The organism is Rhodococcus sp. H-CA8f (genome assembly GCF_002501585.1).
GTDB classification, from domain to species: domain Bacteria; phylum Actinomycetota; class Actinomycetes; order Mycobacteriales; family Mycobacteriaceae; genus Rhodococcus_F; species Rhodococcus_F erythropolis.
In genome coordinates, this window is sequence record NZ_CP023720.1 from 5,169,305 (window position 1) to 5,399,990 (window position 230,686).

Here is a 230,686-nt window from a genome sequence, read left to right on the forward strand (position 1 = left end):
GCTCGGGATCTCGATGGATCCGTTCTGTGCCTCGAAGACACGGGTCTGCGAGCTCGCGGCTGTCGTCGACGATTCGGACGACGCCTCCTCGGAGTTGCTGCAGCCGGCGACGCCGACCGCCAGCGCAGCTGCTGCGCCGATCACCACTGCGCGGCGAAACCACGACAGACCTTGAACCCGCATGTTGAACTCCATCTGAACGCACCGGACTGCTCCGGAATTGATTTGGTGAGGCTAACCAATATCAGGGCACTGGACCTTTACACAAACACAGGTCTCGAGGAATGAACTGCGCCTCCCGAGTCACTCACGCTCACAGCAGCACGCCTCCCACTGAGAGGGAGCAAAGCAAGATTCCTCTCGAATCGGACACGCGAACTCGCTACCTTGCCTTCGCGATACCTCATCGACCAGCCACTCTCTCCGCTCGACGAAGGGCTCACACATGTCCCGATCCACGCGCACGTGCTCGCTACGGTCTGCCGCGGCCATTGCGTTGACCAGCAGCTTTCTCATCACCGGTTTCGGCGCCTCGATCGCGCACGCCGAACCTGCCCCCTCGGCTCCACAGTTCGGCTCACTGGATTTCGGATCCAGCAACTTCGGCAGTGCCGAGCAAACCCCAGATGCTCCGCGGCTGACCGGGATCGACAATTTCCGCGACGTCGCAGGCACCGGCGCCGGATACTCGGGAACTTTCGGCCTGCCCGTGAACAAGGGAGTCTTCTACCGCGCGAACGCGATCACGCCCAAGGGCGATGACATGAGCATTCTCGAAAAGCTGGGACTGACAAAGGTTTACGATCTGCGCACGGAACCCGAGATCGCCAGCAAGCCGGATGTCCTGCCCGACGGGGTTGTGTACGAGAACATTCCGATCCTGTCCGGGAACATCGCCGAGATGGTCGCGAAGATCAAGTCCCCCGATGACTCACGATCGATGATGCAGGACATGAACCGCGCCTTCGTCACCGGAGCGACGGAGCGAGCCGGGTTCGCACAGTTGCTCACGGGCCTCGCGGAAACCGAAGGCGCACAGGTCTTCCATTGCACTGCAGGTAAAGATCGCACCGGCTGGACGTCGTTTCTGCTGCTGAGCATCGCCGGTGTCGACCGCTCGGTGATCATGAACGACTACTTGCTGACCAACGAGTACACAGCCGAAGGCATGAAGGCCACGCGCGCGGGCATCGCGGCGAGCCTGGGCGAACAGATGGCCGTCAACATGGAGCCCCTGTTGGGTGTCGAGGCAAGCTATCTCGATGCCGGCCTCGCCCAGTTGGACCAGACCTACGGGTCGGTCGATCGTTACCTGACCGAGGGCTTGGGTCTGAGTCCGGCGACCGTCATGACGCTCAAAGCCAAACTGCTGGGCTGAGCGACCCAGCTGCCCCGGGTTCGACGAGGGGTCGAACCCGGGGCACGTGGAATTTCCCTGCCCGTGCCGTGCCGGATGCGCCGCAGCGTCCCGTGCGTCAGCGCGATACGGCGATCACGTTGTTTCGGTACGCCCAGATGACGATCTGCACACGGGTGCGCACCTGCAGCTTCTTGCAGATGTTGCTGATGTGCGACTTCACCGTGCTCTGCTCGAGGCTGAGGGAATCTGCGATGTCGTTGTTTCCCAAGCCTTGTGACAGCAACTGCACCACATCCATTTCACGCGCGCTGAGACCGTGATCCGATCCGGAGCGCGCCGTGGACATCGGTGCCGGCTTGCGCCTCGCGAACTCCACGATCAGTCTCGACGTCAATCTCGGAGAGAGCACCGAGCCACCCTCGGCCACGGTCAGCACTGCCGACGAGAGCTCCTCGGGATCGGCGTCTTTGAGCAGGAACCCTGCGGCGCCACTGTCGAGCGCCTCGAAAACGTACTCGTCGAGATCGAACGTGGTGATCACGACGACGCGGGTCGCCGGAAACTCGGCAAGGACCTCTCTGGTCGCGGTCAACCCGTCACCGTGAGGCATTCGGATATCCATCAGTACGACGTCCGGACGCAGTGCACGCACCTGCTCGTACGCCTCGACTCCCGTCTTGGCATGCCCGACGACGCGAATCTCGGGGTGGCCGGAGAGAAACAGTTCGAACCCCTGCCGTACCACCTGCTGGTCGTCTGCAATAAGGACGTCGATCATGCGTTGATCCTCCCGTTCACCGGCACCAGTGCCTGCACAGCCCACTCACCTTCCGAATTCGGTCCGGCGTCCAGTTGACCACCCATGAGCGTCGCGCGTTCGCGCATTCCCACAATTCCGAGGTTTTGCCCGTCGGAGGACGGACGAGCATTCCCGAGCGTATTGATCACCCGGACTCTCACCGCACCGGCTTCTCGGCTCAGACATACCTTGGACTCGCTACCCGGCGCATGGCGAAGGACGTTCGACAACGCCTCCTGGACGATGCGGTAGCACGTCAACTGGACTCCGCTGTCCAGGTCGTCGAAGCGGCCGACCTTCTCGAGCGAGATCGACGAGATGGTGCGCCTGCAGTCGTCCACCAACTCGTCGATGTCGGAGACCATAGGCGTCGGGAAATCGGGGTCTTCCTCACCCAGACGGAGGATCCCCACGATCTGCCGCAAGCTGTTGAGGGCCCGCTGCCCCTGCTCGATGACGCCGCCCAGGAGGGCTTGCGCTTGTTCGGGATTGCTCGAGAAGAACTTGTCGGCGGCACGGGCCTGGATGATCATGCCGGTCATGTGGTGAGCCGCGACGTCGTGCAACTCACGTGCCATGTCCTGCCGTTCGGCGACAACGGCATTCGCGATCTTGCGTTCGCGGTCCCGGTGCAGATCCGCTACCGCCTGACTGTTCTCCACTGCTTGCTTTCGCAGACGCGCGACGATCTTTCCCATGGCGGCGACGACCAGAAAACTCGTGACGGTGTTTGCCGCCGGCTCGAGGAACAGGTGGGGCAACTCCCCCACCTGAACCTCTGCGACCGTCAGCCCGTCCCGCTCGGTGAGATACATCGCCAAGATCACGTCCATCGCCATTCCGAGGACCAGCAGTCCGACCAGGCGCATGCCGCTCACCCGGATGGACACTGCCATGATCGCGAACCAGAAAAGCGGCGTGGCCCCCAGCGATCGACTGCCGAGGAAGAGCATCAATCCGCCGGATCCTGCCAACGTCAGGAGGTAGTACGCGATCGGGTACCGCCGGCGCGCACACGCCACAACGGTCAACACCGTCAGGAAACCCATGATGCCGACGACGGTTCCCGGATCGCTCAGCACTCGATTGCTCGTCTCGGGTTCAGTCTTGAGACTGGCGAGACCGAACACCCACGGCACACTCAGCAGGCCGACGATCACGGCCGCCGTGGCCGGGTTGTTCAGGTTGAAACGTCCCCACCCTCGCGATGCCAGGGCTTGCCCCGAGACATTCTGACCAGCCGAGTCGAACATCCACTCCCCATTCCGCATCCGATGATTGACGTTCATGGTGGCATGCGCGCACCACTTGGTCCCACATTCGGCGAACGTGAAGGGAATGTTCGATTCTCGGCTACAACCAAAGGACTAGTTCGGGGTGAAAGGCCTAGTACTTATGTCCAGTACTTATGTCTCAGCTGAACTGCTCGACCAACCGGTTCACCATGTTGGTTGCGCTGTAGTAGTCGAGACGGAAGGTATCGAGCCCCACGGCATAGACATGGTGATCACGAATTGCCGGATGCTGCGCCAACAGGGGAAGTGCCTCGACCGCTTTCACCGCACCGTCGTCGGCGCTGACCAAGATCAGGGTGTTGCCCGCGATACCGTCGTAGAGGTTCTCGGCCGAGACCTGAATGATGTCCTTGCGCTTACCCATGGATTCACTGCTCTTCGCAGACTCGGGAATGTCGGCGACCGTGAAACCCATCGCCGTGAGCAACTTCGCCTGCCCGGACTCGTGCGTCCAGATATTGGCGCCGCTGCCGTCCTCGTAGTAGACGAGCGCGGTGGTCGGCTGCGGGGGAAGTGTGATCTTGGCCTTCGCTGCCTCTACTGCGCTGTCGAATTTCGCGACCGTGGCCGCTGCGTTGTCTTCGAGACCTGTCGCTTCACCCAGCACGGCGGCCACTTCCTGCCAACTACTTCCGCCGTAGTCCACCACTATTGTCGGAGCGATGGCCGTGAACTGTTCGTACAGATCGACGACGGAGTCACCTCCCGTCGCCGAGACGACGATGAGGTCCGGGTTCTGGGCCAGAACGGATTCTGCGTTCGCTCCGCCCATCGGCAGCACTGCGAGTCCACGTTCTCGAGCAATGTCGCCCCACTGTGTGAACAACCCCTGCGCATCCGATACGTCGGTGTTCGGTCCCGTCGATGCGGTAGCCACCACCGGAGCGTCGATCGACAACAGCGTGCCCGTCAGCGTCACACTGGTCGAGACGATCCTCTCCGGCTTCGACGTGATCTCCACCGGCCCCTTCGGCGTTTCCACCGTGCGGGGCCAATTGCCCTGCGATGCAGCCGAATCAGCACCGGAATCGGCATCCGCAGAACTACATCCGGCGAGAGCGAACCCTGCCACCAAGACTGCAGAGAGCACCTTCAAGGCGCGCGATTTTTTCATTGTGACGCCCACTGGCGGACCACTCCTCGAATTCAAAAGCCCATGAAATTAGGTTAGGCTGTGCTCATGCTAACTCAGGCGGTGACAGAATTGTCCGCTTCCCTCGCGGCCTCGCCCGACATCGACACCTTCTGGAACCGGATAGTGCAACAAGGCACGCCGATCATCGAAAGTGTTGACACACATACAGTTCGAGTAACTTTCCTCTGGCGACAGCCCGAGGAGGCGGAAGTCGAGCGCGTCTACCTCGACGCAAACTCGTTGACCGACCATCACGCGGAACAACTCAGCGTGATGCAACGGGTCGGCGAGAGTCCGGTGTGGTTCTACGCCGCCGAAGTCTCGAACACCTGGCGCAGCAGTTACAGCATCATCCCGGCGCCGAAGTCCGTAGTCGACGAATTCGATTATCCGGGAGCAGGCAAGGAAGACACGACCCGCCGCACCCGCTGGTTGGGGTTGCTCGAACACCGAATTGCCGACCCACTCAATCCGCTTTCCGCAGGCGTGGACACAAGGCGTTCCGTCGCCGAGATGCCCTCGGCGCCGGTCCAGTTCGGTTGGGATGCTCCAGTTTTCAGGAAGTCGATACAGCTCACCTGGGCCAGTTCGACGTTGGACGTCGAGCGGCCGGTGTGGATCTACGAGACCGTGGACGACGGATTGACACCGCTCGAAGAACGGCCGCTCGTGATACTTCTCGACGGGCGCCACTGGGCCGAGGTCATGCCAGCAGGTGCCGCATTCGATCGTGCAGTCCAGACCGGCAAACTGAAGTCCTGCGTTTTGCTGGCCATTGATTCCGTTGACAATCAACGTCGTTCGAAGGAATTGCCGTGCAACCGCGACTACTGGAGTGCAGTCGTCGACGAACTACTTCCGCAGGTGCGCGCCGTCGCACCCTTCTCGTCTGATCGAACGCGAACGGTGGTGTCAGGGCAGAGTTTCGGCGGCCTGGCCTCGATGTTCGCAGCACTCGAATTCCCCGAACACTTCGCGCTGGTCGCCAGCGGGTCCGGTTCATTCTGGTGGCCGACAGGCTTGAAGCGCGGCGAGGACGGTCCGCCGGGTGGAGACATCGCCGCACGCATCGAGCGCGATGGCGTGCCGGACGGTTTACGCGTTGTCCTCGAAGTAGGTAGGCACGAGTCCGACATGGTCGGGCACAGCGCAGCGGTCGCACAGGCGTTGGAGGCTGCCGGAGCGCAAGTGTCGTATCGGATCTTCGACGGCGGCCACGACTGGTTGTGCTGGCGCAGTGTCCTTCTGGACTCCGTTGTCGAACTGATCGGCAGTCCCTGAAAGTGGCCGGTGCCGCTAGTTCAGTGCACCGCGAATGACGGCAGCCGTGCTGTCGAGAATTGCCCGATTGGGCGTGCGAGGTAGCGCACGCAGGCCGAAGCCGTCGCCGCGATTTCGCGGAATGACGTGCAGATGAACATGGAAGACTTCCTGCCCCGCAACAGCTCCGTCGGAGAGATGCAGATTCACTCCGTCGATGGGGAGAGGTCCGGTACGCATCGCTGCGGCGATCTTCTGTGCGACGGAAAAGATCCTGGCACCGTCGCCGGAATCGAGCGTGGACAATCCACTGGCGTGGCGCTTCGGCACGACCAGGAGATGGCCGGATGTGAACGGCCGAATATCCATGAAGGCAAGGACATTCGCGTCGTCGTAGACGACGCTGGCCTCGGCCTCACCGGCGATGATGGAACAGAAGATGCAGTTCATGCTCTTCGACCCTGTGCGCCTTTTCGGTAGTGGTGACTACCGAAAAGGCGCACAGGGGCGTAGCCCTTACAGAATCGGCGACGGCGCATACGCCGCAGCTTCGGGGTTGGCGTCGACAAGCTTCTGCACCTCGGCGACAACGGCGTCGACCTGAGCAGACGCGGCGCCGACAAAGGCCGCCTTGTCGGCCAGAGCCTCGTCGAGTGCGGCGCGGTCGAGCGGCAAACGATCGTCGGCGGCAAGGCGATCGAGCAGGTCGGGCTCCTTGCCTTCCTCACGCATCGCCAGCGCAACTGCGACGGCGTTCTCCTTGATCGCCTCATGGGCGGTCTCGCGTCCGACGCCCGCGCGCACCGCTGCCATGAGAACGCGGGTCGTGGCGAGGAACGGCAGGTAGCGCGTCAGTTCCTTCTCGATGACGGCCGGGTACGCGCCCATCTCGATCAGCACGGTCAGGAAGGTCTCGAACATGCCGTCGATCGCGAAGAACGCGTCCGGCAGAGCGACGCGACGCACGACGGAGCAGAAGACGTCGCCTTCGTTCCACTGTGCACCCGCGAGCTCGGCTGCCATGGAGCCGTAGCCGCGCAGGATCACCTGAAGTCCGTTGACTCGCTCGCACGAGCGGGTGTTCATCTTGTGCGGCATCGCCGAGCTGCCGACCTGGCCGGGCTGGAAGCCTTCGGTGACCAGCTCATGGCCGGCCATCAGGCGGATCGTGTGTGCAAACGACGACGGGCCCGCGCCGACCTGGACGAGCGCGGAGATGACGTCGTGGTCGAGGGAACGCGGGTACACCTGGCCGACGCTGGTCAGTACGTGGGCGAATCCGAGGTGCTCCGCGACCTTCGCTTCGAGCTGCTCGAGCTTGGCCGCATCGCCGTCGAGGAGGTCGAGCATGTCCTGAGCGGTACCCATCGGGCCCTTGATCCCACGCAGCGGGTAGCGATCGATCAGCTGACGCAGACGTGTCAGTGCAACGAGAAGCTCGTCGGCCGCGGAAGCGAAACGCTTGCCCAAGGTGGTGGCCTGAGCTGCGACGTTGTGCGAGCGGCCGGCCATCACGATGGACGAGTACTCGGCAGCGCGCTCACCCAGACGGGCGGCGACGGCGATACCGTGGTTGTAGACGTGTTCGAGAGAACGCACGATCTGCAGCTGCTCGACGTTCTCGGTGAGGTCACGGCTGGTCATGCCCTTGTGGACCTGCTCGTGTCCGGCGAGTGCATTGAATTCCTCGATGCGTGCCTTCACGTCGTGGCGGGTGACCCGCTCGCGGTCCGCGATGGACGCCAGGTCGACGTTGTCGATGACGCGCTCGTAGTCGTCGATGGCGTCGGCCGGAATGTCGATGCCCAGCTCTGCCTGCGCACGCAACACCGCCACCCACAATTGGCGCTCGAGCACGATCTTGTACTCGGGAGACCACAGAGCAACAAGCTCCGGGCTGGCGTATCGGTTGGCAAGGACATTCGGGATGCGGCTCACGAGGCCTCAGTCTAACGGTGGCCGAGCAGTGCTGTTACCCCCGAGCTAGAGCAGCTGTCGCCCCCGAGCTAGACCGGCGGCGCCATCACGTCGATCGATTCCAAGAGCATTCCTCTGGCCAACCCGCGTGGATCCGGGTCGTACTCCCCGAGCGCCGTGATCATCGCGCCGTCGACCATCGCGACAAGACGGCGCAATTGCCCCTCGGGAGCCGTTCGGCCCGAGCGTCGAAGCGCATCGGTCAACAGGTCGTCGAGCTGGGCGCGTAGGCGCAACTGCACGTCACGAAGCGCGGGATGACGGGCACATGCCACAAATCGTTCGTAGCGCGAGATCAATCGTTCGCGGCTCTCCGGCCGCTTCTCTTCGTCTCCGAGCAGCAGCTCGACCAAAAGTTCGACGGTTGATTCCGCGCCCCGCCGACGTTGGGTCACCGCAGCCACTCTGGCGCGCATCGCTTCCATGTCGGCGTTGCCGTTGAGCTCGACGGCACACGCGATCAGATCGTCGAGTGAGTCGAAGTAATAGGTCGTCGAAGCCAGAGGAAGGTCGGCCCTGGTTGCCACCGCTCGGTGACGAACGGCGTCGAACCCGCCCTCCAGCAAAAGTTCAGCAGCGGACGCCACCAGAGCTTGGCGACGTCGTTCACCCTTGGGCGTAGCTGCAGAAGACACCACGACATCGTGCCAGCAGAGGGCACCTCCGCATGGCGAAACAGCTCGAAGACCCTGCTGTTTGTTACCCGAGCCACTTCTCGAGGCGGGTCAGCGCCTCCTGGATGTCGGCTGTCGCGCCCGCGAACGAAAGTCTGACCATCCGGTTTCCGTGGACGGTGTCGAAATCGATTCCGGGTGCCAACGCGACCCCGGTATCTGTCAGCAACCGGGCACACCACGCGGTGGCGCCCTCGTCGCCACACAGATGGCCGATATCCGCGTAGACGTAGAACGCACCGTCGGCGGGAGCCAGTTCGGTGATGCCCAGTTTCGGCAACCCGGTCAACAGCAGTTCACGATTGACGGCGTACCGCTGAACGTGCCCGTCCAACTCGACCTTCGCCTCGTCCGAGAACGCCTCGATGGCGGCGTACTGAGAGATCGCGGGTGGACACACCGTCATGTTCGACGCGAGTCTCTGCAGCGGGCGCCGCAAGTACGTCGGCACCAACATCCACCCGAGCCGCCAACCCGTCATCGAGAAGTACTTGGACACCGAGCCGATCACTACGGATTCGCGTGAGGTCTCCCAGGCGCTCGACGTGTGCTGATCGCCGTATCCGATGCCGTGGTAGATCTCGTCCGAGATCAGAAGGGTGCCGTGCTGCTCGCACCACGTCGCCAACGCAGCGAGCTCCTCGGGCGAGATCACCGTGCCCGTCGGATTTGCCGGGCTGGCGACGATCAGACCGGCAGGCGGCGACGGCAAGGCCTCGAGCATGTCCACCGTCGGCTGGTATCGGGTTGCCGGCCCGCAGTCGAGTTCGACGACGTTGCAGCCGAGAGCGGCAAGGGTGTTGCGGTAGGCGGGATATCCGGGGCGAGCGACCACCACGGTGTCGCCCTCGTCGAACGCGGCCAGGAAAAGCAAGGTGAACGCCCCGGACGAACCTGTCGTCACCACCACGTCTTCGGCGTCGACGGCTATTCCCGATCGCTCGCTGTGGTAGCGCGCAATAGTTTCGCGTAGCGGCAGGATCCCGAAAGTCTCGGTATACCCGAGTAGTTCGGTGCCGAGGATCTCGCGCGTCGCACGTAGCACCGGTGCCGGCGCGGGGGTCGACGGTTGACCGGCAGCCAACGTCAGAACGTCACCGTGCGTCCGCTGACGTTCGGTCGCGGCCTTCCATACATCCATGACATGGAAGGTCTGGATATCTGATCGACGAGATTCTGAGCGCACACCCCGACGGTAGCCGAACCACACTTCCGTGAGAAACGACGACCATCCTTTGTGACGATCCGACAGATTCAGGTGCTCAGCATGAGTCGATTCAACGAGACCTGGGCCACGTCCCTCGCGCAGCATTGATCAACGACATCCTTCGATCAAAAGGTGCATCAGATGAAAGCTCGCTCAGTGCCCACCGCGGCTCTGGTCACGATCGGCGTTCTCACGGTTGCCTCGTGCGGAAGCACCTCTGATCCTGGCGGCGGTACCTCCGGGGACTACGCCAAGGACGGGAGTTTCACGACGATCGTGAACACCGACCCCGGCAACCTTCATCCCCTGATCACCAACCTGACTGCCACGCAGGCAATCAACAGCTATACCAACGACTCGTTGTTGGCCATCGACCCCAAAACCCGTGCAGCGGGCTCGTATCTGGCCGAAAAATGGAGCGAGAACGGAACTTCGCTGAACTTCACCCTCAAAAAAGGGATCACGTGTGAAGACGGCACGACGTTCACTGCCCAGACAGCCGCGAACAACATCAACTGGGTCGTCGACAAGACGAACGGCTCGCCGTGGCTGGGAGCGTCGGTACCCGAAACTGCAGTAGCAACCGCCGATGGCGACGAGCTCACGATCAAGACGGCGGAACCTGCGCCCTTCCTGCTCGAGCGCATCGGTGCTCTCAAACTGGCATGCCAGGCAGCACTCGACGACCCCGCCAGTGTTCGCGGCAGCAGCAACGGAACCGGCCTGTTCAAGATCACCGAAGTAGTGGCAAACGATCACGTGACGCTCGAACGCCGCGACGGATACAACTGGGGACCGAACGGCGAAACCACATCGGACACCCTCGGAGTGCCCAAGGCCGTCACGATCAAGATCGTGACCGACGCGGCGACGACGGCGAACCTGGTCCTCACCGGAACGGTGAACGCAGCACCGGTGGCCGGTGCGGATATCGAACGTGTGGAAGCGTCCGGCCTGGAATCGATGACGTCGAACACCTTGAGCGGGCAGTTCATCTTCAACCACAATTCTGCTCTTCCCACCAAGGACGAAGCGGTGCGCAGCGCGCTCGTGCAGGCAATCGATCTCGACGACTACACGGACATCAACACCGGTGGCAAGGGTTCGCGCGCTACGGCATTGGCCGTTGTCGATCCGCGGGCATGTGACTACGACAGTGTCACCGGTGTAGTTCCGAAGTTCGACATGGCCGCGGCGAAGAAGACCCTCGCCGACGCCGGCTGGAAGCCCGGATCCGACGGCGTTCTGACCAAGGACGGTCAATCGCTGCAATTGACGGTCATCTTTGCCAACTACCGCGATACCACTTCTGCAGCAGCAGAATACGCGATGAAGCAGTGGCAGGAACTCGGCGCGAAGGTAGAGCTTCGCGGTGGTGACAACAATTTCATCATCTCCAATACGTTCGCGGCAAAGGACCTGACATCCTGGTCGATCTCGATCGGTCTGACCGTCCAGAGTGACACTCCCAGCATCTTCGTTCCGTACTTCTCCGGCCCGACCCCTCCGGCGGGCGTCAACTTCGCATCGATCGACAATCCCGAGTACACCGAACTGGCTGCGAAGGCCTCGGTTCTGCCCGGGCAGGAATCCTGCTCGGTGTGGAAGGAAGCGGAACAGGCACTGTTCACCTCTTCTGACGTCGTTCCGGTATCCACATCGCCGAACTTCATGTTCTTCAACGGTGCGACGTCCCTGTACGCGCCGATTGGTGGAACCCTGGCGGGCCCAGGCATCCGAGTTCTGAAATAAGCCGGAAGACAAAGCTTTACGTCTGCATCTATTTCTCCGATTCGAAGGATCTACATGACTGACCGTCCATTTGTTCTCGACGACCTCCACCGCGTGGTCACACCCACTGAAACCGCAATCTCGCCCGACGGCACCGTGGTCGTCTTCGTTCGCTCGGAAATTGTTGCCGGAAAGGCAACTACATCGCTCTGGGCAGTGTCCCGCGATTCCCAGGCTCGCCGCCTCACTGCGGGGCCCGCCGATTCGGCACCTCGGTTCTCTCCGGACGGAACCTCGATTGCCTTCCTCCGCAAGGTCGGCGACTCCGCGCAGCTGCACCTGATCCCGCTCGCCGGCGGCGAGGCCGAAACCCTCACCACAGCAGCATCACTCCCCCTCGGTGCCGGCGCACCGGTCTGGAGCCCGGACGGAAATGCCATTGCATTCGCCGCTGTGATCTCACGTTCGGACTCCACCGATCCGAATGCGCCCATCGTCACCGACCGACTCGGATACAAGGTGGACGGCGCCGGTTGGCTCGGCACCTTCCGTCGCCACCTGCACACCGTCGGTCTGGAGACGAAGGCAGTACAACGCCTCACCGACGGTGATTGGAATGCGGACGTACCGTCCTGGTCGCCCGACGGCACGGCTCTTGCCTTCACCGCGAATCTCGAACCGGACAGCGATCTGAACCTCACGTTCAGCGCTTACCGAATCCTCGTCGACGATCTGTCAGTTCCGCCGCAGCGACTCGGTCACGCCACCGGGGTGCAGGGCTCCACACTGTGGCACCCGCAAGGAGATTCGGTCGTCGCCATCGGCACCCCCGAGGTCCGTGTCGGAACTGCCGACCTGATCCGTCTGTCCGTCCCCGGCCCAACTGAGACACCGGTCGACGTCACCCTCACAGCTCATCTCGATCGCAACGTGATGCCCGGCGCGCCCGGTTACCCCGGTGGCACACCGGCACTGTCGAATACTCGCGACGAAATCGTGTTCTGCCTCCGCGATCGCGGATGGACGCATCTGTATGCAGCCGATATCGAAACCGGAACCTCTCGCTCCCTCGTCGCCAATCCCAACGAGGTCGTCTCGGCGCTCTCCGTTGCCCGTGACGCCCGCGTCGCCTCCGTCATCGTCACCACACAGCAGTCCTTCGGCGAGGTCGCACTCGTCGATCTCGACAGCGGCGCTGTCACCACGCTGACAAAATTCACCGCAGAAGCACTCCCCGAGGTGACCCTGTTTGCCGCCGAGGAGCGCGAATTCACCATCTCCGACGGCCGTACCGTGCACGGCTGGTTGCTGTCCGCTCCCGAAACTGATGGCGCTGCACCCCTTCTGCTCGACATTCACGGCGGACCGCACAACGCGTGGACCGGCGTTGCGGATACCTATCACCCCGCCCATCAGGTTCTCGCAGCGCAGGGCTGGCGCATCCTGACCCTCAATCCACGTGGATCGGACGGGTACGGTGCAGACTTCATGTACGCCGTCAACGGCGCCTGGGGTACCTCGGACCAAGCCGACTTCCTCGAGCCGATCGACGCGCTTGTCGCCGAGGGACTTGTCGACGGGGACCGACTGGCGATCACCGGGTACAGCTACGGCGGATACAGCACCTGCCACCTCACCTCGCAGACCGATCGCTTTGCCGCGGCGGTGGCCGGTGGGCTGATCTGCGATTTCAACGCCATGGCCGGAGTCTGCGATTTCGGTCCGCACCTCGCGTCGCTCGCCACCGGCACCACTGTTCCCGAGAACTCCGCGGGGCTGCTGGCAGCCTCACCGCTCGCCGCCGTGAAGAACGTGGTGACTCCGACGCTGATCCTGCACGGAAAGTCGGACGAGCGGTGCCCGCTGGGTCAGGCCGAGGCCTGGTTCGCCGCACTGCGCCAGCAGCATGTACCCACCCGACTGGTGGCGTATCCCGGTGCAAGCCACGGGTTCCTCGTCAACGGCTCGATCTCGCACCGAATCGACTACAGCACACGGCTCATCGAGTGGGTGAAGCGATACACCTCCGCGAAGCTGCCCAAGACCGGCCTGGCCAACGCATCTGCCGGCGCCGACGCGTGGAAGCGCTCACTGGACGTACTGTGTGAGCGTTACGGCGTCACCGGTGCTCAATTCGGTATTCTCACACTCGATTCCAGCGGCAAGGAAATCACCCGTACGACGGTGGCTTCCGGCGTGATCAATGCAGACACCGGGGTCGAGGTATCCACCGACTCCCTGTTCCAGATCGGATCCATCACCAAGGTATGGACCGCGATGCTGGTCATGCAGCTGGTCGACGAAGGCTTGCTCGACCTGGACGCGACCGTCCGGTCGATCCTGCCCGACTTCGCACTGCAGGACGAGGAAACAGCCGCCCGCATCACGGTTCGCGCACTTCTGAACCATCGCAACGGAATCGACGGTGACCTCTTCATCGACAAGGGTCGCGGAGACGACGTCGTCGAACGCTACGTCGAGGGCCTGCGTGACTTCCGTCAGGTTCATCCACTCGAGGACGGCTTCGCGTACTCGAATTCCGCGTACGTCCTTGCAGCTCGTATCGTCGAGGTTCTTCGCGGCGGTATCTGGGACGACATCCTCAAGGAGCGGATCATCGATCCACTCGGCCTCGCGCACACACTCACGTTGACCGGAGATACTCCGAGATACTCTGTGGCAGCGGGCCATACAGGGAACTCCGTCGTGATGCCCGTCTGGCCGATCACGCGCTCGATGGGGCCGGCCGGCTGCATCACTGCCAGCATCGGAGATCTGCTCACGTTCGCGGAACTCGGCCTTCTCGAAGGTCAGAGCGTCGACGGTGTGCGGATCGTGTCGGAAAAATCAGCCGCAGCGATGCGTACACCCGAAATCGATATCAGCGAACTGTTCCCGGACAAGTCGGGCTGGGGTCTGGGTTGGTTCCACGAAACCTGGTCGGGCGAAGAAATTTTCGGCCACGACGGCAGCACCATCGGGCAGCACGCATATCTGCGCATCTTCCCCCGCCACAATGTCGCGATCGCGCTGCTGACCAGCGGCGGCAAAGCAGACGGCCTCTATCGTGATCTCTTCACCGAAGCCGCGGCCGCATTGGTCGGACTCGAACCTCCGCAAGCCCTCGCCCCGAACCCCGCGAGTGTGGAGTCGATTCCGGATTCGGTTCTGGGTAAGTACAGCTCGGGCGGAATAGCAATCGAGTTCCGTCGTGGAGAGTCCGCTGACGAGGCTGTGATCACCGTCATCGGCGACGTCATCCCGAATCCCGAGGAAGACGAAACAGCTCCGAAGAAGCCTGCAGCGGTAGCCACTCTCGTACCGTCGCAGATCCCGGGGACCTGGACCACCCGTCAACCCGGGGCCGCCGGTTGGACGACGGTACGGCCGCACCGCGACGGCGTGTACGTCGGATTCCGCTTCCTACCACGGGTTAACGCGTGACGACGACCGATACACATACGATGACGGAAACACCGAACGCCGAAACACAGAACGCCAGCGAACTCGAGGAATCAAAGATGCAAGAACAGCTTCAGGAACTCGTCGACCAGTGGAGGGTCGAGGCAAACATCCCCGGCGTCTCGGTCGGTATCGTGCACGGCGACAAGGACATCGTCGTCACCAGCGGCATCGAGAGCGTCGAAACCCAGCTCCCGGTCACCGACAAGACGATGTTCATGATCGGCTCCACCACAAAGGTTTTTGCTGCAACAGCCGCGATGGCACTCGTCGAGGACGGCCTACTCGATCTCGACACCCCACTGGTCGAGTACGTCCCCGAACTGACCCTCGCCGACGACGAAGCCACCCGCACAGTCACGATGCGTCATCTTCTGACGCACACCGGCGGATTCACCGGCGACGCCAGCCTCTCGGCCGGCTGGGGTGAAGACGCCCTGGGTCGATCGATTTCACGGCTGAAGGAACTACGACAGGAATTTCCCGTCGGAGAGGTCTTCTCCTACAGCAACTCCGGATTCGTTCTCGCCGGATACGTCGTAGCCAAGATCAGTGGACTGACCTTCGAAGAGCTGGTCAAGCAGCGCGTTCTGGACCCACTCGAGATGAAGAACTCGGCGTTCCTGCCCTGGGACGTGATGACCCACCGGTTTGCACTCGGCCACTACATCCGTGAGGGTGAGCCGTTCGTGTCCAACGAGACCGGACTGGACCGCGGCATGACGCCCTGCGGTGGAATGTGGTCCTCGGTGCGCGATCAGCTCGTCTGGGCACGCTACGCACTGTCGGGCGAACACCCGGGTGAGGGACAGCCGCTCGACGAGTCCACCCGGTTGCTGATGCAGAAGCCGCAACGTCCCGCCGCGATGATGTTCGAGGAAGTCGGCATCGGCTGGCTGCTGACTCGATACGGAACCACACAGGTAGTGCGGCACGGCGGAAACGTCAGCAACCTCCAGGTCTCCGAGTTCTTGACCGTGCCTGAGAAGAACTTCGCCGTCACCGTGCTGACCAACGCACTCGGCGGCGGAATCGGCAAGAAGATCGTCGACTGGTGCATGGCCAACCTCGCAGAGTTGCCCGCGCCGGCATCTCTCGACGTGGTCGAGCCCGAACCTTCTGCCGTCGACGCCGTCCTGGGCAAGTACCAGGCCGGCAACCTGACCATGACCGTCGCCCCCGGTGACGAGGGAATCGGCGTCCGCATGGGCAGCGCGCAGGACCTCGGCGAATACGAGGACATCGTCTGGCCACCGGCGATCCCGATCGCCTTCGTCAACGACCTCGACTTCGCTGCTCGCGCCGACACCACGCGGACGTTGGGGCGCTTCGTCACCGATGACACCGGACGCGCCGTGATGCTCGAATTCGGCGGCCGAACCGCCAAGCGAGTGGCTTGATCCTCTAGACGGGTGACGCGGTCCGATTACGAGGCCGCGTCACCCGTCTTTGTATATGCACAGCCTTTGTATATATGCACAGCCGCGAAGGTACAGACTGGACGCCATGAACGTCATCGGCGAGTCGATTCTGCACCCGTCCCGGTGGAGCGTGCGCGCCCGGACGACCGTGGCATCGACCCTCGTGATCGCCTTCTGCTTGGTGATCGCCGGGCTTGCACTGGTTTTCGTACTGGCGAACTCCCTGCACCTGTCCGCACTGAACAGCTCCGAGGCCCGTGCCGCACAGTTGGTCCAGCAACTCACCGGGAAGAGCCCAGCCGATCTCGACCCTTCGCTTCTGTCCACCGACAGCCAGATCGGAATCGTGCAGATCGTCGACGCCGATCACCGAATCGTCGCCCAATCGCCTGGAACTGACAGCGACCTACTGTCCGAACGCATTCTCGGCCCTGACGAGTCGGACACCTATGGAAGGGTCAAGAAGTCCGACGACGAGGACTACTGGCTGATCGGACAAGGCGCTCAGACGCCGGCCGGACCGGTCACCGTTTTCGTCGGCGCCGACCGTGAACCGGTTGAAACCGTGGTGACCACCGTTGCCGTTCTGCTCGCCATCGCCGGGCCCCTGGTTCTTGGACTGGCCGCGTTTGCCACTTACCGCCTGGTGGGTTCGGCTCTCGCTCCCGTGGAACGCATCCGCGCTCGGGTTGCCTCGATATCGAGTGGGCGTCAAGGTGAACGAGTCCCCGTCCCGTCCGGGAACGACGAGATAGCCCGACTGGCAACAACAATGAACGACATGCTGGCGCGCCTCGACGAAGGCGCACTTGCTCAACAACGATTCGTCAGCGATGCCTCCCACGAATTACGTAGTCCACTGTCCACGATCACGACGGCTCTCGAACTGGCACACCGACGCCCGGATCTCCTCGACGACGCACTGATCGAAGACGCACTACTTCCCGAGGCGCGACGGATGCGGCAGTTGATCGAGGATCTGTTGATTCTCGCGCGCTCGGACGAAAGCGAACTCGAATCCATCGGTACCGTCGTCGACGTCGACCTCGACGACATTCTGTTCGCCGAGCAGAAGCGGATCGACGGTATCTCCGAGATCGCGGTCACCGCCACCGTTGCTCCGGTTCGCGTATCCGGAGACCCGAGGGCGTTGGCGCGCATGGTGCGAAACCTGGTCGACAACGCAGTGCGGCACGCCGAGACCCTCGTGCATCTCGAGTGTTCCGATGCCGGCCACGAAGCCCATATCGTGATCGAGGACGACGGGCCCGGAATCCCTGCAGCAGAACGCGAACGAATCTTCGGACGCTTCGTCCGCCTAGACCAGCCGCGGTCGAGGCAGGGAGGTGGCTCCGGACTCGGACTCGCCATCGCGTCGGAAATCGTTGCGGCGCATCACGGAACCATTTCCGTCAGCGAGAGGGTAGGCGGTGGAAGTCGATTCGAGGTGACAATTCCGCTACCGACCGATTGAAGATCAGGCAGTGCCGACAAAGCGGTACCCGATGCCTCGAATGGTTTCGATGCTGTGGGTTCCGAACGGGAGGTCGACCTTCTTACGTAGGTAACCGATGTAGACCTCGACGATGTTCTCGTCACCTTCGTAGTTGGTGTCCCAGACGGAGCGAACGATCTCGGTCTTCGTGACCACGACTCCGTTGTTGCGCATCAGGAACTCGAGAACGCTGTACTCACGTGGCGTCAGCGTCAATTCGATTCCCGCTCTGATCACCTGATGTTTGGCGGGGTCGAGGGACAGGTCTCCCACGGCGAGTATCGATGGACGCTGGGGAGCGCCGCGCCGCACCAGTGCGCGAAGCCGCGCGAGGAATACTACAAACGAGAAGGGCTTGACCAGGTAGTCGTCGGCACCGAGATCGAAAGCATCAGCGAGGTCGTATTCGCCGTCCTTCGCCGAGAGCATGAGGATCGGCGTCCACACCTCCCGGGCGCGTAGGTCCCGCACGATGTCGTATCCGTGTTTGCCCGGTAACATGATGTCGAGAACGATCACGTCGAATTCGTCGCTGCAGGCAATCGCGAATCCGTCGTCCCCGTTGAGTTCCACGGCGGTCACGAATCCCTCGGCTACCAATCCCCGCCGGATCGTCTCGGCCAGGCGTACTTCGTCTTCGACAACCAGTACTCGCACCACCGGCCCCGTTTCGTCGACACGCAGTTGTTCGGATGCACCCAGTAGAGCAGACGGTGGGCCCATGACCGAGTTACGTTCAGCGTTTCTTCAGCTTCTGATCGTCACACTGCATTCATGCCAGCAACTGTGTCGACCGTGCGAAACGTGGTCACCGAAGTCTTGACCGAGAGCACCACCGCAGAAATTGCGGTTGCCGCAATCGTGGTGGCAGCCGCGCTGTTCGCATTCGGTTCGATCTACCGGGCCTCCAGCGTTCGGTCAACAGCGCTCCGCGCGTCCGGGCTCGCCCTCGCCCTGGTGACGCTCTCGATCCAGGTATATCGAAACGGGTGGTTGACGAGCTTCGACGGGCCGGTGACCGACTGGATGGTCGATCATCGGAGCGGCGCCCTCAACCAGATCGCGGTCGCCGTCACAGATCTCGGTAGCCCGGTCGCCACCGCGCTGCTCGGGATCACCTGCGGAGTGCTCATATCGTGGCGAGCGCGTTCGGTTGTTCCAGGTTTGATCGTGATCGGAACCGTTGGCGGTGCGGCAGTCGCCAGCACGGTAATCAAAGCGCTCGTCGGTCGCGAACGTCCACCGACCAACATCCAAGTTCTTCTCGAGACCGGCCACTCGTTCCCGTCCGGTCACGTCACGGGCACAGCAGCGCTGTTCGGCATTGCGGTTCTCGTTGTGAGCGTCGACCGAACACCGGCCGTCAAACGACTTCTGATGCTGCTCGCCGTGACGGTCACCGTTGTCGTCGCGCTCACTCGCCTCTACTTGGGAGCTCACTGGCTCACCGACGTCGTTGCCGGAGCTGTCCTCGCGACGCTTGCCGTCACTGCGGGTGGAGCAGTCTTCCGGTTCGTCGGCACGCACAACCAGTCCGAATCAACTACTGCTGCAGTGCGCTCTGCAGAACCTTCAGCACTTCACGAGCCGCAGTCGGCCCGGTATTGAGGTAGAAGACGTCGTCGTCGACAGCAACGGCATGGTTGGCAATCACTCCACGTAACTGCGCCCACAACGGCGCGTTGGTCAACGTCGCCGGGTCCCCGCCTTGCACTCCGTAGAAGATCCAATCAGCGTCCGCCACGTTCAACTCTTCCTCACTGATGTCTCGGGAGGTGTCGTCGAATTGCTGCGACTCCGGACGCGTCAGGCCGGCATCCTGGGCGATACTTCCGGTGAACGAAGGAATACCGAAGATGCGCAAGCGATTTCCGTTCTGGCGGGTGAACGACACTGTCGTCGGCGATGAAAGGGACGAACCCAAGGCCGCGGCGTCGGCGTTGAACGTATCCAGCAGTGCCGTCGCCTGCTGCGTCTTACCTACCCCGTCGGCAACCAGCAGGAAGTCCTGCTTCCAGTTGACGCCGGTCCCCTGCGTTGCCACGGTGGGCGCAATTGCCGAAAGCTGGTCGTACAGCGAATCAGCATCCTTCCCTGCAACATTCATCAAAATCAGGTCAGGATCGAGCTTGACGATCGCTTCGAAGTTCGGTGTGAAGCGCCCACCTGCGTCGACGACATCACCTAGCTGGGCGCGGAATTCGGGGTATGCGGCCAACAGGTACGGCGGCACCAGGTCCGCACCGTCACCACGAGTCGAAGCCGCAGGAACGACGCCGAGAGATAAAAGCGCATCTGCTTGCCCGGTCGAAATGACGACAACCTTTTCGGGCTGCGATTCGATCGTGGTGTCACCTTTGAAGTGTGAAACGGTACGAGGGAATTCGCCGTCCGACTTTCCGCTCCCCATTCCAGCCGGGACTTCTCGCGGAGCGACAAACGCAGAGTCCGCCGGAGTCGACGCACTGATGTCAGTGTCTGTGGGCGAGGCGTCGCTCGAGCAGCCACTGAGAGCTGCCACCAATGTCAGTGCGCCGATCAGCATTACACTGCGTGACTTCTGTCCAAAATTCATGATCGTGTCCCGTACGTCGTGAAGCATGACAGCTTCATCTACCGTCATAGTTAGGTGACCCTACCCTTTGAGAAACTGTAAACTATATCTGTGTCAGATACAGTTTTGGGACGTGGATCACACGGGATCGATCGCTACTCTGATCGCGTGCCCACTGCGGAAGAGGCATCGAGATCACTCATCGCTGCGGCGTTCGAATTGCGTCGAGCGCTGCGTGAATACATGGATACGTCGGGTACCGACGCGACTTTGCCAGAGGCACAATCCGAGGTACTTCACGATGTCGCGCACCATCCCGGCACTCGCATCGGGGCCGTGGCCGATCGCCTCTCCAGACGCCCGAACACCGTCAGCACGCTGGTGCGCATCCTCTCCGACAAGGACCTGATCGAGCGGCGACCCGATCCCACAGACGGCCGGGTGAGCACGCTTTTCGTGAAGGACGAGCGAAGCGCGCGTCGGGACCGTCGGTCCGAACTACGCATCGGCGTCCTGGCCCAAGAACTGACAGCCCTCGACGAAGGTGATCTCGACACATTGACCACTGCCATCGGCATCCTCGACCGAGTCAATCGATCACTGCGAGTTCACGCACCGCGATGATGCCACTCAGGTGACTTTCGCACTCTTCTCGTAGACGTCGGCAAAACGCCTCATCTGCTCCGTGATGCCCGTCAGGCTGTACCCCGTACGCAGTTCTACCGAGGCAACCTGGCCCGAAACCACAGCCGGAAGCCTGGTGAACGTCGGCGAATTGAGCTCCGGTGCGTCAGACCACGTCGGCGGAATCAGGAGGAGATCGGCCGGAAAGACACCCGGCTCTTCCCAACTCGCTGATGCCCAGAAACCGTCCTCGCTGTCCAGCTTCGCGAATTCGACGCCCATCGTTTCGAGAATACTTCCGAGCGGAGTCCATCCCGGCACCGCGTAGTCAAGGCTCGACTCCAACGGAATCACGTATGCAACAGAGATATTCGTTCGCGATGTGGCCAATTCACGCACCCGGTCACCGAGCGCACTCAACTCTTCCCGTTTTGCCGCGTAGACCGGCGAGGTGTCGGTGCCGCCGATACCCTGGACCAACGAACTGAAGTTGTCCAACGCCGCTTGCGCCCCGTCGGTGATCTCGACACCTGCAATGGGAGCAACCTCTTCGACGCGAGCGATATCGTCGCCCCAGATGCTGCCGAAGTTTCCGCCGTTGTACGAACTCCAGATGTCGATGACCAGATCCGGGTCCACTGCCAGGAGTTTCTCGGCACTGATATCTGTGTCGGTCTCGCTGACATGGGCAATTCCACTGAAGTCGAATGCATTCAACGTGGATTCGTCGAGCCTGGAAAAGCCGATGATACCGACTGGAACGACCCCGTATTCGAGTAGCACCGGCGCGGTGTCCGCCGTCGCCACAATGCGTTCAGGGATCTTGTCGAGTGAAATCTGCTGACCACGCGCATCGACATACGTCCACGCATCACCGTCGGACTTCGCGTCGGTCGTCGAGGTGCCACATGCTGCCAGCACCGTCGAAAGTGCCACTGCCACAGCCATGAAGATGGCCCTGCTACCGCGTTTCGAACGCGGCGCAACAAAATCGATCACTTCTGCCCCATGCTGTCGAGCGGGTTTCGGGCGAACCCCGAACCCGGAAAGTAAAGTAAGCCTCGCCTACATGGCTAACGGTAGAGCGGATCAGGGGATGACGCAATCGCGGAGTTTTGTCAAAGAATGTCGAAATCGGATCAACGATCCGCGTTCTTTCGAAATGCCATCGGCGTGACACCGGTGGACTGTTTGAAAGCGGCGACGAAACTACTGGGCGTCGAGTATCCGATCTGCTCGGCCACGTCGGCGACCGCAACACCTTGGCCGAGTAGGGACATCGCCACGTTCATCCGAAGCAGCACTCGCCACTGGCCGAAACTCACGCCGGTGTCCACCTTGAACCGACGAGCCAAAGTGCTGGTGCTGACGCCGATCTCGTTCGCCCAGTCTCCGAAACTGCGTGGGTCCTCCGGATGAGACAACAGGTCGCGTGCAATCCGCCCGACCGGGCCCGAATCGGGGATCTTCATCGCTCCGCGCTCGTCGCCGGGAACGACGAGGTCGAGGAACACTCGCTCGGCGCGGCGCCTCGCGTCGTCCGACATCTCGCGAGCACTCAGATGCAGAAACAACTCGTAGAGTAGCGGCGTGCCGTGTACCGCAACCGGGTGATCACCGAGCGAAGGCCCCTGCCCTACAGCGCAATACACCGTCAGGAACTGCGCACCCGCGGCAACGCGCACCGAGTGTCGATGCAGTGCCGGTATCCACAGCCCTCGTCCCGGCAACAATGTCCACATCTGGGCGCCCGAGCGAACAACCACAATGCCGGAACGAGGGAACAGAATCTCGTTCGATCGGTGCGCGTGGGTTTCCCATGTCACCGGTTGATCAGCACTCGACGCACCACCCCACAGAACCAAATCTTCGGGCTCGTCGTCTAATTCGTGTTCGGATACCACCAGCTCGTCGCTCGACGGCACGCCCCACCGGAGCCAATCACCGTCGACCTCGGATTTTGTCCGCCTCACGTCTACATCCCTGGATCGACCGTCGTCTGTCCAGGTGACTGTAACCGCTGCCACGCAGAGCAGGTGCGGCAGGAAGTTGATCCCACCGCACCTGACCCCGAGTCGCCGCTCTAGTTCATGTCGTTCGCAATGATGTTCTCGATGTTCCGTTCGGCCAGAGCGGTGATGGTGACAAACGGATTGACTCCGACATTGCCCGGAACGAGGGATCCGTCCATGACATACAGTCCCGGGTACTCCGGCAGACGACCGTAGCCGTCGGTCGCCTTGCCAAGCACACAACCGCCGAGGGGATGGTACGTCAACTGGTCGCCCCACGTCTGCACCGGACCGAAGAGGTCGGTCCGGTAGATCGTGCCTTCCTTTTTGTTGATCTTGTCGAAGAGTTTCTTCGCCATGTCGATCGACGGCTGGTTCTGCGAGCGCTGCCAATTCAAACCGACTTTGCCTGTTGCCGAGTTGAATTGGAACTGAGCACGTTGCGGATTCTTGGCAATCGCCAAGTACAGGCTGACCCACAGTTCGGTACCGGCTGGAAAGGGCGCGATTTCCGCGAACACAGGAGCGGATGTGTCAGCCCAGTTGTCGATACCCATCACGGGGATCGCCGACTGCTTCGCGCCGGTGGCGTCCCACATGTGATTGGCGCGACCCACCATCACGTTGCCGTTGTGCCCCCATTCCTGCCCAACCGCACCCGGCAAATTCGCCAGCTGCCCTTGTGCTTTCATCGCGACCAGGAGCTTACTGGTGCCGATACTGCCGGCCGCGAAGAAGACCTTGTCCGCGGTCACCGTCTTGGTGCCGACGGTGTTGCCCTGCTCGTTGATCTGGTTCATCACCACTTGATATCCACCACCGGTCGCGGCCGGCGCAACCGAGGTCACGACGTGCAGCGCCGAGATCGTGAGCTTGCCGGTGGCGGATGCCGCAGCGAGGTACGTCTTGTCCAGAGACTTCTTTCCCGCGTTGTTGCCGTAGATGACCTCACTCACCAGGGCAGACTTGGTGACCTGACCAGCAGCTTCCTGCTTCATGTAGTTGAAGTCGTAAACATTCGGCACGAATGTTGTTGTGTAACCGGATCTCTCAGCGGTCTTTCGCCCGGTTCGTGCAAACTTGTAGTACTCGGTCGACTCGAACCAGGCCGGGTCGATGTTGTTGACTCCGAGCGCAGCGTTGGCCCGCGGGAAGTACGTCGAGTACATCTCGTTGGAATCGACCCCGGGCAGGATCTCTTCGAAGTAGTTGCGCTTGGGTGTGACGGCCATGCCGCCGTTGACCAGCGACCCGCCGCCGACCCCTCGGCCTTGGTAGACCTTGATCCCGCCGAAGTCCTCGGCGTCGAGAACGCCGACGTAGCGGCTGATGTTCTTGTCCACCGAGCCGCCGGAGAAGTGCGAAACCGGTTGAACTGTACGGTCTCTGAGCCAGAAGGAACGTCCGTCAGGTGAGAGCATCGGGCAGAAGACCTTGCCGTCGGACCCCGGTGTGGTCCACGACTTCCCCATCTCGACCATGTGTGTGTCGATGCCGGCCTGCGTCAGCCGAAGTGCCGCAACGGCTCCGCCGTACCCGCTGCCGATCACGAGCGCAGGGACACGGTCTCCGTCGCTCAATGCTCGCCTGGGCGCAGCGGCGGCCGTAGTCCACGAGGACGAGAGCGCAGCGGCGCCCACAGCTAATCCTGTTGCTGCCAAGAAGTTTCTACGCGAGAGCGTGGAATTGGTACGTGCGTGCCGTTCGTTGAATCCAGCGCGAATGCTCAAGTGTGCCCTTCTCTTTCCGTGACCCCCGCGCTGAGATATACCGGGAGAAACCGAACGAGAAGTCCATACTCGTGGGTAACTTCGAGGAACCGTTGATTTTCCATGAAAAGGGCCGATGAACAGAAAGTTCACCGGCCCTCCGAAAGAACGAGTCAGGGAAGAGAGATGCGCCCTTCGACGGCGCCGAGTCCGATGTCCGTGCGGAAATGACCGCCGGGAAGCTTGACGTCGGCGATCTTTGCGTAGGCGTCGTCACGCGCTTCGGTCAGATCCTTGCCCACTCCGACAACACTCAGCACACGCCCGCCGGCCGAGACGACGGCTCCGTCTTCACGCTTTTTGGTACCGGCATGCAGGACTCCGTCGGCGTCGGCTCCGGTGATCACGTCGCCGGTGCGGGGGGTCGCCGGGTAGTTCTCGGCAGCAATCACGACCGTGACAGCGGAACCGTCGCGCCACTGCAACGGACCGACCGAATCGAGTGTTCCGGTCGATGCCGCATTGAGTAGACCGCCCAGCGGCGTTTCGAGGAGAGCAAGCACGGCCTGAGTTTCGGGGTCACCGAATCGGCAGTTGAATTCGACGACGGCCGGGCCGTCGACACCGATCGCGAGTCCGGCGTAGAGAAGGCCGGAGAAACTGCTACCGCGTGCGACCAACTCGGCAGCGACGGGCTTGACGACGTCGTCGACGATCTGCGTGACCATCTCGTCGGGCAGCCACGGCAAGGGTGTGTACGCGCCCATACCGCCGGTGTTGGGTCCGGAGTCTCCGTCGCCGACGCGCTTGTGGTCCTGAGCCGGGAGCAGCGGGATCACGGTTTCACCGTCGACGAGGCAGAAGAGCGAAACTTCCGGACCGTCGAGGAAGGATTCGAGAAGAACCGGGTGCCCGGTCTCGAGCAGTTCAGCGGCATGATCGCGCGCGGCGAGACGATCCGTCGTGACGACTACGCCCTTGCCCGCGGCCAGCCCGTCATCCTTGACCACCCAGTTGGGACCGAAGCGGTCGAGTGCTTCGTCGAGCTTGGCCGGATTGTCGACGATCTCGCTGTGAGCGGTCTTGACGCCGGCGACAGCCATCACGTCCTTGGCGAAAGCCTTCGAACCCTCGATGCGGGCGGCGTCGGCCGAAGGCCCGAAGCAGGCAATACCTGCTGCGCGCACCGCGTCCGCGACGCCGAGGACCAGCGGAACCTCGGGTCCGATGACGACGAGGTCGGCTTCGACCTTCTGGGCCAGCGCGGTAACCGCGTCACCAGAAGCTACGTCGACGGGGTGCTGCTCGGCGATTTTTGCGATCCCGGCATTGCCAGGCGCGCAGATCAGGGCCGTGACACCTGGATCGCGAGCAAGAGAGAGAAGGAGGGCATGTTCACGGGCTCCGGAGCCGATTACTAGTACGCGCACGGGGAACAGACTACGGCCTGCGATAACAGCGCTCTCGGAGTGCCACTGACGGGGCCAAGGTCCCAGCGTTCGACCTTTGTGCGAAATATCCGTTTCGAGATGAGATCATATGAATACCTGAATAGGTGAACAGATGTTTTCGGACACCTGTCCACCAAGGAAAGGACACCCGTGAAACTCCACAAACCAGGCGTTCTGACGCTCACCGCAACCGCCGCAATCGGCGCACTTCTGATCACGTCGTGCAGTAGCCCGACTGGCACCGACTCCTCGGGCAACAACGACGGCCTGGTCTTGGCCGACGGCTACGAACTGGGCGGCTACAACCCGGTCGCAGGGTTCGGCGCTGCCGGTGAGGCCAAGATGTACGACGGTCTCGTCCGGCTCACCGGAGGCACCGGTATGCCGGGATTCGAGCCGTCTCTGGCCGCGGAGATGCCCACTGCCAACGCCGACGCGACAGTCTGGACGGTCAAACTCCGCGACGGGGTCACCTTCTCCGACGGATCGACCTTCGACGCCGCCGACGTGGTTGCCACGTACAAGGCGATCCTCGATCCAGCTTCCGCCTCCGAAGCGCGGTCGTCGTACGACATGATCAGCGACGTCGTGGCCGTCGACGACAGCACAGTCGAGTTCCGCCTCGCCTACTCGTATGCCCCACTGCTGACGAAGATGCTGATCGGCATGGTTCCATCGGAGTCCCTCGCGACACCCGGGCTTGCCGCCGAGTCGCCGTTGAACACCGCACCGGTTGGTACGGGTCCGTACACACTCGTCGACCTCTCACCGGATCGAGCGGTCTTCGAGGCGAACGAGAACTACTGGGACGGTGCGCCGGAGATCAAGAAGCTCACTCTCCTCTACGTTCCTGACGACAACACCCGCGCCCAACGTATGGCGTCCGGCGAGATCGACGGAACCAATCTCCCTCCACTGCTTGCCAATACGTTCTCAGGCAAGGACAACATGTCCGTGACGGCCCATCAGTCAGCAGACTGGCGCGGACTCTCACTCCCGACGAACAATCCCGTGGCAGGCGACAAAGCCGTGCGGATGGCGCTCAACCTCGCCGCCAATCGCCAGTCGATGATCGACAACGTCCTGGGCGGACACGGCCGCGTCGCCGCCACTCCGATCCCCGAGGTCTACGGCGATTCGTACAACCCGAACGCAACCTTCGCCTACGACCCGACCCAGGCCGAGCGAATACTCACCGAGGCGGGCTGGATCGAAGGTGCCGACGGAATCCGTTCGAAAGACGGTCAGCGGGCACAGTTCACGATCATGTACAACTCCGTCGACACCGTTCGACGCGATCTCGCTCAGGCATTTGCCTCCGACGCTCTCGCTGTCGGCATCGAGGTGGACCTCGAAGCACTCTCCTGGGACCGTATAGACCCTCGCATCAACCAGGATTCGACGCTTCTCGGTGGCGGCGACGAACCTTTCGACCCCGACACACAGGCGTACGACGCGCTGAACTCGAAGTACATCGCGCCCGGGGTCGGCAGCATCTACGACAACGCCAGTGACTACTCCAATCCAGCAGTCGACGCAGGCTTGGAAGTAGGACGCCGCAGCCTGGATCAGGCAACGCGTGATGCCGCGTATCGCGACGTACAGCAGGCGTACGTCGAAGATCCCGGATTTGTCATCCTCGTGTTCCTCGACCATACGTACGTGTCGAAGGATTCCGACTGGCAGATGTCCGGACCGGTACTCGAACCACACTCACACGGTGTGACCTGGGGTCCATGGTGGTCACTGCAGACGTGGGCCCGAGGGCAATGACAGCGGTCGACGTTCGGCCAGACGCGGGGCCGACACGGGGCCACCGTGACAACTCCCGCCGAAAGGCCATCCTCACGATGGTCGGTCGGCGGGTGTTGTTCATCGTGCCGGTCATCGCCGTGGTGTCCGCGGGACTCTTTGCCGCCGCCGCGATCTCACCGTTCGATCCACTGGTCGGCTACCTCGGCACGCGATACATGACGACAAGCGACGCGGACAAAGCGTTGATCGCCGACCAGATGGGTTTCGACAACCCCTGGTACAGCACGTACTGGAATTGGCTCCAGGGTGTGCTCACCGGCGATCTCGGGATCTCCAGATCGTTCAATCAGCCTGTTTCCCAAGTCATCTTCGAACGTCTGCCATGGACCCTGCTGCTGGTCGGGATCTCACTCCTCATCGCGATTCTCGCCTCGCTGACACTCGGTGTTCTCGCCGGAATCCGCAGTGGAGGATTCCTGGACAAGACGGTGTCCGGGCTGAGCGTCGTGGTCCAAGGACTTCCGCCGTTTGTCTTGTCGCTGGGTGCCATCGCGCTCTTCGCGTTGACTCTCGGCTGGCTCCCGGTCGCCGGAATGACCGACGGGGGCGCCGATCCCACACCGGGACAGGTGATCCGGCACTTGGTCCTACCGGTGACGGTGCTCGCCATTTCGCAAATGCCGTGGCTCCTACTTGCCGTCCGAGAGTCCGTCGTGGGTTCGAAGAGTGAGGGATTTGTCGCCGGCGCGGTAGCACGCGGTATCCCGACGCCGACCATCACGAAGCGCCACATACTGCCCACATCACTGGCACCTTTCGTCAACATCGTCGGCGTGCGGTTGCCCGAGCTGATAGTCGGGGCAGTGCTGGTGGAAGAGGTGTTCAGTTGGCCGGGGATCGCCGGCGCCATCGTGTCGTCTGCGCGAGACCTAGACATGGCACTGCTCGCGTTCCTCACCGTCGGTACGACATTGACGGTCATGCTCGGCTCACTGCTTGCCGACGTCCTCGTTGCAGTCCTCGACCCGAGAGTGAGTACCGATGGCTGAACGACGCTTCAAGATCGCCGTCGGCGTGCTGATCCTCGTTGCGCTGTACGCGGCGTTGGTCCCATGGTTGGCCGACGTCGACGACCGAGTCACAGACTTCTCGGCGGCTCGCCTGGCTCCGTCGTTCGATCACCCGTTCGGAACTGACTCGGCGGGCCGAGATCTATTCGTGCGCATAGCTGCAGGCATCAGAACCTCACTTCTGATCGCACTCGCCTGCGCGCTGCTCGCCACGGTGATCGGCGTCGCCGTCGGCACTACGGCCGGACTGGTCGGCGGCTGGGTGGACAGGTTCGTCATGCGCGGCACCGATGCCGTCAACGCACTCCCCCACCTGTTGCTCGGCATCGTCATCGTCGCGATGTTCCGTGGAAGCATTGCCGCCATCGTGCTTTCGATCGCACTGACCCACTGGACCCAAGTGGCCCGGATCATCCGCTCAGAGATCTTGAGTCTGCGCGAGCGTCCCTACATCGACGCCGCCATTCTCGCGGGAGCAAGTCGACGTCACGTGATCATGCGCCACCTCGTGCCGGCGACGGCGCCACAGGCCTTGATCGCAGTCGTTCTCCTGCTGCCCCATGCCGTCTGGCACGAATCAACATTGTCCTTCCTGGGTTTCGGTCTTCCCCCGCACAAACCCAGTCTCGGGACGCTTCTCGAAGAGGCACGCAGTTCTCTACTCCTCGGCGGTTGGTGGACTCTTGCATTCCCCGCCGCAGTCCTCGTGATCGCCACCGTCGCTGTTGCAGTTGCCGGTTCGGCCCTGCGGTCGATGCTGACGCCCCCTCGACCTTCGGAGCTACGACTGTGAAACGCGGCCTACGCATCGAATCCCTCACCGTCAGGATCCCTTTGCCCGGAGGATCCGTAGTCCACGCTGCGAGCGACATCGACCTCGACGTTCCAGCCGGCACGGTGACCGCGCTTGTCGGCGAATCCGGGTGTGGCAAGTCGATCATCGCCACCTCGGTCATGAACATGTTGCCACCGAATGCTTCTCGAACCGGAACGGTCACCGTCGGTACAGCGGACCTCGAGATCGACGTCTTCTCCGGCACCGCGTTCCGTGGGCGGCACGTGGCTCTCGTTCCACAATCCGCCGCAACACATCTCACCCCCGTCCGGACTGCGCGATCGCAACTACAGGAGACGATCGACGCACTCGGCGGCGATCACACTTGCGACGCCTTGGCACTTCGCGTCGGACTCGAACCGTCGGCCCTGGACTGTTACCCGCACGAACTGTCGGGCGGCATGGCGCAACGCGTTGCCATTGCCGGTGCGCTGGCCGGGAATCCATCGGTGATCGTCGCAGACGAACCCACCGCCAACCTCGACCGCGAACTCACCGACCACGTCATGGGATTACTTCGAGAGTGCGCTGACTCCGGGGCGGCTGTCCTGCTCATCACCCATGACCTTGCATCACTCACCCGCAGCGATGTCGCGGATCGACTTGCCGTCATGTACGCATCACGCATCATGGAAACCGGTCCGGCGGCTCTGGTGTTCCAAGATCCGCTGCACGACTACACCCGAGACCTGCTCGACGCCTTGCCATCCCGAGGCTTGAATCCCATGCCCGGATCACCACCGCAACTCACCGATCTCCCCGACGACTGCGTCTATCACCTACGACGCCCGGAGTCGAAACAATCCGGTGGCCCGACCGAACTGGTCACACTGGGTGACCGCACGTACCGAACGCTGCGGAAGGTGGGCTGACATGAGTTTGCAAGCTCTGGGAATTACCAGCGGTTACCACCGGAACCGACCGGTGCTCGAGAACGTCTCGCTCGAAATTCCGCCGGGAAGGCTGATCGGCCTGACCGGGCCTTCTGGCACCGGAAAATCAACACTTGCAAGGATTCTCGCCTCGTTGGATGCACCGTGGTCAGGCGAGGTGCGAATCGACGGATCACCCGTCGTGGGTACCAAATTCTCGGTATCCGCGGCACTGCGCGGGACGGTGGCCATGCTGTTTCAGTCACCTCGCGCATCAACCGACCCTCGGCAGACGCTCGCCTCGATCATCGGTCAACCCGGCGATATTGCCGGTAGGACAATCGATGTGGTCGCACTGGCAGCAGAAGTGGGCCTCACTCCCGATCTCTTGTCCCGTAGACCCCACCAGGTGAGCGACGGCCAACTGCAGCGCGCCTGTCTAGCGAGATCGCTGGCGCAACAACCGAAATACCTCATCTGTGACGAGGCGACGGCGATGCTCGACGCCGCCACGACGGCCGCGCTCATTCGGTTGATCGAGAGTCGCGCCACCGAAACCGGCGTCGGCGTATTACTCATCAGCCATGATCGCGAATTGCTCGGCGCCTGCTGCGACGTGGTCCACGACCTCGACGGCATTCGCGCTTAGAGCGTGTTGCCAATCCTGATCCGGTAGTTCACGGGCGAGTGTTTATGCGTTTTGCGTGATGCGATTTCGGATGAGGCGGGGGAGGTGATCGGTCCGTTGCTCCCGAAGGTGAAGGCGACCGGTCAACCGCCCGTAGATCGGCGCACGGTGTTCGAACCGACTGCGTGGCGGTTCCGGACGGGAGCGCGCTCCACCGACTCTCCTGCAACACTCGCAACTCTGCCTGGGATCTTCCTTGCCGCCTGCACCAACGAGGCGCTTACTGATCAAACGGCGCCGTGAACGACACTGGTTTGCCGGTGGCGCGCGCGTACGCGATCTCTCGGCGCGTGGACTCGCCAATGTATCCGCGTGGGTTGACGACCAGCACCCGATCAGCCAGGTCGATCTTGCGCAGGTGAAGCGCGTCGAGCAGCGTTTTCTGCTCGACAGAGATCGCCTCGTCTGCTTCGCCCGGCGCGACGACGATCACGCCTGCGAACGTCAGGTCGCGGTTCGCCTCCCGCATCTCTTCAGCGAATCGCACAGAGCCGCAAATACAGACAATCTCAGGTCGATCAGGCACGCTTCATTCTCTCATCGACCCGAGGACGCACGGCCATACCAGTCTCATCTGCCACCTCGAGCAACACACCCCAGCCCAACAAAATTGACGCTTGACTCGAACGCGTGTTCGAGTATTGTTTTGGGTGGGGATCGGGGGATTCAATGAGTGTCTATCTGTCGGACGTGGTTTCGGGTTCTGCGGTGGGGTTGCGCGGACGCCTGTGGCAGCTGTCTGCTTCTGAGTTGCGTGCTGCCGCTATCGAGGCGAGTGCGGAGATTCTTCGTCTCGAGGCTGTTCGTGTGGCGGTGGTGGACGAACTCTCGATGCGTCCTGATGATCAGGTGATTGCCAGCCGCGGGGTGGGTTGCTGGTTGGCGGCAAACACGATGCTGCAGGTTCGGGACGGGAAGAAGATCGCCGCCCTGGGGGCTGCGCTGCGGCCGTTTCCGGCGGTGGCGGCCCGGTTCGATGGCGGGGACTGCTCCTTCGATCATGCCGTGTTGATCGTGGCGTTCTGCGAATCACCACCGAAGGGCATGCCGGAGGAAGCGCTCCCTCGCTGTATCGATTTGTTGTTGGCTGCCGCGTCGGGGGTGGAGGCCACGACCACGAAGGTGCGGAACGTGATCGCGACCTTGGAGCGAGTGTTCGAGTCCGATGAGGTTCCGCCCGCCGAGGATGTGGATCGGAATGAGTTGCGGATCGCGTCGACGTTGAATGGTCGGGTGGTGGTGCGCGGGGATTTCGATGCTCTCACCGGGGAAATGTTGTTGTCGGCGTTGTCGAATCTGACGATGCCCACCCCGGCACCGGATGGAACCCCGGATTCTCGGTCGGCGGCGAAGCGGACTGCGGATGGGTTCACCGAACTGATCCGCCGGTATTTGGATTGCGCGAAGACCGGTTTCGATGGTGGTCAGCGTCCGCACGTGAACGTGCACATCAACGCCCGCGACCTCGCTGAGCATCGGGACTGCGCAGCCGCACCCGCTACTTCTGGTAGTGGAGTGGCTGTGTCGGATCTTGATGTCGGGCACATGCCCTGGCTGGGGCCACTGTCCGTCTCGCAGACGAGACTCCTCGGCTGCGACTGCTTCCTCTCCACCGTACTGCTCGACGACCACGGCGCACCGCTCGATGCGAAACCCGGAAAGCGATTAGTGTCCGCCGAACAGCGAGTGGCGCTGATCGCCCGAGACAAAGGCTGCGCCTTCCCCGGCTGCACATGCGTGCCCGCCTGGACCGACGCACACCACATCCGGCACTGGGCCAACGGCGGCCCGACCGTGATGAACAACCTTGTCCTACTGTGCCGTTCACATCACCGGCTGATGCACCGGAAATCGGGTTTCGTCGGAAAATGGGTAATCCGCATCGGCGTCGACAACAAACCCTGGTTCATCCCACCACCCTCGATCGACCCGCAGCAGCACCCGCGGCCGGCGAACACCACCTTCAAAACCTGAGGACGAACCTCAGACATACAACTTCACGCCAGGTCCGCATCGGGGGGAGCACCTCCGATGCGGACCTGGCGTGCGTTCATGTTGGTCAGCCCCCAACCGTCAAGTCGTAGAGGGTTACTCCGTCCACCGTTGTGGCGGTGAAGTTTTCGGTCACCCACGTCGAGATCGCGGTAGCGGTACCTTCGGCGTTCATACCGCCACCCATCCCACCGCCGGCGATGAAGAAGTGAATCTTGCCCTCTGACACGTACTGCTGGAACTGCGCGAGTGTCGGGGACGGATCACTCCCGTTGAACCCTCCGATAGCCATGACCGGTGACTGCGTCGCAAGCTGATAGCCCGATGCGCTGTTCGACCCGATTGCCGCGGCTACCCACGTGAACTGGTCGGAGTTCTCTTCGAGGGTGGACACGACCGCGGCTCCCGGTGTGCTGCCCTGAAGCAAACCACCGGCTGCGCCGCCGCCCATTGCGCCCCGCGTTCCGTCGGTGGTCGATGTGGTGGTACCCGGAGCTGTTGCACCACCGGGTATCTGACCCATTCCGGCAGGGGGCGTTCCCGGCGTTCCGGTCCCAGCCCCGTCAGCCCGACGGTTCCCGCCGTCAGCCGTGCCGCCGAATCCTCCGAATCCTCCGCGTCCACCGCCGGGCCCGCCCATTCCACCTTCGACGCTCGGTCCGGCCGAAACTATGGAACCGGTATGCGGAGTGTTGATCGTGTCGATCGCGTACGCAGTCGGACCCGCCAGACCGGTGAAGATCGCCGCGAGAATCACTGCCACAGCCAATCGACCTCGCGTCGCTGCCGGAATCAGCACTGCCACGGCTGTGACGATGCCGACGACCAGAATCGCCCAGCGAAGCCACGGTACGAACGAAGGCGAGCGTCCGAGCAGTACCCACGCCATCGCGACGGTTGCGGCCAACGACACTGCCAGAACGAGGCGAACCCAGAGGACGTCACGATGACGCCAAGCGAATACGGATCCTGAACCGATCAGTGCGGCGATCGCCGGCGCCAGCGCAACGGTGTAGTAAGCGTGGAAGATTCCCGCCATGAAACTGAAGGTCAATCCGGTCACCAACAGCCACAGTCCCCAGACGATGAATGAAGCGCGCTGTGTGTCAGCGCGGGGAGCCCTGCCTCGCAGCACGATTCCAGCCACCAGAAGTATCAGTGCAGCAGGAATCAACCAGGCAATCTGTCCGCCCTGGGCAGATTCGAACAGTCGGGTAATGCCGGTACTCCCCCACATACCGCCACCGGCGCCACGACCTGGTGCCATGCCTCCCGCTGCCATACCGCCTGCGGCCTCGCCCATTCCGGGGAAGCCTCCCGCAGCAGCACCGGCCGCAGCATCACCAGCACCGCGCATTCCGCCGCCGCCGACGCTTCCGGTCTCGTTGCCGCTCAAGCGTCCGAGCCCGTTGTAGCCGAGCGTCAGTTCGAGAATCGAATTGTTCTGCGAACCACCGATCCACGGACGTGAGTCGGCCGGCCACAGTTCGACGATTGCCAACCACCATCCGGCGGAGACGATCAGTCCGCCCAGTGCCGCGAACAGTTGGAGTACGCGCTTACCCAGTTTCGGCGGTCCGGCGATCAGATAGGTGAGCGCCAGCGGTGGAACTACCAACATGACCTGTAATTGCTTTGTCAGGAAACCGAATCCGCAGAAGATACCGACCAACACCAGCCAGCGGGTGCGACCGTCCTGCACGGCGCGCATCATCGCCCACACTGCTGCGATCATCAGGAGCACCAGCAGGGCATCCGGGTTGTTGAACCGGAACATCAGCGCCGCTACGGGTGTGAGCGCAAGTACCAAGCCGGCGATGAGGCCGGCGGCCGCACCGAAATACCGTCGAACCGTTCCCCACAACAGCGCAACCGATCCGACTCCGAGGAGTGCCTGCGGCACCAACATCGCCCAGGAATTGAGTCCGAAGATGCGAACCGACAGCGACATCAACCATAGGGACATCGGCGGCTTGTCGACGGTGATCGAGTTGGCAGCATCCGAGGAACCGAAGAAGAAGGCCTTCCACGACACCGAACCTGCCTGGACCGCAGCAGCATAGAACGAGTTGGCCCATCCGGACGCGCCCAGGCCCCAGATGTAGGCGACTCCGGTACCCACCAACAACACTCCGAGCGCCCACGGTTCCCAGCGCACCTGACGCTGCGGTTCCGGCGCAGGCAGCGGCGCGGCGAGTGTCTCTGCAGTGGCGGTCATCGATTGGCTCCTACGGATTGTGCAGTGCGAAAAACCCAGCGCAGCGCGACGAATCGGCTCACTGTGGCAACAAGATTGGCAATGACGAGTACGGCAAGCTCCACGTGCTTGGACGCGTCGGGCGCCATGACGTCGAGAACGAACAACGATCCGCTGGTGAGCAGTAGACCGAACCCGAACACGAGCAGGCCCTGCATCTGGTGACGGGCGGATCCTTCCGACCCGCGGATCCCGAAGGTGAAGGCTCGATTGGCGGCGGTGTTGAATACCGCGGTCACCAGCAATGCGACGGCGTTGGCCCACTGCGCACCCATCACCGAGTGCAGTGCGAGGTAGAGCAGTGCGTACGCGAGTGTCGAAATGACTCCCACCACGGCAAAGCGCGAGAGCTGCCCGACCATTCCGCGAGGGACTCCGGGAACCAGTGGTTCACGTCCGAAACTCGCTCTGAGCTCAGTCAAGGGAAGGGAACCGGTCGACAGTGCTCGCCCGACTCGGACCACACCTTTGAGGTCGGCAACTGCGGTGGCAATGATGTCCACCCGACTGTCCGGATCGTCCACCCAGTCGACGGGGACCTCGTGAATCCTCATGCCCGCTCGCTCGGCCAGCACGAGCAATTCGGTATCGAAGAACCACCCGGTGTCCTCCACCAGCGGAAGTAGTTGCCGCGCAACATCGACTCGCATGGCTTTGAATCCGCACTGAGCGTCGGAGAAGCGAGCATGCAGTGCGCTTCGGAGGATGAGGTTGTAGCTACGTGAGATGAACTCGCGTTTGGGGCCGCGTACCACGCGCGACGAACGTGCCAACCGGGAACCGATGGCGATGTCCGAGTGGCCGGAGAGCAGCGGAGCAATCAACGGCATCAGGGCATTGAGATCGGTGGAGAGGTCGACGTCCATGTACGCGACCACGTCGGCATCGGAGTCGCTCCACACCTGCCGCAGTGCTCGACCACGGCCCTTCGCATCCAGGTGGACGACCCGGACGTCGTCGAATTCTTCGGCGAGGGAACGTGCGAGTGCCAACGTGCCGTCGACACTGGCGTTGTCCGCGATGGTAATTCGTGCAGAGAATGGCACCTGTGTGCGTAAATGCCGGCGCAGGCGCCGCACGCACGTCTCCAGGCCGGCCTCTTCGTTGTATACCGGGACGACCACGTCCAGCACTACAGTCGTCGCGGAAAGCTCCCCTGCGTCCGTGCTGCCCGCGGTCTGCATGGCTTCTGTCGTCATGCGTCCTAGATTTGTCGGGCCGGCTCCGACGAACCTGCGTCCAGCCTGGGAGTTTCCTGGCAACCGGACGCGGGCTAATCTCGGGGTATGCCTTCAGTCTTCAGCGCCATCATCAACGGAGATCTACCAGGACGTTTCGTGTGGGAGGACGACGACGTTGTCGCGTTCCTGACCATTGCGCCGGTAACGCAGGGCCACGTACTCGTGGTACCGCGAGCCGAGGTCGATCAGTGGCAGGACGTGGATCCTGAACTCTTTGCCAAGGTCACCGCGGTTGCCCGCACCCTGGGTCAGGCTGTGCGGAAGGCGTTCGACGCGCCTCGGGCGGGTCTCCTCATCGCAGGTCTGGAAGTTCCGCATCTTCACGTTCATGTCTTCCCCGCATACGACATGGGGAACTTCGACATCAGTGGCGCCGATACTTCGCCGTCACCCGAATCTCTCGACGAGGCGCAGACCAAACTCAAGTCGGCGCTACGCGACCTCGGCTTCGAGGCAACTGTCTCGACTCGTTGATCCCGTACCTTCGACCGAATTTCGCTGGCCGATAACTGGACTCCCCGCCGCAGCCTCCAACGGAGGTTGCGGCGGTCGCATTTGTCACTCCTACCGACCGTGACCTGCGATTGCACACCGAACAGTCCGTTTCGCGCTGTCGCGCGAGCACGAGATTCGCTGCTACCGTGGGGCGCTGGTCCGGGACCTAGGGCCCTAAAACTGGTTCACGTGTTAACAGTCGGAGGACAAGGGAGCAATGCAGGAACGTGCCAAGATCAGTCGCCGACAGATTCTTCAAGGCGCTGCTGATCGGTTCGAAGTCACGGGGTACGGCAGCACGAGCATGAATGACATCGTGTCCGCGGCGCAGATGACCAAGGGCGCGGTCTATTTCCACTTCTCGTCCAAAGACGAATTGGCTCAGGCGGTCATCGAAGAACAGCACCAGATGTCGATCACTGCCTTCACCGCAGTTGCAGCCACGGGCGCACCGGCACTGGAACAGCTCGTCATGGTGTGCCACGAGATGGGCCGCCAACTCGTCGCGGACCCGATTGTTCGTGCGGGAGTCCGACTTACCCTCGAATTGGCCTCTGCCGACGGTTCGCAAGGCCCGTACGTCGTGTGGATCCGCGAGCTTCGAAAACTGGCCGAGGCCGCGAAGCTCGAAGGCGACATCCGCGACGACGTGGAGCCGGAATCGGTGGGTCGCGTGGCGATCTCGGCATTCACCGGCATTCAACTGGTTTCGAACGTGCTCACCAGACGAAGCGATTTGAACGACCGTATCGACGAATTGTTCACCATCCTGTTGGCAGGCGTGGTCTCGGACAAGCGTCGGACCGACGTCGCCGACCTGGTCGGACGTCGCCTCGAAACTTATGCGTCCTGACCCCCGCAACACCCTGACCCCCGGAACACCCTGACCCCCGGAACACCCTGACAATCGGTTGATTCGGCGTATCAGCACCGAACCGTGCGCCAACCTTCGTCGATTCGTACAAGACCCCCCGTCGTCGACTCACTATCGTCAGATCCACGAATAACCCAGATATACGGATACCGACGAAAGGGCTTCTCGAATGACCGAAACCGCCACGTACGTTGAGAGCGCACAGCAGGAGATCGCTGCTGTTCTCGCCGAAGCGAAGACCGATGCGTTCGTCCACGCACGCGACATCGATTCCGGCGAAGAGTTCGGCTACGGCGCTGACGAAGGTGTCATCCTCGCCTCCGTTTTCAAGATTCCTGTTGTACTCCAGTACGCCCGTGAAGTAGCGGCCGGCACCCTTGATCCGACCGAGCACGCCACGGTGACCGCCGAGTTCCGCTCCGGCGGCATCGGTATCGGCGGCTGCGCCGACGACGTGACCGCAAGCTGGCGAGATCTCGCTCTGCTCATGATGAGCTTCAGCGACAACGCCGCCACGGATTTCTTGTACGAACGCCTCGGACTCGACAACATCGTCGCAACGCTGCGCGGGCTCGGTTTGGAGAAGACCAACTTGGTCCGTGACTGCCGTGGTCTGTTCAAATCGGTCTACGACGACCTCGGTGTCGACAAGGGCACCTTGCTGGAAATGCCGCCCATCGAAATTCTTCGGACAATTTCCGTCATGGATCCGGCCCGCTCCAACTCCAGCACTCCTCGTGAGATCACAATGTTGCTGGCTGCAATCTGGAGGGACGAAGCCGGCCCCGCATCGGCGTGTGAAGAAGTCCGAACCATCATGAGCAAGCAGGTCTGGCCGCATCGCCTTTCGTCCGGTTTCCCCGACGAGGTCACTGTCGCCGCCAAGACCGGAACGCTGGGATTGGTACGAAACGAAGCCGGCGTCGTGGCGTACCCGGATGGCAAGCGTTACGCCGTCGGTGTCTTCACCAAGTCCCACGAGCTCACCCACCGCGCCCCGAAGATCGACGCCTCCATCGGAACCGTCGGCCGCATCGCTGTCGAAGCACTTCGCAACAACAGCTGATCTGAACCCACTGACAAAGAATGCGGATCGCGCTGAGAAATCAGTGCGACCCGCATTTTTCGGCTTTCGAGCTAGCGTGGACCGCGCAGACGAAGATGCACCATCAACCGGAAGCGGACGTTGGGATCGTCCAGATCCAACGCGGCCATACCCTTCAACTTGCTGAGACGATACCGAAAGGTGTTGGGGTGTACGTGCAATGACGCCGCGGCGTCACCGACGTCACCGAAGGCGTTGAGCCACGCATCGAGGGTGTCGACGAACGAGGTCGCATGAGCTGCGTCGTGGCTGGCGATCGCCTCGATGGGTCCGAGGTCCGAGAACCCTTCGGCTGCAGCTTCCGACGCGATCTCCAACAGGATGGCATCGACGTGGACGCTACTGAAGGTGGCGACGCTGCCCGACGCTCGTCCCGCCAACAACACTTCGAGGGCATGTTCGGCGTCGCGCTTCGATCGGCTCAGCTGCGCCGGTCTGGTCACGACCCGGCCGATCCCGATGATCGTGTCGCCGGACGCTCCGGTTCGGTCCAGGAAGTCCGAGGCCACACGGAACGCCTGTAGCTCGGCTTCTGCCGGGGAATGCCCTCGCACTGACAGCACCGCGTAGCCGGTTCCGTTGACCAGAGCAGCAGCCGACTGCGAATGGACCGCGCCCAGGTGCATGGCCAGAGCGTCGGTCAGCCGCACCACATGGGCTGCGTCGTCCGGCTTCGACGATCCTTCGAAAGACCTGCGGCCCAATGCCATCACGAGTGCGGGACCGGTCCCGAGGCCGAGGCGATTCATCGCGTCGACCGCACCGGATCCACCGTCGAGAAGGGTTGCGATCAGGTCTGCGCGCAGTCGACGCTCGGCGTCGGCGCCGCCGCGCAACCGCAACATCTGCAGTGCAATCAACCCGGCCGAATCGCGCAGTGCACGCATCCGGTCCTCGGACATCGGCTCACCGGTTGCCACCCACATGGAGCCGAGGAACTCGTCGCCGGCTCTGATGGACACGGCGATACGACCCATTTTTGTACCGAGGGTCTCGGCCGAAACCCACACCGGATCATCGCTGCGATAGAGCCGGTCGAAGACTCCCGCTTCTTCGAGCACTCGAATGTACTGGTCAGGAACTTGGCGCTCCAGAACGGTCGCGATACGTGGACCGTCACCTTCTTCCTGACGTCCGGAGAAGGCGATGACCCGTGAGCTTCGGTCCTCGATCGTGATCGGCGCATCCAGAAGTGCGCTGACGGCGTTGGCGAAAGCGAACAGATCGCCGGCCGGTCCACCTCCGCGCGAGTGGATGTGCCCGACTTCGTTCCGTGCCGAGAGCACCGAATGAAGCAGGCTTGTGAGCTGAACCCACGAAACTCCACGCGCCAAGGTCAATACGACAACGCCGGAGGAGATGATGGATTCACGGTCGGCATCGCTGACCTCGGTGGTCACTCGCGCGACCACCACGCGTACTCCGCGCTCGGCCAGGCCGGCCACGGACTCCGCGATACGTTCGCCTCCGGTGATGCCGACGAGCAGCACCATGGAGTCCGGTGTCGAGGGTGAGTCGTCGTCGGGGTCGTGAATGACCACCGAGGCGATCTCCTGGACCGCCTCCGGGTCGCCGACAACCGGGTTCAGCACCGTAGTTCCCACGTCTTCGAGAAGCCGCACCAAACTGATGCGAGGTCGTACGGTGCCCACGTCTATCACTCCTTCGTCCTGTGAACGAAGTGTGTCATAGTGATTCGTCAAAGCCGATCCATGCCGATCCATTCGACCGACGTGGTGATTGCTTCGAGCAGGTCAGGGATCGGTTCGACGCCGATGCCCGGCCCTTCCGGAACCTTCACGTAACCGTTGTCGAGTACGAACGGCTCGGTGATGTCTTCGGCGAAGTACCGGTCGGAAGCCGACGTATCGCCTGGTAGGACAAATCCGGGGAGCGCGGCAAGGGCGACGTTGGCAGCCCTGCCGATTCCGGTCTCGAGCATTCCGCCGCACCACACGGCAATTCCGTTGGCCTTGCAGACGTCGTGGATACGACGCGATTCCAGATAACCGCCCACACGTCCCGGTTTGATGTTCACCACGCTGCACGCACCGATTGCCAGAGCGTCGGCGGTGACCTTCGCGGAGGTGATCGACTCGTCGAGGCAGACCGGCGTCCGCATCATCTCGGCCAGCCTGGCGTGGCCACGCAGTTCCTCTTCGGGAAGCGGCTGCTCGATCAGCAGGAGGTCGAAGTCGTCGAGCCGCTGGAGATGGCGCGCGTCAGCCAGGGTGTACGCGGTGTTCGCGTCGACCTGGAGGAGTACGTCGTCGCCGAACCTCTCGCGGACTGCGCGAACCGGCTCGATGTCCCAGCCCGGTTCGATCTTCAGTTTGATGCGCAGGTATCCGGCGTCGAGGAACCCGCCTACCTCTTCGAGCAGTTCGTCGATCGAATTCTTGATACCCACCGAAACACCCGCAGGTACGCGATCGACTACTGCACCCAGGTACGAAGACATGCTCGTCCCGGCGGCCCGTAACTCGGCGTCGAGAAATGCGGTTTCCAGTGCCGCTTTGGCCATGGGGTGTCCGGCGAACTGTTCCATCGTCGCGCTCAGTGCGTGCACGTCGGGATCGGTGAGTTCGCCCAGAGACGGAATCAGGAACTTACGAAGGACTTCGGCGGCGCCGTCCGTGTATTCGGAGCAGTAGCGAGGCTCGGACATCGCAACGCACTCGCCCCAGCCCGCCGACTCCGAGGTGACGACCTTGACGAACAACACGTCCTTGGTGGTCTCCGTGCCGAACGAGGTTCGGAACGGCGCCTTCAACGGCATTGCTGCCCGGCGTAATTCAACTCCGTCGATCTTCACGATGTAACCTCCGCTGTTGTCCTGCCTGCCTGTGTTCCCGGCGCACGGTCCAGTACATATTTTCCGGTCCTGGTGACTGCGAGAACCACTCCGTTCTCGGCGAGCACACCCCCGAGAGTCTCGCGGACTGCCAGGCGCCAGTCGTTCGCTGCCGCCGGGTCCGACTTACGCAGTGTGTACACGTCATTCGGTGTAGCCACCGTGACGAATCGATTCTTGGTCGACTTCAACACGGGCAGGCCGGCTTCGGAGATCGACAACAGTTCGCTCGCTCCCAACGACTCAGGAGTCGGGACCTCTCCCGAACCGGCGACGACGTCGGAAACCTTGCTGCTACCGATTTCCCAGTCGATCAGCAATCGGTCGCTGTCTGCGCCGCCGTTGAGACTGTCGTTCATCGGCGCGTAGAAACGCGGCAGATACTGGATCGGGAACGCACCGAGTTTCGAGACGTTGAAGTAGGCATTGCGAGCGACGAGCGGGTCGAAAGTCCACCGCACGTGGAGAATTCCTCGTTCCAGTGCCCACGCTCGCTGGAACAGTTTCAACGCGAGGCCGATGTGCCCGTTCTGCACGTTCGGCAGGATCCCCGTGATGTGTGAATGCAACGAACGATGTTGCGGTTCCTCGAAGAATGCAACCGAGCCGCCGATCAGATCTCCGCCACGAAAAGCGCCGGCGACGTAGTTACCGGAGTGCGCGAGCGCTTTCATCATGTCCCGATGGACGGGAGGGTTGCCGCTCTCCGGCTGCCATACCTTCTCGAACAGACCGAATACCTGTTCCAACTCGGCATGCCCGGTGACGGTTTCGATAGTCACACATGCAAGCAGAGCGGCTTGCTCGGCCTGGCTGATTGCTTGCCGCATCCGTGAAGGCGATACACCTCCGAATGGTTGAACGGTCTTGCGTTGGACATTGTTCGGCGACGTCATCGTCACAGTCCTCCCTCCAGGATTCGAGTCACCAGACCGGCCAACAAGGTGGCGCGCGGGATCATCTGATCTATCTCTACGTGTTCTGTCGCTGCGTGGGCACCACCGCCGACGGCACCGAGGCCGTCCAACGTGGGAGTCCCGACTGCGGCAGTGAAATTTCCGTCCGACGCACCGCCGACGGCGCAGTCGCGAAGCATTCCCAACCCGCTCTCACTGCTGACCTGGTGAGCGAGAAAGTACAGCTTCTCCGAAGACACTGATTCCAGTGGTCCGCGGTTGGGTCCTCCGGACACCGAGATTCGGCTTTCGGCCAGCGCCGGTGTCAGCGCACGGATCGAACGGTCGATGCGTTCCTGTTCCTTCGCGGACCACATGCGAACGTCACACCACAGTTGCGCTTGCGCTGCAACGGTATTGGTCGTGGTTCCGCCACTGATCACGGACGGCACCACCGACGTTCCCGCCGCCGGGTCCGCGAGCTCCACCACGGCCTGAATCTGATGTGCGAGCTCAACTACGGCGTTCACACCTCGCTCCGGTTCCAGTCCGGCGTGTGCAGCGCGTCCCTCGATGTCGACGCAGTACAGCGACATACCCTTGCGCGCGGTCTTCACCGCGCCGTCGGCGGCGGCCTCGAGGACCAGCACAGCGTCGACCTGACGGGCTTGCTCCTCGATCAGTGCGCGTGAGGTCGGGGAGCCGATTTCCTCGTCGGAATTGAGGAGCACGACCACCCCGTCGAGCGACGGAAGCGATGCGAGCGCATGGAAGAGCTGGACGATGCCGGCCTTCATGTCGAAGACTCCGGGTCCGGTGGCGATGTTGTCGGTGACCGACCAGGGCAACTCCGCGAGCGTTCCGAGCGGCCAGACGGTGTCGAAATGGCCCAGGAGCATCACCTTCGGCTCCGCGCCGAACGACCAACGCAAGTGCTGGCGTCCGTCGATACGGATACGTTCGGGGGCGCTTCCGAGATGGCGTTCGCCGATGTCGGCCACCACGTCCGCACATGCATCGACTGCGCTGAGGTCGGAACTGGGCGACTCGGCGGTTACCAGCGCCGCCAGGTCCGCCACCATTGATTTCTTGTCCACTCCGACGCTCTCCTGTCACCGACTTGCAACTTCGCAGTCAAGCTTGGCCGAAGCGACCCTGTCGGATCTTGTCCAAGACTCCTGTCCTTCGGGCTCGGATTCGTCGTGTGTCACGAACAGCTGGGTGTGACAAGCAACTGGGTGTCATCAAGCAGGTGTGTCAGGTACCGATCTCGGTTCGGGCGGCAAACAGCTCGGGAAAGAAGCTCAACTCCAGCGCACGTTGCAGGAACCCGGCACCACCACTCGAACCGCCTGTCCCCTTCTTCATGCCGATCACCCGCAGCACGGTCCGAAGATGCCGGAACCGCCACAGCTGAAAGCTCTCCTCGAGGTCGACCAACTCCTCGAATGCCTCGTACGCCGTCCAGTGCTGTTCGACGTTCTCGTAGATTGCCTTGACCAGCGGAATCAGCTCGTCGTTTCGCACGTAGGGCGCGCTGACGTCTCGTTCGAGAGCCGACGCCGGAACGTCGTACCCCTGCCTGGACAGGTACCGCCAGAACTCGTCGTACAGCGTCGGCTCTCCGAGCAGGGTCTCCAACAATCGATGGGCGGACGGATCCGATTCGAACACCTTCAGCATGCCGGCGTTCTTGTTTCCGAGCACGAATTCCACGGCGCGGTACTGGTACGACTGGAACCCCGACGAGTTGCCGAGAACGCCCCTGAACTCCGCATACTCCGCCGGCGTCAGTGTCGCCAACACGGACCACTGTTCGGTCAGAGTGGCCTGGATGTGTTTGACGCGTGCGATCCGCTTGAATGCGACCCGAATGTCGTCGGCAGCGATCGCTGCTCTGGCCGCCCGTATCTCGTGGAGAAACAGCTTGAGCCACAACTCGCTGGTCTGGTGCTGAATGATGAACAAGAGTTCGTCGTGGTGTTCCGGCTCGCTCACCGGATGCTGCGAATCCAGGAGGGTATCGAGTCCGAGGTAGGCCCCGTAACTCATCTTCTCGGAAAAATCGGTGACGACGTCGTCTTCGATCTTTCGTGTGCCGTCCGTTGCCGACATCTTCAGTCTCCTTCTCAGAATTTCGCCGGGGTCTGCGGAACGATCATGGCCACCAATGCGGCAGCGCTCGTCGCTCCGACCAGGACTCCGAATGCAGCCATGTACGAGAACTGGTCCACCATCCATCCCATCACGAGCGGGGTGATGAAACCGGCGAACTGACCACAACCGTTGATCAAACCCATTCCGGAACCGAGGAATTCGGAAGGAAGTGCCCGCAACGGCATCGCGAAGATCGACATCGAACACAGACCGCTGATGCCTAGAGCCAACGTCTCGTAGAACGTGAACATCGCGACGGTGTCAGCGGTGGTCATCAGGAACAACAGGACTGCCGACGTGGCCATACACGGAACCAGAAGAATCCGAGCCCGGTCGTGGAAGTACTTGTCCACCAACCGCCCGCCCACAATCGTTGCCAGCGCCGTGACGATGAAAGGGATCGCGGCAAAGATTCCCGTGTCGATCAGCGAGAGTCCCTTGTCGTTGAGCAGATAACTCGGCACCCAGGTCATCAGACCGTACGCGGACATGTTGGCCAGGCAGAACAGAATTGCGAACTTCCACACCGACGCGGACTTGAACACCGCGGCGCGAGAGTGCTCGCTCGCCAGAGGTTGCAGCGCAGCCTCAGGATCTTCCGAGATGTCCGTGTCCAACGGTGCCGGCAGCACCAACCACACCACCGTGCCGATCACAGCGCCGACGATCGCCACCAGCCAGAACGCGTCACGCCACCCCACGGCCATGAGGACCGGCGCGATGATCAGCGGTGCGACGCCGGGGCCGAGGTTGTTGGCGCCGAGCATGAAACCCATCGCGGTCGCTCTGGTTTTCGGACGCGTCCGCTCAGCCAAAGCCTTGAACGACGCCGCCGGAAAGAGCCCCTGGCTGATACCGAACATCGCACGCATGACCATCAGCGAGATGAGACCCCACGCGAACCCTGTCAACGCGGTGAACACCGACCACAGGATCAAAGCAACGATCAACAGTGGCCTGGGTCCGAAGCGGTCGGCCAACATTCCGCCGGGGACCTGCCCGAGCATGTAGAAGATCGCGAAGACCGAAACCACACCACCCAACTGCGTACTGCTGAGCGAGAATTCGTCGCCGATCATCGGAAGCGCAAGCCCGATCATGACGCGATCCACCATGTCGATCAACCAGATAGTACTGAGCAGCCCCACCGTAACGGTGGTCGTGCGACGAATCGACTTGTTGTCCACCATGTTTCGAACCGAACCGCCGGTCCCCCGCGATGATTCTTCCACCGTGACGCGTTCCGCCTTCATCAAGCCTCCCGAATTGTCTTGTGCCGCATGGACTAGAACATTGAAAAGACTGATGAAGTGTGACAGCGAACACGTCTACCGCATTGGTCCGTTTCACCAATACCTGAAGCAACGTTTGGTCGGTCGGAACATGTTCTGCCCCAGTAGATGACAAATGCCGCCGACGCACACGGCGTCGGCGGCATTTCGCGATGGAGTCGCTACTTCATCACGTGCGATTGGCGACTGCCACGATCGTCGAGACGCCTGCGGCTGCAAGCCGAGCATTGACAGTGATCAGGCCGAGAATGTCGTCGACGCTGCCGAGTGTGTGCGAAATCGTACGATCCGAAATCCGTCGTGAGCCGGGAACAGCCTCGGCGAGTTCAGCTCCCGTAGTGGTGGGGTGAACGATCTCGAGGGTCCATTCGTCACGCAGCTCGACCGGCTTCAGTGTGTCGGCCTTGCGCACTGCGCGCTCGGCGCCTGCTCGGATCTGCTCGCACGCCAGCGACGGCGGCAGCGAATTGGTTGCCGACCATCCGTGTGCCTTCTTGACCTCGACGGTCTCGGTTGTCGGCGAGGCCGCGTCCACCAAGCCACAGATGATGTCGTCACCCGTCACGAGACCGACGGGAACGCCCTGGGTGGCAGCGTAGAGGGTGTTGACGTCGGTCTCGGAGACGGACTTGCCGTCGAGGCGGACGTCGGCGAACAAACTCGAGAACGTGTGCGCCAAGACGCCGGGTCCACCAGCTGGTGCGTGATAGCCGACAAACAGGGCGACGTCGTGATCCGACGTCATTCCTTCGGCCATGCACTGCATCTTGGGTGATCCGAAGATCAGGCGCGCCCGTGGATCCAGATCGGCGTGAAGCAGGTTGTCCATCGTTCCGTGGCTGTCGTTGACCAGGACGCTCGTCGCACCGGCGTCGAACGCACCGGCGATCGCAGCATTGGTCTCGGCAGTCATGAGCATCTGCGCACGGTGGTAGCCGCCACCGCCGCGGATCGTCTGATCGAGCGTCGCGATACCCGCGATACCCTCCATGTCCACCGAAATATAGACGTGCATTCCTGTCCTCCATCGATCTCAATCGGCTGAATTGATAACTTCGCTTTCACCTTCACACTCGACTGCATTCGTTTCTTGTCCGGTCGAACGGTGAGTCGGCCTCCATTTGGGACGTTCACACCAGAATCCGATACCCGAGCCGTGAAACCATCGGGACATTCGCCGGGCCAGGCGGTTCGACCAACGACAGGAGTGCAGCGCTGATGCAGGTCCACGACATCGTGTTCACCGGCGGCCGCGTCGTCGATCCCGCATCGGGGACCGACGAGGTTCGGGGCATCGCGATCACCGACGGCAAGGTCTCGGCGTGGGGTCACGACGCGATCGAGGCTCGGCAGACGATCGACGTGACCGGTCAGGTGATCTGCCCCGGATTCATCGACCTGCACAGCCACGGACAGGAAATCGCCGAGCAGCGACTTCAAGCGTTGGACGGAGTGACGACGGCCCTCGAACTGGAGGCAGGCGTCATTCCTGTTGCGAAGGCATATGCGCGTGCCGGTGCCGAGGGGCGCCCGATCAACTACGGCTACGCGACGTCGTGGGCGCACGCCCGCATGATCGAACTCTCGGGCGCCGATCCCGATGGCGACATCAGGACTCTCTTGCATCATGTCGGTTCCCCGAGCTGGCAGGGCGAACCCACTGCCTCCCAGCGCGCCCACATTCTCGAACTCCTCGAAAACGATCTCGCTGCAGGCGCTCTCGGCATCGGCGTGGTGGTCGGATACGCCCCGAAATCCGATCCGGCCGAGTACCTGCAGGTGGCGGATCTCGCGGCCCGAGCCGGAGTTCCCACTTACACCCATGCGCGCCCACTCATCTCGGCCGATCCGTCGAGCCCGGTGGACGGCGCCGTCGAAATCGCCCGTGCAGCAGCCGAAACCGGCGCGCACATGCACTACTGCCACGTCAACAGCACCTCGGGAATGCACGTCGACCATGCACTGTCCGTGGTGGCTCAGGTCCAGGCAGCCGGATCTCGCGTCACGACCGAGGCGTATCCGTACGGGTCAGGCTCGACGGCCGTCGGAGCTGCGTTTCTCGATCCAGACAAGCTGCATCTGATGAATCTGACACCACGATCGCTGACTTTCGTGCCCACCGGTGAACGTATCGCCGACCGCAAGCAGCTGGAACATCTTCGGGCAACGGACCCCGGCGGACTGGTACTGGTGGAGTTCCTCGACGAGAACGACACCGTGCAGCGCGAGTTCCTCGAACGCGCGATGACTTTCGACCGTGCCGCCATCGCGAGCGACGCGATGCCACTGACCTGGCCAGGCCGTACCGCTGCCGATGCGTTGCAGTGGCCATTGCCGGAGAAGGCACTCGGCCACCCACGCGGCGCCGGCACCTATGCGCGAGCGATTCGTACGCTGTACCGCGAGCGTCAACTGCTGTCGCTGTCGGAGATCATCGCGCGCTGCTCGTTGATCCCCGCGCAGATTCTGGAGGAGTCGGTTCCCTCGATGGCGACGAAAGGTCGGATCAGCCCCGGTAGCGACGCGGACATCCTCGTTTTCGACCCCGAGCGAATCACCGACAACGCCACCTACATCGACGGCACCCGTCCCTCCACCGGAATCAGCCGCGTGCTGGTCGGCGGCGTACCCGTCGTCGAAGGCGGTGCCGTGGTCCAGGACGCGTTGCCCGGTCGCCCGGTACGCCGCTCATAGCCGGATCTCGTTCTGACCTGCATAGTTCTGACAGAAAGTCACCACACATGAACACATCGTCTGCAATCAACGGCACAATCGATGCCATGACGGATTTCGCGAACCCCCCGATCGGTTGGCAGCACAAGGCATTCGGCACCGACCTCGAAGGTCGCGACGGCTCCGACCTGGAGCCACTGGGGATCTCTGCGCTCGACGGCAACCTCCTGCTACCCGTGATGACACTCGATCGTGCAGCGATCGCGCACAATGTCGACCTCATGGCGCAGTTCTGCTCCGATCACGATGTGGATCTGGCGCCCCACGCGAAGACCACGATGAGCCCCGAACTGGTTCGTCGGCAACTCGACGCCGGGGCTTGGGCGATGACGGCGGCAACCGTTGCGCAGGCACGCATTCTGCGTGAGTTCGGTGTGGACACCATCATCATCGCCAGCCAGGTTCTCGATCCCGCCGGCATTCGGTGGATCTGCGACGCCCAGGCCACCGACCCCGATTTCTTCGTCACCACCCTCGTGGACTCGGTCGAGAGCGTCCGCCTGATGGAACAGTTGATCGCGAAAGTCTCACCGGCCAGCCGTATCCGGGTTCTCGTCGAACTCGGCTACGACAGCGGACGCGCGGGCGCTCGCACTGTCGAGCAAGCACTCGACGTCGCACGCGCAGCATCGCAGGCACCTTCGTTGATTCTCACCGGAGTCGAGGGGTTCGAGGGCATGATGCCCGGAGCCTCGGTAGCAGCCCGCCGTATCTCCGTCGATTCGTATCTCAAATCCGCGCGGGTTTTCACGGAAATCTGTGTTGCCGAGAACCTGTTCGAGAACAACTCCGCGAAGGCTCCCCGGCCACTGGTCACTTTCGGCGGCAGTGCGTTTCACGATCTGGTTGTACGCGAGCTGGCCGGCCGGTGGGCACTCGACAACGGTGTACGCGTCGTGCTGCGCAGCGGTTGCTACATCACTCACGATCACGGTCTCTATGCCGAGACTTCGCCATGGGCAGACGGACCACGAACTCTGCAGGGAGCCGCAGAGGTCTGGGGCGTAGTGCTCTCAATACCTGAACCCGGACGGGTGATCCTGGGCTTCGGCCGCCGCGATGTCGGTTCCGACGCAGGCTTTCCCATAGTCCTGTGGCGCCGACGCGACGGATCCAACCGACCAGCGCGAGAACTGACCATCACCGCGCTCAACGACCAGCACGCGTACGTCGACGTTCCGGCTGACTTCGACGTGAAGGTCGGCGATCTGCTCGGTTGCGGAATCTCGCATCCCTGCACCACGTTCGACAAGTGGTCACTGATTCCCGAGGTCGATTCGGATTACCGCGTCGTCGGCACGGTGCACACCTACTTCTGAGGGGCCGGTTGCGGTAATCCGGCGTCAGTCGTCCTTCGGGTCACGCGGCAATTCGACGCGGAACGTCGTCCCCTGCCCGAGGGAGGTCTCGACGCTGACGGTTCCGTCGTGCGCTGCAACCAAAGCCGAAACGATGGACAGGCCGAGACCGGCGCCCCCGGTCTCACGGGTGCGAGAGGTGTCGGCGCGGTAGAAACGCTCGAAGATCCGCGCGGCATCCTCGTCACTCAAACCCTGACCGGTATCCGAAACCTCGACCACCGCGGAGTTCTCGGTCGTACCGACACGAACGGTGACCTGCGCATCCGGCGGAGTGTGTTTGATCGCGTTGCCCACCAGATTGGCAACTACCTGACGCAGCCTGGCCTCGTCACCCTGCACTTCGGGCAGGCCTGGGCCGCCGGTCATCTGAAGTTCGACAGTTCGATCCGGTGCGATCGCTCGTGCCGCCTGTACCGAATCCGCCGCAACTGCAAGCAGATCCACTGGCTTGTTCTCGAGTGGACGCTGTTCGTCGAGTCTTGCCAGCATGAGAAGATCTTCGACCAGAAGTCCCATCCTCGACGCCTCGCCCTCGATCCGGTTCATCAGCGTTTCCGTATCCGTCATGGCGCCTTGGCGATACAACTCGGCGAACCCACGAATAGTCGTCAAGGGTGTGCGCAACTCGTGGCTCGCGTCGCCGACAAACCTACGCATCTTCTCCTCGGAACGCCGTGCTGATTCCTCCGAAGCCTCGGTCGCGGCAAATGCGTGTTGAATCTGCGCGAGCATTCCGTTGAGCGCCACCGACAATCGGCCGACCTCGGTGCGGTCGTCACGCTCCGGGACCCGTCGATGAAGGTCGCCGGCGGCAATGGCAGCGGCAGTTTCCTCAACCTCGACCAGCGGACGAAGGCTCCGACGAACCACGAAATACGCTCCGCCGCCCAAGATCAGCAGGACAACCAGGCCGATGCCGAGTTGCAGGCCGACCAGGTCGTCGACGGTCTGTTCGATATCCGTCAGTCGCACACCGATAGTCGTGGTCGTGCCGTCGCGAACCGTCGTGAGCACGCGCCAGTTCACGTCCGAACCGTCGCTCGATCCGACGGTGATCGGGCCGTCGGTGGAATCTTTCGACAGGTCGGGTTCGGTTGTCGTCGACTTGTCGTTGAGAGTGAACACCTTCCCGTCCGGGGTCACCGTCCGAACGAAGAAGGGACTGGGCGGACGAGTTTGCGGACCGACATCGCTGGGTGGCTGCAAATCTCTGGTGTGCGGCTTTGCCCAGCCGTCGACCGCCTCGTACAGCGTTTTGTCGGTTCGCTGGGTCAGTGAATTCTCGAGAGCAGAAGTGACCGCGACGCCAGACGCCAACAGACCCAGCGCCGCCAACACCAGCAAGGCCGCAACCAGGGTGAAACGCAGCGGCAGTGAATGGAGACGGAAACGACCTCTCTTCTGCAGTTGGTCGCTTTCCGCGGCGGCGATCATTGCCGCGGTTCACGCATCACGTAGCCGACCCCACGCAATGTGTGAATCAGCGGCGTCTCCCCCGTATCCACCTTGCGCCGCAGGTAGGACACGTAGGACTCGACAACTCCGACCTCCCCGCCGAAGTCGTAGTTCCAGACGTGGTCGAGAATTCGAGGCTTACTGAGAACCGTCCCGGCGTTGACCATGAAGTATCGGAGCAGTGTGAACTCGGTGGGTGAGAGTGCAACCAACTCGCCCTTCTTCCAGACCTCGCGGGTGTCGTCGTCGAGTTCGATGTCGGCGAACTTCACCCGCGGCGACTGCTCCGGTGCGACCCCGCGGCCGGCGCGGCGCAGGATGACCCGCAACCTCGTCACGACCTCTTCGAGGCTGAACGGCTTGGTCACGTAGTCGTCCGCGCCGAGGGTCAGGCCGCTGATCTTGTCGTCGAGCGAATCCTTCGCCGTCAGAAACAGGACCGGTGCGTCCACACCGTCGGCACGGAGACGTCGGAGCAGACCGAAGCCGTCCATCCCGGGCATCATGACGTCGAGAACAATCGCGTCGGGACGGAATGTCCGTGCGACGTCCAGGCCTTGGGCTCCGCTCGAAGCAGTCGCCACCTCGAAACCCTGGAATCGGAGGCTCACGGAGAGCAACTCCACGATGGTGGGTTCGTCGTCGACGACGAGGATGCGGGCTTCGGGGGTCTTGTCGGTCACGAGAACCATCTTCTCCCCTGCCACTGGATTCTCGCTGTATGTTCCCTGGGAGCTTCCTGTGAACGGCTGAGTGCAGGTGAAAAGCTCGGTGCAGATGAAAAGCTGGGGTGCAGGTGAAAAGCTGGGGTACAGGCCCACGAACCGGAAGGATGCGGCATGTCACTACCTCCACTGTGGAACATGGAATGACTGTGGAACATGGAATGCTTGACCTGGCGTATTCCTCTGTTCACCAACAACTCCGATCCCGGCGAGGATCCCGGCTTCGCGCCACCGGAGTCTTGGGCACAAGCCCTCGCGGCTGTAGCCCAAGATCTGCGTTGCCTGCGATTCGGAGCTGAAGTTGTTGTCGATCGTCTGATCTGGGAATTTTCGATCAACAGCGACTACAACGTCACGATCGGCTGGCAAGGCGCACGTGACATCGGCGGATTCAGCTACTTCAACGCACTGTCGATGGATACTGCATTCGCGGACGCTGCGGTGTGGGTCGCCGATATCGTTCAGACCAAATTGGCCGGATACGACTTCGTTCAGTGGCCGAGCCGAGGGCGCCATCTGCTTGTCCCTCGACTTCGAGACGGGGAACCGGTGTGGATGGATCCGCACGGCGATGTGACGATCAGTCGTATCGGCGAGTTGTGCAAAAATTCGACGAATTATGCAGCAACGTAGCCCAGTTCAAATCGCTCAGCTCTACGGTTCGGTGGCGTCCGCGCTGGTCGGCGGTGTGGTAGCCGCGTACGCAGTGGCCGAGTCCCGAGTTGACGACTTCTCGTTCTCCGACGACGGCCTCACCTCGGTGGTGATCACGCCGCAGTGGGCGGGAGCAACTGCCGCTGTGGTTGCGGTGGTCGGTGTTGCGCTACTACATCGCTGGGGACGTGGCGGACTCGCGAGTGTCTTCGCCGCAGTTGGCGCCCTCGTCATCGCGTTACCAGCATTCGTCCCTGTCTCCGCCTCGATATCGGTGACCCTGAACGCAATGGGAGCCGGCACTTTCCTCGCGGCGGCGGCATATCCGACGAAGAGTCACCGCGCAGCACAAATTGCTCTCGCACTCGGGGTGACCGCGACGACCCTGTACTTCGGCGCCGCAGACTTGTGGCGCGATCGCGTCGCAAGGTGGTCGCTCACACTTCCGGGCGATACCTACCCCGTGCCGTCCACGGTTCCCGTCTGGATACTGCTCGCTGCAACCCTTCTGGTAGCCGGAGTCGCCTTGGTCGCACGATCAGGTCAAGAGACGGACGACGTCGACACACGCCTGGCGACTTTGGGAGTTGTTCTGCCCCTGGCATTCACGGCCCTGTATGCATGGTTGGGCTCGACGCCGACATCGCATGGGTCCTGGGTGACGGCGGTAGTGATCGCGGTTGCCGTTACCGTCGCACTGGCTTGGCGTTTGCCGCAACACGACGCCCGCTTCATACTCGCCGGACTCGCAATCGGCGCGGTTTCGATCAGCTCGATTTCCTTTTCATCCGACTGGACTTGGGCGGTGCCCGCGGTGGGTGCTGCCCTGGCGCTGGGCGTCGCCGTCGGCTGGAAAAGACCGATGCCCCAACTCGGGCTGGGACTCCTTGCCGTGACCGCACTCTCGGGATTGCTGGATGCCGCCCTGACCACGGTTGCCTACGTCTTCGTCCTCCCACTTGCGCTGGGACTGGCCGTCGCGTCATGCATGCCTGTTGCCGTCGGAGCAGTCGCGAGCGGGTCCGTACTTCCCTTCACTCTTACCTTGTTCTCGGTTTCAGCGACCTTCCTGGACCCTGTCTCGCAGGAATTCGGGTGGTCGACCGCTCCGCTCGAGGAACACGGACCGGCCGCCGTGACCACGCCGATTCCATTGACTGTTCTCGCTGCGACGGCGACGATCGTGGTGGCCATGTCGACCATCCATCTGAAGAGAGTTCGAACGGCTGTGGTGACCTAAATCGCCAGCTGATCGGGTCGGAACGCAGAATTCTGTTGCTATGGTTGGGTGGTCAACGACGACATCCGGACGAGCGCACCGTACCCGGCCAGCGAAAAGACGGTGCCTTGGGAGTTGTTCACCATGGCATGGATCGTGCTCGTCATTTCCGGACTTTTCGAAGCTGTCTGGGCTACCGCGCTGGGTAAGTCCGACGGATTCAGCAAGATGTCACCCACCGTTGTCTTCATCCTCGGCCTGATCGTCAGTATGGCCGGCCTCGCGTATGCAATGCGCACCCTTCCCATCGGAACTGCGTACGCGGTCTGGGTCGGCATCGGCGCCGCCCTGACCGTCGGATACGCGATGATCACCGGTGCGGAGTCCACGTCGGTCGTCAAGATTCTGCTGATCCTCGGCATCGTCGGTTGTGTGGTCGGTCTGAAGGTCCTTCACTGACCGGCGATCCTGATGAGTGTTTGTGTGTTACCGGTTACAGTTAACGCATGAAACTGCTGGAGATGCTCACGCTTCCCCTACGCGCGGGCATTGCAGCCGCAGAGATCAGTTTGGGTATCGCCGAGCTGACGGTGACTACCGTCCGTATCGCCGTCGGTAATACCGGTGCCGTGACGGCGGGTGCTGCAGGCTTGGCCAGCCCTCGCGGACCCATGCAGATGATCCAGCAGTTGTCATCGCTTACTGCAGACGATCGGCCCATCGGGCAGGCCTTGGCCCCCGGTGGGCCGCTCGATCGCCTTCTCTCACCCGGCGGCCCGGTCGACAAACTGACTGCACCCGACGGCACTCTCGAACGACTTCTCGCTCCCGGCGGACCACTCGAAAGACTTCTTGCCCCCGGCGGACCGCTGGATCGGGTGCTCGCCGAGAACGGCGCTTTGGAACGGTTGCTCGCCCCGGACGGTCTCCTCGACCGAATGATGGCGGAGGACGGTCCGCTGGAACGCCTGACCGCACAGGACGGTGCCGTCGAACGCCTGACTGCCAAGGACGGTGTCATCGATCGCGCACTGGCCGAGAACGGCATCCTCGAAACGCTCTTGGCGGAGAACGGCGCCTTCGAACGGCTCATCGCCGAAGGCGGCCCGCTTGACCAGATCGTTGCACTGTCCGATACGTTGACTTCGCTCGCTCCCAACCTCGAGAGAATGAGCGCCAGCATCGAGGTACTGCAGGAAACAGTCGGAATCCTCAGTGCTGCAGTCGGTCCACTCGGAGAACTGGCCGGCAAGCTTCCCAATCGCTGGCTCAAGAGCAAGGGCGAACGCCCAGGGCCGGACCTTCCGATCGAATCGGCATAACAAACGGTTACTCGCCGATTACGTGGTCAGTTGTTGATCACGATGTTGAGATTGATGATGATTCCGCCGAAAGTCAGAATCGTGTTGGCCAAGCCAACGGTCATTCCACTGTTCAGAGCCGCGATCAGTCCGTTCATCGTCGTATCCCCTTCACTGTCTGCGGGTTACGCGTACAAGATTGTGCGCTGGCGCTGACAATAGGCCAAGTTCGCGACCTGCGCGCCATTGCGGAGAAAACTTGTACCGCGGTCGCAGTTTCCGCGTTAACTGTTGCAGGACAACGCAATTCCATTCTCGGCGCACTACCCGCAAATGACTGAACCAAACATCACGATTAGGCATACGTATCCCACCCGCATAACCGTCTGCCCCACCAGACACTTGTCCACCCAAACAGAGTGCACAACAGTTAGTCCGGTGCAACAATAAGACGAATCGGACATGCCTGCGACGTGATGGGGAAGGGTGGTTGAGACAATGACGGCGCCGCGCATTGCCAGAGAACACCGCGGCCCTACCGGGGGCCGAAATTCTGCGTCGCAGGACAGCCTGGACGCCGCCTCGGACGCCCTGCAATCGCTGTACGCGCACCTCGATCCACATGCCCAGGCCGAGCAATTTCTCGAACAGGTCTGCAAACACGCCGTCGATCTCATCGCCGACGCCGACATGGCCGGAATTACCATCGGCGGTTCGGATTCGACATTCCGAACCGTAGCCGCCACCCACCAACTTGTTCGCACCGTCGACTCGATCCAATTCCGACTGGACTACGGACCGAGTGTGACGTCGTCACGCACGGGCACGGTTGTACGTGCGCATGCCAGCGAAGCCCACAGCCGGTGGCCTCAATTCGCAAGCGCGGCAAAAGCAGTCGGCGCCGTCAGCTTTCTGTCGATGCCATTGCCCGGTAGAGATCGCCCACTGGGAACCCTCAATCTCTACAGCCATGACCTCCGAGGTTTCACCGGCGCCGACGTGGCATTGCTCCAACTGTTCGCCGTCACCTCGTCCTACGCACTGCACAGCTCGCAGCGCCTCGACATCGCCAGAAAGCACGCGATGGACCTCGAGCGTGCACTCGAATCGAGAGGCGTCATCGAACAGGCCAAGGGCATCATCATGGGCACCCACCGCGTCGACGCCGACCGCGCCTTCCGCATCCTCATCCAGGACTCACAGCGCAGCAACGTCAAACTGCGAGTGATCGCCCAGCAGTACATCGACGGCGCGATCGATCCGCGCCAGGCCACGAACAAGCCTGAGACCAACTGAACCCGGCAAACACAGCATCTCCGCAAACACAGTGCTTCGGCAAACACAGAGGCACCCACCAGAATCTTGGTGAGTGCCTCTACTTTCGGAGCCTCCTGTCGGGATTGAACCGACGACCTTTCGCTTACAAGGCGAGTGCTCTACCACTGAGCTAAGGAGGCGAAGACCGACGCGTTGCCGCGACTGACTTTGCGGAGCCATCATATCCAAGCCGTCACGGTGGCCGCGCCCGGGTCACGTTAGATAGCGTGGGCCCCATGCGCAACTCCCACTCCGCCCCCTGATGGCGAAATTCACCGAAGCACTCACACGCCTGACGGGAAACCGCCAAGCCACCGTCGACACGGTCACGTCGGCTCCCGCGCCGCTACAACCGATCGACCTCACAGACGACGCCGTCGTCGCAGAAGTTCTGGACCTGGCGGTTCGGGTCGGCGAAGTCCTCCTCGCCTCCGGGACCGCGGCCATGGACACGGCGGAGCAGGTGCAGTTCATCGCCGCCACCTACGGCCTTGCTCAGTGTGACGTCGACGTCACTTACAACTCGATTGTGCTCTCTGCCTATCGCGGCCCGACGCGTCCGCCGGCGAGCACGATGCGCATCGTCCACTACCGCTCGATGGACTTCACGCGGCTGGCGGCTGTCGACCGTCTGACGCGTCGTATCCGCCGTGAGGCGATCACACCGGACCAAGCGCACGACGCACTCACAGCCATCACGACGGCGCCGCACCCGTACAACCGATGGACCGCGACCATGGCCTGGGCAGCGATGGCGGCTTCGGTCTCCGTCCTGCTCGGCGGCGGGTTCCTCGTTGCCACAGTCGCGTTTCTGACGACGATGGTGATCGATCGGGTCAACCGCGTACTGAACCGGTTCGGATTACCGTTCTTCTTCCAGCAGGTTGTCGGTGGTCTCATCGCGGCTGCGCCCGCCGCGACGCTCTATACCTTTCAAGATCAGCTGGGGATCAGTATCCGGCCGTCGCTGGTGATCGCGGCCGGCGTGGTCGTCTTGCTGTCGGGGCTGTCTCTGGTGGGCTCGGTCCAGGACGCGATCATGGGCGCTCCGATCACGGCCGTCGCGCGATTCTTCGAAGTGGTGATGATGACGGGCGGCATCATCGCGGGCGTCGCGATCTCACTGCGAATGACCGGGATGCTGGGTTCGACGCTTCCACCGATCAACGTGGAAGTATCGACCATCACGCAGTTGCCGATCCTGATGCTCTCCGGCGCGTGTGCGTCGGTCTTCTACGCTCTTGCCTGCTACGCCGAGCGGCGTGCACTCACCGCGGCATTCCTGGGCGGCGCGGCCGGCAGCGGTGTGTCGATCTTCGTGCAAACACTCGACGTCGGCCCCGTGATCGCCGCAGCGATCGCGGCGACCGTCGTCGGTCTTGCCGGTGGTCTGATGGCTCGCCGCGCCCTGACGCCTCCGCTGGTCGTCGCGGTCGCAGGCATCACTCCCCTACTCCCCGGTCTGTCGCTGTACCGAGGCCTGTACGCGCTGCTCAACGACCAGGTACTGATCGGTCTGACTGCTTTGCTGTCGGCATTCGGTATCGGCTGCGCCCTGGCTGCTGGCGTGACGCTCGGCGAATGGGGAGCACGAACACTGCGTCGTCCACGAATCCTGATGCGCGTGGACTCGCTACGCCGACCGATGGTCCGCAAGCGCAAACGCCGCGTTCCCGTCACCGAGAAGTAAGAGAGATTCAAGCAGAAAGAGCTGGGCACCTGACGGTGCCCAGCTCTTTCGGTTCACTCGGGGGTTTCCGAGCAGTGAGAGAATCAGCTCTCGACTGCGTGCTTTCCGCCGGCAGCCTGATCAGCTTCCATTGCCTCGCGCAGGCTCTTCGGACGCATGTCGGTCCAGTTCGCCTCGACGTATTCGAGGCACGCCTTGCGGCTGTCTTCACCGAACACCACGCGCCAGCCGGCGGGGACCTCGGAAAACGTGGGCCACAGCGAGTGCTGGTCCTCGTCGTTCACCAGCACGTAGAAGCGGCCGTCTTCGTCATCGAAAGGGTTAGTGCTCATCTCGCCTCACTCGTTACGTACGTGTCTTGTGCGCCCAGACTAGCAAGCGCACCAGTTCGGTTCTGGTGGCTCAGCACCGACGCCAGAATCTCCCCCGCCCGCACTGCCACGTTCGACAGCAGCGACGACGTCAATCCGTGAGTCTGTTCTGTCCCACCCTGCAGATAGATACCGCCTGTCACGTCCTCCGTTACAGCCAGTCGATAATCCCGACTGACGTTACGCGGAACGGACGAATCCGGCACGAGTTCACCCAACAAATTGTCCAGCGGCGCCGGGGTGAAACCCGTGGCCAGAATGAGTGCGTCGCACGACAGCGTGTCGGTCAAGCCGTCGAGGTTGCTGCGGACGGCCAGTTCGATGCCGGATTCGGTCTCCACGGCACTCGTGATCTCCGAGGCCCGACGCATGAACAGTCGCCGCGGCCCGCGAACCATCTCCTGATACTCGGTGGCATAGAGCTTGTTGATCAGTTCGATGTCGACGACCGAGTAATTGGTACTGCGGTGCAGATCGAGAAGTCGACGTCGTTCCGCGGCGTCGGCGCCGTGCAGCTGATCGACGGCTTCGGGATCGAAGATGCGATTTGCGTACGGGCTGTCGTCTGCGGGGCTGTAGCCGTAGCGGGCAAAAACACTGTGGACTTCGGCGTTCGGGTAGTTCGCGTGCAGGTAGTCGACGATCTCCGCGGCACTCTGACCGGCACCGAGAACAACGAACCGGTTGTGCACGGGCTCAGGCATTGCTTCGAGGTGGAAGAGGAACTGGTGGTTGTGGAAGCACCGGGACGACGGCGTTGCCCACTCCGGGATCCGCTCTTTCAGTCCGGCGCCGACGACGATGTTGCGCGCGATCACCGTTTCACCGTCGGCTGTGCGAACCGCAAAGCGATCGACAACGCCGTCGGAGTTCTTGATGCCCTCGACCCCGTCGACGGTTGTACCGAACTGCACATCCGCGTCGACTCGTCGAGCTGCCCAGCACAGGTAGTCGTTGAACTCGTGGCGCGTGGGAAAGAAGGTCTGGTGGTTGACGAAGTCGACCAGCCGCCCCTGCTCGAACAGATACGAGAAGAAGCTGTATCCGCTCTGTGGGTTACGGAACGTCACCAGGTCCTTCGGAAACGCGATCTGCATCGTGGCACCGTCGAGCAGCATCCCGGGATGCCACGCGAACTGAGACTGCTTTTCGAAGAACCGCGCATTCACCCGATCAACGGCTGCACAATTTGCATTGTGTTCTTCGACAGCGATGGCCAACGCGAGGTTGGCCGGACCGAACCCGACGCCGACGATGTCGACCACGGCGGGTTCGGCGCTGGAGTCTCTCGGTGATTCACTCATTACAGGTAGTCCATCCCCGACGGGACGACCTGATAAGGTCGCCAATCGATGTCCCGAAGTAAGTAGCAAAGGCTACCCTTAATGAGGTGAGGGTATCAATACTGTGAGCCCCCGTATAGCGGTCGACCCCGCGGAGCGATGCGACGTATGTCATAGTTTCGCCCCTTCACTCACGTCATCCCCTTCGGCGATGGCCGCAGCCTCGATCACGTCGACCAGCTGACCTGCCCATTCACGGACCGCGCCCGCATCGACGCGGTCGGCACGGAACCCGAGAGTTGCAAAAACAGGCCCTTCGCCCACCGGCTCGTAAAAACTCAACGTCAAATCCGCATCGGGCACTCCCACCGGAATCGGTACGAGAGAACCGAAGTCGCCGAGCCCGTCCAAATCCGCCTGTTGGTGATGGATCACCATCACCTGAGGTCTCATGGACGCCGGATTACCCAGAGCCTGCTCGACATACACATACGAGACGTCCTGATTGCTCAGCGCTTCCAGGTTGCCTTCCCTCACCCGACCGAGCAATTCTGCAAACGTCGGACTACCGGACGTATCCGTGCGCAGGAGAACAACATTGAAGAAGGATCCGATCATCGGTTCGAGACGGGGATCCGACCTGCCCGCAACCAATGAACCGATCGGAAGATCGGTACCCGCCCCAGCCTTCGTGAGAACGGCTGCCAGCGCAGCCTGAAGGACCATGAACATGCTCGTCCCGGTGCGCGCAGCCAGCGCGTCGATTCTGGCGTGCAGATCCGCGTCGATGTCGACAGAGACCACGTCACCCCGAGGTTCCGAGGCATCTTCCGGCAACGGAAGATTCACACTGGTCGGTATTCCGTCGAGCGCATCCTGCCAGTACGCAAGTTGCTTCGACGCACGGCTGTCGACGTCCAGGGGGTCTCCCAACAGCTCGTCCGACCACACGGTGTAGTCGGCGTACGTCAACGCAAGCTCGTCCCAGACCGGTTGATCTCCCTGCGACCTGGCTGCATAAGCAGAGACCAGATCTCCCAGCAGCGGCACTACGGACCACTCGTCGACGGCGATGTAGTGCATGACGAGAAGCAGTGTCCGAGAGCCGTCTTCACCGAGCACCAGATGAACCCGCAACGGCGATTGCTCACGCAGATCCATCGGAAGTTGAGCCAGTTCGAACACCACTCGACCCACATCGCCGGCGCCGACATCGACCACATCGACAGTCGGCCGCACCGATTCTCTTGCCACGACGATGCCGTCGACCTCGACGAAGGTGGTCCGCAGGGGTTCGTGCCGCGACGTCACATCGTCCAAGGCGTGCCCGAGAATCTCCGGATCGATCTTCGAATTCAGGGTCAGCGCCAGCGCGTGGCTTGCTTGCGGGTGCTCGCCGGCTGCGCGGAACAACTCCCACTGACGACGTTGCGGCGCAGACAGACCCATGGTCTCCGGACGCCTCGCCGCCGGCGCCAGGACCGGGCGTCCACCCTCCGAACGCGCAACGACTGCCGCCAACTCCGCAACGCTCGGTGCGTCGAACACGTCTCGAATACTGACGTCCACGCCGAACGCTTCACGAATGCGACCGACCAGTTTCATCGAAGCCATCGAATGTCCACCGAGTTCGAAGAAACTGTCGTGGACTCCGACGCTCGGGAGTTGCAATATCTCCGCGAAGGCAGCTGCAACCGTGGACTCCACGGCAGTGCGAGGAGCAATATCACCCGCCAACTCCGACCAGTCCGGAGCGGGCAACGCCTTGCGGTCGAGCTTTCCGTTGGGCGTCAACGGGAGCGGACCATCGAGAGCGACAACCATGGTCGGAACCATGTAGTCGGGCAACGACATTGCAGCGAGATTTCGCACTGCCGTCGTGTCCACCACAGCACCGGGTTCGGGTGACACGTAACCGACCAGGCGCGTGATTTCGCCCTGCCGATCCGCGACGACCGTTGCCTGCTTCACCGAAGGATGGGCACTGAGAGCTCCGATGATTTCACCCAATTCGATTCGGAAACCGCGAATCTTGACCTGATCGTCCACGCGGCCGAGGAAGTCGATGTTCCCGTCCGAGCGCCACCGCGCTCGGTCGCCGGTGCGATACATGCGATCGCCCGCGGTGAAGGGATCGGCGATGAATCTCTGTGCCGTCAGATCGAATCGGCCCAGGTAGCCTCTCGCCAGGCCGCGTCCCGCGATGTACAGCTCGCCGGATACTCCCGGCGGAACCGGACGCAGTTGATCGTCGAGCACGTACGCCTGTTCGTTGGGGTCTGGGACTCCGATGGGCACAGCACCGTTCCAACCGGGTTCCGCCTGCCACAGTGTGTTGTTCACCGTGGCTTCGGTGAGTCCGTACGCAGCAAGCAAATTCAGCCGCTCCGCCCATCGCCCGATCAGCTCGGGCGGAACCGTCTCGGTTCCGACCAACACCGTGCAACCCTGCGGTACTTCACATCCCGCCGGCAGGGCGGCCAGCAACGAGGGAGGGATGATTGCATGAGTCACGCGATTGCTCGTCATGAAATCGGTCAACGCCGGGCCGGCCACTCGTGCGCTCTGCGGCACGATCACCAGGGCGCTGCTCGTGCACAGAGCCATCGCCAATTCGAATACCGCAACGTCGAAGCCGACCGAAGCGAACTGCATCACCACCGAACCCGGTACCAGTCGCATCCGAACCTCGGCTGTGGCAACAAGACTCGGAATACCGTCATGAGAAAGGACAGCGCCCTTCGGCTTGCCGGTCGATCCCGAAGTGTAGATGACATAGGCCGCGTGGTTGACGCCAACTGGTGGCCTGGGAGTTTCGACGATCACTGCCTCTTCCAGTTCCGCACGTATCAGCGGATCGTCCAAGAGGATTCGCTCGACGCCGACCACATCCTCGATCCGCGAGCTTTCCTCCGAGGTGGACAGCAGTACCGAGGTGCGAGAATCAGTGAGCATGTAGGCGATGCGCTCGCTCGGGTGGCTCAGATCCAGGGGTAGATACGCTGCCCCCAGCTTGAGCACGGCGAGGACCGACGCGACCATTTCCACCGAACGCGGGACGGCAAGTCCCACCACGTCTTCGACCGAGACCCCGCGCCGATACAGCACGCCGGCTATCCGATCACATTGCTCGGAGAGCTCGCGGTACGTGGCCTGCCCCGCCTCGTCGCGCACCGCAATCGCCTCGGGTGTAGCAGCGACCCCACGCGCGAAGGCGTCGTAGAACGTTTCCTCCGGCACGTCGACGGCGGTGTCGTTGAACGAGGTGACAACCTGTTCGAGTTCGCCGGGCAAGAAGATGTCGATGTCGCCGATCTCAATGTCGGCCGATTCCACGACTGCCGCGATCACCGATTCCAATCGGTTCGAAATTCGCTGTGCTGTTTCGCGATCGAAGAGGTCGCTGCCGTATTCGAGTCGGACGTCGATGCAGCCTTCGTCGCCGAGGTACTCGGTGAAATTGAACACCAGATCGAACTTGGCTGTGTACTCCTCGAGTTCGAACGGATCCCCGCCCATCTCCTCGCGGCTGTGATAGCCGACCATGACCTGGAACAGCGGGTTGCGTGCCAAGGTGCGCGACGGATTGAGGCGTTCCACCACAGTTTCGAAGGGAACATCGGTGTTGGCGAAGGCCTCGAGGTCTCCCTCGCGAATGCGATCCACCAACTCCCGGAACGTCGGGTTACCCGACGTATCCGTGCGCAGCACAATCGTATTGACGAAGAAGCCGACCAAGTCGTCGAGCCCCTGTTCACTACGTCCGGCTACGGGAGCGCCGAGGGGAAGGTCCTCACCCGCTCCGAGCGCAGTCAGCAACGCCGCCGACGCCGCGTGCAGGACCATGAACATCGAACTCTGGCTCTCGCGCGCCAGATCTCGCAGTGCGGCAGTTGTGTCCACACCCAACCGTGTTACCACTGCGCCACCGGAGAAACTCGGTCTGGCCGGTCGGCTCCGGTCGGTGGGAAGCAGCAGTTCTTCGGGGGCTCCGTCCAAACTCTTCGCCCAGAAGTCCAACTGCGTGCTCAGGACACTCGACGGATCGTCGGCGCTGCCGAGCAATTCCCGTTGCCACAGGGTGTAGTCCGCGTACTGAACCGGTAGCGGTTCGAACGCTGGCTCCTCGCCCTGAATCCGAGAGGAGTAGGCAGACATCAGATCGCGCAGGAACGGCCGATCGGACCATTCGTCCGTTGTGATGTGATGCAGGACGATCACGACGATTACGGCACCGTCTACTCGGATCAGACGGGCGCGAATCGGAATCTCGTTCGAAAGGTCGAACGGACGGCCCACTGCCACTGCAACTTCACCGGCGACTCCGGATTCCCGTGAATGAACTGTCTCGACCGGAACCGTCGCCGATTCGAGAATTATCTGTTCCGGTGTTCCGTCCACCAACCGGAACACCGTACGCAAGGATTCGTGTCGCCCAACGACGTCACCCAGCGCCGCGGCGAAGACGTCCGCGTCCAATGCACTGTCCAAGCGGAGCACGATCGGGAAGTTGTAGGCCGCGGAGTTCTCTTCCATCTGTCCGATCAGCCACAAACGCTGTTGAGCGGCAGAAAGTGGAAGGTGGTCCGGCCGCGGCTTCGCTACCAGCATCGGTCGCGTCGATCCCTGCTCGACCACAATGCGTTCCGCGAGTTCCGCGACGGTCGGCGCTTCGAAGAGATCACGCATGGTCAGACTGTTCGGAATGGCGATCCGAGCTCGACTGATCAGTTTGGTGGCCAGAAGCGAGTGCCCACCGAGGTCGAAGAAGTTGTCGTCGACACCGATGTCGTCCACATCGAGTACGTCGGAGAAGAGCTCACAGAGAACCTCTTCCGTGTGGTTCCGCGGTGCAATCAACTCCCCACTCCGCTCCCCCAGCACCGAATCGGCCGTGGGCAGTGCCTTGACGTCGAGCTTGCCGTTGACGGTCATCGGTAGTGACTCCACCTCGATCACCACGGCCGGAACCATGTAGTCGGGTAGGAGAACTCGCGCCTGCGCGCGGTAGTCGTGCACGGCGCCGAGTTGCACGGGTGTCACGTAGCCGACGAGCCTCTTGACTCCGCCCGCCCCGACGTCGACCACGACCGCTGCTTGCCGCACGTGCTCGTCGGATTCGAGAACGGAGACGATTTCGCTCGGCTCGATGCGGTGACCTCTGATCTTCACCTGGTCGTCGGTGCGGCCAAGGAAGTCCAGGTTGCCGTCAGCGCGTCGCCGCACCAGATCCCCGGTGCGGTACATACGTTCTCCGGTCCCGGCCGGATCTGCGACAAAGCGCTCGGACGTGAGCGCAAAGCGTCCGAGGTAGCCGCGAGCCAAACCGGCTCCGGCAATGTACAGTTCGCCGGCAACCCCGTCGGGGACCGGTCGCAGCCAGCCGTCGAGAATGTGCGCCGTGGTGTTCCAGATCGGCTTGCCGACCGTCGGGGTGTCACTGTCGGTCGTTCCGCCGCCGAGAGTGTTGATCGTGTATTCCGTCGGACCGTAGAGGTTGTAGCCCACGGTTCCCTCGGTCTCGCGCAGCCTGTTCCACACCGAATCCGGAACGGCTTCACCGCCGAGTAGGACCAGCGGAGGACGGTGTTGTCCCACACCGTCGTCGAGCAACCCGCTGTCGATCAGGTGCGTCGCGTAGGTCGGTGTCACGTTGACGACGTCGATTTCCTGTGCGTCGCAGTATGCAACGAGCGCCTCGGCATCACGACGCAGATCCTCGTCACAGATGTGCACCTCGTGACCTTCCACGAGCCACAGAAGTTCCTCCCACGACATGTCGAAGGCGAAGGACACGGTGTGCGCGATCCGCAGGCGCCGGCCCGTCGCGGCGATCACCGGTTCGAAGATCGCCTCGCGGTGGTTGAACTGCATGTTCGTCAAGCCGCGGTAACCGGTGACCACGCCCTTGGGCTTGCCGGTCGAACCGGAGGTGTAGATGACGTACGCGGGGTGGTCGAGCCGATGCGGTGCTCCCGGGGCGAATGCTCCGAGTTCCGCCGCGGAGAGTGCCCGCGCCGAGATCGTCAGTCGCCTTGCCGCAGTGTCCGGCTCGTCGAGCACGATGGTCCGAATGTCCGCGGTGCGGACGTCCGCGCCTTCGAATTTCGGTGCGGCGGCGACAGTCGTCAGCAACACGACCGGATCTGCGTCGTCGATCATCACGGCCAACCGTTCGGCCGGATGGTCGAGTTCGAGGGGTAGGTAGGCAGCGCCCGTGCGCAATACGGCGAAGAGCGCGACGACCATGTCCACCGAGCGCGGCAGACCAAGAGCCACGATCTTTTCCGGCCCGGCGCCGTAGTTGATCAGCAACCGCGCCATCCGATTGATCTCGCCGTCGAGATCGGCGTAGGTCATCCGACGCTTCCCGAACACGAGTGCCGTGTCGTTCGGTTGCGCCGACGCCACCTCTTCGAACAGGTCGGCAATGGTGCGCTCCGGCAACTCTCGGATCTGCGTCTGCTGCGCTACCGCGGGAGTCGGCGTCGCAACGACCGAACCTGTCATATCCTGCGACCAACTCTGGAGAAGGTCGACGAAGTGACCGAGCAGATCCTCGGCTCGGCGCGCGGTCACCAGATGCGGATGGAACTCGAACTTGACGTTGACGGTGGTACCCGGGGTGACCACCACAGTCAGCGGATAGTGCGTGTGATCGATACTGTCGCTGCCGCTCACGTCGTGTGCGGCATTGAGTGCGTCGACTTGCTTCTCGTCCACGAAGTTCTGCAGGACCATCAGCACGTCGAACAGTTGACGATGCTCGGAAACACGCTGGATCGAGGCCAATCCGAGATAGTCGAACGGCATCAGCGAAAGTCGATCCGCCTGAGTGCGACGAAGAAGTTCCTCGACGCTCTCGTTCGGATCCAGTTGCAGCCGAACGGGAACGGTGTTGAGGAACATGCCCACCACGGTGTCGATTCCCGGTACCTCCGGCGGCCTTCCGGCAACCGTGGAGCCGAAGACGACGTCCTGTCGACCGGTGGCCGACGCCAGCACCATAGCCAGCGCTGCGTTGAGTACCGTGTTGAACGTGACGCCGGATGCGGCAGCGCGCTCACGCAATGCACGCGAAAGCGGTTCCGACAGAACCGCATCGCGGCGATCCGGAAGCTGAGGTTCGACGCCGGGCGCAGGCTCCGCAACAAGCGTCGGCTCCTCGAGTCCTGCGAGCGCTCCGCGCCACACCGCGTCAGCGGCTGCACCGTCGCGGTCGGCCAACCAGGCGAGGTAGGCCTCGAACGACCCCTCGGGTTCGCCAAATGCGCTGTCGTCCCCGCCGGTGTCGTACAGCGCCAGAAGCTGGCTGACGACAAGGCCGTTGGACCAGCCGTCCCACAACAGGAACTGCCTGTTGATCACCAGTCGATCATGTCCGCCGGGCAGATGCAGCACGCTCATACGCCACAGCGGCGGCGCGGTCAGGTCGAATGGAGTCACTCTGTCTTGGGCGGCGACGGCCTCGGCGCGCTCACGAGCAGCCGAGTCGTCGAGTTGACGGAGATCGTGGACGGCGACGGGAACATCGAGTCCCGCACTGAAGAACTGCACGGGCTCGTTCAGTCCTTCGCTCACGAATCCCGCTCGCAACGTGGGATTTCGTCGTTGAAGTGTCCGGGCGGCCGCAGCCAACTTGTCGACATCGAGGGTGTGCCCGAAATCCATCGAGAACTGTGCCGTGTAGATGTCTCCACCACTACTGCTGTCGCTGCTGCCTGCGTAGCCGGCTTGGAAGTACAGGCCTTCCTGCAACGGTGAGAGTGGGAGGATGCTGCTGACACCGGCCGGGCTCGCGTCGGCTATCGCGTCGATCTCGGCCTGACTCAGGTCGAGCAACGGCACATCGGACGGGGTCAGGATGGGAGGCCCGTCATGCTCCGCGGCCGCAGCCGCCAGATCGCCGAGCGCCGAAACCCAGCCGTCGGAGAGTGACTGCGCATCCTCCTCGGACAAATCTTCACTTGCCCAGGCGAAGTCGGCACGGAGTTCCGAATCCACGCTGACGACATTCACGATCAGCCGATACGGACCTCCCATGTCTGCGTCGGGATCGGTGGACATGGCTTCGGATTCCGCTGCCAGGGACCATGCTGTCGATCCAGCTGTCGTCGTACGTCCGAGATAATTGAACAGGATCTGAGATTCGGAGCGCCCCGCCAATCTCGATGCCGTACGTGCATTCACGTACCGCAACATCCCGTAGCCGATACCGCCGTCCGGAGCCGCCCGCAGGCTCTCCTTCACCTCGCGCAGCGTGTCCACCGGGTCGGTTCCGCCGAGCAGTCGCATCGGGGCAATCGTGGTGAACCAGCCGACTGTTCGCGACAGATCGGTCCCGGGTACCAATTCCTCGCGGCCGTGCCTTTCGAGATCGACCAGCAGTTCGCGCCCACTGCGACCGGTGGAACGACGCCAGCGCTCGACCGACATCACCAACGCAGCCAACAGAACATCCGTTCCCTCGGCACCCAGCATTGCCGCAACCGTTCCGAGTGCCGCCTCGGAGATTGCTCCGTCCACCGTGACCGTGCGCCTCGCGCCTCCGGATACAACGGCATAGCTCGCGGTACCGGGGATCAACTCCGCGCCCGGAGCGGTCACGGTCAACCAGTGATCGAGTTCGGCAAATCGATGAGCACTGCTTGCGTGTTCGGCCACCGTGCGGGAGAAGGTACGCAGCGAAGTTCCGACGGCGTCCAATGCTGCGGGCTCTCCGGCCTCGACGGCCACCCAGGCCATCGCGAGATCCTCGAGCAGGGTTCCCCACGAAACCCCGTCCACGACCAGATGGTGCGCGACTATCGCGAGTCGGCCCAGATTATCAGCGCCACAATCGAACCAGACCACCGAGACCATCCGTCCTGCAGACGGATCCAAACGACTGGTCGCACACTCGGAACGTTCGGTGATGAGCGTCCGCAACTCGGTGTCATCCAGTCCCCGAGCATCAACGCGTTCGACAAGGTTCGCTGCCCGGATACTGCCGGGTTCCTCGATCCGCGCCGACCACATTCCGCGGTCATGTCGGATCAAGGTTTGGCGAAGTCCGTCGTGGTGATCGAGCACGGCCTGCAATGCGCCGGTGATCAAATCGAGAGATGTTGCCGGAGAGTGGATCAGAACTGCCTGGTTGAAGCGATCGGTACCACCCGTCCATTCGGACAAGCGGTGCACCACCGGCAGCGGAACCAGCTCACCCACGCCGATGTCGGCCGTGACGGTGGCAACCGACGTGGCGACATCACCCACCGCTGCGGCGATCGCAGCGGGAGTGCGCAATTCGAAGATCTGACGCGGGGTCAGTACTACCGAATCACGACGAGCCAGGTTGACCAGTCGGATCGCCAGGATACTGTCGCCGCCGAGAGTGAAGAAGTCGTCGCGTGCCCCGACGCGTGGCAGGCCGAGAACTGTCGCGAAATGCCTGGCGAGCAGGTCGGCAACGCCCGAGGAAACTACTCCCGTCGTTTCGCCCACCTGTGCCGCGAAATCCGGTGCCGGTAGGGCTTTTCGGTCGAGCTTGCCACTCGGGCTCAGCGGCAACGACTCGAGCCGCACGAACGCGCTTGGCACCATGAACTCCGGCAGCACCGACAACAACTGCCCTCGAACCGCAGCGTCATCAGCATCTCCGACCAGATAGGCGACCACCTGTGCGCGGTTACTCGGACCGTCGGTTCGGACGATCACGGCACTTGCCGAGACTCCGGGGCACAATGCCAACTGCGCTTCGATTTCACCGAGCTCGATGCGGAATCCACGAACCTTCACCTGCTCGTCGACACGGCCGAGGTACTCGAGAACGCCGTCGGCATTCCACCGCACGATGTCACCGGTCCGGTACATCCGCGAGCCGCCGTCGCTGTACGGATTCGCCACAAATCTTTCGGAGGTCAATCCCCCACGTCCGTTGTAACCACGCGCCAGTTGTGGTCCAGCCAGATACAGCTCACCGGTGGCACCGGCCGGAACGTTCTGCAGATACGGATCGAGAACGAACAGGCCGGTATTGACGGCGGGTGCGCCGATCGGGACACTGACCGCGTCTGCCGGAGTTTCCTGCACCGACGGCTGCCAACTGACGTCGACGGCGGCCTCGGTGGGGCCGTAGAGGTTGTCCACCAGAACGTTCGGCAGGATCTCGGCAACCTTGCGTGCAACGTGAACGGGCAGTGCCTCACCGCTGCAGTTGACGATCTCGAGGGAAGAGCACAGTGCTGCTTTCGGCTCCGCAAGAAAAACTTCCAGCATCGACGGAACAAAATGCACTCGGGTCACGGAATGTTCGACGATGACGTCGGCCAGATAGCCCGGATCCTTGTGCCCGTCCGGCTCGGCCATCACCAGAGTTGCCCCCACCAGGAACGGCCAGAAGAATTCGGGGACGGAGACGTCAAAACTCGACGGGGTCTTCTGCAGCATCCGGTCGGAGAAGTCCAGCGGACGTATCTGCTGTGCCCAGAGCAATCGGTTGACCACACCCTCGTTGGTGACCACAACGCCTTTGGGACGACCGGTCGAACCCGAGGTGTAGATCATGTACGCGGCATCGGCGGGCGATCCTGGGACACTCAGCGGTTCGGCTGGGAACTGCGCGGACTCCGATACCGTCACCCGCGGAACCGAACCCGAATCGAGTGAAGAATCTTCCGACACCACGACGCACACCGGATCGGCGTCGTCGAGCATGTACGTCAGCCGCTCCGCCGGATAGCCGGTGTCGAGCGGAACGTATGCTCCCCCGGCCTTCCCGATGCCGAGTATCGCAACCATCAGATCGACCGAGCGCGGCAAGGCAACCGCTACCAACGATTCGCGTCCGACGCCACGTTCGTGCAGCAGATGCGCAAAACGATCAGCGCGAGAGTGAAGTTCGGCGTAGGTCAACGACTCTTCACGGAAGATCACTGCGGTGGCTTCGGGCGTACGCCCGGCTTGATCCTGCAGCAACTCGGTCAGCGTTGCGCGCGGCCGATCCAAGGCCGTGCCGATGCTACCCGGCTGTGCGGGTGCCAGCGCGATCCGGCCGATGACCTGGTCGAGATCGCGAGAGAGCTCGGTGAGTACGACTGCGAGAGCTTCGGCCAGCGACGCAGCGGCATCGCCGTCCACCTGAGCAGCGTCGTACTTCAATTCCAACGCCAATTGATCGCCGGGGACGACGATCAGGGTCAGCGGGTAGGCCGGTCGCTCGTCGAATCGAATTCCCGTCAGTCGCACCGAGTTCGTCGGATCAGCGATTGCCGTGTCACCGAGTGGATAGTTCTCGAACACGACCAGTGATTCGAAGTTCTGCTCCAGTCCGCCGGTCCGCCGCAGTTCCGGTAGCCCCAGGTACTGATGGTCGAGTAGTTCCGATTGTTCCCTCTGCCAACGAGAAAGTGCTTGCGCAGCTGTCTCTGCCGGGTCGAACCGCAACCGCGCCGGCACAGTGTTGATGAACAAGCCCACCATGGACTCGATGCCGGGCAGGTCTCCACCGCGTCCCGATACGGTTGATCCGAACAGCACGTCTGTTCGGCCGGTCATTCGGCCGAGCACCAGTCCCCAGGCGCCGTGCACGAGCGTGCTCAGCGTCAAACCGTGGGAGCGTCCGGTGGTCGACAGCGCGCGAGTATCACTGGCGGACAGCCCGACTCGGGTAGCATGGACACCGCTGCTGCCCGCGCTCGGCGCGGGAAGTTCGACCGCGGGCCCGGGAGAGTTCAGTGCTTTTCTCCACACCGCTGCCGAAGCCTCGTGATCGTGGCCGGCCAACCATTCGAGGTAGCTGCGGTACGGCGCCGGACCCGGAAGCACCACGCCGGAATCGGCAACGCTGTACGACGCCATCAGCTCCCGCAGCATCACCGGGACCGACCATCCGTCTGCGACCGCGTGGTGAATCGACTGCAGCAGAAGGTACTTCTCCGAAGAGGCACGGAGCAGTGTGTAACGGACGAGCGGCGGCTGCGCGAGGTCGAACCCGCGCGCGCGGTCGGCGGAAAGCAGTTCATCCACGTCGGCGCCGGCATCCGTGACTACTGCCATCTCCACGACGACGCTCGGGTGCACCACCTGCACGACCCGGCCGTCGCCCAGGACCGAGAATCCGGTGCGCAGCGCCTCGTGTCGATCCACGACGGATTGCAGCGCACGGCGCAGAGCCGCGCTGTCCACGGCGCCGGTCAGCTCCACGACCTGTTGCACGACATACTGATCAGCCCCCGGATCGGCAAAAGCCGAATGGAAGTAGATCCCTTCCTGCAACGGAGTGAGCGGGAGAATCTCTTCTGCCTTCGGCAACCCGTCCACATCGGCCTGAGTGAGCGCCACCAGAGGGTAGTCGGACGGTGTCGCGCCGCCGAAGGCTGCGAGCCCGGACACGGCCTTGAGCGAGTCCAGCCACAACCGCGCAAACCTGTCGATATCGCTACGCAGGAAGATATTCGACGCCCAGGTCAGAGTGGCCCTCAGTCGTGGCCCACCGGCCGCTTCCTCGGCTACGACGTCGACAGACAACGCGTGACCCAACGGCATGGACGGATCGGCAGCGCCGTCCATCGACACCGGGAACCAGTCCCCCTCTGCAACTGCAGTGCGCCCCAGATAGTTGAGCACCACCTCGGGTGCTGCGACGCTGCGCAACTGATCCGAGCTGCCGAGGTATCGCAATGCGCCGTACCCGAAGCCTGCGTTCGGGACGCGTCGAAGTTGCTCCTTGACGCTCTTGAGAACCACCGCCAACTCACCGCTTGCTTCGAGATCCGGAGCGGCTGTATCGATTTCGAGTGCAACCGGGAATACCGTGGTGAACCATCCGACAGTACGTGTCAGGTCGACGTGCGCAGCGCCGTCACCGCGAACGATGTCTTCGTCGCGTCCGTGCCCTTCCAAGTCGATCGTCACCGATGAGGCACCGCTCCACTTGCTCAGCGCAACGGCCAATGCGGTGATCAGCACTTCGCTCACGTCGGCCCCGAATGCCCGTGGGACACTGCCCAACAACCGATCGGCGAGTTCCGGAGGCAGGGTGATCGATCGCGCCGCGGCGGTGCGCGCGAGGTCAACTGTCGGGTCGAGTGCCCGACGGCCGAGAGGTGACTGTTGTGCGGAAGTCACCGAGTCCCAGAACTCGATCTCCGAGTCCAGTCGCCCGGCTCCGACCGCCTCCGAAACGAGTTCGGCGTACCTTCTCACCGACGTGCCGACCGGAGCGAGTGAGGGTTCGTCGCCCTGTATCGCTGCGATACCCGCGCGCGCAAGGTCTTCGAGGATGATGCGCCAGGAGACACCGTCGACGACCGCGTGGTGGATGACGAGCAACAGTCTTCCGGGACCGGTCGCAGTGGTGAAAAGAACAGCACTGACCATCGTGCCGTCTGCCGGGTTCAGACGCCTGACGGCTCGCTCGGTCTCGGCGACGATCAGCGGTCCGCATTCTTCGAGCGGCACCGGTAATGCACGGGTCTCGAAGACCACAGCCAATTCGTTGGTGGCCGGAACAAGCAGCGATCCTTCGGAAGTCAACTTCGCACGAAGTCCATCGTGGCGTGCCACCAGGGCATCGAGCGCCGCCTCGACATGCTCGGACGTCAAAGCTGACGGAGTCTGAATCAGCGCTCGCTGATGGAAGGTTCGTGCTACGTCCGGCGTCCCGAGGGCCCTGGCAGCGATGGGCGTCGTGGCTACGTGGCCGATCGGTTCGTCCGAATGATCGACGATCTCAGCCGTTCGGCCGGATTGGGCGCGTGCCATCGCCTCGGCGGTGCGCAGCTGAAACACTTCGCGTGGACTGATCGACAAACCGGCTGCACGAGCCGCGGTCACGAGCGAGATCGCGACGATGCTGTCACCGCCCAGTGCAAAGAAATCGTCGGTCACGCCAACCGATTCGAGACCTACCGCCGACGCGATCAACGTGCAGAATTGTTGTTCGACTTCGTTTCTCGCGGCGACGTGTGCACTCAGTTCGGCGAGATCGGGCTCAGGAAGGGCTCGACGGTCGAGTTTGCCGTTGGCCGTGAGCGGAAACTCGTCGAGGACAGTGACGGTGGTCGGGACCATGTAGTCGGGCAGCTTGCTCGCCGCCCACTCGCGAATGTCCTGTGAGTCGACCGCAAGGTTCGTCCCCGACGCTGCACTCACGTACGCGGCGAGATACTTTGCACCTGTGGGTGCTTGACGCACCAGAACTGCCACGTGGCGCACTCCGGGGTGTGAGATCACGGCGGCTTCGACGTCTTCGAGTTCTAGGCGCATGCCACGAATCTTCACCTGATTGTCCGTGCGCCCCAGGAAGTCGAGGGTGCCGTCGGCGGTCCATCGGGCCAAGTCACCGGTGCGATACATCCGGGATCCGGCCAAATCTCCGGAAACAAAGGGATCCGCGAGAAAACGAGACGCGGTCAACGCCGACGCGCCCACATATCCGCGCCCCAGTAAGAAGCCCGCTGCGTAGAGTTCGCCGCCGGTGCCGACCGGAACCGGCTGCAGGTCACCGTCCAACACGTACAGGCGAGTGTTGGGGTTCGGGCGCCCGATGGATGTGGCAATTCGTTCCGCGTCCTCGCGGTAGATCACATGGGAGACACCGATAGTCGCTTCCGCCGGCCCGTAGCCGTGATACAGCGTCGTGGACAGTTGGGCACGGAACCGATCGAAGAGTTCAGGCGTGAGAACCTCACCGCCGCACCACACGTGCTTCAACGAATCGAGCTGATCGGTCTCGTTCGCCAGATCCAGAAGGATGTCGAGCATCGACGAAACCAAGTAGACAAAAGTGACCGATTCTCCGGCGATCAGGTCGAGCAAGTATTGCGGGTCGCGTTCCCCCTCTGGCTTCGCGATCACCAATCGACCGCCGGAGACGAGCGGGAGCAGGATCTCGTTGATCGAGATGTCGAACGAGAGTGGGGCTTTGAACAGAGAGGCATCGCCGGACCCGAACCCGAGAATCCGCTCCCGCTGCCACAGCAACCTTGCGCAGATTGCCTCGTGGCGGATCATGGCGCCCTTCGGACGTCCGGTCGAACCGGACGTGAAGATGACGTACGCGAGTTGGGCACCGTGAATACGAATGCCAGAGGTCATTATCTCGGACAGGTCCGAAGGCCCGTCCTCGTATGCCCACGCGGAGAGATCGACCAATACGGAGTCGTCTACGCCGTCCGAGGTGAGCACCAATGTGGCACCGGCATCGGTGAGTACCGATTCGCGGCGCTCTGCGGGCCAGGACGGATCCAGTGGCACGAAGGCGCCGCCGGCGCACATGACGGCCAACAACCCCACCACCATCTCGGCGGATCTCGGAAGGCCGATCGCCACAACGGTTTCGGGTGCGACACCGCGAGAGATCAAGTGCGCGGCGAGCTGCGATACCCGACTTTCGAGCTCGCCGTAGGTCAGCCGAACGTTGCCGTCGACCACGGCGACGGCGCCCCGATCGGCCGAGAAGCTGCTGCGCAACAAATCCGGCACCGTCGTCACGGGCTGCGGTTCTGCGGTGTCGTTCCACCCATGGAGAACGAGTTCACGCTCCGCGGGCGACATGGGGTCGAGTGCCGAGATCGGAAGCTGCGGCTCGGCCACGAATCGATCGAGGAACTGTTCGATTCTGGCGGTGTGATCGGCCAACTCCCTGTCGAATCCGGCCGGGGCGCGGACGTCGATCTCGATCGGTTCCCCGTCCTGACCACCGCGCACGCTCAGATCCAGGTCACTGACCCGACCGGTCACCGAATTACGCACGCGCACCGGGCAACCGCCGAAGGTGAGTGTGTGTTCGAACATCATCGAGTTGATGCCAGGACCGAAGACCTGGCGGTCGGGATCGATTGCTCGCACGTCGCGTGCGAGATCTTCTCCCCGGTACCGCCCGTGCTTGAGTATCGAGATCAAGGCGGTGTCGAGACGAGTTGCCAACTGGCCGATGGTTTCCGAGCGTTCGACCCGAATACCGAGCGGCAGAATCGTCGACGCCATCGAGGGAGTGCGCCGCATGTCGCGACCCACCCGAGCGGCCATCGGCACCGAGACGACAACGTCGTGCTGTCCGGTGGTTCGTGCAATGTACGCGATCAGCGCAGCCATGGGCAGGCGAGTTCGCCGAATCCCGGCGTCGGCGGCATAGCGATAGAGCTGCGCTGCACGATCGACGTCGAGCGTGAGCATCGCCGCGATCGGCGGCAGCGAATCATCCACCTGCCCATGCAAAATCCGCGTCGCTTCCGGTCCTGATTCAACTCGTTCGACCCAGTACTGACGGTCGAGCAGGAACCGCGGAGAGTTCCGGTATTCCAGATCGGCCGCCACCACCGCATCGAGCGACCACACCGGCGCCGCAGTCTCGAGGTTCGGATTGTCGTACCGCTCGGCTACGTCGGCGACGATGAGCGAGATGCCGTACCCGTCGACCACGCTGTGGTGATAGCGCTGATACCAGATGACTCGGTCGTCAGCAGTTCGCAGAAGCACCTGGCGGAACAGCAGATCGTCCGCACCGAAGACCCGAGCCATATCGGTGTCCATCCACGACTGCGCAGTCGAATCGGGATCCGCCTCGGCGCGAAGGTCGAGAATTTCCACGTCCCAGCGCGCATCCGGAATCGGCACCTGGATCAGCTGGTTGTCAGCATCCGCCCGAAAGTGCACGAACAGCGCTTCGACGCGTCCGACTGTGGCCTTGATCGCCGCTGCCGCGCGCTCGACGTCGATCGTCCCGTCGACCTCGACGACAAGTCCGATGTTGTACACCGGACTGCTCGGATCGACGTTCTGAGCAACCCACACCTCACGCTGAGCGGCCGTCGCCGGGAGCGCTGCGTCCAGATCGCCACCGCCCGATACAGACGGGTGAGCTACCTGAGAGTGGTCAGACATCGACAAATCCGATCATCGTCGTTCATGCTCATCGAACGACGAACACCCTCGCAAGTTTAGGGTAGGCTACCCAGGAACGTGAAGGTGCGCTCCCGCCCTGGTCAGACCTGTTCCCACGGACCGAATTCGAGCAAAACGTCGATTGCCGTCTTACCGTCCTGCGGCCGAACGACATGTTCGAGGGCGTAGACCCTCGATCCCTCCGCGGCGCGAGCGAGATCGGAAATACCGGGCAGGATGGTCGGTTCGGGTGGGCCGCCAACACCACGGTGGAAGTTCTCGATCGAATGCCCCAAGTAGAGGACGCGCCCGCCTGGCGTCAGCCACTCCCCGACGCGTTTGAGCGTGTCGGCCAGCTCGTCGACCTCGAGGTGAAGAAAGCTGACCAACACCAGGTCAACTACCCCTTCCGGTTGCCACGTAGTCGCGTCGCCGATCTGCCAGTCGACAGCCTTGTCCAAGTCACTCGCCCGTGCCAGATCGATCGCCACCGACGAGTAGTCGACGGCAGTCACCGACCACCCTTGCCCGGCCATCCACCGCGCGTGACGGCCGTCGCCGCAGGCCAGATCGATCGCAGTGCCCGGCTTCAGGCCGGCAATTCGTGTTGCGACGGTTCCCGCCGGGTCGATTCCCCACGGCTCCGTCACCGCTCGGTATCGCTCATCCCAGTCGTGTGCGTCCATGATCACTGCTCCTCGTGGTTCGTTTCACCGCGGTTAGTTTCACTGTCTCCGATCAGACGGTGCAACGAGCAGCATAGAGAACCCTCGAACGTGACAGACGTATACCCCTGGGGGTATACAGGTGACGGTTAGGAATACCCCCACCCGTATCAGGAGCGAAGATGCCAGCGACCAGAACAGTCACCGCGGACCCACCCGCCCAATCCGACGGCATGCTCGCGCGCCTCGGTCGATCGATGGCGGCGCACACCCGCCTCGTCATCGGCGTCTGGTTGATCGCGTTGGTCGCACTCGGCGCCGCAGCACCCAGCGTCTTCACCTCCCTGGCCGGCGCAGGTTGGCAGGCAAACGGATCCGAATCAGTGCAGGTTCGCGAGTTGGCCGAGCAGCATTTCGGTGGAAACTCCTCCGCTGCAGTGCAGGTGGTCGTTCACTCGAATTCTCTGCCCATCACCGATCCGTCGATGCAGCAAACGCTGGCGGCGGCAACGGAAATCTTTTCCGCGGACCCTCGTTTCGGCGAAGTGGTCGCCCCGCAGACCGGCATGACCATCAGCCCGGACGGACATACCGGCATCATGATCGCGGGCGCCAACGCAAGTACCGACGAGATGGTCAGTGCGGTAGACGAACTCGGCAAGGAACTCACTGCATTGTCCACGGACACCATCGAGGTGTACCCCACCGGCGCGTCGGCTTTGTGGAGCGATTTCAACAAGGCCAATCACGAAGCGATGATCAAGGCCGAAATGATGTCGTGGCCCGTCACTCTCGCGATCATGGTGTTGGCCTTCGGCTCCCTGGTTGCCGCAGGACTCCCACTGCTTCTGACACTCGCAGGTCTGGTCGCTTCGGCGGGCGGGCTTGTGATCCTCAACGAGATCACGCCGATTTCCGTGTGGGCCATGAACTTCGCGATGATGTTCGCTCTCGCGCTCGGCATCGACTACGCGCTCTTCCTCGTCGCCAGGTTCCGGGATGCATTGCGAACCGATCCGGATCCGCGGGCCGCCGTGGCTCAAACGATGGACACCGCCGGCAAAGCTGTTGTCCTCTCCGGCCTCACAGTTCTGGTCAGCTTGTCTGCGGTGCTCATCGTTCCAGCCCCGGCCGTACGCACGATGGCTGTCGGAATTATGCTCGCTGTGATCTTCGTTCTCGCCGCAACACTCACCCTGCTACCTGCCGTGCTCGGCCGGATCGGCGCCAAGGTCAACGGCGGTTCACTACCGTATGCAAAGCGCCAGCAGCACCACTCCCCGATGTTCGCAGCTTGGGCTTCCCTGCTGCACAAGCACCCGTGGCCTTTCGGCATCGGCGCCGTGATCGTCCTTATCGCCCTCGTCGTTCCGGTCTTCGGACTGAAGGTTGCAATGCCCTCCATCGCCGTGGTTCCCGAGGACGCCCCGGTTCGACAGGGATACGAATTGGTGCAGCAGCAGTTCGGTGACGGGGCACCCGGAATGCTGCAGATCGTCACGTCCGCCGACGATGCAGCCGACACCTCGCGTCTTGCCATGAGCGTGGATGGCGTGGCCATGGTCACGCCAGCGCAACAAGCGGGCGACGGATCCGATCTGGTTATGCTGCAAGCAGTTCCCACCGTCGACCCGTCAGATCCTGCGATGGAAACCATCCTTGCCGACCTTCGGTCGCAACTGCCGGAATCGGCGCTCGTCGGCGGCGCTCCGGCTGAAAATCTCGACCTTCAGCAGGCGCTCGACGACTACCTTCCCTTCGTGGTGGTCGTGATTCTGACGCTCGGATTCCTGTTGCTGCTGATCGCCCTCCAGGCACCTTTGATCGCCTTGATCGGCACGCTGGTCAGCCTGCTGTCCACTGGGGCCGCATTCGGAATCGCGAAGTTGATTTTCCAGGACGGCCACGGAGCAGGCCTGCTCGGCTTCGATCCCCAGGGGTTTCTCAACGGGTGGGGTCCGGTCTTCTTCTTCGCCATGATCTTTGCCATCGCGATGGACTACACCGTGTTCCTGCTCTCGAGCGCCAAGGAGCACTACGAACGCACAGGTGACCCCGAGACCGCACACATCGACGGCCTCGCACATTCGGGCCGGGTCATTGCGGCGGCAGCAGCGGTGATGGTTGCGGTCTTCTTCACTTTTGCGCTCGCAGATCCCTTGCCACCCAAGGAAATGGGCATCATTCTCGGTGTAGCTGTCCTCCTGGACGCAGTGCTCGTCCGCTTGGTGCTGCTGCCCGTTCTCCTGCGCCTCAGCGGCCGGGCAGCCTGGTGGGCGCCGGCATGGTTACGACGCGTCCTGCCGAACATCAGCTTCTCGCATGGCTGACCGTGTACCCGACATCACTGTCTTCCTGATACCCCCAGGGGTATGATGGAGACAAGAGAAATCGAAGCCAACGACATCGAAGCCAATGGCACCGAAGCCGACGACAAGGAGCGGGCAATGACAACACCCACAGAACCGATAGCGATCGCAACCAAGGTCACCGGAACTTTCGACGACGTCGTCACCCGAACTCGTGCTGCTCTCGCCGAGCAGGGCTTCGGCATCCTGACCGAGATCGACATGCAGGCAACACTCAAGGCGAAGCTGGACGAGGACATGGAAAAGTACCTGATCCTGGGTGCCTGTAACCCGCCGTTGGCCCATCGGGCAGTTTCGGTGGATCGCCAGATCGGCCTCCTGCTGCCGTGCAACGTTGTCGTCCGCGAAGATACGACTACCGAGAATTCGTTCTTCGTCGAAGCGATGAATCCCGCTCTCATGGTTCAGGTTTCCGGCGAACCAGGCCTGGAGTCCGTGGCAGCCGACGCCGCCGTCAAGTTGCGGGCAGCCGTCGACTCGTTGATCTGACACCGCAGCCGGATCAAACACTGAATCAAGCAGTGACATGCCCCCAGGGGTACCCTCGGTCGCAGCACGAACACTCGAGAAGGGGCCACCATGACCGGCGACGAAGAGAGCATTGCGCTCGTACTGAACAGACTGCGGCGTGCTCACGGCCAACTTGCCGGGGTCATCTCGATGATCGAGAACGGCCGCGACTGCAAGGACGTCGTGACGCAGCTCGCAGCCGTGTCGAAGGCGCTGGACCGAGCAGGGTTCAAGATCGTCGCTTCCGGGCTGCGTGAATGCCTGAGCGGTGACAGCGCGGAAGGTCAGGAACCGATGACCGAGGCCGAACTCGAGAAGCTGTTCCTGGCACTGGCCTGAAATATGAGAAGGGCCTGACCTGCAGTCAGCAGGTCAGGCCCTTTCTCGCATGCGGAAAACTACTTCGCCAGGAAGTCGATCAGCACCTTGTTCACGGCCTCCGGACGCTCGAGGTACCCGTAGTGTCCGGCGTCGGGAATCTCTTCGAACGACGCCGTCGCGATGCAGTCCGCCACCTCGCGGGAGAGGTAGGGCGGGATCATGCGGTCGTCGGCGAAAGCGACGGACAGGCAGGGGCGCATGATCGACTTGTACGCGCCCCGTCGATCGAAGGCGCGGTCCATACCGAGCTGCGCGCGAACACCCGGTGACGTTGCGCCGCCGGTGAACTCGAAGATATCCATCCAGTCGCGCGCGGAGTGATCGTCTGCCAGCGTGGCCGGCGAAAGGTTCATCACCGCGGTCACTGCGGCACGGTATTTGGCCGGCAGAGCGACGCCACTGTCGAACAACTGGCGCTCACCCTCGGTCAGGACCTGCTGGAAATGATCCATCCGGGCGTGGCCGGCGAGGAACACTGCTTTGCGAACCAGATCGGGCCTGGCGAGCGTCAGTTCCTGCGCCACCCGGGCGCCCATCGAGGTTCCGATGACATGGGCGGGGCCGCCACCGAGGTGCTCGATCAGTCCGGCGGTGTCCGCAACCATGTCGGGCATCGTGATGCCGCCGAGGCTCTCGCCGGACGGTGCGATTCCGCGGTTGTCGAAGGTGCAGACTCGGTAGCCGGCGGCCACCAGCGCCGGGGTCTGGTGCAGATCCCAGACGCGGCCGGGGCTGCCGGTCCCCATGATGAGCACCACCAGATCTCCATCACCCTTGACCTGGTAATTGATGGGGATTCCGTTGATTGTGGCGACCGTCATGTCAGCCTTCCTCCTCGTACGTGTGATCAACAATTTTGGTTGGATAGCCTAAGCTGATGGGCGGTCGTGTGACCGCAACCCCAGCCCATGCTCGTCCAGGAGGACCCCCGTTGAGAGTCGCTACGCTCGGATACCAAACCTGGGGCCACCGTACCCTGCAGGCCTTGATCGACTCCGATCACGAGGTCGTGCTGGCAATCACACACCCGAAGAGTGAGCACGTCTACGAACAGATGTGGGCGGACTCGGTTGCAGATCTGGCGGCCGAGAACGGTGTATCCGTTCACGTGGCGAACAAGCCTGACGACGCCTTCAAGGCCGCGCTGGCCGAAGCAGCTCCCGACATCATCGTCGCCAACAACTGGCGTACCTGGCTGCCTGCGGAGGTCTTCGACGCACCTAAGTACGGCACCCTCAACATCCACGATTCGCTGCTGCCCAAGTACACGGGATTCTCCCCGCTCATCTGGGCTCTGATCAACGGCGAAGAAGAAGTCGGCCTCACGGCGCACCTGATGGACGAGGAACTCGATGCGGGCGACATCGTGCTGCAGCGTTCGACGACGGTCGGCCCGACCGACACCGTCACCGATCTGTTCCACCGCACGATCGACATGATCGGCCCCATCACACTCGACGCCCTGGATCTGATCGCGTCCGGGCGGACCGACTGGACGCCGCAGGACCGATCGCAGGCCACGTTCTTCCACAAGCGTGCACCACAGGACAGCCACGTCGACTGGTCCTGGCCGGCCGAGGTCATCGAGCGTTTCGTCCGGGCACAGTCCGATCCGTACCCCAACGCTTTCGCGGAGTTCAAGGGCCAGCGCATCCGCATCCTGAAGGCGTCCGTCTCACGCGGGCACTACGGAGGAACCCCCGGCCGAGTGTTCATTCAAGAAGATGACGGCATGGTGATCGTCGCGGGCCCCGACGCATGGTCGGGCAAGAACAAGGGACTGCGGATCGAGCGCGTCCGACTCGACGACGGCAGCGAGTACACCGCCGCCGAGTTCTTCCCCCACGGCGGCGGGTACCTCACCTGATCGTCTGATCAGACCCCCTCAGTACAAACCCCAGTACAAACCCCTCAGTCGCGACCTTCCCAGGCCGCCCACAGTTGTGCGTAACGCCCGCCCGCGGACACCAGTTCGCGGTGCGGGCCTTCTTCTACGATCTGTCCGTGTTCGAGCACGATCACTCGGTCGGCGCCCGCAGCCTGTGTAAGCCGGTGTGCGACAACCAGAGTGGTGCGGCCCTCCGTAGCGGCGTCGGCAGTCGCTTCCAGTTCCCGTGCTCCGGCGCTGCCCGCCTCCGCTGTTGCTTCGTCCAGTACCGCGACGGCCGGGTCGGCCAACACCAGTCGCGCCAAAGCCAACTGCTGCGCCTGTGCCGCCGTCATCTCGTGCCCGCCTTCGCCCACGACGGTCAGCATTCCCTCGTCGAGAGCCTCCACCCACTCGTACGCGCCGACCGTCCGCAGTGCCGCGGCTACGTCCTCGTCCGAGGATTCGGGCGCGGCCAACCTCAGATCCTCGATCAGGGGCCCGGCAAAAACATGGACCTCCTGACTCACGATCGCGATGTGGCGTCGTAGGTCGTCGAGGTCGGCAAGCGGGACACCACCGATCGACACCCGCCCCGACGTCGGAGTGATCGAACCGGCGGCGATCGCCGCAAGCGTCGTTTTTCCGGCTCCGGTCGAACCGACGAGCGCCACGCGCTCCCCCGCTCGCAAGGTGAGGCTCACTCCGTGGAGAACCTCATGGCCACCGTCGTAGCTGTGCCGAATGTCGTCCAGACGCAGCGAACCGTCGGCCGGAACGGAACCTGCATCCGTCGAAGGCTCCGTTTCCTCGATCTCGACGACGCCGACCAGTCGCGCGAGGCTGGCGCCGGCCGACTGCACTTCGTCGAAGGTGTAGAGCAGCGAGCCGATCGGGTTGAACAGGCGATGGAACAGCAGAGCAGCAGTCGTCGTCTGGCCTACTGTCACGACGTCCTCACGGACCAGTAGGAATCCGACGACGAGAATCATGGACAAGCCCACGAATTCGGCGCGGTTACCGCGACCGGCGAACCTCGTGAACAGGCCGAACACGCCGACGGCCAGATCACGCGCTTTTGCCGACGCCGTATCTATCTGACCGAGGTGTTCCTTCTCGAGGCTGTACGCGCGGACCGTCTTGGCACCCTGGAGGCTGCTGATGAGCGCTTGTGAACGAGCGCCCATCGCTACCCGCTCGGCAGCGTAAATGGGAGCCGATCGCGGCAGGTACCACTTGAGCGCCAGCGCGTACATCGGCAGCGCGACCATTCCGGCGAGGCCGAGGCGCCAGTCGAGTCCCAGCATGGTCACCATGCTCAGAGCCACGAGCAGAACTGCTGCGATCATGCCGGGAACCACGTCGGACACGGCCTTGGCGATCACCGACACGTCGTCGCCGACTCGTGAGAGCAGATCGCCCTTGCCGACCTTCTCGACGGTCTGGATCGGCAGGCGCAGTGCCCGGTCCACGGTTCGCTCGCGCAGGTCCGCCAGAATCGTCTCGCCGAGTCGCTTGATCAGATAGGCGGCCACACCGGTGAACACACCGCCCACGATTGCGGCGGCGGCGATGATCACGACCACCCCGACGATCGTCGACGTGGGCGCGTTGTCCCGGACCCGGTCGACCAGGACACCGAATACGTAAATCGGCACCAAGGCCATCGCCGACGCCGAAGCCGCGACGATCAGGACCAACAGGCTCTGCATCCGGTGTTCGGCCAGCGCTGCTCGCAACCACTTCCAGGTCTGTCGACCACCCGCGATCGGCAACAGTTCGCGCTCGGTCACCTTCTCCGCGTTCTCCCCGGCCGGCATATCGGTTGTCATGTCCGTGGCCGTCACCGCAGCACCGCTCCTCGGTAGTTCGCGTCGCCGCGAGAGAGTTCGGAATGTGTGCCGATCGAGGCAATCACTCCGTCGTTCAAGACGATCACTCGATCCGTCACAGCCAACAAGGCGGGACTACTGGTGATCAATACCGTCGTGTGGATGCCACCGGCACCCTCGTGCCGCAGTTCTGCGATTCCTTCGGCGATAGACGCCTCGGTCACCGCGTCCACTGCCGTAGTCGGATCGTGCAGGACCATCACGGGTGCCTGTGCCACCAAGGCGCGCGCGAGGGCGACGCGTTGTCGCTGACCTCCCGACAAACTGGCGCCTCGATCGGTCACTTCGAGGTCGAGACCGTCCGGATGTGCGTCGACGACATCCGCCGCTGCCGACGCTGCCAGAGCGCTCTGAATGTCTAGAGCAGCGGCGTCACCGGCGCCCGCAGTGACGTTCGAGGCGAGGGACCCGGAGAACAGATCGGTGATGTGCGGCTCCACCAACACCGTCCGACGCGCCAATCGCAAGTCCATGTCGGACAGGCTGATTCCGCCAACCCTCACCACTCCGCGATACGCGTCCTGCGCCAGCTGACCGGACAGGACCGCGACAAGAGCGTCGGCGTCCTGCGGCTGGTAAGCCACGACGCCCAGCAGTTCTCCGGCAGGCAGGTGCAGGTCGATGCCCTTGAGCGACTTGTACTCGACGCCGTCGAGGGTCAGGTCGGTGCCTTCGAGTTCGGTCTGCGACCCCGCGCCCCGCAGTGGCTCTGCGTCCAAGACCAATGCGAGTCGATCCGACGACGCCCGCGCCACCGCGAAGTATCCGGGAATGGACGCAAGCAATCCGAGCGGTTCGATGATGAACTGCGCAAGCCCCACCACGGTGATCAGTTCACCGACCGTGATCCGGCCCTGCAAAGCGAAGTATCCGGCGAAGCCCGCAACACCGACTGCGAGCAACGCACTGACGGTCGCGGCAACGCCGGTGTAGATACCGGTCGCCTTGGCCGTGCCGATCGTCGACGCGAGCGCCTGACGGCTGACTGTGCGATAGCGAGCCGACGCGGTCTTCTCACCACCGATACCGCGCAGTGGACGCAATCCGCTGACCAGATCCGTAGCCATCGCCGACGCCCGCGCGATCGACGCCTGCTGACCGGTGGCCCTCGACGTGATGAGCGGCGCCGCCAATTGCAGCAGACCGAGAATGACCGGCGTTCCGATCAGAACGGCCAATCCCAGCCAGAGGTCGATCCACACCAAAGCCACGGCCGACGCGACCGCAGCCGTCAGGGCCGCAGCCGCGCGCGGGACGATGTCCGCGATCCACGAAGTCTGCTCGGCGTCCGATGTCGAAACAGTCAGCAGTTCACCTGAACGCAGATCGGTGCGCACCCCACGCGGATCGAGGACGCGGTGCGCCACCTCGAGCCGGAGGCGATGAGCCTCCTGCTGCATCGCGGTGACGATGAAGCGTGCACCGAAGCGCCACGCGGCCGTCAGAACGAGAAACAGAGCCGCGAGACCGACGATGGAGACGATCAGGGCCGTGGTGTCCGAAGTCTCCACCGCACGGTCGATGATCACACCGATGGAGATCGGCACCGCCGTCTCGGTCAGTTGGTGCAGACAGACCAGAACCGTGCCGATAGCGAGCGGGCGACGGTTGCGGACGAGGACGCGTCGCAAAATCGCAGCACCGCTGTGATTGCCACTATCCGGCTCGTCCGAGTCGACGGTCACACTCGAGGGGGTCGAACTCATGGAACTCCAAGCATCGATGGAAGCGATAAAGTTGAGTACAGAGATAAGTAAGTCGACCCTAATACATGAGCAACTAGCGTCGACACGCCCAGTTCTCATAGAGTCGCGAGTAAGAAACATTGCTTGCGCCGTGCAGGCAAGCACGAGAGGAACATGATGGCTGAGAACACGACCGTCGAAACCGAGATCGCGGACGAGGAAATCGAGACCGTCGCCGAGGAAACAGCGCGCATGGCGCAGCACGTTGTCGCTGCATACGCGGAGGATGCCGACGAGTGCAGGATGCTGCTCTCGATGCTCGGTATCTCTCCCGCCGCCAAGCTCGACTGAATCTTTCCCTCACCGACCGAGAAGGAACCACGTGCCTGTCAGTCCGGATTCGACCAGTTCAACCCTTTCTGACAGCGCACTTGCTTCTTCGACCGGTGACACCGTGTCCGGGCAGGCTGAGTTCGTCGTCGTAGCGAACCGCCTGCCCGTCGACTTGGAACGGCTTCCCGACGGCACCACCCGCTGGAAGCGAAGCCCCGGTGGACTGGTCACCGCTCTCGAGCCGATCCTGCGCAGCAATCAGGGCGCGTGGGTGGGCTGGGCGGGCGTGCCCGACGCCGATCTCGACCCCATCGTCGAAGACGGACTCGAGCTCTACCCCGTGCCGCTGAGCGCCGAGGAGATCAACGAGTACTACGAGGGGTTCTCCAACGCCACCCTCTGGCCGCTCTATCACGACGTCATCGTCAAACCCGAGTACCACCGCGAATGGTGGAACGCCTACGTCGAGGTGAATCGGCGGTTCGCCGAAGCCACTTCCAAGGCAGCGGCTCAGGGCGCGACCGTCTGGATCCAGGACTACCAGCTGCAGTTGGTACCGAAGATGCTGCGGATGCTGCGCCCCGACCTCACCATCGGATTCTTCCTGCACATTCCGTTTCCCCCGGTCGAGCTGTTCATGCAGATGCCGTGGCGCACCGAGATCGTCGAGGGCCTCCTCGGCGCCGACCTCATCGGCTTCCACCTTCCGGGTGGCGCACAGAACTTCCTCTACCTGGCCAGACGCCTTGCCGGACAGCAGACTTCACGCGGAACAGTCGGCGTCCGCTCCAAACTCGGTGTGGTGCAAGTAGGTTTCCGTAGCGTCCGCGTCGGTGCATTCCCCATCTCCATCGACTCCGGCAAGCTCGACGAACTCTCGCGCACCAAGGCAATTCGAGACCGCGCCAAGCAGATTCGCAAAGAACTCGGGAACCCCAAGCACATCATGCTGGGCGTCGACCGCCTCGACTACACCAAGGGCATCGACGTCAGGCTCGCCGCACTCCACGAACTTCTCATGGAGAAGCGCATCGATCCCGCCGACACGGTCATGGTGCAGTTGGCGACCCCGAGCCGCGAACGCGTCGAAAGCTATGTACAGATGCGCGGAGACATCGAGCAGAAGGTCTCCCGGATCAACGGCGAGTTCAGCGAAGTCGGTCGCCCCGTCGTCCACTACATCCATCGGCCGATCCCCCGCGACGAACTGGTCGCGTTCTTCGTCGCTGCCGACCTCATGCTGGTCACGCCGCTGCGTGACGGTATGAACCTGGTCGCCAAGGAGTACGTCGCCTGCCGCAGTGATCTGGGCGGCGCATTGCTGCTCAGCGAATTCACCGGCGCTGCAGCAGAACTCCGTCAGGCTTTCCTGTGCAATCCCCACGACCTCGACGACGTCAAGGATTCGATGGAGAAGGCCCTCAATCAACCGCGAGAGGACGGCCGACGCCACATGCGTGCGCTACGTCGTCAGGTCCTGACCCACGACGTCGACCGCTGGGCACGCTCGTTCCTCGACGCGCTCGCGCACGGCGGTGCCGCAGGTCCGGCGCTGATCGCCCCGGCCGAGGCACAAGACCACTGAGGACAGTGCACAAAGGCTGGGGCCGCGGAGAGTGAATCTCCGCGGCCCCAGCCTGTTTCATGGCCGGATCCAGCCCTTGGTGTGTTTGATCAGAAGGGTTGGACGTTGTTCACGAGCCAACGCCCGTCCTGCTTCTCCAGACTCATCTTGACGCGACTACCACTGGCGACGGCTTCGGGTGATTCCGAAGACGTGGTGATCTGATTGAGGAACAGCATCGTCGTCGCACTGTCCGCCTCGGCGTCGAGAACCGCGGCGCCCTGGACGACTACCTGAACGGTCAGCGACTTTTCCTTGGCTCCCGGAATGATCACCGATTCGATCAGGTTGGTGAACGTGCCCTGGAAATCGCCCGTCAAACCGTCTGTGGCCCCGTGCAACTGCTGGTCGACGTTGTTGTAGTCGTACTGGAACATCGCAACCGCCTGATCGGAAGAGGCCTGTGCCACTTCGTCTCTGGTCTGATCGATCGCCGCGATGTCACGCGTTCCCCCCGGACCGAAGTAGAGATACGCCGACACTGCCGCCAACGCGATGGCCACTGCACTGATGACGCACAGAACGATGGCGAGCGGTGAGACGCGCTTGGGCTTGGACGTCTCGGGGATTACTTCTGGGGTCATGGCACAAACTCCACATTCGAGGCAAGCAACTGCCCGTCGACGTCGCACATGGTGATTCGGAGTCGGTAGTTGCGTTCAGCGGGCGCTTCGTCGCCGTTCTTCTGCATCGCACGCACCGCGACCAATGAAGTCCCGCAATCGCCGTCGGACTTCTCGAACCCGGCTTCGAGCACCTCGCCGTCGGTCTGAACTCCGGCCTGCCCGAGGACGTTGACAAACGAATCCTTGCGTCCGTCGAACTGCGACTTGAACTCGTCGGTGGTGCCGGCGAGGAACTTGTCGAGGTCGGCAGCCGCTGTATCCGCGTGCAGTGTCGTCAGATTCAGTGCGGTGGTCCGGGCACCGGCCACGTAGCGGGCTCGGTCCTCGTCGGCATTGGACGCCTTGTTCCGGTCGACGAGAAGAAACACCGTCAGGGCCGCAAGAGCAACAGCGATCACCGAAGCAACGGCGATCCCGACTACCAACCCGGCCTTGGGCTTCGAACGAACAGGGGTGTCCACAGCAGTTTCTGCGGGGGTTTCGGCGGTACCGGTCGGCTCAGCCTTGGTCGCGACCTGATCACCGCTGACGACCTTCTCAGGTGGAGTATCGGGCTTGCCCAAAGCAACTGGCGCCGCCACCTTCTGCTCAGCCGCCTTCTGCTCAGCCGCCGTCTGCTCAGCTGGCTTCTGCTCAGCCGACTTCTGTTCGGCCGACTTCTTTTCGGTGGGCACTACTACCGCGGCAGCGTCTGCATCCGCACCCGTGGGTCCGGCGCTGCGGGACGCGCGACGGCGCACCCGCTGCCCGGCCTGTGGATCTTCGTCTGTCATCAACCCTGCTGACCCTTCATGAACTGTTCGAGACTGACGTCGCCGCCACCGAGGTTCGGTTGCGAGTACGTCCTTCCGTCCGGCCCGATGTACGTGCCTGTAATCGGATCGTACCGACGAGCCGAGACCGAAGGCGTCGACGTGTACGAGCTCGGGGTCGCGGTAATCGGTTCCGGAGGCCCGGATTGCGGGTTCGTGCCCATCGGTACGTAGCCGGAGCGGCACTGTTCGACCGTCGGCGCACGACGTCCCGGATACTCCTCGCAGGGAAGGTTTCTCGCGCCGCGCACGGCGATCGGCGAATCCTGGGCAACCTGGCAGAAGAGATCCGACGGCGTCTCGATCGGTGATTCGTCCTTCGGACTGCGCCACTGCTCTGCGGGCAGGAATCCTGTAGTGCACGGCGGCGGGTCGTTGACCTCCATGTGGAAGTCCACCAGTGCACCATCCGCAGCCGGGCCGGAGCCTGCCACCGTGACCAGCGCTGCGGCCAGCGGCGGGTAGATGACCAGAATCTGCTCGATCGCGTTGTTGTAGATCACGCCGACCTGTCCGACGGACACGAGGTTCGCCAGAAGAATCGGCAATGTCGGCTGCATGTCTTGCAGAAGAGCATTCGCCTCCGCCGCTGCGGCCGGACCCTTCTGGATGACGGCACGAAGATCAGGGTCGCTGGCTCGGAGCTGGTCGGTGAACGTCACCAGATTGCTTGTCCAGGAACGGATGGCGTCGCTGCTGACCACCTGAGTGTCCAGGAGTGGACCGGCCTGCTCGATCAGCGTCTTGGTCGCGTCGGAGTTGTTGTTCGCCTCCTCGACGAACAGCCGAGCCGAGTCGATCAGCTTCTGCAGATCCGGGCCGGCACCGTTGAACGCCTTGAAGGATTCGTCGATGACGGTCTTGAGCTTGGTGTCGGAAATGCTCTGCAGCAACAGATCTGCCTGATCGAGCATCGCGCCGACATCCTGCGGAATGCTGGTTCGGTCTTCGGGAATCACCGATCCGTTTTCCAGATGCCCGTCGACCACGATCGCTCCGGAGCTGTCGGTGTGCGGAATCAGATCGACGAACTGCTCGCCGATCGCCGACACACTCTTGACCGCAGCATCGACGTCCGACGGAACCTTGACGCCACTCTCGAGAGACAGTCGCGCATTCACACCCGTCTCCGAGAGCTCCACCGCGTTCACGACACCGATGGTCTGACCGCGGTAGGTGACGTTCGAATTCTTGTACAGCCCACCGGTGGCGGGCAATTCGACAGTGACGTCGTAACGGCCGATACCGACCATCGCCGGAACACGCACGTACTGAGTGGCCATCACGATCAAACCGACGACCGTCAAGACGGCGAAGATGGTGAGCTGGATACGGACGAACTTTGTGAGCATCATGGTGCCGGTGCCCCCTGAGGAAGTCCTGGAATGTTGATCGGCGGAAGTCCCGGAATCTGAATGGTATTCGGATCCGCTGCCGGGGCCTGCGCAGCGGGAGCCTGTCCGGCGGGAGCCTGGGCCGGCGGTGCGGCAGGCTTGAGCGGATCGCTCAACGGGTTGCCTGTCTGTCCGGCGAGCCCGGCCTGCTTACCCAACACACCTTCCGGGCCGGAGAGTGTTCCGGCCAACGGAGTTCCGGTGAGGAAGTTCGCGTCGAGTCGGGGCAGCGAGATGTCGATGGTCATTGCCAGGTTGGCGTAGTCACCGCGGATGACGTTGTCGATTCCGTTCTGTGGGAACGGGAACGTCAAGAGGACTCCGAGAACTTGAGTGAGAGCGTTACCCGAATCCGCCAAGGCCTTCAGAGTCGGCGAAAGAGCCCGAACGTTGGTCGCGAAATCGTCGCCGCTCTCCTGGATGACACGGCTCGCCACCTCGCTGAGACCACCGAGGGAGGTCAACGCGGTGGTGATGTCCTGACGCTGAGCGACAAGAATCTCGAGTGCCGGCGGAATACCTTCGAGCGCTTTGTTCAAGGTGTCGTGCTGTGCCTGGACGGTCGAGGACAGTCGATCGAGTCCTTCCATCGCCGAAACGATGTCGCCTCGTTGCTTGTCCAGACTTCCGACCAGCTGATCGAGCTGAGGCAGGAGGTCTCGAACGGAATCTTCACGCCCACCGAGAGCGGCGTTGAGTTCCTTCGTGATGTCCTGAACCTGAGCGAGACCGCCGCCGTTGAGAACAACGGACAGCGACGACAGCGTCTGTTCCGTCGTCGGGTAAGCGCCCGCCCGCTCGATGGGAATCAAGTCACCGGCTTCGAGTCGGCCCTCGGGCTCTTCTCCAACCGGCGGTGCCAACTCGATGTGCTGAGAGCCGAGCAAGCTGGTCTGGCCGATTTTCGCCGTCGCGTTGGCAGGCAACTGAACCTCGGGATTCAGCGACACCGTCACCAGAGCGTGCCAGCCCTGAACCTCGATGTTCGAAACGCTTCCCACTGCAACGTCATCCACCCGAACGGGCGAATTCTGCGACAGGGTAGTCACGTTCGGCATCTCGATCTGGACCTCGTATGCGCCTTCGCCCCGGCCCTGAGTTCCTGGCATCGGCACAGAGTTGAGACCGTTCCATTCACAACCGCTGGCGCCGAGTGCCACTGCCGTGGCCAACACGGCAACCGTGGTCTTGCGAGCTACCCGCATCAGTTCCCTCCGCCCATGTTGAAGAGTTCGGCGAGATCCTTGGGAACACTCGTCATGGGAGCACCTGACATCGGTCCTGCGACAGTTTCCGGCTGATTCTGACTTGCCGCTTCCAATCCCGGTTCGGTGTAGACGATCTGATCCGGGAAAGCCTGCACGCCCGCGACCGGGTTGAACAGGAATCCGGGGTAGTTGCCGATCATCGTGCTGAGCACCGGCCCGAGGTACTGCTTACACAGGTCGGCACTGTTCTGGGAGTTACCACTGTCGATGCCTTCGATGGAACCACAGATCCACTGGATTGGATTCTTGAAGTTACTCAGTGCAATTGCGCCGGTCATGCTGCCCTGAGCCGGTTTGTAGATCTGATAGAAGTTGGCAAGCGACGTCGGTCCGGAGTGCAGAACCTGCTCGATCTCCGGGCGCTTGTCCGTCAGTACCTGGGTGGCATCGGCCAGACGCGCGACCGATTCGCTCAGTCCCTCGCTGTTGTCCTTGACGAACCGCTGAACGTCGCCCACCGCCAGGTCGAGATCGCTGAGGGCGGTGCCCAACTCGTCGGAGCTGCTTGCGAGAACGCTTGTCACCGAAGCGAGGTGACCGCTGAACTGCACGATCTGCTCGTTGCTCGAGGACAACGCAGTGACAAACGCCTGCAGGTTCCGAATGGTGGAGAACAAATCGGTCCGGCCTTCGGACAGCGTGTGCATCGTGGCCGAGAGTTCGCGCAACGTCGACCGAATGGACTCACCGTTACCGTCGAGGTTCGTTCCCACGGTGTCGATGAATCGGCCGAGGGAACCCTGATCGTCCAGACCCTCCGGTCCGAGTGCGTCAGACAGTTTGGTCAGTTCGGTCTTGATCTCGTCCCACTCCACCGGAACGGCGGTGCGCTCGATCGGGATCTCGCCGCCATTGGGCATCTGTTCCCCGCCGGAATACACGGGGGTCAATTGCACGAAGCGTGCGGACACGAGGCTTTGAGCAACGATGAGCGCCTTGGCATCTGCCGGAACGTCGACGCTCGAGTCGATCTTCATCTCGACGTACGTGTCCCGATCACGCGGTTCGATCTTCGTCACCTTGCCGACGTTGACACCGAGCACTCGCACGACGTCGCCCTCGTAGAGACCTGTCGTCGAGACGAAGTGCGCGGAGATCTTGGTCTTGCCCAGGCCAGGGATGAAGAGGTAGGCCGCACCCGCCACGAGCAGCGCGACCAGCACACCCGCTCCGATCAGCACCCACTTCTTGCGTGGGTTGGTGGAGCCCTGTGAATCCTGTGAAGTCATGGTCTCGGTCATTCTCCCGGCCCCCTGATCGTCGGTGGAATGCCGGGGAAGAAGTCTTCCAGGTCGCCCGGAACCTGCTCGGGCGCGACGCTGGTGTCCACCAAAGTCTTCCACCAGTTACTCGGCAGAATGTTGATGATGAAGGCATCGAAGAACGGGCCGCTGGCCACGGTCTCGCCGAGCGCGGTGATGTACGGTCCGAGGCCGTCGAGCGCCCCGGCGATGTTGTCCTTGTTCTGCTGAAGAACCTCGGCGACCGAATTCAGCTTCTCGAGGGTCGGCCCCATCTGAGCCTCGTTCTCCTGCACAAGCGCTGACAGTTGACGTGAGACTGCACCGGTGTTGACGATCAGTTCGCTGATCGCGTCACGCCGCAAGCTGAGTTCGGCAAACAGCTTGTTGCCGTCAACCAGCAACGAATCGATCTGACCGCTTCTGTCGGAGAGGATCTTGGTGACATCTTCGGCCCGCGAGAGCAATTGGAGCAGGCTCTCGTCGCGCGAGTTGATGCTCTGCGAAAGCCGCGTCATTCCGTCCAACGCGGTGCGCAGTTCGGGCGGAGTATCGGCCAGCGTGTCCGAGATCGCGTTGAGCGAATCGTTGATCTGTTCCGTGTCGAGTTCGGACACCGTGGTACCGAGGTCGCCGAGCGCGTCGTTGAGCGAGTACGGGGAGTTGGTGCGCTCGATAGGAATCGGCGTGTCCGTGCGCAGCAGTCCGGATCCTTCCGGCCGCACCGCCAACGACTTTCGGCCGAGAACCGTGTTGGTCTTGATGTCGGCCGCGGTCTGCTCGCCCAGGGCGACGCCGTCCTGAACGGTGAAGGTGACCAGTACCTTCTGGTCGTCGAGTTCGACGTCGCTGACCTTGCCGACATTCACTCCGGCCATGGTCACATTGTCGCCGGCGACCAGGCCGCCGGCATCTTGGAAATACGCCGAGTAGCGAATGCCGCCGTTGATGAACTGGAGTTGATCGTATTGAAGCGTGGCACCCACGGTTGCCACCGCCAGGACGAGACCGATGACACCGATCTGTACCGGATTGCGTTCACGGGTAGGGGTCATGAGACTTTTGCGCACCTTCCCGTGTCCTGGACTGCCGTGGGCAAGATGATCGTCGTTCCGTCAGGTCCGGAGAACTTGAAAGTGTTGGCGCACAGATAGAACTGGAAGAACGCTCCGTACGTGCCCACTCGGATCAGCTTCCGGTAGTCGGACGGCAGACGACCGAGAGCGGTATTGATGTCGTCCTTGCCCAGGTCCAGCTGCGTCATCGTTCGGTTGGTCTCCCCGATCAGGGTCTGGATGTCCGGACGTGTCGCCTGCAGCAGCGATGCGAGATCTCCGGTCGCGCCGGCGATCTCGGTGATCGAATTACCGATCGGGCCACTGTCCTTCGCCAATCCACTGACCAACTGCTGGAGCTGATCGATCGTGGTGGAGAACTGATCACCCTTGTCGTTGATCGTGCCGAGTACGTCGTTGAGGTTGGTGATGACGTCCCCGATCAGCTGATCTCGGTCCGCCAACGTGCTGGTGAACGAACTGGTGTTTCCCAGAAGCGAAACCAATGTTCCACCCTGGCCTTGGAGTACTTGGAGCAGGGCCCCGGAGAGGTCGTTGACCTGCTGGGGGTCGAGAGAGCGAAGCAGCGGCTTGAATCCGCCGAGCAGCAGATCCAGATCGAGCGCGGGCGACGTCTGGTCGACTGGAATCGATCCACCTGACGAAAGCGTCTCGGTGGAACCAGCGCCCTCGAGCAGTTCCATGTAGCGGTCGCCCACCAGGTTCTCGTAGCGCACAGTCGCTTTGGTGCTCTTCATCAGTGAGTACTTGGTATCGACGTCGAACTCGACCTCGGCCTGGTTGGAGTCACCGATGGACACTCCGGTGACCGACCCGACCGGAACACCGGCGATACGTACCTTGTCGCCGGACTTGAGTCCCGAGACGTCCGAGAAGGTGGCGTGAAATCCGTTGCTGCTGCTGAAGCGCACCTGACTGAAGACGATCGCCAGTCCGGCGAAGATGACCGCCATGACGACGGTGAAAATCAGCAGCTTGACCGTGGTCGGTCTCATCACTTCCCGTCTTCCTGCTCGTAGGAGTCACCGAAGAGATACTGGAAAATAGTCGGCACGGTGACGCGCAGTTCGGTGTTGGGAACGAAAGGCACGTTGCCGGTGTTGGTGACTGCGAACGGGGCATGCCCGTCGACCTTCGGATCGAATTCGGGCAGACCATAACAATTGGGTCCACCGGAGGCCGCGACCTTGGGGAGAGATTGCGGGTTCTGGTACGCCTCGGCGCCGTACATGAAGCTCGCGCTCAGCATCAGTGCCGCTTTGTCCCCGGTGCCTGCCAGCGGCTCGAACTTGATCCGGCCGTCGTTCAACCCGACGATGAAGCACGTCAGACCCGACGAGTACTTGTCGAGCAGGGTCGTCGTCGCGGTCAGAGTGTCGAGGGCGGTGGTCAGGTTCTGCTCGTTGTCGGTCAACAACGCGTTGCCGGTGTCCGCGAGGCCGGTGACGTTGAGCAACAGCAGGTCGAGGTTTGCCTGCTCCGCCACGATCGATCCGCTTGTCGCGGTGGCGTTGTCGAGGATGCGCATCAGATCCGGTGCCACGTCGGCGTACAGGTTGGTGACATCGGCGGCGCCGACCAAGTCTTCCTGGAGCTGCGGCAGAACCGGATTCATCTTCTTCAGATAGGTGTCACCGAGCTCGAGAACCTCACCCAGCGACTCGCCGCGCCCGTTGAGTGCAGTGGAGATCGCGCCGAGTGTGGCGTTGAGCTTTTCCGGTTCGATCTTCGCGAGTACGTCCGAAAGATGTTCGAAGACACTGTTGAACTCGACGGTGACGCTGTCCGAGGCGATGACAGCACCCTCCTGGATCGGCTGGGTCGACGGATCGTCGGGAATCACGATGTTGACGTACTTCGCACCGAACACCGTGGTGGTCTTGATTTCCACCCGGGCGTTCGACGGAATCTTCGACATCTGGCCCGGATCCATCGCCAACTTCAGGTTTGCCTGGTCGCCGACGAGGGAGATCGATTCGACGCGGCCGACCTGCACTCCGCGCAGCTTCACCTTGGCATTCGGTTCCATGACCAGGCCGGCACGCGTGGACGTCACAGTGATGGGCGTGCTCTTGGTGAACCCACCCGAGAACATGGTGAGAGCAACGGCGACGATCGCCACGAGTCCGAGGACCAGGCCGGCTGCGGCCAACTTCTTGTGCCATCTGGGTACGGTCATCGCTTGCCCGCCTATCCCGACAGGTTGAAGTTGCCGGACCCGCCGTAGATGGCGAGTGAGATGAGCAGGGTGACCGTGACGACCGCGATCAACGAGGCGCGCACTGCGTTACCCACCGCGACACCGACGCCGACCGGGCCACCGGTTGCGTTGAAGCCGTAGTAGGTGTGGATGAGCATGACGGCCAGCGCCATGACTATCGCCTGGGCGAACGACCACAGTATGTCCGTGGGTATCAGGAAGGTCGTGAAGTAGTGGTCGTACACGCCGCCGGACTGGTTGTAGAGGAACACCGTCGCAAAGCGGCTGGCGACGAACGACGCGATCACCGCCAGGGAGTACAGCGGGATGATCGCGATCATGCCGGCCATGACGCGGGTGCTGACCAGATACGGAATCGACGGGATCGCCATCGTCTCCAGGGCGTCGATCTCTTCGGAGACGCGCATCGCACCGAGCTGCGCGGTGGAGCCGGCGCCGATGGTCGCGGCGAGGCCGATTCCGGCGATGACCGGCGCTGCGATGCGAACGTTGATGAAGGCGGCGAAGAAGCCCGTCAGTGCTTCGACACCGATGTTGCCCAGCGAGCTGTAGCCCTGAACGGCGATGGTGCCACCGGTGAACAGTGTCAGGAATCCGACGATCACGACGGTGCCACCGATGACGGCGAGCGCACCGGTGCCCATGCTGATCTCGGCGATCAGTCGCAGAGTTTCACGCGGATAACGCATCAGCGCCTTGGGAGCGTGACCGAGAGCCTTCGCGAAGAACAGCGCTTGATCACCGATGCTGTCGATACTGCGAGAGATCGAGCCGATCTGTCGACGTGTGCGCGGGAAGCGTCCCGCTGCGGCCAACGCCATCAGATCTCCTCCCGTCCGTCGTTCGTCGTTCTGTCCACTTCGATCTCTCCGACTGCCGTGTGCCTCATCCGGCCGTCAACTTGATACCGATGGTCGTGATGAGCACGTTGACGACGAAGAGCGCCATGAACGCGAACACGACGGTCTGGTTGACCGCGTCACCGACGCTCTTGGCGCCGCCCTTGACGTTGAGTCCGAGGTAGGCCGCAACCAGGCCGGCGATCATGCCGAACAGTCCTGCTTTGACCATGGAGAGCATGAGCTCACCGAATCCGGTGAGCAGTGTGATGCCGTTGACGAAGGCGCCGGGATTCACGTCCTGGATGAACACGGAGAAGACGAAACCGCCGAGGATGCCGATGGTGCAGACCAGTCCGTTGAGGAGCAGCGCCACTCCCGTCGACGCGAGCACCCGGGGAACGACCAACCGGTGGATCGGATTGATACCGAGCACCTTCATGGCGTCGATCTCTTCGCGAATGGTTCTGGCCGAGAGGTCCGCGCAGATGGCGGTTGCGCCGGCGCCGGCGACGATCAGCACGGTGACGATGGGGCCGACCTGTGTGACGGTACCGAGCGCAGCGCCGGCACCGCTGAGGTCGGCTGCACCGATCTCGCGCAAGAGAATGTTGATGGTGAAGCTGACCAGCACCGTGAACGGGATTGCGACCAGCACCGTCGGCACCATCGAGACTCGCGCCACGAACCAGGCCTGATCGATGAACTCTTGACGCTGGAAGGGGCGGGAGAAGACTGCCCTCAAGGTTTGGGCGGACATCTGAAAGAAGCCACCGACCGCTCGTAATGGCACCTCGACGAGGTCTACCATTCGCCCTCCTCGTCCTTGGTTGCCGCAGTACTGTCTGTTCTCATAGTCCAGCCCCCGACAGCTTGTGACTCAGGTCATATTAACTAGAACGTGTTCACCTGTCAAAAACAAGTGTCCAACTCTAAGAAGTAGCCTCACGGCGACGATCCGAAACCCGAAGGTTCGAGCCATGGGAAGCATCCCTTTTCGGTGCGAATTTCGCCGAAATATCCTGGAAATTAATACTTTTGAATGATCAGCGCTTATCGGCGCCGGATCGAGACCCTGCTACCGCGCCAGCCTTGACCGGGCGCGTCGATCGAATATCGCATCGTTCACAGGAATGCAAAATTGGAACACAGTCTAGTTTTTTCGAGACCGTTGGTCTCGTTGTAGAACGCAGGCAGAGTGCCGCGCCCACCGACTCGTGAACACGCTATTTCTACCAGGAAGTGGACACGTAGACCGTCTAAGTGTGAACAACGGTTCTACGTGTCGCGCACCTGAGAATCAGACCCGTCGATCAGCCCAACGCGCGCAGGGCCGCCGATGCCGAGAACATCTTTGCCGGGTCACGGTCAGCGAAGTAGTCACCCATCACCGCGGACAGCGTTTCCGGCGACCAGGAATCTCCCTCTGCGTCGAACCGCTGCTCGACGACGGGCGCCGCCATCAGCGCAACCATCGGTCCGTACACCACGAATACCTGACCGTTGACGGCGTCGGCCGCCGGTGACGCCAGGTACGAGACGAGCGATGCCACATGCTCGGGCGAGAGCGGATCGATGCCGTCGGCCGGCGCGTCACCGAACACACCTTCGGTCATCGACGTCCGTGCCCGCGGGCAGATCGCGTTGGCCCGAACGCCGTAGCGCGAGAGCCCACGTGCGGCCGACAACGTCAGCGCCGTGATTCCGGCTTTTGCAGCGCCGTAGTTGGGCTGCCCTTCCGGTCCGAGAAGGCCCGCCTCCGAAGAAGTGTTGACGATGCGCCCGTACACCGGCGCCCCGGCTTCCTTGGATTTCGCCCGCCAGTAGGCAGCGGCGTTGCGGCACAGGAGGAAATGGCCGCGAAGATGAACTTCGAGTACCAGATCCCAGTCTTCGTCGGACATGTTGAACAGCATCCGGTCGCGCACGACGCCGGCATTGTTGACGACAATATCGACACTGCCGAACTGCCCCTGCGCTGCTTCCATCAGTGCGTCGGCGGTAGAACGCTCACCGACGTTGCCTGCCACGAATTCGACTTTGGCGCCGAGACCGCGGATCTCCTCGAGCGTTGCTTCGACGGCCTCGTTCGGGGCCAGATCGTTGACGACCAACGACGCACCGGCCTTCGCCAGACCGATGGCCTCGAACTTTCCGAGCCCCGATCCGGCACCGGTCACGATGGCGACCTTGCCTTCGAGACTGGTTTCTGGGCTGTTCACAGCATTCATCGAAGCGCTCTCCCGGTTCTCTGCGGTCGTGTGTCGAGTTACCCGGCTCGATTGCCGTGACCCACGAGTTCGCAACTTTAGAACGTGTTCTTGTTTTGGGCAACCATCGTCACGGATGTTCGGTCAGCGCCGCACGCGGGCACTGAGCGATCGCGGAACGGACATCTTCCCAGCGATCCTCCGGCGGACGCACGGAACTGATCACGAGCTCCTCGTTGTCGTCGAGGTCGAAAATATCGGGTGCGATCCCTACGCACACACCGTTTGCCTCGCAACGGTCCAGATCAACCCTGACCTCCATGGCGATTCCTCTTCTCTACTCACTACTACTGGCGCGAACACGGATACGAAACGAGTGCCGCAGGGCTGTGCCGCACACCGTTCCTGGCGATAACACTAGAACCTGTTTCAGTCGTGTGCAATGATTCGAAAAAGTACCGAGAACGGACGTCGAACGATCCGCCGGAGACGGCGAGAGCTTCCCTTGTCGCCGATGTACGCATCGATAGAACCTGTGTCAATCGAATGGTTGGCGCTTTGATTCGTATCTCTATGGAGAGGTAACCATGCACATCACCTACACCCCTGAGCAGCAACAGCTCCAGGAGGAGTTGCGTGCCTACTTCGCACAACTGATGACTCCCGAGCGGCGTGAAGCACTCGCTGCCACGACGGGTGAGTACGGCGAAGGCAATGTGTACCGCGAAGTCGTCGCGCAGATGGGCCAGGACGGCTGGCTCACGCTGGGTTGGCCGAAAGAGTACGGCGGACAGGAACGCTCCGCGATGGACCAGCTGATCTTCACCGACGAAGCTGCCATTGCCGGTGCGCCCGTGCCGTTCCTGACGATCAATTCCGTAGCGCCGACAATCATGCATTTCGGGACGGACGAGCAGAAGGCCTTCTTCCTGCCCAAGATCTCCCGCGGTGAGCTCCACTTCGCGATCGGCTACTCCGAGCCCGAGGCCGGCACCGACCTGGCGTCTCTGCGCACGTCGGCCGTCCGTGACGGTGACGATTACGTCATCAACGGGCAGAAGATGTGGACGAGCCTGATCCAGTACGCCGATTACGTGTGGTTGGCGTGCCGCACCGATCCGGAAGCCAAGAAGCACAAGGGAATCAGCATGCTGATCGTCCCGACCACCGCAGAAGGCTTCTCCTACACCCCGGTTCACACCATGGCCGGCCCCGACACCAGCGCCACTTACTACCAGGACGTACGGGTCCCGGCGTCGTCGATAGTCGGCCAGGAACACGGCGGCTGGGCACTGATCACCAATCAGCTCAACCACGAGCGTGTTGCCCTCACCTCGGCCGGACCGATTCTGACCGCGCAGCGTGAGGTCCGCGAGTGGGCACAGAACACCAAGCTGCCCGACGGCCGACGCATGATCGACCAGGAATGGGTGCAGATCAATCTGGCTCGCGTGCATGCCAAGGCCGAGTACCTGAAGTTGATGAACTGGGAAATCGCCTCCGCAACCGATCACGCTCCAGGTCCCGAAGCGGCGTCGGCCAACAAGGTGTTCGGTACCGAATTCGCCACCGAGGCTTACCGCTTGCTGATGGAGATCCTCGGATCCTCCGCCACGATCAGGCAGAACTCCCCCGGCGCTCTTCTACGCGGACGCATCGAACGCATGCATCGTTCTTCGCTGATCCTGACGTTCGGCGGCGGTACCAACGAAGTGCAACGCGACATCATCGGCATGACAGCTCTGCGGCTTCCCGCATCGAAGCGATAAGGACCAACGATCATGGAATTCACCCTTACCGAGGCCCAGCAGGACCTGTCCGGACTGACACGATCCGTCGTCACCGAACTGGTCACCAACGACCGCCTTCGTGAACTCGACGCCGCCGAAGACCGTTTCGACGCCCTCTTGTGGAACGCTCTGGCTTCGGCCGGCGTTCTCGGCGCGGCCCTTCCGGAATCGGTGGGCGGCGACGGATTCGGTGTCCTCGAGCAGTGCAGCATCCTGGCCGAACTCGGCCGCGGCGTCGCAGCTGTTCCGTTCCTGACGTCCATCGTCGGGTCCGCCGCAGCGATAGCCGAATTCGGCTCGGACAAGCAGCGCGACGACTGGGCAAGCGCTGCCGCTGCCGGTGAGAAGATACTCACCGCGGCCCTCGCCGAGGAATACAACGACGACCCGGCACACCCGATCACGCGTGCCGAGAAGACCGCCGATGGTTGGCGCATCGACGGAGCAAAGATCACCGTCGACAGTGCTCCGCTCGCAGATCTGTTCCTCGTCCCCGCCATCACCGAGGACGGTGTCGCGGTCTTCCTCGTCGAACCGTCGGACGCGGGCGTGAGCATTACCAGGCAATCGACCACGGATTTCTCGAGTGCGGCCCTGGTCGAGTTCGATTCGGTGCAGATCCCGGCCGATCGTGTTCTCGGCTCGGTTGCCCAAGGATCCGACATCGCGGCGTGGATCGTCGAACGAATTCAGCTCGGTTCCAGCGCCTACCAGTACGGGGTGCTCGATCAAGCGCTGAAGCTGACCGCCGAATACGCCACCGAGCGTGTGCAGTTCGGCCGTCCGATCGGTAGTTTCCAGGCCGTGGCCCAGCGCCTCGCCGACGGATACATCGACGTCAAGGGCGTTCGCCTGACTCTCTGGGCCGCAGCGTGGCGTCTGAGCGAAGGACTTCCGTCCGACGGGGCCGTGCAGACGGCCAAGTTCTGGGCTGCAGATGCGGGACACCGCGTCGGGCACACCGCTGTTCACGTTCACGGCGGTGTTGGTCTGGACGAGGACCATCCGGTTCACCGCTACTTCCTCGCGGCCAAGCATCACGAGTTCCTGCTCGGCAACGCAACAGATCAGCTTCGCGCACTGGGTAAGGAACTTGCCGCAGTTCCTGCCTGAGTGCGTCCCACCGAGTGGAAATCCATGACCTGGTCCGAGACGAATCGATGATGATGCAGCTATGAGTCAGAGCCCCACTGTTTCCGATCTACTCCTCGGAGTCAGCGAGATCGACGACCGCGGTATCCGTTTCGAGGACCAGGTCATCACCTGGCGCGAGCACATTCAAGGCTCGTTCGATCGAGCAGCGCTGCTGGACACGCTGCTCGATCGAACGCGCCCCCGGCATTTCGGTCTTCTGATGGAGAACGTCCCCGAATTCTCACTACTGCTCGGCGCAGCATCGTTCTCGGGTTCGGTTGCTGCCGGACTGAACACGACCAGGCGCGGCCCGGCATTGGCGCGAGACATCCAACTCTCCGACTGCCAGGTCATCTTCACCGAGAACAACCAGGCACATCTACTCGACGACGTCGATCTCGGTGACGTCCGGGTGATCAACGTGGATTCTCCGGCCTGGACGCAATTGTTGGAGCCCTTCGCCGATACGCCGACCTACGCGTCGACGGCGCAGCCCGACGATCTGTTGATGCTCATTTTCACTTCCGGTACAAGCGGTGATCCCAAAGCGGTTCGGTGCACGCACCACAAGTTGGCCTCTCCCGGAGTCATGCTTGCCGATCGTTTCGGGCTCGGCGCCGACGACGTCGTCTACATGGCGATGCCCATGTTCCATTCCAACGCCATGATGGCGGCGTGGACGGTCGCGCTGCACGCTCGTGCGGGAATTGCCATGCGCCGCAAGTTCTCCGCTTCGGGCTTTCTGCCCGACGTTCACAAGTACGGAATCACGTACTCCAACTACGTCGGAAAGCCGTTGTCCTTCATCGCTTCCACCCCCGAGGTGCCGAACGAGCGGGAGAACACCTTGAAGATCATGTACGGCAACGAGGGTTCGGCGCCCGCCGTCGCCACCTTCGTCCGGCGCTTCGATGCCCGCGTCATCGACGGGTTCGGTTCCACCGAGGGCGGCATTTCGATTTCCGCGGCGCCGGTGCCGCGGACCGGCGCCCTCGGACTTCTCCCGGACGGGGTCAAGATCCTCGATCCCGAGACCGGAGCCCCATGCCCGCCTGCAGTCTTCGACGCTGACGGCCGGATCACCAATGCCGACGAGGCAACCGGTGAACTGGTCAACGTCACCGGCCCAGGCACATTCGCCGGGTACTACAAGAACCCGGAAGCCGACGCCGAGCGAATGCGCAACGGCCAGTACTGGAGCGGCGATCTGGCGTACACCGATGTCGACGGCTACGTCTACTTCGCGGGACGCAGTTCCGGTTGGCTACGAGTGGACGGCGAGAACATCGGCGCCGCACCCATCGAACGCTCGCTCGTCGGTTACCCGGGCTTCGCGCAGGTGTCCGTGTACGCAGTCCCCGACAGCGATGTCGGCGACCGCGTCATGGCGTCGGTGATTCCGGTCGGCGACGTCGACAACTTCGACCCGGCAGCCGTAGCCGAATACATCGATTCCCGGCCGGAACTCGGGCCGAAGCAGAAACCGACCTTGATCCGCGTGTGCAGTGAGTTCCCGAGAACGGCGACGTTCAAGGTGGTCACTCGAACGCAGAGCGCCGAACGATGGAACACATCCGATCCGGTGTGGATCCGCCGGCGCGGAGAATCCGACTTCCAATTACTCACTCCCGAAATGGCACTCGGCCTCGAGAAGACGCGAGAGCCCGTCTAGCCCGATATCTCAGTAGTGCTGAGCAAGCGGTTTGTGCGCAGACACCGTTTTGTAGAACTCGGTGAGCCGAAGCTGTGATGCCGCTGCATCGTCGATCACCACCGTCGCGTGTGGATGCAGTTGGAGAACCGATGCCGGGCACACCGCGGCCAGAGGCCCCTCGACGGCAGCGGCAATCGCAGCGGCCTTGTGCTCGCCGGTCGCGATCATCACCAGATGATTTGCTTCGCAGATAGTTCCGAGGCCCTGGGTGATCACATGCCGTGGTACCTCGTCCGGACTCTCGAAGAATCGGGCGTTGTCGGTTCGAGTCTGTTCCGTCAGCGTCTTGACCCGGGTCCTCGAATTCAGCGAGGACGTCGGTTCGTTGAAACCGATGTGACCGTTGCCGCCGATGCCCAGAAGTTGTACGTCCACCGGACCATTCGACGCAATCGCCCGGTCGTAGGCTGCCGCGGCGGCAAATGGATCCGGCGCGGTGCCGTCGGGGCTGAATACCCTTGCCGCGTCCAGGTCCAGGTGATTCACCAGCTCGGTGCGGATCACCTGGGCATACGACTCCGGGTGGCCTTCCGGCAGGCCGACGTATTCGTCCAACAGGAACGCCTGCACGCCGGCAAAACTCAACCCGTCCTCGCGGTGACGGCGCGCGAGTTCGCGGTAGACAGAGAGCGGTGAAGACCCCGTCGCCAGGCCCAAAGTCCTTGAACCTGAATGCACCGCGTGTTCGAAGATGTCGGCAACAACGGTGCCGGCCGCATCCGCACTGTCGACAATGACAATTTCCATCGGTTGATTCCTCAGCTTTCGGTGTAGTTCATGAGCCAGTTCCCAGCGGCCATGACGGCGCGGGTTTCGAGTTCTGGACCGGTGACGATCAGATCGGCGCGGCAACCCGGCACGAGATCGCCGACCATTCCGGCCAGCCCCATCAGCGAAGCAGGCGTTGCCGTCGCTGCGATGACAGCCGAAAGCAGATCGACGCCGGCGTGATTGACAGCCCGGCGGACTATGTCCATCAACCGACTCGTCCCGCCGGCAATGGCCGTTTCCCCCTGGCCGGCCAATCGCGCCACGCCACCGACCACGTCGACGTCGAGAGGCCCGAGCGGGTAACGGCCGTCGGGCATTCCGGCGGCAGCCATCGCGTCGGAGACCAACGCGATCTGATGCGGACCGACAAGATCGAACACCGTCGCTACCGTCTCGTCGGCCAGATGTACTCCGTCCCCGACCAACTCGACCACCATCTGTCCTTTCGCAGCCGCGGCAAGACATGCCGCCACTGCGCCGGGAGCACGGTGATGCATCGGCGCCATACCGTTGAACAGGTGAGTGGCACTGAGCGGTGCATGCGCCGAGTGTGCGATCGAACGTGTCGCAATCGGGTTGGACGCATCGGTGTGTCCGATACTCACGACGGCACCGTGACGCTCCAGCAATGAGGCAAGTTCGTCGAAGTGTGCTGTCTCCGGAGCGATCGTCATCGAGCGAATGCGCCCACGGCCGGCTTCGAGCAGCGACTCGAGCAGAGCCGGGTCGCCGTCGAGAATGCTGTCGGGATCCTGGGCGCCACAACGAAGTACCGAAAGGAATGGACCTTCCAGGTGAATTCCGACCAGCGTGCCCTCGTCCACCAGTCCTGCCAGGAGCTCGATGCGACTGCGCAGGATCTGCGGCGGCGCGGAGACGAGCGAGCCGATCACCGAGGTCGTGCCGTTCGTCCGATGGTGATCGGCAGCCACGGTGGATCCGAACTCGTCTGCCTCGGGGAAACCGAATCCGCCGGCGCCGTGGCAGTGAACGTCGACCAAACCCGGAATGATCGTTGTTCCCGCAGCTGCCCGTTCGGGTAACGGGTCGGTTCGCTGCGACGCGGGTCCGGCCCACACCACACGATCACCCGAGATCTCGACAACCCCGTCCGAGAGCAATCGACCACCGGTCACCAATTGTCCACGCAGAATTTGTCCACGAAGTGTCACGACATCACCTGCGGTACAACGGGAACTTCGGCATCCGCGATCGACAACTCACGGAGCACGGCGTCCGCGAGCACGTAGTGCCCTTGTTCGTTCGGATGGAACGCGTCAGCCAGGAGAGCCGGCGGTGGACCCTCGGGAGAATCGGCCGTCCACTGCGCGTAGTGGTCGACGAACACCGCACGCGTCGAGGCGGCAACCTGCCGCACGACCTCGACGTACTGAACCAATCCCGCTCTGGTGGGCGCATTCTCGACGTCGATCGGTGGCGGCGTCTGCAGGATCGGCACCGCACCGATCGCTCGCGTCCGGAAAATCATGTCCGAGAGGTCGTCTCGAAACCGCTCCAGTCCTTCTTCGCCATTCAATGCGTCATTCGTACCGAGCATGATCAACACCACCGAGGGTTCGAACACTTCGATGCGGTGTGCGAAACCTGCACGCACATCGGAGGATCGATTGCCGCTCACCCCGGTGTTGACAAGGACGTGGTTGAACAAGGAAAGTTCACCACGGACGCGCTCGGCGCAGTGTTCGACGTAACTTCGATGACCGTCGGTGTGCGTCAATCCCTGAGTGATGCTGTCGCCGGTGAAGACCCACCGGATCGGCGTCGACGAGTCTACGAGCAAAGTCTCCAGTCGAATCCGTTCAGCAGTCTTGGACTTCAAAGCCTTCGACGTCGGGGTCACACCCTCTGCCCTTCGGCGCCCGATACTGCGGCTGCAAATTTCGACGTGATGAACGCCGGATCCGTGATTGCGGTTCCGACAACCACCGAGTCTGCACCCAGGGCGATGGCGCGTGCCGCATCCTCCGGGCTGTGGTATCGCCCCTCGGCGATGAGGACTACATCTGGAAGTGCCTGCCGCAGTTCCGAGATCAGCTCCAGATCCGGGCCGGCCAGGCGTCGGCTGTTCTCGGTATATCCCGCCAGTGTGCTGGAGATGATGTCGGCGCCCGCCGCGGCGGCAGCGATGCCGTCCTCGAGTGTTCCACAATCAGCCATGACGAGGCCGCCGCGATCATGGACCGCGTCGACGGTGTCGGCAAAGGTCAGCCCGTCCGGACGAGGTCGCAGGGTGGCGTCGGCAGCCACGATCTGCGCACCCGAATCCACGACTTCGAGGGCTGATTCCCTTGTCGGCGTGATGAACACGCCCTCCGAGCCGATCTTCGTCAAACCGATCACCGGTACCTTCACTGCCGACACGACTGCGGCGACATCCGGGGTTCCGCCCACACCGCCGCAGCGGATCGCCACTGCACCGCCGTCGACCGCGGCGCGGGCCATCCTCTCGATGGTCCCGGTGTCGCGCAAGGCATGGCCGTGTCCGGCCTGACAGGACACGATCAGCTTCCCGCTGATGATGGTGAGCAGTTCTTCGACAGTCACGGTGTTACCTCGATTCGTGTTGCGGCGGCCAGGAGCGCAGCTCCGACGAGCGGCGCATCGGTGCCCAAACGGGCAGGAAGAATGGCGGTTTCGGCAATGGGACCCATCGCTTCCACCCGGAAAGCGGACGTCAGCGGCGACAAGAGGTCGGCTCCGATCTGGGCTGCGCCGCCGCCGATGACGATCACCTCGGGATCGAATGCGGTGGCGACGCCGGCCAGGACTCGGCCGAGCAGAGTACCGGCGTCGGTGACCACGGCACGGGCGATCGGGTCGCCGGAGCGCATGAGTGCCACCACCTTCTGCAACGGTTGAGTGGGCACACCTGCCCGCGCTGCGTACTCGGCCGCCATCGCCGGGCCAGAGGCGACTGCCTCGAGGTGATCGGTTCTACCGCAACCGCAACCTATCGCCCCGGAGACCGGAACCAGCAGATGCGCGAGCTCGCCGGCTGTTCCGTGGGCGCCGTGATACAGCTGTCCGCCCACGGTCAACGCGCCACCGATTCCAGTACCGATCGAGACGAACAGTGCAGAGCTTCGACCGCGACCGGCGCCGATCATGTTCTCGCCGTGGGCCATCGCGCGCACGTCGTTGTCCACCGTCACCGGTAGACCCGAGTGCGCCTCGAGTTCCCCGCGAACCTCGGCGCCACTCCATCCGGACAGAATGTCGGAGGCGAAGACGACGCGGCCACGCACCCGATCGATGATTCCCGGTGCACCGACTCCGATTCCGGCTACCGGGTGATCCGCCCTCAAACGGTCGACCAACGCGGTGGCGGTCTCGAGAACAGCCTCCCTACCGGCCGTCGGTGTTGCCGCACGAACGGTGTCGATCACGTCTCCGTCGGACGTCACCACCGCGGCAGCCACTTTGGTGCCGCCGATGTCGATGCCGATCCATCGCTTCTGCCCAGGTGTCATGTCAGAGGAGCCCGGCCTGTTCCAGAACGACCTTGATCGTTGCGGTCTCGGACTCGTCGAGCGAGAGCATCGGGGCGCACATCGTGTTGCCGGTGATGACGCCGCGCAAGGCCAGAGCCGTCTTGAATGCGCCCAGACCCGCGGCACCGGCACTGACGCGACCCGGTGTCGGTGCCTCGACGATGGAGAACAGATCGGTGAGTCGATCCTGCTCGGCCTTCGCCGCCGCCCAGTCTCCTGCCTGCGCAGCGCGCCACAGTCGCACGTAACCGTGGGGGTCCACGTTGGCCAGGCCGGGCACAGCGCCCGAAGCACCCATCAGCAGGCAACCGTCGACGACTACCTCGTGCCCGGTGAAGACGGCGAAGTTTTCGAGCCCGGCCGACTGACGGAGCAACATACGGAAACTGACGTCGTCGCCGCTCGAATCCTTCACGCCGGCGATGACTCCCTCGCGACCGAGCTCGACCAGCATTGCCGGGCTGAGTTTGCTGTGGACACGAACCGGGACGTCGTAGGCGAACAACGGAAGATCCACTGCGGCGTGGATGGAGCGGAAATGCGTTGCCGTCTCGGCTGCGTCGGTGATCGCGTAGAACGGCGCCGTCGCGACGATGGCATCCGCACCCGCTTCACGCGCCTGCTCGGCGACGGCGATGACCCGGTTGGTGGTCATGTCGTTCACGCCGACGAGGACCGGTACCTGGCCGCCGACGTGACCGATGGCCGTCTGCACCACCTGGGCGCGCTGAGCGTCGGTGAGGTAACCGACCTCACCCGAGGAACCGAGGACGAACAAGCCGTCGACTCCGGCTTCGATCTGCAGTGAGAGCAGGCGTTCGAGCGACGTGGTGTCGACCTCGCCCTCGAGCGTCAGTGGTGTGACGATCGGCGGGACGATTCCGCTGAAGGTGGTGGTTTCCGTGCTCATGGGGTCTCCATATGTTGGTTGTCGGATTGAGTTGTGGGTGCGGCTGTCAGGGAGAGACGGAGACCGGCTGACCGCTCGAGGCGGACAGATAGGCAGCATCGATCACGCGCATCGACGCGCGGGCGTCTGCCACGGTGTAGTCGGGTTCGGTCCGTGTGGGAAGTCGATCGAGCACGTGAGAGAGAAGGCTCGACACCGCGTTGTCCGAACCGAAGCCGCCGATGGGTAGTGCGGTCACGTCTCCCGAGGATGCGAAGTGGGTCACCGCGGGTTTGTCGTCGTCGGAACTCGCGTATCCGTGGGAGCCGAGGACCCGAAGCGTCGCGGTATTCGCGCCGAAACCCGGTGCTGCGGGGATTCTTCCGACGGTCACCGTCGCGGTGACGCCGTTTTCCAGGGCGAGCGAGATCAACGCCGTGTCTTCGACTCCGAACTGCTGGTGGGCCCCGCCGTAGAGTGTGCTCGTCTCGGCGTACACCTCGGTGACGTCCAGGCCGGTGAGGTATCTGAGGTAGTCGGCGGCGTAACCGGCGAAGTTCACTACTTCTCCCCCGCCGGAAAGCGCGGGATCCACCACCAGTTCGGGACGCTCGACGGACGTCGCGAAATGTGTTCCGCTTGCCAGGAACTCGATGTCCACGTGGCGCGGCAGTCCGAGGTTTCCGGCATCGATCCAGCGGCGCAGTCGCCGGAGCGCAGGTGAATGAGTGCGGTTCACCACCGTACAGATTCGCCCGTTCGACCGTGCCGCTTCCTCGACCGCCGCGGCCTCCGACTCGTCGATACCCACCGGCTTGTCCACCAGGACGTCGAGTCCCGCGTTCAGTGCGGCAATCGCAAGCCGTGCATGCCTGGTCGGCTCACTGCAGATGATCGCCAGGTCTATCCGTTCGGGGTCGAGCAGCTCGCCGAGTTCGTCGATCCACTCGATGTCTGCGGCCTTTGCCATCGCGATTCCGTCCTCACGAATCCAATCGGGGACCGAGGATTCGTCGGAGGCCCCGATCAAGCTCACTCGAGGATCGGAGCGCAACAGGTCCGCATAGGAGCCGGCATGCCTTACGCCGCTGACAAATCCGACGCGGATCGAACCGGTGCCGGTCATCGGTGTTCTCCGATCGAAATCGCGCGGCCGGTGTCGAGTGACTGTTGTGCAGCGATGGCAGTCGCGAGAGCTGCACGTACCTGCCAGTTCTCGACTATCGGGGTCGCGGAACCGTCGAGAGTGGCGATCCAGTGGCGCATCTGATGCGCCATCGCATCTTCGATCGACGACGGCGGCGCGTTTGTCGTATCCGTCATCAGGCCTGGGTCGTCGCCGGTGTCGTGCGCGAGCGTGCCGGATGTCCCCGACACCACGATCCGGCGCACCATCTTTCCCGATTGCGGCAGTGCGTAAGCCAATTCGATGAGCGCCAGCGATCCGTCCTCGAAGCGAACGGTCAGATGGAAGCTGTCGTGCACGGGCATCCCCGCCGCGAAGGTGGGGAAACTACGAGCGAACACACGGATCGGACGACGACCGATCAGCCACGTCACCAGATCGAGAGCGTGGGTTCCGTTGTGAACGGGGTGACCACCCGAGCGGTCCTTGTCGTGTTGCCAGCCTCGCCAGCCCCCTGGCCAGACGTGGCCGGTGTACCAACTGAGGTGGATCAGCCGGGGGTCGCCGATGGCGCCTTGTGCAACCGAGTTTCCGATCGAGGAGATCGACGGCTGGAATCGTACGGTCTGTCCGACCATCAGTGAGGCGCCGCCACCTTCGGTGGCCTCGACCATCGCGTCGAAGTCCGCGACTGTCAGCGCGGCCGGCTTCTCCACGTGCACATGCTTTCCCGCGCGGCCTGCGGCAATCGTCACGGGCGCGTGGTCCGGAGTGGCCCCCACGACGTTGACCGCGTGCACGCTCGGGTCTGCGAGAATCTTCGCCAGATCGGTACTGGCTTTCGCGCCCGGCGCCAATGCCGCGACCGATGCGGCACGGTCCAAGTCACTGCCGAATACGTAGGCGACTTCGACCGACGGGATGCGCGCCAAAGCGCTGACGTGGTCCCGCGCGATTGCGCCGCTGCCGATGACGGCTACACGCACGGTCACTTCGCACTTCCCGACAGCGCCGCCGGTTCCCCGCCACCGAGTCGCACCTGTTCGGCGACGACGAGTGCGCGTTCACGTGCGTATGTCAACGGTGAGCCGGAGTCAGCCTTGCCGTCGAGAACTGCTGCCATCTCGTCGATTTCGTGGCGAATCGCAGCCTGCATCCACAGCGGGGATCCTCCGTTACCCGAGTTGTACTTCTGCGTCCTGCTCGCAGAGTCGATCAACGATTGATTCTCGGCGTCGACGTCGAAGATCGGCCACGACTCTTCGACCCGTCCCCCGCGCAGTCGGCTGACCCGGCCGGTGTGGAAGTCCGCGTGGACCGAGCCTTCGGCGGCATCGACCGTCAGCTCCCACGAAGAAGTGTGTGAACGCGTCGAGATGGTGTGTCTGCCGATCGCGCCGCCGGCGAACGACACCACTGTGTTGCGGAAGCCGTCGTCCGCGGTGGCGATGCTCGACACGGCAGTCACCTCGCCGCCGAGCCAGCACATCAGGTCCAGTTCGTGAATCTCGTGAGTCAGTTCTCCACCCGTTCGGCTCTTGTCGAGCTTCCACCACTGTGGATCTGCGCCGTCGGTGTCGATCCAGCGTGAGCGAGACGTTTCGATCGCAGCGACCTCGCCGAGCTCCCCCGACGTCAGCAGGTCCGCCAGACGTCGTACACCCGGCATCATCCGCATGATGTGCCCGACCATCAACGGCGAACCGCTCGCGTCGGCGCTCGCGATCATGTTCTGCGCATCGACCAGTTCGACGGCAAGTGGCTTCTCGACAAAAACTGCCTTGCCGTGTTCGAGTGCCGCGATGGCAGGTTCGGCGTGCGCGTGATTGGGCGTCGCGACGACAACGAGGGCCAACTCCGGGTCAGCGGCCACCGCGTCGTGATCGTCTGTCGGGGTTGCCGAGAACTCTGCGGCGACGTCCTTGGCCCGCTCGAAGTCACGGTCGCACAGCATCGCCAGTTCGAAACGTGGATGGGCAGCCAGCTCGCGAGCGAGGGAACTACCGAAGAATCCGCAACCGACCACACCGACTTTGTATCGGGTCATGAAGTCTCCAAAGATTGGATGAGGGATGTCCTATGTTATACGGCCAGCGTCATCGGTCGTCAATTCGACGTCGGTAACACAGTCTTCATCTATGCAGGTGAGAGCACTATTCTTGGTTCGAAACCGACGAAACGTCGAAGTTCAACACCGCCAGTTCCGAAGATTCTCTAGACGCTTTCTGATCCACAATGTAAGTTACGCAACATCGGACGTCGAACATAGGACATCCCCTATCCACTCCCTTGATGTCCCGCTCCCCGCCTTGGAGGCCGCCTTGAAGAACGAACGACCGCTGAGCTCCGCGTTCACACGCCGAGACCTGTTTCGGTACACCGGGCTACTGGGAGCTGCAGCAGGTATCACCGCGACTCTCGCGGCCTGCGGCGGCGGCCCGTCGTCGACCTCGGTTGTCGGCGGTTCCGCGAGCACCGGCGATCTGACCACCGCCATCGGATACGGCAACGACCAGAGCTTCGACCCGATGCAGACTGCATCCGGTTTCCTCATGGCAGCGGTCAACCACGTCTACGAGGGACTGCTCGAAAACGATCCAGACACCGGTGAGACGTATGCGGCGCTCGCACAGGCCGTCCCGACCGACGCCACCGCCTCGAGCTGGACCATGAAAATCCGCGAGGGAGCAACCTGGCACGACGGCACTCCGGTCACCTCGGACGACGTCGTCTTCACCTTCGATCGCATCCTCGATCCACAGCAGAACGTACTGATCCGCTCCTTCTTCTCCTCCTGGTTGCAGTCCGTCACCAAGGTCGACGACCAAACGGTGACCCTGAACTTCAACTACCCGTTCAGCGCTGCCGCACAGCGTCTCTCGATCGCCAAGATCATGCCCAAGCACGTCTTCGACGGCCACTGGGACGAGGCCAAGTCCGGAGCGCTGGTCGTCGGTTCCGGTCCGTACAAGCTCAAGAGCCACACCCCCAAGAGCAACACAGCTTTCGAGGCGTTCGAGGCGTACAACGGGCCGCGTCCGGCCAACTTCGCGACCATGAACTGGCTCTCCATCGTCGACACCTCCTCACGCATCGCGCGCGTCTCGGGCAACAATGCCGGTGCACAACTCGCCGACAACATCCCCGTCGCCAACGTCCCCACCCTCACCTCCGGTGGGCGCACCGTCGAGGGCAACCCGGGCATGAACCTCATGTACCTGCTCTTCGACACCACTCAGGCACCGTTCGACGACGTTCGTGTTCGCCAGGCGATGTTCTATGCGATCAACACCCCGAAGATGATCGAGATCGCCCTCGGCGGCAAGGCAGCACCGGCCACGAGCTACCTGTACGAGCGCAACCCCGACTACGCGCGAGCGTCCACCGTCTACTCGTACGATCCGGACAAGGCCCGCTCGCTCCTCACTGCCGCCGGTGTCAGTGGCCTCGACCTGACGCTGCTCTCCACCAACGTCAGCTGGTTGGCCGACTGCTTGCCGACCATCAAAGAGTCTTGGGACGCAGTCGGATTCAACACGACGCTCGAACCGCAGGACACCAGCGCCATGGTGAGCAAGCTCAACAGCGGCCAGAAGTTCCAGATCGCTGCGGGTACGTCCAACCCACAGGCGTTCGGCAGCGACGTCGACCTCCTCGTGCGCTACACGTACAGCAAGGGCGGCCTGTGGACGAAGACCTACGCCAAGTGGGACGACACCCCCGAGGCACAGAAGATCTACGCCACCATGGACGAGGCCACCCGCGAGACAGACCCGGCAAAGCGCAGCACCCTTGTGCAGTCGTACCTGAACCAGATCGCCGAAAACGCTGTCTACTATCCGGTTCTCCATCAGGAACTCCTGACTGCGTGGGATCCGAAGAAGATCGCCGACGTCACTCCGCTGCCGTACCCCGGCGTCAACCTGCTTCAGGCGAAGCCGGCCTGATACCCGCCCGCTCGGCCGTTTCCCACAACTGAGAGATTCCCCGATGGCAAGAGTCCTCCCCATGCTGATCAGGCGATTACTGATACTGATCCCCCTGATCCTCGGCATCATCGCGTTCGTCTTCATCGTGATGCAGTTCGCGCCCACCGATCCCGCAACGGCGGCGTTCAACGGCGGCAACCCGACTGCGGAACAGTTGCAGCAGTTCAAGGAAGAGAACGGACTGCTCGATCCGCTTCCGCTGCAATACGTTCACTTCGTGACCGATCTGGTCAGCGGCAATATGGGTGACAGTCTGATTTCCGGTACCCCGGTGTTGGATTCGATCTCCACCGCTCTGCCACTGACCATTCAGCTCACGGTTCTCGGACTGGTGATCGCCATCGTGCTCTCGCTGATCTTCGGTGTCACCAGCGCACTGTTCCGCGATCGTTGGCCGGATCAGGTCATCCGAGTGATCTCCCTCGGTGGTGTGGCAGCACCGTCATTCTGGTTGGCACTGCTGATGATTCAGTATCTGGCCGTCCAACTCGGATGGTTCCCCACCGGTGGCTACGTCAATCCGAGCGACTCCGTCACCGACTGGCTCTGGTACATGGCGCTCCCGGCGCTGTCCCTGTCACTGCCCGTCGCAGCACAACTCACGCGAATCATCCGCACGTCGATGGTCGAGGAGTTGGACAAGGACTACGTCCGTACCGCGATCGGCAGCGGCCTGCCGTATCACGTGGTGATCGGGCGAAATGTCTTGCGTAACGCACTGATCAACCCGCTCACCGTCCTGGGTCTACGGGTCGGTTACCTCCTCGGCGGCGCTGTGGTCATCGAGCAGATCTTCGGCCTTCCCGGAATGGGTCAGCTCATGATCAACGGCGTCACCAACGGTGACCCCGCAGTAGTTCAGGGTGTTGTCATCGTCATCGCGGTCGGCTTCGTCGTCGTCAATCTCGCTGTCGACATCCTCTACCTGCTCGTCAATCCACGACTTCGGAGCGCAGCATGATGAGAAGAAAACTCACCGAGAAGCTTTCGCGACCCGGTATCACCTTTTCTCGCTTCCCCCTCTCGGCCTGGCTGTCGATGGCGGTTCTCGCGATCATCGTGCTCGCCTGCCTCTTCGCGCCGCTGATCACGCAGTACACCCCACTCGAACAGGCGGTCGGTACCGCGGGCCCCAGCGCCGAGCACTGGTTCGGTCAGGACAGTCTCGGCCGAGATCTGTTCAGCCGCTTGCTCTACGGCGGACGCTGGTCGTTGACCATCGGTCTCGGGTCCACCTTCCTTGCATTGTGCGCTGGTGCTCTCATCGGGTCGGTCGCCGCAACGAGCCGAAAAGGCGTCGACGAGACCATCATGCGAGTGCTCGACGTGGTCATGGCGTTCCCGGGCATCGCGCTCGCTGCCGTACTCGTCGCAGCCTTCGGTGGTTCGATTCCGGTTCTGATCGTCACCATCGCGTTCCTCTACACACCGATGGTCGCCCGCGTCGTTCGCGCGAACGTTCTCGCTCAGTACGGTGAGGACTACGTCGCGGCCGAAAAGGTCATCGGCGCAAGAACTTCACACATCGTCGTCAAGCACGTCGTAGCCAACTGTGCTGCGCCCGTTCTCGTCTTCTGCACTGTCATGGTCGCCGACGCCATCGTGCTGGAGGCCAGCCTGTCGTTCATCGGAGCAGGTGTCCGTCCCCCGGATCCGTCGTGGGGATCGGTGATCGCCGACGGCAAGAACATGGTCCTTCTCGGTGGTTGGTGGGCAACGGTGTTCCCCGGTCTGCTGATTCTTCTGACGGTGCTCTCCCTCAACGTGCTCGCCGAGGGCCTGACCGACGCGATGGCAGATCCGAGTCTGAAGAAAACCAAGAAGACGCCCTCCGCATTGGAAGCAGCGCAGACTGCCGCAGCGGAGGAGACCTCCAACGAGCTCATTCTGGAGGACGAAGCCGCATCGGTCGCCAACACTCCGGAGTTGATCGACGACTTCGCCGACCCGAGCGTCGTGAAAGATGTCCTGAAGCCGGCGGCCGAGCCGACTCCTCTCGAAACTCACCTGAAAATCCTGGCGGAAACCGAGCGGTCTCGGTCCGATCGTCTTGTGTACGAGGGCGATGCAGCGCCCCTCCTCGAGGTCCGCAATCTCACGATCCGGTTCCCCGAACGCTACGGAGACACGGCGATCGTCGACAACGTGAGCTTCACCGTCCGCCCGAACGAGACGATGGCACTGGTCGGCGAGTCCGGTTGCGGAAAGTCGCTCACTTCGCTGGCGATCATGGGTCTACTGCCCAAGACGGCGGTGGTGACCGGCGAGATCCTGTTCGACGGAGTCAACGTCCTCGAGCTGAACAACCGGGAGCGAAACAAGCTGCGCGGGCACGACATGGCGATGATCTACCAGGATGCGCTGAGTTCTCTGAATCCGGCGATGCTGATCCGCGCGCAGTTCAAGCAGCTCACCAAGCGCGGCGGTACCCGCACAGCCGAGGAACTGCTCGAACTCGTCGGACTCGATCCGGTGCGCACTCTCTCCAGCTACCCACACGAGCTTTCCGGTGGTCAGCGTCAGCGCGTTCTGATCGCCATGTCGCTCACCCGCAGTCCGCGGTTGATCGTCGCGGACGAGCCCACCACCGCTCTCGACGTCACCGTCCAGGCCCAGGTCGTGGACTTGCTCAACGATCTTCGGGAAAAGCTCGGCTTTGCCATGGTTTTCGTGAGCCACGATCTTGCACTCGTTGCTTCACTCGCTCACAAGATCACGGTGATGTACGCCGGTCAGGTCGTCGAGTCTGCGCCCACCAGCGATCTACTCGTCGATCCGCGTCACGAATACACCCAGGGCCTCCTCGGCGCCGTTCTCTCCATCGAGGACGAGGCTCCGCGGCTCCACCAGATCCAGGGAACCGTACCGTCGCCAGGCAGCTTCGCCGCCGGTGACCGTTTTGCCGAACGTTCCCTGCGTCCGGATTCCGATCCAAACCGAAAGCCCGAGATGGTTCGGATCGGCGAGACCGAGCATTTCTTCGCGAACCAGTCCGCGACTCCCGCACACGCAGAATCGGAATTGGAGAGCGTGCGATGACTACAGCTGAAGCACCCATCCTGGAACTGAAGAACATTCACGTCGTCCACAAGACCCGTTCGGGATCACTGTTCAAACCCGGCACGGTTCACGCGGTCAACGATGTCAGTATCGCCGTACGACGAGGGGCGACGATCGGCATCGTGGGCGAGTCGGGTTGCGGCAAGTCCACTCTGGCCAAAGTCATGGTCGGATTGCAGAAACCGACGTCGGGCGACGTGGTATTTCGCGGCCGAAGCGCTCTGACCCGGTCGGCGGGCGTGCGCAAGGAGTTCGGGCGGGCGATCTCGATCGTCTTCCAGGACCCGGCTACCGCGCTCAATCCGCGAATGACGGTGGCCGACATCCTCACCGATCCGCTCGACGTCCACGGCATCGGCAACCGCGCGAGCCGAACAGCCCGAGTTCGCGAGCTGGTCGGTTTGGTCGGACTCCCCCAATCTGCGCTCGAAGTCATCCCGAGCCAGATCTCCGGCGGGCAGCGTCAACGTGTCGCGATCGCGCGTGCGCTCGCGCTCGAGCCCGACGTCATCGTGGCCGACGAACCTACGTCGGCTCTCGATGTCTCGGTGCGAGCGCAGATCCTGAACCTGCTCAGCGACATCAAGGCTCGGTTGGGGCTCGGCATGGTGTTCATCTCGCACGACATCCAGACGGTGCGGTATGTCTCCGACACGATCGTCGTCATGAACGCCGGGCGGATCGTCGAGCAGGGGACAGCCCAGGAAGTATTCGACAACCCGTCGGATGCGTACACGGCCAAACTGCTGGGCGCGGCGCCCAGTCTCCTGCAACGCACCGTTGACGTGGGTTGACCAATGGAGCGGATGACCGGACATAGGATGAAGGACGTTCGTATCAGAAAAGGGGAATCGATGTCTGTCCGGAGTGGCACACAGGGCGCTCGTTTCAGCGCGCAAAACCGCATGCGCGCACTTCAGACGGACATCATGAACTTGATCCTCGAACGCAGACTCTCCCCAGGCGACCCGATGCCCACCGAGGCCGAACTGTCCGAAGAGTTGGGAATCGGCCGGAACACGCTCCGCGAGGCACTCAAGGTTCTGCAGGCCTTGGGCGTCGTCGAGATCCGTCACGGTTTCGGAATGTTCGTCGCCCCGAGCAACTTCGACGCTCTCGCCGACGGCCTGACCTTCCGTGGCCGGTTGTCGTTGCAGGGCACCGGGCACGAGGCGATGGAACTGGTCGACATTCGTCAGGCACTCGAGACCGGACTGATCGGTGCGGCGATGGCCGAGATGACGTCGGCCGACCACGCCGACCTCGACGAACTCGTCACCGGCATGGAGGTCCGTGCCGCCGCCGGGAAGAACTTCTCCGACATCGACGCGACCTTCCATTCCCGCCTGTACTCCCCGCTCGACAACCAGGTCCTCGCTCAGTTGATGGACGTCTTCTGGCAGGTGTACAGCGAGATCCAGCAGGCTATCGGGCATTCGGATACACCACTGATCGACATCGCGTCGAAGCATCGTGCGATTCTCGACGCGATCCGTACGGGTGATGCCGTCGAGGCGGCGCACACTCTCGATGTGCACTTCGGTGGCCTGCGCGAGCGGATCGCCGGCCTTCATGCTTCCGAAGCGCAGTAGTTTCGAAACGCGTGATTTTGCTCCGCTGTCTCACCATCGCGCCCGTTCTTCCGGCAAAATTACGGGTATGAAGAACCCGAACCTGACGCCTTCGCGCGTTCTCGCAGTTGTCCTCGCTGCCGCCCTGGTCATTTTCGTGATCGCACGTCGCCGCGACGACGGCGCCCTCAGCCGCGGAGAATGGTTGTCGGACAGCGTCGGACCGGACGACCTCGCCGGCTGAAACGACGTATGCCCTCGGCCGAAACTCGGCCGAGGGCATACGTACGTGTCATCTACTACTTCATCGAATCCAGTCGGGTTCGCGCGTCCTCGAACCCCGACACCAGCTCTGCCATGACCTCGGCGACCGGTCGGATCTCGTTCATCCGTCCCACGATCTGACCGACGGGCATTGCCACAACTTCCGGGTTCTCCGATGCAGCGATTCTCTGATGAGCGTCGCTGACCAGTAGGTTCTGCAGCGGCATCGGCAAGGGCGCCGGTGCTCCCGGGTTCGACCAGGCTTCCGTCCACTTGGTCTTGAGCAACCGAGCGGGCTTACCCGAGTAGATGCGCGAACGTACGGTGTCGGCCGACGTCGCGCCCAACAGTGCACGCTGAATAGCGGACGGGCCTTCGCCCGACGCACTGCCGAGTTTGTATTCGGACGTGGTGAGCCAGTACGAGCCCATCCACACTCCGGACGCACCGAGTGCAAGTGCAGCAGCCACCTGACGGCCGCTGCCGATACCGCCGGCAGCCAGTACGGCCGCCGAATCGCCCAGTGCATCAACGATTTCCGGAACGAGAACCATCGACGCAATTTCGCCGGTGTGACCGCCGGCCTCGTAGCCCTGCGCGATCACGATGTCGACACCGTTCTCGACGTGACGACGTGCATGCTCGACGGCGCCGGCCAGTGCTGCTACCGGAACGCCTTTCTCGTGTGCCTGATCGATGACGTCCTTCGGCGGCGATCCCAGTGCATTCGCAATCAACGCGATCCGGTGTCCCAGAGCAACATCGACGTGAGACCGCGCTACCGAGTGAAGCCATCCCAGTACGCCGGTCGCATGCTCGACGTCGTCGGAAAGTGGCGGCACACCGAGCTCGTCGAGCGTGCGGTTGACGAAGGCGCGGTGCTCCTCCGGAATCAGCTTGTCGAGATCGACGGCGCCGCCCTCGGTCGGCACCTTGGCAGGCATGACGATGTCGACGCCGTACGGCTTACCGTCGGTGTTCTCGTCCATCCACGTCAGTGCGGCTTCGAGCTCTTCCGGATCGTTGAACCGGACGCAACCGAGCACGCCCAGACCGCCCGCGCGGCTGATCGCGGCCGCGACATGCTCGGAAGGAGTGAATCCGAAAATCGGGTATTCGATGCCGAACTTGTCGGCGAGATCCGAACGCATCAGGCTTCCACGCTTTCGTTTGCGGACGACACAGGAGCGCCGTTTCCGTTGTGATCATCGGCCTCGCGCGATTCCGTTTCGGCCTTCGCCCAGCGGTAGTCGGGCTTGCCGGCCGGATTGCGCTTGATCTGGTCGACGAACCACACACTGCGCGGAACCTTGTATCCGGCAATCTCTTTGCGCGCTGCGGTGGCGATGTCGTGCAACGTCGGCGACGTGCCTTCACGTACCTGAACCACTGCGGCAACCCGCTGACCGAAGCGCTCGTCGGGGATACCGACCACCAGCACGTCGAAGATGTCCGGGTGCGCCTTCAACGCGCCCTCGACCTCTTCCGGGTAAACCTTCTCACCGCCGCTGTTGATGGACACCGAACCGCGGCCGAGCATCGTGACCGTGCCGTCGGCTTCGACCTGAGCGTAGTCGCCGGGGATCGAGTAGCGAACGCCATTGATGGTGCGGAAGGTTTCGGCCGTCTTGACCTCGTCCTTGTAGTAGCCGAGCGGGATGTTGCCCTTGCGCGCGAGCATGCCGCGCTTGCCCGATCCGGGTTCGACCTCGTTGCCGTCGTCGTCGAGAACCGTTGTGGAGGCGTCGATCTTGACCGTCGGACCGCCAGTGTGCTTCTGGCCCTTGCTCAGCACGGCGAGTCCGCCGAAGCCGGTCTCGGATGCTCCGATGGAGTCGGTCAGCAGGCGGTTGGGCAACAGTTCGAGGAACTGCTCCTGGATGCTCGGCGAGAAGAGCGCAGCACTGCTGGCCATCACGTAGAGCGTCGAAAGATCGTACGGCTCACCCGTCTTCGGATTGCCGGCGATCAGTGCGTCGAGCATCGGACGGCCCATCGCGTCACCCGTGATGAAGATCAGGTTGACCTTGTGCTTGTCGATGTTCTGCCACACCTCGTGGGCGTCGAATTCCGGGTGCATCAAACAGGTTCCGCCGCCGAAGAGGCTGTGGAACACCGCAGACTGCGAACCACCGTGAATCATCGGGGGGATCGGGTAGCGGATCATGCTCGGGTTGGCTGCGCCGACCTTCGCCATCTCGTACTCGTCCTCGACCGGAACTCCGGTGACGAAGTTGATGCCGCCGCCGAGAACACGCCACCAGTCCTCGTGGCGCCACATGACGCCCTTGGGACTTCCGGTGGTGCCGCCGGTGTAGAGCATGAAGATGTCGTCGTTGCTGCGCTCTTCGAAATCACGCTCAGCCGAACTCTGCGCGAGTGCGTCCTCGTAGCCGATGCCGAAAGCATTGAAGTCCAGATCGGTGCCGTCCTCGACCACGATGACGGACTTGACCTTGGGAGTGTTCGGCAGGACGTTCGCGACCTTGTCCGAGTAGCGGCGCTCGTGAATGAGCGCAACCATGTCGGAGTTGTCGAAGATGTACTGCAACTCGTTCTCGACGTACCGGTAGTTGATGTTGACCATCACGGCCCGGATTTTGAAAACGGCGACCATGGCCTCGATCGCCTCGATGACGTTCCGGCAGTAGATGCCGACCTTGTCACCCGGCTGAACGCCATGTTCACGCAGGTAGTGGCCGAGGCGGTTTGCTCGGTCCTCCAACTGCGCATAAGTCATCTCGCGGTTGTCCGAGACCAGCGCAACGCGGTCCGGAACGAGGTCGATTGCGTGCTCTACGAAGTCTGCGATGTTAAGGGCCACGAGTTCAAAGTAGAACGTGTTACCGTTTCTGGCAAGACCCAATTTGAGAGCCAGCTCACAGACCCGCCAGGAGCCATCAGTGTCCACTTCGACGACCGAAAAATCAGACATTTCGGAAACCGCGCCGCATTGCCTCGTGGAGAAGCGTGGCCACGTTCTCATCGTGACCATGAATCGCCCCGAACGTAAGAACGCCATCACCGGCGAAATGATGGCGATCATGGTCGACGCCTGGGATCAGGTCGACAACGACCCCGAAATCCGCGTCGCGATACTCACCGGAGCTGGCGGCGACTTCTGCGCCGGCGCCGACCTCAAGAACATGTCCGCCAAGCCTCCGGGAGATTCCTTCGCGGGCGGCGGCGTCGACATGTCCAAGATCGAAGGTCTACTCAAGGGTCGCCGGTTGACCAAGCCGCTGATCGCTGCGGTCGAGGGTGCAGCCATCGCCGGTGGAACCGAAATCCTGCAGGGCACCGACATCCGCGTCGCGGGTGAGAGCGCCAAGTTCGGCGTCTCCGAAGCCAAGTGGGGGCTCTTCCCGCTCGGCGGTTCCGCGGTGCGTCTCGTTCGACAGATTCCGTACACGATCGCAGCCGACATCCTGCTCACCGGTCGTCACATCAAGGCTCCGGAGGCCAAGGAGATCGGGCTCATCGGCCACGTCGTCCCGGACGGTCAGGCCCTCGACAAGGCGCTGGAGCTCGCGGACCTGATCAGTGCAAACGGTCCCCTCGCCGTGCAGGCGATTCTCAAGACCATCCGCGACACCGAGGGTATGCACGAGGAAGAGGCCTTCCAGATCGACGCGCAGCTGGGCATGAAGGTGTTCATGAGCGCGGACGCCAAGGAGGGCCCGCGAGCCTTCGGTGAGAAGCGGGCGCCCCAGTTCAAGGGTGTCTGAGTCAGGGGTGTCCGACCCACCCCTGCCTGAGCCACCCCCCTTCCCGTCCGCTCTCGGTCCCACCCACCCCCTTTTCGAGCGAACGTACCTTTCGGCGCCTTCAGTGCGCCGAAAGGCACTTTCGCTCAGCCGGTTTCGTCCAATTTGACCCACCTCGACCTCGCGAACACCTGTGGCCGGGGACGTGACTGCGCCAATCTGTAGTGCGCACGCAGGTCCTCGATCACACGATCAGGGTCCGTTCGCAGTGCACTGGGCACCGTCGGCAACACGATGATTCCCGCATTCTGCATACGCGTCCGACGTTCCACCGTGCGCTTGTAGTCCGTCGGCGCGGCATGCCATTCCAAGGAGTCGATGTCCCACGCGAAGGCAACCGAATCGATCCATCCGTCCGGAATTGCGATGAAGTCTCCGTCGGCATCCCGGATCTCATGGTTGAACAACATTTCCGGCAGCCCGCTCCGCTGCCACAGTTTTCGCGCGTGAACCTCCGGAACCGAGTGGACGTTCGCGTTCACTTCGCGCAACACGACCCGAGGTAGCGCGGAACCCCGACTGCTACCCGCCTCGAGTTCCTTCGCAAGTTCGCGCACCGAGACGTCGCCACGCTGAACGACCTCGGCAATGAGTGCCCGTGTGGGATCGAGGGCCTTGCACCGCCTCGCAGCGTCGAGTAGTGCCCGCGGCAGCGGCGCACAGCGCAGACCGTTGCGAATCTCCGCCTCAGGCAGTCGAATAGTGCGCTCCACCGTGACGAATCCAACCGATTGAACTCGACGGTCGATGGGGATGAGCACCTGCACATCCCCGGCGTGCGTCCGATATCCGTACTCCGACATGGCAGATCGCCCGGTCAGCAGCGACTCGTCACCGCTCAACATGAGCGCAGCGATCGATCGTTGACGTGGCGTCGGTTGACCATTTCGGAGCAGGATCACTCCTGGCAATATGCGCTGCCAGGGTCCACCCAGTTGACACCGGGTGTGCACGGCGGAGTTGGAGACGCCCAATCGCGCCAACTCGGCCGTTCGGATCACTCCACTTCGACTGACGCGGTAGATCGCGTCCAGATCATCGCCCCACATTCCACGTCGCATGGTTGCAGCATGACTCGAGTAGCAGCGTGGGCCCCGGCGGCGACCTGGGGTTTTGGCGGCCCTGTGGATAACTTTCGGCGAGCGAAAGGCGCGTTGAGCGCCTCAGATGCGCTGAACGTGCCGTTCGCTCACAAAAAGTGGGGGTCCCGCTCGAAAAAAGGGGGGGTGCCCCGCTCAACCACCCACCGCGGCCGCGAGCTCTCGCACATGGTCGGCGTCGCGGCAGGTCACCAGCAGCATCGTGACTCCGGCTTCCTCCCAACGCTTCACGTCCGCGCGCACCTCGTCGACGTTGCCGATGATCATCGTCTCGGTGACCATCTCGTCGGGGACGACGGCAGCAGCTTCGTCCTTGCGGCCCGACATGAAGAGGCGACCGATCTCGTCGACCTCCTTCTCGTAGCCCATCCGCTTGTAGACCTGCGCGTGAAAGTTCAACTCCGGGGCGCCCATTCCGCCGACGTAGAGGGCGGTCATCGGCTTGAGCGCGGCGATGGCGCCGGCGCGATCGTCGGTCACGATGACCTGGCACGTGGCGGCCACCTCGAAGTCTTCGCGACTACGACGGGCCCCGGCGCGAGCGAAGCCTTCGTCGAGCCACTTGTTGTACATCGGGGCCAGGCGTGGGGTGTAGTAGATCGCCAGCCACCCGTCGGCGATTTCACCGGCGAGCGCGACGTTCTTCGGCCCTTCGGCGCCGAGCCAGATCGGGATGTCCGCACGCAGCGGGTGCGTAATGGGCTTGAGCGGCTTGCCAAGTCCCGAACTGCCCGGCCCCGCATACGGCAGAGGGTAGTGGGGGCCGGGGCTGGTGACGGGCGCTTCACGGGCGAGGACCTGGCGCACGATCGAGACGTATTCGCGGGTGCGCGCGAGCGGCTTCTCGAATGGCTGGCCGTACCAACCTTCGACGACCTGCGGTCCGGATACGCCGAGCCCGAGGATCGTTCGCCCACCGTTGAGGTGATCGAGAGTGAGCGCGTGCATGGCACAGCTGGTCGGTGTTCGCGCCGAAATCTGTACGACGGAGGTGCCGAGACGGACGTTCTCGGTCCGAGATCCCCACCAGGCAAGCGGGGTGAATGCGTCCGAGCCCCACGACTCCGCCGCGAAGACCGCGTCGAATCCCGCGCCTTCCGCGGCCTCGATCAGTTCCGGGGCGTTTGCCGGCGGCTGTGCGCCCCAGTATCCGAGTTGCAACCCAAGCTTCATCGCAGGCCTCCACATTGCCGGTGATCAGAAGTGACTCTTGCCACAATCTCTAGAACCTGTTCTACTCGATCTTGTGACCATCGGAAAGAGCGGGGTGGCCGACAAGCCCCTGAGCGCACCATTGAATCTCCATTTCGACTACACCAGATCGACGGGACCGACCATCGGCGCGTTCGTGACTGCCCTGCGTGATCGCAAGGTGATCGGCGCACGTGGGTCGAACGGTCGTGTCTTCGTGCCGCCACCGGAATTCGATCCGGATACGGCCGAACCACTGACCGACTTCGTCGGAGTCTCCGACGGCGGAACGGTCGTGAGTTGGACGTGGATGCCCGAACCCATCGAGGGTCAACCCCTGACGAAGCCTTTCGCGTGGGCCCTGATCAAGCTCGACGGCGCGGACACGTCCATGCTCCACGCGGTCGACGTCGACTCCCCCGACGACATAAGCACCGGCCTGCGGGTTCGTGCTCGCTGGGCGTCGGAGAGGATCGGGCAGATCAAGGACATCGAGTGCTTCGAACCAGGTGAGAGCGAAAATGGAATCGCGACAGTCGATTCCACCGCCGATCCTGTCACCATGATCACGACGCCTGTCGACCTGCACTTCATGCATTCCGCTTCGGCCGAGGAGAGTTTCTACCTCCGTGGTCTCGCAGAAGGCAAACTGATCGGTGGTCGCAGCGGACCCGAAGACAAGATCTACATCCCACCGCGCGGCGCGAATCCCACCAACGGGAAGCCGACGAGCGAGCAGATCGAACTGCCCGACAAGGGAATTGTCACCACCTTCTGCATCGTCAACGTCCCGTTCCTCGGGCAGCGAATCAAACCGCCCTACGTGGCCGCCTACGTGCTTCTCGACGGAGCCGACATTCCGTTCCTGCACTTGATCCTCGAATGTGATGCCGCGGACGTACGCATGGGCATGCGCGTCGAAGCCAAGTGGAAGCCTCGCGAAGAGTGGGGTTACACCCTCGAGAACATCGAATACTTCCGGCCGACAGGTGAACCCGACGCCGAGTACTCCACCTTCCAACACCACCTGTGAGGCTCCTGAAATGACTTCTGCAGACATCGCAGTCGTGGGCTTTGCTCAGGCACCCCACGTCCGCGAAACCAACGGCACCACCAACGGCGTCGAGATGCTCGTCCCGTGCTTCCAGCAGCTCTACAGCGATCTGGGAATCACCAAGTCCGACATCGGCTTCTGGTGCTCCGGATCTTCCGATTACCTGGCCGGACGAGCGTTCTCCTTCATCTCGGCCATCGACTCCATCGGAGCGGTCCCGCCGATCAACGAATCTCACGTCGAGATGGATGCTGCGTGGGCCTTCTACGAAGCGTGGATCAAGATCTTGACCGGCGAGGTCGAGACCGCGCTGGTGTACGGCTTCGGCAAATCCTCCGCCGGGCACCTGCGCAAGATCCTGTCCATGCAGCTCGATCCGTACCTCGTCACTCCGCTGTGGCCGGACTCCGTCTCGATCGCCGGACTTCAAGCCCGACTCGGACTCGACGCGGGTAAGTGGACGCAAGAGGACATGGCGGAGGTTGCCGCTCGCAGCCGTCGTCACGCGCTGAGTAATCCGAAGGCTCAGCTCGCAGGCGAGGTCGACATCGAGGCACTACTCGCCAGCCCGTTCCTCGCAGATCCGTTGCGCGCACACGATTGTGCGCCCATCACCGATGGTGCGGCAGCAATCGTGCTGGCCTCGGGCAATCGCGCCCGCGATCTCTGCGAGCGGCCGGCGTGGATCACCGGACTCGAGCATCGCATCGACTCCCCCAACCTGGGTGCACGTGACCTGACCACCTCGCCGTCCACAACGTCGGCAGCCAAGGCGGCAACGGGCGGCGAGGTCGGCAACATCGACGTCGCCGAACTGCACGCGCCGTTCACTCACCAGGAATTGATCTTGAAGGAAGCGATCGGCCTGACCGACGCCACCACGATCAATCCGTCCGGCGGTCCGCTCAGCGGCAACCCACTGTTCGCCGGTGGTCTGGAACGAATCGGCCACGCCGCCAAGGCAATCTTCGACGGCCAGGCGAATCGCGCTCTGGCCCATGCAACAAGCGGCCCTGTGCTGCAGCAGAACCTGGTAGCAGTCTTGGAGGGACGGAACTGATGGCCGGAACGCCTCAACTCGCGGCCGTGCTCGGCACCGGCCAAACTCACTACGTCGCAAAGCGTCATGATGTCTCGATGGCGGGCTTGGTTCGTGAAGCCATCGACGCCGCGATGCTCGACGCCAACGTCGGCTGGGACGACATCGACGCCGTCGTCATCGGAAAGGCCCCCGACCTGTTCGAGGGTTCGATGATGCCCGAACTCGCCATGTCGGATGCCCTTGGCGCCAACGGAAAGCCGTTGCTGCGTGTTCACACTGCCGGCTCGGTGGGTGGTTCGACGGCTATCGTCGCCTCCAGCCTGGTCAAATCCGGTGTCCACAAGCGGGTTCTGACGGTTTCCTGGGAGAAGCAGTCCGAGTCGAACGCCATGTGGGCGCTGTCCACACCGGTACCGTTCAACATGCCTGTCGGCGCCGGCGCCGGTGGATACTTCGCCCCGCACGTCCGTTCGTACATTCGTCGATCGGGCGCACCGGAGCACATCGGCTACCTCGTCGCGGTGAAAGATCGGCTCAACGGCAGCCTCAATCCGTATGCGCACCTGCGGCAGCCGGACATCACCTTCGAATCGGTGCAGGCATCTCAGATGCTTTGGGATCCGATCCGCTACGACGAGACCTGCCCGTCCTCGGACGGCGCGTGCGCTCTGGTGATCGGCAACGAGGAAGCGGCCGCACAGGTCGAGGCCGAGGGTCGTTCGGTCGCGTGGATCCACGCAACCGCCATGCGCACCGAGCCGACCTTCTATGCCGGACGCGATCAGGTCAATCCGCAGGCCGGCCGTGACGCCGCGGCCGCGCTGTGGAAGTCCGCGGGAATCACCGATCCGCTCAACGAAATCGACTGCGCCGAAATCTATGTCCCGTTCTCGTGGTTCGAGCCGATGTGGCTCGAGAACCTCGGTTTCGCGGAGGAAGGCCAGGGCTGGAAGCTGACCGAGGCCGGCGAAACCACGATCGGCGGCAAGCTCCCGGTCAATGCCTCGGGCGGTGTTCTCTCTTCCAACCCGATCGGCGCCTCGGGCATGATCCGTTTTGCCGAGTCGGCGATGCAGGTCATGCACCGCGCCGGCGATCACCAGGTGGCCGACGCGCGCAAGGCTCTCGGCCATGCCTACGGCGGTGGCTCGCAGTACTTCTCGATGTGGGTCGTCGGCTCCGAACGTCCCACCACGTAACAGCAGCACACACGCCGATCAGGAAGAGACCGAAGATGAAGTACACCGTCGGGGTTGCCATGAACCCCTTGGACCAGTTAGCCGGTATCGCCAAAACGGCCGAAGAATGCGGCTTTTCGTCGATCGCTCTCCCCGATTCACTGTTCTTCATGGAAACGCAGGCGGCGGATTACCCGTACACCCCGGACGGGTCTCGGATGTGGAATGCCGAGACCCCCTGGGTCGATCCGCTGATCGCCGCAGCTGCAATGGGCGCGGTGACCGAGAAGATCGAGTTCTACACCCAGGTGCTCAAGCTGGGTAGCCGCAATCCGGTCCTGCTCGCGCGGCAGGTCGGATCGGTAGCGGCATTGACGAACAACCGTTTCGGCTTCGGTGTCGGAATCGGTTGGGCTCCTGAAGAGTTCGAGTGGTGCGGCGCTCCGTACAAGCGGCGCGGCGCCCGAGTGGACGAGATGATCGACGTTCTCAAACTAATTCTCGGCGGCGGGATGGTCGAGTATCACGGCGAGTTCTTCGATTTCGATCGCCTGCAGATGAGTCCGGCTCCCACCAAGCCGGTTCCGTTCTACGTCGGCGGCCACACCGAGGTGGCGCTCAAGCGTGCTGCGCGAGTCGGCGACGGTTGGACCTCGGCGATGATCAAGTTCGACGACCTGGTGGGTGTGATCGCACGACTACGCGAACTACGCGCCGAGTACGGCCGTGAGAACGAGCCGTTCGAAATCCAGACGGTGTGCATCGACCGTTTCGGCAAGGACGGTTACGCAGAACTCGAAGATGCCGGCGTCACGGACATCATCACCGTACCTTGGGTTTTCGACGGAATCGGCTTCGATGCCCCGCTGGAGGCAAAGCAGGATTCGATGCGCAAGTTCGCCGAGCAGTACATCAACTGAGGAGTCGCGATGACTGACGAACACCCCGCCCGCGTCGCGGGTAACGCTTCGCGCGCCGCAGCGAGTGGCAAGAACAAGGAAGCCTGGCTGGACCTCTTCGCCGAGGACGGTTGGGTGGAGGATCCGGTCGGGCCGTCGGGATTCGATCCCGAAGGCAAAGGCCATCACGGACGCGAAGCGATCTCCAAGTTCTACGACATGACGATTGCGACCGCGGACAAGCTCGAGTTTCTGATCGACGATTCACTGGTGTGCGGCAACGAGAACGTCAACATCGGCAAGATCCGGACCACCATCGGCGGCTCGATCATCGACGCCGAGGGCGTGTTCGTCTATCGCGTGAACGACGCAGGCAAGATCGCGTCGCTTCGAGCATTCTGGGAAGTGGACCGTGCGATGAAGACGGCACGCAAAGCCTGAGAACCCACAGTACGAGAGCGGCCCCGGTCATCGACCGGGGCCGCTCTCGTCGTATTCGAATCAGCCTGTCGTACTTGCACCGAGAACCTCGAAATGGTTTCCTGGTTCCCAACGTCGCGTGTCGATGACGGACTGCGTCAGGCATGGAGGCGTCGTACTGCAAGGGGTCACTCATGACCATTTCGTTCAACCACACCATCATCGCCGCAAAAGACCGCCAAGAGTCTGCGTGGTTCTTCACTCACATGTTCGGTCTGCCAGGCCCGGTCGAAGCCGGCTACTTTCTCGGCGTCGAACTCGAGCACGGCGTGACACTGGACTTCGCACAGGTGGAAGAGGGCGCCGAGGTTGCGTCTCAGCACTACGCTTTCCTCGTCTCCGAAGATGACTTCGACGGCATCTACCAGCGGATACAGGCGTTGAAACTTGATCACTGGGCCGATCCGCGCCAGTCGAGTACCGGCTTCAACACCAACGACGGTGGGCGTGGGGTCTACTTCCTCGACCCGTCGGGGCATTTCCTGGAAGCGATCACCAAGCCATACGGCGGCTGAATCAGATTGAACTACAAACGGCGGCGCCTACGGGAGATGAGGGATCCCGCAGACGCCGCCGCAGTTCCAGGTTGCCAACTAGTGGCCCCCCGGAACGTCTACTGTAGTTCTGCGTGTTCGAGAGTGCAGAGGCAACTCCCGAAAACCTACACAGAACCTACTCGCCGGTTACCAGGTCAGTATATGTCCGGATCAGTGTTTGACCGGGCAGCCCGATGTCTTGTAATCAACCTGAAACTCTTTGATGCCGTTGAGCCAGCCCGAGCGCAGGCGACGGGGATCGCCGAGCCTGGTGATGTCGGGTAGGTGATCGGCGATCGCGTTGAAGATCAGATCGATTTCGAGACGAGCCAAGTTGGCGCCGATGCAGAAGTGCGCACCCGTGCCGCCGAATCCGAGGTGCGGATTGGGGTCACGCATGATGTCGAACTTCGTGGGGTTCTCGAAGACGTCTTCGTCGAAGTTGGCCGACGCGTACATCATCACGACGCGATCGCCCTTCTTGATCTTCTGCCCCCCGAGTTCGGTGTCTTCGAGCGCGGTCCGCTGGAAAGAGGTCACCGGGGTGGCCCAACGAACGATCTCGTCGGCCGCAGTCTTCGGGCGTTCCTTCTTGTACAGCTCCCACTGGTCGGGATTGTCGAGGAAGGCAACCATGCCGTGTGTGATGGCATTGCGAGTGGTCTCGTTACCCGCGACCGCAAGCAGAATCACGAAGAAGCCGAATTCCTCTGGGGAGAGCTCATTTCCGTCGATGTCAGCTTCGATGAGCTTGGTGACGATGTCATCGGCGGGACACTTCTTGCGCTGATCCGCCATCTGGTACGCGTATCCCAGAATCTCCATCGACGCTGCCTGCGGGTCGATGTCGAACTCAGGATCGTCGTAGGACGTCATCTGGTTGGACCAGTCGAAGAGCTTCATTCGATCTTCCTGCGGCACACCGAGAAGCTCGGCGATTGCCTGCAGCGGAAGTTCGGACGCGACCTGAACCACGAAGTCTCCGGCACCACCGGCAGCCGCAGTCTTGACGATCTTTTCGGCGCGCTCGGTCAGTTCTTCGCGCAGGCTGTTGATGGCTCGCGGGGTGAATCCACGCGAAACCAGCTTGCGAAGCTTGGTGTGCTCCGGAGCGTCCTTGTTGATGAGGATGAATCGCTGCATCTCGACGTTCTCGCGCGGGATGTCGTCGGCGAAGCGAGGAATCGCAGTGTTCTCGTGGGTCGAGAAGATGTCGCTTCGCTGCGAGACTTCCTTGACCTCTTCATGACGGGTGACCACCCAGAAGCCCTCGTCCTGGAATCCACCGATTTCCGGGGGCTGCGGATTCCACCACACGGGGGCCGTCTTCCGGAGTTCGGCGAACTCCTCGAACGGCATGCGTTCCGCGTAGATGTCGGGGTCCGTGAAGTCGATTCCCTCGGGGAATGCGGGCTGTGCCACTGATGTCTCCTGCCCTAAGCCTTTTCATCACAGGGGTGATGGGGATCCGTGATGTGTAACACGTTCTACTCTCATTGAAACACAAGCCTGCTTACTAGGAAAGGAAACGTCGACAGGTCTTGCTTCCCGCAGAGAACCTGTTCTACTTTTTCATTACAAGGAAAGGAGCCCGCTGTGGGCACACCAGTAATCGTCGAGGCTGTCCGTACACCGATCGGCAAGCGCGGAGGTTGGCTCGCCGGTCTGCACGCCGCCGAGATCCTCGGAGCGGCACAAAAGGGCGTTCTCGACCGGTCGGGAATCGACCCGTTGCTGATCGAGCAGGTGATCGGCGGCTGCGTCACCCAGGCCGGCGCTCAGTCCAACAACATCACGCGCACGGCCTGGCTGCACGCCGGACTTCCGTGGCAGACCGGGGCAACCACCGTGGACTGCCAGTGTGGTTCGGCCCAGCAGGCGAACCATCTGATCGCCGGACTGATTGCCACCGGCGCCATCGACGCCGGCATCGCCTGCGGCATCGAAGCCATGAGCCAGGTTCCCCTCGGCGCCAACGTCGGCGATCAGGCCGGACCGCGTCGGCCGGCGACGTGGGACATCGACATGCCCAACCAGTTCGAAGCTGCAGAACGCATCGCTCGTCGTCGCGGACTGTCCCGTGACGACATCGAAGCCCTCGGCGTCCGCTCGCAGGCGCTGGCCAAGCAGGCCTGGGAGGAAGGGCGTTTCGACCGCGAGGTTCTCGAACTTTCGGCGCCCCAGGTCGACAAGGAAGGAAACCTCACGGGCGAGACCAAGCTCGTCAATCGCGATCAGGGCCTGCGCGATACGACGGCCGAGTCCCTAGCCCGACTGAAGCCCGTCCTCGAAGGCGGGATTCACACGGCCGGAACGTCTTCCCAGATCTCCGACGGCGCGGCCGCAGTCCTGCTCATGGACGAGGACAAGGCTCGCGCACTCGGGTTGAAGCCGCGAGCCCGCATCATCGCCCAGGCCCTGGTCGGCTCGGAACCGGAATTCCACCTCGACGGACCGGTGCAGGCAACCAGCCGTGTCCTGGAGAAGAGCGGAATGAAGATCGGCGACCTCGATCTGTTCGAGATCAACGAAGCATTCGCATCCGTCGCACTGTCCTGGGCTCAGGTTCACGAACCCGACTTCGACAACGTCAATGTCAACGGCGGCGCGCTCGCTCTCGGCCATCCGGTCGGCAGCACGGGCTCTCGACTGATCACCACCGCACTGCACGAACTCGAGCGTCGCAACGGCTCGACGGCTCTGATCACGATGTGCGCCGGCGGCGCGCTGGCCACCGGAACCATCATCGAGCGTATCTGAGATGACTACTCCCCCAGCTAAACCCAAGGGACTCGACGCTCCGGCGACGGTCAAGATCATCAAGTGGATGTCGAAGGCAAACGTCGCCATGTATCGCGCCACCGACGGGCGGCTGGGTAGCAAGTGGCGGGTCGGCAGCGCGTTCCCACGCGGGCTGCCGATCTGCCTGCTCACCACCACCGGTCGCAAATCCGGCGAGGAGCGGATCAGTCCGTTGCTGTTCCTCGAGGACGGCGAGAACGTGATTCTGGTGGCGTCGCAAGGTGGTCTTCCGAAGAACCCGATGTGGTACCTCAACATCAAGGCGGACCCGGTGGTGACGGTGCAGATCAAGTCTCGGATCCGATCGATGAAAGCCCGTGTCTCCACCGAGGACGAGCGCGCTCGGCTGTGGCCGATGTTGACGGCGATGTATCCGGATTTCGACAACTATCAGGCCTGGACCGACCGGATCATTCCCGTCATCGTGTGCGAGCCGCTGAAGAAATAAACGGACTGTTTACAACAAAACGTTTACATCAGCCCGGGTTCGTGCCAGCCTGGGTTCATGACCGATGACCAGTTCAGACCGATCGATTCCGGCCGCGAACGCGCACATCGCGAGTACGCCGGACTCTTTCGGATCAGCGAGCGCCACGGCGCGACCCAAAGCCAGCGCGCGCGGCAATCTCATCCGGAGATGCTCGAGCCCTACGGCGCGGTGCGCGTCGTGGCTCGTCTTGCCGGCGGCACCGACACACCGCAGCCGAACGAACCCGAGGTCGACGACGCCGATGTCATGGCTGCGTTGACTCTGATTCCCAAGGCCCGAGCCGAAATGGAACAGCTGGAAGCACTGTTCCTCGGAATTGCCCGCGAACAGGGCATGACCTGGCAAGATATTGCCTTCGGACTCGGGCTCGGCAGCACTCAAGCTGCCCGCCAGCGCTACGAACGGCTCGTTCGCCGCACCGGAGGCTGAACACGTGCCATAACGAGCGAGTTGGAGCACTATTGACTCGTACGGTCCGCACGGCGTTTCGACAGAGCCTCGAACACAGCAAGGAGTCGCATATATGACGACGCATATTCAAGATCAAATCCTGGACCGACGCGAGATCACCTCAGCCCTCGTGCGTGCGCTGGAGCGTCGCCACGAGGTGCTGGACGCAGTGGTCGACAGCAAGGACCACCAGGAGGCACTGACCACCGTCGCGGAACTCCTCGGCACGTCGGAAGCAAATGCCGAAGCAGTTCTGAGCCTCAAGTTCAGTGCACTCACCAAGGCTGCGCGCGATCGCATCCAGGGCGAGCTGGAGAATCTCGACGCCACTCTCGAATGGACGACGCTCGATCGTCCCGCGAGCAGCGGGCAGAACTTCACCTTGCGTCCGTTCAGCGACAGCGCAGAAGACAAGTCGCTGTTCACGATTCGTTCGGGCGAGCAGCTCGGCGAAGACGGCAAGCCGTGGGGCGAGGATCGGATCGAAGCTGAGCGCGTCGGTGGCCTCGGCCGGATCGACGACGAGACCGCTGCCTGGTTCGTCGCCGAGGACGTCTCCGGTGACGGCTCGAAGAGCGTCGGCCTGGTATTCGGCGAACTCGACGGCCAAGAGGTCAACGTGGCGATCTGGATCGCGCCGGAATCTCGCAAGAAGGGCTACGGCACAGCCTGCGTGAAGCATTCGCGGCGCGAGCTCGCCGCAGAGTTCCCCGGCACCGTGTTGGTGGTTCGGGCGCCTGCGTAGCCGGCACACCACCTGTGAGTGGTTAAGGAGTCCCTGCACTCCTTAACCACTCACGGGGCCGGAGGCCCTACGCTCCGTACACCGGCGTCGGAATCTCCGCCTTCTCCAACAGCGTTGCCACGACGGGCCCGATCTCCTTCGGGTCCCAACGGTCACCCTTGTCCTCGCTCGGGCCGTGACGCCAGCCCTCCGCGACGGTGATCTTTCCGCCCTCGACCTCGAACACCCGCCCCGTGACGTCCTTGGACTCGGCGCTACCGAGCCAGACGACCAGCGGCGAGATGTTCTCGGGCGCCATGGCATCGAAGCCCTCTTCGGGAGCTGCCATCGACTCGGCCATCGCCCCACCCGCGCCGACGGTCATGCGCGTGCGCGCAGCAGGCGCGATCGCGTTGACACTGACGCCGTAATTCTTGAGCTCGGCTGCGGCCTGGATGGTCATCTCGGCGATACCGGCCTTCGCCGCAGCGTAGTTACCCTGGCCGATCGAACCTTGCAGTCCTGCACCCGAACTGGTGTTGATGATGCGTGCGTCGACGGTCTTGCCTGCCTTGGCCTCAGCGCGCCAGTAGGCAGCAGCGTGACGCAGCGGCGCGAAGTGCCCCTTGAGGTGCACGCGAATCACCGCGTCCCACTCGCCTTCGCTCATGCCGACCAGCATGCGGTCCCGCAGGAAGCCCGCGTTGTTCACGAGTACGTCCAGGCCACCGAAGGTGTCGATCGCGGTCTTGATCAGATTCTCGGCGCCCGCCCAGTCGGCGACGTCGTCTCCGTTGACCACTGCTTGGCCACCGGCGGCGATGATCTCCGCGACAACCTGCTCGGCCGGACTCTCACCGGTCTCGGAACCGTCGGCACCCGCACCGATGTCGTTGACGACGACCTTGGCGCCCTCGGCAGCAAACGCCAAGGCATGCGCACGTCCGATCCCGCGACCAGCCCCGGTGATGATGACTACGCGTCCGTCGACCAATCCACTCATATTTGTCTCCTAATGCACTCTGCTCGGGCTTGTCGGCTCCGCTTGTGTGCTAACTTACCAAGCAATCGCTTGGTTTGGTACACAGACGTAAGGAATCCCGATATGGGCATCAGCACCTCCTCCGACGGAACCGGCATCACCACGGTCACCATCGACTACGCGCCGGTCAATGCAATCCCGTCCAAGGGATGGTTCGAGCTTGCCGACGCCATCCTCGACGCGGGCAAGGATCTCAACACTCACGTGGTGATCCTGCGAGCCGAGGGACGCGGATTCAACGCCGGCGTCGACATCAAGGAGATGCAGGCGACCGAGGGATTCGACGCACTGGTCGCCGCCAACCGCGGTTGCGCCGCGGCCTTCGCAGCCGTCTACGACTGCGCTGTACCCGTCGTCGTGGCCGTCAACGGATTCTGTGTCGGCGGTGGCATCGGACTGGTCGGCAACGCGGACGTGATCGTCGCTTCCGACGACGCGATCTTCTCCCTCCCCGAGGTCGACCGCGGCGCACTCGGCGCTGCCACACACCTCTCACGACTGGTGCCGCAGCACATGATGCGCACGCTCTACTACACCGCACAGAGCGTCGACGCCCACACACTCAAACAGTTCGGCAGCGTCTACGACGTGGTCCCGCGCGAGAAGCTCGACGAGTGCGCTCGCGAGATCGCCGCAAAGATCGCCGCGAAGGACACCCGCATCATCCGGTGCGCCAAGGAAGCCATCAACGGCATCGACCCGGTCGACGTCAAGGGCAGCTACCGCCTCGAGCAGGGCTACACCTTCGAACTCAACCTCCTCGGTGTGTCCGACGAACACCGCGACGAATTCGTCGCCACCGGCAAGCCGCGCGAGAACGCAACCCAGAAGGAAGGCTGAGACAAACATGGCTAGCAAGCGTGACAAGACGAAGTCGCTCGACGAGGTAGTCGGCGAGATCCGCAGCGGAATGACGATCGGCTTGGGCGGCTGGGGATCTCGCCGCAAGCCGATGGCCTTCGTGCGTGCGATTCTGCGTTCGGACATCAAGGACCTGACCGTGGTCACTTACGGCGGACCGGATCTCGGGCTGCTGTGCTCGGCCGGCAAGGTCAAGAAGGCGTACTACGGTTTCGTGTCCCTGGACTCCGCACCGTTCTACGATCCGTGGTTCGCCAAGGCGCGCACCGCCGGTGAGATCGAAGTCCGCGAGATGGACGAGGGAATGGTCAAGTGCGGCCTCGAAGCCGCTGCCGCTCGCCTCCCCTTCCTCCCGATCCGCGCGGGCCTGGGTTCGGACGTTCGCAACTTCTGGGGCGACGAACTCAAGACCGTCACCTCCCCGTACCCCGAGGCCGACGGCCGCTCCGAGACCTTGATCGCGATGCCTGCACTCAACCTCGATGCGTCGTTCGTTCACCTCAATCTCGGTGACAAGCACGGCAATGCCGCGTACAACGGTGTCGACCCGTACTTCGACGACCTGTACTGCATGGCCGCCGAAAAGCGTTACGTCTCCGTCGAACGCATCGTCGAGACCGAGGAACTGGTCAAATCCGTTCCACTGCAGAATCTTCTGCTCAACCGCATGATGGTCGACGCCGTCGTCGAGGCCCCGAACGGTGCCCACTTCACGTTGGCCGGCGAAAGCTACGGCCGCGACGAGAAGTTCCAGCGTCACTACGCCGAGGCCGCCAAGACCCCCGAGTCGTGGCAGACGTTCGTCGACACCTTCCTCTCCGGCAGCGAAGAGGACTACCAAGCCGCAGTAAAGAAGTTTGCCGATTCATCAAAGGCAGGGGAGCAGGCAAAATGAGCGAATCCACCGTCACCCGCGCAGAGTACGTTGTTCTCGCGTGCGCTGAAATCTTCTCCGGTGCAGGCGAAATCATGGCCAGCCCGATGTCGACGTCGTCCACCATCGGCGCTCGCCTGGCTCGGCTCACCACCGAACCCGACCTGCTGATCACCGATGGTGAAGCCCTCATCCTCGAGGACACTCCGGCTGTCGGAACGAAGGGTCCCATCGAAGGATGGATGCCTTTCCGTAAGGTGTTCGACGTCGTCGCTTCGGGCCGTCGCCACGTAGTCATGGGCGCCAATCAGCTCGATCGCCACGGCAACCAGAACCTCTCCGCCTTCGGCCCGCTTCAGCAGCCGACGCGTCAGATGTTCGGTGTGCGCGGCGCCCCGGGCAACACCATCAACCACGCGACGAGCTACTTCGTCCCCAAGCACTCCAAGCGAGTGTTCGTCGACAAGGTCGACGTGGTGTGCGGTGTCGGCTACGACCAGATCGATCCCGAGAACCCGGCATACAAGTACCTGAACATCCCCCGCGTTGTCACCAACCTCGGTGTCTTCGACTTCGGTGGACCGGGAAACACCTTCCGCGCGCTGAGCCTCCATCCCGGCGTCACCGCCGAAGAGGTAGCCGAGAACACCTCGTTCGAGGTAGCCGGACTCGCCGAGGCCGGTATCACCCGTGACCCCACCGCCGAAGAGCTCCACCTCATTCGCGAGACCCTCGATCCGCGCAACCTTCGGGACCGTGAGGTCTCGGCATGACCCCTACTCTGAAGACAGCACTGACCGAACTGGTCGGTGTCGAGTACCCGATCGTGCAGACGGGCATGGGCTGGGTTTCCGGGCCAGCGCTGACGTCGGCGACGGCCAACGCGGGCGGTCTCGGCATCCTGGCTTCGGCCACGATGACCTACGACGAGCTCGAGCACGCGATCAAGAAGACGAAGCAGCTCACGGACAAGCCGTTCGGTGTCAACATGCGTGCCGACGCCACCGACGCGCCGCAGCGCGCGGACCTGCTGATCCGTGAGGGCGTCAAGGTCGCGTCGTTTGCCTTGGCTCCCAAGAAGGAACTGATCGCCAAGCTCAAGGACCACGGCATCGTCGTCGTACCGTCGATCGGTGCCGCGAAGCATGCGGTCAAGGTTGCATCTTGGGGCGCGGACGCCGTCATCGTCCAGGGCGGCGAAGGTGGTGGTCACACCGGCGGTGTGGCAACGACATTGCTTCTCCCCTCGGTTCTCGACGCGGTCGATATTCCGGTCATCGCCGGTGGCGGATTCTTCGACGGCCGCGGGCTGGCCGCAGCGTTGGCGTACGGCGCTGCCGGTGTCGCCATGGGGACGCGTTTCTTGCTCACCAGTGACTCTTCGGTGCCGGACTCCGTCAAGCAGGAATACCTCAAGCGAGGACTGACGGATACGACGGTCTCACGCAAGGTCGACGGCATGCCTCATCGTGTGCTCAACACCGACCTGGTCAACAGCCTCGAAGGTTCCAGCTATGCAACCGGTTTGATCGCTGCTGCCAAGAACGCCACCAAGTTCAAGGCAATGACAGGTATGAAGTGGTCGACGCTCGCCAAGGACGGCCTCGCAATGAAGCGCTCGGGTGACCGCACGCTGATGCAAATCATCATGGCGGCGAATACCCCGATGTTGCTAAAAGCCGGTCTGGTCGAGGGCAATACGGAAGCCGGCGTGCTTGCCTCGGGTCAGGTTGTCGGAATGATCAACGATCTGCCCAGCTGCAAGGAACTGATCGAGAACATCATGGAGGACGCGGCCAAGCGTATCGACGCGCTTGCGGCTCTTCGCTGACGCAGATTCATCCGAGTGCGTCTCCCCCACTGCGCTTTACGCGGAGTCGGAGGAGGCGCACTCTGCGCATTGCCGAGCTAACCGGTCTGCTGGTGACGACCACCCGGCACCTCGAAATACTGGGAGATTGCCACCGCGGCCATCTGTACCGGTGCAACGTGTCGATCGTCGATCTTGCCTCGAACGAGTGGGCCGCTGATCGACAGACCGACTTCCGCTTCGCCCAGCGCACCCACCCTCACACCGATGCAGCCGAGACCCGAAGTACACGTACCGAATACGACGCCGTACCGATGGTTGGCTATTGCGGAATGTTGCGCGACCGTCGAACGGCGGCCCGCTGCCAAGAGTGCCTTGCCGATTGCCGAGGATCGCGCCGGGATGCGAGAGCCGACGCCTGTCTGGAGGTCAGGTATCGCCTGGCTGCCGATCTTCTGAAGGTATCGTACGTTGCTTCCCTCGAGGACCCCGAGATGTACGGCCTGATTGGTGACGAGGTGCAGGTTGTACAACAACGGCACCACCACCCTCTCGAACTTGTTTCGATACAACGAGATTGCCCCAAGATCGCCGAGTTTGTCGCCGATTTCGTACTCGAGGCCTTCTCTGCGAAGCCAATCCATCCTCACTAGCTTCAGAAGCATCCTGTGCACGGACGATCGCGGAATCCCGGTTCGACGGGCCACCTCGCCCAGCGTCAACCGCGGCGTGTCACGAAAGCAATCCACTACCATCGCCAACCTGTCGAGGGTTGACATAGGGATGGGCTCTTCTGTGATCGGTCCGACCGACATGGCGTCTCCGTTTCGGTGATCCGCCCGTCGAGAGGACAGCGCTGGGCGTGCTCTGCTGACTGCAAATCTGGGCCTTCACCGGACGAACCGCCAGGGCGTTTCCCACCGTGCGGGAGACAAACCTGCCTGGCCACTCCACCTGCAGCTATACCGATCACCGGTTACCCCCGTTGAACCTGGACCAACTCCTCACCACAGTGGCCAACACAGATCACTGAACAAAGGACGACGTTTTGACCACAGACGTGACGACCACAACGGACCTCGGCGAAGTCGACGAGATCCGCATGATCGACGAGGGCGCTGCGCCCGAACGTTTTGCCCGCGGATGGCACTGCCTCGGACTTGCAACGGATTTCCACGACGGGAACCCACATCCGATCGAGGCCTTCGGCACCAAGCTTGTCGTATTTGCCGACAGCCAGGGCGAATTGAAGGTCCTCGATGCCTACTGCCGTCACATGGGCGGCGACCTCAGTCAGGGCACGGTCAAGGGCGATTCAGTCGCCTGCCCCTTCCACGACTGGCGTTGGGGCGGCAACGGCAAATGCACCGCGATCCCCTATGCACGCCGCGTTCCACCGCTTGCCAAAACTCGCGCCTGGACCACCCTCGAACAAGACGGACTGCTCTTCGTCTGGCATGACCCCGAAGGCAATCCGCCTCCGGCCGAAGTCGCCATACCGGTAATCAAAACTCCGGACCACGAATGGACCGATTGGGTATGGAAGTCAATCGTCATCGACACCAACTGTCGAGAAATCGTCGACAACGTCGTGGACATGGCGCACTTCTTCTACGTGCACTTTTCGTTTCCCACTTACTTCAAGAACGTCTTCGAGGGGCATGTCGCCATCCAGGAGCAGAGCGGTATCAACCGCGACGACATCGTGACCTGGACGGATCCCGACGTGCCGAAGTTGGTCTCGAACTTCTCGGTGGCCGCCTATCACGGACCGTCGTTCATGATCGACGATCTGGTGTACCAGTACGAAACGTTCAAGGTGGATTCGGTTTTGATCAACTGCCACTATCCGGTCAGCCCGAACAAGTTTGTCCTGATGTACGGCATCACCGTCAAGAAGACCGAGGAACTTCCCGCCGGGATAGCGGACCAAACCGTTGACGCGATGATCGGTTACATCGGCGTCGGATTCGAGCAGGACATCGAGATCTGGAAGAACAAGACCCGCATCGACAACCCACTACTCTGCACCGAGGACGGTCCGGTCTACCAACTGAGGCGGTGGTACGAACAGTTCTACGTCGACGTCGCCGACGTCACGCCCGAGATGATCGATCGCTTCGAATTCGAGATGGACACAAGCAAACCCATCGAGGTGTGGAAACAGGAGGTTGCAGACAACCTCGCACGCCGTGCAGGAGCAGCGCAGTGACCATGGAACCAGTGGACTGCGAGCGGTGTGGAACATATGTCCTCGTCGAGAAGAACAGCTGGCAACATACCTCGACTCAATGGCGATCGGATCCGCACAACGTGTGTTCGGAGTATCGCGAAGACAAGGCGTCGCCGAAAATTCGCACCGGAACTTGTTCGGCATTAAGAGATTCCATCAACCGAGCTGCAGTCGACGGGAGACTCACCGTTCCAGATTGACCTAGCGCGCGCCCACCGCATCCACCTCGTCGCCGGCCATCACAGCGGCCAGCTCTGATGCCAATGTTCCATTGTTCTCCACGACTACGGTGTCGCAGCCTTGCCACATTGCGGTTCTACGAAGGAGCTCAGCCAGACGCGGTGCAGTGTCGGCATCGGCGGTGGGCTCGGCCCAAGCAGCGCGCACGAGTAGCCGACGGCTCTGTCGGTCGTTCTTGAGATCGACTCGCGCGCAGATATTGTCGTCGATCAACACGGGGAGCACATAGTAGCCGTGAACCCGCTTGTGTGCGGGAGTATAGATCTCGATCCGGTAGTGAAAGTCGAAGAGCCGCAACGCTCGATCGCGCGCCCACACTACCGGATCGAAGGGCGACAACAGAGCCTCGGTTCGGATCGACCTTGGACGCTTTGCCTGTGGATCAATCCATACCTCGCGAGGCTTGCCACGACGCTCCCAGCCCTCGACGGAAACACTGCGTACATTGCCGGCGTCTTCGAGCTCACGCAAGGCAATTCGTGCCTCAGCGCTCGGCAGCCGAAAGTAGTCGGCGATATCGTCGAGCGTACCGAGTCCGTGGGCCTTCACACCACGCAGCACCAGCTCACGGATCGCGTCCGATCGATCGATCCTCGCATCGAGGATCTCGGGCGCGAGCATGTGTTCGGCAAGGCCGTATCGACGTTCGAATCCTGCGCGACCCGCCGATACCACTTCGCCCCATCGGAACAGAGTCTCCAGCCCGACTTTCACGTCCGACCACCCCAACCACGGGCCGCGGCGTGTATTCGCTTCATGCTCGACTTCGCTCGCCGCCATCGGACCGTTTTCACGCAGTTCGTTGCGCAACCAGTCGAGGAAGTCGCGCCGATCAGACGCCCATCCGTTCTTGTCGCTCAACGCTTTGTCACGAAACTGGTCCATGCGCCAACGAAAGAGCGGCCACATGTCCACCGGCAGGAACGTCGCTTCGTGTCCCCAGTATTCGAGGTACCCCGACTCCGGGGAGAAGGTCAGCTGATCAAGCCTGGACTTGTCGTACGCGCCCAGTCGCGCATAAACGGGCAGGTAGTGACTGCGTTCGAAAACGTTGACCGAGTCGATCTGCAAGACCTGCAGCCGGTCCATCACGCTGACCAGATTGCGCCGCGTCACCGTTGCCGGGTGTGATTTGCCGAACCCTTGAGCGGCGAGCGCTATTCGGCGGGCAGCTGCCAGAGACACGACTTCGCTCATAGCCGACCACACTACGCACGCCGTCCGACAAGTTTCAGGGCGGCGAGAAGTTCAGGGCGGCGGAGCCGGGCGGCCGAAGAGAACTGCTGACATGAACGTCTGAAGTGTGGAGGCGTTTTCTGCAGCAACATCGAACTTCATCAAGCGTCCGATGTCGGGGACCAGGTTCAAAGCAGCGTGAACCAGGAACTTCGCCTCTATCGCCGAAAGGTCCGGACGAATTTCGCGAAGTATCCGCGCCCACTCGACCACGTACAGCTTCTGGCGATTCTTCAGATCGCTTCGATGTCCCGGCAGAAGGTTGTTCATCTCGGAAAAATAGACCGACATCAATTCATGTTGTGCAAACGACAACTCCACGTACATCGCCGACAGTGCGCGCAGCGCTTCCTCCGGCGACGTCGCAGACTCGAACACTGCTGCCGTCGCAAGGTCCAGACGGTCTGCCGCTCGATAGAACACCGCCCCGAGAAGTTCCGCTTTGCTCGGAAAGTAGCGGTACATCCCGGAAGCGTTCAAACCCGCAGCGGCTGCGATCTCTTCGATACTGACGTCGTGGTAACCGCGAGAATCGAAGAGCCGCACGGCTTCCTGCAGCAGACGTTCACGCTTGTTCGTCGTCACCGGTCGCGTCGACACAGTTTGCTCCGACCGCCGCGATGTAATTGCACTCCCACCGTGTTCGATCGACAGACAAGCGTCGAGAAGAACTTGCTCCATCCGACGTTGGGGCAGTATCAGATTGTGAGCGGTGATGCTGCCGATCACGCTGAACATCGCTGAGGTGAGGATGGTTTCGGCACGAGCACTCGCCGGCGGTTCGGAGCGTGAAAGATGCAGTGCAACTCGGTGATTGACAGCAGCTGCCTGAGCTCGGACCGATTTCCGATCGGCAGCGTCGAGAAACCGACTCTCCCACCGGTAGATCCCGGCTGTGCGCCGATTACGCACCGTCGTTCGGATCACAGCGAGCAAATCCTCGCGTAGGCGCTCCCGGTCAGTTGCATCGGCGGCGACGGAGACCGCATCGAGTGCACTCTCGAGCGCGTCGGTCAATTCCAGTGCCGCGTGGCGGAACATCGCATACTTGTTCGGAAAATGCCGATAGAGTGCCGAACCCGAAATACCGACGGACGACGCGATATCCTCGACGCCTACGGCAGGATATCCCCGTTCGCTGAACGCAATTGCAGCCGCAGCGGCGATCTTCGCCTTGCGGTCCTTCGGACGTCGCTTGACCGACTCCGATCCCGCCGCTCGAAGGATTACACGCGAGGTCTGTTCGTCAACTGTCTGCGCATCGACAGACTGCTGTCTCGGGCTCACTCGCGCACCCCCTCTCTCAGCCCCACCAGACACCAAACCGATCCTTTTGCGAATGAGCATAATCATAATCGGTTCCCGCCATCGGAGACTTTCGAGATTTCCACTGTAGCCACGTTCTATATACGCTGCTAGCTTCCCTAACTCCAGGTTGCCGTCAACTGCATCGCCCCGATCATCGACACTGAAACTCGAGAGAATCCTCGTTAACAAAGCCTTGCCCTGTGGTCGAAACCAGGGGTAGGGTCACCGCTCGAAGCGGCCCCCTCTCCCCGACCGGGACATCGGACGACGGCTTCCGGAATTTCGATGAACTTAAGCCGAGGACACCACCCGACAGAACTCATATTGCCACGTCAACGCGCTGACCGTCGCAGTTACACCGAAAACGCCCCCGAGAATTTTCGTTCACATAATGCTTGCCACGTCACATATATGTGTGAGATGCTTCACAAGCAGTTCGCTCGACCGCCAGCGTCCGAACAGTTCGACTTTCGTGCTGAACCATGTTGATCTGCAAAGGAATTCAATTAGATGACGTACGAGCTACCAGCCCCGAAAGGCCCGGTACGAGACGTAGCGTTGCAGGGGGGCTATCTGATCGGATTCTCGGTGCAGGCACTGTTCGGCCTGTTCACGGCAATCCTCCGCAGGCGACTCTCGTTGCACGAGACGATCACTCAGACGCTCTTCATCGGTCGCGTCAGCACTGGTCCGTCGCTGCTCCTCATGATTCCGATCGGTGTCTTCATCGCGGTGTCGGTCGGCGAACTGGCCGGCCGCATCGGTGCCGGTGGCTACTCGGGCGCCGTCGTGGCATTCATCATCGTCGGACAGGCCGCAGCACTGGTGTGCGCGTTGATGATGGCCGGTGTTGCCGGGTCGGCGATCTGCACCGATCTTGGTTCGCGAAAGATTCGCGAAGAGATCGATGCCATGGAAGTGATGGGCATCGATGTGATCGAACGCCTGGTAGCTCCGAGATTGGTTGCGGCAGTGATCGTCTCCCTCGCACTGTGCTCGATGGTGACCTTCGGCGGAGTGATCGCGTGCTATCTGTACCACATCTACGTGCAGCATCTTCCGGCCGGAACGTTCATGGCAACGTTCAGCCAATACGGTCGATCGTCCGACTTCGTCATGGCTTTGGTGAAAGCCGCGATCTTCGGCCTCGCTTCGACTTTGGTGGCCACTTTCAAAGGTCTCCATGCAAAAGGCGGCCCCCGCGGCGTTGCCGACGCAGTCAACGAGGCCGTCGTCATTGCGTTCGCGCTCGTCTTCATCGTGAACACAGTGTTGTCCGCGTTGTACACCGTAATCGTCCCGGCAGTCGGTGAATTCTGATGTCGCTCGTCGATCTCCGTGTTCGAGCCCGTCAAGCGAGCAGACCCCTGCGAACCGCAGGTGACGGCCTCGTCTCCCTCGGTCAGCACGTCACTTTCTACGTCCGCACCATCGCATCGATCCCTTTTGCGCTCACCAAGTACCGCAAGCACGTACTCGGTCAGATCAGCGAGGTCAGCTTCGGCACGAACTCCTTGCTGTCCGGCGGCGGCACCATCGGGATCGTCTTCGCGATGTCGCTCGCCGCGGCAATGATGTTGGGCGTCGAGACTCACCGGGGCCTCGAACTCGTCGGGATGACCTCGCTCTCGGGCATGCTGTCTGCGGTCGCGAACACCCGTGAGCTTGCCCCTGTTGTCGTCGCTATCGCGTTGGCTGCCAAGGTCGGAACGGGTTTCACTGCCCAGATCGGGGCTATGCGCATCTCGGACGAGATCGACGCCCTCGACTCGATGGCGATCAGATCCATCCCCTTCCTCGCGGGTACGCGGGTGATCGCTGCCATGATCTGCGTCATCCCGATCTACATGATCGGGCTGCTCGCCAGTTACCTGTCGACCCGACTGGTCGTCGTGTTCTTCAACGGTGCATCGGCAGGTACTTACGACTACTTCTTCCATCTGGCGATCTCGCCGCAGGATCTCCTGTACTCGGGCCTCAAGGCCGTGGTGTTCGCCGCTGTTGTCGCGCTGGTTCACTGCGCGTACGGCTACTATGCCTCCGGTGGTCCGGCCGGCGTCGGGCAGGCTGCCGGGCGCGCGCTCCGTACTGCGATCCTCGCGATCGGAATCCTCGACGTACTGATGACTTTCGCGCTGTGGGGCCTCGTGCCCCAGATCCCGGGAATGGGGGTCTGAGCCGTGGACAGACTCACTACACACACAAAGATCGTGTACGCCCTTCGCGGCGCGATCGCCGTAGTGGTAGCCGTCGCCGCCGCTGTGACAATGGTTCTACGCGGTTCGGGAAACCTCGAGCAGAGCACCGACATCTTCGTCGCTGTTCCAGCCACAGCCGGTCTCATCAGCGGTGAAGCTCCGGTTCGGTACCACGGCGTCAACGTGGGCCGAATCGGCGAAATCGAATCAGGCACCGCCGAATCCGTTGTGCAGTTGCAGATTCAGACCGATGACGCGTCGAAGATTCCCGCCGACGTGGTGGCCCGCGTCGTTCCGCGAACGTTCTTCGGCGACATCTACATGCAGCTCGTGGACAGTCCGAATGAGCAGGGCCAGACGACTCTGTCGGACGGAGACGAGATCCACATGGACGACGGTCCCGAAGCCGTTGCGCTCTACGACGTGTACACCAAGTTGGTGGGCGTCCTCACCGCCATGCAGCCCGAGAAGCTGCAGACAGCCCTGACTGCGCTGGGCCAGGCACTCGACGGAAACGGAGCCGAGATCGGTACCACGATAGACAATCTCAGTGCCGCGTCCGGCGTACTGATACCCGCCGCACACCATTTCCTCGAATCGACACCCGAATTCAAGTCGGTCGTCGACGCGTTGGACCGCGCGACCCCCGACATTCTCGATACCTTGGCAGCCGCCACAACCGTCTCGAACAACATGGTCGCCAACAGAGCGAATCTCGAGTCCTCGATCGGCGCGGCCGCAGTCTTCGCCGCTACCGTCGACGATTTTGTCGTGGAGAACAACCGAAACATCATCACTGTGATCGATTCCGCCGGAAAGATACTCGCAACCACCGCGGCCAATCCCGGAGGACTGCGTTCCACCCTCGCCAATGCCAGTACGTTCGGCGCCGCGGGCGCGCGGGTCTTCGCCACCGGTAAGTTCGACATCACAGCAGTTGCCACGTTCGCCGAACCGCTCCCATACACGGGCGATGATTGCCCGCAGTACGGGGACTCGCGCGGCGCGCAGTGTTCAGGCTCCAACCTGACGCCTGCACAACCCGTCAGTGCCCCGGTCGTGGGCGGCGAAGCCGAAGCGGCCACGCTGCGCTACCTCGAAGATCAGCTACTGGGCGGATCGCCGGAACACTCGGACACCCCAAATACGGCAACAACACTGATGTTGGGGCCGATGGTCAGAGGCAATGAGGTGACCGTCCCGTGAAGGTCCGTCCTGGCCAGGTAATTCGGTTGTCACTCTTCTGTCTCACCGGCGTCGCTTGTGCGTCGTTCGTGGCGAACACGTTGTCGGTCCCGGTTCGCGGAAGCACCGATTCGTATTCGTTCGAGTTCACCGATGTCGAAGGCCTCAACCCGGGTAACCCGGTCACGATGTCCGGTGTGCGTATCGGCCGCGTGGACTCGGTTGCGTTTGCCGACAACGGCGGCGGCACGAGCAAGGCGATCGTCGACGTCGAAATCGAGTCGCAATATTCCCTCGAGTCGGATGTCCGTGCCGCCGTGCGCTACGGCGACATGCTCGGTGCTCGATATCTGGCACTGACGCAGGACGACAGCGCGACAACGGTATCCGCACGACAGCTCGAACCAGGTGACACGATACCGCTGGCGCAGACAACACCGCCGATCAACTTGACGGCACTGATGAACGGGTTCAAACCGTTGTTCGCCGCGCTGCAGCCCGAGCAGGTGAACACGCTCACGCGAAGTTTTGTCGAAACCTTCAACGGCCAGGGCCAGGCGATGACCACCCTCCTCGACCAGATCGCGACCATGAGCTCCGGCCTTGTCGACCGTCAGGACGTCTTCGCACAACTACTCACGAACATGAACACTCTTCTCACCTCCGTCGACGAACGCCAACCCGAATTGGTCGGTCTGCTGGACGGTTTGAACGATCTGAGTACTTCCGTCGTCGGGCAGAACGATCAACTGGTCTCGCTCTTGGATCAGGGAAACCGAACTGTCTCGTCGTTGGCTCAGATCATGGCCGGGTCGAACGGCGCATTCGGTCAGACCGTGCAACAACTCGAAAGTGTCACCGGGAGTTGGATTGCGAGCACCGACGAGTTCAACAGACTTCTCGCCAACCTTCCCCAGTTCGCCGACGCCGCCAACCGGATCGGAAGTTACGGAAGTTTCATCAGCCTGTATCTGTGCAATTTCACTTTGAAGGCAGGCGACATGGAAGCCAACATCTTCGGTCCGACACATTCGCCGGTGTGCTCATGATGTTCCTGGTCAAGCTGATCGACGTGTTCGTCGGCATCATGCTCTTCCTGTTCAAAGGGGATCGCCGTCGCAGCGGTAGCGGCACCGCTCTCGCCCTGGGTAGTCTCGGAATCTTCGTTCTGGTGGTGGGACTCGGCGCCGCCTTGGGCATTCCGAAGCTCTGGTACAACGTACGCACGTCGGCATACACAGCGGAGTTGGCAAATGCCAGCGGGCTTTCCGACACCGATCCGGTTTACGTGGCCGGAGTTCCCGCGGGCCGAGTGGATTCGATCGACCTTGCCGGCGACCACGTCGTCGTCTACTTCCGCTTGGACAAGGACCAGCCTTTGGGAAACCAGAGCACGGCGACTGTCAGGCTCAAGACGGTCCTTGGCAAGCGCTACCTGGAGGTCGTGCCGGCCGGAGTGGTCGACGACTCCGATGCACGGGTCATCCCGCTCTCCCGCACTACCGTGCCGTACAGCCTCGACGACGTCAGCAGTGATGCCACCACTGCGGCCACCGGGGTCGACCTACAGGCGATGGAGTCCATGATGAACACCCTTTCGCAGGTGATTCCAACTGATTCCGATCAGGTGGGCCGGGCTCTGGCCGGAATCAGCGGCGCCTCGGCGGCTTTCGCGCAGAACAGTGAACAGATCGACCAGATTCTCATCATGTCCCGCGAGCTGTCGGACATGGCTGCGGCACAAACCGATTCGATAGTCGGTACTGCGGCCAATGCTCAGACGATCGTTCGTACTCTTGCGATGCGCAAGGACGCACTGACTCAGTTGGTCGACAACCTGACAATCATCATCTCGAAGCTCTCCACCACTTTCGTCGATCGTCAGGACGAGTTCGGAGCCATGACCGACAACCTCGTCGAGGTCACCACCACGCTGAAGAACAACGCAGATCAGATCGACCTGCTGTTGACTCGTCTTCCTTCCGCGCTGCGTTCGGTCACCGATTCCACCGGCACCGGCAATTGGACCGACGTCAACGCGCCGGCCGCCGTGATCCCGGACAATCTGCTCTGCGCGCTCGGTATCATGGAGGGCTGCAAGTGAATACACGAAAAGCCGTCACGGCCATGCTGGTCGTGACCCTGGCGATTGCACTCCCCGGTTGGTACATCTTCGGACGAACAGATCAGTCCAAGACCGTCTACGCCGATTTCAGCTACGTCGGCGGAATCTACGAGGGAAGCAAGGTCACCGTCCTCGGAGTCGGCGTCGGGACGGTCACGTCGGTGGAACCTCGCGGAACTTCTGTTCGAGTGGCGATGTCGATGCCCAACTCCGTGGACCTGCCCGCCGACGCCTCGGCCTATGTCCTCAATCCATCGGTGATCAGCGATCGCCACATCGAACTCGGCCCGGCTTACACCGGCGGAGAGACGCTGAAAGACGGCGACCAGATTCCGATCGAACGTGCCCACTCCCCCATAGATTTCGACGGCTTGATGGGAAGCGTCAGCACTTTGGCCGACGCATTTGCCGGGGATGGGGGCAATCTCGGCGATCTCGTGAGCCGCGGCGCTGCCGGATGGCAGGGCCAGGGCGATCAATTCAACACCGCAATTCGCAACCTCAGCACGGCAACCGGAGTTGTCGGCGCTCGGTCGGAAGACATCGGTGCCCTTGTCGACAATCTCAACACCTTGATGAATGCTCTGGACGCACGGCAGGTCAGCCTCGACGAACTTGTCGGTGACCTCGGCACATTGGGCGATCAGTGGGCGAACCAGAACATGGACATCTCACAGCCTCTGCAGGATCTGCAGGTGGTCTTCGACCAGTTGAACAGTTTCATGACAACTCACGGCGATGATGTCGGTGCGATAGCCGACAACGTGCGAGTTCTCGGTGACACTCTGGCTGCCAAAGAACCCGGCCTCGCTGAGTTCATGGACCTGGTGCCGTTGATGATGCAGAACCTCTCCCAGACAATCGGTCCTGATCAGCGCGGGCGCATTCGGCTCAACGTCTCGACTGCATTGACTCAGTTCGCGGTTGCGAAACCGCTGTGCGACACCTACAAGTTGCCGATCTGTACCGGAGCCGGGTTCACGAATCCGATTTCCTTCCCCCTCAGCACTTCTGATCCGCTCGGAATCGCCTCCGCGATTTCCGGCGGAGCCGTCCCCGGAGGTGGCAATTGACGCGGCAATCGGTTCGAATAGTCGCCGGTATCGTGATCATCGGTGTGGGTTCTGTGGCCGTGTTCGCCTTCGGCGGCTGTAGCGCAGGCATTCAAGACCTACCCCTGGGTCGTTCGGCCGACGGTGATGCGTACAACGTGGCGCTGCAGCTGGCCGGCGCCGACGGCCTGGTGTTGGGGGCAGACGTCCGCAGCGGCCAGAAAGTCATCGGCCGAGTATCCGCGCTGTCCGCCGACGTCGTCGGAGCCGATGTGACGCTGAGTCTGGACGCCGCGACGCCGTTGCCGGACAACGTCGAAGCATCCGTCGAACTCCCGTCCGCGCTGGGCAACCCGTTCATCAGACTATTGGTGCCGGAGGTTCCGTCCGGCTCGATGCTCAGCGACGGCGACACAATTCCGGAGTCTCGCACCGAGATCGGTCCGCAGGTCGAAAGTGCGCTTGCCACGCTCGGTACGGTTCTGACCGGAAGCGGCATCGATCAACTCGACACCGTGGTGCGCGAGCTGAACACCGCGTTTTCCGGGCGCTCCGGTGAAGTTCGTTCTCTGACCGACACCCTGACCTCGCTCATGGCAGAGGCAAGCAGTCACCGCAGCGAGTTCGACGAGGCCGTCGACCTCGCTGCCAGGGTCTCCTCCCAACTGGCCGGCCAACGCGACGTCGTCGACAACTACCTCGATTCCGTTCCACAGGTGGTGTCGATTCTCGTGGGACAGAAGGATCAGATTGCAAGCCTGTTGAACTCGACCGTTCAGCTCGCCACCAACGCAAACACCATCCTCGACTCGTCACCCGACGGCCTCGACGCGATGCTGCACGATGCGTCGACCGTTGTCGGGACTCTGGATTCGTTCAACTCGGAGATCGGTCAGACACTGGCGAATATGAACGGATTGCTCGAGAACTTCACCAGTGCAGTCCAAGGTGACTACCTCGTTTTCGACGGCGCCCTGGATATTCCGGGAACGATCGACAAGCTCTGGAGCGGCGGGATGGCCGGTCAATCGATCGCACCGGTGGGAACTCTCACCGATCTACTTCAGGGAGGTCTGCGTTGAGTCGCCTTGCGCTTGTTCAACTTGTCCTGTTCGCTCTGATCGCTGCTGTGGTAATCCCTTTCGGAATCGTCTACGTGGTCGGCCCTCAGGGTTTCGGTGGCCAAATCCGGCTGCACGCCAACATGTCCGACGCCTTCGGGCTGACCAAGGGCACGGTCGTCACGTATCGCGGCGTACAGGTGGGGAAAGTGAGTGAAGTCGAACTCGACGCAGGCACCCGCTCGGCTCGGGTGGAACTCTCACTCAACGACAACACCGAGATACCTACCGACAGCGTCGCCAAGGTGACGATGGGAACCGCAGCCGGAATTCAGAATGTCGACATCTATCCCAACACAGACCACGGCCCGTATCTTCGGGACGGCGACGAAATCGCCATGCCCGCGGATCAGCAACCGGTCCAGATGAGCCAGTTGATGCTTCAGGCGTCCGGTGTCCTGGAAGGGATTGATCCGCAAGCGATCAGCGACATCGGGACCGAACTGGGAAATTCGTTCAACGGGCTCGGCCCGAGCTTGGCGACGATGATCGACAACGGTGGGACCATGTCCGCGCAGTTGAACGACCAGTCGGCCGAACTCGCCGCGCTGCTGTCGCGAACCTCCACGTTGGTGGACTCCATGGCGACACAATCGGATTCGTTCGTCCGAGGAATGGCAGCTGCCAAGAACTTCACCGAACAACTCGAATCCAACGCTCCGGTACTGATCTACCTCACCGATCATTCGCCCGCCGCCCTGAACAGCGCTCAACAGTTGTTCGACAAGTACCACAACACTTTCGGAGCGGTCCTGGCCAATCTCGTCACTGTCGCACCGATCATCTCCGACCGCACAGACGCCCTCGAAACCGGACTTGTCACGATTCCTGAAGGTCTCGCCAAACTGGCATCCATCGTCAAAGGCGATCGCGCCGACTTTGCCTTGGTTGCCACACAGGGGCCGGTCTGTAACTACGACACCCCTCGGCGTGAGGTCGGCGATCTGTCTCCCACCAGTCCAAGTCTGGCGATGTACTGTCCCCCCGCCGACGACCTCGTCCAACGCGGAGCACAGAATGCTCCCCGCCCGAACGACCTCGGATTGCAGAACTCGACGGTCCCCGGTACGCCGATCGGACCGCCCGTCGTCGCAGATCCGATTCTCGTCCCGACCGGAGTCGAAGCCCTGAACTACTGGAGATTGATGTTGGAAGGACTGGGAAATGGCACACGGTGACAACGCACTACTCGACGAGGCAGAAGCCGAGGTGGCCGAACATCCGACTTCTCCGTCGCTACTTCGCCGCCTCAAGGAGCCACGCAACGCACTGATCTCACTCATAGCGGTAGCGCTGGTCGCAGCATTGGTGGTGCTCGGATTCCAGATGTACTCGGCGAATCAGGAAGACACGCTGCGGCAGGAGGCTTTGGACACCGCGCGGGATTACTCGACCATCATGTCCTCCTTCGACTATCAGAACCTCGATGCCAACAAAGACAGCATCGCCTCGATGTCGACCGACGAGTTTGCCGGCACCTACCGAACGATGGTCGATTCACTGCGCGAAGTCGTCGCCGGGGGGCAAGGCCAGGCGAGCGCAACGGCGACAGACGTCGGCATCGAATCGCTGGACAATTCGTCGGCCAAGGTGCTCGTGTTCGTCGACCAACAAGCGAAGAATGTCGCAGCGCCAGAGGGAAACACACAGAAGTACCGCATGGTCGTGTCCCTGGTCCGCTCGGACGACCGGTGGCTCGTGAGCAACGTCGAGACCAAGTAACTCACCACGCGCGGAGGAAGATCCATGCCCACTCACTACCTGGATTCGGAAAAGTCCGAGTCGTCTCTTCGGACCGATCAGACACGCATCACCATCACGGCGGAGCGTAGGCGGTGGGCACGTAAACCCGCACACATCACCGACGCACTCGATTTCTGGTCGTTCGCCGGAGCCGCTGCCAACGTCATCCTGCAACTCGGTTGGCCCGAGGTGGCGTACGGCGTCATGGAGAGCAAGGTCGAATCTGGTGCTCTGACAGCGCATCCGTGGAAGCGCGCACGAACCACAACGCAGTACCTGACGGTCGCGATCCTGGGCAACGAGGAAGAGCGAAAGGCCTACCGCGAGGCCGTGAATTCGGTACACCGACATGTGAAGTCGGATGCGAACAGCCCGGTCAAGTACAACGCCTTCAATCGCGAACTCCAATTATGGGTTGCTGCTTGCCTGTTCATCGGTTTCGAAGACAGTCATCAGTTGCTGCACGGCAAGATGTCGGAAGAACAGGCGGAGTCGTTCTATCAGTCCGCATCAACTTTGGGAACGACACTGCAGGTCACCGAAGAGATGTGGCCGGCCACACGCGCAGATTTCGAGCGCTACTGGAACCTCGGTTGCGAACGCGTCGTCATCGACGAACGCACCAAGCAGTATCTGATCGACCTGGTCAATCTACAGATGATCGCTTGGCCGATACGCTTGGTGTTCCGAAACTTGTTGCGGTTCCTGACGGTCGGATTCCTTCCACCGATCTACCGCGACCAACTCGACCTCGAGTGGACCGAAGACGACCGCCGCCGGTTCGAACACCTCTTCATTTTCGTGTCGTTCGTCAACAGGTTCATTCCACGCTCCGTTCGTCAGGCCGGCAACACCATTCAGATGCGCGACATTCGTCGTCGGATCAAGGCGAGCAAGAATCTCGTCTGAGCCAGCAGCGCGTAATTCGTTTTCAATTCTGCTGCCCCACAGGTAAATCGGGGCGGTCGGTCGACAACAAATCGCGGTTCGACACAGCCTCCTGTGTGACCACAACTGGGGCCGGAAAATCGACAAAACCGGCCGATCGAGCGCCACATACCGACGCCATCAAGACGCTTTTCCAGTGACTTGCATCACACTTTATCTCGATTATGTAACGCCGAGCGAGGTGGCATATCGCCACGCGACCTGGGAAAACACTCTTTGATGCATTTCTGTTGCACAAACATGCGTCGACACGCCGACCCGTGACCAATCCGTAATCATCTCTTATGGTTGGTGACAGCCCGATCAACCGGGCATTACCGAATCGCCACCGCCCGTCCCACCCCGCGGTTCGGACTCGACAACATTCCTAGTGGTGGGAGCGGAGCTGAGACGGTCACCGTCCTCCGTCGGCGGGACTCGAGAGGATTTACCAAAAATGACCAAGACCACCGTTACCCGTGCCCTTGCCTCTGTCGCCGCAGCCGGAGCCCTCGCAGCCGGAGCCCTCGGACTGAGCGCCGGCACCGCATCCGCAGCCACCCACGACTGGTCGGGTGTCGCAGAATGCGAATCTTCGGGCAACTGGGCCGCGAACACCGGAAACGGCTACTACGGCGGGCTCCAGTTCAGCCAGAGCACGTGGGAAGCCTACGGCGGAGCCGGCAGTGCCGCCAACGCCAGCCAGGCAGAACAGGTCCGCGTCGCGGAAAACGTCCTTGCCGGTCAAGGTGCCGGCGCGTGGCCGGTTTGCGGACAGTACCTCCGCTGACCCCAGCCCAAGTAGTGCGTCACTGCCCGGTGTTCGTCGAGAATTCGACGGACCCCGGGCAGCGTCGTACACCGATACCTATTTCCCACCACCACTACTGTTGAAAGATGTTACAGCGGTGCGTGATCCGTCGGGATGCCGCGGAGCGAGCGAGGTATATCGACTCGCCTTCCGATCCCCCATCATCCCGCGAAGAATTGTCGACAACCTTTGGAGCATCCTTCTGAACCGGTTGCGAGAACTGACCGGCGCAGCCGTAGACGCGTACGGGATGGGCTCCTTGCGCACGTAGTGCTCCATAACCCCAGTTTAGCCGTGTTTCGATGCCGAAATGCTCGAATACGGCGATGCCTCGCGGCCCTCATGGTGCCCGAACAAACTGTTCCAGCGAACTCGGTGATCCATCCTTGACCAGGCGTGCAAACCTGTCGGGTAAATCGCGTGGCCCGAACACTTCTCGACCATTGTGTGACAGAAGGCGGTCAACGCTCCACCACTCGAAGTGCTCGACCAGCTCGGCGGCCAGCGCTTCGCGCCCCAACGACCCACAGGGCTCGAATGCGGCCGCTACCGGCACGAGGAAGTAGTCGTTGATCGCACCGTCCCAACCCGGCAATATCGTCGGATCATGGATCTCCTCATGCCACACATGGGTGGCGGCGCCGTAGTCACGCAAGCCGATCTCCTCGTCCAATTCGCGCGCGAGCGCCTCGGGCGGGGTTTCGTCTCCTTCCAAGCCTCCGCCCGGAGGACACCAGACCGTCAGCCCGCCCCCCGGGTGCGATGAATCGGCAGAGCAAGTCAGCAGGTCAGGCCACAACGGCCAACTCCGGCAGTCCGGCAACCACAACCGCGAGGTTGTAACCCGACATCCGCAGTTCGCCGTTGTCCCCGGTTCTCGCGTACTCCGCATGACCGAAAGCCCGCTCGTGCTTGACACCGTCCGGGGTGATCCCCTCGGCCGTGGACAATCGGTGGAACTCGGTGCGTGTCGGATCGCCACCGAAACGGCCGAACCCCGCGATACTGTCGCCTTCCGCTTTCATGACGTAGACGTGGCGGTCGGCGATACCGAGGTCCGACTCCACCTTGGCCCGCACGCCGGGTGAACCGTAGAACACCACGTCGTCGACCGCTGCGCTTGCCCCGCGTTGCAGCGCAAGAGAAGTCGCAAGCGATCCGTAGGAGTGGCCCAACGCGGTGATATGGACTCCGTCGTTGACCGACGCAGCACGAAGACCGTGAAAGAAGCTACCCAATGCGTCGGCGGCTATGCCTGCCTTGGACGATCGACTTACGTCGAAGCTGGCCCGACCGATGTCGAACTTTCCCGGCCCGATCACCTGTGGCGCGTCGTATCCGATCCAGGCGATGGTGGCCACGCTCTCCTTTCGGCCGGCCAGTTCGAGTTGGCGCATCGCCTCGGCTCGTAATCGTGTTGCCTCGCCGACCATTCCGCGCATCGAGTCCTTGACGTTGGTGTTCAATCCGGGAATCGTCACGGAGATGTGATCCGCTGTGTCCGGATCACCGATCGCGATTGCCGCGAAGCCGCGTTCACCCGAGCGCATGTCCATGAGCAGTAACCGTCGACAAGGTTCGGCGCGAAACAACTCGTCGAGCGCGTCCAGATCCTCGAGTTTGCGTTCGGCGTACCACTGGCCCGCCCCTGTGTTACTCAGCCTGCCGCCGAAGAACTCACGGTGGAGTTCTTGCGAGATTCGGACTGAATCATCTTGCAGCCGTGCTCGTTCCGATTGAATTCGATCGAGATTGGCCGGACTGCGAACCGCAGAAGGAATTCCGTCGAGGTTGGCGATCAGGCCGGGTGCATGACGCAACATCTGACGCTGCCGATCAGGGCTGAACGCTCGCCACTCCTCCCCCACACGCACAGCTTTGTCACGGAGGTCGGTGCCGACCTGAGACCGCAGAGACAACGCATGATGAAGATCCGCGCTGACCAGCAGTGCCTCACCGATCAGTTCTCGCACCGCGACCTCGAGCAACTGGGCATGCACGTGGAGCGGGTGGCCGTCGGCGATGGGCGCAACGGCAGAGACCGTTCCGTCCTGACGAATATGCAAGTCGTCGGCGACGGCCTCTTTGCGCAGCGTATCCAGCCGTCGCCGGATGTCGCGGACACGATGAGCGACCAGAACGCCCTCCAGCCCAGCTGACAGCTGATCCAACGGTTCGACGTCCCATACGTCGATATCTGTGAGATCCACTCGGGTCAGGACGAACGAGCAGCGATCCGCGCCTGTACTTCCGGACGACGCAACGGCGGGACGGTCTGAGGTGGCTGTCTGCGAGGCGGCAATGCGCTGAGCAGGCGCGTCGTCGTTTCGGTCACCTCACGCACCGCCTGTTCGAAGGCGTCTCGGTTCGCGTCGGACACCTTGGCTATTCCACTCACCTTACGTACGTATTGGCGAGAGGCGGCCTCGATCTCCTCGGGCGTAGCAGCGGGCTCGAGTCCACGAAGTTCAGTGATGTTTCGGCACATAATTCGACGATAACCCTGCTCACCGACGCCGTCACGGTTCGATACACCAATGTATCCAAACTGCCACGCAGATCCGGGCATCACGGTAGTTTCAGTGAAATTCCCCCAGTGACTGGAAGTAGCCACTAACTCATGGACTCTGCACTCACCTCCGTCGGCCTACCCGCCGCACTCGCCATCATCATGTTCGGCCTCGGGCTTTCCCTGACGGTCGGAGATTTCGCCCGCGTGGCAAAAGCGCCGAAGGCGGTTTCGATCGCCCTGATCTGTCAGTTGTTGTTGCTCCCGGCCGCGGCCTTCGGATTGGTCACGTTGTTCGACCTCGACCCACTGCTCGCGGTCGGCATGATGCTCCTCGCCGCATCACCGGGCGGCACGACGGCAAACTTGTTCAGCCATCTGTTCCGCGGCGACGTTGCTCTCAATGTGACGCTGACAGCGGTCAATTCGGTGATAGCGGTGGTCACTCTCCCCCTGATCACCAACTTCGCGTTGGGTTACTTCGAACCTGAGGACGCGGACGGCACTCTCGGGCTTCAGTTCACGAAGGTGCTTCAGGTCTTTGCCGTCGTATTGATTCCTGTCGCTCTCGGAATGTGGGTTCGGTTGCGCTCGAGCGCCTTTGCCGGGCGGATGGACAAGCCCGTCCGCATCGGATCCGCGGTGGTTCTGGCACTGGTGATCGTCGGAACGGTTGTTTCCGAGCGCGAGAACATCGCGGACTATCTCGTCGACATCGGCGTCGTCGCTGCCTTGTTCTGCCTACTGAGCCTCTCGATCGGTTACGTCGTTCCCCGGATATTCGGCATCGAGGATCGTCAGGCAATCGCCAGTTCCATGGAAATCGGCATCCACAACAGCACGTTGGCGATCACCATCGCCGTCAGTCTCCTCGGCAACGTGCAATTGGCAGTGCCGGCTGCGGTGTACGGCGTTCTCATGTTCCCGCTCGCCGCTGCCTTCGGCGCAACGATCACCCGCAAGTCACGGACAATGGCCGAAATCGACTAATATCAGGCGGTTTTCGATATAGGTGATCTGGTATCGCCGACCCTACGATCGATACGGACTCAGACCGAAGGGTATCGAAAAATGCTGACCACCACACCTACCGTGCTGGACGAACGCGCCTGGCAAGAGCTAGTCGACGCACTGACCCGTCGCCAATTCGGCATCGGAGCCGGGATGGCAGCAGTAGCAACAATTCTGTCGTCCTGCAGTTCCAGTGACGGTTCGGGTACATCTGACGACACTCAAATGCGCACCGTCACCACACCGTTGGAAACTTACGACATACCGACCAACCCCAAGCGGGTCTTGGCCGTCGACGCCCGCACCGACCTCGAGCTCGCCATTGCCCTGGAACTACCGGTCTTCGGATACAACATCTCGCCCGCCACCGAGTGGGTTCCCGTCGACGGCTCGGCCGAATACCTCAGCGACAAGCCCAATCTGGAGCAGATCCTCGGACTCGCACCCGATCTCATCATCTGCGTCAACGCCGACAACGAGTACTGGCCCGCTGCAAAACTCCAAGCCATCGCTCCTGTCCTGACAACCGAATCGAAGCGGACGTGGCGAGAAAATCTCACCCGACTCTCCGATTGGTTGGGCCGAACGCCCACCATGGATCGCCTGATTACCGATTACGACGCTCTGATCACCGACATCCGCTCTCGACACGCTTCGGCGATCGCGGGAAAGACCGTCGCGAGTTTGTCCTACAGTCCGGACAAGGCCACGATCTACATCGACAGCCTGCCCGTGTCGGAGGAAACCGGTAAGAAGAATCGCCAACCCACCGACATGACGCTCGCTGACATCGGCGGAAGGACATTGAACACAACCGGTTTCGACAATCAGGGGCGACTGAGCATCGAGGAGATGGATTGCCTTCGCGATTGCGACGCGTTCATGGTATCCGTCACCGACAGCAGCGACACCACCTTCGATCAGCTCTCGGACAACAAGTTGTGGCAACGACTTCCGGCTGTGCAGGCCGGGAACGTCACCGTTCTGCGCGGCAGTACGTACTACGGATCCATCTACACCAACATGTACGTAGCCAAGAGCTGGGACGATCTCTATTCGACGCTCGACTGATCAGACTTGTCCGTGGAAATGCCGGCCGCTCCCACGCGGTCGGCATTTCACGTTTCGAGGTCGATGCCCAACGCTCCGGAGAGGGTCCGCAGACAAATCACTCTCAACTCTTCCTGCGGTATGGAAGGTTGATCGAGCCAGTCGAGGCAGACAGCTCGGACGAATGCGATCCATCCCCGAACTGCGACGGCAGCGATCTGTCTTCTTTCACCCTCGAATTCCAGTGCGTCGAGGATCCGAATCTGCTGCTGTTCGAGTTCCCGTTCGACGATCGCTCGGATACCGGCCTCGGCGGAGAGCGTCCCCACGTTGATGGCGCGTACTCCCCTGCTGTGCGACTTCACGTACGCGAAGTAGGCGTCCAACCCGGCTGCCACCTGTTCGCGCACCGGTAGCGTCGCGTCCGGTGCGGTCACCTCGAGCAGGTGCTGCGATTCGCGCTCGACGATTGCGGCGAAGAAGTCTCGCTTGGTCGGAAAGTAGTGGTACATCAACCCGCGCGAGACGCCCGCAATCTCGGCGACCTCTTCGATCCAGACGTCCTCGTACGAACGATCGGCAAAAAGTTGCGCGCCGATGTCGAGCAACTGCGTGCGCCGCTGCTCTCGGTCCAGGCGTTTTCGTGGTGCGACCATAGACAAGTCAGATTACTACTTGACACCGATTCAGTAAGGCGTACTTTGCGTACTAGACACCAATTCAGTAAGCGATCTCACCCGGGGGACACACCATGAGCGTCGACACCACTCCAGAGGCGACGACCGATGCTCGGATCCCGCATCCGGCATGGCGCCTGCCAGTCCTCGGGGACGTCCTCGGGATCAATATCCGGACGCCGCTGCAGAACTCCGTGAGCATCGGGCGCGAACTCGGCCCGATCTTCGAGAGAAATGTCCTGGGAAATCGCTTCGTCTTCGCCTCGGGCGCGGACATGGTGGCAGAACTGTCCGACGAGTCCCGGTTCGCGAAGCACCTTGCGCCTGGAGTCAAAGCACTCCGCGGAATCGGCGGCGACGGACTGTTCACTGCGTACAACCACGAACCCAACTGGGGCAAGGCGCACAATCTCCTGGCCCCGGCGTTCAGCCAGACTGCGATGCGCTCGTACCACCGCACCATGCTCGACGTGGCCGGCGAGCTGGTCGATCATTGGGACAGTCGTGACAGCGACTCCCCCATCGACGTCTCGGCAGACATGACCAAGCTGACGTTGGAGACCATCGGACGCACTGGATTCAGCTACTCGTTCGACTCTTTCGAACGTGAAGAGCAGCACCCGTTCGTCAAGGCGATGGTCGGCGCTCTCTCCCATTCACAACGCACGACGTTCTTGAAGTCGACGGCCCTGGGGCGAGTCCTCGCACGTCGGGCCGATCAACGTGACGAGGTCCGCAAGGCGTACATGGCCGAGGTTGTGGACGAGGTGATCCGTGCCCGGCGGACAAGTACCGAACCGGGGCCCGAAGATCTTCTCGAACTGATGCTGCGGGCGGCACGCGAAAACGATCCCAACCGTATCGACGAACTGAACATCCGCCATCAGGTCGTGACCTTCCTCGTCGCGGGACACGAAACCACCTCCGGCGCGTTGTCGTTCGCGCTGTACTACCTGTCACGAAACCCTGACGTGCTGGCCAAGGCGCAAGCCGAGGTCGACAAGGTCTGGGAGGGCGAGGAGCCCGCCTTCGAGAAGATCGCGAAACTTCGATACGTACGACGCGTCCTCGACGAATCGCTGCGTCTGTGGCCGACCGCTCCCGCCTACGGCCGTGCGGCGCTCGAAGACACCACGCTCGTCGGCAAGTATCCGATGAAGAAGGGCGATTGGATGCTCGTGCTCATCCCGTCACTTCATCGCGATCCCGTGTGGGGCAACGATCCCGAGGCTTTCGATCCGGATCGCTTCCTACCTGCCAACATCAAGGCCAGGCCGGCGCACGTGTACAAGCCGTTCGGAACAGGTGAACGCGCCTGCATCGGAAGACAATTCGCCATTCACGAAGCGGTCCTCGTGTTGGGCACCATCTTGCAGAAATATACGATCGAAGCCGATCCGGACTACGAGTTGAAGGTGGCCGAACGGCTCACCCTGATGCCCGAAGGCTTCAACTTGACGGTCCGCCGACGCTGAGCTCGGCAAACAGCGTCGAGTAAGTCGGTTGAACGGTCCCGAATGCGGTAATCCCTGAGGTGGCAGCAGCGAGCACCGGCGCACCCTGGGAGTTCACATGACAAAGAGGCCTGCAGTTGGAATCGTCTTGCTCTCCGCGGCATTGGCCACGGGAGCGTGCTCGGCAAGCGTCGGGACGCCACAAGTGGACAAGTCCGAAGTCGCAAGTCAGATCTCCACTCAACTCGCCGAGAAGATCGGCGAGCCACCTGACGACGTGACGTGTCCGGAGAACCTCGACGCAGAAGTCGGCGCATCGATCACGTGCATCCTGACCGAGCAGGGCACCGAATACGACGTCACAGCTACCGTGACCAGCGTTGACGGTGAAAGTGCGAACTTCGACATCAAGGTTGCGGATGCGCCGAACAACTAACTGCTGTGCGCCTTTATTAACCGCCGGCGGTTAATAAAGGCGCACAGCAAGGCGTCAGAGCCGCTCGATAATCGTCGCGTTTGCGGTGCCGCCACCTTCACAGATGGTCAGCAGGCCGTAACGACCGCCGGTGCGCTCGAGTTCGTTGAGCAGGGTCGCCATCAGCTTGGTGCCAGTCGCGCCGAGCGGGTGACCGAGTGCGATCGCGCCGCCGTTGACGTTGACCTTGGCCGGATCTGCGCCGATCTCCTTGATCCAGGCCAGGACGACCGGGGCAAAAGCTTCGTTGATCTCGACGATGTCGATGTCCTCGATGCTCAGACCGGCCTTCGCGAGAGCATGCTTCGTGGCCGGGATCGGCGCACTGAGCATGAAGATCGGGTCGTCGCCGCGAGCGCTGAGGTGATGAATCCGGGCGCGGGGCTTGAGGTTGTACTTCTCCACCGCTTCCGCCGACGCCAGCAGCAGCGCACTCGCACCGTCGGAGATCTGGCTGGCCACCGCTGCGGTCATGCGGCCGTCTTCGACGAGAACCTTGAGCGTCGCCATCTTTTCGAGGCTGGTCTCGCGGGGTCCTTCGTCGACGGTCGCGTCGCCCATGGCGACGATCTCGTTGTCGAAGCGACCCGCGGCGATTGCAGCCTTGGCGCGCTCATGGCTCTGCAGGGCCCACTTCTCGAGCTCTTCGCGGCTGATGTCCCACTTCTCGGCGATCATTTCGGCGCCCTTGAACTGCGAGACTTCCTGGTCACCGTAGCGCTCGGTCCAACCGACCGAACCCGAAGTCGGCGTGTCGAATCCGTACTGCTGACCGACGATCATCGCTGCCGAGATCGGAATCTGGCTCATGTTCTGAACGCCGCCGGCAACGATCAGATCCGCGGTGCCCGACAGGATGGCCTGAGCGCCGAAGTGCACTGCCTGCTGGCTCGAACCGCACTGACGGTCAACGGTCACCCCGGGAACGTGCTCCGGGAATCCCGCTGCGAGCCAGGACATACGGGCGATGTTGCCGGCCTGGCCGCCGATGGCGTCGACGCAACCGAAGATCACGTCGTCGACGTCACTGGGGTCGATACCGGTGCGCTCGACCAGTGCCTTGACGACGTGCGCACCGAGATCGATGGGGTGCACGCCGGACAGCGCGCCACCCCTCTTGCCGATCGGTGTGCGAATGGCGTCGACGATGTAAACCTCGGACATAGCGTTAGCTCCTAGTTTCGTTGTGCAGCAATAGTTCTTGAAGTTGATTCAGCAATAGCGTCTGAAGTTGTAGCCGGATCGGAGAGCCCGTCGAGCACGATCGCGAGATATTGAGCCGCGACGGCGTGAGCCGAGAGGGATCCACCCGGGCGGTACCAGCGAACCGCGACCCACACGGTGTCTCGCATGAATCGGAAGACCAACTCGACGTCGATGTCGGAACGGAAGGTCCCGTCCGCGACGCCGGCTTCGAGGACGCCGACCCACAGGTCCCGGAATTCGGTGTTGCGCTCGGCCAGGTAAGCGAAGCGCTCGTTCCCGACGAGGTGCTTGACCTCGTCCTGGTAGATCGCCACAGCCGAATGTGAGGCGTCGATGGCCTCGTAGGAGGTCACCACCAGCGCTTCGAGCGTCGCGCGACTGTCCAACCCCGCCGCGACGATCTCGCGGTATTTTCCGAAGAGTTCGTCGAGGAACTGGTGCAGGATCTCGTCGACCATCGACTCTTTGGAATCGAAATGGTGATACAAGCTGCCGGACAGTATCCCGGCGGCGTCGGCGATGTCGCGGACGGTCGTCGCGCGCACTCCGCGATCGGCGAACAGCCCCGCCGCGATCTCGAGCAGCTCGTCGCGGCGCCCGGACTTGCCGTTTGATTCGTCGGAATTTCGAGGTGGCGTCATGTATTCAATCCTATCCAGGGCCTTCCCCTGTGCGCGGTCAGCGAGTCCGGGGACTCCTTAACCGCGCACGGGGACGCTAGGCCCTCTGCGAAGAAACGGAGACGATCTCGCCGGTCATGTAGGTGGAGTAATCGCTGGCGAGCATCGCGATGACCGTTGCGATCTCCCAGACCTCCGCGGCGCGGCCGTAGGCCTCGCCGGAAGCCAACTGGTCGAGCAGTTCCTCACTGGTGACCTTCGCCAAAAACGCGTGACGCGCGATGGAGGGCGAGACCGCGTTGATACGGACTCCGTACTCCGCGGCTTCGATAGCGCTGCACCGAGTCAGTGCCATGACGCCCGCCTTGGCTGCGGCGTAGTGAGCCTGGGAATGCTGCGCCCGCCAACCGAGAACGGACGCGTTGTTCACCAGAACACCGCCGTGGGGAACGCTCTTGAAGTACCGCAGCGCGGCACGCGTCGAACGGAAGGTGCTGTTGAGGGTGATGTCGAGAACGCGATCCCACTGATCGTCCGTCATGTCGACGACGGGTGTCTCGCCGCCCAGGCCTGCGTTGTTGACGACGATGTCGATACGTCCCAACTTCTCGGCCGCGCCGACGAACAACGCGTCGACCTGCTCGGTGCTGGAGACGTCGCAGATGATGGACTCGACCTGCTGGCCGGGAAACTCGGCCTTCAGCTTCTCCACCGTCTCGCCGAGCCGACGCTCGTGGAAGTCGGAGACGAGAACGTCGCCGCCCTCGAGAAGCACCCGGCGCGCGGTAGAGAAGCCGATGCCGGTTCCGGCTGCGGCGGTGATGATCGCCTTCTTGCCCGCGAGCAGTCCGTGGCCCGGGGTTTCCTCGGGCGCAACGGAAAGCGGGGACGCGGCTTTGGTGTCAGACATTAACGAGCCTCTCGGGGAAGACCGAGCACGCGCTCGGAAATGATGTTGCGCTGAATTTCGTTGGAGCCGCCGTAAATCGTGTCGGCGCGGGTGAAGAGGAAGAGGCGCTGCCACTCGTCGAGTTCGAGATGCTCGGGGTCGGTGATGTCCGAGGCATTGCCTTCGGAATCCGCCCACGGTGCAACCAACGACGACGCACCCTGCACGTCCATCGCCAGCTGTCCCAGGTCACGATGCCAGTTGGCCCACAACAGTTTTGCGACGGACGCTTCTCCGCCACCGGTTCCGGCGTCGACCGCGTCGAGAGTACGCATCGCGTGGGCGCGCATCACGCGCAGTCCGACCCAGGCGCGAGCGATCTTCTCGCGAATGTGCGGATCCTGGTCACTGCCATTGGCCTTCGCCAGGTCGACGACGCCCTGGAGCTCGCGAGCGAATCCGATCTGCTGTCCGAGCGTCGATACCCCGCGCTCGAAGGTGAGCAGCCCCATCGCGATCTTCCAGCCCTCGCCAGGTTCCCCGACCACCAGATCGGCGTCGGTGACGGCGTCGTCGAAGAAGACCTCGTTGAACTCCGACGTACCGGTGAGCTGCTGGATGGGCCGAACTGTCACACCAGGCTGATCCAACGGGACCAGCAGGAAGCTCAAGCCCTGATGACGCTTGGAGCCCACCTCGGTGCGGCAGACCACGAAGCACCACTGCGCGACGTGAGCCAGTGAGGTCCACACCTTCTGGCCGTTGATGATCCACTTGCCGCCTTCGAGGCGTGCGGTGGTGGAGACGTTCGCGAGGTCTGAACCGGCGCCAGGCTCGGAGTAGCCCTGCGACCACAGTTCGCTGACCGTGTTGATGCCAGGAAGGAATCGGCGTTTCTGCTCGTCGGTTCCGTACGCGATCAGCGTCGGGCCGAGCAGCTCTTCACCGATGTGGCTGACGCGAGCGGGCGCACCGGCCTTCGCGTACTCCTGATGGAAGATGACCTGCTGAGAGATGCTTGCTCCCCGCCCGCCGAACTCCTTCGGCCACCCGAGGCACGTCCATCCTGCGGCTGCGAGGTGCTTGTCCCACTCGAGTCGTTGCTCGAAGAACTCGTGCTCACTGCCGGGGCCGCCCTTACCCTTGAGCTGGGCAAATTTGCCCGTCAAGTTCTCGGCCAACCACTGCGCGACCGTGGCCGCAAACTCGTCGTCCGTCATCTGCCCGTCCGGGCTCTCGCTCTGGTCCACATATGTAAGATAACCTACCAAGCACTTGCTAGGTAGCGTGTCAGGTAGGAGTCCAGTGACCGAACAACCGAGAACCATCCCATCAGCCCTCATCCGGGCCGCCGAGGAGTTCGGTGAGCGCGCGGCTATCGCCGATGGCGACACCCGACTGACCTTCGCACAGCTACATCAACGTGTCCGCGATTTCGCCGGCGCGCTGATCAACCGTGGGGTGAAGGCAGGCGATCGCGTCGTCATCTGGTCGCCCAACACGTACCACTGGGTGATCGCCCTGCTCGGCGCTCAATATGCCGGCGCGGCCATCATCCCGATCAACACTCGATACACCGGCACCGAAGCTCTCGACATCATCGAGCGCGTCGACGCCGCGGCCTTGGTGGTCGTCGGCACGTTCCTCAAGGCCGATCGCTATCAGCAGTTGCTCGACGCCAACCCGGACCTGTCGATCCCGACCGTCATCCAGGTACCGATCGACGGGGACGACGACCGTGACGGCGTCATCGAGTTCGAGGACTTCCTCGCGCTCGCCACCGACGCCGCCCGCACCGAAGCCGATGCGCGTGCTGCGAAGGTGCAGCCAGACGACGTCAGCGACATCCTCTTCACCTCCGGCACCACAGGACGCAGCAAGGGTGCGATCACCGCGCATCGTCAGTCCATCGCTGTCGCCAAGTCGTGGGGTGCATGCGCCGAGGTCACCGCCGACGACAACTTCCTCATCATCAGCCCGTTCTTCCACACCTTCGGGTACAAGGCCGGAATCCTGGTCTGCCTGCTGAACGGCGCGACGATCGTGCCGGTGTCCGTCTTCAACATCGACGACACCCTCGCGCTGGTCAACAGCGAAAAGATCAGCATCCTGCCCGGTGCCCCGACGATCTACCAGACCATTCTCGATCACCCCCGCCGCAGCGAATACGACCTGTCCTCGCTCCGCATCGCGATCACCGGCGCAGCACCCGTGCCGGTTGCTCTCGTCGAGCGCATGCAGGCAGAGCTTTTCGACGCCGTCCTCACGGCATACGGTCTGACCGAGGCAGTGGTCGCGACCATGTGCCGCACCGACGACGACCCGGTCACCGTCTCCACCAGTTCCGGCCGCGCGACAGCCGATTTCGAGGTCAAGATCGGTGACCAGGGTGAGATCCTGCTTCGTGGACCGAACGTCATGCTCGGATACCTCGACGACCCCGAATCCACCGCCAAGGCAATCGACGCCGACGGCTGGCTGCACACCGGAGACGTCGGAACCCTCGACGAGCGTGGCTATCTCGACATCACCGACCGTCTGAAAGACATGTACGTCAGCGGCGGATTCAACGTCTACCCGGCCGAGATCGAGGGCATGTTGGCTCGCCTGCCCGGCGTCCACGAGTCTGCTGCCATCGGCATCCCTGATCACCGAATGGGAGAGGTGGGCCGCGTATACATCGCCCAACTCGACGGTGCCGGCCTCACCGAAGAGTCGGTGATCGCTTTCCTCAAGGAGAAGATCGCAGGCTTCAAGGTGCCCCGCGAGGTGCGCTTCGTAGATCATCTGCCCCGTAACCCTTCGGGCAAGGTCCTCAAAACGGTTCTGCGCGAGGAACAATCATGACCGTTCCCTTCGAAGTCGACGTCGTGACCTACGAGGTTCGTGACTCGGTCGCCGTCGTGACCTTGAATCGACCCGACTACCGCAACGCCCAGAACTCGGTGGTCACGTACGCCCTCGACGCGGCATTCCAGCGCGCCGTCGAGGACGACGACGTGAAGGTGATCGTCCTGGCAGGCAACGGACCTCACTTCAGCGCCGGACACGACCTGGGAACTCCGGGACGCGACCATCACGTCGAGTACGAGAACAAGGCCACCATGTGGTGGGATCACGTCGACAAGCCAGGCGGTGACCAGCGTTTCGCCCGCGAGATGGAGGTCTATCTGGGCATGTGCCGCCGTTGGCGGGAGATCCCCAAGCCCACCATCGCGATGGTGCAAGGCGCCTGCATTGCCGGTGGGCTCATGCTCGCCTGGATCTGCGACATGATCGTCGCGGCCGACGACGCCTTCTTCTCCGATCCCGTTGTCCGCATGGGCATCCCCGGCGTCGAATACTTCGCGCACCCGTGGATGGTCGGTTCACGTTTCGCGAAGGAAATGCTCTTCACCGGCGATCGGTTCACCGCGCAACGCGCCTACGAAATCGGCATGGTCAATCGCGTCGTCGCCCGCAAGGATCTCGAGAAGGAGACGTTCGAGCTCGCCGGACGTATCGCCGAGATGCCGCGCTTCGGACTGGCTTTGACCAAAAAGGCCGTCAACCAGTGCGAGGATCAGATGGGGATGCGCAACGGCATCGACTCCGTCTTCGGTCTGCATCACTTCGCTCACGCTCACAACGCCGAGGTCGGCAAAGACTCGCTTGGTGGTCTCGACGCCAAAGCCATGGCTGCCAGTGCTCGCGCACCGCAGGAAGGAACAAACTAGTGGATCTCGTATTCGACGACGCCACAACCGCATTCCGTGACGAGGTCCGCTCGTTCCTGGAGGCGAATGTGCCCGCCACTCCCCTGAAGTCGATGGATACCGCCGAAGGCTTCGAAGAGCACCGTCAGTGGGAGCACACTCTCGCCGACGCCGGCTACGCCGTCGTCTCCTGGCCCAAGGAACTCGGCGGACGCGATGCGTCCCTGCTCGAATGGGTCATCTTCGAAGAGGAGTACTACCGCTCGGGCGCGCCCGGCCGCGTAAGCCAGAACGGCATCTTCTTGTTGGCTCCCACACTGTTCGAGCATGCAAATGCCGAGCAGTTGGCTCGCATCATGCCTCGCATGGCTCGTGCCGACGACATCTGGGCCCAGGCCTGGTCCGAGCCCGAATCCGGTTCCGACCTCGCGAGCCTGCGTTCGAGTGCGAAGAAGGTCGACGGGGGCTGGCTGCTCAACGGTCAGAAGACGTGGAGCTCACGCGCAAGCTACGCAGACTGGGGCTTCGGCTTGTTCCGCTCCGATCCGGATGCGCAGCGCCACAAGGGCATCACGTATTTCATGTTCGACCTGCGCTCGAAGGGCGTCACCGTTCGCCCGATCGATCAACTCGACGGCGAGCCCGGCTTCGCCGAGATCTTCCTCGAAGACGTCTTCGTGCCGGACGACCCGGCCAACCCTGGTGAGTCGGGTGTGATCGGCAACGTCAACGAAGGTTGGCGCGTCGCGATGAGCACCGCGAGCAACGAGCGTGGTCTCTCGCTGCGCAGCCCCGGCCGCTTCCTCGCCACCGTCGACCGACTGCTCGAGCTGTACAAGTCCAGCGGACGAACCGACGACAGCGCTCTGCGTAACCAGGTTGCCGACGCCTGGATCGGCGCTCGCGCCTACCAGCTCAACACATTCGGTACCGTCACCCGTCTCGCCGACGGTGGACAACTCGGCGCCGAGTCCTCGATCAACAAGGTCTTCTGGTCCGAGTGGGATATCGCCACCCACGAGACTGCTCTCGAACTGCAGGGCCCTGAAGCCGAGCTGGCCGACAACTGGATGGACGGATACCTGTTCTCCCTGTCCGGCCCGATCTACGCAGGCACCAACGAGATTCAGAAAAACGTCATCGCTGAGCGTCTGCTCGGCCTACCGAAGGCGGACCGATGAGATTCGCGCTCGACTCCTCCCACCAGGACTTCGCTGCAAGCATCGATGCACTGCTGACCAAGTCCGACATGCCCTCCGTCATCCGTTCGTGGAACGACGGTGACACCGAGCCGGGCAAGAAGCTCTGGCAGCGCCTTGCCGAGACCGGCGTCAACGGCCTCGTCATATCCGAAGAACACGACGGACTCGGCGCCGACGCCGTGGACCTGGTCGTTGCACTCGAACAGCTCGGTCGGCACGCAGTACCCGGACCGGTCGTCGAGACCATCGCAGTAGCACCGACGCTCCTGGCTTCCGTTGCACCGGAACGTCTCTCTGCTCTCGCCGAGGGTTCGCTGGCAACCGTCGCCGCTCCCCCGCGCACACCGTTCGCGCTCGACGCCAATGCGGTCGATCTGGTTCTACTCGCGCAGGACGGCACCGTCTCACTCGGCGTCCCTGGCGAAGCCAAGGCATCGGTGGATCTCTCCCGCAAGCTCTACGAGGTTTCCGCCGGCGAATCGCTGGGCTCCGCCGACTTCTCCGCAGCCTTCGACATGGGCGCTCTTGCCACTGCCGCGCAGTTGCAAGGTCTCGGCCAGACACTGCTCGAGGTCACCACCGAATACGCGAAGCAGCGCAAGCAGTTCGGCAAGGTCATCGGACAGTTCCAGGCAATGAAGCACCACCTGGCAGAAGTTGCCGTTTCGCTCGAAATGGCTCGCCCCCTGCTCCACGGTGCCGCTCTGTCGGTTCGCGATCAGTCGGCCGACGCCTCGCGTGACATTTCCGCCGCCAAGGTCGCGTGCGGGGATGCTGCTTACAAGGCCGCCCGCGTCGGACTCCAGGTTCACGGCGCCATCGGCTACACGATGGAACACGATCTCTCACTGTGGCTCACCAAGGTACGAGCATTGCTCACCGCCTGGGGCACACCGTCCGAGCATCGTGCGCGCGTCGTCGAAGCGCTGGTTGCATCATGAGCATCGACACCGAAGACCAGGCAGCACTACGTGCGTCGGTACGCGATCTCCTGAGCAAGCATTCCGACTCCGCTGCCGTCCGCGCTGCCATCACCACCGAGATCGGCTACGACGCCGCGTTGTGGAGCAAGCTGTGCGAGCAGATCGGCGTCGCCGCGCTGGCGATTCCGGAGGAGTTCGACGGCGTCGGAGCAGGTTTGGGCGAGGTACATGTGGTCCAGGAGGAACTGGGCCGCACGCTGACCCCCTCACCGATGCTGGGTTCGGCGATTCTTGCCGCACAGGCACTGCTGCTTTCCGGTGACAACGACGCATGCTCGCGACTGCTGCCCGGTGTCGCGTCCGGAGAGAGCACGCTCGCCCTGTGCTGGGCAGGGGCTGCGGGTTGGAGCACCTTCGGCGTCGAGGCAACCGAGGATGCGTTGACCGGCACGGCGTCGTACGTCCTCGACGGACACATTGCGGACACCCTGCTCGTTCTCACGGCCGATGGCTTCTACGAAGTGGATCCCGCGGCCGAGGGTGTCTCCCGCCGACGCGTCCCCACCATGGATCCGACGCGAACGCTGGCGGAGGTCACGTTCTCCGGTGTTCGTGGTCGGCCACTGGAGTGGTCCGAAGATCTGGTCGATCGCATTCGAACCGTCGTTCTGATCGCGTTGTCCGCTGAACAGGTCGGAGCGGCCGCAGCAATCGTCGAACAGACCGTGGAATACACCAAGTCGCGCAAGCAGTTCGGTCGCGCGATCGGTTCTTTCCAAGCCCTCAAGCACCGGATGGCCGACATGTACACGTTGGTCGAGACGGCGCGGTCGATGACGTACGCGGCCGTGGCGACGCAGTCGGCGGACGACGCGGCAGTGGCGAAGGTCTACTGCTCGGAAGCCTTGCAGCAGATCACCTCCGAAGCAGTTCAGTTGCACGGCGGAATCGCAATCACCTGGGAGCACGACGCTCAGCTGTACTTCAAGCGTGCACACGGCAGCGCTCAGCTCTTCGGACAGCCGAGCACCTACCTGCCGAGCCTCGCTCAGGCCGCGGGTCTCTAAGACACATCGGTGCTTGTTCGCTCGCAATCCCGGGCGAACAAGCACCGTCTCGTTCGGTGTCGAACAGACTTCAGCTCTCGGCAGGAGCGACCAACCCGTTCTCGGGTATTGACAGACTCGATGGTGAGACTTCCTGAAACTGCATGTTCCGCCTCAGTTCGATTGCAATCCGTTCCCGTGAGCTGGTCGAAAGCTGCTTTTCTATCAGCTTGTTCAGTCTCACCGGATCCGGTTCGAACCGTTCAGCTTCTTCACGCACTCGCCAAGTCGCTTTATCTCCAGGATCTGCGAAGGTAACTACCCCAATTCCGTGAGAATTGGCAACTGTGCGAACTTCCCGAAGCGGTCTCTTGAGTGCATCCGTGAGATACGTGGGGATGTGAAACGCGACAACGGCGTGTGTCGAGGCCCGACGATGCGCAAGCGCTTCGTACACCGCTGTGACATTGACTTGATCGAAAGGCTTCACCTCAACGGTTGTGGCCTCCAGAAAGACTCCAGGTACGTAGTCGAATCTACGTACCGAGATTGTCACAAGATCTGAGCGTGACCACGTACCGCCGGTGCTTCGCTTACCTTGATTAGCGACGTCGTCGACCGTCAGTGGTGCCACTCCGGATTTGCGGAGTGGAAGCTCCCGCAGCACATCGACCATCGGTGCGTAGAGGTTCAATTCTCGGATCCTGAACGGCACGGTCAGCGTCGTAACTGACGCGTCGGCGTCCTGGTCTTTCGTAGAGGATTCCCGAACCACGCTCCCACCCCGGCCGCCTGCTTTACGGACCAGGTTCTTGTCCACCAAAGAATTTGCAGCAGTTCGATACCGCTCTTTGCCGAAACTTGCCTTCTGCCTAAGTTTGCCGTTACCAAGGGTATCTCCGTTTGAAGAAAGCAATTCGAGCAGGAGAGCCTCGTCCAAAGTCAACTGCGGAAGCGACACTTGTTTCCCCGATTCTCGCGTTCAATGGGCCGACCTATTGCGACCGGTCTGAATGTATTCGACCAACTGCGCCTGAGTAAGCCAGTTGCAAGTAGCAGTCACCCACTGAGCGGAACATTCCGCTGTCTCGTACCCTCCGGTAGCGCAGAATCGGTCACCAGACAGCTGTCCATCTCACAGACCGGAGTTTTCTCGTGAATCGATTCGACGACAAGCGCGTCCTCATCAGCGGCGCAGGGTCCGGAATCGGCCAGGCCACCGTTGCCCGCATCCTGGCAGAAGGAGGCACCGTCGTCGCCGCCGACATTTCCGAGACCGGCCTCGAACAGACGCTGAACGCCGCGAAGGACGCCGGCCACTCCGATCGCCTCACCACGGTGAAGGTCGACATCTCCAGCGAAGAGTCTGTTCGCGAACAGGTCGGCGCTGCGATCAAGGCTCTGGGCGGGCTCGACGTGCTGGTCAATGCGGCGGGCATTCTGCGCTCCGCACACACCCACGAGATGACACTCGATTTCTGGAACACCGTCATCGGGGTCAACCTCACCGGAACGTTCCTCATGACGAGGGAATCCCTCCCGGCACTGCTCGAAAGCGGAGCAGGTGTCGTGGTCAACTTCAGTTCCACTTCGGCGACCTTCGCCCACCCGTACATGACGGCATATGCGGCGTCGAAGGGTGGAATCCAATCCTTCACGCACGCACTTGCTCTCGAGTACAGCAAGCAGGGTCTTCGCGCCGTAGCCGTCGCACCCGGCAGCATCGCGTCGGGCATGACGTCCGATCCCGGTTTCCCGGCCGACATCGACTTCACGCTGCTCGGCAAGCTGGCCCCGGCAATCGGTGAGGGTTTCGCGCCCCCGTCGGCGGTCGCCGGTGTGATCGCGATGCTCGCTTCCGAGGACGGCTCGTTTGTCACCGGAACGGAAATCCGCATCGACGGCGGCACGCATATGTGATCCCCTGCTGTGCGCCTTTATTAACCCCCGGCGGTTAATAAAGGCGCACAGCAGCGAGGCGGCATACTTGTCTAGCCGCCCGGAACCCGTCCGACGGTACGACGTGCGGTGGGGAGCCAGCGGTGAGCGAATCAACAGGCAGTACAAACCTCGAGCCCGTGCTGATCAGTCCTGTCGTCGGCGGAATGATTCGCACCTGGTCCGAGGACGAGACCCGCTTGTGGAGCGTCGACGATCCCGCCGCTCTCGGCACACTGCTTGGACGCGGCATCGTAGCTCGTACTGCTCTGCCGGACAACAAGTTCCGAGAAGTTGCGTTTCTGGATACCCAGACCCAGGCCCTCACTGTGCAGCCGCGCTTCACTTCCCCGGACAGCACTGCCCTCGCCGCACCGTTCAAGCTCACCGAGGCGTCGGCCCCGACCGGCGACGCTTGGGAAGATCTCGAATCGGTACTCGCGTCCATCGCGATCTCCGCTGCTGGACGCGGCGAATTCTGGCTCGCGGAACTCGGCGGGTGGGATTCTCCGCACGAGCCGAACTGCCTCTTCACGACCGTCGACGAATCGGGCCTGGCCAACGCAGTCATGGAGGCAAACCCCGCACCCGTGGGCACAGGCGTCTGGCCGGAGGTTCCGAGCGACCAAACCGGCGTTTCGGTGTCGGCACCAGCCTCACAGGACACCATCGAGGCTGCCGGAATCTTCGCGGTTTCAGCGATCGAGACGTGGGGCGTCACACCGTGGGACATCAACCTCACCTTCGGCAAACTGGTCGATTTCGCCTGATCAACGGCGCCGACACGCGGCGGTGAGTTGTACGTCTCCTCTCAGCCGACGGCTCACGGTTCGTCACAACACGCCCGATGGCCACGACATCGACCCCCTCGATGGGCATACTGAGGGAACTGGGGTTACTCCCGGTCACAAATACCCGTGGATCCGCGTCGGGGCGGGTGCGGTCCGACAACACGCGAGCAGCCACAGACACTGGCGGCTCCGAAAGGTTCAATCATGGCAACCGACCAATTACAGACGGTTGTATTGCACGGCGACCAGCTCAAATACGTCGACCAAGGCAGTGGCCCCGTCGTGGTGCTCATTCACGGCCTGCTGGGCGCGCACTCCAACTGGGAACCGCAGATCGAGACGCTCTCGCGTCATTACCGCGTGATCGCCCCTGATCTCTTCGGACACGGTGCGTCGGACAAGCCTGCCGGCGACTATTCACTCAGTGCTCACGCCGCCACTGTGCGTGACCTCCTCGAAGCCCTCGACATTCCGTCGGCCACCCTGGTCGGACACTCCCTCGGTGGTGGGATCGCGATGCAGACGCTGTATCTGTTCCCCGACCGGGTGGAGCGGCTGTGCCTGGTGGCCAGCGGTGGACTCGGGCCCGAGGTGAGCCCACTCCTGCGCGCGGCGACACTGCCCGGCAGCGAACTGGTACTTCCCGTCCTCGCGTCGAGGACGCTGACCGACGTGACCGACAAAGCGCTCGGACTTTTCAACAAGATCGGCCTGTTCAAGCTCGGTGCCAGCGCAAGCGAGGCCCGTAAGAGCTTCGCTTCGGTATCGGACGCGTCGACACGTCAGGCATTTCTGGCGACGGCACGATCGGTCATCAATTACAACGGTCAAACCGTCAATGCCACTCCGCATTTCGCCAACTTCAAGAATCTGCAGGCACTACTGGTGTGGGGTGAGGAAGACACCATCATCCCCAACGCCCACACCGAGAACGCTCGCGCCGAACTACCGCTGGGGCGGGTGGAGATCTTCAAGCGAGCCGGACATTTCCCGCACCTTGACTACCCGGATCGCTTCGACCGCGTCTTCTCCGAATTCATGACGGACTGCGGAGTCGGTATCGGCACCGGACCCAAGGCCGTCAGCAGCTGAACTAGCGCCCCGCAACCAACTCTTCGAGGTAGCTCGCCACGCCGTCCTCGTCGTTCGTGGGCAAAATTCGGTCGGCGAGCTCGATGACCTCGGTTCTCGCGTTGGCCGGCGCCAGAGCCGTTCCAGCCCAGGTCAGCATGGCAACGTCGTTGAAGGCGTCACCGGCTGCGGCCACTTCCGACGCGTCGATGCCGTCGATCGCGCACAACTGCGCGAGAGCGCTGGCCTTCGAGACGCCCGCTGCAGCCATTTCCATGTACGGGGCGCCGGAGTGGGTCAACTCCACGCCCTCGATGCCCGCAGCGACGGCTGTTCGGTACAGGTCGGCGCTGGAAACCTCCGCATGCCGGGCCACGATCTTGACCATCGGCTCGACATCGAGCGGCAAGGTGTCGGCCAGCACCATCTCGTGCAGGTGCCGGTGATGGTCCGCGAACTCGCACATAGCGGCGTACTCCGGCTCAGCAAAGAATTGGGTGGGTCCGACGTTCGCGAACACGACGCCCGGAACCAGCGCCCGAACTTGCTCCATAGCCGTTGCAGCCAAGGACATTTCGATCGAGACGGTGTCGACGATCTCCGGCGTCCCGTCGGCGAGGTCGAGAATCACAGCTCCGTTGGCACACACAGCTTTACCGCGAAATCCGCACGAGTTCGCCAATGTGTGTACCGAATGCCGGGCGCGGGCCGTCGCCCACACAACTTCGATTCCGGCGAGCCGCGCGTTCTCCATGGCCTGCGCGGTGCGCGCCGAAATCGTTCGGTCGGAGCGCAGCAGGGTGCCGTCGAGGTCGGTTGCGAAGATACGAATGCGGGTCACCAGACAATGATGGCAGTCCGTTCGCAGCCCTCACCAACTACGTGACACGGACCGTTGCTCTGTCAATTACCTGACTGGGTCTCGAGAAGGTGCCGACGCATCTCGCCGAAGACCACACCGAGCCGCTCGACATCTCGCGGGCTCAGCAGATCGAACATGCCCTCCCGCACTGCGGCTACGTGCGCCGGGCTTGCCGACGCCAGTTTGTCGGCACCCGAGTCGGTCAGCTCCGCATTGGCGCCCCTCTTGTCGTCGACACACTCAACCCGGCGCACCCACCCTGCGCCGACCAATCGATTTACGGCCCTGGTCACACCACTTCGGGTAGCCATCACAGCGTCGGCGAGCTCACTCATGCGCAGTTGCCGGCCGGGCGCTTCGGCGAGAGCGACCAGCAGTTCGAAATCGGTGAAGGAAATGTCGGAGTCTCGCACCAACTGCTGATCGAGAACACGCTGGAGCAGTCGGGTCGAGTCCAGGTAAGCCCGCCAGGCCGTTTGCTCCGAGTCGCTCAACCACCGCGTCGATTCCATGACAGCAGCATATCCGAAGTAGTTGACAACGAAATCAAATGATCTATTCTCAATGTAGTTGATCAGTCAACTACCTGTTCGAAGAGAAGGTTCAACCGAGAGGCGGGCGCCATGAGCGACAACAACGCAGTGCAGTTCGACAACGCAGTGCAGTTCGAGGAACGCCGGGCCGAGATCAGGGATCGACATCTGCTCCCCTCCGACAAACGACCCGCATCGACCGCACGCGGCCTGCACCATACGGCCCTGATCAGCAGTGACGTCGAACGAACCGTGAAGTTCTACCAGGATCTCCTCGGATTCCCACTCACCGAGTTGATCGAGAACCGTGACTATCCCGGGTCGTCGCACTTCTTCTTCGACATCGGCAATGGCAACCTTCTGGCCTTCTTCGACTTCCCGGGTCTCGACGTGGGCCCGTACCAAGAAGTACTCGGCGGCCTCCACCACATCGCGATCAGCGTCGAACCTGCCAAGTGGGCGAAGCTGCGCACCCAACTGACCGAGGCCGGCGTCGAACTGATCGAGCACAGCGAGGTCTCGTTGTACTTCCGCGATCCCGACGGCGCTCGACTCGAGCTGATCGCCGACCCCCTCGGCGAGATGTACGGCAATCACGTCCTCTGAAAACTTGCTCTCCCCCACACCATTCGGAAGGCACACCATGACCTCCACTCTGTCGCAGCCGAACCTCGATATCCGTCGATCCGAGGATCGCTTCAAGTCCAATGCCGGCTGGCTGGACTCGAAGCACTCGTTCTCGTTCAGCAATCACTACGACCCGAAGAACACTCACCACGGTCTTCTCCTGGTCAACAACGACGACATTGTCACGCCCGGAATGGGATTCGACACCCACCCGCACCAGGACATGGAGATCGTCACCTGGGTACTGAGAGGTTCTCTCGTACATCAGGATTCGATGGGGCATTCGGGCGTCATCTACCCCGGTCTTGCCCAGCGGATGAGCGCTGGAACGGGAATCCTGCATTCGGAGAAGAACGATTCGTGGCGACTCGGTGACGTGGCGGGCGCGCATTCCGACAAGCACAGCGATCCGGTTCACTTCATCCAGATGTGGGTCGTCCCCGACGAAGCCGGGATCACACCCGGTTACGAGCAGTTGGAGATCGACGCCGAATTGCTTGCCGGTGGGTTGGTTCCGGTCGCCTCGGGTATGGACGCGTACGCCGATCACTCGGCAATCCGGATCAAGAACAAGTACGCCGCGATGCACGTTGCGCGTCTGCAACCCGGACAACCTGTGACCCTGCCGGACGCACCGTTCCTGCATGTTTTTGTCGCCGACGGTCAGGCCGCCATGGAAGGCGTCGGAGTGCTCGAACAGGGTGACGCGGTACGAGTATCCGGCGGTGGAGGTCAGCAGCTCAGCTCCGATACCGGGGCAGAGGTCATCGTCTGGGAAATGCACGCCACCGTTTCGCAGGGATGACATGAAGCCCTTCTCGTACGACGCTTCACCGGCTCGAATTGTCTTCGGCCAAGGGACGATCGATACGATCGCCGAAGAAGTGCGGCGGCGCGGCCGTAGCCGAGTGATGGTGCTGGCAAGTCGTCGACTCGACGCGGTTGCCGCCGCCGTGACCGAATCTCTCGGCGACATGGCGGTGGTCCGCTTCGACGGCGCTGTGATGCATACTCCGATCGAAGTCACGACAGCCGCGCTGAGACTTGCCGAGAACCATCACGTCGACACGGTCGTCGCGATCGGCGGCGGTTCGGCAACCGGGTTGTCCAAGGCACTGGCACTACGAGCGGGGTTCGATCAGATCGTCGTTCCGACAACGTACGCGGGATCAGAAGTCACTCCGGTGTTGGGTGAAACAGAGAACGGACGCAAGACAACTCGCTCCTCTCCCCACATCAGACCGGAAACCGTCATCTACGACGTCGACCTCACTCTCGATCTGCCGCTGGATACCACCGTCACCAGCGCCGTCAACGCGATGGCGCATGCGGTTGAAGCGTTGTACTCCATCGAGTCCAACCCGATCACGGACTCGATGGCGATCGAGGCGATCTCCGGGATCGCCCGTGCGCTGCCGAGCATTGTCGATGATCCGAAAAATCTGGAAGGTAGGGCCGAACTACTACAAGCGGCCTGGTTGGCCGGAACTTGCTTGGGCACAGTCGGTATGGGGCTTCATCACAAGTTGTGCCACACCGTCGGTGGCAGCTTCGGTTTGCCGCATGCTCCCACCCACACCGTTGTCCTCCCCCACGCGATGGCATTCAACGCGCCTGCTGTCCCGGATGTGATGTCGCGAATAGCGACTGCTCTGGGCGCATCCGATGCCGCTACCGGCGTTTTCGACCTCGTCACCGCGTGCGGCGGACCGACCACTCTGCGAGAACTGGGAATGAGTCACGATCAAATCGAAAATGCAGTCGAACTCGCCACCTCCGCCGCGTATCCGAACCCGCGTGAGATCACCCCGCCGGGCCTGAGCGAACTCCTCGAGAACGCCTGGTCCGGGCGTCGACCCGCCATCAGGTGAGAACTAATCAGGCAGTACCGCCTCGAGGCCTGACGTGTTCGAAGATCAGAATCGTCTCGGTCGCAGCAACCGCTGGATGTGCCGAGAGATTGTTGACGACGAAGTCACGCAACTGCGCCGAATCCGTCGTTGCGACGTGCAGCATGTAGTCGTCGACACCGGCAACGAAGTACACGTTGAGCACCGAGTCCAGCTTGGCGAAATCGTCGCCGAGCCGGTTGAGGTGCGACCGTGCGTTGGCCTGCAGTCGAACTGCGATCATCGCCTGCAGATCCATTCCGAGAGCGGCGGGGTCGATGTCCGCGTGAAATCCCCTGATCACGCCGTTGTCCACCAAGGCGCGCACACGGCCGAGGCATGTCGACGGCGCAATTCCCGCGATCGCGGCCAGCGCATTGTTCGGAATCCTCGCGTCTTTCGCCAGCTCTTCGAGCAGAACCCGGTCGACCTCGTCCAACTTCACGGCAGCCCGAACATGCTTCGGCGAGGCGGCCGTCTGAATACCGATTTTTGAACTTTCGCGCACCATGAATACAGACTAGAGAATTATCTTCACTTCTCTTCACTATCTGGCGACGAAACTTCATGCTTGGCACCTGCCATTCGAAGAAACAACAGACTCAGTTCGGAGCCGTGTCATGAAGGTCGGAATCCCCCGCGAAATCAAAAACCACGAGTACCGCGTGGCTATCAGCCCAGCAGGCGTCCACGAACTGGTCGGCCGAGGGCACGAGGTCGTCATCGAAACGGGCGCAGGCGTCGGCTCCTCGTTCAGTGACGAGGATTTCAAGGCCGCGGGCGCGCAGATCCTCGGGTCCGCCGATCAGGTCTGGACAGACGCAGATCTACTCCTGAAGGTCAAAGAACCTATTGCAGAAGAGTATTCGCGACTCCGTAAGGACCAGGTTCTCTTCACCTACCTGCACCTGGCGGCGTCGAAGGAATGCACCGACGCACTCCTGGCTTCGAAGACCACTTCCATCGCCTACGAAACCGTTGTCGGTTCCGACGGTTCACTGCCCCTTCTCGCACCGATGAGCGAAGTAGCCGGACGCCTTGCGCCGCAGGCCGGCGCCTACCACTTGATGCGTCACGGCGGCGGACGCGGAGTGCTGATGGGCGGCGTCCCCGGAGTGCGCCCCGCCAAGGTCGTGGTGATCGGTGCTGGCGTCTCCGGCAAGAACGCCATCGCCGTGGCCTACGGCATGCAGGCCGACGTCACCGTTCTCGATCTGTCGATCGCGCGCCTGCGGGAAATCGACGAGCTGTACCACGGCCAGGTCAAGACCATCACGTCCAACAGCCTCGAACTGGAACAGGCAGTACTCGACGCCGACCTCGTCATCGGCGCAGTGCTGGTCCCCGGGGCGAAGGCGCCGACTCTCGTCTCCAACAGCCTGGTGGCGCGCATGAAGCCGGGTTCTGTCCTGGTCGACATCGCCATCGACCAGGGCGGCTGCTTCGAGGATTCACACGCGACCACGCACGCCGATCCGACGTACCAGGTTCACGGTTCCGTCTTCTACTGCGTTGCGAACATGCCCGGAGCCGTCCCCCGTACGTCGACGTACGCGCTCACCAATGCGACGCTTCCGTACGTCGTCGCATTGGCAGACAAGGGGTGGAAGGACGCGGTCGCGACAGTTCCCGGCCTGGGGTCGGGACTGAGCACACACGACGGCCTGCTCCTGTCCGACAGTGTTGCAGCGGCGCATGGGTACTCGGCTACGACTCTCTGACCCAGGCGGCTCTGACCCAGGCAAGGAAAGCTCTAGATCGCTAGCCTTGATCCATGAGCAATCCTGACATCACGCTGAATTCCGGAACCACGATCCCGCAACTCGGCCTCGGAGTCTGGCAGGCCACCAACGACGAAACCGAGCATGCAGTGCGGTTCGCTCTCGACGACGCCGGCTACCGGCACATCGACACCGCTGCCGCTTATGGGAACGAAGAGGGCGTCGGACGAGGTATCGCCAACTCGTCCGTCGCGCGAGAGGACATATTCCTCACCACGAAGCTGTGGAATGCAGATCAGGGCTACGAGCCGGCGTTGAAGGCTTTCGACAGCAGCATCGACAAGCTGGGCGTCGATTACGTCGATCTGTATCTGATCCACTGGCCACTGCAGGACAACGACCGACTCCTCCGCACTTGGGACGCGCTCGAAAAGATCGCGGAATCGGGCCGCGCCAAGGCAATCGGGGTGTGCAACTTCGAGCCGCATCATCTGCAGCTTCTCGTCGATCGCGGCGGATTGTTGCCGGCAGTCGATCAAGTGGAACTGCATCCGCACCTCACGCAGCACGCGATCCGCGACAAGGCCGCCGAGCACGGGATCAAGGTCGAATCGTGGAGCCCACTCGGCGGTACCAGCAACGCGGGTTGGGGTAAGGCATCGAAGCCCAACACGCTGCTCACCGATCCGATCATCACCCGAATCGGTGACCGCCACAGCAAGACTGCCGCGCAGGTCCTGATCCGTTGGCACCTGCAGAACGGCCTGATCGTCATCCCGAAATCAGTGCATGACGCCCGGATCGCTCAGAACATCGACGTATTCGACTTCGAACTCACTGATCTCGATCTGAGCGAAATCGACACTCTCGACGACGGTACCCGCGTCGGCGCGCATCCCGATGAACTCAACATCGGTGCACCGAACTGATCAAGCCGCTCGTTTGGTGGGGCGAAGCGCATCGAATCCGTTTCGCCTCACCATGGTCCCGAGGGTTTTCCACCACGGCCGAGCCGGATCCGGCTCGTTACCGTCGCCCATTCGATGCAACTGATCGGTGTGCCACTGCAGGTCGAGTGCACCGTCGAGCATCGAGATGTCGGCAACCTTCCCCAACAACTTCCGCGCTCCGAACTCCACAGTCGGGACGATCAATCGTTCCCGATTCGATTCCAGGAGAACGGTTGCCGCGTCGGGAATCGTGATCGTCGGCCGGCCGAGGCCGATCACGTCGCAGGCGCCGGAAGCGAGTGCCTCGACCATCGCCGATCGCGAGCGGAAGCCGCCGGTGACCGCCAAGGGAATGTCGCCGGCAATCGCTCGAACCGTCTCGGCATACTCGAGGAAATATGCCTCTCGATCGCGAGTGCTCTGCTTCTGCGCTTTACCCATCATGGCCGGCGATTCATAACTGCCACCGCTGATCTCGATGAGATCGACCGACTCTTCGGTCAACGCGCGTACTACTTCTCGCGATTCGTCTTCCGAGAATCCGCCGCGCTGGAAATCAGCCGAGTTGAGTTTGACCGACACCGCGAATCCGGGAGCAACGGTCGAGCGTATGCGCCGAACGATTTCGATCAGAAAGCGTCGTCGACGCTCGGGATCTCCACCCCACTCGTCCGTCCGCTGATTGGTCAACGGCGAAAGGAACTGCGCAACAAGATAACCGTGGGCGGCATGTATCTGCACGCCTCCGAAGCCGGAGGACTCGGCGACGCGAGCGGTTTCCGCGAACTTGTCGATGATCTCTTCGATCTCAGCAGTCGAGAGTTCTCGCGGCGTCGCCATTCCCGGAATCTTCAGAGCAATCGCGCTCGGTGCGACCGGTCGACCTCTGCTGGCGATCGGGTTGGATTGCCGCCCTGGGTGGTTCAGCTGCATCCAGATCTCGGCGCCGCCGTTCTTGGCAGTCTTGGCCCAGGCAGTCAGCGCTTCGGCATCACGATCGTCGTCGACGACGACGTTGCCCGGTTCGGCGATCTGCGATCGATCGACCATGACATTGCCGGTGACGAGCAATCCGAACCCGCCACTGCCCCAACGGCCGTACAGCGTTTCCAAGCGGGTGGACGGTCCATGAGTCCGGTCCCCCAGAGCCTCACTGAGCGCAGCTTTCATCGTGCGATTCCGCAGTATCTGCCCACAGGGCAAAGTCAACGATTCTCCGAGTGTGGTCATGGATACCTCTCGCATGAAGGGAAGAAAGTCAATGGCGTGGCGCAGAACCGAAGTGCCGCTTGGTATCGCGCACGAAGCTCGAGAAGATCAGTGAGTTGACCGGTAGCCCGCCGCGCACCGCGAGCGACAGCTTCGGACGCGGCGAGAATGCAAAATTCCACTGCAGTCTCGAACCCACTGCGAGCTCGTCGACGCGGTAGTCCTCCGCGAAGGATTGGAACAGCGGAACATTGGACTGTTCGACGTAAAACGAGTGCCGACGCGTTTCGTCGTCCCAGGTGATGAACTTTTCGCGCATCTGCATCGCGCCACCGCCCACCTCCGCGATTCGGCGCGTGCCGACGCCGTAGGGGCGCGGCGAGGTGTAGTGCACTTTTGTGAGCAGTCGGCACCACGACAAAGGCTCGTCGGCGGTCAGACCGGCCCAGACGACATCAGGTTCGGCGGCGAGGTCGATCGAGTACGTGAAGATATGCGGTGCCGTGTCGAAGAAATCGACACCGACCGGTTCGAGGTCGAACCAATGTGTCATCGCCTACTCCTGCCTAATTAGCCGTTACATGAAGTTACGGATACTTGATGGCCGAAGTCAACCCCCGAAGGCTCAGCGGGACCAAGCCTCAGAACGAGAGAGCCCCTGCAGTGAAGCGATGACCTGTTCGAGCGGCTCGATACTTCGAGTCGTCTGGCACACCGCCACTGCACCTTCGACCGACGTGATCGTCAGGTTTGCCATCGACTTTGCTTGCACTGCAGGATAACCCGCAGTTTCGAGTTGCGATTCGATCAACTTCTGCCATCCCAGCATGACCTCAGCCGATACTTCCGCGACTTCTGGCTCACTGGCGCGTGCCAACCCGCCGGCAATCACCGGGCAGCCGATCGCGAAGTCCGAGCGCGTGAGATTGAGTCGCCAGATGTCTCCGACCGTTTCGATCACGTCGGCAGTGGAACCGGTGGCCGCAGCCGAGCTGATTCGTCTGGTGATGATCGCACCAGCCGCGCGCACAGCTTCGACCATCAGCTCGGTCTTGCCGCCGGGGAAGTGATGGTAAATCGACCCACGGGGCGCGCCGCTGTGCTTGATGACGTCGCTGAAGGATGTCGCATCGACACCGTTGCGGCTGATCAGTTCGACCGCACTACGAATCATGCGATCACGTGAGCTCAGCTCTGCCATGTCACAGATCCTTCGGCCGTCGGTACACCTGTCAACTCATACGCTACGTTATGTATGACGACCTACATAGTGATGGGATGAAACAATGAGTGACGAGACAACCGCAACCGTCGATCCGGCGCAGATGACAGGCCTCGAACTTCTCCGCTGGATGGGAACGCAGGTCAACGACCGACCCAGCATCGGACGCCTCCTCGGCATGGAGATGCGCGAGGTCAACGAGGGATCCGTCAGCTTCGCACTGACCCCGCGTGCCGATTTCAGCAACCCGCTCGGCACCGTGCACGGCGGCATCTGCGCAACGCTGCTCGACTCGGTCATGGGCTGCGCGGTGCACACGATGCTTCCGGCCGGCGTCGGCTACACGACCCTCGAACTCAAGCTCAACTACATCCGCACGGTGCCTCTCGACGGTGACGAACTGACAGCCCACGGCAGTGTCATTCACGTGGGCGGGCGTACCGCGACCGCAGAGGGCAAGGTCTTGGACAAGAACGGCAAGTTGGTGGCGCACGGAACTACGACGTGCATGATTTTCCGCTGAGCCGACGGAGGATGGCGAAAATGTAGCCGCGCCCGACGTGAGCAGGGTGCGAGTACCGATGTACGATCGGCTCGTGACCCTGCTCACTGCGCACCTCTGGTGGCCCGACCGCTGACGGTCAGCCGCAACTGCGTGCTGCCCGGACCGACATCGGGTGGTCCAGCAGGCTCCTCTCCAGGATCCCCGATCCGGCAAATGCCGTACGCGTCGTCGCTACGACCGCCAAGATCAGGTACCGAATCCACGAAGGAGAGTTAGTTGACCACCACCCCACTCAACCGTTCGCTCGAGCCTTTGGGCGTCTCCATCCCGTCGAAAGTGCCGACGCACTGGTACAACCTGGCGGCTGACCTCCCCGAGCCTGTTCCCCCGCACCTGCATCCGGGCACTCGTGAGCCGCTCGGCCCTGAGGACTTGGCGCCGCTGTTCCCGATGAACCTCATTGCGCAGGAAGTCGCAACCGAGCGCTACATCGAGATCCCGGAGACGGTTCGCGAGATCTACGGCATGTGGAGGCCCTCTCCCCTGTTCCGGGCGCATCGACTCGAGCGCGCTCTGGGCACGCCTGCCCGCATCTACTACAAGTACGAAGGCGTGAGCCCGGTCGGTTCGCACAAGCCGAATACTGCTGTCGCGCAGGCGTACTACAACGCGATCGAAGGAACCACCAAGCTCACCACCGAAACCGGCGCAGGCCAGTGGGGTGCGTCGCTGTCGTTCGCGGGCGCACTGCTCGGACTCGACGTCGAGGTGTGGCAGGTTCGCTCCTCCTTCGATTCGAAGCCGTACCGACGCATCCAGATGGAGGCGTACGGCGGAATCTGTCACCCGTCGCCTTCCGACCTGACGGAAGCCGGACGCGCACTGTTGAAGTCGCATCCCGACACCACCGGCTCGCTTGGTATGGCGATCAGTGAGGCCGTCGAGGTCGCTGCGCAGGATCCGAACACGCACTACTCACTCGGTAGCGTGCTGAATCACGTCATGCTTCACCAGACCGTGATCGGTCAGGAAGCAATGGTCCAGCTCGAAGAAGCCGGCGACGCCGTCCCCGACACCGTGTTCGGTTGCGCCGGTGGCGGTTCCAACCTCGCCGGACTCACCTTCCCGTTCCTGGGACGAAACCTTCGCGAAGGCACCAAGACTCGTCTGGTCGCCTGCGAGCCTTCGGCATGCCCGTCCCTCACTCAGGGCGAGTACCGCTACGACTTCGGTGACGTCGCCGGGTTGACGCCGCTGCTCAAGATGCACACTCTGGGTAAGGACTTCGTTCCCCCGGCGATCCATGCGGGTGGCCTTCGCTACCACGGTATGTCGCCGATGGTCTCGCATGCGGTCAACCTCGGACTCATGGATGCGATTGCCGTCGATCAGGACGACGCGCTCCAGGCCGGTCTGATTTTCGCCCGCGCCGAAGGGATCATCCCGGCTCCGGAATCAACCCACGCGGTTGCCGGCGCCATCGCTCACGCGCGCGCCGTCACCGAACCCGAGGTGATTGTGATCGGACTGTCGGGCAACGGTCAGTTGGATCTCCCGGCGTACTCGCCTTACGTCTGACGCCGTCGGTGTGGTGGTCTCGTGTGTACGAGGCCACCACACTTCGTCACACCGAGCACGTGGGCTCGATCTCGCGATCGACATCGAACCGGCCGTCCGCGAAACGAACCGATCAGTTTGCTCGATCGGTTACGGTCTTTCGATGCAGCTTCGGTTGAAGGAACACTGGAAACTGGTCGCCCTCGGACTGGCGTTGATCGTGGCGATCGCGTTCATCGTCGTATCGGCACTCTCCGACTCCAGTGAGGCGGCCTCGCCGAAGCAGAAGATAGGCGGTCCGATCGTCGAGCAGGGGGTTGTCGACGTGGACCTCTCCGATCCTCCGCAACAAGCCTGGGAACTCGATGTTCGAACGCTCACGGACAACTCCGGCGACGTACTGCTGTCGATGCCTTCCACGCTCGATAGCTACTACGGCTACGGCAACACGTACCAAGTCGGTGACGTGCTGGTGGCCGCGACTGCTTATCCCCTGCCCAAGACCGACGAGTCTTCGTCGAGTCAGGGAGTCGGTGCCGTCACACTGGTCGGTGTGAATCCCGACGACGGAAGTCCGCTGTGGAAAACGCGAATCGGCGGAGTCATCGGCCAGTGCAGTCAGCAGAACGAATCCACGATCATCGCATGCTGGGGCGATCGACGGATGATCTTTGTAGATACCGCGACCGGAACTCTTATGTCCGACCTCGGAACCGACTTCGATCTCAATGGCGCCGTCATCACCGGAGACACCGTGTACACGTCCGGCGAAAGGATGGACGGAACGATTCGAACACGAATTCTCGCCAGCGGCAACACAACCAACTTAACGGCCAACTTCGTTCGCACCTTCGAACCAAGTGAGAAGTTCGGGGCCGTCTACACGGTCCCTCACACCGACACTGTCATTGCGATGGAACAGGGCGATGGCGGGGACCCACAGTACCGCTATCGAATCTACGATCTGGATTCCGGCACAGAACGATTCAGATTCGAGGGTGATTCGCTTGCCCCGGCCGGGAACGGATTGTTCCTCACCAGTGTCGGAGGCAGATCAGGCTATGTAGGAACCCAAAACCTCTTGGCTTCAAATGGATCTACGATTCGTGCGATACCGATTCCCTCGTACTCATCGTCGTCCTACCCAAGTAAGTCCTCGACGGGCCTGCCGATGTTTCTCGGCGACGGCGCCTACGACCCGAATTCCGGTGACGAACTTTGGCGCAGTTCACAAATCGTCAACACCGCGATGGCCGGGACGGGAAGCGCCATCGCCGCGGTGGTAGGAAAAACAATCCTGGTCACGTCTCCCGAGACTCGCACAATCTCGGGTCTCGACATCGAGAGTGGCCGACAGTTGTGGCAAACGCCCTGGCAAGACGCGTACTGGGTTCGCAGCGGGGTAACCGATGGCGACCACTTCGTCTTCAGCGACTACACCGGCATGCACGCGATCCGGGCTCGCGACGGAAAGATGATGTGGTCGGTTCCCCTTCCCCCAGAAGTTGATCCACGCGGAGTCGTCGTCTCGAATGCCGGCAAAAACGTGTCGTTCTCCTGGCAGAACCATTTCACCGTTTGGCGTTAGGCCGGCAACATCACCGATACCGTGTCGTACTGACCAGCCAGTTCAGCAGCAAGCAAATGGCTAGACGTGCAGCATCAATGGCCACAATCCAGTCTGGCGTTTGTTCAATTTCGGGGGAACGATCTCGAACAACTGCATATATCTCCGCGACTCCAATTTCGGAAAGATCAGACCAGACCTGCAGTCAAGGGGTGCGTAAAAATCGCACCGGCTCAGGTATCTGATCCAATCCAACCGTAAAGGGAGCCAACGGGATGGACGCGAAATCCCCTGTGTGCAGTCGGCAACAAATTGTCCAGTTTGCGCGCAAACATCTGCGTACCGGGGGACCGAACTCAGACCAAATTCGTCGTCATTTCGGTTTGCAAAAACGCGCGTTCTTCACGCAGCTCGACACCCATCTGGACGATTCTGCACTTTCAATGCCCGAAAAAGTTGCACTCCGCCGCATCTGCCGACAGGAGGATAGAAGGTGCCCGATCAAACGTATGAACGTCTCAGCAGGTCAAGCCAACCCACCCCGGCCGATGTACGACGCGCTTCCTTTCCCACCCCAGAACCATCCCGCTTGACGATCGAAAGCCCCGAACTACGTTGAGCCGCTGGATTCTTCCGCAGTCCCCTCTTCTCGGTTGGGATCATCGGAGATCTAACAACCGCGCGACTTTCAGACTCAAATGCAATGCCAACCGGTCGTCGCCGTTTGCCAAGTCTGCGCGTGTTATCTCCTGAATTCGCCGCAAACGATAGTACAAGCTCCCTCGATGCACACAGAGCGCCTCGGACGTTCGCTTTACGTCACCGGCATTGTCCAAAAAGCTCTCCAGCGTCGCGAGAAGAGCCTCACTTTTTGAGTCCTCATGGCTGAGCAAGGACTGCAAACCTGAGTGAATACTGTTCTCGAGTCGATCCTCCGACAGTTCGGCCAGAAGTCCGTAGACGCCGAGATCCCGATAATGCACAACATTTCCGAGCACCTTGACGACCTGGGCTACATCTGCGGAGCGTCTGGACTCTTCGTAGGATTCGCGCACGTCTGCAACCGAGGTTCGCGGTTCACCGATACCAACCCAACATTCGATGTTCTGGCGCCCACTTTCAGACAAGACTCGCTCCCGGGCTGCCACGATCAACGAGTCCAGATGGGTTTGAGTCGAGCGTTCGGCCACCGATACGATCAACAGACTGTGGTCGGGGCGGTCGAGTTGGATTGCACTGTTCCGCGGGAGCCTCCGCCGAAGCTGATCGACGCCGACGGCAACACTCAGACGATCTCTTTCGGTCAATGTCGACCGGTGCACGGGACGAAGCAACATAGTGACCGCGACTGCTGGACCCGCAGCCATCAAGCCCTCATCAGCCAATCTGCTTGCCGCGTCCTCGCGCAGCGACCGCTCGCCAGACAGTACGTCTCGAGTAAGTTCCCGCTCCCGACTTCGGGACAACTCGTCCAGCAACTGTTCGCGATGAAGGATCATCGCCGCCGCATCAGCCGTGCGCCTCAAGACCTCGGCTTGATCCTCGTCAACTTCGCCCTCTGAAGTCAACAGCCAGACGAAGCCCAGCAGCGCATTGCGGTACCGGATCGGCATCCCGACCCGGCCAAGGGTCAGCCCTAGTTCTTCGTTGACGGGAACAGTGAAGAGATCGAGGGCTTCACGGCCTCCACTCGCGTAGATGAAGTCCACAATCTCGCGTGAAACATTCCGCTGTAGAACGGAATTCATTCTGACTGAATCGACGGCACTGTCATGCGAGTTGTACGCGAGTAGACGGATCTGTGCATCGTCGATCGCAACGGAACGGTCCAGTCGTCGCCCGGTAGTATCCACCAAATGCTGTAGTTCTCCGGCCATGGTCGAACTGTACGAGCCACGCTCGCCGTTTTGCAACATATGACTAAATTCGTCCGCGACAATTTGAACGAATGACAGTGATGCAACTAACTTTCGCGCCATAAGCTCGCTACATGCCGAAGCACATGAGACCCGGAACGTGTTCGCTCGGCCCGCGACCAGGCATACCCAGCAACGACAGGTTGCACGACAGCGACGAGATTCGTTGCAGCCGTGAGATTTGCATTGTGGGCCGAAGCCAGCCGACACGCTCTCGCGTGAGAAAGCGTTGTCCCTGATCCGGAATCGATCGCAACCTCCGTTCGCCAGATCAACGTGGGTCCGGTCGGCCTCTTTCAATTTCGCATGCCTCCGAACGACATCGGCCACCGTGACGTCGCAAAACCGTTGCTATTCAGCATATCCCGAGAGGAATCATCATGACCGGCACAGCAAATGCTCCTGTAGAGCATCAAACCGAGACGTCACCCGGACGTCGATCGGCGCGCCGTAGGGCCCTGATTGCCGGCGCGACAGGCAACATCGTCGAATGGTTCGATTTCACGATCTACGGTTTCACTGCCGCAGTTCTCGCGACAGTGTTCTTCCCTCCGGAGTTCGGCAGTGGCGCACTGCTTGCCACCTTCGCTCTTTACGGAGTCGCATTCTTGGCCAGACCTGCCGGCGGCATATTCTTCGGAAGACTGGGTGACCGCCTCGGCCGACGGAGGTCACTGTCCCTGGCTATTACGCTCATGGGCTGCTCGACAGCGGCTATCGGTCTCCTACCGACCTACGCTTCGATCGGTGTTGCAGCACCGCTGTTGCTGCTGCTCTGTCGCTTGGTTCAAGGATTCTCGGCCGGCGGCGAATACACCGGAGCGGCAACCTTCGTCGTCGAACATGCGCCGTCTCACCGCCGAGGCTTGTACGCAGGGATTATCAGCTCTTCGTCGTTCGTCGGCAGTATCTTGGCCACGGTCACAGTCTTGTCATTCAGCTTGGTCGGCACTGAGTCCTTTGCCGACGGGGGATGGCGTTGGCCGTTCATCATCGGAGGCGTTGTCGCCATGGTGGGACTGTTCATGAGGCTTGCGGTCGAGGAAACTCCGGCTTTCAAGGAAATGAAAGAAAACGATTCCCTTCCAACCCGCCCTCTCACAGATCTGTTCCGCAATCACTGGCGGACTCTGCTCACGTCATTCGTGTATTTCGCCTCGCTCGGTGTCGTTACTCATATGCTGCTCGGCTACATGCCGACATTTCTGATTCTTTCAGCCGACGTTTCGAGCACGGTGGCACTGCTGATGACAACCGGCGCTTTGGTTCTCGCAGTCCCACTGTTCATCTTCTTCGGCGCCACGGTCGACCGAATCGGCCGGAGACCTCTCGTCAGAATCGGCATGGTGATGTCAGTTTTCGTTTCGGTGCCCAGCTACATGCTCATCGGCACCGGAAACATTTTCGCGATTGCCATTGCACTGGCTGCTCTGGTCATCGCGCTTTCCCTACTCGCGTCCGCTTTGCTCGTAATCCTCGAAATGATGCCGACGCATGCTCGATTCACCGGCACGGCAATCCCCTACAACATCGCATATGCGCTCTTTGCAGGAACTGCGCCGCTGGTGTGCGCAGCACTGGTCAACGCCACTGGAAGCGATCTGTCGCCTGCCTTCTACGCGACCGCCATCGCTTTGATCGCACTTCCCATTCTGTGGCGAGGGATTCCGGAATCGAAAGACTGGTCTGCCACGCGGGGCAGCTCGACGAAACATTTCTGACAACGGACGCGCCACGGCTGTGATTTTTTGAGCAGCTGTCGATAGCGTTCCGATGGCCGCCACGAGAGAGTTGAGGACGACGGACACCTCTGGACTTTCAGGTACCAAATCCATTAAGGCAGAGCCGAATCCGAGAAGTCGGGATGCGGGTCTCCAGAGGAAGTCGACGGCGTCAGAATTACCAGAACCCAAGCTCGCCGGATCGAATAGCTGCGCTTTCGATCCGGCGAAGCCATCAGTAGAAAGAGGGGCCGAAAGTGCCTACCGACAAGACCGATGCAGTTGTGGTCGGAGCTGGAGTGATCGGCAGCTCCATCGCCTACGAACTGGCCGCTCGAGGCTACGAAGTCCTGGTCATCGACAAGTCTGGTGGTCCGGGCTACGGCTCGACCAGTGCATCCAGTGCGGTCATCCGGTTCAACTACTCCACATTCGACGGTATGGCTGCGGCTTGGGAGTCGCTGCATTGCTGGCAAAACTGGAACGAGCATCTCAACGCGACAGTCGACGGCGCGCTTGCGAAGTTTCGGCAATGCGGGATGGCACTGCTCGATGTCGACGTCGCACCCCACGCGCGCACGATTGGACTGTTCGAGAAGATCGGAATCGACTACCAACTTTGGGACGCAACGACACTCGTCGAAAAGATTCCCGGTATCGACGCAGGTAAATACTATCCACCGAAGCCAGTCGACTCGGAGTCCTTCTTCGCAAATGCGGAAACCACGCTCGGCGCGCTGTACACACCGCAGGCGGGGTTCGTCGACGACCCGCAACTGGCAGCCGCGAATCTTGCTGCGGCAGCACGTTCGCACGGTGCGGTTTTCGCATACAACACGCGTGTGGTGGCAGTCGAGCAGTTGCCTGACGGCATCTGGCAGCTAGGGCTCGACGACGGGGAAAGTGTGAAATCCAACATTGTCGTCAACGCCGCCGGCCCCTGGTCAGGAGCGTTCAACAAGCTCTCGAATGTCGGGTCCGACTTCAAGGTTTCAGTTCGGCCCTTGCGTCAGGAAGTCCATCACGTGACCGCTCCCAGTGGGTACAACGAAAACGAGATCCTCGGCCCGATGATCGCCGATTTGGATCTCGGAACCTACATGCGAGCCGAACCTGGAAACGGTTTCCTCGTCGGCGGAACCGAACCGGATTGCGATCCGCTCGAGTGGATCGACGATCCTGATACCGCAAACCCGAATCGCACTGTTGCCCGGTTCGAAGCGCAGGTTTTCCGCGCCGCCAGGCGTTTCCCCACCCTGGAGGTCCCTTCACAACCGAAAGGTATTGCCGGCGTGTACGACGCAGCATCTGACTGGACCCCGATCTACGACAAGACAGACAGGCAAGGTTTCTACGTCGCCATGGGCACCAGCGGGAACCAATTCAAAAATGCGCCCATCGCTGGGCGCCTCATGTCCAGGATCATCGACGAAGTGGAAGCTGGACACGATCACGACGCTGATCCCCTGACCTATGTCGGGATGCACACCGGGCTCGAAATCGACCTCGGCGCATTCTCCCGCCTTCGGGCACCCAATGCCGAGTCGACCGGGACGGTCATGGGTTAGAAGTCTTGTCCGGCTTGGAGAATCGACAGCCGCGACAACTGAATAGACACGGCTGTGGGTGTCCACCACGTGGTGGACACCCACAGCCGACTTCTCCTTCAACGGCGTCTACGGAAAATCGCCCTAGAACGTGTCAGCGTGCACATCGTCTCCGGGACGGAGAGCTAACGTGCATGGCAGGTCTTCAAGTAGCTCAGGAACGATGCCTGCAGCCCGGTTACGTGCGTCTCGTGCAACAACGCGGTCGAAACATCCTGCGACCGTCCCTTGCCATGCAACTGCTCCACGACGGCGAGAACGTTGCGTGACAGTCCGCGATAGATCGGAATTGGTCCAGTCAGTTCGGCTTCGTTCAGCGTGACGTGAAGCTGCGGAACAACTGAGCCCACGCCACGCTCGGGCAGTGCCTCGACCAGTGTGTGGATCTGGCTGTCGGCGTTCACAACTCCGGGACTACCCGCACCGAAGGTCGCGAATGGGGGCGCGTCGCGCAGCCATGCGTAGAGGGCGAAAAGTCCTCCGTACGAGTACCCGAAGAGTCCGTGCCCGGACTCGCTGACACGTAGCTCCGACGAGTACAGGCGAGGGTGGAGTTCGTTGGTCAGGAAGTCGAGGAAGACGTCCCCGTGAGTGTCTGCCAGCTCCTCGAGGTAGGCGTCCACGTACTCCTGGGTCATTGCACCCGAGTCGCGAGCAGCGGCAAGAGTAGCCATCATTTCTTCGCCTACCGGTTCCCCAGGCGGCACGAGATCGCGGTTGCGGAGCCGTGCCCAGTTGGCGGCTTCCTCACCGGCATATCCGACACTGACCTGGATGTACGGGGCGACCGTCAGGTACGGGTCTGCCTGCGTGACGATGAGCGGGGCGGTAAGACCTACAGCCCAGTTGCCGTCCATCACGTAGATCAGCGGTAAGGGATCCATGGAGTCCGCGTAGCCGGGGGGTGTGGTCACCCAGACGCCGTAGCTGTGCCCCGACTTCGCCGTTATTTCGAAGTACTCCGTGTCTGCAAAACATCCGTGCAGCATTGCGCTCATCGAACGTCTCCCTTGACGATGTTGCCGGACTTCACGACGAGAGCAGCCATGTCCGGATCGGCGAACACCTTTGCGTCTCGGAGTGGGTCTTGCTGCCAGGCAACCATGTCCGCCTGCATACCGACGCGGATAGTCCCGACGGTTTCCCCGATACCGAGAATGTCGGCATTGACGCTGGTGGCCGAAACGAGTGCATGCATCGGCGACTCCAACTCCGCGCGCAAGCGCAACTCCTCACCTCGGCGCTTTTGGTGCGGCCCGATGAGGTCCGAGCCCAGGCCGATCCTCAGGCCTGCTGCGCGAGAGGCCTCGAGCGCTCTGGCCATGCGTTGACGCACTCCGGCTGCACGCTCTCGTATTGCAGGGTCCAGGTCCATGCTTTCGGTGTCCGTCAACTGCTCCACCACGGCGAAGGTAGGGACCAGAGCCACGTCATGCTCGCGCATCAACTGGGCAGTCTCCGCGTCGATGTCGGTGCCGTGTTCCACGCACCGCACTCCCGCCCGCACTGCGTTGCGAATGCCCGCATTGTTGTGCGCGTGGACCGTGACGTAGGTGCCGCGCGACGCTGCTTCTTCCACTGCCACGGAGATTTCCTCGACGGTGAACTGTGTGTCGGTGAGGCGGTCATGGCCTCCGACGACACCGCCGGTGACGCACAGTTTCAGAAATGTTGCGCCTCGGCGGAACGATTCGCGCACGTTGCGTCGTAGCTCGTCGGCATTACCCGACATCAAGGACAAGGCGCAGAGCCCTGGAATGTGGTGCATGTTCCACAGCTCGGTCGGCTCCCATGCGGCCCCGTAGTAGCCGTGTCCACCGGTCTGGCACTGCACAGGACCACACGAGAGGACACGCGGACCACGCACCTTGCCGCTCGCAATAACGTCGACGACTCCGCCGTCGATGCCACCGACGTCTCGCACCGTGGTGAAGCCCGCGTCGAGGGCATGGCCCGCGGTGGCGAAGATGCCCGCAGCCAGTTCGGCTGCCGAGAGCTCAAACCCGAATTGCCTTCGGATCGGACTCGAAATACCCAGGTGGACATGAGCATCGATCAGCCCCGGAGTCAGAAGCATGCCGTCCAAGTCAACTGTCGTCGAACCCGACGGCGCCTGTCCGATCGCGGTGACAATGCCGCCGCTCACGCACACGTCGACTTCGACCGGGTCGGTACCCGATCCATCCGCGACCATGCCGCCGGCAAACCATACGTCAGTCAAAGGGACCTCCCGAGCATTAGAAAACCTCTTTCCTAAACACTGGTGAATTCGATATGCGGTACCGTACTCAACAGTGGTGAACCCGTCAATGGAGGTAGCGTGAGATCGCCGGTTGGGGAGGGTCGAGAGCGACTGTTACAGGCACTGTTCGACGAGTTCGGTGAAACCGGCCCAAGTCCGAAGCTGTCGATGCGCCAAGTAGCGGAGCGACTCGGAGTGCACCACACGCTTCTGACCTATCACTTCGGATCACGACCAGGTCTCCTCAGCGCCGTACTGTCGGAAGCGCGCCGCCGTGACAACCTCGTCATCGCCGCGATGGGCAAAGATCTCGGGTTCGCAGCCCTGTGCAGGGCGATCTGGAGCTTCTACTCGAACGCCGAGCATGAAGATCGAAGCCGCACCTTTTTTCACCTGGCCGGACTTGCGGTGTACGAGCACAAAGCATTTCAAGATTTCGCCGCCGACCTCGACGACTTGGCTCACCTCCTCGAAGTGGCAGCACTTCGCGAAGGATTCACAGTGGTGGATGCAAAGCAGCAGAGCATCATCGCAACCGCATGTCTGCGAGGACTGTTGCTGCAGAAATTGCTCACCCCCGACGCCGAGGTCGACGCCGCAGCCGAGCGCTTCATCACCTCGCTGACCACGACCATCACCTAAGGCCCGACAACCGATCACCCTCGTTCGAAATCACCGACGCGGGGCCGTTTGCCATTGGCTCGGTCACGTTTCGGCGCGAGCCGGGTCTCTGAACCCCGGTTGAATGGTGGCCGATCGCACTTTCGACATCTGTACGAGCGAAGTGCCGAAAGATGCGACAAGTGAACCTATCCCGACCCAGCAGACACACGACATCATCGACAAGTCCGATGATTCACATGAGTTTCGAAAGTCAGGATTGAATTGTGACCATTACCTTCCGTGCCGCAGAGTTGAACAGCGCAAGTGGGATCTTCCAGCAAGCACTGCTCGGCCAACCCAGTGCAGAGCCACTCGGCGGAGACATCATCACTCGTGCAGATGTCGAGTTCACCAGTGACGACGGCCGCATTCAATCCGGAGTCTGGGAGAGCGAACCGGGAAAGTCGCGGTGGGAGTTCCTCACCCGCGGCGAGATCATCACCATCGTCTCCGGCGCCATGACCGTCGAGGAGGACGACGGCGATCCCGTACATCTCGTTGCCGGTACGAGTGCAATCTTCCCAATCGGATGGAAGGGTACGTGGACGGTCACCGAGACCGTACGCAAGGTGTTCGTCGTATACAACGAATGACCAAGAGAATCCGCAACATCCGACTTTCACGGCCCGTCGTACGGACGGATCTCCCGACGCAGCCCACTTGCCCTGAGCACCTGTCGCTGAACTCCCGCCCTCACGGAATCCTCCGTGCCGATTACCCTCACATGGTTTCTGGCGCGAGTGATCGCCGTGTACAACAACTCCCGGGTCAGTAGTGACGACGCTTCGGCCGGCAGCATCACCGATACCGTGTCGTACTGGCTGCCCTGGCTCCGGTGAATCGTCATCGCGTAAACGGTCTGCACCGACGAGAGTTGACTCGGGTGAATCAGAAACGCATCACTCCCCCGCTGGAATGCGGCAATAGGAACGCCATCCTCACGCTGCACGATCACCCCGGCGTCCCCGTTGTAGATCTTGGCCTCGTAGTCGTTGGCCGTCACCAACAGGGGTTGGCCCGGATACCACCTCGTCGGGTCCAGGAATTGCCCTGATGCCGTGCCGACCCACTCCATCGCCTGCTGCGCCCACCGCCCGACACCGTACGGTCCGTCACGGTGAGCGCACAAAAGACGGTGCGATTCCAGGCCTTTCAGGGCGCCGATCGCATCACCCTCCTCGGCCGACGCCGTCACCACCTCTGAACTCGCAACGATATCGGCGCGTAATGCGTCAACGTCCTCGGGAGAATGGAAGGAGACGGCGGGATCGCCACTACGCAGGATGCGCAGAACCTCAGCGGAATCTCCAGCGCGTACTGCTCTGGCCAACGACGCGATGGTTCCGTCGAAGCGGCGCCCACGTGAGAGTTGAATGATCCCGCCCCGCAGACGATCCTGCTCGTCCACACTCAGGGACTCTTCGGAACCGGTGGCCGTGAGATCGTCACCCACCAACTGTGTCAGCGCCGGATTTCCACTGACTTCTACCGGGCGGGCGACAAGGTCAGCAAGAACAGCGCCGGCGTCGACGGAGGTCAACTGATCGGGATCGCCGACGAGCAGTAGCCGGGCATCGGGGCGAACGGCCTCGAGCAGGCGCGCCATCAAGGTGAGGGAGACCATCGACGTCTCGTCGACGACGACCACATCGTAGGGAAGTCTGTTGGTCGCATTGTATTTGAAACGGCTCGAACTCCCCCGCTGCCAACCGAGTAGCCGGTGCAGGGTCATGGCCGCGAGTTCTTCGGGAAGGCCAAGGCTCGCGGTCTGCTCACGTACGGACTCTTGCAGACGTGCTGCGGCTTTGCCCGTCGGTGCGGCCAGCCCGATGCGAGCATTCGAACCCAGTTCCTCCGACAGGAGAGCGAGAATACGTGCGACCGTATGGGTTTTGCCGGTTCCGGGCCCACCGGCGATGACCGTCGTCCACTGTGTCGCGGCAAGAGCAGCGGCTATCCGTTGACGATCAGGGCTGGTGGTCGGCCCGTTCTCGTCTACGAACAGCGAATCCAGGCGCGTTCGGACCGCTTTCAGGTCGGCGGGTGGCCACGTGGACGCACGCTCGTCGAGCACTCGCCGAATCGTCTGCTCCTGCAGAAAGTACCGATCGAGGTAGAGAAGCTCACCGTCGACCGTGTCGACCAACCGGAGGGGCCTGAGTGGTCCGGCGTTGCCGCCGATCACCAGAGGGCTCAGCCGAAGGGCGGCAACGATCTCCGACGGTTCGGGCCACGGCAACGACGTGAGTTCGTCTTCCGTCGCATTGTCGACGCTCACATCACGCATCCGTCGTAGATCGAGGCACACCGAACCTGATCGCACGGCCCGAACTGCCAACGCCGCGGCCAGCATCACTTCTTCGGAAGTTTCACCGCCCAGGCTGCACACTCTCGTCGCGACATGAACATCGGCGGCAACCAGAACCCCGGCTTCGTTGAAGATTCGCACGATCCCTTTGGCGCGCTGCGCCAATTGCGCCTCGGTCATCGAATCTTCTCCCCTACTGTGTGGGACGCATCAAGACCGGCCAGCAGATCCGATAGTTCAACCGTCAGCTGAGCAGGCGGTTTCCATTCGAATACACCACATTCCGGCGGACTGTCCGGGCCGAGCATCCCCCGCACGAATTGATACTGCGCGCCTCCGAGATGGCGATGCGGATCGTAGTCGGGCAGTCGCCACCGCAGATACCGATGCAGCGCAACCGAATACAGCAGCGCCTGCAGGGGATAGTGCGAGCGCATCATCTCCGTCGCCATGAGTTCACGCGTGTAGTTGGCAGCCGTCAGATCGCCGCGGCCCAGCCGATTTGTCTTGTAGTCGACGATCACGAACGACGGGCCCGGGATCCGCAAGACGGCGTCGATACTGCCCGTCAGGAACCCGCGCATCGGTGACGTCTCGACACGGTCAAGTTGGTCGGCGTACGACGCCAGAATGTCGTCCGGGGGAAGGTGGCGCCTCAACAGTTCCGACACTCCGCGAAGTGTGACACTCATCGACACCGGATCGTCGCCACCGGCCAGCGGGAGTTCGAAATCGAGTTCGGGAAGACGATCTTTCGGCGCGATCGTGGCCAAGGTTCCGAATCCCAGTGGAGTCTGCATCACCAGCAACAACGCATCCGCGAGTGCTTCGGAGTCGACCTCGGCCGCCCGAACCGAGACCGCCTCCGCGCAGCGTATACGGAGTTCCGCTCTCAGGTCTGAAGCAGCAGTGTCCACCACCTCGAGCACTTCATGCACCAGCGTGCCGAATGCGGCGCCCGCCGGAAGACCGTTCATCGGTGAAGGCAACGCCTCCAGCGGCGAGGGGATGACGGTCCCGACGTCTACGGAATCCTCTGGCTCGTCGTCCTTTTCGGGATCCTCTACCTCACTGTCGGTGCTCGTGACCGCGTGGTGCGCTCCGGCGGTCAGTGCCGAGTACGACGTACGACGCCACAGAGTGTCCAGGTCTCGATCGAAACGCGCCGCGGCCAGTTCGGTCACGTCTGCGGCTGCACCGGACCACTGGACGGGCGACGGCGGATGTGGACCAACTGGTTCCACCGAGATCACGTCGGAAGCTGCTGCCGGCCACGTCGCGAGTCGTGCTGCGGTTGTACCGTCGTCGAGCACCTTCACTACCCGAGCAGGTTCGGCGATGCCGGGTGTACGTCCGAGCATCAACCGGTGCAGTGGCGAGCGTGAGGTCCCGTAGCTTGGCGCCCACCAGAGCACTAGTTGACACTGTGCCCGGGTCAGCGCCACGTACAGCAGCCGCAGTTCTTCGCCTGCTTCTTCAGCCTCCGCAACAGTCTTTCTGGCGTTGTGCCCCGGGCCTTCCTGCCCACCGACGTCGAGGATGCGGCGCCCTTCCGGATCGTGCAACAACTGCGTCGGAGAGTTGAAGCCGCCCACGCTCTCCCAACTGAACGGGACGTAGACGATCGGGAATTCGAGTCCTTTGGTGGCGTGCACGGTTGCGATTTGTACAGCGGCAGCATCACTGTCGAGGCGACGGCTTCTGTCGGTGGCGCTCCCGGACGTCGGGTCCTTGATCCGATCGGAGAGCCAGCGAACCAATGCGCTCAACCCGAACGCTTCCTCGATGGCGACGCGGCCGAGAAGTTGTGCGACGTGTCGCAGATCGGTGAAATCTCGTTCGCCGGACGGGGCCGCGAGTACACGCTTCTCCAGATTCGTTTCGGCGGAGACCCTTTCGAACACGGCCGCGAACCCGACGCGTGCGAACAACCCGGAGTATGAGCGCAGTTGACCCGCGAGTTCCGCGACGACGTTGTCGCCGTCGAGGTCCAATTCTTCGGCGGTGCGCCCGAAGATCGGAGAAAGGGCAGTCAACCGGACGCGATCGGACCGGTGCGGCTGCTCGATCGCCTGCAGCAGCCACAGCCACTGTATTGCGCTGGATGTCGCGAAAACACTGGAACCGCCGGTCAATACGGACGGTACACCTACGGCATCGAGGGCATCGCGAATCATCGCCACCTGCTTGTGGGTCCGCACCAATACCGCGACGTCTCCCGGCTCGACCGGGCGCGGATCACCGTCGACTGCCAAGCGGGCATCGCTGCCCAGCAGTCCGACCACGTCTGCTGCGACGTCGTCCGCGACGCGACTGCGAAGTCTGCCTACGGCCGGAAATCCCGAACGATTGAGCGGTCCGGCTCCGGTACGCGGCAGATGGCGTACACGCATCGGCACCGGGCCGGACAACCGAGACTTCTTGTGCGAAGCCTCCACTGGATGCGCGACGATACCCTCGTTACCCAGTGCGGCGCCGCCGTAGAGGTGTTCGAGTGCCGCCAACAACCCTGGATCGCTGCGCCAATTGGTGGTCAACTCCTGGTGTGCATCCGCCTGATCGACCGCATCGAGATAGCTCAGGACTTCTGCCCCGCGGAACGCGTAGATAGCTTGCTTGGGATCACCGACCAGGACCAGGGTGGTGTGTCCGTGGAAGGCCAACCGCAGAATGTCCCACTGCAACGGATCGGTGTCCTGGAACTCGTCGATCAGCACGACCTTGAACTTCTCGCGCACCCTACGGCACGCGACGGGGCCGTATTCCGGATCCGTCAACACGCCGTGCAGCAGCGTCAGGAGATCGTTGAAGTCGCGAATTCCTTTGGTCCGCTTACGTCGTTCAACCTCGAGACGAGCAGCCGCCGCGAACAGGACTCGCTGACCGGGAGCGGTCTCCTCCTCGCCGTCGGGTTCGAGAATTGCCTGGCCATCGCCGACTGCGCTTCGGGCAATGGCCAGCGCGTCCTTCGTGGAAAACGGTGGAGACGAGTCCGTCCGGCTGTAGCGGCTGAGGTACAAATCCGAGACGACCTCACTGATCAGGTCGTCGACCGACTCCACAAAAGTTGTGTCGGGTTCGCGTTCCCCGGCGATGCCGAGTCCGTCGAGCATCCTCTGACAGAAACTGTGGGTTGTCGTGATGGTGCCGGCGTCGAACTCCGCGAGAGCGCGCAGGAGTCGACGACGCCGCACGCCGATCTCCTCGTCGTCAGCTGTCGCGAGGTACGACACCAGATCATCATCCGACCGCCTCGCCGCCTCCGGGTCGACCAGAGCGGCGGACACTCCGGCGAACCTCTCCCTGGCACGCTCACGAAGTTCCTGAGTGGCGGCCCGGCTGAATGTCACCAGCAGAACTTGCGAAATGTCAGCGAGACCTTCGGCAACACAACGGGTCGCGAGTCCGACGATCGCGTAGGTCTTGCCAGTTCCGGCGCTCGCTTCCAACACCGCGGTGCCGGTCGGTAGTGGCCCCAAAAGGTCGAAGTCCACGGGTTACTCCGCTCTTTCGTTGGTCAGCAACGGATCCCACAGTCGTCGGGCGAGAACTCCGAATCGAGTCGGTTCCTCGGCCCAGACGAATTCGTCGTCCGACGGCGGATCCGCAGCCAACTCCGCCAGTGTTCGAGCTTCTCCGAAAACGTAAGCGTTGCTTGGATCGATCATCTCGCCGTACTGCCCGGTCCACTGGGTGTCCGCACCGTTTGTCGCATCGTCGACCGACTCGCCACCAAAGCGTCGGCGCGCATATTCGGCTGAAGTAGCGGCCCACATCGGCAACGGACGCTGCAGCCCCCGCTCGCGTAGGTTCACCAGTTGCTGCAGGATCTCGACCGCATTGCCTGGCGCATCGAGCACCGATCGTGCCGCTGCTATCTTTCCCCGACCCCGTCCGATGGAGACTGCATCGAGCGCACCGGGTCGGCCGTGCGCTTTCAAGGCGAGCAGGTTGATCCAGGCCGTCATCCGATGTTTAGGCGCCAGTGAGGAATACGATGCCCGCACCACTGAATTGCCGTGCACACCGGTTACCGTTCCGGTGAGACGACGCCCGTCACCGAGGTCGATGTCGACGTCGACAGCCTCGGAGTCGCCCTCGAGGTGTGGCAATGCAAGACCGGCAAGTTGGTCTACCACCCACTCGACGTTGCCCAGAACCGAGGCGCCCAGGTTGTAGGGCGGCAAAGTACCGCGGCGCCACTCGGCTGCACGGAAATCCGCAGAGCTGCGTCCAGCCAAGCGCGAGAGAAGCATCCGGTCACCCAGAGCCCAGGTGGTCAGTGGATCGAGCTCGGTTGCCAGCGAATCCGCGATGTCGTCGTCGAGTTCCGGTACCCGGACGCCGAGGCGTTGGCGCAGAAAACCACGGGCGGGGTGTACGAGGAAGTTCACCAGGTCGGCAAGGTTCACTTCCTTCGGATGCACCTCGAGTAGCTTGGCCGACAAGACTGTCGGCAATTCGATCGGTGTTCCGGCAGCAGCCCTGGCACCGGCCAGCGCTGCCGTGTCGAAGCTGAACGGCTTGTTCGGCGCGAAGTTTCGATTGTCGAACGACTGCAACGGGTGTCGAGTCAGCACCCCGTTGATCGCTTCCGGGCCCACCGTCGCACTGAGTACGTCGAGGAGGCCACTGAGGGGGATCGCCGGTGGTCTGACGACGCCGGTGACCGGATCGGCACCGGTATACAACAGAATCAGATGCTCACCCGCAGACATCACGGCATCGAGAAGCAGTTGCCGGTCTTCACTGCGCAGATCACGCTCCCCCACAACGGGATCACGGGACAAGATGTCGTCGCCGTCGACTCCACCGGTTCGAGGGAACACTTCGTCGTCGAGCCCGATCAGAACGACCACGCGATGCGGCACCGAACGCATCGGAACCATCGTGCACACCGTCAGTTCGCCGGTTCGGAAGTTGGCACGCGTAGGTCTGCCCGCGAGGCTGCGCGAGAGCATCGCGCGAACATCGGCCAGACGTAACACCGTCTCTCCGCCGAATTCGACAGCAGCTACCAGTTCGCGGTGGGCCCCCGCGCTCTGCCAGGAATCTGCGGGCGCAGTGTCGGTCAGCAGATCCAGGGCCCGCATCAGCACACGAAGCCATTCGGCCGGCGAATGTGGGCCGGCAAGATCGCGAAACGAGACTGCCAGGCGATCGACGAACTCTGCGAAACGACCACTCAGATCGATGTCTGTGCCGTCCACGTCATCGAGTGGCAGCGCGAGATCCAACCAGGCATTTTCCGATTCGTCCGCGCTGACCCCCAACAAGATTCGGTCCATGGCGGTGTTGAAGGTGTTCTGCGGAAATGCATCGAGACCGAACGTGGCACGCTGCCGACTACCGATTCCCCAGCGAGCACCCGCTTCCGTCGTCCATTCCCGCAGTCTTTCCAACTCGTCGTCGCCCCACGAAAAACGTGTGCGGACAGGCTCGGTCGCGGCCAGGTCGAGAACCTCACTGGCTGTAGCCCGGCCGTCGGCCAATTCGAGGAGAGAGCCGAGAACGGCCAGGACAGGATTGGTCTGACGTAATCCGCGGTCTGCCAGCCTTACTCGAAGGAGATGCCCCGGGTGGCCATGGACGCCTTGCCCGAATGCAGCACGAACCAAAGGTGCGTACGTTTCGACGTCCGGGCACATCACGAGTACGTCGCGCGGCTGCAATGTCGGGTCGTCCTCGAACAATCGGAGCAGGCATTCGCGGAGCACCTCGACCTGCCGTGCCGGCCCGTGGCAAGCGTGGACCTGAACTGTCCCGTCCGGTTCCGCTGCAACGCTGGGAGCACGATCTGCGATGACATCGGCCTTGACCGTCGCCAGGAGGGATTTCGGGCCGGCTGGTTCGGGAAGATGCACCGACTCGAACTCGGCGGCACCGAGGCTGATCTGAAGTTCACGAACGTCGCGAGCAAGACTCGACAGCAACGGATTGGCGGATATCAGCGCCGACCCGTCTTCCGAACGTCGGATCGTGCTCTCACTTCGAGGCGGTATGCGCGAGCTCATCTTGGTCCACAGCGCGGGGCTGGGATGCGGGAGCCAGATGTGCACGTCCCGATTCGCACTGAGTGCGCTCAAGATCATTCGCTGATCGACCGGCAGCCGGGTCGGCCCGAAGACCGACAGACGTTCCGGTAGGTCGACCAAGGCCGGGTCCTCGACCAGCGCGCGGCTCACTTGCCCCAGTCGCTCTGCGGGCCCCGGAACGTCGATCTTGTCCGCGACGATGCACCACAGACGTGCCTGCCATTCGAAATCCTCCGACAGCGCCAATCCGTGTCCGTCGGTCAACCGCCCGGCGGCCCAGTCGATCAGCATCTGTGGTCGTTGCGCGGCATAACTGCGGAAGAGTTCGGTGACATGTGTGGCGGAGGCAAACCGTCGACCTTCACGATGGCCTTCGAGATGTTTCGCCAGGACTCCGCACCAGGGCTCGCCGAGGGACTCGTCGATCACGTCGAGAACCGTCCATACCAATCGCGTCGGCGACCATGGGTCGTCGTCAGCCGTGATTCCACTGACCGCGGCCACGGACTCCGCGACCAGGCGCGCGGGTGATGGAAACGCGATGTTCGCAGAAATTCCGTCCACTGCTGACGGTCCGGACGTGCCTAGCTGGGAGGACAGCCGCTGATTGAGCCAACGCTCGACGCCCTTGGCCGGCACCGCAACAGTTTCCCGGGCGAATGGATCCGACAGCGGTGTACGGAGGAGCGTGGCCAACGCCGAGACCAAGGTGTCCGAACGCTCGGCCCGGTACAACTTCAGCAATCTTCGCTCCCCTCACTCCGTCCAGACGTCCATCTCACCACGGCGCTGTGACAGGAGACGCCGAACCAGCCTCACGCAGCGGTGACGCGCAGGCAACATGACCGCAACCGGACGTTCGTACTGTGCGGGAATGACCAGTCCCGTCACCACACCTCGCCCCGCTGGAACCGGTCTCGACATCTCCGGCCTCGGCAAGACCTTCGAGATGGGTCGTCGGTCGGTGACCGCGCTGACCGACGTGTCCCTTCAAACCAGCGAAGGCTCCTTTCTGTCTCTGCTCGGGCCGTCCGGATGCGGGAAGTCCACCGTTCTCCGCATCCTTGCGGGCCTCGACACTCCGACGTCGGGAACAGCACTTGTCAACGGACAGTCTCCGGCCGAGTTACGCAAGCGCCGCGAACTCGGAATCGCCTTCCAGGATTCGGCTTTGCTGCCGTGGCGGACGGTGACCTCCAACATCAAACTGCCGCTGCAGGTTGCCGGCATCGATCCCGACCCCGACCAGATCGCCGACCTGATCGCTCTCGTCGGCCTCGAAGGATTCGAGAAGGCCAAGCCCGCTCAATTGTCCGGCGGTATGCGTCAGCGTGTGTCGATCGCACGATCGCTCGTGGTCAAGCCGAGTGTCCTCCTACTCGACGAACCCTTCGGCGCGCTGGACGACATGACCCGACAACGACTCAACATCGAATTGCTCAGGATCTGGACCGAGAAGCCGGCGACCACGTTGATGGTGACTCACGGAATCGCCGAAGCCGTGTTCCTCTCCGACGTCGTTGCCGTCATGACGCCGAGGCCCGGACGCGTCCTCGAAGTCGTGCCGATCGACCTGCCGCGCCCGCGTACTCCCGAGATGATGCGTACACCCGAGTTCCACGAGATCCACGACTACCTCTCCGGACTGCTCTTCGGAAAAGCAGGCGTCGCATGACAATTACCGATATCGAGAACGTCGCGACCGCGGCGGCGCAGCCATCTGTGCCGCGCCGGATCCGATTGAAGCGTCCAACGTGGTTCGGCGGTGCAGTCGGCATCTGCGGACTGATCGCTCTCTGGTGGATTCTGGCGGCGGCCGGTGTTGCGGGAGGTACGATTCCGACGCCGTGGGTGGTTGTCTCGACGATGTTCGACGACGGTTGGTCGCTCTACGGACCCAATTTCACCGTCACGGCTTCCGGTGCGCTGCAGGGCTTTCTCTGGGGAAATCTGCTGGCGATCACGCTTGCCGTGCTTGTCGTCCTCATTCCGCCCATCGAGGGATTGGCCACACAATTGGCGATCCTGAGCTACTGCACACCGCTGTTGGCGCTTGGCCCAATCATCCTGGTCGTCTTCGGCGGCCGGACCCCCACGATCTTTCTCGCCGCGATGTACTGCTTCTTCACCACGATGGTCGGCACACTCGCAGGCCTGAGATCGGCAGACAAGACGAGCCTCGATCTCGTTGCCGCCTACGGCGGTGGGCGTTGGCAGAAGTTCACCAAAGTTCAACTGGTGAGCGCACTTCCGAGTACCTTTGCCGCCCTCAAGATTGCTGCACCCTCGGCTGTACTCGGTGCCATCCTCGGAGAGTATCTCGGCGGGGTGGACAGCGGGATCGGCGTCGCACTCACGGCCGCTCAGACATCGTACAACGTCCCGCGAACGTGGGGAATGGCCATCGCCGCCGCCTTGCTCGCCGGCCTGGGATACGCCGTCGTCGCAGCGATCGCCCGGCTCGTCACCCCGTGGACGAGCGCTCCGGGAGCACAGAAATGACCGCGGTACGAGGAACATTGAGATTCCTCGCTCCGATTGCCATCGCCTCGGCACTGCTGCTTGTCATCTGGGTGGTCTTCCTCAACACCTTCCCCCAGGTCGGCCCGCGTGTGGGAAAGACGCCGGCCGACGTCTGGGAGTACCTGTTCTCCGGTCCTAAATCCGCCGACGCTCGTTCGGGCATCATCGACAACCTGTTCATCACTCTGCGCGACGCCGGTGTCGGCTTTGCCGTCGGAATGACTGCCGCGCTCGTGGTGGCATCGATCTTCGTCGTTTCCCGCACTGTCGAACAGACTTTCATGCCCGTTGCAATGCTTCTACGATCTGTTCCTCTCGTTGCGATGACCCCGATCATCGTCCTGATATTCGGCCGCGGAATCGTGGGTGTGACGGTCATGGTTGCGATAGTGGTGTTCTTCCCGGCCCTGGTCATGATCATGGTCGGTCTGCGCGCCGCTCCGGCTCAGGCACAAGACCTCATCGCTGCGTACGGCGGGAGTCGTTGGACCGCATTGCGAATGGTGTCGGTACCGTCCGCACTTCCGGCGGTGTTCGCCGCCGCTAGGGTGTCAGTGCCCGGCGCTTTGATCGGAGCACTGATCGGCGAATGGCTCGGTAGCGGTCAAGGTTTGGGTTCGAGCATGATCAAAGCCATTCCGCGCTACCAGTACAACGAATTGTGGGCATCTATCGTGGTGATCACCGTGGTGTCGATCGTCCTCTACGCCGTGATCGGGATCTTCGAAAACATCGCTCTGTCTCGTTTCGGTCCTTCGGCGGGCAAGTCGTGACATCTGTTAACACGACCTCAACAAACTCTCTCTCCCAAGCAAACTGAACGAAACCGACTGGCCCTAGTGTTCCGATTCATGACGCCATTCAAGCCCGTCCGCCAGCTGGACCGCAGGGCCTTCTTCCGCTACTCCGCGCTGACCGGCATCGCAGTCGCCGGCAGTGCCTCATTGCTCGCGTGTAGCAGTGACTCCAGCAGTTCGAGTGGCGGAACCACGGACGACGGTTCCGAATTCGGAACAGTTGCAGTGCAGCTGTCCTGGATCAAGAACATCGAGTTCGCCGGCGAGTACTTCGCTCTCGACAAGGGGTACTACAAGGATGCCGGGTTCGGGAATGTAGACCTGGTGGCAGGTGGCGCAGCCGGCACCGGCGTCGAAGCCGGCTTGGACACCGGCAAGGTGTGGATCGGAATGTCCGCACCGCAGCTCACAGCCCCCGCTGTGCTCGATGGACTGGAGGCAAGGATCGTCGGGGCGACGTTCCAGAAGAATCCGTTTGCGATTGTCAGTTCCGCTGCGGCACCGATCAACTCACCGCAGGACATGATCGGCAAGAAGATCGGCGTCCAGGATTCCAATCAGCTCGTCTTCGGAGCTCTCCTGGCAGCAAACGGCCTGACCGAAAGCCAGATGACGATCGTGCCCGCGCAGTTCGATCCGAGCCCCCTGGCAAACGGCGAGGTGGACGGCTGGGTCTCCTACGTGACCAACGAGCCGATCACACTGGCCGCCAAAGGTTTCCCCAACGCCCACTTCCTCTTCGCGGACTACAACTTGCCGTTGGTCGCCGAATCGTTCACGGTTCTCCAGTCCACCATCGACAACGAGAGGGACAAGCTCAAGGCATTCCTGAAGGCCGAGATCCAGGGATGGAAGGATGCGGTCGCTGATCCGGCAGAGTCGGCGCGGCTTGCCGTCGAGGTCTACGGCAAGGACCAGAACCTGGAACTCGAAGAGCAGATCAAGGAAGCCACCGCACAGAACGATCTTGTGGTGTCGGCAGATACCAAAGCAAACGGGTTGTTCACGATGACACCCCAACTGATCGAACAGAACATCGCGGCACTGTCGAAAGCGGGGCTGGAGATTACGGCGGACCAACTGTTCGACATGTCGATCCTCGAAGAGGTGTACGCCGAGAATCCGGAGTTGATCTGACTGAGCCGAGCGTCAACGAACCTCTCGCGCGAGTACGCCCGAGATGAATAGTTGTACAAGGACCTCGGCCTTGTACCGGGCATCGGACCCAGCACCGATACAAAGGTTCCCGATGCCTTTGAGCACGTTGTACGCATCGACCCGCGAAGCAGTGCCAACAGACTCGAGCGCTGCCTCCAGGAGGGAGCTACATACCGGGACGAGGCGGTCGACGAAGTAGGCGTGCAGAGCGTCGGACCCGGCGCTGTCTCCTTGCAGTGCGCCGGCGAGCCCGTGCTTGGTGACCAGGAACTCCACGAACAAAGCCACCCATGCCCGCAAAGCCGCCTCCGGCGTTGCACTCTCCGCGAGCATCTGTGGGCCCGCGTCCGCACACGCCTCGACTTGGTGTCGGTATACGGCGACCACCAACTCGGGGCGCGTCGGGAAGTGGCGGTAGATCGTCCCCATGCCGACGCCGGCCTTCGCCGCAATCTCCCGCACCGGAGCGTCGACTCCGGACTCTACGAACACTGCTGCCGCCGCGTCGAGCAGCGCCTGCTCGCTTCGACGTGGGCGACCGACTTGCTTGGGAGAGGCGACGCGCGACTGCTCGTCCTGGGCATCAGCCATGTGCACTCCTCGCTGACTCACAACATATGTTTGCATTACGGAACACCGCTCCGTAATGTTGCGGAACGACGCTCCGATAAACAGTATCGCAGGGTGCAGCCTCAGCAAGGAACTTGCCATGACCTCATCAATGATCGACACTCTGAACGGCATCATCGGCGCCGGCACCCCGGTCGTCTCCGTTGCCCCCGTCGAGTTGTTCGCCCCCGATCGACCTGTCCCGCTGGAAGTACGTGTGTCTGCTCCGGCAGCAGGCACGAACCTCCCCGTTGTGGTGTTCTCCCACGGCAACGGCTGGAACCTCGATGGATACTCGCCACTCACGGCATTCTGGGCATCCCACGGATTCGTGGTGATCCAGCCGACACATCTGGACTCGCGCCGGAACGGTTTCGGGTTCGACCACCCGGTTTTCCCGACGATCTGGACCGAGAGGATCGCGGATCTCACACGCATCCTTGATCAGCTCGACACCATCGAAATTGCCGTGCCCGGACTTGCCGGCCGCATCGACCGCAGTCGAGTTGCCGTCACTGGTCACTCCTGGGGCGGGCAAACCGCTCAGTCGCTCCTCGGAGCAAGGGTCTTCGACGAGGCCGGCCAGGTCGGCCAGAACATGTCCGACAGCCGCGTCACCGCGGGAATCCTGTTCGCAGCAACCGGTCTCGGCGGCGAGAACCTGCATCCGTTCGCACAGGCGAACTTCCCGTTCATGCGCCCCTCGTTCCAGGAACTGACGACGCCGACACTCGTCGTCGCGGGCGACCACGACCAGTCCAAGATGTCCAGCCGCGGACCTGACTGGTTCACCGACGCCTACACGCACAGCCCCGGAGCCACCGACCTCCTGACCTTCTACGGTGCCGAGCACGCACTCGGCGGAATCGTCGGATACGAAGTCGCCGAGACCACTGACGAGAACCCAGAGCGGGTCGCCGCCATCCAACGGATGAGTACTGCCTACCTTCGGACCGCGTTGCGCATCGATGAGACCAGCTGGCCAGCGGCCCGGGCCGCGTTCTGCGACAACGCCGACCCGATCGGCCGAGTCGACACCAAGTAATGCGGCAGTGATCCAACTTATTGGCCGAAGTTGAACCTGAGATTCGCATTTATCAAGGTGTTGAGCCGCTTTCGCATCCGCACGACCTCCGCCTCCGACGGTATCGGATCTTCGAGGAAGAGCGTCCAACGCAGCATCGTGCCGCTTCCGACCGCCTCGATGTCGAATCGGATGACGGCGTCAGGGCGGTCCGGCCAGATCGACGACCAGATCACCAGCTCCGGTTCTACGGCCCTGACGATCTCCGGTTCGACCTCGGTCTCGAGCAGTTCCAGCCAGTGCCGGGCGGGCTGGCGGTACGGATCGATCAATGCCTCGAACATGAAGCGCGCAGGCGGCGGCTGGCTCCGGCGCCTCGTCGCGACTTGCTGCATGGCACGAGCGTAACCGCCACTCAAGGGCATACCTCTGCCTTCACCCTGCAAGATCCACGAAAACTGGGATAAACCGGGCGCCGACGGAGGACACTCAGGAGCACATCCGTCTGGGAGGGCCGCTCATGCGTAAACGCCATCAGGTTCTGCTTGCAGTGTCCGCAGCGATCGGGCTGTCTCTGACGCCGATCAATGCGTCGGCAACACCGAGCACGGGAGTACACGGTGAAATCCTCGGGCAGGTGACTTTCGACGGCAAGGACTACATCCTGCGTCAGATCACCATCGACCCCGGCGGTTCCACCGGTTGGCACTTCCACGACGGGACGCTCTACGCACTGATCGCGCAGGGCACGTTGAGCCACTACCGATCCGATTGCTCCGTCGACGGGATCTACAGCGCCGGAAATACTTTGATCGAACCGAGCGGTTCAGATCATGTGCACATCGGAAACAACTCGCAGACAACACCATTGGTACTCGAGGTCGTCTACGTCAATCCGGCGGGCAGCCCCCTCTCCGAAGATGCTGCGCCTCCCAACTGCCAACTACCCGGCTGACGGCGCCGAAGCGGTAAACCGCACCGGCATCGATTCGAGACCGGACACGAAGTTGGCGGCACGCCGCTGCAACGGCGCGTCGGTGGCAAGTGCCATTCCCGGCAGCCTGGCGAAGAGTTGCTCGAACATGATCCGTCCCTCGAGCCTGGCCAGCTGATTACCCAGACAGAAATGCGTTCCGAAGCCGAAGACCACGTGTGGATTCGGTGTGCGGCCGATATCGAACCGTTCGGCGTTCAGGAACACGGACTCGTCGAAATTTGCCGATTCGAAGAGCAGCAGCATCTTCTCACCCGCCTTCAGTTGCGCACCGAAGAAATCGGTATCACGGGTCAGAGTTCGAGCCATGTTCTTGATCGGCGACGACCACCGCAGCATCTCCTCCAAAGCCAACGGAATGGCATCGGGATCGTCGACCAGCGCTCGATGCTGGTCCGGATGGCGCAGCAGCTGCTCCATGCCGCCGCTCAGGACGTGCCGTGTGGTCTCGTCACCGCCGATGAGTATCAGTAGGGACTCGTTGACGATTTCCTGATCGGAGAGGGCCTCGCCGTCAACCGCGCTGTGAATCAATGTGCTCACCAAATCGTCGGCCGGCTCGCTCCTCCGCTCGGCAATGGTTCGCATCATGTACGCGGTGAAGTCGACATACGCAGCCATCATGGCCTGCAGTTGCTCCTGGGAAGCGTTGCTTCCCAATGCCTTCACCAGATCATCCGACCACCGCAGAAACAACGCGCGTTCCTCGGGACGGACACCCAACATGTCGCCGATGACGGCCATGGGAAGTGGTGCGGCCAGGTCTGCGACGAAGTCGGCTTCTCCTTTCTCACAGACGGCGTCGATCAGTTGATCGCAGATCTCCCGGATACGGCCGGCCTTGGCTTCGACCTTCTTACGTGTGAAACCCGCGTTGACCAAGCGTCGACGCGTGAGGTGCTGCGGGTCGTCCATGTCGATCATCTGCGGCAATGGACCCGTTTCGGGACGGATGCCGCCGGCGTTGGAGAACAGTTCGGGATCCCGCTCGGCTGCGACGACGGCGTCGTAGCTCGCGGCCGCGGTGATTCCGTTGGCGTCGTCTCGGTACACGGGCTCGTGATCACGCATCCAGGCGTATGCGTCGCGCACATTCCCGAGGCCTCCGCTGTAGAAGCGTCCGTCGATCAAATCGAAGGTCGGTCTGGTAGCCATCACTCCACCTCTCGCACAACCCTTGCCTCAATAAGTAGAACCTGTTCCTATATAGCGTGGGGCGTTTTCACCGAAGCCGAACCGGAAAACCTCCAGAATCAGCACGCGAGCCCGCCGGAGCAACGACCAGGAGACACGCATGGACGACGACACCGCCTCAGCGGGCATACCCACTTTCACCGGCACATCGATACTGGTGACCGGCGGCGGTAGTGGCATCGGTCTGGGCATCGCTCGTTCGCTGGTTGCGTCTGGCGCTCACGTCACGATCTGCGGACGCAACAAGGAGAAACTCGAAGCTGCCGCCGAATCGATCCGGCAGTCGAGTCCGGAAGGATCGGTCAGCGTCTCCCCTACCGACGTCACGATCGAGGCAGACGTCGTCGCCGCTGTTGCCGCGGCGGTCTCCGTCACCGGAAAGCTCGACGGAGTGGTGGCCTGCGCCGGCGGGAACGAAACCATCGCACCGGTCACGCAACTCGACGTCGACGCGTGGCGCCGCACCGTCGACCTCAACGTCACGGGGACCATGCTGACGATCAAGCACGGCGCGCGGGCGCTGGTGGCAGGCGGCGGTGGATCCATCGTCGCGATCTCGTCGATCGCCAGCAGCAACACACATCGCTGGTTCGGCGCGTACGGCGTCTCGAAGTCCGGCGTCGACCACCTGGTGCAATTGGCGGCAGACGAACTGGGCGCCAGCAACATTCGTGTCAATGCGATCCGGCCGGGTCTGACCCGAACGGATCTGGTCGCGCTCATCACCGACGGTGGCCCCATCCTGGACGATTACCTGGCCAACACTCCGCTCGAACGCGTCGGCGAGGTCGAGGACGTCGCCGGACTCGCTTCCTTCCTCCTCGGACCGCAGTCCACCTGGATCACCGGGCAGATCATCAACGTCGACGGAGGCCAAATGCTTCGCCGCGGACCGGATTTCCGCTCGATGCTCGAACCCGTCTACGGATCCGACGGGCTCCGCGGGGTGGTCGCGCCATGAGCTACACGATTCTAGGCAAGAAGGTCGAGATGCCCGTCGAAGTTCGCACCGCGTCGGCCTTCATGGCGTTGTACTCGGTACCCAGCGCAACGGCGCAGTCGATCATCGATTACACCGGCTTGACCGTGCTCCAGTACCGTCCCGGCCGGGCGCTGTGCGGCCTGGTTTTTGTCGACTACATCGATGGGGATCTGGGGCCGTACAACGAATTCGGGGTGACGTACATGGTGCGTAGCCACACTGCGCCTCCCGAAACCTCGGTGCTGGGAGATCTACGTTCGCTCGCTGCCGGAACTGCAGGGGCACTCATTCACGAGTTGCCGGTGGACGGAGAGTTCACCAAGGCCGCCGGCCGGGAAATCTGGGGATTCCCGAAGGTGCTCGCCGAGTTCGACACCGAGCACGTCGGCTCGGTCAAGCGCGGATCCGTCTCGCGCGACGGCAAACTCATCACACAGTTGAGTGTGAAGTCCGGCGTCAGCGTGCCTGGCGGCGGAGCCAACATGTCGTTGGCCGCGTACTCGCATCTCGACGGCGCAACCAGGTGCACGTCGTGGGACATGGCGCCGACCGGCGTCAAATCGCGCCCTGGTGGAGCAGAGGTTCAGCTGGGTAGTCACCCGATGGCGGCGGAGCTTCGGAAACTGGGACTCCCCCGCCGGGCCCTGATGACCACGACCATCAAAAACCTGGCGATGACGTTCGGGGAGGCGACAACGATCTGAGTGTCAGCCGACGGCACCCCTTTCGGTCACGTGCGACTCGGGCTACACTCCTGGACGGTTGACCAACTCGCGTCAGACCGCCCGAAAGGACACTCGTGCAGATCACCCGACGCACCGTACTGGCAGGCGCTGCCGCCGCACCTGCGCTCGCCGCTCTGTCGACGAACCAGGCCGTCGCAGCTTCGCCGGCACGCACCGTTTCACCCGCACGTACCGACAAGTCGTCGTCGTTGCAGGTGGGTGTCGGGATCTCCGATGTGACCGGACCGGTCGCCGAGGTCGGCATGATGGGCTACTCGAGCTTCGACCAACGCGCCGAAGGCCTGCACCAGCGAATGCGCGCACGCGCCTTCATCTTCGAGTCCGGCGGGTCACGGGTCGCCTACGTGTGCGTCGACAACTGCATGATCTTCCAGTCCGTTCACGACGAGGTCCTACGCCGGCTGGCTGGGAAATTCGGCGACATCTACACCGAACGCAACGTCATGTTGACGGCCATCCATTCACACGCGGCATGTGGTGGGGCCTCGCACAACTACGCGTACAACCTCGCAGTTCTCGGCTTCGAACTGCAGGTGTTCGAAGCCGAGGTCAACGGCATGGTCGAGGCGATCAGCGCTGCCCACGAGAACCTGGCGCCGGGCTCCGTCCGTTTCGGGCGGTCCGACCTCACCGATGCCAGCGTCAACCGATCGCGAGTGGCGTTCGACCTCAATCCCGAAGAGGACAAGGCCTACTACCCCGGTGGCAACGATCACCACATGCGTGTCATGCGGATCAGTCGGGGCAGCAAGGACATCGGGGCGATCAACTGGTTCGCTACCCACTGCGCCTCGCTCACGAACGAGAACCATCTCATCTCCGGGGACAACAAGGGCGCCGCGGCGTACTTCTGGGAGCACGACGACCGGGGTGTGCGTTACCTCGACGGCGACACCAGCTTCATTGCCGCTTTTCCGCAGACCAACAGCGGCGACATGTCACCGAACCTCTTCCTCGAGCCCGGACGCGGACCGACCGAGGACGAATTCGAGAATGCACGCATCATCGGGCTGCGCCAGGTTGCGGCGGCTCAAACTGCCTTCGGCTCGGCCTCCGAAACCGTCACTGGTGGTGTCGACAGTCGGATCATGTACCTGGACATGGCAAATCAGGTGGTGAGCGGAAGATTCACCCCGGACGGGCGCGAGCACCGCACTGCACCGGCAGCGATCGGTGCGGCAATGAGCGCCGGAAGCGTCGAGGACGGGCCTGCAATTCCGATCTTCCCCGAGGGCACCCGAAACCCCATGATCGACGCCTTGGGCGGCATGGATGCTCCTGTGCCTCAATGGCTTCAGGATGCACAGGCCCCCAAGCTCGTAGTCGTTCCGGTCGGCCTGTTGCCACCGGGCGGATGGGTGCCGAACGTACTGAAGATCCAGATCCTGCGGATCGGCCAGTTCTACATCGTCGGTGGCCCTGCGGAATTCACCATCGTCTCCGGATTACGAGTGCGTCGAACCGTCGCCGAGGAGCTTGGAGTTCCGCTCGAGAACGTCATCTTCCAGGGCTACGCGAACTCGTACTCGAGCTACTGCACCACGCCACAGGAATACGATTCGCAGCAGTACGAGGGCGGCTCGACGATGTTCGGCCGTTACACACTGCCGGCCTATCAACAGGGGTACGCCGCTCTCGCAGCCGCGATGCGCGACGGCACCGAACCTCCTCGCGGCCCCGCGCCGGCCGACCTGTCCGGGTTCCAACCCAGCTTCGGACCTGGCGTCGACTTCGACGAGCCCTTGCCGGGAACACAATTCGGCGATGCGACCGTCCAGCCCGGCGACGGCTCACCGGGTGCGCAGGTTGCCGTCGAGTTCGTCACCGGCCACCCCAAGAACGACACTCACCGAAACGGGACCTTCTACGAGATCCAGCGAAATACCGGCGGATCCTGGACACGGGTCGCCGACGACAACGACTGGTCCACCAAACTGCACTGGCGCCGGGTCGGGAGCAACGGTTCCGTCGTTCGCATCACGTGGGATGTTCCGGCCGATACTCCGGCGGGTACGTATCGAGTCCAACACTTCGGTGCGTCGAAGGCTCGGGGTAGCGGCGCGATTTCGCCGTTCTCCGGGGTGACCGCCGAATTCCGCCTCACCTGACCCGCGTGAACGTATCGCTCCCCTTGTTGGACAAGGGGAGCGATACGTTCACGCGATGGGGTCAGAGCGCAGTTGCCAGGTTCAGGCGGCGGTCGGGTGCAGCGAGGTGCTCGACGTCGACTGCTCTGACGCTGCCGGGCGGTCGATCTTCGCCGCGACGATCAGGACCAGCAGACCGGCGACGGTGACCGCCGCCCCCATCCAGATCGGGGAGGTGAAGCCGAGTCCCGCGGCGATGGTGATTCCGCCCAGCCATGCACCGAGCGCGTTGCCGACGTTGAAGGCGGCAATATTTGCACCCGACGCCATGGTCGGTGCGGCCGACGCGTAGTTCATGATCCGCATCTGCAGACCTGGAACCGTCGCAAAACCGAAGGCGCCCATGAAGAACAGCGAGATCACGGTCATGACCTTGCTCTCGGCGGTGGCGGCGAACACGATCAGAACGACGGTCAGGATCGCGAGAATCCAGACCAGCGCCTTCGTCAGCGAGCGGTCGGCCGCCTTGGCGCCCAGGAAGTTACCGACGAACAGGCCCGAGCCGAAGAGGATGAGCAGCCACGGAACGCTGGACGTCGCGAAGCCGGTGACCTCGGTGAGAGTGAAGGCGATGTAGGTGAAGGCTCCGAACATTCCGCCGTAGCCGAGGATGGTGATGGCGATCGAGAGCCATACCTGCTTGTTGCGGAATGCCCCCAACTCTCCGCGCAATCCGCCACCGGTCGTGCTGGCGGGCGTCGTCGGGACGAGTGCTGCGATTCCGATCAGGGCGATGACGCCGATGACGGTGATGGCCCAGAAGGTCGAGCGCCATCCGAGTTGCTGGCCCAGCAGAGTGCCGAACGGAACGCCGAGAACGTTGGCGATGGTCAGGCCCGCGAACATCATCGCGATGGCGCCGGCGCGCTTGTTGGGCGCGACCATGTCGGCGGCAACCACCGAACCGATCCCGAAGAACGCACCGTGGCACAGTGCCGCGACGATGCGTCCGCCCATCATGACCTCGTAGGAGGGCGCGAGCGCAGACATCAGGTTGCCGATGATGAACAGCACCATGAGCGAGAGAAGGACCTTCTTGCGCTCGAAGCGGGTGACGGCAGCGGTCAGGAGGATCGCGCCGATCGCCACCGACAGTGCGTAGCCCGAGATCAGGTAGCCCGCGACGGACTCGGTGACCTCGAAATCAGCCGAGACCTCGGGCAGGAGGCCCATGATGACAAATTCGGTGAGGCCGATCCCGAACCCGCCCATAGCGAGGGCAATGAGACCCAATGGCATCTCGATGTTCCTTTCACAGATTTACGCGTAAGCCGTTAGCGGGCGTGTGCAGTAGTTGCAGGCGCGCTATAAATAGTTGCACGCGCGCGCTACATGCGCAAGCTGGTAACCTGGAGTCGCAGGAAACGGACAAGGAGAATCACATGGGGATCGCCGACGACGCCGTCGAAATCCGTTCGCAAGGGTGGCGCACGCTCGCAGCACTGCACGGCGCCCTCGACACCGAACTGGAACGCGCGCTCCAGCGTGAGCACAAACTGTCCGTCGTCGAATACACCGTGCTCGACGCACTGAGCCGCCAGGACGGCTGGCACATGCGGATGGCCCAGCTGGCTCGCGCTGCCGCACTGAGCAGCAGCGCCACGACGCGCTTGGTCAATCGACTCGAAGATCGAGGACTACTGACGCGCATCCTGTGCGCCGACGACCGCCGAGGCATCTACACCGAACTGACGCCGGCCGGCCGCGAGCTTCTCGAAAGCGCACGGCCGACGCACGACGCCACCCTCGAGGCCGCACTCGACGAGGCATGCAAAACACCCGAACTCGCGCCACTGGTGCGCGCGCTCCACGAACTACCCGTCGGCTAGAAGTCTGCCGGAAGCAGGGCACGCTCCTCGATTCCCGAGACCACCTGAGCGACAAACACACTCGCATCGACGACCGCCCGCCCACCACGCGCGGGGACCAGAACGTCGACGGTGCCGCCGTGCACCTCGTTGTCCCCGATCACCGCGATGTACGGGTCACGGTGAGTGCGTGCCTCGCGGATGCGACGTCCCAACGATCCGTCAGGCGCGATCGCCACTCGAACATCGCGAGCCTCGAGATCGGCCCGCAAACGCTCGGCCTCAACCTGGTGCCGGTCGCCGACGGGCAGAATCGAGACTTGGTTGGGTGCCAGCCACGGCGGCATCCGCCCTTCGAACCTTTCGATCAAAAGCGCAGTCATGCGTTCCATCGACCCGAGCAAGCCCCGATGGATCATGACGGGGCGAGCCTTGGATCCGTCCTCAGCGGTGTACTCGAGGTCGAACCGCTCCGGTTGATTGAAGTCGAGTTGCACGGTCGAGAGTGTTTCCTCGCGGCCGTGCGCGTCTCGCACCTGGACGTCGATCTTGGGACCGTAGAACGCTGCCTCCCCCTTCGCTTCCACGTACTCGATCGAGCGTGCATTCAGCGCCCCGCGAAGGTGATCCTCGGCGTCCGCCCACTGCTCGTCGGTGCCGAGGTACTGCCCCTCTCCCCCTCTGATCGAGAGTCGGTACCCCCGTTCGGCAATCCCCAGAGTCGAGTAGCAGCGCTCGATCGCGTCGAGCGCGACGATCACTTCCACTTGCACTTGTTCACGACTACAGAAGACATGTGCGTCGTCGAGATTGATCTGTCGGACTCGACTCAATCCGCTGAGAACTCCGGAGAGTTCGCTACGGAACATCGAGCCGAGTTCACGAACGCGGAAAGGTAGCTCGCGATAACTACGACCGCGAGCGGCGAATACCTGAGCGTGATGAGGACAGTTAGCCGGACGAAGGAGAAATGACTCTCCGCCTATCTTCATTTCGGGGAACATGTCTTCCGAGAACTTGGACCAATGACCAGATCTTTCGTACAACTCTTTCTTCGCCATAACGGGGGTATAGACACCCCGGCAACCGGAGCGCGCTGCTTGTTCGGCGGCGAACTTTTCGAGTTCGTTCCTGATGACGGCGCCGTCCGGTAACCAGAGCGGAAGGCCGGCTCCGACTATGGGGGTGGTGGCGAAAAACTCCAGGTCGCGCCCGAGTTCGCGGTGGTCAACGCTCATGAGAGCTCTCCAAATCGTTCAAGGGGAGACGCACACGGAGCGACGAAACAGGAAAGCCCCGGGGCGATAACTCCCGGGGCTGAAAGGGTTCGGTCAGCAGTTGCTAAACGATGCGCCGGAAGAGAACCGGCGTCGTCGTGTTGTGCGCAATACTGACCATGTACGTGAGGTTACATCAACTTCCTACCCACCTACAGCCCGAATTGTCGGGCCTCTATGCTGACGCAACTGGGAAGGCGCAGCAGTAGCCAACGAAACACCCACGAAGAGCGAAGTTTCGGCAATCATGTCCGAACGTGAGGTTCTCGGATATGAGGAGGATGTGCGACGGTGCCGGACCACTTGCTCGAACAGTTGATCACCATTCCTTTGTTCACCGGAATCATCGGGTACATCACCAATTGGTCGGGCGTCCTGATGCTGTTTGCGCCGATCAACTTCCACGGGATCAAAGTGCCCGGCCTCAAACTGCTCTTCCCGTTCCTCCCCCGACGCGTCCAGGTGATCCCCGCGATCACCAGCGACGGCAGATTCGGTTGGCAAGGCATCGTCCCCTCGCGGGCGGAGAAGATGGCGTCGATCGCCGTCGACAAATCCCTCGCGAAAGTCGGCAGCATCGCCGATTTCTATCGCGTCCTGGACCCGGACAGCATCGCCGAGCACTTGGTGAACATCTCCCGCAGTGAAGTGCGCGGCGTGGTCACCAGAATCATGACGGCCGAGAATCCTCAGCTGTGGCACAACCTTCCGACGTCGGTGAAGGAAGCCGTCTTCCGCAAGGTGGAGGACGATCTGCCGGCCAGCGTGCGCATGATCACCGACCGCATCGAAGAGGACATCGACGAGTTCATCGACGCGAAGCTGATGGTGATCCGCTACCTCTCCTCGCATCCCAAACTGCTCAACGACATCTTCCGCACGATGGGCAACAAAGAGCTCAGGTTCATGCAGAACTTCGGCTTCTACTTCGGGTTCCCGATGGGCTTCGTGCTCGTCGGAATCCTCCATCTGGTTCCGCAGTGGTGGGTGCTTCCCATCGGTGGCGTGATCATCGGGTACATCGTGAACTACCTCGGAATCACGATGATCTTCGAACCGATCACCCCCAGCCGTTGGGTGCCGTGGCGGCAGGGACTTTTCCTCAAACGCCGCACCGAGATCATCGCCGGGTACGCAAAAACCCTGGCCGATCACGTCGTGACGCTCGAGAACATCGGCACCGAACTCCTCGAAGGTCCCCGCTCGGACCGAACGCGGCGGATGCTCGATCAGGTACTGCGCGAATCCGTCGACGACGCCGCCGGCTGGGCAAAGTCGGTGGTCAAGATGACCGTCGGTTCGCAGAGCTACAAGCGTCTGCCCGGCCTGGCCACCACCGAAGTGCTCGATCTGTACCCAAGGGTCTTCGAGGACGCGGAGTTCGCCGAGAGCCAGTCGGAGAAGATTCGTGTCTTCGTCACCGAACGCATGAGCATCCTTTCACCGGAAGATTTCAGTGAACTACTACGCTCAGCCGTCAAACAGGACGAGTGGCTGTTGTTCGTACACGGGGCCGTGCTGGGCTCGTTTGCCGGTTTCCTGCACCTCGCAATATTCGGAGTATGAGTCGGAGTATGAGTATGAGTGAGCACGACCATCGCCTGATCGTCGAAGCGGAATCGTACGACTGGGCTGCGGACATCGCGCCGGTCGAATCCGTCGAAAAGCGTCTGATCCGCAGCCTTGTCGGGCTGACTGCCACGACAACGCTCACGTCGATCAGGCTGACGGGTTGGGCTTTCGGAACGGCGAAGGAGGCGACGCGGCAGATCGTTCAGGCTGCCGCCGAAGCCGCGGCAGAGGCCGCTGAATCGGCCAATGTTCAATCCGAACGTCGGGCCGAGAACTCCAACGGAGACGGCTCGCGGACCGAGAACCTACGGGCAGCAATGGCAACTCGAACCAATCGCAAACAGAGTGTCGAAGCCACTCTCGCGGCGCTGCGGGCACGCGGCGACAGGTTGCTGGACCGTTCCGCGGACGTGACCGATCGCGACGATCTGCACCCGGCCTACGACCGGATCCTCGACGAAATCGCGCCGGACGAAGCTCGAATTCTTCGGTTGCTGGCCACTTCAGGTGCGCAACCGAGCGTGGACGTACGTACGGCGCGGCCGTTCGGCGTCGGCTCGGAGATGATCGACGAGGGTCTGTCGATGATCGGAGAACTGGCGGGATGTCGCCATCTGGACCGCATCAGCGCGTACCTGAACAACCTGCATCGGCTCGGTTTGGTGGCGTTCTCACGCGAACCCGTCGAGGCCGACCGGTACCAGGTGGTCGAGGTACAGCCGTCGGTGATCGAGGCGGTCAAGCGAGCCGGACGATCCAACAAGATAGTGCGTCGTAGCATCCTGCTGACGCCGTTCGGTGACGACTTCTGTCATACCTGTTTTTCTCTGTAGGGCCTCCGGCCCCGTGAGTGGTTAAGGAGCCCCTGGACTCCTTAACCACTCACGGGGGTGCCCCTACAGCCAGGTATCTTCTGTCGTGGTCGTCAGGAACGCTTCCAGATCGTCACGCCAGGTAGCCGGAACAGTCTTGTCCGGCTCGATGCCCGTGTACTGCCCGCGGTAGAAGAGCAGCGGGCGTTCGGTCTTGATCTCACTCATCGACGACACACGGCCGAAGACGACGTAGTGATCACCGCCGTCGTGGACGGTTTCCACCGTACAGTCGATGTGGGCAAGCGACTTGTCGATGATCGGTGACCCCAACGGTGATGGCGTCCAATCGATACCCGCGAACTTGTCCGGCTCACGCGACCCGAAACGAGCACACACCGCCTGCTGTTCCTCCGCCAACACGTTGACGGCGAACTTCCCGGTCCGCTCGATTGCCGCCCACGACCGAGAACCCTTGGTGGGGCAGAACAACACCAAAGGCGGGTCGAGTGACAGGGCAGCGAAAGACTGACACGCGAACCCGACCGGCTCACCGTCGTCGACTGTCGTGATGATGGTGATACCCGTGCAGAATTGCCCGAGAACCGTGCGGAACTGGCGTGGATCGATAGCCTGCTCCGCACTCACCGACGCGTCGGGCGAACTCACGGCTTCATTCCCACCGTGAAGTCGTGACCCCACAGGCTCACGGCCGTGCTTTCCCTCGCGATCCAGTTTTCGTCCTCGACCTCTAGCCCCTCACAACCGAATTCGATGTCGAACCCGCCCGGAGTCTTCATGTAGAACGAGAGCATCTCGTCGTTGACGTGGCGGCCGAGAGTCGCCGACATCTTGACCTTCTTGCGCAGTGCCCGGTCGAGGCACAGTCCGACGTCGTCGGAGTTCTCCACCTCGAGCATCAGGTGCACGATGCCCGTCGGGTTGGGCAACGGCAGGAACGCCAAGCTGTGGTGACGCGGGTTGCAGCCGAGGAACCTCAGCCACGCCGGGTCGCCGTCCGCGGGCCGGCCGACCATCTGCGGAGGCAGACGCATCGAGTCGCGAAGCTTGAATCCGAGTACGTCGCGGTAGAACCGCAGCGAAGCATCGTCGTCATCGGTGGTGAGCACGACGTGGCCGAGGCCCTGCTCGCCCGTCACGAACCTGTGCCCGTACGGGCTCACGATCCGGCGGTGTTCGAGAGCAGCTCCGTGGAACACCTCGAGGGAGTTGCCCGAGGTGTCCTCGAACGCGATCATCTCGACGACGCGACGGTCCTTGAGCTGCTCCGCCGTGCCTTCCTTGAACGGAACACCGGCTGCTGACAACCTGTCACGGATATCCTGCAGCTCAGCCGCATTCGCGGTTTCCCAGCCCGAGACGAGCAGACGGTCCGTGTCGTTCGGAACGATGACAAGACGCGCCGGGAAGTCGTCCATACGCAGATACAGCGATTCCGCGTCGACGCCCTTGCCCTCGATCATTCCGAGGATCTTGAGTCCGTATTCGCGCCACGCGGCCATGTCGGTGGCCCCGATGCGCATGTACGCCAGAGATCGAATACCCATCATTTACCTCCGTCGAGCAGGAAGTCGGTTGCGAGCCGGTTGAATTCGTCGAACTTCTCGAGCTGCGCCCAGTGACCGCAACCGCCGAAGACGTGGAGTTGCGCGCGCGGGATCATCTTGAGCGCAACCAGTGCGCCGTCGAGGGGGTTGACCCGATCCTCACGGCCCCAGATCAGCAACACACGCTGACGGAGCTTGTACGCCTCGCGCCAGAGCATGCCAAGCTCGAAGTCACCGCTGGAGAAGGACTTACCCATCGCCTTGGCCGCAGCCAGCGACTCGGGAGTGCTGGCGGCAGCAAAGCGTTCGTCGACGAGTTCCGGCGTGATCAGCTTCTGATCGAAGACCATGATCCGCAAGAATGCTTCGAGGTTCTCACGTGTGGGCTGGTAGCTGAACTTCCCGAGGTTCTTGACGCCCTCGGTGGGGTCCGGCGCAAACAGGTTGACACTGAGACCGCCGGGGCCCATCAGAACGAGGCGACCCGCACGGTCCGGGTAGTCGAGCGCAAAGCGAACAGCAGCGCCACCACCGAGCGAATTGCCCAGCAGGTCAACGCGACCGGTGATCTCGAGCGTGTCCAGAAGATCATTGAGCGCCGACGCACTGTGCACGAAGTACTGCGGATGCTCCGTCGGCTTGTCGGACTGCCCGTAACCGGGCTGATCGACGGCGATGACGTGAAAGTTCTTCGCCAACACCGGAATGTTGCGGGCGAAGTTCGACCACGACGACGCGCCTGGGCCACCGCCGTGCAGCAGCACGATGGTCTTGTCGTTTCCGACGCCTGCCTCGTGGAAGTGCAGTTTCAGATCGGGGCGCACTTGCGCGAACCGCGAAGTGGACTCGTAGGTGAGAGCTTCTTCGGTGGTTGTCACTGAGCCTCCTCTAGACCATCGTGTCGGTGATCGGCAGACCGAATTCGCCGGTTCCGAACATGACGTATGCGCGTTCGGGATCGTTCGCGGCGTGGACGCGACCAGCGTGAGCGTCACGCCAGAAACGCTGAATCGGCGTGCCGTTCTGCAGCGCCGTGGCACCGGAGTTCTCGAAAAGCTTGTCGATCGAGGCGATCGCGCGGCCCGTGGCGCGCACCTGGTCGCGTCGAGCGCGCAGCCGCAGTTCCATCGGAACCTCTTCGCCTGCAAGGATCAACGCGTACTCGTCGGCGACGTTGCCGGAGAGCTGACGCCACGCGGCGTCGATGTCACTGGACGCCTCGGCGATGCGCACCTTGGCGAACGGATCGTCCTTCGACTTCTCGCCGGCGAACGCAGCGCGAACACGCTTGCCCTGGTGCTCGACGTGCGCTTCGTAAGCGCCGTAAGCCATTCCGACGATCGGCGCCGAGATCGTGGTGGGGTGAATGGTTCCCCACGGCATCTTGTAGACCGGCGCGGTGTTGTTTTCGAGGCCGGGGGCGGTCAGTTCGCTCATCGCCCGGAAGCTCAGCACGCGATGCGTGGGAACAAAAACATCCTTGACCACAACGGTATTGGAGCCGGTTCCACGCAGGCCGACCACATTCCACACGTCGTCGATCTGGTAGTCCTCGCGAGGAATCAGGTAGCTCACGAAATCGACTGCGCGGCCGTCCTTGAACACCGGACCACCGAGAACGGCCCAGCTGGCATGGTCACAACCCGAGGACCACGCCCACGCACCGTTGACCTTGTATCCGCCCTCGACTACTTCACCCATACCCATCGGAGCGTAAGAGGACGAGATGCGCACGTCAGTGTCGTTGCCCCACACGTCTTCCTGCGCCTGCTGAGAGAAGAGGGCGAGGTGCCAGTTGTGTACGCCGATGATCGAGGAGACCCACCCTGTGGAACCGCACGCGCTGGCGATCTTCTTGACCGCGGAGTAGAACAGCACCGGATCGGCTTCGTACCCGCCCCACTGCTTCGGCTGCAGCAAGCGGAAGAAGCCCGTTTCCTGGAGCCCCTTGATGGACTCGTCGGGGATACGACGCAGATCCTCGGTCTCCTGTGCGCGCTCGCGCAGTGCCGGCAGTAGTGCGTCGAGCCTCTGCATCACCTCGTGGCTGTCATGGTTACCCACTTCGACGCTCCCGTCTTCCTCGATCGGTTGGTTCACTTACACTTGAGACTAGAACACGTTCTCTTTTCTGTCGAGACGCTGACAAAGGTCCCGTTTGTGGCCGCAATGCTGTAACAAGTGCCCCCAAAATCTGGCGGAACCGGATCGAGTTCTATAACGTGTTCTACTAACAGCTAGAAGGGATGTGAGGTCACAATGGCGCAGATTCGCGAGATCGACGTCGGAACGGTGCAAACGCGTTTCGCCCGCGGTTGGCACTGCCTGGGTCTACTGAAGACCTTCAAGGACGGCAAACCGCACGCGATCGAGGCTTTCGGTACGAAGCTCGTGGTGTTCGCCGACAGCAAGGGCGACGTCAAAGTTCTCGACGGATACTGCCGTCACATGGGTGGTGACCTCACACAAGGCGAGGTCAAGGGTGATTCCATCGCCTGCCCCTTCCACGACTGGCGCTGGGGCGGCAACGGAAAGTGCACCGGCATTCCTTATGCCCGCCGCGTGCCCCCGCTCGCACGTACCCGCGCGTGGACGACCCTCGAGCAGAACGGTCAGCTCTTCGTCTGGAACGACCCCGAGGGCAATCCGCCGCCCGAGGAGATCGTGATTCCTCGTATCGAGGGTGCGTACAGCGACGAATGGACCGACTGGACCTGGAACTCCATGGTCATCGAGGGATCCAACTGCCGCGAGATCATCGACAACGTGGTCGACATGGCGCACTTCTACTACATCCACTACGCCTTCCCGACGTACTTCAAGAACGTCTTCGAAGGTGAGATCGCCACTCAGTACCTCAACACCACCGGCCGTCCCGACATCGGAATGGCCTCCCAGTACGGCGGCGACACGCTTCTTCGCTCCGAAGCTGCGTATTACGGACCGTCGTACATGGTCAATCCCCTGTGGAACAGCTACAGCGGATACGAGGTCGAGAGTGTTCTGATCAACTGCCACTACCCGATCAGCCCGGACTCGTTCGTGCTGCAGTGGGGCGTGACGGTCAAGAAGCCGACGGGTGTCTCCGACGAGATGGCCGACAAGTTGGCCGGCAAGTTCACCGAGGGCATCAGCGAGGGCTTCCTACAGGACGTCGCGATCTGGAAGAACAAGACCAAGATCGAGAATCCCCTTCTCTGCGAAGAAGACGGCCCCGTCTACCAGCTACGACGCTGGTACGAGCAGTTCTACGTGGACAAGGCCGACGTCACCGAGAAGATGACGCAGCGCTTCGAGTTCGAGGTGGACACCACCAAGGCAAACGAGGCCTGGCACGCCGAGGTCGAGGAAAACCTCGCACGCCAGAAGGCCGAGAAGGAAGCTGCAGCAGAAGCGGCAAAGAAGGAAGCAGAGGTCTAATCGTGAGCGCCTCGATCGGAACCGACGCACGGTGGGCTCGTTGGGCCAAGGCACCGGACTTTGCCGGGCAGACGGAACGACTCGAGGCGATCGCGGCCCAGACGATCGAGGACAAGCACGAATACCTCGACTCGGGTCTGCAGGAAGTCGACTGCAAGGCATGCGGTGCCTGCGTACTTGTTCGCAAGAACACGTACAAGCACACCAGTGTTCAGTGGACTTCCGACCCGGCGCTGCGTTGCCACACCTTCAAAGAGGCAATTGCTTCCGGGCAGTCGACGGCGTTGAAGGACGGCTGCCCGAAACTGCACGACAGCATCGCCGACGCAGTAAGGGACGGCACCATCACGGTGCGTGATCCCGAGGTCAGCTGACCTGACTGTGAAGAACGAGGGCCGACCCACCACGGGTCGGCCCTCGTTTTACGTTCCAGCGACTGCGCGTCCGTCAGGCAGGCGGTCGCACCTTTCGTGCAGCCACCGCGTAGACGTCGCTCGACGTGGTGAGAGAGTTCTTTCCGCTGGCCGCCGGCAGTCCCCCGCGTAGATTCACCGCCCAGTTGAGCGCACCGAGCGGTCCACATCCGCTGGCTCCCGGCGCCGCAAACACAGCATCCGAATGTGGGACTGCCGGGAACACTGCACCGGGGAACTCACCGATAGGTTCCGACGGAGGGTTTCCGGTTGTGGTCAGGTGAAGGTTGATCGGATTCGAAACCGAACCGATGTAGCAATCGTCACCGAGCAACGGATTAGACAGTTTCAATCGAACAGGCATGGTGAGTTCCTGCTCGAGAACCTTCAGATCCGGGACTCCCACCGATTCCACCGTCGCGCTGATCTGAGTCAGTCCCAGCGGAGTATCGATCCCGAGAGCACCTCCGGGTACCGAAATTGGATTGGAATAGACCCCGTTGGACCCGTCCTGCTTGGCGACGAACGTCTCGATGAAACTGTTGTCCGGCTGGGTCGCGTATTTCACGCCGCCCGCAACCTTGAGACTTCCGTCCGGGATCGGCACCGAAAGCGCGCCCAATTTCATGGTCCCTCCGCGAACTACGACGCTGGCGCACGTCGTCACCTCGAGATCCTCGATCGGGCACGTGCCCCAACCGTCGAAGGTCAACGGATCAACCTCTGCCGCACCGGAGGAACCGAGCGATCCGCTGCCGGAAGACCCTGACGATGATTCGTCGGCGATTGCCACACCTGCACCGGCCATGACAAATGTTGCAACTAGCGCAACTGTCGACATCACTCGAGACTTATTGCGACTCTTCATCTTCGAAACCCTCCACCGTTGACGGAATCTGACGAGAGCCGCCCACGGGCTGCACCTCGACGCACGTCCGGCACGCTACCGAGAAGCGGGACTTGGATTCACACATATCGGCGAAACTTCCCACCAAAGAACTACGGCGATCAGTCTCGATCGAACTTCCGTCCTAGCTCGGAAACCGTATCGATCCTGTCGGCTCAGTTCGGTTCGACTGTGCCCGAACCGATGACCTGATCGAGGAACGGCCCGA

General features: G+C 62.2%; 200 protein-coding genes, 1 tRNA gene, 1 pseudogene and 1 riboswitch (2 of these 203 cut by a window edge). Of the genes and pseudogenes, 106 read left to right on the forward strand and 96 right to left on the reverse strand.

The window, feature by feature from the left end; genetic code table 11:
- Window positions 1–195, reverse strand: partial view of an ABC transporter substrate-binding protein gene (locus tag CPI83_RS24085; protein ID WP_097387824.1) — the 5' portion only. Its footprint begins 840 nt before the window's first position; the window shows 195 of its 1,035 coding nt (coding positions 1–195); the start codon lies at window positions 193–195; its stop codon lies beyond the left edge, outside the window.
- Window positions 196–445: 250 nt separating this feature from the next.
- Between CPI83_RS24085 and CPI83_RS24090 the strand changes: the two genes are divergently transcribed.
- A complete protein-coding gene (locus CPI83_RS24090; RefSeq protein WP_097387825.1) occupies window positions 446–1,378 on the forward strand; it encodes a tyrosine-protein phosphatase in 933 nt (310 codons plus the stop codon).
- A 97-nt stretch (window positions 1,379–1,475) separates the two neighbouring features.
- Here CPI83_RS24090 and CPI83_RS24095 read toward each other — a convergent pair whose 3' ends face one another.
- From CPI83_RS24095 to fepB, 3 genes are all read right to left on the reverse strand, one after another.
- Window positions 1,476–2,138 (reverse strand): response regulator transcription factor, encoded by a 663-nt coding sequence (locus CPI83_RS24095; protein ID WP_019747064.1) that lies wholly within the window; start codon window positions 2,136–2,138, stop codon window positions 1,476–1,478.
- Complete coding sequence (locus CPI83_RS24100) at window positions 2,135–3,412, reverse strand: histidine kinase (RefSeq protein ID WP_020906367.1); 1,278 nt, start codon at window positions 3,410–3,412, stop codon at window positions 2,135–2,137. The genes CPI83_RS24095 and CPI83_RS24100 overlap by 4 nt, the downstream gene beginning before the upstream one ends.
- A gap of 160 nt (window positions 3,413–3,572) precedes the next feature.
- Window positions 3,573–4,568 carry a Fe2+-enterobactin ABC transporter substrate-binding protein gene (gene fepB, locus CPI83_RS24105; RefSeq protein ID WP_030534669.1) on the reverse strand — a complete coding sequence of 332 codons (996 nt, stop codon included), beginning with the start codon at window positions 4,566–4,568 and terminating at the stop codon, window positions 3,573–3,575.
- Window positions 4,569–4,634: 66 nt separating this feature from the next.
- On the opposite strand from fepB, the gene fes reads away from it, so the two are divergent.
- Window positions 4,635–5,870: an enterochelin esterase gene (gene fes, locus CPI83_RS24110; RefSeq protein WP_084326969.1), complete on the forward strand. Its 1,236-nt coding sequence runs from the start codon at window positions 4,635–4,637 to the stop codon at window positions 5,868–5,870.
- A 15-nt stretch (window positions 5,871–5,885) separates the two neighbouring features.
- Here the strand turns inward: fes and CPI83_RS24115 are convergent, their stop codons facing one another.
- The 4 genes from CPI83_RS24115 to CPI83_RS24130 all read right to left on the reverse strand — a co-directional run bounded on the left by CPI83_RS24115 (window position 5,886) and on the right by CPI83_RS24130 (window position 9,686).
- Complete coding sequence (locus CPI83_RS24115) at window positions 5,886–6,299, reverse strand: HIT family protein (RefSeq protein ID WP_070386306.1); 414 nt, start codon at window positions 6,297–6,299, stop codon at window positions 5,886–5,888.
- Between the two features lie 66 nt (window positions 6,300–6,365).
- Complete coding sequence (gene purB / locus CPI83_RS24120; protein ID WP_019747059.1) at window positions 6,366–7,787, reverse strand: adenylosuccinate lyase; 1,422 nt, start codon at window positions 7,785–7,787, stop codon at window positions 6,366–6,368.
- Between the two features lie 68 nt (window positions 7,788–7,855).
- Window positions 7,856–8,461 carry a TetR family transcriptional regulator gene (locus CPI83_RS24125; protein ID WP_046379784.1) on the reverse strand — a complete coding sequence of 202 codons (606 nt, stop codon included), beginning with the start codon at window positions 8,459–8,461 and terminating at the stop codon, window positions 7,856–7,858.
- A 64-nt stretch (window positions 8,462–8,525) separates the two neighbouring features.
- Window positions 8,526–9,686: a pyridoxal phosphate-dependent aminotransferase gene (locus tag CPI83_RS24130; RefSeq protein WP_097388242.1), complete on the reverse strand. Its 1,161-nt coding sequence runs from the start codon at window positions 9,684–9,686 to the stop codon at window positions 8,526–8,528.
- Window positions 9,687–9,848: 162 nt separating this feature from the next.
- On the opposite strand from CPI83_RS24130, the gene CPI83_RS24135 reads away from it, so the two are divergent.
- The 4 genes from CPI83_RS24135 (at window position 9,849) to CPI83_RS24150 (ending at window position 17,795) form a co-directional block, all read left to right on the forward strand.
- On the forward strand, window positions 9,849–11,459 hold the full coding sequence (locus CPI83_RS24135; RefSeq protein WP_069147035.1) for an ABC transporter substrate-binding protein: 1,611 nt from the start codon (window positions 9,849–9,851) through the stop codon (window positions 11,457–11,459).
- Between the two features lie 54 nt (window positions 11,460–11,513).
- Window positions 11,514–14,882: a serine hydrolase gene (locus CPI83_RS24140; protein WP_097387826.1), complete on the forward strand. Its 3,369-nt coding sequence runs from the start codon at window positions 11,514–11,516 to the stop codon at window positions 14,880–14,882.
- 20 nt (window positions 14,883–14,902) lie between these two features.
- Window positions 14,903–16,300 carry a serine hydrolase domain-containing protein gene (locus tag CPI83_RS24145; protein WP_019747054.1) on the forward strand — a complete coding sequence of 466 codons (1,398 nt, stop codon included), beginning with the start codon at window positions 14,903–14,905 and terminating at the stop codon, window positions 16,298–16,300.
- 106 nt (window positions 16,301–16,406) lie between these two features.
- Window positions 16,407–17,795 carry a HAMP domain-containing sensor histidine kinase gene (locus tag CPI83_RS24150; RefSeq protein ID WP_097387827.1) on the forward strand — a complete coding sequence of 463 codons (1,389 nt, stop codon included), beginning with the start codon at window positions 16,407–16,409 and terminating at the stop codon, window positions 17,793–17,795.
- Window positions 17,796–17,798: 3 nt separating this feature from the next.
- Here the strand turns inward: CPI83_RS24150 and CPI83_RS24155 are convergent, their stop codons facing one another.
- Window positions 17,799–18,473 (reverse strand): response regulator transcription factor, encoded by a 675-nt coding sequence (locus CPI83_RS24155; RefSeq protein WP_029537596.1) that lies wholly within the window; start codon window positions 18,471–18,473, stop codon window positions 17,799–17,801.
- 117 nt (window positions 18,474–18,590) lie between these two features.
- On the opposite strand from CPI83_RS24155, the gene CPI83_RS24160 reads away from it, so the two are divergent.
- Window positions 18,591–19,424 (forward strand): phosphatase PAP2 family protein, encoded by an 834-nt coding sequence (locus tag CPI83_RS24160; RefSeq protein ID WP_153213272.1) that lies wholly within the window; start codon window positions 18,591–18,593, stop codon window positions 19,422–19,424.
- On the opposite strand, the gene CPI83_RS24165 is transcribed toward CPI83_RS24160, so the two are convergent.
- Entirely contained in the window at window positions 19,360–20,439 is a 1,080-nt protein-coding gene (locus CPI83_RS24165; protein WP_230091086.1) for an ABC transporter substrate-binding protein, read from the reverse strand. The genes CPI83_RS24160 and CPI83_RS24165 overlap by 65 nt on opposite strands.
- Window positions 20,440–20,538: 99 nt before the next feature.
- On the opposite strand from CPI83_RS24165, the gene CPI83_RS24170 reads away from it, so the two are divergent.
- Window positions 20,539–20,994, forward strand: coding sequence for a MarR family winged helix-turn-helix transcriptional regulator (locus CPI83_RS24170; RefSeq protein ID WP_019747049.1), 456 nt, complete (start codon window positions 20,539–20,541; stop codon window positions 20,992–20,994).
- 6 nt (window positions 20,995–21,000) lie between these two features.
- Here CPI83_RS24170 and CPI83_RS24175 read toward each other — a convergent pair whose 3' ends face one another.
- From CPI83_RS24175 to purD, 4 genes are all read right to left on the reverse strand, one after another.
- Window positions 21,001–21,942, reverse strand: coding sequence for an ABC transporter substrate-binding protein (locus CPI83_RS24175; protein ID WP_019747048.1), 942 nt, complete (start codon window positions 21,940–21,942; stop codon window positions 21,001–21,003).
- Window positions 21,943–22,133: 191 nt separating this feature from the next.
- Window positions 22,134–22,967: an AraC family transcriptional regulator gene (locus CPI83_RS24180; RefSeq protein ID WP_029537590.1), complete on the reverse strand. Its 834-nt coding sequence runs from the start codon at window positions 22,965–22,967 to the stop codon at window positions 22,134–22,136.
- 110 nt (window positions 22,968–23,077) lie between these two features.
- Window positions 23,078–24,646 (reverse strand): GMC oxidoreductase, encoded by a 1,569-nt coding sequence (locus CPI83_RS24185; RefSeq protein WP_020968539.1) that lies wholly within the window; start codon window positions 24,644–24,646, stop codon window positions 23,078–23,080.
- 242 nt (window positions 24,647–24,888) lie between these two features.
- The gene (gene purD / locus CPI83_RS24190) at window positions 24,889–26,145 is read right to left on the reverse strand and encodes a phosphoribosylamine--glycine ligase (protein ID WP_021333105.1); all 1,257 of its coding nucleotides are present in this window, start codon (window positions 26,143–26,145) and stop codon (window positions 24,889–24,891) included.
- Between the two features lie 171 nt (window positions 26,146–26,316).
- Between purD and CPI83_RS24195 the strand changes: the two genes are divergently transcribed.
- The 5 genes from CPI83_RS24195 to CPI83_RS24215 are packed head-to-tail and all read left to right on the forward strand — an operon-like array spanning window position 26,317 to window position 31,347.
- Window positions 26,317–27,939, forward strand: coding sequence for an ABC transporter substrate-binding protein (locus tag CPI83_RS24195; protein WP_092765103.1), 1,623 nt, complete (start codon window positions 26,317–26,319; stop codon window positions 27,937–27,939).
- Window positions 27,936–28,970, forward strand: coding sequence for an ABC transporter permease (locus CPI83_RS24200; protein ID WP_092765123.1), 1,035 nt, complete (start codon window positions 27,936–27,938; stop codon window positions 28,968–28,970). The genes CPI83_RS24195 and CPI83_RS24200 overlap by 4 nt, the downstream gene beginning before the upstream one ends.
- Entirely contained in the window at window positions 28,963–29,784 is an 822-nt protein-coding gene (locus tag CPI83_RS24205; protein WP_007734397.1) for an ABC transporter permease, read from the forward strand. The genes CPI83_RS24200 and CPI83_RS24205 overlap by 8 nt, the downstream gene beginning before the upstream one ends.
- The gene (locus CPI83_RS24210) at window positions 29,781–30,698 is read left to right on the forward strand and encodes an ABC transporter ATP-binding protein (RefSeq protein ID WP_097387828.1); all 918 of its coding nucleotides are present in this window, start codon (window positions 29,781–29,783) and stop codon (window positions 30,696–30,698) included. Before CPI83_RS24205 ends, CPI83_RS24210 begins: the two co-directional genes overlap by 4 nt.
- A 1-nt stretch (window position 30,699) precedes the next feature.
- Window positions 30,700–31,347 carry an ATP-binding cassette domain-containing protein gene (locus CPI83_RS24215; protein WP_097387829.1) on the forward strand — a complete coding sequence of 216 codons (648 nt, stop codon included), beginning with the start codon at window positions 30,700–30,702 and terminating at the stop codon, window positions 31,345–31,347.
- A 259-nt stretch (window positions 31,348–31,606) separates the two neighbouring features.
- Here the strand turns inward: CPI83_RS24215 and CPI83_RS24225 are convergent, their stop codons facing one another.
- Window positions 31,607–31,855: a hypothetical protein gene (locus CPI83_RS24225; RefSeq protein WP_229757029.1), complete on the reverse strand. Its 249-nt coding sequence runs from the start codon at window positions 31,853–31,855 to the stop codon at window positions 31,607–31,609.
- A gap of 200 nt (window positions 31,856–32,055) precedes the next feature.
- On the opposite strand from CPI83_RS24225, the gene CPI83_RS24230 reads away from it, so the two are divergent.
- Window positions 32,056–33,360: an HNH endonuclease signature motif containing protein gene (locus CPI83_RS24230; protein ID WP_097387830.1), complete on the forward strand. Its 1,305-nt coding sequence runs from the start codon at window positions 32,056–32,058 to the stop codon at window positions 33,358–33,360.
- 85 nt (window positions 33,361–33,445) lie between these two features.
- Here CPI83_RS24230 and CPI83_RS24235 read toward each other — a convergent pair whose 3' ends face one another.
- Both CPI83_RS24235 and CPI83_RS24240 read right to left on the reverse strand, forming a co-directional pair.
- The gene (locus tag CPI83_RS24235; protein WP_097387831.1) at window positions 33,446–35,596 is read right to left on the reverse strand and encodes a glycosyltransferase family 39 protein; all 2,151 of its coding nucleotides are present in this window, start codon (window positions 35,594–35,596) and stop codon (window positions 33,446–33,448) included.
- Entirely contained in the window at window positions 35,593–36,819 is a 1,227-nt protein-coding gene (locus CPI83_RS24240; protein ID WP_232816939.1) for a dolichyl-phosphate beta-glucosyltransferase, read from the reverse strand. Before CPI83_RS24240 ends, CPI83_RS24235 begins: the two co-directional genes overlap by 4 nt.
- A gap of 102 nt (window positions 36,820–36,921) precedes the next feature.
- On the opposite strand from CPI83_RS24240, the gene CPI83_RS24245 reads away from it, so the two are divergent.
- The 3 genes from CPI83_RS24245 (at window position 36,922) to CPI83_RS24255 (ending at window position 39,311) form a co-directional block, all read left to right on the forward strand.
- The gene (locus CPI83_RS24245) at window positions 36,922–37,350 is read left to right on the forward strand and encodes an HIT family protein (RefSeq protein ID WP_019747035.1); all 429 of its coding nucleotides are present in this window, start codon (window positions 36,922–36,924) and stop codon (window positions 37,348–37,350) included.
- Between the two features lie 238 nt (window positions 37,351–37,588).
- Window positions 37,589–38,224 carry a ScbR family autoregulator-binding transcription factor gene (locus CPI83_RS24250; protein WP_097387833.1) on the forward strand — a complete coding sequence of 212 codons (636 nt, stop codon included), beginning with the start codon at window positions 37,589–37,591 and terminating at the stop codon, window positions 38,222–38,224.
- 190 nt (window positions 38,225–38,414) lie between these two features.
- Window positions 38,415–39,311, forward strand: a complete 897-nt coding sequence (locus tag CPI83_RS24255) for a serine hydrolase (RefSeq protein WP_020906342.1) — start codon at window positions 38,415–38,417, stop codon at window positions 39,309–39,311.
- A 71-nt stretch (window positions 39,312–39,382) separates the two neighbouring features.
- On the opposite strand, the gene CPI83_RS24260 is transcribed toward CPI83_RS24255, so the two are convergent.
- From CPI83_RS24260 to CPI83_RS24290, 7 genes are all read right to left on the reverse strand, one after another.
- A complete protein-coding gene (locus CPI83_RS24260; protein WP_020968527.1) occupies window positions 39,383–41,002 on the reverse strand; it encodes a helix-turn-helix domain-containing protein in 1,620 nt (539 codons plus the stop codon).
- A gap of 47 nt (window positions 41,003–41,049) precedes the next feature.
- Window positions 41,050–42,165, reverse strand: coding sequence for an o-succinylbenzoate synthase (menC, locus tag CPI83_RS24265; protein WP_031332867.1), 1,116 nt, complete (start codon window positions 42,163–42,165; stop codon window positions 41,050–41,052).
- The gene (locus CPI83_RS24270; protein WP_003945514.1) at window positions 42,162–43,100 is read right to left on the reverse strand and encodes a GNAT family N-acetyltransferase; all 939 of its coding nucleotides are present in this window, start codon (window positions 43,098–43,100) and stop codon (window positions 42,162–42,164) included. The genes menC and CPI83_RS24270 overlap by 4 nt, the downstream gene beginning before the upstream one ends.
- Before the next feature lie 2 nt (window positions 43,101–43,102).
- Window positions 43,103–44,197, reverse strand: a complete 1,095-nt coding sequence (locus CPI83_RS24275) for a M20 family metallopeptidase (protein ID WP_097387834.1) — start codon at window positions 44,195–44,197, stop codon at window positions 43,103–43,105.
- A 160-nt stretch (window positions 44,198–44,357) separates the two neighbouring features.
- Window positions 44,358–45,215 carry a tryptophan 2,3-dioxygenase family protein gene (locus CPI83_RS24280; RefSeq protein WP_019747028.1) on the reverse strand — a complete coding sequence of 286 codons (858 nt, stop codon included), beginning with the start codon at window positions 45,213–45,215 and terminating at the stop codon, window positions 44,358–44,360.
- A 14-nt stretch (window positions 45,216–45,229) separates the two neighbouring features.
- A complete protein-coding gene (locus tag CPI83_RS24285; RefSeq protein ID WP_097387835.1) occupies window positions 45,230–46,510 on the reverse strand; it encodes an MFS transporter in 1,281 nt (426 codons plus the stop codon).
- A gap of 208 nt (window positions 46,511–46,718) precedes the next feature.
- Window positions 46,719–47,564 carry a M55 family metallopeptidase gene (locus tag CPI83_RS24290; RefSeq protein WP_019747026.1) on the reverse strand — a complete coding sequence of 282 codons (846 nt, stop codon included), beginning with the start codon at window positions 47,562–47,564 and terminating at the stop codon, window positions 46,719–46,721.
- Between the two features lie 203 nt (window positions 47,565–47,767).
- Between CPI83_RS24290 and CPI83_RS24295 the strand changes: the two genes are divergently transcribed.
- Together CPI83_RS24295 and CPI83_RS24300 are read left to right on the forward strand one after the other, a co-directional pair.
- Entirely contained in the window at window positions 47,768–49,243 is a 1,476-nt protein-coding gene (locus CPI83_RS24295; RefSeq protein WP_020906335.1) for an amidohydrolase family protein, read from the forward strand.
- A gap of 47 nt (window positions 49,244–49,290) precedes the next feature.
- Window positions 49,291–50,601, forward strand: a complete 1,311-nt coding sequence (locus CPI83_RS24300; RefSeq protein ID WP_047889257.1) for an alanine racemase — start codon at window positions 49,291–49,293, stop codon at window positions 50,599–50,601.
- A gap of 24 nt (window positions 50,602–50,625) precedes the next feature.
- On the opposite strand, the gene CPI83_RS24305 is transcribed toward CPI83_RS24300, so the two are convergent.
- Together CPI83_RS24305 and CPI83_RS24310 are read right to left on the reverse strand one after the other, a co-directional pair.
- Window positions 50,626–52,077 carry a HAMP domain-containing sensor histidine kinase gene (locus CPI83_RS24305; RefSeq protein WP_097387836.1) on the reverse strand — a complete coding sequence of 484 codons (1,452 nt, stop codon included), beginning with the start codon at window positions 52,075–52,077 and terminating at the stop codon, window positions 50,626–50,628.
- Window positions 52,074–52,790 carry a response regulator transcription factor gene (locus CPI83_RS24310; RefSeq protein ID WP_007734368.1) on the reverse strand — a complete coding sequence of 239 codons (717 nt, stop codon included), beginning with the start codon at window positions 52,788–52,790 and terminating at the stop codon, window positions 52,074–52,076. Before CPI83_RS24310 ends, CPI83_RS24305 begins: the two co-directional genes overlap by 4 nt.
- Window positions 52,791–52,988: 198 nt before the next feature.
- Here CPI83_RS24310 and CPI83_RS24315 point away from each other — a divergent pair, with 198 nt between their 5' ends.
- The 5 genes from CPI83_RS24315 to CPI83_RS24335 all read left to right on the forward strand — a co-directional run bounded on the left by CPI83_RS24315 (window position 52,989) and on the right by CPI83_RS24335 (window position 57,293).
- A complete protein-coding gene (locus tag CPI83_RS24315; RefSeq protein WP_232816798.1) occupies window positions 52,989–53,456 on the forward strand; it encodes a hypothetical protein in 468 nt (155 codons plus the stop codon).
- Complete coding sequence (locus tag CPI83_RS24320; protein WP_097387837.1) at window positions 53,443–54,717, forward strand: hypothetical protein; 1,275 nt, start codon at window positions 53,443–53,445, stop codon at window positions 54,715–54,717. The genes CPI83_RS24315 and CPI83_RS24320 overlap by 14 nt, the downstream gene beginning before the upstream one ends.
- A 43-nt stretch (window positions 54,718–54,760) precedes the next feature.
- Window positions 54,761–54,826: riboswitch (guanidine-III (ykkC-III) riboswitch) on the forward strand.
- Window positions 54,827–54,840: 14 nt separating this feature from the next.
- Complete coding sequence (locus tag CPI83_RS24325; protein ID WP_020906330.1) at window positions 54,841–55,155, forward strand: multidrug efflux SMR transporter; 315 nt, start codon at window positions 54,841–54,843, stop codon at window positions 55,153–55,155.
- Between the two features lie 47 nt (window positions 55,156–55,202).
- Window positions 55,203–56,018, forward strand: coding sequence for a hypothetical protein (locus CPI83_RS24330; RefSeq protein WP_019747018.1), 816 nt, complete (start codon window positions 55,203–55,205; stop codon window positions 56,016–56,018).
- Window positions 56,019–56,495: 477 nt separating this feature from the next.
- The gene (locus tag CPI83_RS24335; RefSeq protein WP_020968516.1) at window positions 56,496–57,293 is read left to right on the forward strand and encodes a GAF and ANTAR domain-containing protein; all 798 of its coding nucleotides are present in this window, start codon (window positions 56,496–56,498) and stop codon (window positions 57,291–57,293) included.
- 89 nt (window positions 57,294–57,382) lie between these two features.
- On the opposite strand, the gene CPI83_RS24340 is transcribed toward CPI83_RS24335, so the two are convergent.
- A tRNA-Thr gene (locus tag CPI83_RS24340) sits at window positions 57,383–57,454 on the reverse strand.
- Between the two features lie 122 nt (window positions 57,455–57,576).
- Between CPI83_RS24340 and CPI83_RS24345 the strand changes: the two genes are divergently transcribed.
- Entirely contained in the window at window positions 57,577–59,004 is a 1,428-nt protein-coding gene (locus CPI83_RS24345; RefSeq protein WP_019747016.1) for a threonine/serine exporter family protein, read from the forward strand.
- 83 nt (window positions 59,005–59,087) lie between these two features.
- On the opposite strand, the gene CPI83_RS24350 is transcribed toward CPI83_RS24345, so the two are convergent.
- From CPI83_RS24350 to CPI83_RS24365, 4 genes are all read right to left on the reverse strand, one after another.
- Window positions 59,088–59,336 (reverse strand): MbtH family protein, encoded by a 249-nt coding sequence (locus tag CPI83_RS24350; RefSeq protein ID WP_003945538.1) that lies wholly within the window; start codon window positions 59,334–59,336, stop codon window positions 59,088–59,090.
- A complete protein-coding gene (locus CPI83_RS24355) occupies window positions 59,333–60,679 on the reverse strand; it encodes a SidA/IucD/PvdA family monooxygenase (protein WP_019747015.1) in 1,347 nt (448 codons plus the stop codon). Before CPI83_RS24355 ends, CPI83_RS24350 begins: the two co-directional genes overlap by 4 nt.
- Before the next feature lie 150 nt (window positions 60,680–60,829).
- On the reverse strand, window positions 60,830–77,524 hold the full coding sequence (locus CPI83_RS24360) for a non-ribosomal peptide synthetase (protein WP_097387838.1): 16,695 nt from the start codon (window positions 77,522–77,524) through the stop codon (window positions 60,830–60,832).
- Between the two features lie 101 nt (window positions 77,525–77,625).
- A complete protein-coding gene (locus CPI83_RS24365) occupies window positions 77,626–78,210 on the reverse strand; it encodes a class I SAM-dependent methyltransferase (protein WP_097388244.1) in 585 nt (194 codons plus the stop codon).
- 161 nt (window positions 78,211–78,371) lie between these two features.
- Between CPI83_RS24365 and CPI83_RS24370 the strand changes: the two genes are divergently transcribed.
- From CPI83_RS24370 to CPI83_RS24380, 3 genes are all read left to right on the forward strand, one after another.
- Window positions 78,372–80,519, forward strand: a complete 2,148-nt coding sequence (locus CPI83_RS24370) for an MMPL family transporter (RefSeq protein WP_097387839.1) — start codon at window positions 78,372–78,374, stop codon at window positions 80,517–80,519.
- Window positions 80,520–80,636: 117 nt separating this feature from the next.
- The gene (locus CPI83_RS24375; RefSeq protein ID WP_020968512.1) at window positions 80,637–81,047 is read left to right on the forward strand and encodes a DUF302 domain-containing protein; all 411 of its coding nucleotides are present in this window, start codon (window positions 80,637–80,639) and stop codon (window positions 81,045–81,047) included.
- Between the two features lie 90 nt (window positions 81,048–81,137).
- Window positions 81,138–81,407 carry a metal-sensitive transcriptional regulator gene (locus CPI83_RS24380; RefSeq protein ID WP_007734349.1) on the forward strand — a complete coding sequence of 90 codons (270 nt, stop codon included), beginning with the start codon at window positions 81,138–81,140 and terminating at the stop codon, window positions 81,405–81,407.
- 59 nt (window positions 81,408–81,466) lie between these two features.
- Here CPI83_RS24380 and CPI83_RS24385 read toward each other — a convergent pair whose 3' ends face one another.
- On the reverse strand, window positions 81,467–82,270 hold the full coding sequence (locus tag CPI83_RS24385; RefSeq protein ID WP_020906324.1) for an alpha/beta hydrolase: 804 nt from the start codon (window positions 82,268–82,270) through the stop codon (window positions 81,467–81,469).
- Between the two features lie 110 nt (window positions 82,271–82,380).
- Between CPI83_RS24385 and CPI83_RS24390 the strand changes: the two genes are divergently transcribed.
- Window positions 82,381–83,316: a methionyl-tRNA formyltransferase gene (locus tag CPI83_RS24390; RefSeq protein ID WP_097387840.1), complete on the forward strand. Its 936-nt coding sequence runs from the start codon at window positions 82,381–82,383 to the stop codon at window positions 83,314–83,316.
- Window positions 83,317–83,360: 44 nt separating this feature from the next.
- Here the strand turns inward: CPI83_RS24390 and CPI83_RS24395 are convergent, their stop codons facing one another.
- Window positions 83,361–85,136 (reverse strand): ABC transporter ATP-binding protein, encoded by a 1,776-nt coding sequence (locus CPI83_RS24395; RefSeq protein ID WP_097388245.1) that lies wholly within the window; start codon window positions 85,134–85,136, stop codon window positions 83,361–83,363.
- 23 nt (window positions 85,137–85,159) lie between these two features.
- The gene (locus CPI83_RS24400) at window positions 85,160–86,914 is read right to left on the reverse strand and encodes an ABC transporter ATP-binding protein (RefSeq protein ID WP_020968509.1); all 1,755 of its coding nucleotides are present in this window, start codon (window positions 86,912–86,914) and stop codon (window positions 85,160–85,162) included.
- A 153-nt stretch (window positions 86,915–87,067) separates the two neighbouring features.
- On the opposite strand from CPI83_RS24400, the gene CPI83_RS31070 reads away from it, so the two are divergent.
- Window positions 87,068–87,244: a hypothetical protein gene (locus CPI83_RS31070; RefSeq protein ID WP_019747006.1), complete on the forward strand. Its 177-nt coding sequence runs from the start codon at window positions 87,068–87,070 to the stop codon at window positions 87,242–87,244.
- A gap of 103 nt (window positions 87,245–87,347) precedes the next feature.
- The gene (locus CPI83_RS24405; protein WP_020906320.1) at window positions 87,348–88,811 is read left to right on the forward strand and encodes a trehalose-6-phosphate synthase; all 1,464 of its coding nucleotides are present in this window, start codon (window positions 87,348–87,350) and stop codon (window positions 88,809–88,811) included.
- An 89-nt stretch (window positions 88,812–88,900) separates the two neighbouring features.
- Here the strand turns inward: CPI83_RS24405 and CPI83_RS24410 are convergent, their stop codons facing one another.
- The 12 genes from CPI83_RS24410 to CPI83_RS24465 form a co-directional block, all read right to left on the reverse strand.
- The gene (locus tag CPI83_RS24410) at window positions 88,901–89,434 is read right to left on the reverse strand and encodes a twin-arginine translocation pathway signal (RefSeq protein ID WP_097387841.1); all 534 of its coding nucleotides are present in this window, start codon (window positions 89,432–89,434) and stop codon (window positions 88,901–88,903) included.
- Window positions 89,431–90,249, reverse strand: coding sequence for a hypothetical protein (locus CPI83_RS24415; protein ID WP_097387842.1), 819 nt, complete (start codon window positions 90,247–90,249; stop codon window positions 89,431–89,433). Before CPI83_RS24415 ends, CPI83_RS24410 begins: the two co-directional genes overlap by 4 nt.
- Entirely contained in the window at window positions 90,249–91,643 is a 1,395-nt protein-coding gene (locus CPI83_RS24420) for an MlaD family protein (protein WP_019747002.1), read from the reverse strand. Before CPI83_RS24420 ends, CPI83_RS24415 begins: the two co-directional genes overlap by 1 nt.
- Window positions 91,640–92,887 carry an MCE family protein gene (locus CPI83_RS24425; protein WP_019747001.1) on the reverse strand — a complete coding sequence of 416 codons (1,248 nt, stop codon included), beginning with the start codon at window positions 92,885–92,887 and terminating at the stop codon, window positions 91,640–91,642. The genes CPI83_RS24420 and CPI83_RS24425 overlap by 4 nt, the downstream gene beginning before the upstream one ends.
- A complete protein-coding gene (locus CPI83_RS24430; RefSeq protein WP_019747000.1) occupies window positions 92,887–94,191 on the reverse strand; it encodes an MCE family protein in 1,305 nt (434 codons plus the stop codon). The genes CPI83_RS24425 and CPI83_RS24430 overlap by 1 nt, the downstream gene beginning before the upstream one ends.
- Window positions 94,188–95,246 carry an MCE family protein gene (locus tag CPI83_RS24435; RefSeq protein ID WP_021342936.1) on the reverse strand — a complete coding sequence of 353 codons (1,059 nt, stop codon included), beginning with the start codon at window positions 95,244–95,246 and terminating at the stop codon, window positions 94,188–94,190. Before CPI83_RS24435 ends, CPI83_RS24430 begins: the two co-directional genes overlap by 4 nt.
- Window positions 95,243–96,262 carry an MCE family protein gene (locus CPI83_RS24440; protein WP_019746999.1) on the reverse strand — a complete coding sequence of 340 codons (1,020 nt, stop codon included), beginning with the start codon at window positions 96,260–96,262 and terminating at the stop codon, window positions 95,243–95,245. Before CPI83_RS24440 ends, CPI83_RS24435 begins: the two co-directional genes overlap by 4 nt.
- Window positions 96,262–97,446, reverse strand: coding sequence for an MCE family protein (locus tag CPI83_RS24445; protein WP_003945815.1), 1,185 nt, complete (start codon window positions 97,444–97,446; stop codon window positions 96,262–96,264). Before CPI83_RS24445 ends, CPI83_RS24440 begins: the two co-directional genes overlap by 1 nt.
- A gap of 11 nt (window positions 97,447–97,457) precedes the next feature.
- Window positions 97,458–98,309 carry an ABC transporter permease gene (locus tag CPI83_RS24450; protein ID WP_003945759.1) on the reverse strand — a complete coding sequence of 284 codons (852 nt, stop codon included), beginning with the start codon at window positions 98,307–98,309 and terminating at the stop codon, window positions 97,458–97,460.
- Between the two features lie 64 nt (window positions 98,310–98,373).
- The gene (locus CPI83_RS24455) at window positions 98,374–99,138 is read right to left on the reverse strand and encodes an ABC transporter permease (protein WP_003945687.1); all 765 of its coding nucleotides are present in this window, start codon (window positions 99,136–99,138) and stop codon (window positions 98,374–98,376) included.
- Window positions 99,139–99,640: 502 nt separating this feature from the next.
- A complete protein-coding gene (locus CPI83_RS24460) occupies window positions 99,641–100,558 on the reverse strand; it encodes a 3-oxoacyl-ACP reductase (protein WP_007734334.1) in 918 nt (305 codons plus the stop codon).
- Window positions 100,559–100,667: 109 nt separating this feature from the next.
- Window positions 100,668–100,859, reverse strand: coding sequence for a ferredoxin (locus tag CPI83_RS24465; protein WP_007734330.1), 192 nt, complete (start codon window positions 100,857–100,859; stop codon window positions 100,668–100,670).
- A gap of 265 nt (window positions 100,860–101,124) precedes the next feature.
- Here CPI83_RS24465 and CPI83_RS24470 point away from each other — a divergent pair, with 265 nt between their 5' ends.
- The 3 genes from CPI83_RS24470 to CPI83_RS24480 all read left to right on the forward strand — a co-directional run bounded on the left by CPI83_RS24470 (window position 101,125) and on the right by CPI83_RS24480 (window position 105,133).
- Window positions 101,125–102,306 carry an acyl-CoA dehydrogenase family protein gene (locus CPI83_RS24470; RefSeq protein ID WP_003945878.1) on the forward strand — a complete coding sequence of 394 codons (1,182 nt, stop codon included), beginning with the start codon at window positions 101,125–101,127 and terminating at the stop codon, window positions 102,304–102,306.
- A 12-nt stretch (window positions 102,307–102,318) separates the two neighbouring features.
- The gene (locus tag CPI83_RS24475; RefSeq protein WP_020968503.1) at window positions 102,319–103,440 is read left to right on the forward strand and encodes an acyl-CoA dehydrogenase family protein; all 1,122 of its coding nucleotides are present in this window, start codon (window positions 102,319–102,321) and stop codon (window positions 103,438–103,440) included.
- 61 nt (window positions 103,441–103,501) lie between these two features.
- Window positions 103,502–105,133 carry a long-chain-fatty-acid--CoA ligase gene (locus CPI83_RS24480; RefSeq protein WP_097387843.1) on the forward strand — a complete coding sequence of 544 codons (1,632 nt, stop codon included), beginning with the start codon at window positions 103,502–103,504 and terminating at the stop codon, window positions 105,131–105,133.
- 9 nt (window positions 105,134–105,142) lie between these two features.
- Here the strand turns inward: CPI83_RS24480 and nagB are convergent, their stop codons facing one another.
- Genes nagB through CPI83_RS24525 form a run of 9 tightly spaced genes read right to left on the reverse strand, consistent with a single transcriptional unit; the run spans window position 105,143 to window position 113,520 of the window.
- Complete coding sequence (gene nagB, locus CPI83_RS24485) at window positions 105,143–105,922, reverse strand: glucosamine-6-phosphate deaminase (protein ID WP_020968501.1); 780 nt, start codon at window positions 105,920–105,922, stop codon at window positions 105,143–105,145.
- Between the two features lie 11 nt (window positions 105,923–105,933).
- Window positions 105,934–107,118 (reverse strand): amidohydrolase family protein, encoded by a 1,185-nt coding sequence (locus tag CPI83_RS24490; protein WP_097387844.1) that lies wholly within the window; start codon window positions 107,116–107,118, stop codon window positions 105,934–105,936.
- The gene (locus tag CPI83_RS24495) at window positions 107,115–107,807 is read right to left on the reverse strand and encodes an SGNH/GDSL hydrolase family protein (protein WP_046377970.1); all 693 of its coding nucleotides are present in this window, start codon (window positions 107,805–107,807) and stop codon (window positions 107,115–107,117) included. The genes CPI83_RS24490 and CPI83_RS24495 overlap by 4 nt, the downstream gene beginning before the upstream one ends.
- Window positions 107,804–108,511, reverse strand: coding sequence for an N-acetylmannosamine-6-phosphate 2-epimerase (locus tag CPI83_RS24500; protein ID WP_047889266.1), 708 nt, complete (start codon window positions 108,509–108,511; stop codon window positions 107,804–107,806). The genes CPI83_RS24495 and CPI83_RS24500 overlap by 4 nt, the downstream gene beginning before the upstream one ends.
- Entirely contained in the window at window positions 108,508–109,437 is a 930-nt protein-coding gene (locus CPI83_RS24505) for an ROK family protein (protein ID WP_019746991.1), read from the reverse strand. The genes CPI83_RS24500 and CPI83_RS24505 overlap by 4 nt, the downstream gene beginning before the upstream one ends.
- Window position 109,438: 1 nt before the next feature.
- On the reverse strand, window positions 109,439–110,368 hold the full coding sequence (locus CPI83_RS24510) for a dihydrodipicolinate synthase family protein (protein ID WP_007734313.1): 930 nt from the start codon (window positions 110,366–110,368) through the stop codon (window positions 109,439–109,441).
- Window positions 110,369–110,414: 46 nt separating this feature from the next.
- The gene (locus CPI83_RS24515) at window positions 110,415–111,473 is read right to left on the reverse strand and encodes a Gfo/Idh/MocA family oxidoreductase (RefSeq protein WP_097387845.1); all 1,059 of its coding nucleotides are present in this window, start codon (window positions 111,471–111,473) and stop codon (window positions 110,415–110,417) included.
- Window positions 111,470–112,465 (reverse strand): Gfo/Idh/MocA family oxidoreductase, encoded by a 996-nt coding sequence (locus tag CPI83_RS24520; protein ID WP_097387846.1) that lies wholly within the window; start codon window positions 112,463–112,465, stop codon window positions 111,470–111,472. Before CPI83_RS24520 ends, CPI83_RS24515 begins: the two co-directional genes overlap by 4 nt.
- Window positions 112,462–113,520, reverse strand: coding sequence for a Gfo/Idh/MocA family oxidoreductase (locus CPI83_RS24525; protein WP_030534711.1), 1,059 nt, complete (start codon window positions 113,518–113,520; stop codon window positions 112,462–112,464). The genes CPI83_RS24520 and CPI83_RS24525 overlap by 4 nt, the downstream gene beginning before the upstream one ends.
- A gap of 274 nt (window positions 113,521–113,794) precedes the next feature.
- On the opposite strand from CPI83_RS24525, the gene CPI83_RS24530 reads away from it, so the two are divergent.
- The 6 genes from CPI83_RS24530 (at window position 113,795) to CPI83_RS31075 (ending at window position 120,337) form a co-directional block, all read left to right on the forward strand.
- A complete protein-coding gene (locus CPI83_RS24530; RefSeq protein ID WP_097388246.1) occupies window positions 113,795–115,420 on the forward strand; it encodes an ABC transporter substrate-binding protein in 1,626 nt (541 codons plus the stop codon).
- Between the two features lie 43 nt (window positions 115,421–115,463).
- Complete coding sequence (locus tag CPI83_RS24535; protein WP_020906304.1) at window positions 115,464–116,423, forward strand: ABC transporter permease; 960 nt, start codon at window positions 115,464–115,466, stop codon at window positions 116,421–116,423.
- On the forward strand, window positions 116,423–118,501 hold the full coding sequence (locus CPI83_RS24540) for a dipeptide/oligopeptide/nickel ABC transporter permease/ATP-binding protein (protein ID WP_051636449.1): 2,079 nt from the start codon (window positions 116,423–116,425) through the stop codon (window positions 118,499–118,501). Before CPI83_RS24535 ends, CPI83_RS24540 begins: the two co-directional genes overlap by 1 nt.
- On the forward strand, window positions 118,498–119,316 hold the full coding sequence (locus CPI83_RS24545) for an ATP-binding cassette domain-containing protein (protein WP_020906302.1): 819 nt from the start codon (window positions 118,498–118,500) through the stop codon (window positions 119,314–119,316). The genes CPI83_RS24540 and CPI83_RS24545 overlap by 4 nt, the downstream gene beginning before the upstream one ends.
- 60 nt (window positions 119,317–119,376) lie before the next feature.
- Window positions 119,377–120,114: an FCD domain-containing protein gene (locus tag CPI83_RS24550; protein ID WP_024487763.1), complete on the forward strand. Its 738-nt coding sequence runs from the start codon at window positions 119,377–119,379 to the stop codon at window positions 120,112–120,114.
- 67 nt (window positions 120,115–120,181) lie between these two features.
- Window positions 120,182–120,337, forward strand: coding sequence for a hypothetical protein (locus tag CPI83_RS31075; protein ID WP_019746984.1), 156 nt, complete (start codon window positions 120,182–120,184; stop codon window positions 120,335–120,337).
- Between the two features lie 55 nt (window positions 120,338–120,392).
- Here the strand turns inward: CPI83_RS31075 and CPI83_RS24555 are convergent, their stop codons facing one another.
- Complete coding sequence (locus CPI83_RS24555) at window positions 120,393–121,508, reverse strand: nitronate monooxygenase (RefSeq protein ID WP_003945863.1); 1,116 nt, start codon at window positions 121,506–121,508, stop codon at window positions 120,393–120,395.
- Entirely contained in the window at window positions 121,508–123,181 is a 1,674-nt protein-coding gene (locus CPI83_RS24560; RefSeq protein WP_092764652.1) for an acyl-CoA synthetase, read from the reverse strand. The genes CPI83_RS24555 and CPI83_RS24560 overlap by 1 nt, the downstream gene beginning before the upstream one ends.
- A gap of 79 nt (window positions 123,182–123,260) precedes the next feature.
- Here CPI83_RS24560 and CPI83_RS24565 point away from each other — a divergent pair, with 79 nt between their 5' ends.
- Entirely contained in the window at window positions 123,261–124,085 is an 825-nt protein-coding gene (locus CPI83_RS24565) for a crotonase/enoyl-CoA hydratase family protein (protein ID WP_007734275.1), read from the forward strand.
- 125 nt (window positions 124,086–124,210) lie between these two features.
- Here the strand turns inward: CPI83_RS24565 and CPI83_RS24570 are convergent, their stop codons facing one another.
- Both CPI83_RS24570 and CPI83_RS24575 read right to left on the reverse strand, forming a co-directional pair.
- Entirely contained in the window at window positions 124,211–125,185 is a 975-nt protein-coding gene (locus tag CPI83_RS24570; RefSeq protein ID WP_092764620.1) for a hypothetical protein, read from the reverse strand.
- Window positions 125,186–125,359: 174 nt separating this feature from the next.
- Window positions 125,360–126,397 (reverse strand): LLM class F420-dependent oxidoreductase, encoded by a 1,038-nt coding sequence (locus CPI83_RS24575; RefSeq protein WP_021342922.1) that lies wholly within the window; start codon window positions 126,395–126,397, stop codon window positions 125,360–125,362.
- 73 nt (window positions 126,398–126,470) lie between these two features.
- On the opposite strand from CPI83_RS24575, the gene CPI83_RS24580 reads away from it, so the two are divergent.
- The 6 genes from CPI83_RS24580 (at window position 126,471) to CPI83_RS24605 (ending at window position 131,583) form a co-directional block, all read left to right on the forward strand.
- Window positions 126,471–127,448: an OB-fold nucleic acid binding domain-containing protein gene (locus CPI83_RS24580; protein ID WP_021342921.1), complete on the forward strand. Its 978-nt coding sequence runs from the start codon at window positions 126,471–126,473 to the stop codon at window positions 127,446–127,448.
- Between the two features lie 10 nt (window positions 127,449–127,458).
- Window positions 127,459–128,529 carry a thiolase domain-containing protein gene (locus tag CPI83_RS24585; RefSeq protein ID WP_003945801.1) on the forward strand — a complete coding sequence of 357 codons (1,071 nt, stop codon included), beginning with the start codon at window positions 127,459–127,461 and terminating at the stop codon, window positions 128,527–128,529.
- On the forward strand, window positions 128,529–129,710 hold the full coding sequence (locus tag CPI83_RS24590; RefSeq protein ID WP_070796351.1) for a thiolase domain-containing protein: 1,182 nt from the start codon (window positions 128,529–128,531) through the stop codon (window positions 129,708–129,710). Before CPI83_RS24585 ends, CPI83_RS24590 begins: the two co-directional genes overlap by 1 nt.
- Before the next feature lie 35 nt (window positions 129,711–129,745).
- Entirely contained in the window at window positions 129,746–130,609 is an 864-nt protein-coding gene (locus CPI83_RS24595; RefSeq protein WP_019746978.1) for a TIGR03619 family F420-dependent LLM class oxidoreductase, read from the forward strand.
- Between the two features lie 9 nt (window positions 130,610–130,618).
- Entirely contained in the window at window positions 130,619–131,029 is a 411-nt protein-coding gene (locus CPI83_RS24600; protein ID WP_019746977.1) for a nuclear transport factor 2 family protein, read from the forward strand.
- A gap of 173 nt (window positions 131,030–131,202) precedes the next feature.
- Window positions 131,203–131,583, forward strand: a complete 381-nt coding sequence (locus CPI83_RS24605) for a VOC family protein (protein ID WP_020906296.1) — start codon at window positions 131,203–131,205, stop codon at window positions 131,581–131,583.
- 192 nt (window positions 131,584–131,775) lie between these two features.
- Here CPI83_RS24605 and CPI83_RS24610 read toward each other — a convergent pair whose 3' ends face one another.
- The gene (locus tag CPI83_RS24610; RefSeq protein WP_003945573.1) at window positions 131,776–133,026 is read right to left on the reverse strand and encodes a cytochrome P450; all 1,251 of its coding nucleotides are present in this window, start codon (window positions 133,024–133,026) and stop codon (window positions 131,776–131,778) included.
- Window positions 133,027–133,200: 174 nt separating this feature from the next.
- Between CPI83_RS24610 and CPI83_RS24615 the strand changes: the two genes are divergently transcribed.
- The 4 genes from CPI83_RS24615 to CPI83_RS24630 all read left to right on the forward strand — a co-directional run bounded on the left by CPI83_RS24615 (window position 133,201) and on the right by CPI83_RS24630 (window position 136,091).
- On the forward strand, window positions 133,201–134,364 hold the full coding sequence (locus tag CPI83_RS24615) for a steroid 3-ketoacyl-CoA thiolase (RefSeq protein WP_097387847.1): 1,164 nt from the start codon (window positions 133,201–133,203) through the stop codon (window positions 134,362–134,364).
- Window position 134,365: 1 nt separating this feature from the next.
- Entirely contained in the window at window positions 134,366–134,854 is a 489-nt protein-coding gene (locus CPI83_RS24620; RefSeq protein WP_029254509.1) for a nitroreductase family deazaflavin-dependent oxidoreductase, read from the forward strand.
- Window positions 134,855–134,911: 57 nt separating this feature from the next.
- Window positions 134,912–135,325, forward strand: coding sequence for a DNA-binding protein (locus CPI83_RS24625; RefSeq protein WP_097387848.1), 414 nt, complete (start codon window positions 134,912–134,914; stop codon window positions 135,323–135,325).
- Window positions 135,326–135,419: 94 nt separating this feature from the next.
- A complete protein-coding gene (locus CPI83_RS24630) occupies window positions 135,420–136,091 on the forward strand; it encodes a GNAT family N-acetyltransferase (protein ID WP_097387849.1) in 672 nt (223 codons plus the stop codon).
- A gap of 67 nt (window positions 136,092–136,158) precedes the next feature.
- On the opposite strand, the gene CPI83_RS24635 is transcribed toward CPI83_RS24630, so the two are convergent.
- Complete coding sequence (locus CPI83_RS24635) at window positions 136,159–137,073, reverse strand: SDR family oxidoreductase (protein ID WP_020906294.1); 915 nt, start codon at window positions 137,071–137,073, stop codon at window positions 136,159–136,161.
- A 102-nt stretch (window positions 137,074–137,175) separates the two neighbouring features.
- Between CPI83_RS24635 and echA20 the strand changes: the two genes are divergently transcribed.
- From echA20 to CPI83_RS24655, 4 genes are read left to right on the forward strand one after another with little or no spacing between them, the layout of a single operon-like run.
- Window positions 137,176–137,952 (forward strand): (7aS)-7a-methyl-1,5-dioxo-2,3,5,6,7,7a-hexahydro-1H-indene-carboxyl-CoA hydrolase, encoded by a 777-nt coding sequence (echA20, locus tag CPI83_RS24640; protein WP_003945611.1) that lies wholly within the window; start codon window positions 137,176–137,178, stop codon window positions 137,950–137,952.
- A 7-nt stretch (window positions 137,953–137,959) separates the two neighbouring features.
- The gene (ipdA, locus tag CPI83_RS24645; RefSeq protein ID WP_097387850.1) at window positions 137,960–138,868 is read left to right on the forward strand and encodes a cholesterol ring-cleaving hydrolase subunit IpdA; all 909 of its coding nucleotides are present in this window, start codon (window positions 137,960–137,962) and stop codon (window positions 138,866–138,868) included.
- On the forward strand, window positions 138,865–139,620 hold the full coding sequence (locus CPI83_RS24650) for a CoA-transferase (protein WP_019746968.1): 756 nt from the start codon (window positions 138,865–138,867) through the stop codon (window positions 139,618–139,620). Before ipdA ends, CPI83_RS24650 begins: the two co-directional genes overlap by 4 nt.
- Window positions 139,617–140,678, forward strand: coding sequence for a nitronate monooxygenase (locus tag CPI83_RS24655; protein ID WP_019746967.1), 1,062 nt, complete (start codon window positions 139,617–139,619; stop codon window positions 140,676–140,678). Before CPI83_RS24650 ends, CPI83_RS24655 begins: the two co-directional genes overlap by 4 nt.
- A 77-nt stretch (window positions 140,679–140,755) precedes the next feature.
- Here the strand turns inward: CPI83_RS24655 and CPI83_RS24660 are convergent, their stop codons facing one another.
- A complete protein-coding gene (locus CPI83_RS24660) occupies window positions 140,756–141,472 on the reverse strand; it encodes a helix-turn-helix domain-containing protein (protein ID WP_003945819.1) in 717 nt (238 codons plus the stop codon).
- A 287-nt stretch (window positions 141,473–141,759) separates the two neighbouring features.
- Between CPI83_RS24660 and CPI83_RS24665 the strand changes: the two genes are divergently transcribed.
- Window positions 141,760–142,869, forward strand: a complete 1,110-nt coding sequence (locus CPI83_RS24665; protein WP_051295962.1) for a Rieske 2Fe-2S domain-containing protein — start codon at window positions 141,760–141,762, stop codon at window positions 142,867–142,869.
- A gap of 222 nt (window positions 142,870–143,091) precedes the next feature.
- Here the strand turns inward: CPI83_RS24665 and CPI83_RS24675 are convergent, their stop codons facing one another.
- Window positions 143,092–144,327, reverse strand: a complete 1,236-nt coding sequence (locus CPI83_RS24675) for a crosslink repair DNA glycosylase YcaQ family protein (RefSeq protein ID WP_097387851.1) — start codon at window positions 144,325–144,327, stop codon at window positions 143,092–143,094.
- Window positions 144,328–144,378: 51 nt separating this feature from the next.
- A complete protein-coding gene (locus CPI83_RS24680; protein ID WP_029254504.1) occupies window positions 144,379–145,653 on the reverse strand; it encodes a TetR/AcrR family transcriptional regulator in 1,275 nt (424 codons plus the stop codon).
- Window positions 145,654–146,184: 531 nt separating this feature from the next.
- Here CPI83_RS24680 and CPI83_RS24685 point away from each other — a divergent pair.
- The 11 genes and pseudogenes from CPI83_RS24685 to CPI83_RS24735 form a co-directional block, all read left to right on the forward strand.
- Window positions 146,185–146,994 (forward strand): ABC transporter permease, encoded by an 810-nt coding sequence (locus CPI83_RS24685; RefSeq protein WP_046377962.1) that lies wholly within the window; start codon window positions 146,185–146,187, stop codon window positions 146,992–146,994.
- Window positions 146,994–147,851, forward strand: a complete 858-nt coding sequence (locus tag CPI83_RS24690; protein WP_003945491.1) for an ABC transporter permease — start codon at window positions 146,994–146,996, stop codon at window positions 147,849–147,851. The genes CPI83_RS24685 and CPI83_RS24690 overlap by 1 nt, the downstream gene beginning before the upstream one ends.
- A 33-nt stretch (window positions 147,852–147,884) precedes the next feature.
- Window positions 147,885–149,078 carry an MCE family protein gene (locus CPI83_RS24695; protein ID WP_232816799.1) on the forward strand — a complete coding sequence of 398 codons (1,194 nt, stop codon included), beginning with the start codon at window positions 147,885–147,887 and terminating at the stop codon, window positions 149,076–149,078.
- A complete protein-coding gene (locus CPI83_RS24700) occupies window positions 149,075–150,106 on the forward strand; it encodes an MCE family protein (protein ID WP_020968483.1) in 1,032 nt (343 codons plus the stop codon). Before CPI83_RS24695 ends, CPI83_RS24700 begins: the two co-directional genes overlap by 4 nt.
- On the forward strand, window positions 150,106–151,161 hold the full coding sequence (locus tag CPI83_RS24705; RefSeq protein WP_097388247.1) for an MCE family protein: 1,056 nt from the start codon (window positions 150,106–150,108) through the stop codon (window positions 151,159–151,161). The genes CPI83_RS24700 and CPI83_RS24705 overlap by 1 nt, the downstream gene beginning before the upstream one ends.
- Window positions 151,158–152,255, forward strand: coding sequence for an MCE family protein (locus tag CPI83_RS24710; protein WP_081329073.1), 1,098 nt, complete (start codon window positions 151,158–151,160; stop codon window positions 152,253–152,255). Before CPI83_RS24705 ends, CPI83_RS24710 begins: the two co-directional genes overlap by 4 nt.
- Entirely contained in the window at window positions 152,252–153,316 is a 1,065-nt protein-coding gene (locus CPI83_RS24715; protein WP_097387853.1) for an MCE family protein, read from the forward strand. Before CPI83_RS24710 ends, CPI83_RS24715 begins: the two co-directional genes overlap by 4 nt.
- Window positions 153,313–154,533: an MlaD family protein gene (locus tag CPI83_RS24720; RefSeq protein WP_020968479.1), complete on the forward strand. Its 1,221-nt coding sequence runs from the start codon at window positions 153,313–153,315 to the stop codon at window positions 154,531–154,533. Before CPI83_RS24715 ends, CPI83_RS24720 begins: the two co-directional genes overlap by 4 nt.
- Window positions 154,520–155,077, forward strand: coding sequence for a hypothetical protein (locus CPI83_RS24725; RefSeq protein ID WP_019746957.1), 558 nt, complete (start codon window positions 154,520–154,522; stop codon window positions 155,075–155,077). The genes CPI83_RS24720 and CPI83_RS24725 overlap by 14 nt, the downstream gene beginning before the upstream one ends.
- 24 nt (window positions 155,078–155,101) lie before the next feature.
- Window positions 155,102–156,007, forward strand: coding sequence for an oxygenase MpaB family protein (locus CPI83_RS24730; RefSeq protein ID WP_020968478.1), 906 nt, complete (start codon window positions 155,102–155,104; stop codon window positions 156,005–156,007).
- A 475-nt stretch (window positions 156,008–156,482) separates the two neighbouring features.
- Window positions 156,483–156,809: pseudogene (locus CPI83_RS24735) on the forward strand (transglycosylase family protein); the annotation flags it as partial.
- A 367-nt stretch (window positions 156,810–157,176) separates the two neighbouring features.
- Here CPI83_RS24735 and CPI83_RS24740 read toward each other — a convergent pair.
- Genes CPI83_RS24740 through CPI83_RS24750 form a run of 3 tightly spaced genes read right to left on the reverse strand, consistent with a single transcriptional unit; the run spans window position 157,177 to window position 159,324 of the window.
- Entirely contained in the window at window positions 157,177–157,728 is a 552-nt protein-coding gene (locus CPI83_RS24740; protein ID WP_097387854.1) for an NUDIX hydrolase, read from the reverse strand.
- Window positions 157,625–159,046 carry an alpha/beta hydrolase gene (locus CPI83_RS24745; RefSeq protein ID WP_092764603.1) on the reverse strand — a complete coding sequence of 474 codons (1,422 nt, stop codon included), beginning with the start codon at window positions 159,044–159,046 and terminating at the stop codon, window positions 157,625–157,627. The genes CPI83_RS24740 and CPI83_RS24745 overlap by 104 nt, the downstream gene beginning before the upstream one ends.
- A gap of 5 nt (window positions 159,047–159,051) precedes the next feature.
- Entirely contained in the window at window positions 159,052–159,324 is a 273-nt protein-coding gene (locus CPI83_RS24750) for a DUF2277 domain-containing protein (RefSeq protein WP_003945457.1), read from the reverse strand.
- A 132-nt stretch (window positions 159,325–159,456) separates the two neighbouring features.
- On the opposite strand from CPI83_RS24750, the gene CPI83_RS24755 reads away from it, so the two are divergent.
- Together CPI83_RS24755 and CPI83_RS24760 are read left to right on the forward strand one after the other, a co-directional pair.
- Window positions 159,457–160,335 (forward strand): bile acid:sodium symporter family protein, encoded by an 879-nt coding sequence (locus CPI83_RS24755; protein ID WP_097387855.1) that lies wholly within the window; start codon window positions 159,457–159,459, stop codon window positions 160,333–160,335.
- An 81-nt stretch (window positions 160,336–160,416) separates the two neighbouring features.
- Window positions 160,417–161,427: an ABC transporter substrate-binding protein gene (locus CPI83_RS24760; RefSeq protein ID WP_097387856.1), complete on the forward strand. Its 1,011-nt coding sequence runs from the start codon at window positions 160,417–160,419 to the stop codon at window positions 161,425–161,427.
- Between the two features lie 47 nt (window positions 161,428–161,474).
- On the opposite strand, the gene CPI83_RS24765 is transcribed toward CPI83_RS24760, so the two are convergent.
- The gene (locus CPI83_RS24765) at window positions 161,475–162,062 is read right to left on the reverse strand and encodes a TetR/AcrR family transcriptional regulator (RefSeq protein WP_020906279.1); all 588 of its coding nucleotides are present in this window, start codon (window positions 162,060–162,062) and stop codon (window positions 161,475–161,477) included.
- A 95-nt stretch (window positions 162,063–162,157) separates the two neighbouring features.
- Between CPI83_RS24765 and CPI83_RS24770 the strand changes: the two genes are divergently transcribed.
- Together CPI83_RS24770 and CPI83_RS24775 are read left to right on the forward strand one after the other, a co-directional pair.
- Window positions 162,158–163,558, forward strand: coding sequence for a cytochrome P450 (locus CPI83_RS24770; protein WP_020906278.1), 1,401 nt, complete (start codon window positions 162,158–162,160; stop codon window positions 163,556–163,558).
- Window positions 163,559–163,655: 97 nt separating this feature from the next.
- Entirely contained in the window at window positions 163,656–163,973 is a 318-nt protein-coding gene (locus CPI83_RS24775) for a DUF4333 domain-containing protein (protein ID WP_073512010.1), read from the forward strand.
- A 54-nt stretch (window positions 163,974–164,027) separates the two neighbouring features.
- Here CPI83_RS24775 and CPI83_RS24780 read toward each other — a convergent pair whose 3' ends face one another.
- From CPI83_RS24780 to CPI83_RS24795, 4 genes are all read right to left on the reverse strand, one after another.
- Window positions 164,028–165,176: an acetyl-CoA C-acetyltransferase gene (locus CPI83_RS24780; protein ID WP_003945727.1), complete on the reverse strand. Its 1,149-nt coding sequence runs from the start codon at window positions 165,174–165,176 to the stop codon at window positions 164,028–164,030.
- Window positions 165,177–165,187: 11 nt separating this feature from the next.
- On the reverse strand, window positions 165,188–165,859 hold the full coding sequence (locus tag CPI83_RS24785) for a TetR/AcrR family transcriptional regulator (RefSeq protein ID WP_003945807.1): 672 nt from the start codon (window positions 165,857–165,859) through the stop codon (window positions 165,188–165,190).
- Window positions 165,860–165,935: 76 nt separating this feature from the next.
- Window positions 165,936–166,748 (reverse strand): SDR family oxidoreductase, encoded by an 813-nt coding sequence (locus CPI83_RS24790; RefSeq protein ID WP_003945582.1) that lies wholly within the window; start codon window positions 166,746–166,748, stop codon window positions 165,936–165,938.
- Window positions 166,748–167,977 carry an acyl-CoA dehydrogenase family protein gene (locus CPI83_RS24795; protein ID WP_020968470.1) on the reverse strand — a complete coding sequence of 410 codons (1,230 nt, stop codon included), beginning with the start codon at window positions 167,975–167,977 and terminating at the stop codon, window positions 166,748–166,750. Before CPI83_RS24795 ends, CPI83_RS24790 begins: the two co-directional genes overlap by 1 nt.
- 55 nt (window positions 167,978–168,032) lie before the next feature.
- Between CPI83_RS24795 and CPI83_RS24800 the strand changes: the two genes are divergently transcribed.
- From CPI83_RS24800 to CPI83_RS24820, 5 genes are read left to right on the forward strand one after another with little or no spacing between them, the layout of a single operon-like run.
- A complete protein-coding gene (locus CPI83_RS24800) occupies window positions 168,033–169,574 on the forward strand; it encodes a FadD3 family acyl-CoA ligase (RefSeq protein WP_097387857.1) in 1,542 nt (513 codons plus the stop codon).
- Window positions 169,571–170,443 (forward strand): enoyl-CoA hydratase, encoded by an 873-nt coding sequence (locus tag CPI83_RS24805; protein ID WP_080908941.1) that lies wholly within the window; start codon window positions 169,571–169,573, stop codon window positions 170,441–170,443. Before CPI83_RS24800 ends, CPI83_RS24805 begins: the two co-directional genes overlap by 4 nt.
- Entirely contained in the window at window positions 170,443–171,603 is a 1,161-nt protein-coding gene (locus CPI83_RS24810) for an acyl-CoA dehydrogenase family protein (protein ID WP_007734181.1), read from the forward strand. Before CPI83_RS24805 ends, CPI83_RS24810 begins: the two co-directional genes overlap by 1 nt.
- A complete protein-coding gene (locus CPI83_RS24815; RefSeq protein ID WP_020906274.1) occupies window positions 171,600–172,565 on the forward strand; it encodes an acyl-CoA dehydrogenase in 966 nt (321 codons plus the stop codon). The genes CPI83_RS24810 and CPI83_RS24815 overlap by 4 nt, the downstream gene beginning before the upstream one ends.
- Window positions 172,562–173,614 carry an acyl-CoA dehydrogenase family protein gene (locus CPI83_RS24820; RefSeq protein WP_046377953.1) on the forward strand — a complete coding sequence of 351 codons (1,053 nt, stop codon included), beginning with the start codon at window positions 172,562–172,564 and terminating at the stop codon, window positions 173,612–173,614. The genes CPI83_RS24815 and CPI83_RS24820 overlap by 4 nt, the downstream gene beginning before the upstream one ends.
- A gap of 70 nt (window positions 173,615–173,684) precedes the next feature.
- On the opposite strand, the gene CPI83_RS24825 is transcribed toward CPI83_RS24820, so the two are convergent.
- Window positions 173,685–174,554 carry a hypothetical protein gene (locus CPI83_RS24825; protein WP_157920625.1) on the reverse strand — a complete coding sequence of 290 codons (870 nt, stop codon included), beginning with the start codon at window positions 174,552–174,554 and terminating at the stop codon, window positions 173,685–173,687.
- 194 nt (window positions 174,555–174,748) lie between these two features.
- On the opposite strand from CPI83_RS24825, the gene CPI83_RS24830 reads away from it, so the two are divergent.
- From CPI83_RS24830 to CPI83_RS24840, 3 genes are all read left to right on the forward strand, one after another.
- Window positions 174,749–175,513: an SDR family NAD(P)-dependent oxidoreductase gene (locus CPI83_RS24830; RefSeq protein ID WP_003945543.1), complete on the forward strand. Its 765-nt coding sequence runs from the start codon at window positions 174,749–174,751 to the stop codon at window positions 175,511–175,513.
- Between the two features lie 122 nt (window positions 175,514–175,635).
- On the forward strand, window positions 175,636–176,301 hold the full coding sequence (locus CPI83_RS24835) for a hypothetical protein (RefSeq protein WP_097387859.1): 666 nt from the start codon (window positions 175,636–175,638) through the stop codon (window positions 176,299–176,301).
- Between the two features lie 225 nt (window positions 176,302–176,526).
- Complete coding sequence (locus tag CPI83_RS24840; protein ID WP_003945464.1) at window positions 176,527–177,414, forward strand: alpha/beta fold hydrolase; 888 nt, start codon at window positions 176,527–176,529, stop codon at window positions 177,412–177,414.
- Between the two features lies 1 nt (window position 177,415).
- On the opposite strand, the gene CPI83_RS24845 is transcribed toward CPI83_RS24840, so the two are convergent.
- Complete coding sequence (locus tag CPI83_RS24845; RefSeq protein ID WP_097387860.1) at window positions 177,416–178,234, reverse strand: Cof-type HAD-IIB family hydrolase; 819 nt, start codon at window positions 178,232–178,234, stop codon at window positions 177,416–177,418.
- A gap of 62 nt (window positions 178,235–178,296) precedes the next feature.
- Window positions 178,297–178,767, reverse strand: a complete 471-nt coding sequence (locus CPI83_RS24850; protein ID WP_097387861.1) for a MarR family transcriptional regulator — start codon at window positions 178,765–178,767, stop codon at window positions 178,297–178,299.
- Between the two features lie 111 nt (window positions 178,768–178,878).
- Between CPI83_RS24850 and CPI83_RS24855 the strand changes: the two genes are divergently transcribed.
- The 3 genes from CPI83_RS24855 to CPI83_RS24865 are packed head-to-tail and all read left to right on the forward strand — an operon-like array spanning window position 178,879 to window position 181,286.
- Window positions 178,879–179,394 carry a VOC family protein gene (locus CPI83_RS24855; protein ID WP_097387862.1) on the forward strand — a complete coding sequence of 172 codons (516 nt, stop codon included), beginning with the start codon at window positions 178,879–178,881 and terminating at the stop codon, window positions 179,392–179,394.
- Window positions 179,395–179,431: 37 nt separating this feature from the next.
- Window positions 179,432–180,220, forward strand: a complete 789-nt coding sequence (locus CPI83_RS24860; RefSeq protein ID WP_042950829.1) for a pirin-like bicupin family protein — start codon at window positions 179,432–179,434, stop codon at window positions 180,218–180,220.
- Between the two features lies 1 nt (window position 180,221).
- Window positions 180,222–181,286 (forward strand): maleylacetate reductase, encoded by a 1,065-nt coding sequence (locus CPI83_RS24865; RefSeq protein ID WP_097387863.1) that lies wholly within the window; start codon window positions 180,222–180,224, stop codon window positions 181,284–181,286.
- 7 nt (window positions 181,287–181,293) lie between these two features.
- Here CPI83_RS24865 and CPI83_RS24870 read toward each other — a convergent pair whose 3' ends face one another.
- Window positions 181,294–181,815, reverse strand: a complete 522-nt coding sequence (locus CPI83_RS24870; protein WP_019746936.1) for an Lrp/AsnC family transcriptional regulator — start codon at window positions 181,813–181,815, stop codon at window positions 181,294–181,296.
- A 109-nt stretch (window positions 181,816–181,924) separates the two neighbouring features.
- Between CPI83_RS24870 and ald the strand changes: the two genes are divergently transcribed.
- Both ald and CPI83_RS24880 read left to right on the forward strand, forming a co-directional pair.
- Complete coding sequence (ald, locus tag CPI83_RS24875) at window positions 181,925–183,025, forward strand: alanine dehydrogenase (protein WP_019746935.1); 1,101 nt, start codon at window positions 181,925–181,927, stop codon at window positions 183,023–183,025.
- 53 nt (window positions 183,026–183,078) lie between these two features.
- Window positions 183,079–183,954 carry an aldo/keto reductase gene (locus CPI83_RS24880; RefSeq protein ID WP_019746934.1) on the forward strand — a complete coding sequence of 292 codons (876 nt, stop codon included), beginning with the start codon at window positions 183,079–183,081 and terminating at the stop codon, window positions 183,952–183,954.
- On the opposite strand, the gene CPI83_RS24885 is transcribed toward CPI83_RS24880, so the two are convergent.
- The 3 genes from CPI83_RS24885 to CPI83_RS24895 all read right to left on the reverse strand — a co-directional run bounded on the left by CPI83_RS24885 (window position 183,955) and on the right by CPI83_RS24895 (window position 186,385).
- Window positions 183,955–185,205, reverse strand: a complete 1,251-nt coding sequence (locus tag CPI83_RS24885) for an NADH:flavin oxidoreductase/NADH oxidase family protein (protein WP_097387864.1) — start codon at window positions 185,203–185,205, stop codon at window positions 183,955–183,957.
- A 28-nt stretch (window positions 185,206–185,233) separates the two neighbouring features.
- Window positions 185,234–185,737, reverse strand: a complete 504-nt coding sequence (locus CPI83_RS24890) for an SRPBCC family protein (RefSeq protein ID WP_007734158.1) — start codon at window positions 185,735–185,737, stop codon at window positions 185,234–185,236.
- Between the two features lie 72 nt (window positions 185,738–185,809).
- Complete coding sequence (locus CPI83_RS24895) at window positions 185,810–186,385, reverse strand: TetR/AcrR family transcriptional regulator (RefSeq protein WP_097387865.1); 576 nt, start codon at window positions 186,383–186,385, stop codon at window positions 185,810–185,812.
- An 85-nt stretch (window positions 186,386–186,470) separates the two neighbouring features.
- Here CPI83_RS24895 and CPI83_RS24900 point away from each other — a divergent pair, with 85 nt between their 5' ends.
- From CPI83_RS24900 to CPI83_RS30775, 4 genes are all read left to right on the forward strand, one after another.
- Window positions 186,471–186,929, forward strand: a complete 459-nt coding sequence (locus CPI83_RS24900; RefSeq protein ID WP_003945940.1) for a PaaI family thioesterase — start codon at window positions 186,471–186,473, stop codon at window positions 186,927–186,929.
- 258 nt (window positions 186,930–187,187) lie between these two features.
- On the forward strand, window positions 187,188–188,489 hold the full coding sequence (locus CPI83_RS24905) for a TrpB-like pyridoxal phosphate-dependent enzyme (protein WP_003945451.1): 1,302 nt from the start codon (window positions 187,188–187,190) through the stop codon (window positions 188,487–188,489).
- 142 nt (window positions 188,490–188,631) lie between these two features.
- Window positions 188,632–190,056 carry a PQQ-binding-like beta-propeller repeat protein gene (locus CPI83_RS24910; protein WP_097388248.1) on the forward strand — a complete coding sequence of 475 codons (1,425 nt, stop codon included), beginning with the start codon at window positions 188,632–188,634 and terminating at the stop codon, window positions 190,054–190,056.
- A 254-nt stretch (window positions 190,057–190,310) separates the two neighbouring features.
- Window positions 190,311–190,628: a hypothetical protein gene (locus tag CPI83_RS30775; protein WP_157920626.1), complete on the forward strand. Its 318-nt coding sequence runs from the start codon at window positions 190,311–190,313 to the stop codon at window positions 190,626–190,628.
- A 66-nt stretch (window positions 190,629–190,694) separates the two neighbouring features.
- Here the strand turns inward: CPI83_RS30775 and CPI83_RS24915 are convergent, their stop codons facing one another.
- Complete coding sequence (locus CPI83_RS24915; RefSeq protein ID WP_232816800.1) at window positions 190,695–192,281, reverse strand: helix-turn-helix domain-containing protein; 1,587 nt, start codon at window positions 192,279–192,281, stop codon at window positions 190,695–190,697.
- Window positions 192,282–192,331: 50 nt separating this feature from the next.
- Here CPI83_RS24915 and CPI83_RS24920 point away from each other — a divergent pair, with 50 nt between their 5' ends.
- Both CPI83_RS24920 and CPI83_RS24925 read left to right on the forward strand, forming a co-directional pair.
- Window positions 192,332–193,672: an MFS transporter gene (locus CPI83_RS24920; RefSeq protein WP_020968454.1), complete on the forward strand. Its 1,341-nt coding sequence runs from the start codon at window positions 192,332–192,334 to the stop codon at window positions 193,670–193,672.
- 257 nt (window positions 193,673–193,929) lie between these two features.
- On the forward strand, window positions 193,930–195,240 hold the full coding sequence (locus tag CPI83_RS24925; RefSeq protein ID WP_097387866.1) for an FAD-dependent oxidoreductase: 1,311 nt from the start codon (window positions 193,930–193,932) through the stop codon (window positions 195,238–195,240).
- A 164-nt stretch (window positions 195,241–195,404) separates the two neighbouring features.
- Here CPI83_RS24925 and CPI83_RS24930 read toward each other — a convergent pair whose 3' ends face one another.
- On the reverse strand, window positions 195,405–196,277 hold the full coding sequence (locus tag CPI83_RS24930; RefSeq protein ID WP_097387867.1) for an alpha/beta hydrolase-fold protein: 873 nt from the start codon (window positions 196,275–196,277) through the stop codon (window positions 195,405–195,407).
- Complete coding sequence (locus tag CPI83_RS24935; protein WP_232816801.1) at window positions 196,274–197,500, reverse strand: amidohydrolase family protein; 1,227 nt, start codon at window positions 197,498–197,500, stop codon at window positions 196,274–196,276. Before CPI83_RS24935 ends, CPI83_RS24930 begins: the two co-directional genes overlap by 4 nt.
- Before the next feature lie 99 nt (window positions 197,501–197,599).
- Between CPI83_RS24935 and CPI83_RS24940 the strand changes: the two genes are divergently transcribed.
- Window positions 197,600–198,163 carry a TetR/AcrR family transcriptional regulator gene (locus CPI83_RS24940; RefSeq protein ID WP_097387869.1) on the forward strand — a complete coding sequence of 188 codons (564 nt, stop codon included), beginning with the start codon at window positions 197,600–197,602 and terminating at the stop codon, window positions 198,161–198,163.
- Window positions 198,164–198,408: 245 nt separating this feature from the next.
- The gene (locus tag CPI83_RS24945) at window positions 198,409–198,777 is read left to right on the forward strand and encodes a cupin domain-containing protein (RefSeq protein WP_007734139.1); all 369 of its coding nucleotides are present in this window, start codon (window positions 198,409–198,411) and stop codon (window positions 198,775–198,777) included.
- Between the two features lie 26 nt (window positions 198,778–198,803).
- On the opposite strand, the gene recD is transcribed toward CPI83_RS24945, so the two are convergent.
- From recD to recC, 3 genes are read right to left on the reverse strand one after another with little or no spacing between them, the layout of a single operon-like run.
- The gene (gene recD / locus CPI83_RS24950; protein WP_097387870.1) at window positions 198,804–200,672 is read right to left on the reverse strand and encodes an exodeoxyribonuclease V subunit alpha; all 1,869 of its coding nucleotides are present in this window, start codon (window positions 200,670–200,672) and stop codon (window positions 198,804–198,806) included.
- Window positions 200,669–203,986 (reverse strand): UvrD-helicase domain-containing protein, encoded by a 3,318-nt coding sequence (locus tag CPI83_RS24955; protein ID WP_097387871.1) that lies wholly within the window; start codon window positions 203,984–203,986, stop codon window positions 200,669–200,671. The genes recD and CPI83_RS24955 overlap by 4 nt, the downstream gene beginning before the upstream one ends.
- 3 nt (window positions 203,987–203,989) lie before the next feature.
- Window positions 203,990–207,271 carry an exodeoxyribonuclease V subunit gamma gene (gene recC, locus CPI83_RS24960; protein ID WP_097387872.1) on the reverse strand — a complete coding sequence of 1,094 codons (3,282 nt, stop codon included), beginning with the start codon at window positions 207,269–207,271 and terminating at the stop codon, window positions 203,990–203,992.
- A 97-nt stretch (window positions 207,272–207,368) separates the two neighbouring features.
- Between recC and CPI83_RS24965 the strand changes: the two genes are divergently transcribed.
- From CPI83_RS24965 to CPI83_RS24980, 4 genes are all read left to right on the forward strand, one after another.
- Complete coding sequence (locus tag CPI83_RS24965; protein WP_020906250.1) at window positions 207,369–208,202, forward strand: ABC transporter ATP-binding protein; 834 nt, start codon at window positions 207,369–207,371, stop codon at window positions 208,200–208,202.
- Window positions 208,199–209,029, forward strand: coding sequence for an ABC transporter permease subunit (locus CPI83_RS24970; RefSeq protein WP_003945560.1), 831 nt, complete (start codon window positions 208,199–208,201; stop codon window positions 209,027–209,029). The genes CPI83_RS24965 and CPI83_RS24970 overlap by 4 nt, the downstream gene beginning before the upstream one ends.
- Entirely contained in the window at window positions 209,026–209,823 is a 798-nt protein-coding gene (locus CPI83_RS24975; RefSeq protein WP_097387873.1) for an ABC transporter permease subunit, read from the forward strand. Before CPI83_RS24970 ends, CPI83_RS24975 begins: the two co-directional genes overlap by 4 nt.
- 78 nt (window positions 209,824–209,901) lie before the next feature.
- Window positions 209,902–210,984, forward strand: coding sequence for an ABC transporter substrate-binding protein (locus tag CPI83_RS24980; RefSeq protein WP_070385860.1), 1,083 nt, complete (start codon window positions 209,902–209,904; stop codon window positions 210,982–210,984).
- A gap of 12 nt (window positions 210,985–210,996) precedes the next feature.
- Here CPI83_RS24980 and CPI83_RS24985 read toward each other — a convergent pair whose 3' ends face one another.
- Complete coding sequence (locus CPI83_RS24985) at window positions 210,997–211,596, reverse strand: TetR/AcrR family transcriptional regulator (protein WP_070385859.1); 600 nt, start codon at window positions 211,594–211,596, stop codon at window positions 210,997–210,999.
- Window positions 211,597–211,714: 118 nt separating this feature from the next.
- Here CPI83_RS24985 and CPI83_RS24990 point away from each other — a divergent pair, with 118 nt between their 5' ends.
- Window positions 211,715–212,659, forward strand: coding sequence for an alpha/beta fold hydrolase (locus CPI83_RS24990; RefSeq protein ID WP_097387874.1), 945 nt, complete (start codon window positions 211,715–211,717; stop codon window positions 212,657–212,659).
- A 17-nt stretch (window positions 212,660–212,676) separates the two neighbouring features.
- Here the strand turns inward: CPI83_RS24990 and CPI83_RS24995 are convergent, their stop codons facing one another.
- Window positions 212,677–213,033 (reverse strand): hypothetical protein, encoded by a 357-nt coding sequence (locus tag CPI83_RS24995; RefSeq protein WP_232816802.1) that lies wholly within the window; start codon window positions 213,031–213,033, stop codon window positions 212,677–212,679.
- Window positions 213,034–213,158: 125 nt separating this feature from the next.
- On the opposite strand from CPI83_RS24995, the gene CPI83_RS25000 reads away from it, so the two are divergent.
- Window positions 213,159–213,593, forward strand: a complete 435-nt coding sequence (locus tag CPI83_RS25000; RefSeq protein WP_003945598.1) for a cupin — start codon at window positions 213,159–213,161, stop codon at window positions 213,591–213,593.
- On the opposite strand, the gene CPI83_RS25005 is transcribed toward CPI83_RS25000, so the two are convergent.
- Window positions 213,582–214,787 (reverse strand): cytochrome P450, encoded by a 1,206-nt coding sequence (locus CPI83_RS25005; protein ID WP_097387876.1) that lies wholly within the window; start codon window positions 214,785–214,787, stop codon window positions 213,582–213,584. The genes CPI83_RS25000 and CPI83_RS25005 overlap by 12 nt on opposite strands.
- Before the next feature lie 139 nt (window positions 214,788–214,926).
- On the opposite strand from CPI83_RS25005, the gene CPI83_RS25010 reads away from it, so the two are divergent.
- From CPI83_RS25010 to CPI83_RS25020, 3 genes are all read left to right on the forward strand, one after another.
- Window positions 214,927–215,787: an SDR family oxidoreductase gene (locus CPI83_RS25010; protein ID WP_019746912.1), complete on the forward strand. Its 861-nt coding sequence runs from the start codon at window positions 214,927–214,929 to the stop codon at window positions 215,785–215,787.
- Window positions 215,784–216,512, forward strand: coding sequence for an acetoacetate decarboxylase family protein (locus CPI83_RS25015; protein WP_007734116.1), 729 nt, complete (start codon window positions 215,784–215,786; stop codon window positions 216,510–216,512). The genes CPI83_RS25010 and CPI83_RS25015 overlap by 4 nt, the downstream gene beginning before the upstream one ends.
- A 95-nt stretch (window positions 216,513–216,607) precedes the next feature.
- Window positions 216,608–218,662 carry a neutral/alkaline ceramidase gene (locus CPI83_RS25020; RefSeq protein ID WP_070385822.1) on the forward strand — a complete coding sequence of 685 codons (2,055 nt, stop codon included), beginning with the start codon at window positions 216,608–216,610 and terminating at the stop codon, window positions 218,660–218,662.
- Window positions 218,663–218,743: 81 nt separating this feature from the next.
- Here CPI83_RS25020 and CPI83_RS25025 read toward each other — a convergent pair whose 3' ends face one another.
- Entirely contained in the window at window positions 218,744–219,940 is a 1,197-nt protein-coding gene (locus tag CPI83_RS25025; RefSeq protein ID WP_020968434.1) for an MFS transporter, read from the reverse strand.
- A 143-nt stretch (window positions 219,941–220,083) separates the two neighbouring features.
- Here CPI83_RS25025 and CPI83_RS25030 point away from each other — a divergent pair, with 143 nt between their 5' ends.
- On the forward strand, window positions 220,084–220,530 hold the full coding sequence (locus CPI83_RS25030; RefSeq protein ID WP_003945852.1) for a MarR family transcriptional regulator: 447 nt from the start codon (window positions 220,084–220,086) through the stop codon (window positions 220,528–220,530).
- Here the strand turns inward: CPI83_RS25030 and thrS are convergent.
- Complete coding sequence (gene thrS / locus CPI83_RS25035; RefSeq protein ID WP_097387877.1) at window positions 220,527–221,747, reverse strand: threonine--tRNA ligase; 1,221 nt, start codon at window positions 221,745–221,747, stop codon at window positions 220,527–220,529. The two genes, CPI83_RS25030 and thrS, sit on opposite strands and share 4 nt — an antisense overlap.
- A 330-nt stretch (window positions 221,748–222,077) precedes the next feature.
- Between thrS and CPI83_RS25040 the strand changes: the two genes are divergently transcribed.
- Together CPI83_RS25040 and CPI83_RS31255 are read left to right on the forward strand one after the other, a co-directional pair.
- Window positions 222,078–223,352, forward strand: a complete 1,275-nt coding sequence (locus CPI83_RS25040) for a hypothetical protein (protein ID WP_019746908.1) — start codon at window positions 222,078–222,080, stop codon at window positions 223,350–223,352.
- A gap of 14 nt (window positions 223,353–223,366) precedes the next feature.
- Window positions 223,367–224,191 carry an Abi-alpha family protein gene (locus CPI83_RS31255; RefSeq protein WP_097387878.1) on the forward strand — a complete coding sequence of 275 codons (825 nt, stop codon included), beginning with the start codon at window positions 223,367–223,369 and terminating at the stop codon, window positions 224,189–224,191.
- A gap of 63 nt (window positions 224,192–224,254) precedes the next feature.
- Here the strand turns inward: CPI83_RS31255 and hsaB are convergent, their stop codons facing one another.
- The 4 genes from hsaB to hsaA are packed head-to-tail and all read right to left on the reverse strand — an operon-like array spanning window position 224,255 to window position 227,802.
- Entirely contained in the window at window positions 224,255–224,839 is a 585-nt protein-coding gene (gene hsaB / locus CPI83_RS25050) for a 3-hydroxy-9,10-secoandrosta-1,3,5(10)-triene-9,17-dione monooxygenase reductase subunit (protein ID WP_003945677.1), read from the reverse strand.
- Window positions 224,836–225,738 carry an iron-dependent extradiol dioxygenase HsaC gene (gene hsaC, locus CPI83_RS25055; protein ID WP_003945585.1) on the reverse strand — a complete coding sequence of 301 codons (903 nt, stop codon included), beginning with the start codon at window positions 225,736–225,738 and terminating at the stop codon, window positions 224,836–224,838. The genes hsaB and hsaC overlap by 4 nt, the downstream gene beginning before the upstream one ends.
- Entirely contained in the window at window positions 225,738–226,616 is an 879-nt protein-coding gene (gene hsaD / locus CPI83_RS25060; RefSeq protein ID WP_019746906.1) for a 4,5:9,10-diseco-3-hydroxy-5,9,17-trioxoandrosta-1(10),2-diene-4-oate hydrolase, read from the reverse strand. The genes hsaC and hsaD overlap by 1 nt, the downstream gene beginning before the upstream one ends.
- Before the next feature lie 10 nt (window positions 226,617–226,626).
- Entirely contained in the window at window positions 226,627–227,802 is a 1,176-nt protein-coding gene (gene hsaA, locus CPI83_RS25065; RefSeq protein ID WP_029537542.1) for a 3-hydroxy-9,10-secoandrosta-1,3,5(10)-triene-9,17-dione monooxygenase oxygenase subunit, read from the reverse strand.
- A 195-nt stretch (window positions 227,803–227,997) separates the two neighbouring features.
- Between hsaA and CPI83_RS25070 the strand changes: the two genes are divergently transcribed.
- Entirely contained in the window at window positions 227,998–229,158 is a 1,161-nt protein-coding gene (locus CPI83_RS25070; RefSeq protein ID WP_097387879.1) for a Rieske 2Fe-2S domain-containing protein, read from the forward strand.
- Window positions 229,159–229,160: 2 nt separating this feature from the next.
- The gene (locus CPI83_RS25075) at window positions 229,161–229,532 is read left to right on the forward strand and encodes a hypothetical protein (RefSeq protein WP_007734099.1); all 372 of its coding nucleotides are present in this window, start codon (window positions 229,161–229,163) and stop codon (window positions 229,530–229,532) included.
- Window positions 229,533–229,605: 73 nt separating this feature from the next.
- On the opposite strand, the gene CPI83_RS25080 is transcribed toward CPI83_RS25075, so the two are convergent.
- Together CPI83_RS25080 and CPI83_RS25085 are read right to left on the reverse strand one after the other, a co-directional pair.
- A complete protein-coding gene (locus CPI83_RS25080; RefSeq protein ID WP_020968431.1) occupies window positions 229,606–230,439 on the reverse strand; it encodes a hypothetical protein in 834 nt (277 codons plus the stop codon).
- Between the two features lie 194 nt (window positions 230,440–230,633).
- Window positions 230,634–230,686, reverse strand: partial view of a TetR/AcrR family transcriptional regulator gene (locus CPI83_RS25085; protein WP_020906152.1) — the end only. Its footprint extends 574 nt past the window's final position; 53 of the gene's 627 nt are visible here — the last part of the coding sequence; its start codon lies beyond the right edge, outside the window — the gene reads right to left on this strand; its stop codon occupies window positions 230,634–230,636.

Excerpts from the sequence above, each read along its gene's own strand:
- CPI83_RS24090 (WP_097387825.1), top strand. The coding sequence starts at position 446 with ATGTCCCGATCCACGCGCACGTGCTCGCTACGGTCTGCCGCGGCCATT.
- CPI83_RS24095 (WP_019747064.1), bottom strand. The coding sequence starts at position 2,138 with ATGATCGACGTCCTTATTGCAGACGACCAGCAGGTGGTACGGCAGGGG.
- CPI83_RS24100 (WP_020906367.1), bottom strand. The coding sequence starts at position 3,412 with ATGTTCGACTCGGCTGGTCAGAATGTCTCGGGGCAAGCCCTGGCATCG.
- fepB (WP_030534669.1), bottom strand. The coding sequence starts at position 4,568 with ATGAAAAAATCGCGCGCCTTGAAGGTGCTCTCTGCAGTCTTGGTGGCA.
- fes (WP_084326969.1), top strand. The coding sequence starts at position 4,635 with ATGCTAACTCAGGCGGTGACAGAATTGTCCGCTTCCCTCGCGGCCTCG.
- CPI83_RS24115 (WP_070386306.1), bottom strand. The coding sequence starts at position 6,299 with ATGAACTGCATCTTCTGTTCCATCATCGCCGGTGAGGCCGAGGCCAGC.
- CPI83_RS24135 (WP_069147035.1), top strand. The coding sequence starts at position 9,849 with ATGAAAGCTCGCTCAGTGCCCACCGCGGCTCTGGTCACGATCGGCGTT.
- CPI83_RS24140 (WP_097387826.1), top strand. The coding sequence starts at position 11,514 with ATGACTGACCGTCCATTTGTTCTCGACGACCTCCACCGCGTGGTCACA.
- CPI83_RS24145 (WP_019747054.1), top strand. The coding sequence starts at position 14,903 with ATGACGGAAACACCGAACGCCGAAACACAGAACGCCAGCGAACTCGAG.
- CPI83_RS24150 (WP_097387827.1), top strand. The coding sequence starts at position 16,407 with ATGAACGTCATCGGCGAGTCGATTCTGCACCCGTCCCGGTGGAGCGTG.
- CPI83_RS24160 (WP_153213272.1), top strand. The coding sequence starts at position 18,591 with ATGCCAGCAACTGTGTCGACCGTGCGAAACGTGGTCACCGAAGTCTTG.
- CPI83_RS24165 (WP_230091086.1), bottom strand. The coding sequence starts at position 20,439 with ATGACGGTAGATGAAGCTGTCATGCTTCACGACGTACGGGACACGATC.
- CPI83_RS24175 (WP_019747048.1), bottom strand. The coding sequence starts at position 21,942 with ATGGCTGTGGCAGTGGCACTTTCGACGGTGCTGGCAGCATGTGGCACC.
- CPI83_RS24200 (WP_092765123.1), top strand. The coding sequence starts at position 27,936 with ATGACAGCGGTCGACGTTCGGCCAGACGCGGGGCCGACACGGGGCCAC.
- CPI83_RS24205 (WP_007734397.1), top strand. The coding sequence starts at position 28,963 with ATGGCTGAACGACGCTTCAAGATCGCCGTCGGCGTGCTGATCCTCGTT.
- CPI83_RS24215 (WP_097387829.1), top strand. The coding sequence starts at position 30,700 with ATGAGTTTGCAAGCTCTGGGAATTACCAGCGGTTACCACCGGAACCGA.
- CPI83_RS24225 (WP_229757029.1), bottom strand. The coding sequence starts at position 31,855 with ATGCGGGAGGCGAACCGCGACCTGACGTTCGCAGGCGTGATCGTCGTC.
- CPI83_RS24230 (WP_097387830.1), top strand. The coding sequence starts at position 32,056 with ATGAGTGTCTATCTGTCGGACGTGGTTTCGGGTTCTGCGGTGGGGTTG.
- CPI83_RS24235 (WP_097387831.1), bottom strand. The coding sequence starts at position 35,596 with ATGACCGCCACTGCAGAGACACTCGCCGCGCCGCTGCCTGCGCCGGAA.
- CPI83_RS24240 (WP_232816939.1), bottom strand. The coding sequence starts at position 36,819 with ATGCAGACCGCGGGCAGCACGGACGCAGGGGAGCTTTCCGCGACGACT.
- CPI83_RS24245 (WP_019747035.1), top strand. The coding sequence starts at position 36,922 with ATGCCTTCAGTCTTCAGCGCCATCATCAACGGAGATCTACCAGGACGT.
- CPI83_RS24250 (WP_097387833.1), top strand. The coding sequence starts at position 37,589 with ATGCAGGAACGTGCCAAGATCAGTCGCCGACAGATTCTTCAAGGCGCT.
- CPI83_RS24255 (WP_020906342.1), top strand. The coding sequence starts at position 38,415 with ATGACCGAAACCGCCACGTACGTTGAGAGCGCACAGCAGGAGATCGCT.
- CPI83_RS24270 (WP_003945514.1), bottom strand. The coding sequence starts at position 43,100 with ATGACGTCGCCGAACAATGTCCAACGCAAGACCGTTCAACCATTCGGA.
- CPI83_RS24280 (WP_019747028.1), bottom strand. The coding sequence starts at position 45,215 with ATGTCGGCAACGGACGGCACACGAAAGATCGAAGACGACGTCGTCACC.
- CPI83_RS24285 (WP_097387835.1), bottom strand. The coding sequence starts at position 46,510 with ATGAAGGCGGAACGCGTCACGGTGGAAGAATCATCGCGGGGGACCGGC.
- CPI83_RS24290 (WP_019747026.1), bottom strand. The coding sequence starts at position 47,564 with ATGCACGTCTATATTTCGGTGGACATGGAGGGTATCGCGGGTATCGCG.
- CPI83_RS24295 (WP_020906335.1), top strand. The coding sequence starts at position 47,768 with ATGCAGGTCCACGACATCGTGTTCACCGGCGGCCGCGTCGTCGATCCC.
- CPI83_RS24300 (WP_047889257.1), top strand. The coding sequence starts at position 49,291 with ATGAACACATCGTCTGCAATCAACGGCACAATCGATGCCATGACGGAT.
- CPI83_RS24305 (WP_097387836.1), bottom strand. The coding sequence starts at position 52,077 with ATGATCGCCGCCGCGGAAAGCGACCAACTGCAGAAGAGAGGTCGTTTC.
- CPI83_RS24310 (WP_007734368.1), bottom strand. The coding sequence starts at position 52,790 with ATGGTTCTCGTGACCGACAAGACCCCCGAAGCCCGCATCCTCGTCGTC.
- CPI83_RS24320 (WP_097387837.1), top strand. The coding sequence starts at position 53,443 with ATGCAGCAACGTAGCCCAGTTCAAATCGCTCAGCTCTACGGTTCGGTG.
- CPI83_RS24325 (WP_020906330.1), top strand. The coding sequence starts at position 54,841 with ATGGCATGGATCGTGCTCGTCATTTCCGGACTTTTCGAAGCTGTCTGG.
- CPI83_RS24330 (WP_019747018.1), top strand. The coding sequence starts at position 55,203 with ATGAAACTGCTGGAGATGCTCACGCTTCCCCTACGCGCGGGCATTGCA.
- CPI83_RS24335 (WP_020968516.1), top strand. The coding sequence starts at position 56,496 with ATGACGGCGCCGCGCATTGCCAGAGAACACCGCGGCCCTACCGGGGGC.
- CPI83_RS24345 (WP_019747016.1), top strand. The coding sequence starts at position 57,577 with ATGGCGAAATTCACCGAAGCACTCACACGCCTGACGGGAAACCGCCAA.
- CPI83_RS24350 (WP_003945538.1), bottom strand. The coding sequence starts at position 59,336 with ATGAGCACTAACCCTTTCGATGACGAAGACGGCCGCTTCTACGTGCTG.
- CPI83_RS24355 (WP_019747015.1), bottom strand. The coding sequence starts at position 60,679 with ATGAGTGAATCACCGAGAGACTCCAGCGCCGAACCCGCCGTGGTCGAC.
- CPI83_RS24360 (WP_097387838.1), bottom strand. The coding sequence starts at position 77,524 with ATGTCTGACCACTCTCAGGTAGCTCACCCGTCTGTATCGGGCGGTGGC.
- CPI83_RS24365 (WP_097388244.1), bottom strand. The coding sequence starts at position 78,210 with ATGGACGCACACGACTGGGATGAGCGATACCGAGCGGTGACGGAGCCG.
- CPI83_RS24370 (WP_097387839.1), top strand. The coding sequence starts at position 78,372 with ATGCCAGCGACCAGAACAGTCACCGCGGACCCACCCGCCCAATCCGAC.
- CPI83_RS24375 (WP_020968512.1), top strand. The coding sequence starts at position 80,637 with ATGACAACACCCACAGAACCGATAGCGATCGCAACCAAGGTCACCGGA.
- CPI83_RS24380 (WP_007734349.1), top strand. The coding sequence starts at position 81,138 with ATGACCGGCGACGAAGAGAGCATTGCGCTCGTACTGAACAGACTGCGG.
- CPI83_RS24385 (WP_020906324.1), bottom strand. The coding sequence starts at position 82,270 with ATGACGGTCGCCACAATCAACGGAATCCCCATCAATTACCAGGTCAAG.
- CPI83_RS24395 (WP_097388245.1), bottom strand. The coding sequence starts at position 85,136 with ATGCCGGCCGGGGAGAACGCGGAGAAGGTGACCGAGCGCGAACTGTTG.
- CPI83_RS24400 (WP_020968509.1), bottom strand. The coding sequence starts at position 86,914 with ATGAGTTCGACCCCCTCGAGTGTGACCGTCGACTCGGACGAGCCGGAT.
- CPI83_RS31070 (WP_019747006.1), top strand. The coding sequence starts at position 87,068 with ATGATGGCTGAGAACACGACCGTCGAAACCGAGATCGCGGACGAGGAA.
- CPI83_RS24410 (WP_097387841.1), bottom strand. The coding sequence starts at position 89,434 with ATGACCCCAGAAGTAATCCCCGAGACGTCCAAGCCCAAGCGCGTCTCA.
- CPI83_RS24415 (WP_097387842.1), bottom strand. The coding sequence starts at position 90,249 with ATGACAGACGAAGATCCACAGGCCGGGCAGCGGGTGCGCCGTCGCGCG.
- CPI83_RS24420 (WP_019747002.1), bottom strand. The coding sequence starts at position 91,643 with ATGATGCTCACAAAGTTCGTCCGTATCCAGCTCACCATCTTCGCCGTC.
- CPI83_RS24425 (WP_019747001.1), bottom strand. The coding sequence starts at position 92,887 with ATGCGGGTAGCTCGCAAGACCACGGTTGCCGTGTTGGCCACGGCAGTG.
- CPI83_RS24430 (WP_019747000.1), bottom strand. The coding sequence starts at position 94,191 with ATGACCGAGACCATGACTTCACAGGATTCACAGGGCTCCACCAACCCA.
- CPI83_RS24435 (WP_021342936.1), bottom strand. The coding sequence starts at position 95,246 with ATGACCCCTACCCGTGAACGCAATCCGGTACAGATCGGTGTCATCGGT.
- CPI83_RS24440 (WP_019746999.1), bottom strand. The coding sequence starts at position 96,262 with ATGAGACCGACCACGGTCAAGCTGCTGATTTTCACCGTCGTCATGGCG.
- CPI83_RS24445 (WP_003945815.1), bottom strand. The coding sequence starts at position 97,446 with ATGACCGTACCCAGATGGCACAAGAAGTTGGCCGCAGCCGGCCTGGTC.
- CPI83_RS24450 (WP_003945759.1), bottom strand. The coding sequence starts at position 98,309 with ATGGCGTTGGCCGCAGCGGGACGCTTCCCGCGCACACGTCGACAGATC.
- CPI83_RS24455 (WP_003945687.1), bottom strand. The coding sequence starts at position 99,138 with ATGGTAGACCTCGTCGAGGTGCCATTACGAGCGGTCGGTGGCTTCTTT.
- CPI83_RS24460 (WP_007734334.1), bottom strand. The coding sequence starts at position 100,558 with ATGAATGCTGTGAACAGCCCAGAAACCAGTCTCGAAGGCAAGGTCGCC.
- CPI83_RS24465 (WP_007734330.1), bottom strand. The coding sequence starts at position 100,859 with ATGGAGGTCAGGGTTGATCTGGACCGTTGCGAGGCAAACGGTGTGTGC.
- CPI83_RS24470 (WP_003945878.1), top strand. The coding sequence starts at position 101,125 with ATGCACATCACCTACACCCCTGAGCAGCAACAGCTCCAGGAGGAGTTG.
- CPI83_RS24475 (WP_020968503.1), top strand. The coding sequence starts at position 102,319 with ATGGAATTCACCCTTACCGAGGCCCAGCAGGACCTGTCCGGACTGACA.
- CPI83_RS24480 (WP_097387843.1), top strand. The coding sequence starts at position 103,502 with ATGAGTCAGAGCCCCACTGTTTCCGATCTACTCCTCGGAGTCAGCGAG.
- nagB (WP_020968501.1), bottom strand. The coding sequence starts at position 105,922 with ATGGAAATTGTCATTGTCGACAGTGCGGATGCGGCCGGCACCGTTGTT.
- CPI83_RS24505 (WP_019746991.1), bottom strand. The coding sequence starts at position 109,437 with ATGACACCTGGGCAGAAGCGATGGATCGGCATCGACATCGGCGGCACC.
- CPI83_RS24510 (WP_007734313.1), bottom strand. The coding sequence starts at position 110,368 with ATGAGCACGGAAACCACCACCTTCAGCGGAATCGTCCCGCCGATCGTC.
- CPI83_RS24515 (WP_097387845.1), bottom strand. The coding sequence starts at position 111,473 with ATGACCGGCACCGGTTCGATCCGCGTCGGATTTGTCAGCGGCGTAAGG.
- CPI83_RS24525 (WP_030534711.1), bottom strand. The coding sequence starts at position 113,520 with ATGACCCGATACAAAGTCGGTGTGGTCGGTTGCGGATTCTTCGGTAGT.
- CPI83_RS24535 (WP_020906304.1), top strand. The coding sequence starts at position 115,464 with ATGGCAAGAGTCCTCCCCATGCTGATCAGGCGATTACTGATACTGATC.
- CPI83_RS24540 (WP_051636449.1), top strand. The coding sequence starts at position 116,423 with ATGAGAAGAAAACTCACCGAGAAGCTTTCGCGACCCGGTATCACCTTT.
- CPI83_RS24545 (WP_020906302.1), top strand. The coding sequence starts at position 118,498 with ATGACTACAGCTGAAGCACCCATCCTGGAACTGAAGAACATTCACGTC.
- CPI83_RS24550 (WP_024487763.1), top strand. The coding sequence starts at position 119,377 with ATGTCTGTCCGGAGTGGCACACAGGGCGCTCGTTTCAGCGCGCAAAAC.
- CPI83_RS31075 (WP_019746984.1), top strand. The coding sequence starts at position 120,182 with ATGAAGAACCCGAACCTGACGCCTTCGCGCGTTCTCGCAGTTGTCCTC.
- CPI83_RS24555 (WP_003945863.1), bottom strand. The coding sequence starts at position 121,508 with ATGCGTTCGGATCTCGCCGACAAGTTCGGCATCGAATACCCGATTTTC.
- CPI83_RS24570 (WP_092764620.1), bottom strand. The coding sequence starts at position 125,185 with ATGCGACGTGGAATGTGGGGCGATGATCTGGACGCGATCTACCGCGTC.
- CPI83_RS24575 (WP_021342922.1), bottom strand. The coding sequence starts at position 126,397 with ATGAAGCTTGGGTTGCAACTCGGATACTGGGGCGCACAGCCGCCGGCA.
- CPI83_RS24585 (WP_003945801.1), top strand. The coding sequence starts at position 127,459 with ATGACTTCTGCAGACATCGCAGTCGTGGGCTTTGCTCAGGCACCCCAC.
- CPI83_RS24590 (WP_070796351.1), top strand. The coding sequence starts at position 128,529 with ATGGCCGGAACGCCTCAACTCGCGGCCGTGCTCGGCACCGGCCAAACT.
- CPI83_RS24595 (WP_019746978.1), top strand. The coding sequence starts at position 129,746 with ATGAAGTACACCGTCGGGGTTGCCATGAACCCCTTGGACCAGTTAGCC.
- CPI83_RS24600 (WP_019746977.1), top strand. The coding sequence starts at position 130,619 with ATGACTGACGAACACCCCGCCCGCGTCGCGGGTAACGCTTCGCGCGCC.
- CPI83_RS24605 (WP_020906296.1), top strand. The coding sequence starts at position 131,203 with ATGACCATTTCGTTCAACCACACCATCATCGCCGCAAAAGACCGCCAA.
- CPI83_RS24620 (WP_029254509.1), top strand. The coding sequence starts at position 134,366 with ATGACTACTCCCCCAGCTAAACCCAAGGGACTCGACGCTCCGGCGACG.
- CPI83_RS24625 (WP_097387848.1), top strand. The coding sequence starts at position 134,912 with ATGACCGATGACCAGTTCAGACCGATCGATTCCGGCCGCGAACGCGCA.
- CPI83_RS24630 (WP_097387849.1), top strand. The coding sequence starts at position 135,420 with ATGACGACGCATATTCAAGATCAAATCCTGGACCGACGCGAGATCACC.
- CPI83_RS24635 (WP_020906294.1), bottom strand. The coding sequence starts at position 137,073 with ATGAGTGGATTGGTCGACGGACGCGTAGTCATCATCACCGGGGCTGGT.
- echA20 (WP_003945611.1), top strand. The coding sequence starts at position 137,176 with ATGGGCATCAGCACCTCCTCCGACGGAACCGGCATCACCACGGTCACC.
- ipdA (WP_097387850.1), top strand. The coding sequence starts at position 137,960 with ATGGCTAGCAAGCGTGACAAGACGAAGTCGCTCGACGAGGTAGTCGGC.
- CPI83_RS24650 (WP_019746968.1), top strand. The coding sequence starts at position 138,865 with ATGAGCGAATCCACCGTCACCCGCGCAGAGTACGTTGTTCTCGCGTGC.
- CPI83_RS24655 (WP_019746967.1), top strand. The coding sequence starts at position 139,617 with ATGACCCCTACTCTGAAGACAGCACTGACCGAACTGGTCGGTGTCGAG.
- CPI83_RS24660 (WP_003945819.1), bottom strand. The coding sequence starts at position 141,472 with ATGTCGGTCGGACCGATCACAGAAGAGCCCATCCCTATGTCAACCCTC.
- CPI83_RS24665 (WP_051295962.1), top strand. The coding sequence starts at position 141,760 with ATGATCGACGAGGGCGCTGCGCCCGAACGTTTTGCCCGCGGATGGCAC.
- CPI83_RS24675 (WP_097387851.1), bottom strand. The coding sequence starts at position 144,327 with ATGAGCGAAGTCGTGTCTCTGGCAGCTGCCCGCCGAATAGCGCTCGCC.
- CPI83_RS24685 (WP_046377962.1), top strand. The coding sequence starts at position 146,185 with ATGACGTACGAGCTACCAGCCCCGAAAGGCCCGGTACGAGACGTAGCG.
- CPI83_RS24690 (WP_003945491.1), top strand. The coding sequence starts at position 146,994 with ATGTCGCTCGTCGATCTCCGTGTTCGAGCCCGTCAAGCGAGCAGACCC.
- CPI83_RS24705 (WP_097388247.1), top strand. The coding sequence starts at position 150,106 with ATGTTCCTGGTCAAGCTGATCGACGTGTTCGTCGGCATCATGCTCTTC.
- CPI83_RS24725 (WP_019746957.1), top strand. The coding sequence starts at position 154,520 with ATGGCACACGGTGACAACGCACTACTCGACGAGGCAGAAGCCGAGGTG.
- CPI83_RS24730 (WP_020968478.1), top strand. The coding sequence starts at position 155,102 with ATGCCCACTCACTACCTGGATTCGGAAAAGTCCGAGTCGTCTCTTCGG.
- CPI83_RS24740 (WP_097387854.1), bottom strand. The coding sequence starts at position 157,728 with ATGCGGAGTACGCGAGAACCGGGGACAACGGCGAACTGCGGATGTCGG.
- CPI83_RS24750 (WP_003945457.1), bottom strand. The coding sequence starts at position 159,324 with ATGTGCCGAAACATCACTGAACTTCGTGGACTCGAGCCCGCTGCTACG.
- CPI83_RS24755 (WP_097387855.1), top strand. The coding sequence starts at position 159,457 with ATGGACTCTGCACTCACCTCCGTCGGCCTACCCGCCGCACTCGCCATC.
- CPI83_RS24760 (WP_097387856.1), top strand. The coding sequence starts at position 160,417 with ATGCTGACCACCACACCTACCGTGCTGGACGAACGCGCCTGGCAAGAG.
- CPI83_RS24765 (WP_020906279.1), bottom strand. The coding sequence starts at position 162,062 with ATGGTCGCACCACGAAAACGCCTGGACCGAGAGCAGCGGCGCACGCAG.
- CPI83_RS24770 (WP_020906278.1), top strand. The coding sequence starts at position 162,158 with ATGAGCGTCGACACCACTCCAGAGGCGACGACCGATGCTCGGATCCCG.
- CPI83_RS24775 (WP_073512010.1), top strand. The coding sequence starts at position 163,656 with ATGACAAAGAGGCCTGCAGTTGGAATCGTCTTGCTCTCCGCGGCATTG.
- CPI83_RS24780 (WP_003945727.1), bottom strand. The coding sequence starts at position 165,176 with ATGTCCGAGGTTTACATCGTCGACGCCATTCGCACACCGATCGGCAAG.
- CPI83_RS24785 (WP_003945807.1), bottom strand. The coding sequence starts at position 165,859 with ATGACGCCACCTCGAAATTCCGACGAATCAAACGGCAAGTCCGGGCGC.
- CPI83_RS24790 (WP_003945582.1), bottom strand. The coding sequence starts at position 166,748 with ATGTCTGACACCAAAGCCGCGTCCCCGCTTTCCGTTGCGCCCGAGGAA.
- CPI83_RS24805 (WP_080908941.1), top strand. The coding sequence starts at position 169,571 with ATGACCGTTCCCTTCGAAGTCGACGTCGTGACCTACGAGGTTCGTGAC.
- CPI83_RS24815 (WP_020906274.1), top strand. The coding sequence starts at position 171,600 with ATGAGATTCGCGCTCGACTCCTCCCACCAGGACTTCGCTGCAAGCATC.
- CPI83_RS24820 (WP_046377953.1), top strand. The coding sequence starts at position 172,562 with ATGAGCATCGACACCGAAGACCAGGCAGCACTACGTGCGTCGGTACGC.
- CPI83_RS24840 (WP_003945464.1), top strand. The coding sequence starts at position 176,527 with ATGGCAACCGACCAATTACAGACGGTTGTATTGCACGGCGACCAGCTC.
- CPI83_RS24850 (WP_097387861.1), bottom strand. The coding sequence starts at position 178,767 with ATGGAATCGACGCGGTGGTTGAGCGACTCGGAGCAAACGGCCTGGCGG.
- CPI83_RS24855 (WP_097387862.1), top strand. The coding sequence starts at position 178,879 with ATGAGCGACAACAACGCAGTGCAGTTCGACAACGCAGTGCAGTTCGAG.
- CPI83_RS24860 (WP_042950829.1), top strand. The coding sequence starts at position 179,432 with ATGACCTCCACTCTGTCGCAGCCGAACCTCGATATCCGTCGATCCGAG.
- CPI83_RS24865 (WP_097387863.1), top strand. The coding sequence starts at position 180,222 with ATGAAGCCCTTCTCGTACGACGCTTCACCGGCTCGAATTGTCTTCGGC.
- CPI83_RS24870 (WP_019746936.1), bottom strand. The coding sequence starts at position 181,815 with ATGGTGCGCGAAAGTTCAAAAATCGGTATTCAGACGGCCGCCTCGCCG.
- ald (WP_019746935.1), top strand. The coding sequence starts at position 181,925 with ATGAAGGTCGGAATCCCCCGCGAAATCAAAAACCACGAGTACCGCGTG.
- CPI83_RS24880 (WP_019746934.1), top strand. The coding sequence starts at position 183,079 with ATGAGCAATCCTGACATCACGCTGAATTCCGGAACCACGATCCCGCAA.
- CPI83_RS24885 (WP_097387864.1), bottom strand. The coding sequence starts at position 185,205 with ATGACCACACTCGGAGAATCGTTGACTTTGCCCTGTGGGCAGATACTG.
- CPI83_RS24890 (WP_007734158.1), bottom strand. The coding sequence starts at position 185,737 with ATGACACATTGGTTCGACCTCGAACCGGTCGGTGTCGATTTCTTCGAC.
- CPI83_RS24895 (WP_097387865.1), bottom strand. The coding sequence starts at position 186,385 with ATGGCAGAGCTGAGCTCACGTGATCGCATGATTCGTAGTGCGGTCGAA.
- CPI83_RS24900 (WP_003945940.1), top strand. The coding sequence starts at position 186,471 with ATGAGTGACGAGACAACCGCAACCGTCGATCCGGCGCAGATGACAGGC.
- CPI83_RS24910 (WP_097388248.1), top strand. The coding sequence starts at position 188,632 with ATGCAGCTTCGGTTGAAGGAACACTGGAAACTGGTCGCCCTCGGACTG.
- CPI83_RS30775 (WP_157920626.1), top strand. The coding sequence starts at position 190,311 with ATGGACGCGAAATCCCCTGTGTGCAGTCGGCAACAAATTGTCCAGTTT.
- CPI83_RS24920 (WP_020968454.1), top strand. The coding sequence starts at position 192,332 with ATGACCGGCACAGCAAATGCTCCTGTAGAGCATCAAACCGAGACGTCA.
- CPI83_RS24930 (WP_097387867.1), bottom strand. The coding sequence starts at position 196,277 with ATGAGCGCAATGCTGCACGGATGTTTTGCAGACACGGAGTACTTCGAA.
- recD (WP_097387870.1), bottom strand. The coding sequence starts at position 200,672 with ATGACCGAGGCGCAATTGGCGCAGCGCGCCAAAGGGATCGTGCGAATC.
- CPI83_RS24965 (WP_020906250.1), top strand. The coding sequence starts at position 207,369 with ATGACCGCAACCGGACGTTCGTACTGTGCGGGAATGACCAGTCCCGTC.
- CPI83_RS24970 (WP_003945560.1), top strand. The coding sequence starts at position 208,199 with ATGACAATTACCGATATCGAGAACGTCGCGACCGCGGCGGCGCAGCCA.
- CPI83_RS24975 (WP_097387873.1), top strand. The coding sequence starts at position 209,026 with ATGACCGCGGTACGAGGAACATTGAGATTCCTCGCTCCGATTGCCATC.
- CPI83_RS24980 (WP_070385860.1), top strand. The coding sequence starts at position 209,902 with ATGACGCCATTCAAGCCCGTCCGCCAGCTGGACCGCAGGGCCTTCTTC.
- CPI83_RS24985 (WP_070385859.1), bottom strand. The coding sequence starts at position 211,596 with ATGGCTGATGCCCAGGACGAGCAGTCGCGCGTCGCCTCTCCCAAGCAA.
- CPI83_RS24990 (WP_097387874.1), top strand. The coding sequence starts at position 211,715 with ATGACCTCATCAATGATCGACACTCTGAACGGCATCATCGGCGCCGGC.
- CPI83_RS24995 (WP_232816802.1), bottom strand. The coding sequence starts at position 213,033 with ATGCAGCAAGTCGCGACGAGGCGCCGGAGCCAGCCGCCGCCTGCGCGC.
- CPI83_RS25000 (WP_003945598.1), top strand. The coding sequence starts at position 213,159 with ATGCGTAAACGCCATCAGGTTCTGCTTGCAGTGTCCGCAGCGATCGGG.
- CPI83_RS25005 (WP_097387876.1), bottom strand. The coding sequence starts at position 214,787 with ATGGCTACCAGACCGACCTTCGATTTGATCGACGGACGCTTCTACAGC.
- CPI83_RS25010 (WP_019746912.1), top strand. The coding sequence starts at position 214,927 with ATGGACGACGACACCGCCTCAGCGGGCATACCCACTTTCACCGGCACA.
- CPI83_RS25015 (WP_007734116.1), top strand. The coding sequence starts at position 215,784 with ATGAGCTACACGATTCTAGGCAAGAAGGTCGAGATGCCCGTCGAAGTT.
- CPI83_RS25025 (WP_020968434.1), bottom strand. The coding sequence starts at position 219,940 with ATGCCATTGGGTCTCATTGCCCTCGCTATGGGCGGGTTCGGGATCGGC.
- CPI83_RS25030 (WP_003945852.1), top strand. The coding sequence starts at position 220,084 with ATGGGGATCGCCGACGACGCCGTCGAAATCCGTTCGCAAGGGTGGCGC.
- thrS (WP_097387877.1), bottom strand. The coding sequence starts at position 221,747 with ATGAGCGTTGACCACCGCGAACTCGGGCGCGACCTGGAGTTTTTCGCC.
- CPI83_RS31255 (WP_097387878.1), top strand. The coding sequence starts at position 223,367 with ATGAGTGAGCACGACCATCGCCTGATCGTCGAAGCGGAATCGTACGAC.
- hsaC (WP_003945585.1), bottom strand. The coding sequence starts at position 225,738 with ATGGGTATTCGATCTCTGGCGTACATGCGCATCGGGGCCACCGACATG.
- CPI83_RS25070 (WP_097387879.1), top strand. The coding sequence starts at position 227,998 with ATGGCGCAGATTCGCGAGATCGACGTCGGAACGGTGCAAACGCGTTTC.
- CPI83_RS25080 (WP_020968431.1), bottom strand. The coding sequence starts at position 230,439 with ATGAAGAGTCGCAATAAGTCTCGAGTGATGTCGACAGTTGCGCTAGTT.